The sequence below is a fragment of the Bordetella bronchialis genome, assembly GCF_001676705.1.
Lineage (GTDB): Bacteria > Pseudomonadota > Gammaproteobacteria > Burkholderiales > Burkholderiaceae_B > Bordetella_C > Bordetella_C bronchialis.
Genome location: NZ_CP016170.1, coordinates 3585493 through 3814270, shown reverse-complemented (window position 1 = coordinate 3814270; position 228778 = coordinate 3585493). Strand labels below are relative to the sequence as shown.

The 228778-nt window shown below is 65.7% G+C and carries 204 protein-coding genes, 5 tRNA genes and 1 pseudogene (2 of these 210 running past the window's edge); 122 read left to right on the top strand and 88 right to left on the bottom strand.

Translation table 11 applies throughout. The features are described 5' to 3' along the window. The 7 genes from BAU06_RS16835 to BAU06_RS16805 form a co-directional block, all read right to left on the bottom strand. Positions 1-485, bottom strand: partial view of a Maf family protein gene (locus BAU06_RS16835; RefSeq protein ID WP_066352410.1) — the 5' portion only. 133 nt of this gene lie to the left of the window's left edge; 485 of the gene's 618 nt are visible here — the first part of the coding sequence; it begins with the start codon at positions 483-485; the stop codon falls past the left edge of the window. Positions 486-507: 22 nt separating this feature from the next. Continuing rightward, positions 508-978 (bottom strand): 23S rRNA (pseudouridine(1915)-N(3))-methyltransferase RlmH, encoded by a 471-nt coding sequence (rlmH, locus tag BAU06_RS16830; protein ID WP_066352396.1) that lies wholly within the window; start codon positions 976-978, stop codon positions 508-510. A gap of 54 nt (positions 979-1032) precedes the next feature. Continuing rightward, positions 1033-1428 (bottom strand): ribosome silencing factor, encoded by a 396-nt coding sequence (rsfS, locus tag BAU06_RS16825; protein ID WP_066352385.1) that lies wholly within the window; start codon positions 1426-1428, stop codon positions 1033-1035. 72 nt (positions 1429-1500) lie between these two features. After that, entirely contained in the window at positions 1501-2103 is a 603-nt protein-coding gene (nadD, locus tag BAU06_RS16820; protein WP_066352378.1) for a nicotinate (nicotinamide) nucleotide adenylyltransferase, read from the bottom strand. Beyond that, a complete protein-coding gene (gene hemF, locus BAU06_RS16815; RefSeq protein WP_066352374.1) occupies positions 2100-3035 on the bottom strand; it encodes an oxygen-dependent coproporphyrinogen oxidase in 936 nt (311 codons plus the stop codon). Before hemF ends, nadD begins: the two co-directional genes overlap by 4 nt. A gap of 2 nt (positions 3036-3037) precedes the next feature. After that, on the bottom strand, positions 3038-4342 hold the full coding sequence (gene purD, locus BAU06_RS16810; protein WP_066352366.1) for a phosphoribosylamine--glycine ligase: 1305 nt from the start codon (positions 4340-4342) through the stop codon (positions 3038-3040). Between the two features lie 101 nt (positions 4343-4443). Then, positions 4444-5178, bottom strand: coding sequence for a YebC/PmpR family DNA-binding transcriptional regulator (locus tag BAU06_RS16805; protein WP_066352364.1), 735 nt, complete (start codon positions 5176-5178; stop codon positions 4444-4446). A gap of 148 nt (positions 5179-5326) precedes the next feature. Between BAU06_RS16805 and BAU06_RS16800 the strand changes: the two genes are divergently transcribed. Then, a complete protein-coding gene (locus BAU06_RS16800) occupies positions 5327-6910 on the top strand; it encodes a helicase HerA-like domain-containing protein (protein ID WP_066359238.1) in 1584 nt (527 codons plus the stop codon). A 19-nt stretch (positions 6911-6929) separates the two neighbouring features. Here BAU06_RS16800 and BAU06_RS16795 read toward each other — a convergent pair whose 3' ends face one another. Next, a complete protein-coding gene (locus BAU06_RS16795) occupies positions 6930-8297 on the bottom strand; it encodes an aspartate aminotransferase family protein (protein WP_066352360.1) in 1368 nt (455 codons plus the stop codon). A 188-nt stretch (positions 8298-8485) separates the two neighbouring features. Here BAU06_RS16795 and BAU06_RS16790 point away from each other — a divergent pair, with 188 nt between their 5' ends. Both BAU06_RS16790 and BAU06_RS16785 read left to right on the top strand, forming a co-directional pair. Next, the gene (locus BAU06_RS16790; protein WP_066359237.1) at positions 8486-9553 is read left to right on the top strand and encodes a tartrate dehydrogenase; all 1068 of its coding nucleotides are present in this window, start codon (positions 8486-8488) and stop codon (positions 9551-9553) included. A gap of 331 nt (positions 9554-9884) precedes the next feature. Next, positions 9885-10898, top strand: a complete 1014-nt coding sequence (locus tag BAU06_RS16785) for a hypothetical protein (protein ID WP_231933892.1) — start codon at positions 9885-9887, stop codon at positions 10896-10898. Between the two features lie 102 nt (positions 10899-11000). Here the strand turns inward: BAU06_RS16785 and BAU06_RS16780 are convergent, their stop codons facing one another. From BAU06_RS16780 to BAU06_RS16765, 4 genes are all read right to left on the bottom strand, one after another. Then, positions 11001-12617: a DHA2 family efflux MFS transporter permease subunit gene (locus BAU06_RS16780; protein ID WP_415834836.1), complete on the bottom strand. Its 1617-nt coding sequence runs from the start codon at positions 12615-12617 to the stop codon at positions 11001-11003. Then, entirely contained in the window at positions 12614-13807 is a 1194-nt protein-coding gene (locus BAU06_RS16775; protein ID WP_066359229.1) for an EmrA/EmrK family multidrug efflux transporter periplasmic adaptor subunit, read from the bottom strand. Before BAU06_RS16775 ends, BAU06_RS16780 begins: the two co-directional genes overlap by 4 nt. Before the next feature lie 20 nt (positions 13808-13827). After that, positions 13828-15267, bottom strand: coding sequence for an efflux transporter outer membrane subunit (locus BAU06_RS16770; protein WP_066352357.1), 1440 nt, complete (start codon positions 15265-15267; stop codon positions 13828-13830). Positions 15268-15398: 131 nt separating this feature from the next. Continuing rightward, a complete protein-coding gene (locus tag BAU06_RS16765; protein WP_066352354.1) occupies positions 15399-15899 on the bottom strand; it encodes a MarR family winged helix-turn-helix transcriptional regulator in 501 nt (166 codons plus the stop codon). A 166-nt stretch (positions 15900-16065) separates the two neighbouring features. Here BAU06_RS16765 and BAU06_RS16760 point away from each other — a divergent pair, with 166 nt between their 5' ends. The 3 genes from BAU06_RS16760 (at position 16066) to BAU06_RS16750 (ending at position 18502) form a co-directional block, all read left to right on the top strand. Further along, positions 16066-17019, top strand: a complete 954-nt coding sequence (locus tag BAU06_RS16760) for a DMT family transporter (RefSeq protein ID WP_066352350.1) — start codon at positions 16066-16068, stop codon at positions 17017-17019. Between the two features lie 89 nt (positions 17020-17108). Then, on the top strand, positions 17109-18101 hold the full coding sequence (locus BAU06_RS16755) for a quinone oxidoreductase family protein (protein ID WP_066352348.1): 993 nt from the start codon (positions 17109-17111) through the stop codon (positions 18099-18101). Positions 18102-18286: 185 nt separating this feature from the next. After that, the gene (locus BAU06_RS16750) at positions 18287-18502 is read left to right on the top strand and encodes a YgdI/YgdR family lipoprotein (RefSeq protein ID WP_066352344.1); all 216 of its coding nucleotides are present in this window, start codon (positions 18287-18289) and stop codon (positions 18500-18502) included. Positions 18503-18637: 135 nt separating this feature from the next. Here the strand turns inward: BAU06_RS16750 and BAU06_RS16745 are convergent, their stop codons facing one another. After that, positions 18638-19660, bottom strand: a complete 1023-nt coding sequence (locus BAU06_RS16745; RefSeq protein ID WP_066352341.1) for a class 1 fructose-bisphosphatase — start codon at positions 19658-19660, stop codon at positions 18638-18640. 25 nt (positions 19661-19685) lie between these two features. After that, positions 19686-22388, bottom strand: a complete 2703-nt coding sequence (pepN, locus tag BAU06_RS16740; protein WP_066352338.1) for an aminopeptidase N — start codon at positions 22386-22388, stop codon at positions 19686-19688. 165 nt (positions 22389-22553) lie between these two features. On the opposite strand from pepN, the gene BAU06_RS16735 reads away from it, so the two are divergent. Then, positions 22554-23204, top strand: a complete 651-nt coding sequence (locus BAU06_RS16735) for a DUF4136 domain-containing protein (RefSeq protein WP_066352336.1) — start codon at positions 22554-22556, stop codon at positions 23202-23204. Positions 23205-23319: 115 nt separating this feature from the next. Here BAU06_RS16735 and BAU06_RS16730 read toward each other — a convergent pair whose 3' ends face one another. Beyond that, positions 23320-23688 (bottom strand): H-NS histone family protein, encoded by a 369-nt coding sequence (locus BAU06_RS16730; RefSeq protein WP_066352334.1) that lies wholly within the window; start codon positions 23686-23688, stop codon positions 23320-23322. 117 nt (positions 23689-23805) lie between these two features. Between BAU06_RS16730 and BAU06_RS16725 the strand changes: the two genes are divergently transcribed. The 7 genes from BAU06_RS16725 to glcF all read left to right on the top strand — a co-directional run bounded on the left by BAU06_RS16725 (position 23806) and on the right by glcF (position 32948). Then, positions 23806-24633, top strand: a complete 828-nt coding sequence (locus BAU06_RS16725; protein WP_066352333.1) for a carbon-nitrogen hydrolase family protein — start codon at positions 23806-23808, stop codon at positions 24631-24633. 17 nt (positions 24634-24650) lie between these two features. After that, entirely contained in the window at positions 24651-26111 is a 1461-nt protein-coding gene (tldD, locus tag BAU06_RS16720) for a metalloprotease TldD (RefSeq protein ID WP_066352331.1), read from the top strand. 335 nt (positions 26112-26446) lie between these two features. Continuing rightward, positions 26447-27517, top strand: coding sequence for a 3-deoxy-7-phosphoheptulonate synthase AroG (aroG, locus tag BAU06_RS16715; protein WP_066352328.1), 1071 nt, complete (start codon positions 26447-26449; stop codon positions 27515-27517). A gap of 77 nt (positions 27518-27594) precedes the next feature. After that, the gene (locus tag BAU06_RS16710; RefSeq protein ID WP_066352325.1) at positions 27595-29004 is read left to right on the top strand and encodes an FAD-binding oxidoreductase; all 1410 of its coding nucleotides are present in this window, start codon (positions 27595-27597) and stop codon (positions 29002-29004) included. 76 nt (positions 29005-29080) lie between these two features. Beyond that, complete coding sequence (locus tag BAU06_RS16705) at positions 29081-30583, top strand: FAD-linked oxidase C-terminal domain-containing protein (protein ID WP_066352323.1); 1503 nt, start codon at positions 29081-29083, stop codon at positions 30581-30583. A gap of 12 nt (positions 30584-30595) precedes the next feature. Beyond that, positions 30596-31705: a glycolate oxidase subunit GlcE gene (gene glcE, locus BAU06_RS16700; protein WP_066352321.1), complete on the top strand. Its 1110-nt coding sequence runs from the start codon at positions 30596-30598 to the stop codon at positions 31703-31705. A 7-nt stretch (positions 31706-31712) separates the two neighbouring features. Further along, the gene (gene glcF, locus BAU06_RS16695) at positions 31713-32948 is read left to right on the top strand and encodes a glycolate oxidase subunit GlcF (RefSeq protein ID WP_066352319.1); all 1236 of its coding nucleotides are present in this window, start codon (positions 31713-31715) and stop codon (positions 32946-32948) included. 6 nt (positions 32949-32954) lie between these two features. Here the strand turns inward: glcF and BAU06_RS16690 are convergent, their stop codons facing one another. The 3 genes from BAU06_RS16690 to BAU06_RS16680 are packed head-to-tail and all read right to left on the bottom strand — an operon-like array spanning position 32955 to position 35824. Further along, positions 32955-34391 carry an NAD(P)(+) transhydrogenase (Re/Si-specific) subunit beta gene (locus BAU06_RS16690; protein WP_066352318.1) on the bottom strand — a complete coding sequence of 479 codons (1437 nt, stop codon included), beginning with the start codon at positions 34389-34391 and terminating at the stop codon, positions 32955-32957. Further along, entirely contained in the window at positions 34388-34705 is a 318-nt protein-coding gene (locus BAU06_RS16685) for an NAD(P) transhydrogenase subunit alpha part 2 (RefSeq protein WP_066352315.1), read from the bottom strand. Before BAU06_RS16685 ends, BAU06_RS16690 begins: the two co-directional genes overlap by 4 nt. Continuing rightward, positions 34706-35824, bottom strand: coding sequence for a Re/Si-specific NAD(P)(+) transhydrogenase subunit alpha (locus tag BAU06_RS16680; RefSeq protein ID WP_066352305.1), 1119 nt, complete (start codon positions 35822-35824; stop codon positions 34706-34708). Between the two features lie 195 nt (positions 35825-36019). Between BAU06_RS16680 and mnmA the strand changes: the two genes are divergently transcribed. Continuing rightward, complete coding sequence (mnmA, locus tag BAU06_RS16675; protein ID WP_066352302.1) at positions 36020-37147, top strand: tRNA 2-thiouridine(34) synthase MnmA; 1128 nt, start codon at positions 36020-36022, stop codon at positions 37145-37147. 125 nt (positions 37148-37272) lie between these two features. Beyond that, a complete protein-coding gene (locus BAU06_RS16670) occupies positions 37273-38088 on the top strand; it encodes a sulfite exporter TauE/SafE family protein (RefSeq protein WP_066352300.1) in 816 nt (271 codons plus the stop codon). Between the two features lie 49 nt (positions 38089-38137). Here the strand turns inward: BAU06_RS16670 and BAU06_RS16665 are convergent, their stop codons facing one another. Further along, on the bottom strand, positions 38138-38749 hold the full coding sequence (locus BAU06_RS16665; RefSeq protein ID WP_066359226.1) for a glutathione S-transferase: 612 nt from the start codon (positions 38747-38749) through the stop codon (positions 38138-38140). A 182-nt stretch (positions 38750-38931) separates the two neighbouring features. Here BAU06_RS16665 and purB point away from each other — a divergent pair, with 182 nt between their 5' ends. The 3 genes from purB (at position 38932) to BAU06_RS16650 (ending at position 41195) form a co-directional block, all read left to right on the top strand. Further along, the gene (gene purB / locus BAU06_RS16660) at positions 38932-40308 is read left to right on the top strand and encodes an adenylosuccinate lyase (protein WP_066352286.1); all 1377 of its coding nucleotides are present in this window, start codon (positions 38932-38934) and stop codon (positions 40306-40308) included. Positions 40309-40578: 270 nt separating this feature from the next. Continuing rightward, the gene (locus tag BAU06_RS16655; RefSeq protein WP_066352285.1) at positions 40579-40809 is read left to right on the top strand and encodes a hypothetical protein; all 231 of its coding nucleotides are present in this window, start codon (positions 40579-40581) and stop codon (positions 40807-40809) included. A gap of 86 nt (positions 40810-40895) precedes the next feature. Continuing rightward, positions 40896-41195 (top strand): hypothetical protein, encoded by a 300-nt coding sequence (locus BAU06_RS16650; RefSeq protein ID WP_066352283.1) that lies wholly within the window; start codon positions 40896-40898, stop codon positions 41193-41195. 29 nt (positions 41196-41224) lie between these two features. Here BAU06_RS16650 and BAU06_RS16645 read toward each other — a convergent pair whose 3' ends face one another. After that, complete coding sequence (locus tag BAU06_RS16645) at positions 41225-41563, bottom strand: hypothetical protein (protein WP_066359224.1); 339 nt, start codon at positions 41561-41563, stop codon at positions 41225-41227. Positions 41564-41939: 376 nt separating this feature from the next. On the opposite strand from BAU06_RS16645, the gene BAU06_RS16640 reads away from it, so the two are divergent. Together BAU06_RS16640 and BAU06_RS16635 are read left to right on the top strand one after the other, a co-directional pair. Further along, positions 41940-42143: a cold-shock protein gene (locus tag BAU06_RS16640; RefSeq protein ID WP_066352281.1), complete on the top strand. Its 204-nt coding sequence runs from the start codon at positions 41940-41942 to the stop codon at positions 42141-42143. 109 nt (positions 42144-42252) lie between these two features. Further along, positions 42253-42624 carry a hypothetical protein gene (locus tag BAU06_RS16635; protein ID WP_066352273.1) on the top strand — a complete coding sequence of 124 codons (372 nt, stop codon included), beginning with the start codon at positions 42253-42255 and terminating at the stop codon, positions 42622-42624. A gap of 82 nt (positions 42625-42706) precedes the next feature. On the opposite strand, the gene BAU06_RS16630 is transcribed toward BAU06_RS16635, so the two are convergent. From BAU06_RS16630 to egtD, 3 genes are all read right to left on the bottom strand, one after another. Next, a tRNA-Met gene (locus BAU06_RS16630) sits at positions 42707-42783 on the bottom strand. 191 nt (positions 42784-42974) lie between these two features. Next, positions 42975-44279: an ergothioneine biosynthesis protein EgtB gene (gene egtB, locus BAU06_RS16625; protein ID WP_066352267.1), complete on the bottom strand. Its 1305-nt coding sequence runs from the start codon at positions 44277-44279 to the stop codon at positions 42975-42977. 53 nt (positions 44280-44332) lie between these two features. Further along, positions 44333-45385 (bottom strand): L-histidine N(alpha)-methyltransferase, encoded by a 1053-nt coding sequence (gene egtD, locus BAU06_RS16620; protein ID WP_082988283.1) that lies wholly within the window; start codon positions 45383-45385, stop codon positions 44333-44335. Between the two features lie 222 nt (positions 45386-45607). Between egtD and BAU06_RS16615 the strand changes: the two genes are divergently transcribed. The 4 genes from BAU06_RS16615 (at position 45608) to BAU06_RS16600 (ending at position 48384) form a co-directional block, all read left to right on the top strand. Beyond that, positions 45608-45946, top strand: a complete 339-nt coding sequence (locus BAU06_RS16615) for an ElaB/YgaM/YqjD family protein (protein ID WP_066352263.1) — start codon at positions 45608-45610, stop codon at positions 45944-45946. Positions 45947-45977: 31 nt separating this feature from the next. Next, positions 45978-46496: a hypothetical protein gene (locus BAU06_RS16610; protein WP_066352261.1), complete on the top strand. Its 519-nt coding sequence runs from the start codon at positions 45978-45980 to the stop codon at positions 46494-46496. 18 nt (positions 46497-46514) lie between these two features. Continuing rightward, the gene (locus BAU06_RS16605) at positions 46515-46832 is read left to right on the top strand and encodes a hypothetical protein (RefSeq protein ID WP_066352258.1); all 318 of its coding nucleotides are present in this window, start codon (positions 46515-46517) and stop codon (positions 46830-46832) included. Positions 46833-46923: 91 nt separating this feature from the next. Continuing rightward, positions 46924-48384 carry a phospholipase D-like domain-containing protein gene (locus tag BAU06_RS16600; RefSeq protein ID WP_066352256.1) on the top strand — a complete coding sequence of 487 codons (1461 nt, stop codon included), beginning with the start codon at positions 46924-46926 and terminating at the stop codon, positions 48382-48384. A gap of 110 nt (positions 48385-48494) precedes the next feature. Here the strand turns inward: BAU06_RS16600 and BAU06_RS16595 are convergent, their stop codons facing one another. Then, positions 48495-48863 carry a hypothetical protein gene (locus BAU06_RS16595; RefSeq protein ID WP_066352254.1) on the bottom strand — a complete coding sequence of 123 codons (369 nt, stop codon included), beginning with the start codon at positions 48861-48863 and terminating at the stop codon, positions 48495-48497. 157 nt (positions 48864-49020) lie between these two features. Between BAU06_RS16595 and BAU06_RS16590 the strand changes: the two genes are divergently transcribed. Continuing rightward, positions 49021-49353, top strand: a complete 333-nt coding sequence (locus BAU06_RS16590; protein ID WP_066352251.1) for a hypothetical protein — start codon at positions 49021-49023, stop codon at positions 49351-49353. 105 nt (positions 49354-49458) lie between these two features. Here the strand turns inward: BAU06_RS16590 and BAU06_RS16585 are convergent, their stop codons facing one another. After that, on the bottom strand, positions 49459-50937 hold the full coding sequence (locus BAU06_RS16585) for an RNA polymerase factor sigma-54 (protein ID WP_462935901.1): 1479 nt from the start codon (positions 50935-50937) through the stop codon (positions 49459-49461). Between the two features lie 274 nt (positions 50938-51211). On the opposite strand from BAU06_RS16585, the gene BAU06_RS16580 reads away from it, so the two are divergent. Next, positions 51212-51664 carry a PRC-barrel domain-containing protein gene (locus BAU06_RS16580; protein WP_066352247.1) on the top strand — a complete coding sequence of 151 codons (453 nt, stop codon included), beginning with the start codon at positions 51212-51214 and terminating at the stop codon, positions 51662-51664. 3 nt (positions 51665-51667) lie between these two features. Here the strand turns inward: BAU06_RS16580 and BAU06_RS16575 are convergent, their stop codons facing one another. Beyond that, positions 51668-52684 carry a sigma-54 interaction domain-containing protein gene (locus BAU06_RS16575; RefSeq protein WP_082993726.1) on the bottom strand — a complete coding sequence of 339 codons (1017 nt, stop codon included), beginning with the start codon at positions 52682-52684 and terminating at the stop codon, positions 51668-51670. Between the two features lie 335 nt (positions 52685-53019). On the opposite strand from BAU06_RS16575, the gene BAU06_RS16570 reads away from it, so the two are divergent. Further along, positions 53020-54414: a sigma-54-dependent transcriptional regulator gene (locus BAU06_RS16570; protein ID WP_066352241.1), complete on the top strand. Its 1395-nt coding sequence runs from the start codon at positions 53020-53022 to the stop codon at positions 54412-54414. A 4-nt stretch (positions 54415-54418) separates the two neighbouring features. Here the strand turns inward: BAU06_RS16570 and BAU06_RS16565 are convergent, their stop codons facing one another. From BAU06_RS16565 to BAU06_RS16545, 5 genes are all read right to left on the bottom strand, one after another. Continuing rightward, the gene (locus tag BAU06_RS16565) at positions 54419-54697 is read right to left on the bottom strand and encodes a hypothetical protein (RefSeq protein ID WP_066352238.1); all 279 of its coding nucleotides are present in this window, start codon (positions 54695-54697) and stop codon (positions 54419-54421) included. Between the two features lie 116 nt (positions 54698-54813). Continuing rightward, positions 54814-56475, bottom strand: coding sequence for an FMN-binding glutamate synthase family protein (locus tag BAU06_RS16560; protein WP_066352235.1), 1662 nt, complete (start codon positions 56473-56475; stop codon positions 54814-54816). A 286-nt stretch (positions 56476-56761) separates the two neighbouring features. Next, positions 56762-57985 (bottom strand): YeeE/YedE family protein, encoded by a 1224-nt coding sequence (locus BAU06_RS16555; protein WP_066359222.1) that lies wholly within the window; start codon positions 57983-57985, stop codon positions 56762-56764. 165 nt (positions 57986-58150) lie between these two features. After that, positions 58151-59428, bottom strand: coding sequence for an arsenic transporter (locus BAU06_RS16550; RefSeq protein ID WP_066352225.1), 1278 nt, complete (start codon positions 59426-59428; stop codon positions 58151-58153). A gap of 53 nt (positions 59429-59481) precedes the next feature. Next, positions 59482-60426, bottom strand: a complete 945-nt coding sequence (locus tag BAU06_RS16545) for an AEC family transporter (RefSeq protein WP_066352217.1) — start codon at positions 60424-60426, stop codon at positions 59482-59484. A gap of 140 nt (positions 60427-60566) precedes the next feature. Here BAU06_RS16545 and BAU06_RS16540 point away from each other — a divergent pair, with 140 nt between their 5' ends. Beyond that, a complete protein-coding gene (locus BAU06_RS16540; protein WP_066352207.1) occupies positions 60567-61004 on the top strand; it encodes a GNAT family N-acetyltransferase in 438 nt (145 codons plus the stop codon). Positions 61005-61185: 181 nt separating this feature from the next. On the opposite strand, the gene BAU06_RS16535 is transcribed toward BAU06_RS16540, so the two are convergent. Together BAU06_RS16535 and BAU06_RS16530 are read right to left on the bottom strand one after the other, a co-directional pair. Beyond that, a tRNA-Leu gene (locus BAU06_RS16535) sits at positions 61186-61270 on the bottom strand. Positions 61271-61600: 330 nt separating this feature from the next. After that, positions 61601-61685, bottom strand: a tRNA-Leu gene (locus BAU06_RS16530). A gap of 287 nt (positions 61686-61972) precedes the next feature. Here BAU06_RS16530 and rnr point away from each other — a divergent pair. The 12 genes from rnr to BAU06_RS16470 all read left to right on the top strand — a co-directional run bounded on the left by rnr (position 61973) and on the right by BAU06_RS16470 (position 74384). After that, positions 61973-64336 (top strand): ribonuclease R, encoded by a 2364-nt coding sequence (rnr, locus tag BAU06_RS16525; RefSeq protein ID WP_418214827.1) that lies wholly within the window; start codon positions 61973-61975, stop codon positions 64334-64336. A 48-nt stretch (positions 64337-64384) separates the two neighbouring features. Then, positions 64385-65122 (top strand): 23S rRNA (guanosine(2251)-2'-O)-methyltransferase RlmB, encoded by a 738-nt coding sequence (rlmB, locus tag BAU06_RS16520; RefSeq protein WP_066352195.1) that lies wholly within the window; start codon positions 64385-64387, stop codon positions 65120-65122. Positions 65123-65161: 39 nt separating this feature from the next. Beyond that, positions 65162-66406, top strand: coding sequence for a cystathionine gamma-synthase family protein (locus tag BAU06_RS16515; protein WP_066352190.1), 1245 nt, complete (start codon positions 65162-65164; stop codon positions 66404-66406). A gap of 13 nt (positions 66407-66419) precedes the next feature. Continuing rightward, positions 66420-67100 carry a Fe2+-dependent dioxygenase gene (locus tag BAU06_RS16510; protein WP_066352179.1) on the top strand — a complete coding sequence of 227 codons (681 nt, stop codon included), beginning with the start codon at positions 66420-66422 and terminating at the stop codon, positions 67098-67100. 315 nt (positions 67101-67415) lie between these two features. Next, on the top strand, positions 67416-67688 hold the full coding sequence (locus BAU06_RS16505; RefSeq protein WP_066352168.1) for an HU family DNA-binding protein: 273 nt from the start codon (positions 67416-67418) through the stop codon (positions 67686-67688). Positions 67689-67884: 196 nt separating this feature from the next. Then, positions 67885-67960, top strand: a tRNA-Val gene (locus BAU06_RS16500). A 379-nt stretch (positions 67961-68339) separates the two neighbouring features. Beyond that, positions 68340-69164 (top strand): energy transducer TonB, encoded by an 825-nt coding sequence (locus BAU06_RS16495; RefSeq protein WP_082993725.1) that lies wholly within the window; start codon positions 68340-68342, stop codon positions 69162-69164. 1 nt (position 69165) lies between these two features. Further along, complete coding sequence (locus BAU06_RS16490) at positions 69166-70053, top strand: MotA/TolQ/ExbB proton channel family protein (RefSeq protein WP_066352162.1); 888 nt, start codon at positions 69166-69168, stop codon at positions 70051-70053. After that, positions 70054-70527: an ExbD/TolR family protein gene (locus tag BAU06_RS16485; RefSeq protein ID WP_066352146.1), complete on the top strand. Its 474-nt coding sequence runs from the start codon at positions 70054-70056 to the stop codon at positions 70525-70527. Positions 70528-70597: 70 nt separating this feature from the next. After that, positions 70598-71269: a response regulator transcription factor gene (locus tag BAU06_RS16480; protein ID WP_066352143.1), complete on the top strand. Its 672-nt coding sequence runs from the start codon at positions 70598-70600 to the stop codon at positions 71267-71269. Between the two features lie 182 nt (positions 71270-71451). Continuing rightward, positions 71452-72477 carry a sensor histidine kinase gene (locus tag BAU06_RS16475; protein WP_066359218.1) on the top strand — a complete coding sequence of 342 codons (1026 nt, stop codon included), beginning with the start codon at positions 71452-71454 and terminating at the stop codon, positions 72475-72477. Continuing rightward, complete coding sequence (locus BAU06_RS16470) at positions 72474-74384, top strand: potassium transporter Kup (RefSeq protein WP_066352140.1); 1911 nt, start codon at positions 72474-72476, stop codon at positions 74382-74384. Before BAU06_RS16475 ends, BAU06_RS16470 begins: the two co-directional genes overlap by 4 nt. 111 nt (positions 74385-74495) lie before the next feature. On the opposite strand, the gene argG is transcribed toward BAU06_RS16470, so the two are convergent. Beyond that, a complete protein-coding gene (argG, locus tag BAU06_RS16465; RefSeq protein ID WP_066352125.1) occupies positions 74496-75830 on the bottom strand; it encodes an argininosuccinate synthase in 1335 nt (444 codons plus the stop codon). 113 nt (positions 75831-75943) lie between these two features. Here argG and BAU06_RS16460 point away from each other — a divergent pair, with 113 nt between their 5' ends. Continuing rightward, positions 75944-76555, top strand: a complete 612-nt coding sequence (locus BAU06_RS16460; protein ID WP_066352114.1) for a DUF4286 family protein — start codon at positions 75944-75946, stop codon at positions 76553-76555. 103 nt (positions 76556-76658) lie between these two features. Here the strand turns inward: BAU06_RS16460 and argF are convergent, their stop codons facing one another. Then, a complete protein-coding gene (gene argF / locus BAU06_RS16455; protein ID WP_066352104.1) occupies positions 76659-77600 on the bottom strand; it encodes an ornithine carbamoyltransferase in 942 nt (313 codons plus the stop codon). 275 nt (positions 77601-77875) lie between these two features. Between argF and BAU06_RS16450 the strand changes: the two genes are divergently transcribed. After that, complete coding sequence (locus BAU06_RS16450) at positions 77876-78169, top strand: DUF3579 domain-containing protein (protein WP_066359217.1); 294 nt, start codon at positions 77876-77878, stop codon at positions 78167-78169. 112 nt (positions 78170-78281) lie between these two features. Here BAU06_RS16450 and BAU06_RS16445 read toward each other — a convergent pair whose 3' ends face one another. Further along, the gene (locus tag BAU06_RS16445; protein ID WP_066352097.1) at positions 78282-79241 is read right to left on the bottom strand and encodes a 2-hydroxyacid dehydrogenase; all 960 of its coding nucleotides are present in this window, start codon (positions 79239-79241) and stop codon (positions 78282-78284) included. 46 nt (positions 79242-79287) lie between these two features. Beyond that, positions 79288-80259, bottom strand: a complete 972-nt coding sequence (locus BAU06_RS16440) for a Bug family tripartite tricarboxylate transporter substrate binding protein (RefSeq protein ID WP_066352093.1) — start codon at positions 80257-80259, stop codon at positions 79288-79290. Between the two features lie 246 nt (positions 80260-80505). Between BAU06_RS16440 and BAU06_RS16435 the strand changes: the two genes are divergently transcribed. The 5 genes from BAU06_RS16435 to garL all read left to right on the top strand — a co-directional run bounded on the left by BAU06_RS16435 (position 80506) and on the right by garL (position 85283). Then, positions 80506-81435, top strand: coding sequence for a dihydrodipicolinate synthase family protein (locus tag BAU06_RS16435; RefSeq protein WP_066352089.1), 930 nt, complete (start codon positions 80506-80508; stop codon positions 81433-81435). A 137-nt stretch (positions 81436-81572) separates the two neighbouring features. Then, entirely contained in the window at positions 81573-82274 is a 702-nt protein-coding gene (locus BAU06_RS16430) for a FadR/GntR family transcriptional regulator (protein ID WP_066359216.1), read from the top strand. A 129-nt stretch (positions 82275-82403) separates the two neighbouring features. Then, positions 82404-83444: an Ldh family oxidoreductase gene (locus BAU06_RS16425; RefSeq protein ID WP_231934110.1), complete on the top strand. Its 1041-nt coding sequence runs from the start codon at positions 82404-82406 to the stop codon at positions 83442-83444. A gap of 45 nt (positions 83445-83489) precedes the next feature. After that, on the top strand, positions 83490-84491 hold the full coding sequence (locus tag BAU06_RS16420; RefSeq protein ID WP_066352084.1) for a Bug family tripartite tricarboxylate transporter substrate binding protein: 1002 nt from the start codon (positions 83490-83492) through the stop codon (positions 84489-84491). 27 nt (positions 84492-84518) lie between these two features. Next, positions 84519-85283, top strand: a complete 765-nt coding sequence (gene garL / locus BAU06_RS16415) for a 2-dehydro-3-deoxyglucarate aldolase (RefSeq protein WP_066352079.1) — start codon at positions 84519-84521, stop codon at positions 85281-85283. A 305-nt stretch (positions 85284-85588) separates the two neighbouring features. Here garL and rpsT read toward each other — a convergent pair whose 3' ends face one another. From rpsT to BAU06_RS16365, 10 genes are all read right to left on the bottom strand, one after another. Then, positions 85589-85852: a 30S ribosomal protein S20 gene (gene rpsT / locus BAU06_RS16410; protein WP_066352075.1), complete on the bottom strand. Its 264-nt coding sequence runs from the start codon at positions 85850-85852 to the stop codon at positions 85589-85591. 120 nt (positions 85853-85972) lie between these two features. Continuing rightward, positions 85973-87010 (bottom strand): FecR family protein, encoded by a 1038-nt coding sequence (locus tag BAU06_RS16405; protein WP_066352067.1) that lies wholly within the window; start codon positions 87008-87010, stop codon positions 85973-85975. A gap of 234 nt (positions 87011-87244) precedes the next feature. After that, a complete protein-coding gene (gene murJ, locus BAU06_RS16400; RefSeq protein WP_066352064.1) occupies positions 87245-88828 on the bottom strand; it encodes a murein biosynthesis integral membrane protein MurJ in 1584 nt (527 codons plus the stop codon). A 30-nt stretch (positions 88829-88858) separates the two neighbouring features. Beyond that, positions 88859-89617, bottom strand: a complete 759-nt coding sequence (locus BAU06_RS16395) for a 3-hydroxyacyl-CoA dehydrogenase (RefSeq protein WP_066352061.1) — start codon at positions 89615-89617, stop codon at positions 88859-88861. Positions 89618-89638: 21 nt separating this feature from the next. Continuing rightward, positions 89639-90292, bottom strand: coding sequence for an adenylate kinase (adk, locus tag BAU06_RS16390; RefSeq protein WP_066352058.1), 654 nt, complete (start codon positions 90290-90292; stop codon positions 89639-89641). Positions 90293-90387: 95 nt separating this feature from the next. Further along, entirely contained in the window at positions 90388-91152 is a 765-nt protein-coding gene (gene kdsB, locus BAU06_RS16385) for a 3-deoxy-manno-octulosonate cytidylyltransferase (protein ID WP_066352055.1), read from the bottom strand. Positions 91153-91159: 7 nt separating this feature from the next. Further along, on the bottom strand, positions 91160-91366 hold the full coding sequence (locus tag BAU06_RS16380; protein ID WP_066352052.1) for a Trm112 family protein: 207 nt from the start codon (positions 91364-91366) through the stop codon (positions 91160-91162). A gap of 74 nt (positions 91367-91440) precedes the next feature. Next, positions 91441-92505, bottom strand: a complete 1065-nt coding sequence (gene lpxK / locus BAU06_RS16375; RefSeq protein WP_066352049.1) for a tetraacyldisaccharide 4'-kinase — start codon at positions 92503-92505, stop codon at positions 91441-91443. Next, a complete protein-coding gene (locus BAU06_RS16370) occupies positions 92502-92912 on the bottom strand; it encodes an ExbD/TolR family protein (RefSeq protein WP_066352046.1) in 411 nt (136 codons plus the stop codon). Before BAU06_RS16370 ends, lpxK begins: the two co-directional genes overlap by 4 nt. Beyond that, on the bottom strand, positions 92909-93580 hold the full coding sequence (locus tag BAU06_RS16365; protein ID WP_066352043.1) for a MotA/TolQ/ExbB proton channel family protein: 672 nt from the start codon (positions 93578-93580) through the stop codon (positions 92909-92911). Before BAU06_RS16365 ends, BAU06_RS16370 begins: the two co-directional genes overlap by 4 nt. Positions 93581-93925: 345 nt before the next feature. Between BAU06_RS16365 and xseA the strand changes: the two genes are divergently transcribed. The 4 genes from xseA (at position 93926) to pcaF (ending at position 98837) form a co-directional block, all read left to right on the top strand. Then, complete coding sequence (xseA, locus tag BAU06_RS16360) at positions 93926-95287, top strand: exodeoxyribonuclease VII large subunit (RefSeq protein ID WP_066352040.1); 1362 nt, start codon at positions 93926-93928, stop codon at positions 95285-95287. Positions 95288-95392: 105 nt separating this feature from the next. Continuing rightward, positions 95393-95971, top strand: a complete 579-nt coding sequence (sodB, locus tag BAU06_RS16355) for a superoxide dismutase [Fe] (protein ID WP_066352037.1) — start codon at positions 95393-95395, stop codon at positions 95969-95971. Between the two features lie 148 nt (positions 95972-96119). Continuing rightward, complete coding sequence (locus tag BAU06_RS16350; RefSeq protein ID WP_066352033.1) at positions 96120-97538, top strand: chloride channel protein; 1419 nt, start codon at positions 96120-96122, stop codon at positions 97536-97538. Between the two features lie 93 nt (positions 97539-97631). After that, positions 97632-98837: a 3-oxoadipyl-CoA thiolase gene (pcaF, locus tag BAU06_RS16345; protein ID WP_066352032.1), complete on the top strand. Its 1206-nt coding sequence runs from the start codon at positions 97632-97634 to the stop codon at positions 98835-98837. A gap of 135 nt (positions 98838-98972) precedes the next feature. Here pcaF and BAU06_RS16340 read toward each other — a convergent pair whose 3' ends face one another. Further along, positions 98973-99476 (bottom strand): DUF192 domain-containing protein, encoded by a 504-nt coding sequence (locus tag BAU06_RS16340; protein WP_082993724.1) that lies wholly within the window; start codon positions 99474-99476, stop codon positions 98973-98975. A gap of 95 nt (positions 99477-99571) precedes the next feature. Further along, a complete protein-coding gene (locus BAU06_RS16335) occupies positions 99572-99817 on the bottom strand; it encodes a cold-shock protein (RefSeq protein WP_006220277.1) in 246 nt (81 codons plus the stop codon). Positions 99818-100038: 221 nt separating this feature from the next. Here BAU06_RS16335 and clpS point away from each other — a divergent pair, with 221 nt between their 5' ends. The 13 genes from clpS to BAU06_RS16270 all read left to right on the top strand — a co-directional run bounded on the left by clpS (position 100039) and on the right by BAU06_RS16270 (position 123063). Next, positions 100039-100353, top strand: a complete 315-nt coding sequence (clpS, locus tag BAU06_RS16330) for an ATP-dependent Clp protease adapter ClpS (protein WP_066352023.1) — start codon at positions 100039-100041, stop codon at positions 100351-100353. A 116-nt stretch (positions 100354-100469) separates the two neighbouring features. Next, the gene (locus BAU06_RS16325; RefSeq protein ID WP_415834838.1) at positions 100470-105635 is read left to right on the top strand and encodes an alpha-2-macroglobulin family protein; all 5166 of its coding nucleotides are present in this window, start codon (positions 100470-100472) and stop codon (positions 105633-105635) included. Continuing rightward, positions 105590-107884, top strand: a complete 2295-nt coding sequence (pbpC, locus tag BAU06_RS16320) for a penicillin-binding protein 1C (protein WP_082993722.1) — start codon at positions 105590-105592, stop codon at positions 107882-107884. The genes BAU06_RS16325 and pbpC overlap by 46 nt, the downstream gene beginning before the upstream one ends. 52 nt (positions 107885-107936) lie before the next feature. Further along, entirely contained in the window at positions 107937-110240 is a 2304-nt protein-coding gene (gene clpA, locus BAU06_RS16315; RefSeq protein ID WP_066352013.1) for an ATP-dependent Clp protease ATP-binding subunit ClpA, read from the top strand. Then, entirely contained in the window at positions 110240-111586 is a 1347-nt protein-coding gene (locus BAU06_RS16310; protein WP_066352003.1) for a paraquat-inducible protein A, read from the top strand. The genes clpA and BAU06_RS16310 overlap by 1 nt, the downstream gene beginning before the upstream one ends. Before the next feature lie 12 nt (positions 111587-111598). Then, positions 111599-113299, top strand: coding sequence for a PqiB family protein (locus BAU06_RS16305; protein ID WP_066351989.1), 1701 nt, complete (start codon positions 111599-111601; stop codon positions 113297-113299). Continuing rightward, complete coding sequence (locus tag BAU06_RS16300; protein WP_066351980.1) at positions 113296-113955, top strand: PqiC family protein; 660 nt, start codon at positions 113296-113298, stop codon at positions 113953-113955. Before BAU06_RS16305 ends, BAU06_RS16300 begins: the two co-directional genes overlap by 4 nt. Positions 113956-114122: 167 nt before the next feature. Beyond that, on the top strand, positions 114123-117935 hold the full coding sequence (gene putA / locus BAU06_RS16295; protein WP_066351977.1) for a trifunctional transcriptional regulator/proline dehydrogenase/L-glutamate gamma-semialdehyde dehydrogenase: 3813 nt from the start codon (positions 114123-114125) through the stop codon (positions 117933-117935). Positions 117936-118280: 345 nt separating this feature from the next. Beyond that, positions 118281-119435 carry a branched-chain amino acid ABC transporter substrate-binding protein gene (locus tag BAU06_RS16290; RefSeq protein WP_066351976.1) on the top strand — a complete coding sequence of 385 codons (1155 nt, stop codon included), beginning with the start codon at positions 118281-118283 and terminating at the stop codon, positions 119433-119435. A gap of 100 nt (positions 119436-119535) precedes the next feature. Further along, the gene (locus tag BAU06_RS16285) at positions 119536-120465 is read left to right on the top strand and encodes a branched-chain amino acid ABC transporter permease (RefSeq protein WP_066351974.1); all 930 of its coding nucleotides are present in this window, start codon (positions 119536-119538) and stop codon (positions 120463-120465) included. A 50-nt stretch (positions 120466-120515) separates the two neighbouring features. Next, positions 120516-121553, top strand: a complete 1038-nt coding sequence (locus BAU06_RS16280) for an ABC transporter permease subunit (protein ID WP_415834839.1) — start codon at positions 120516-120518, stop codon at positions 121551-121553. After that, positions 121550-122335, top strand: a complete 786-nt coding sequence (locus BAU06_RS16275) for an ABC transporter ATP-binding protein (protein WP_066351966.1) — start codon at positions 121550-121552, stop codon at positions 122333-122335. Before BAU06_RS16280 ends, BAU06_RS16275 begins: the two co-directional genes overlap by 4 nt. Beyond that, positions 122332-123063, top strand: coding sequence for an ABC transporter ATP-binding protein (locus BAU06_RS16270; RefSeq protein ID WP_066351962.1), 732 nt, complete (start codon positions 122332-122334; stop codon positions 123061-123063). Before BAU06_RS16275 ends, BAU06_RS16270 begins: the two co-directional genes overlap by 4 nt. Before the next feature lie 83 nt (positions 123064-123146). Here the strand turns inward: BAU06_RS16270 and BAU06_RS16265 are convergent, their stop codons facing one another. Continuing rightward, complete coding sequence (locus BAU06_RS16265; RefSeq protein ID WP_066351960.1) at positions 123147-124439, bottom strand: Nramp family divalent metal transporter; 1293 nt, start codon at positions 124437-124439, stop codon at positions 123147-123149. A 247-nt stretch (positions 124440-124686) separates the two neighbouring features. Continuing rightward, positions 124687-125112 (bottom strand): OsmC family protein, encoded by a 426-nt coding sequence (locus BAU06_RS16260; RefSeq protein ID WP_066351958.1) that lies wholly within the window; start codon positions 125110-125112, stop codon positions 124687-124689. Positions 125113-125277: 165 nt separating this feature from the next. Between BAU06_RS16260 and BAU06_RS16255 the strand changes: the two genes are divergently transcribed. After that, entirely contained in the window at positions 125278-126390 is a 1113-nt protein-coding gene (locus tag BAU06_RS16255) for an NADH:flavin oxidoreductase/NADH oxidase (RefSeq protein ID WP_066351955.1), read from the top strand. Between the two features lie 2 nt (positions 126391-126392). Here the strand turns inward: BAU06_RS16255 and dut are convergent, their stop codons facing one another. The 3 genes from dut to BAU06_RS16240 are packed head-to-tail and all read right to left on the bottom strand — an operon-like array spanning position 126393 to position 128121. Beyond that, entirely contained in the window at positions 126393-126842 is a 450-nt protein-coding gene (gene dut, locus BAU06_RS16250; RefSeq protein ID WP_066351954.1) for a dUTP diphosphatase, read from the bottom strand. A 47-nt stretch (positions 126843-126889) separates the two neighbouring features. Beyond that, positions 126890-127474 (bottom strand): hypothetical protein, encoded by a 585-nt coding sequence (locus BAU06_RS16245; protein ID WP_066351953.1) that lies wholly within the window; start codon positions 127472-127474, stop codon positions 126890-126892. 8 nt (positions 127475-127482) lie between these two features. Further along, positions 127483-128121 carry a DedA family protein gene (locus BAU06_RS16240; RefSeq protein ID WP_066359205.1) on the bottom strand — a complete coding sequence of 213 codons (639 nt, stop codon included), beginning with the start codon at positions 128119-128121 and terminating at the stop codon, positions 127483-127485. A 96-nt stretch (positions 128122-128217) separates the two neighbouring features. Here BAU06_RS16240 and BAU06_RS16235 point away from each other — a divergent pair, with 96 nt between their 5' ends. Next, positions 128218-129270, top strand: coding sequence for a metal-dependent hydrolase (locus BAU06_RS16235; protein ID WP_066351950.1), 1053 nt, complete (start codon positions 128218-128220; stop codon positions 129268-129270). Between the two features lie 122 nt (positions 129271-129392). Here BAU06_RS16235 and coaBC read toward each other — a convergent pair whose 3' ends face one another. Genes coaBC through BAU06_RS16215 form a run of 4 tightly spaced genes read right to left on the bottom strand, consistent with a single transcriptional unit; the run spans position 129393 to position 134992 of the window. Continuing rightward, positions 129393-130589: a bifunctional phosphopantothenoylcysteine decarboxylase/phosphopantothenate--cysteine ligase CoaBC gene (coaBC, locus tag BAU06_RS16230; RefSeq protein WP_066351948.1), complete on the bottom strand. Its 1197-nt coding sequence runs from the start codon at positions 130587-130589 to the stop codon at positions 129393-129395. Between the two features lie 42 nt (positions 130590-130631). After that, the gene (lspA, locus tag BAU06_RS16225) at positions 130632-131180 is read right to left on the bottom strand and encodes a signal peptidase II (protein ID WP_082988276.1); all 549 of its coding nucleotides are present in this window, start codon (positions 131178-131180) and stop codon (positions 130632-130634) included. Beyond that, a complete protein-coding gene (gene ileS, locus BAU06_RS16220; protein ID WP_066351946.1) occupies positions 131173-134034 on the bottom strand; it encodes an isoleucine--tRNA ligase in 2862 nt (953 codons plus the stop codon). The genes lspA and ileS overlap by 8 nt, the downstream gene beginning before the upstream one ends. Further along, positions 134024-134992, bottom strand: coding sequence for a bifunctional riboflavin kinase/FAD synthetase (locus BAU06_RS16215; RefSeq protein WP_066359199.1), 969 nt, complete (start codon positions 134990-134992; stop codon positions 134024-134026). Before BAU06_RS16215 ends, ileS begins: the two co-directional genes overlap by 11 nt. Positions 134993-135113: 121 nt before the next feature. Here BAU06_RS16215 and purN point away from each other — a divergent pair, with 121 nt between their 5' ends. After that, positions 135114-135728: a phosphoribosylglycinamide formyltransferase gene (gene purN / locus BAU06_RS16210; protein ID WP_231934107.1), complete on the top strand. Its 615-nt coding sequence runs from the start codon at positions 135114-135116 to the stop codon at positions 135726-135728. Between the two features lie 168 nt (positions 135729-135896). Further along, a complete protein-coding gene (locus tag BAU06_RS16205; RefSeq protein WP_335617503.1) occupies positions 135897-137288 on the top strand; it encodes an RsmB/NOP family class I SAM-dependent RNA methyltransferase in 1392 nt (463 codons plus the stop codon). Here BAU06_RS16205 and BAU06_RS16200 read toward each other — a convergent pair. After that, positions 137263-137652 (bottom strand): hypothetical protein, encoded by a 390-nt coding sequence (locus BAU06_RS16200; RefSeq protein ID WP_066359184.1) that lies wholly within the window; start codon positions 137650-137652, stop codon positions 137263-137265. The genes BAU06_RS16205 and BAU06_RS16200 overlap by 26 nt on opposite strands. 269 nt (positions 137653-137921) lie before the next feature. On the opposite strand from BAU06_RS16200, the gene BAU06_RS16195 reads away from it, so the two are divergent. Both BAU06_RS16195 and BAU06_RS16190 read left to right on the top strand, forming a co-directional pair. Beyond that, a complete protein-coding gene (locus tag BAU06_RS16195; protein WP_066351941.1) occupies positions 137922-139130 on the top strand; it encodes a DesA family fatty acid desaturase in 1209 nt (402 codons plus the stop codon). Then, complete coding sequence (locus tag BAU06_RS16190; RefSeq protein ID WP_066351938.1) at positions 139127-141433, top strand: UvrD-helicase domain-containing protein; 2307 nt, start codon at positions 139127-139129, stop codon at positions 141431-141433. The genes BAU06_RS16195 and BAU06_RS16190 overlap by 4 nt, the downstream gene beginning before the upstream one ends. Positions 141434-141525: 92 nt before the next feature. Here the strand turns inward: BAU06_RS16190 and BAU06_RS16185 are convergent, their stop codons facing one another. Genes BAU06_RS16185 through dapC form a run of 5 tightly spaced genes read right to left on the bottom strand, consistent with a single transcriptional unit; the run spans position 141526 to position 147557 of the window. Beyond that, entirely contained in the window at positions 141526-143475 is a 1950-nt protein-coding gene (locus tag BAU06_RS16185; protein ID WP_156770253.1) for an ABC-F family ATP-binding cassette domain-containing protein, read from the bottom strand. Further along, on the bottom strand, positions 143472-144368 hold the full coding sequence (prmB, locus tag BAU06_RS16180) for a 50S ribosomal protein L3 N(5)-glutamine methyltransferase (RefSeq protein ID WP_066359177.1): 897 nt from the start codon (positions 144366-144368) through the stop codon (positions 143472-143474). The genes BAU06_RS16185 and prmB overlap by 4 nt, the downstream gene beginning before the upstream one ends. Positions 144369-144376: 8 nt before the next feature. Beyond that, positions 144377-145516, bottom strand: coding sequence for a succinyl-diaminopimelate desuccinylase (gene dapE / locus BAU06_RS16175; protein ID WP_066351929.1), 1140 nt, complete (start codon positions 145514-145516; stop codon positions 144377-144379). After that, entirely contained in the window at positions 145516-146337 is an 822-nt protein-coding gene (gene dapD, locus BAU06_RS16170; RefSeq protein ID WP_066351926.1) for a 2,3,4,5-tetrahydropyridine-2,6-dicarboxylate N-succinyltransferase, read from the bottom strand. Before dapD ends, dapE begins: the two co-directional genes overlap by 1 nt. Positions 146338-146357: 20 nt before the next feature. Next, on the bottom strand, positions 146358-147557 hold the full coding sequence (gene dapC / locus BAU06_RS16165; RefSeq protein WP_066351925.1) for a succinyldiaminopimelate transaminase: 1200 nt from the start codon (positions 147555-147557) through the stop codon (positions 146358-146360). Positions 147558-147601: 44 nt separating this feature from the next. Between dapC and BAU06_RS16160 the strand changes: the two genes are divergently transcribed. After that, positions 147602-147688 (top strand) — tRNA-Leu (locus BAU06_RS16160). Between the two features lie 318 nt (positions 147689-148006). Further along, positions 148007-148213, top strand: a complete 207-nt coding sequence (locus BAU06_RS16155) for a cold-shock protein (RefSeq protein ID WP_066351924.1) — start codon at positions 148007-148009, stop codon at positions 148211-148213. A gap of 201 nt (positions 148214-148414) precedes the next feature. On the opposite strand, the gene BAU06_RS16150 is transcribed toward BAU06_RS16155, so the two are convergent. Continuing rightward, complete coding sequence (locus BAU06_RS16150; protein ID WP_066351905.1) at positions 148415-148990, bottom strand: TIGR00645 family protein; 576 nt, start codon at positions 148988-148990, stop codon at positions 148415-148417. 233 nt (positions 148991-149223) lie between these two features. On the opposite strand from BAU06_RS16150, the gene tig reads away from it, so the two are divergent. The 4 genes from tig to lon all read left to right on the top strand — a co-directional run bounded on the left by tig (position 149224) and on the right by lon (position 155222). Continuing rightward, positions 149224-150534: a trigger factor gene (gene tig, locus BAU06_RS16145; protein WP_066351901.1), complete on the top strand. Its 1311-nt coding sequence runs from the start codon at positions 149224-149226 to the stop codon at positions 150532-150534. Then, positions 150534-151190, top strand: a complete 657-nt coding sequence (gene clpP / locus BAU06_RS16140; RefSeq protein WP_066351899.1) for an ATP-dependent Clp endopeptidase proteolytic subunit ClpP — start codon at positions 150534-150536, stop codon at positions 151188-151190. The genes tig and clpP overlap by 1 nt, the downstream gene beginning before the upstream one ends. 95 nt (positions 151191-151285) lie before the next feature. Then, positions 151286-152584 (top strand): ATP-dependent Clp protease ATP-binding subunit ClpX, encoded by a 1299-nt coding sequence (gene clpX / locus BAU06_RS16135; RefSeq protein WP_066351897.1) that lies wholly within the window; start codon positions 151286-151288, stop codon positions 152582-152584. Between the two features lie 181 nt (positions 152585-152765). Continuing rightward, complete coding sequence (gene lon, locus BAU06_RS16130; RefSeq protein WP_066351895.1) at positions 152766-155222, top strand: endopeptidase La; 2457 nt, start codon at positions 152766-152768, stop codon at positions 155220-155222. A 116-nt stretch (positions 155223-155338) separates the two neighbouring features. Here the strand turns inward: lon and lexA are convergent, their stop codons facing one another. Both lexA and BAU06_RS16120 read right to left on the bottom strand, forming a co-directional pair. Then, the gene (gene lexA, locus BAU06_RS16125; protein WP_066351892.1) at positions 155339-155989 is read right to left on the bottom strand and encodes a transcriptional repressor LexA; all 651 of its coding nucleotides are present in this window, start codon (positions 155987-155989) and stop codon (positions 155339-155341) included. 283 nt (positions 155990-156272) lie between these two features. After that, a complete protein-coding gene (locus BAU06_RS16120; RefSeq protein ID WP_066351888.1) occupies positions 156273-157478 on the bottom strand; it encodes an amino acid aminotransferase in 1206 nt (401 codons plus the stop codon). A 77-nt stretch (positions 157479-157555) separates the two neighbouring features. Here BAU06_RS16120 and uvrB point away from each other — a divergent pair, with 77 nt between their 5' ends. From uvrB to BAU06_RS16065, 11 genes are all read left to right on the top strand, one after another. Next, positions 157556-159583 carry an excinuclease ABC subunit UvrB gene (gene uvrB, locus BAU06_RS16115; protein ID WP_066351883.1) on the top strand — a complete coding sequence of 676 codons (2028 nt, stop codon included), beginning with the start codon at positions 157556-157558 and terminating at the stop codon, positions 159581-159583. 305 nt (positions 159584-159888) lie between these two features. After that, a complete protein-coding gene (locus BAU06_RS16110) occupies positions 159889-160380 on the top strand; it encodes a low molecular weight protein-tyrosine-phosphatase (RefSeq protein ID WP_066351875.1) in 492 nt (163 codons plus the stop codon). A 245-nt stretch (positions 160381-160625) separates the two neighbouring features. Then, entirely contained in the window at positions 160626-161180 is a 555-nt protein-coding gene (iscR, locus tag BAU06_RS16105) for a Fe-S cluster assembly transcriptional regulator IscR (protein ID WP_066351866.1), read from the top strand. Between the two features lie 21 nt (positions 161181-161201). Then, positions 161202-162413 carry an IscS subfamily cysteine desulfurase gene (locus BAU06_RS16100; RefSeq protein WP_066351864.1) on the top strand — a complete coding sequence of 404 codons (1212 nt, stop codon included), beginning with the start codon at positions 161202-161204 and terminating at the stop codon, positions 162411-162413. Positions 162414-162489: 76 nt separating this feature from the next. Further along, positions 162490-162876 carry a Fe-S cluster assembly scaffold IscU gene (gene iscU, locus BAU06_RS16095; protein ID WP_066351855.1) on the top strand — a complete coding sequence of 129 codons (387 nt, stop codon included), beginning with the start codon at positions 162490-162492 and terminating at the stop codon, positions 162874-162876. A 2-nt stretch (positions 162877-162878) separates the two neighbouring features. Then, positions 162879-163202 (top strand): iron-sulfur cluster assembly protein IscA, encoded by a 324-nt coding sequence (gene iscA, locus BAU06_RS16090; protein WP_066351853.1) that lies wholly within the window; start codon positions 162879-162881, stop codon positions 163200-163202. Between the two features lie 3 nt (positions 163203-163205). Continuing rightward, the gene (gene hscB / locus BAU06_RS16085) at positions 163206-163724 is read left to right on the top strand and encodes a Fe-S protein assembly co-chaperone HscB (protein WP_066351851.1); all 519 of its coding nucleotides are present in this window, start codon (positions 163206-163208) and stop codon (positions 163722-163724) included. A 70-nt stretch (positions 163725-163794) separates the two neighbouring features. Then, a complete protein-coding gene (hscA, locus tag BAU06_RS16080) occupies positions 163795-165660 on the top strand; it encodes a Fe-S protein assembly chaperone HscA (RefSeq protein WP_066351846.1) in 1866 nt (621 codons plus the stop codon). A gap of 24 nt (positions 165661-165684) precedes the next feature. Continuing rightward, positions 165685-166026, top strand: coding sequence for an ISC system 2Fe-2S type ferredoxin (fdx, locus tag BAU06_RS16075; RefSeq protein WP_066351843.1), 342 nt, complete (start codon positions 165685-165687; stop codon positions 166024-166026). Next, on the top strand, positions 166026-166220 hold the full coding sequence (gene iscX, locus BAU06_RS16070; protein WP_066351838.1) for a Fe-S cluster assembly protein IscX: 195 nt from the start codon (positions 166026-166028) through the stop codon (positions 166218-166220). Before fdx ends, iscX begins: the two co-directional genes overlap by 1 nt. Before the next feature lie 74 nt (positions 166221-166294). Then, entirely contained in the window at positions 166295-167182 is an 888-nt protein-coding gene (locus BAU06_RS16065; protein WP_066351829.1) for a methylglyoxal synthase, read from the top strand. Between the two features lie 44 nt (positions 167183-167226). Here the strand turns inward: BAU06_RS16065 and lysS are convergent, their stop codons facing one another. The 3 genes from lysS to prfB all read right to left on the bottom strand — a co-directional run bounded on the left by lysS (position 167227) and on the right by prfB (position 170684). After that, on the bottom strand, positions 167227-168762 hold the full coding sequence (gene lysS / locus BAU06_RS16060) for a lysine--tRNA ligase (protein WP_066351822.1): 1536 nt from the start codon (positions 168760-168762) through the stop codon (positions 167227-167229). 8 nt (positions 168763-168770) lie between these two features. After that, complete coding sequence (locus BAU06_RS16055) at positions 168771-169526, bottom strand: SDR family oxidoreductase (RefSeq protein ID WP_066351812.1); 756 nt, start codon at positions 169524-169526, stop codon at positions 168771-168773. A gap of 53 nt (positions 169527-169579) precedes the next feature. Beyond that, a protein-coding gene (gene prfB / locus BAU06_RS16050; protein ID WP_156770250.1) for a peptide chain release factor 2 occupies positions 169580-170684 on the bottom strand; the annotation gives its coding sequence in 2 pieces (ribosomal slippage) (positions 169580-170602 and positions 170604-170684; 1104 coding nt in all). A gap of 252 nt (positions 170685-170936) precedes the next feature. On the opposite strand from prfB, the gene BAU06_RS16045 reads away from it, so the two are divergent. Continuing rightward, positions 170937-172244: an MFS transporter gene (locus BAU06_RS16045; RefSeq protein ID WP_066351806.1), complete on the top strand. Its 1308-nt coding sequence runs from the start codon at positions 170937-170939 to the stop codon at positions 172242-172244. Between the two features lie 133 nt (positions 172245-172377). Here BAU06_RS16045 and recJ read toward each other — a convergent pair whose 3' ends face one another. Further along, positions 172378-174078: a single-stranded-DNA-specific exonuclease RecJ gene (recJ, locus tag BAU06_RS16040; protein ID WP_066351805.1), complete on the bottom strand. Its 1701-nt coding sequence runs from the start codon at positions 174076-174078 to the stop codon at positions 172378-172380. Continuing rightward, entirely contained in the window at positions 174060-175079 is a 1020-nt protein-coding gene (locus BAU06_RS16035) for a hypothetical protein (RefSeq protein WP_066351804.1), read from the bottom strand. The genes recJ and BAU06_RS16035 overlap by 19 nt, the downstream gene beginning before the upstream one ends. Positions 175080-175191: 112 nt before the next feature. Here BAU06_RS16035 and BAU06_RS16030 point away from each other — a divergent pair, with 112 nt between their 5' ends. The 11 genes from BAU06_RS16030 (at position 175192) to BAU06_RS15980 (ending at position 190328) form a co-directional block, all read left to right on the top strand. Next, positions 175192-176424, top strand: a complete 1233-nt coding sequence (locus BAU06_RS16030; protein WP_066351802.1) for a lipoprotein-releasing ABC transporter permease subunit — start codon at positions 175192-175194, stop codon at positions 176422-176424. Further along, a complete protein-coding gene (locus BAU06_RS16025) occupies positions 176417-177091 on the top strand; it encodes an ABC transporter ATP-binding protein (protein WP_066351800.1) in 675 nt (224 codons plus the stop codon). The genes BAU06_RS16030 and BAU06_RS16025 overlap by 8 nt, the downstream gene beginning before the upstream one ends. A 24-nt stretch (positions 177092-177115) precedes the next feature. Next, positions 177116-177925 (top strand): TatD family hydrolase, encoded by an 810-nt coding sequence (locus BAU06_RS16020; protein WP_066351797.1) that lies wholly within the window; start codon positions 177116-177118, stop codon positions 177923-177925. A gap of 238 nt (positions 177926-178163) precedes the next feature. Further along, positions 178164-178499, top strand: coding sequence for a DUF4148 domain-containing protein (locus tag BAU06_RS16015; RefSeq protein WP_066351794.1), 336 nt, complete (start codon positions 178164-178166; stop codon positions 178497-178499). Between the two features lie 333 nt (positions 178500-178832). Then, positions 178833-181418: a DNA internalization-related competence protein ComEC/Rec2 gene (locus BAU06_RS16010; protein WP_066351791.1), complete on the top strand. Its 2586-nt coding sequence runs from the start codon at positions 178833-178835 to the stop codon at positions 181416-181418. 86 nt (positions 181419-181504) lie between these two features. After that, positions 181505-182521 (top strand): alpha/beta fold hydrolase, encoded by a 1017-nt coding sequence (locus tag BAU06_RS16005; RefSeq protein ID WP_066351779.1) that lies wholly within the window; start codon positions 181505-181507, stop codon positions 182519-182521. Between the two features lie 40 nt (positions 182522-182561). After that, complete coding sequence (locus tag BAU06_RS16000) at positions 182562-183410, top strand: 3',5'-nucleoside bisphosphate phosphatase (protein ID WP_066351773.1); 849 nt, start codon at positions 182562-182564, stop codon at positions 183408-183410. A 108-nt stretch (positions 183411-183518) separates the two neighbouring features. Then, complete coding sequence (gene greB, locus BAU06_RS15995) at positions 183519-184073, top strand: transcription elongation factor GreB (protein WP_066351768.1); 555 nt, start codon at positions 183519-183521, stop codon at positions 184071-184073. A gap of 117 nt (positions 184074-184190) precedes the next feature. Further along, entirely contained in the window at positions 184191-188228 is a 4038-nt protein-coding gene (gene purL / locus BAU06_RS15990) for a phosphoribosylformylglycinamidine synthase (RefSeq protein WP_066351761.1), read from the top strand. A gap of 45 nt (positions 188229-188273) precedes the next feature. Next, positions 188274-189746, top strand: coding sequence for a M20 family metallopeptidase (locus BAU06_RS15985; RefSeq protein WP_066351754.1), 1473 nt, complete (start codon positions 188274-188276; stop codon positions 189744-189746). 21 nt (positions 189747-189767) lie between these two features. Beyond that, positions 189768-190328 carry a DUF1415 domain-containing protein gene (locus BAU06_RS15980; protein ID WP_066351744.1) on the top strand — a complete coding sequence of 187 codons (561 nt, stop codon included), beginning with the start codon at positions 189768-189770 and terminating at the stop codon, positions 190326-190328. A gap of 58 nt (positions 190329-190386) precedes the next feature. On the opposite strand, the gene BAU06_RS15975 is transcribed toward BAU06_RS15980, so the two are convergent. Further along, positions 190387-191247, bottom strand: a complete 861-nt coding sequence (locus tag BAU06_RS15975) for a class I SAM-dependent methyltransferase (RefSeq protein WP_066359173.1) — start codon at positions 191245-191247, stop codon at positions 190387-190389. 373 nt (positions 191248-191620) lie between these two features. On the opposite strand from BAU06_RS15975, the gene fusA reads away from it, so the two are divergent. The 3 genes from fusA (at position 191621) to guaA (ending at position 197253) form a co-directional block, all read left to right on the top strand. Continuing rightward, positions 191621-193729 (top strand): elongation factor G, encoded by a 2109-nt coding sequence (gene fusA / locus BAU06_RS15970; RefSeq protein WP_066351736.1) that lies wholly within the window; start codon positions 191621-191623, stop codon positions 193727-193729. 267 nt (positions 193730-193996) lie between these two features. Then, on the top strand, positions 193997-195457 hold the full coding sequence (gene guaB, locus BAU06_RS15965) for an IMP dehydrogenase (protein ID WP_066351732.1): 1461 nt from the start codon (positions 193997-193999) through the stop codon (positions 195455-195457). Positions 195458-195660: 203 nt separating this feature from the next. Continuing rightward, positions 195661-197253: a glutamine-hydrolyzing GMP synthase gene (gene guaA, locus BAU06_RS15960; protein ID WP_066351722.1), complete on the top strand. Its 1593-nt coding sequence runs from the start codon at positions 195661-195663 to the stop codon at positions 197251-197253. A 57-nt stretch (positions 197254-197310) separates the two neighbouring features. Here guaA and BAU06_RS26915 read toward each other — a convergent pair. Next, a pseudogene (locus BAU06_RS26915) lies at positions 197311-197427 on the bottom strand (transposase); the annotation flags it as partial. A gap of 175 nt (positions 197428-197602) precedes the next feature. Here BAU06_RS26915 and BAU06_RS15950 point away from each other — a divergent pair. Further along, positions 197603-198094, top strand: coding sequence for a helix-turn-helix domain-containing protein (locus BAU06_RS15950; protein ID WP_066359167.1), 492 nt, complete (start codon positions 197603-197605; stop codon positions 198092-198094). Beyond that, entirely contained in the window at positions 198091-198747 is a 657-nt protein-coding gene (locus BAU06_RS15945; protein WP_066351707.1) for a nucleotidyl transferase AbiEii/AbiGii toxin family protein, read from the top strand. The genes BAU06_RS15950 and BAU06_RS15945 overlap by 4 nt, the downstream gene beginning before the upstream one ends. Positions 198748-198766: 19 nt before the next feature. Here BAU06_RS15945 and BAU06_RS15940 read toward each other — a convergent pair whose 3' ends face one another. The 3 genes from BAU06_RS15940 to BAU06_RS15935 are packed head-to-tail and all read right to left on the bottom strand — an operon-like array spanning position 198767 to position 200735. Next, positions 198767-199579: an MFS transporter gene (locus BAU06_RS15940; protein WP_231933889.1), complete on the bottom strand. Its 813-nt coding sequence runs from the start codon at positions 199577-199579 to the stop codon at positions 198767-198769. Further along, positions 199543-199986: an MFS transporter gene (locus BAU06_RS27095; RefSeq protein WP_231933888.1), complete on the bottom strand. Its 444-nt coding sequence runs from the start codon at positions 199984-199986 to the stop codon at positions 199543-199545. Before BAU06_RS27095 ends, BAU06_RS15940 begins: the two co-directional genes overlap by 37 nt. After that, the gene (locus tag BAU06_RS15935; RefSeq protein ID WP_066351701.1) at positions 199983-200735 is read right to left on the bottom strand and encodes an SDR family NAD(P)-dependent oxidoreductase; all 753 of its coding nucleotides are present in this window, start codon (positions 200733-200735) and stop codon (positions 199983-199985) included. The genes BAU06_RS27095 and BAU06_RS15935 overlap by 4 nt, the downstream gene beginning before the upstream one ends. A 401-nt stretch (positions 200736-201136) precedes the next feature. Between BAU06_RS15935 and BAU06_RS15930 the strand changes: the two genes are divergently transcribed. Further along, on the top strand, positions 201137-201625 hold the full coding sequence (locus BAU06_RS15930; protein ID WP_066351696.1) for a DUF417 family protein: 489 nt from the start codon (positions 201137-201139) through the stop codon (positions 201623-201625). 119 nt (positions 201626-201744) lie between these two features. Here the strand turns inward: BAU06_RS15930 and BAU06_RS15925 are convergent, their stop codons facing one another. Further along, entirely contained in the window at positions 201745-202332 is a 588-nt protein-coding gene (locus BAU06_RS15925; RefSeq protein ID WP_066351686.1) for a TetR/AcrR family transcriptional regulator, read from the bottom strand. Positions 202333-202455: 123 nt separating this feature from the next. Between BAU06_RS15925 and BAU06_RS15920 the strand changes: the two genes are divergently transcribed. The 4 genes from BAU06_RS15920 (at position 202456) to BAU06_RS15905 (ending at position 208332) form a co-directional block, all read left to right on the top strand. Then, a complete protein-coding gene (locus BAU06_RS15920; RefSeq protein WP_066351680.1) occupies positions 202456-203190 on the top strand; it encodes an SDR family NAD(P)-dependent oxidoreductase in 735 nt (244 codons plus the stop codon). A gap of 153 nt (positions 203191-203343) precedes the next feature. Beyond that, positions 203344-203940, top strand: a complete 597-nt coding sequence (locus BAU06_RS15915; protein WP_066351673.1) for an NADPH-dependent F420 reductase — start codon at positions 203344-203346, stop codon at positions 203938-203940. Between the two features lie 164 nt (positions 203941-204104). Beyond that, the gene (locus BAU06_RS15910; RefSeq protein ID WP_066351666.1) at positions 204105-204656 is read left to right on the top strand and encodes a GNAT family N-acetyltransferase; all 552 of its coding nucleotides are present in this window, start codon (positions 204105-204107) and stop codon (positions 204654-204656) included. Between the two features lie 178 nt (positions 204657-204834). After that, on the top strand, positions 204835-208332 hold the full coding sequence (locus BAU06_RS15905) for a DEAD/DEAH box helicase (RefSeq protein ID WP_082993720.1): 3498 nt from the start codon (positions 204835-204837) through the stop codon (positions 208330-208332). A 57-nt stretch (positions 208333-208389) separates the two neighbouring features. Here BAU06_RS15905 and BAU06_RS15900 read toward each other — a convergent pair whose 3' ends face one another. Further along, a complete protein-coding gene (locus tag BAU06_RS15900) occupies positions 208390-209295 on the bottom strand; it encodes a LysR family transcriptional regulator (RefSeq protein WP_066351662.1) in 906 nt (301 codons plus the stop codon). 239 nt (positions 209296-209534) lie between these two features. Between BAU06_RS15900 and BAU06_RS15895 the strand changes: the two genes are divergently transcribed. Then, entirely contained in the window at positions 209535-210461 is a 927-nt protein-coding gene (locus tag BAU06_RS15895) for an aromatic alcohol reductase (RefSeq protein WP_066351658.1), read from the top strand. 58 nt (positions 210462-210519) lie between these two features. Here the strand turns inward: BAU06_RS15895 and BAU06_RS15890 are convergent, their stop codons facing one another. Beyond that, positions 210520-211419 carry a LysR family transcriptional regulator gene (locus BAU06_RS15890; RefSeq protein WP_066359160.1) on the bottom strand — a complete coding sequence of 300 codons (900 nt, stop codon included), beginning with the start codon at positions 211417-211419 and terminating at the stop codon, positions 210520-210522. A gap of 103 nt (positions 211420-211522) precedes the next feature. On the opposite strand from BAU06_RS15890, the gene BAU06_RS15885 reads away from it, so the two are divergent. Then, a complete protein-coding gene (locus tag BAU06_RS15885) occupies positions 211523-212392 on the top strand; it encodes an SDR family oxidoreductase (RefSeq protein ID WP_066351654.1) in 870 nt (289 codons plus the stop codon). A gap of 36 nt (positions 212393-212428) precedes the next feature. Here the strand turns inward: BAU06_RS15885 and BAU06_RS15880 are convergent, their stop codons facing one another. The 3 genes from BAU06_RS15880 to BAU06_RS15870 form a co-directional block, all read right to left on the bottom strand. Then, positions 212429-213448: an aldo/keto reductase gene (locus BAU06_RS15880; protein WP_066351647.1), complete on the bottom strand. Its 1020-nt coding sequence runs from the start codon at positions 213446-213448 to the stop codon at positions 212429-212431. Between the two features lie 77 nt (positions 213449-213525). Next, positions 213526-214392 carry an NmrA family NAD(P)-binding protein gene (locus BAU06_RS15875; protein WP_066351635.1) on the bottom strand — a complete coding sequence of 289 codons (867 nt, stop codon included), beginning with the start codon at positions 214390-214392 and terminating at the stop codon, positions 213526-213528. Positions 214393-214474: 82 nt separating this feature from the next. Next, entirely contained in the window at positions 214475-215782 is a 1308-nt protein-coding gene (locus tag BAU06_RS15870) for a serine hydrolase domain-containing protein (RefSeq protein WP_066351619.1), read from the bottom strand. 208 nt (positions 215783-215990) lie between these two features. On the opposite strand from BAU06_RS15870, the gene BAU06_RS15865 reads away from it, so the two are divergent. Beyond that, on the top strand, positions 215991-216908 hold the full coding sequence (locus BAU06_RS15865) for a LysR family transcriptional regulator (RefSeq protein ID WP_066351611.1): 918 nt from the start codon (positions 215991-215993) through the stop codon (positions 216906-216908). Between the two features lie 18 nt (positions 216909-216926). Here BAU06_RS15865 and BAU06_RS15860 read toward each other — a convergent pair whose 3' ends face one another. Beyond that, positions 216927-218567, bottom strand: a complete 1641-nt coding sequence (locus tag BAU06_RS15860; protein WP_197509313.1) for a methyl-accepting chemotaxis protein — start codon at positions 218565-218567, stop codon at positions 216927-216929. A 278-nt stretch (positions 218568-218845) separates the two neighbouring features. On the opposite strand from BAU06_RS15860, the gene BAU06_RS15855 reads away from it, so the two are divergent. The 7 genes from BAU06_RS15855 (at position 218846) to BAU06_RS15825 (ending at position 223365) form a co-directional block, all read left to right on the top strand. Next, complete coding sequence (locus BAU06_RS15855) at positions 218846-219157, top strand: BufA1 family periplasmic bufferin-type metallophore (RefSeq protein ID WP_066351605.1); 312 nt, start codon at positions 218846-218848, stop codon at positions 219155-219157. A 31-nt stretch (positions 219158-219188) separates the two neighbouring features. After that, positions 219189-220127, top strand: coding sequence for an MNIO family bufferin maturase (gene bufB / locus BAU06_RS15850; protein WP_231933887.1), 939 nt, complete (start codon positions 219189-219191; stop codon positions 220125-220127). Next, positions 220117-220920: an HvfC/BufC N-terminal domain-containing protein gene (locus BAU06_RS15845; protein ID WP_066359151.1), complete on the top strand. Its 804-nt coding sequence runs from the start codon at positions 220117-220119 to the stop codon at positions 220918-220920. The genes bufB and BAU06_RS15845 overlap by 11 nt, the downstream gene beginning before the upstream one ends. After that, a complete protein-coding gene (locus tag BAU06_RS15840) occupies positions 220908-221411 on the top strand; it encodes a DoxX family protein (RefSeq protein WP_066351600.1) in 504 nt (167 codons plus the stop codon). Before BAU06_RS15845 ends, BAU06_RS15840 begins: the two co-directional genes overlap by 13 nt. Before the next feature lie 13 nt (positions 221412-221424). After that, positions 221425-222066: a DUF1109 domain-containing protein gene (locus BAU06_RS15835; protein WP_066351597.1), complete on the top strand. Its 642-nt coding sequence runs from the start codon at positions 221425-221427 to the stop codon at positions 222064-222066. Between the two features lie 88 nt (positions 222067-222154). Next, positions 222155-222727, top strand: coding sequence for a sigma-70 family RNA polymerase sigma factor (locus BAU06_RS15830; protein ID WP_066351594.1), 573 nt, complete (start codon positions 222155-222157; stop codon positions 222725-222727). After that, on the top strand, positions 222724-223365 hold the full coding sequence (locus tag BAU06_RS15825) for a DUF1109 domain-containing protein (RefSeq protein ID WP_066351591.1): 642 nt from the start codon (positions 222724-222726) through the stop codon (positions 223363-223365). The genes BAU06_RS15830 and BAU06_RS15825 overlap by 4 nt, the downstream gene beginning before the upstream one ends. Positions 223366-223465: 100 nt before the next feature. Here the strand turns inward: BAU06_RS15825 and BAU06_RS15820 are convergent, their stop codons facing one another. Beyond that, positions 223466-224314, bottom strand: coding sequence for an NmrA family NAD(P)-binding protein (locus BAU06_RS15820; protein WP_231933886.1), 849 nt, complete (start codon positions 224312-224314; stop codon positions 223466-223468). 145 nt (positions 224315-224459) lie between these two features. Between BAU06_RS15820 and BAU06_RS15815 the strand changes: the two genes are divergently transcribed. After that, positions 224460-225056: a TetR/AcrR family transcriptional regulator gene (locus BAU06_RS15815; protein ID WP_066351583.1), complete on the top strand. Its 597-nt coding sequence runs from the start codon at positions 224460-224462 to the stop codon at positions 225054-225056. 31 nt (positions 225057-225087) lie between these two features. Here BAU06_RS15815 and BAU06_RS15810 read toward each other — a convergent pair whose 3' ends face one another. Together BAU06_RS15810 and BAU06_RS15805 are read right to left on the bottom strand one after the other, a co-directional pair. Next, positions 225088-226320: an MFS transporter gene (locus BAU06_RS15810; protein WP_066351578.1), complete on the bottom strand. Its 1233-nt coding sequence runs from the start codon at positions 226318-226320 to the stop codon at positions 225088-225090. Positions 226321-226368: 48 nt separating this feature from the next. After that, positions 226369-227127, bottom strand: coding sequence for an SDR family oxidoreductase (locus tag BAU06_RS15805; RefSeq protein ID WP_066351576.1), 759 nt, complete (start codon positions 227125-227127; stop codon positions 226369-226371). A gap of 204 nt (positions 227128-227331) precedes the next feature. Between BAU06_RS15805 and BAU06_RS15800 the strand changes: the two genes are divergently transcribed. Further along, the gene (locus BAU06_RS15800; RefSeq protein ID WP_066351574.1) at positions 227332-228282 is read left to right on the top strand and encodes a GlxA family transcriptional regulator; all 951 of its coding nucleotides are present in this window, start codon (positions 227332-227334) and stop codon (positions 228280-228282) included. 61 nt (positions 228283-228343) lie between these two features. Here BAU06_RS15800 and BAU06_RS15795 read toward each other — a convergent pair whose 3' ends face one another. Next, positions 228344-228778, bottom strand: the 3' portion of a protein-coding gene (locus tag BAU06_RS15795) for a LysR family transcriptional regulator (protein ID WP_066351570.1). It continues 477 nt past the right edge of the window; the window shows 435 of its 912 coding nt (coding positions 478-912); the start codon falls outside the window, past its right edge; the stop codon is at positions 228344-228346.

The window sequence follows — 228778 nt, the reverse complement described above, 5'->3', positions numbered from 1 at the left end:
GCCTTGCCGTAGGGTTCGCCGCTGTCGCAATAGCGGGCGATCTCGTCGGCTTCCAGTACGCGCATGCGCACCAGCGTGACGGACACCATTTCGTGCAGGCGGCCGTGCGCCATCAGCGCAACGGCGGTATGGACCTCGTGGCAGGATCCCGACAGCCGGCCCAGCATATGAAGGGCATCCTCGCGGTCCGTCGGCTTGCCCAATACGTCGCCGTCCAGGATGACCGTTGTATCCGCTGCCAGCAGGGGCAGCCGCGGTAAACCGCGGCTCTGCCGGTAATGCTCCCCCCGTTCGGCTTTTTCACGGGCGGTGCGGCGCACGTAGTCGGCCGCCAGCTCGCCCGCATGGCGGGGCTCGTCTTCGCCCGGCGGCGCGGGAACGTCCAGCACCTGGTGTGGCAGCCGGATCTGCATGAGCAATTCGCGCCGGCGAGGGCTGGCCGAGGCCAGGTAGATACGGGGAGCGGTGTGCGGATCGGGCGACATGGCGACTGGCTGGACCTGGCGATCAGGCCCGGTGATAGGGATGGTTGTTCAGGATGGCCCAGGCCCGGTAAAGCTGCTCGGCCAGGACGATACGCACCATGGGATGCGGCAAGGTCAGCGAGGATAGCCGGATCAAGCCGTCGCACGAGGACTTCAAGGCGGCATCCAGGCCGTCCGGCCCGCCCACCAGCAAGGCGACGTCGCGCCCCTGCCCGCGCCATTGTTCCAGGGTTTTGGCCAGCGCGGCGGTGGTCAGGTCTCGTCCCCGTTCATCCAGCGCGATTCGGGTGGCCCCCGCCGGTACGGCGGCCTCGATGCGCCGGGCTTCGGCCGCCATCATCTGGGCGGGCGTTTTGCCGCTGGTACGCGGCTCCGGCTTGACTTCGCGCAGTTCCAGCGCGCAATCGGGCGGCAGCCGCCGTGCATAGTCTTCCCATGCCGTTTCCACCCAGCCGGGCATGCGGTTGCCCACCGCGACCACGACGAGCTTCACGGCTGGCCGACCCGGGACATGGACTTGTGTTTCATGGCGCGGCGCCCGGCCCGCTCAGACGTCGTCTCCGTCGTACGTGGCGCCCGACAATACCGTGCGCGTGGACTGCGGCAGCAGCTTGACCCGCACCGGCTTACCGCCCCAGATCTCTTCCAGGTTGTAGTACTCGCGTATTGCGGGCTGCATGACGTGGACCACCACGTCGCCCAGGTCGATGACGACCCATTCGCCGGTGTCCTCGCCTTCGACCGTGACGGTCAGCTTCAGGGCGCGGCCGCGGTCCGCGACGCTGGAGGCCAGGGCGCGCGTCTGCCGGTTGGAGGTGGCGCTGGCGATGACCACCCGGTCGAACAGGCTGGTCAAGTGGGTGGTATTGAAGACCTTGATATCCTGCGCCTTGACGTCTTCAAGAGCGTCAATGACGGCGCGCTGTAGTTTCTGTATTTCCATGTCGCAACTATAACCGCCGGTCGTGGGCTTCGGGGGCGGCGATGCTGCTCCGCCGCAACAGTGGGCACGGCCTTAGCCGTGATACAGGCGATGGGCGCGGATGTACTGATACACCGGTTCCGCGAGCAGGCCATCCACCGGCAAATCGTGTGCCAGACGATCCCGGATGGCGGAGGCGGAAACCGCCATTTCAGCGAATGGCAGGATTTCGACGTGGCGGCCCTGCGCCGCCAGGTGCTGCTGCAGCGCCGCGGGCGGCGTGAGCGGGGTGCCCGGACGGGTCGCCACGGCCAGGTCCACGCGGTCGGCGATGGTCTGCCATTCGCGCCATGTGCAGAAGTTCGCCAGTTGGTCCGCACCCAGCAGCCATACATAACGGCGGCCGCCGCCCGCTTCCGTCGGCAGGTCCCGCACCGTGTCCACGGTGTACGTCGGCCCGCCGCGGTCGATCTCGGCGGTATTCAGCACGATTCCCGGTTCGTCGGCAATGGCCAGGCGGATCATGTCGCAGCGCTGGGCCGGCGTGGCGCGCAAGGGTCCGCGCTGCCAGGGGGCGGCAGCCGGTATCAGCTCTACCTGGGATAGCCTCAGCTCTTCCAGGGCCGCGCGCGCCAGGGCGACGTGCGCCAGGTGCACCGGGTCGAAGCTGCCACCGAGCAGGCCGATGCGCTTCAAAGCCAATCCCGGGGGGTAAGAAAGCCGGACAGCGCGGCTTCCGGCGTGCCGGGTTCCGGCTTCCAGTCGTAGCGCCAGTGGGCGACCGGCGGCATGGAAAGCAGGATGGATTCCGTACGGCCGCCGGACTGCAGGCCGAACAGCGTCCCGCGATCGTAGACCAGGTTGAATTCCACGTAGCGGCCGCGGCGGTAGGCCTGGAAGTCGCGTTCGCGTTCGCCGTAGGGCTCTTTGCCGCGCAGTTCCACGATGGGAAGGTAGGCCCGCAGGAAGGCATCGCCGACGTCGCGTACCAGCGCGAAGCAGGTGTCGAAGCCGGGCTCGGCCAGGTCATCGAAGAATATGCCGCCGATCCCGCGGGTTTCGCCGCGGTGCTTCAGGTAGAAGTAATCGTCGCACCACTTCTTGAAGCGGGGATAGTAATCCGCGCCGTGCGGTGCGAGCGCATCCCGGCAGGTGCGATGGAAATGGCGCGCGTCTTCCTCGAACGGATAGTAAGGGGTCAGGTCCATGCCGCCGCCGAACCAATACGCGGACGTCTCGCCGCTGTGGCGGGCGGGCGCGACGAACAATCGCACGTTCATGTGCACGGTCGGCACATAGGGATTGCGGGGATGCAGCACCAAGGACACGCCCATGGCCTGCCACGGCCGGCCCGCCAGTTCAGGCCGGCGGGCGCTCGCCGACGGCGGCAGGTCGTGGCCCGTCACATGGCTGAACAGCACCGCGGCGCGCTCGAACACTTTGCCGCCTTCCAGCATCCGCGACACCCCGCCACCGCCTTCCAGCCGTTCCCACGTATCGGTGCGGAAGGCGGTGCCATCTGCCTGCTCCAGGCCCGCGACAATGCGCGACTGCAGGTTGGCGAAATAGTCTCGCACCGATTCGATGGCGGACTCGATGGGCAGGATGGTGGCGGATACGGCGTTCATGTTCAGGTGCTTGTCTTCGGTTTGGGCGGTACGCGCTTCAATGCGCGCCAGCCGATATCGGTACGGTACTGACGGCCATCGAACGCGACGCGGTTCACGGTTTCGTATGCGCGCTCGCGCGCCATGCGCACCGAATCCCCCAGGGCCGTTACGCACAGGACGCGTCCGCCCGCGGTCTTGACCTGATCACCGTCCAGGACCGTGGCGGCATGGAAGACCATGCAATCCGCGGCATCCTCGGGCAGGCCGGCTATCACATCGCCGGTACGGGGCGTGCCGGGATAGTTGTGTGCCGCCAGCACCACACCCAGGGCGGTGCGCCGGTCCCAGACGATATCGGCCTGGTTCAGCGTTCCGGCAATGGCATGTTCCACGACATCGACGAAGTCGCTTTTGATCCGCATCATGATCGGTTGCGTTTCCGGATCGCCCATGCGGCAGTTGAATTCAAGCACCTTGATGGGACGGTCGGGATCGTCGCCGGCCGCGATCATCAGGCCGGCGTACAAGAAGCCGGTGTAGGGCAGGCCGTCGCGCGCCATCCCTTGCACCGTGGGCAGGATGACTTCGCGCATGATGCGATGATGCAGTTCGGGCGTTACCACCGGCGCGGGGGAATACGCGCCCATGCCGCCCGTATTGGGGCCCTGGTCGCCGTCCTGCAGGCGCTTGTGGTCCTGGCTGGTGGCCAGTGCCAGCACGTTGCGGCCGTCGACCATGACGATGAAGCTGGCTTCCTCGCCTTCCAGGAATTCCTCGATGACGACCCGCGCGCCGGCCTCGCCCAGCGTACCGTCGCCCAGCATGGCGTCCACAGCGGCGTGCGCCTCTTCCGCCGTGGCGGCCACGACCACGCCCTTGCCGGCCGCCAGGCCATCGGCCTTGATGACGATGGGCGCGCCTTCCTGGTCGATATACGCGTGCGCCTGGGCCGGGTCTGTGAAGGTCTGATAGCGCGCGGTGGGAATGTTGTGCCGCACCATGAAGGCCTTGGCATAGTCCTTGGAGCTTTCCAATTGCGCGGCCGCCTTGGTGGGGCCGAAGATCTTCAGGCCCCGCGCGCGGAATACGTCCACGACACCCGCGGCCAGCGGCGCTTCCGGACCGACGACGGTAAGCGACACGCCTTCGCGCTGGACGAAATCCGCCAGTTCTTCCGCGTTGGTGAGCGCGACGTTCTGCAGGCTGCCGCCGTGCGTGCCGCCGTTGCCGGGCGCGACGTAGACCTTGTGCACGCGCGGGGACTGCGCCAGCCGCCAGGCGAGGGCATGTTCGCGGCCGCCCGAACCGATAACCAGGAGTTTCATAGTGGATGGATCAAAGAGATAAATGCGCGCGGGCTGCGCCGCGGAGCGGCCATCGCCGCCCGGTAAGGGAGCCGGTCCCGCGCCTGGCGGGTCCGGGCAGATCAGGCGCCGGTTTCATCGAGGACGGCGGTGGTGTAGACCTCCTGCACGTCATCCAGGCCTTCCAGGGCGTCCAGCAATTTCTGCATCTTGACCGCGTCCTCGCCGGCGAGCTCGGTCTCGTTCAGCGCCTTCATGACGACGCCGTCCATTTCGGCTTTCAGGCCGGCGGCTTCGAAGGCCTGGCGCAGGGCGGCGTAGTCCGCCGGCGCGCAGATGACTTCGATCACGCCTTCGGCATCGGTGACGATGTCCTCGGCGCCGGCTTCCAGCCCGGTTTCCATGACTTTGTCTTCCGGCGTGCCCGGCGCGAAGATGAACTGGCCGCAGTGCTTGAACATGAAGGCGACGGAACCTTCCTGGCCGAGGTTGCCGCCGTTCTTGGAGAAGGCGTGCCGGACTTCCGCGACGGTGCGGGTGCGGTTGTCCGTCATGCAGTCGACGATGACGGCCGCGCCGCCCACGCCATAGCCTTCATAGCGGACTTCTTCATAGTTGTCGCCGTCCGCGCCGCCCGCGCCGCGTTGGATGGCGCGCTGGATGTTGTCCTTGGGCATGTTGGCGTCGGTCGCCTTGTCCCAGGCCAGACGCAGCCGCGGATTGCTTTCCGGATCGGCGCCGCCGGCACGCGCGGCGACGGTGATTTCACGGATGATCTTGGTCCACAGCTTGCCGCGCTTGGCGTCCTGGCGGCCCTTGCGGTGCTGGATATTGGCCCATTTACTGTGTCCGGCCATGGTTTTCCGAATAAGAGTGAGGCAAAGGGGGCTATTTTACCGTGCCGTCCCCATTGCGGTATCCGGCCGTGTTGCGCGGATGCACGCGGCGGCGGAGAATGGCCGCGCCGGCATCGCGCCCGGCGCCTCGCAGCCACTGGAGACCGCCATGTCCGACACCGTCCCGCCGATTTCCCCCTTGCTTGTCGCCCGGCATGGCGACCAGGACCTGGCGCTGCTGCCCGGCATGGCGAACCGGCACGGCTGCATTACCGGCGCCACCGGCACCGGCAAGACGGTTACCCTGCAGGTGCTCGCGGAGCAGTTTTCACGCATCGGGACGCCGGTGTTCCTGGCGGACGTCAAGGGCGACCTGACCGGTATCTCACAGGCAGGCGCGCCCAGCCCCAAGCTGCGGGAGCGCCTGGCGTCCCTGGGCCTGCCCGAGCCGGCCTGGTCCGCGACCCCAGCCATACTTTGGGACGTCTTCGGCCAGCAAGGCCATCCCGTGCGCGCCACCGTATCCGACATGGGGCCGCTGCTCCTGTCGCGCATGCTGGAGCTGAACGACACGCAAGAAGGGGTCCTTACCCTGGTCTTCAAGGTGGCGGATGACGAAGGGCAGCTGCTGCTGGACCTGAAAGACCTGCGCGCCATGCTGCAGGACGTCGCCGACCGCGCCGCGTCGCTGAAGACCCGCTACGGCAATGTGTCCGCCGCCACGGTGGGCGCGATCCAGCGCGGCCTGCTCAGGCTGGAATCGCAAGGCGCGGAGTCATTCTTCGGCGAACCCATGCTCGACATGGCGGACTTGATGCGCGTGGATACCCAGGGCCGCGGCGTGGTCGGCATCCTGGCGGCCGACAAGCTGATGCAGGCGCCCCGGCTGTACGCGATCTTCCTGCTCTGGCTATTGGCGGAGCTCTACGAGAAGCTGCCCGAAGTGGGCGACCCGGAGAAGCCGCGCCTGGTTTTTTTCTTCGACGAAGCGCATTTGCTGTTCGAGGATGCGCCGCGTGCCTTGCTCGACAAGATCGAACAGGTCGTCCGCCTGGTGCGATCCAAGGGCGTCGGGGTGTACTTCGTCACGCAGAATCCGCTGGATATCCCCGAGACCATCCTGGGACAACTGGGCAACCGCATCCAGCATGCGCTGCGCGCGTTCACGCCGCGCGACCAGAAGGCGGTACGCACCGCGGCGCAGACCATGCGCGCCAATCCGCAGCTCGACCTGGAGCAGGCCATTACCGAACTGGGCGTGGGCGAAGCGCTGGTTTCCCTGCTGGACGCCAAGGGCCGGCCCGGCGTGACGCAGCGCGCCTGGATCAGCGCCCCGGGCAGCCGCATCGGCCCGGCCACCCAGCCGGAACGCCAGGCCTTGCGCGCCGCATCGCCGGTACAGGGCAAGTATGAGCAGGCCATCGACCGGCAATCGGCCTACGAAGTCCTGGCCGGGCGCGCCATCCGGCCGGCCGATGCCGGAGCGGGCGGGGGCCGCTCCCCCGCCGATGGCGGTGCGGCCGGCTCACGCGGTCCCGGCGGGCAGGGCGCCGATGCGGCGGCAGAAGACGCGGCGGGCGCGGGCGGCGGCCTGATGGGCGGCCTGAACGACGTGCTGTTCGGCTCCACGGGCCCGCGTGGCGGGCGCCGCGACGGCGTGGTGCAGACCATGGCGAAGACGGCGGTGCGGTCCGTCGCCCGCGAGCTCGTGCGCGGCGTGCTGGGCTCGCTGCTCGGCTCGCGCCGTCGCTAGCGCGGCGCGCCGTCCCGCCTCAGGACGCCACGAAGCGCGTGACGTCGTCCAGCGTGCGCACGAAGCGCGCCACCATATCGCGTACTTCGTCCGGCGTGATGATCAGCGGCGGGCAGAAGGCGATGGTGTCCTGAATGCCACGTATGATCAGGCCATGCGTGTGCGCCTGTTCATAGGCATACGCGCCGGCCTTGCCCAGGGGGTCGAAAGGCTGCTTCCCGGCCTTGTCCGCCACCAATTCCACGCCCGCGATAAGTCCCACGCCGCGCACCTCGCCGATCAGGGGATGCCCGGCCAAAGCGCGCAGCGCCTGCTGCAGGACCTCGCCGGAACGCGCGGCGTTTTCCACCAGCTTGCGTTCCTCGATGATGTTCAGGTTCTCCAGCGCCACCGCCGTGGCGACCGGATGGCCGCTGGCGGTATAGCCGTGTCCCAGGGTGCCGACGCGTCCGCTGTTTTCCGCGATCGTCTCGTGCACCTTGGGCGACAGCAGGACAGCGGCCAGCGGAATGTAGGACGACGTGATCTGCTTGGACAGCACCATGATGTCCGGTTCGATGCCATACATGTCGCTGCCGAAGAACGTGCCCAGCCGCCCGAAACCGGTGATGACCTCGTCGGCGACCACCAGCACGTCGTACTTGCGGCATACCGCCTGGATCTTGGACCAATAGGTGCGCGGCGGGACGATGACGCCGCCTGCCCCCATGACCGGTTCGCCTATGAAGGCGGCGACCGTATCGGGACCTTCCTGCAGGATCAGCGCTTCCAGTTCGGCGGCCATGCGGGTGGCGAAGTCCTCTTCGCTTTCGCCGGGGTTCGCGTAGCGGTAGTGATGGGGACACGCCGTGTGCTTCATCTGCGGCAGGGGCAGGTCGAAATCGCGATGATTGCCCGCCAGGCCGGTCAGGCTGGCCGTGGCCACCGTAACCCCGTGATAGCCGCGTTGCCGGGCGATGAACTTCTTCTTGAGCGGCCGGCCCAGCGCGTTGTTGTAGTACCAGACGAACTTGATGACGGTGTCGTTGGCCTCGGAGCCGGAATTGGTAAAGAAGGCCGCCGACATCCGGCCCCGGGTATGGCCGATCAGGCGTTCGGCGAGCTCGATGGCCGGCGCGTTCGATTTGTGGGTGAACGTGTGGTAGTAGGGCAGCTTGCCCATTTGGCGGGTGGCCGCCTCCACCAGGCGCGGTTCGCCGAATCCGACCGCCACGCTCCACAGGCCCGCCATGCCCTCCAGGTACTTGTTGCCCTGGTCATCGTAAACGTAGATGCCTTCGCCGCGCTCGATCACGCGAGGTCCGACGCTTCGATGCTTGACGGCATTCGTGTAGGGGTGGATCTGGTAACGGATATCCTGGGTATGGGAAGGATTGGACGTGGACATGGATTAGGCCGAGCGAATCAGGGTTGGACTGCGAAGGAAAACCGGGAACGCGTCATTCCAGGATAGTAGCCGGCCTGCGGCGCGGCGGTAAGGGCGCGTCGCGCCAGGTTGCCCGGCCACGCCCGTGTGCTCGATAATGGTTCGTTCAGGCAAGGCCCACATACAAATTCGATCATGGAGACTTGGCGGTGGCTAAAAAGCACAGAATCGCGGTAATCCCCGGCGACGGGATCGGGAAAGAGGTTGTTCCGGAAGGCTTGCGCGTGCTGGATGCCGCGGCGGCCAAGTTCGGTATCGAGTTCCAATGGGACCATTTCGACTGGAGCTGCGACTATTACGCCAGGCACGGCAAGATGATGCCGGACGACTGGGCCAGCCAGATCGGCGGGCACGAGGCGATTTTCTTCGGGGCGATCGGGTGGCCGGACGCCGTGCCGGATCACGAGGCCCTGTGGGGATCGCTCTTTCGCTTCCGCCGGGATTTCGATCAATACATCAATCTGCGGCCCGTGCGGCTGATGCCCGGTGTCGTGTCGCCGCTGGCCAACCGCAAGCCCGGGGAGATCGACTTCTTCATCGTGCGCGAGAACACCGAGGGCGAATACTCCAACAGCGGTGGAAAGCTGTTCGCGGGCACGGAGCGCGAAGTCGTCATCCAGGAAAGCGTGTTCACCCGCATCGGCGCCGAGCGCGTGCTCAAGTTCGCCTTCGAACTGGCGCGCAAGCGCGGCAAGCACCTGACGGCGGCCACCAAGTCCAACGGTATCTCGATTTCCATGCCCTGGTGGGACGAGCGGGTTGCCGAGATGGCGCAGCGCTATCCGGATGTGCGCTGGGACAAGTACCACATCGATATTCTCTGCGCCCATTTCGTGCAGCGTCCCGACATGTTCGACGTCGTGGTGGCGTCCAATCTGTTCGGCGACATCCTCTCGGACCTCGGCCCGGCGTGCACGGGCACCATAGGCATCGCACCCTCGGCCAATCTGAACCCGGAGCGCAAATTCCCGTCGCTGTTCGAGCCGGTGCACGGCTCGGCGCCCGATATCTATGGCAAGGGCATCGCCAATCCCATCGGCCAGATATGGAGCGGCGCGCTGATGCTGGATTTCCTGGGATATCCGCAGGCCGCCGCGGCCGTGGTGTCGGCGATCGAGCATGTGCTCGAAAACGGGCCCCGCACCCCCGATATGAAGGGGCAGGCGCGCACCGAGGACGTCGGCCGCGCGGTCGCCGAGCGGCTGTCGGCGCTGTGATGCGCGCCCCGGGACGCGACAGTCGCGGGGGGCGCAACAAGCTGTAAGTTTTGATAGGCAGGATATTCTCATGCCGGGCAGGGACGATCCATGCTATCGTTGTGGCGTCCCTTTTTTCGTCGGGACCAGCCCCGGGCGGCCCTGCGGGCTCGCCCGCAACTTTGTAAATTACCTTGGAAATTCAAACTATTGAGCCTCGCGCGAAGGTATAGTTTGATTTCGGATCAGTGCATGGGTTCGCACTGTGTCCCCGGTACTTTCCGATTGCGCTGTACATTTATGTACGTTTGCGCCCTCACGTTCGAGTTTGGCATTGTTATCTTCCACAAGTTTGGCTGCCGACAACGCGGATTCCCTGGTGGCGGGGAAGGCGCAACTGCCCGCCGAGGGCGGTAGTGTCGTCGTCGCCGGCGGTCGCACGGTGGGTGACAAGCCGCTCGATCGTTTCTGGCGCAAGTTCTACGCGCTGTTCCGCAGCCGGCGCATGCAGCACAACCGGCACCTGTGGCCCTATGTGTCGGTGACCCGGGACGAGCAAGGCGCCATCAACAGTTTTTCGGCATTTCGCCGCGCCGTTCCCGTGACGCCGCTGCAACAGGCCTTCGACGAGCATCACGACACCGTGCACGTGATCCTCAGCGGACCCTCCGTCGCCGAAATCGCGTATGACCGCCTGCCCATGCAGGCCGCCATGGGCGTGAACGGCTCGATTTCCCTGGCGCGCCAATACGATATTCCGTTCCGCTACTACTGCGTCATCGACCAGAATTTCGTGCGCCGGCGCATCGACCTGATGCGCGAAGTCGTGGAACGCGACCTGACGCTGTTCGTCACGCCCGATGTCCTGCGCTACATGGTGCAGGGCATGCCGTGGCCCGAACGCTACAAGTGCCGGATCTGCGTCATCGAAGTCGTGTCGGAACGCGCCTACCTGCCGCATTTCACGCCGGACGAACTGTCCGCCATGGCCCAGGCCAATCCCGGGCTTGCGCTGTTCGATTCGCAGCGTTCGCTGGGCTACAGCTTCGACCTGGCCACCGGCGTGTTCGATGCCGATACGGTCGCCTACGCGGCCCTGCAGATCCTGGTGGCCGGTGGCGTGGGCCGCATCTATATGCACGGCCTGGACCTGGGTTTCTCCGGGGCCCGCCGCTTCTACAAGGAAGCCCAGCCGGAAAACAGCCGTCTGGTGCGCAACTTCGACCGCCTCATCGAACCGTCCTTCTCGCACGCGGCCGCGCTGCTGAAGGCCCGTGGCGTCGACGTATTCAACCTGTCGCTCAACAGCGCCTTGTCGGACCGCATCATGCCCAAGCTCGACTGGCGTACGCTGTTGGTCCGCTGACTCTTTCCCGCCCCAGGCAACGACGCCCCTCGCCGTAAGCCGGCCAGGGGCGTTGTGTCGTTCGGGAAACAGCAACAGGGCGCCGACAGCGCCCGGGCGGGATCAATGCGCGCCGGCTGCCGCTTCCGCCGCGCCGGCGCCCTTCGTGCGCGCGGGCCGGGCGAACCATACCAGTCCCGTCAGCAGCAGGAAGACCACGGCGGATCCATAGAACACATCCAGCGCGGACATCGTGAACGCCTGCGTGTCCAGCATCCCGTTCAAGGAATGCAGCGCCTGGTCCGCGGACATGCCGAGCGATGCCAGCGTATGCATGACCTGGTCGTAGGCCTGGGATCCGGGCGTGGCCGCTTCGGTCAGGCGGGCGTGATGCAGGGTCGCGCGGTTTTCCCACAGGGTGGTCGAGATCGACGTACCGAAGGCGCCCGCCGTCAGGCGGCAGAAGTTCGACAAGCCCGAGGCCGCCGGGATGCGCCAAGGCTCCAGGCCCGACAGGGTGATGGAGGTCAGCGGCACGAAGAAAGCCGCCATGGCCGCGCCTTGCACGATGGTCGGGATCATGAGCGCGCCCATATCCGTCTGGGGCGTGAACCCGGCACGCATATAGCAAACCAGGGCGAAGACGCAGAATGCGAAGGTCACGATCAGCCGCGGGTCGCGGGTGGCCAGCATGCGACCGACCACGGGGGTGAGCGCGATGGCCAGGATGCCCACGGGCGCCGTGACGATCCCCGCGTCCGTGGCGGTGTAGTTCATATTGCTCTGCAGCCACAGGGGCAGCAGCACCACGTTGCCGAAGAACACCCCATAGGCGATCGCCAGCGTGACCGCGCCTATCGTGAAGTTGCGCCCCTTGAACAGGCGCAGGTCGACGATGGGATGCGCTTCCGTCAATTCCCAGATGATGAAGAACACGAAGGCGACCGCCACCACGACCGCGAGTGCGATGATGGTCGAGCTTTCGAACCAGTCCAGCTCCTTGCCCTTGTCCAGCATGATCTGCAGGGCGCCCACCCACAGGACCAGGAGCACCAGGCCGGTCTTGTCCACGGGCAGCTTATGCGTGACCGACTCGCGATCCTTGTAGATGCGCCAACTGAACCATGCCGCCACCAGTCCCACTGGAACGTTGATGTAGAAAATCCACGGCCAGGTGTAGTTGTCCGAAATCCACCCGCCCAGCAAGGGTCCCGCCACCGGCGCCACCAGTGTCGTCATGGACCACACCGCCAGCGCCATCCCGGCCTTCTCCTTGGGAAAGCTGGCCAGCATCAGCGTTTGCGACAGCGGGATCATGGGCCCCGCCACCGCGCCCTGCAATACGCGGAAAGCGATCAGGGCCTCCAGCGTGGGCGCGAAGCCGCATAGCCACGATGCCAGCACGAAGAGCAGCGTGGATGCCACGAAAAGCCGCACCTGGCCGAAGCGCTGGGTCAACCATCCGGTCAGCGGTACCGTGATGGCGTTGGCCACCGCGAACGAGGTAATGACCCAGGTGCCCTGGCTGGTGCTCACGCCCAGGTCGCCCGAGATGGTGGGGATCGACACATTGGCGATCGAGGTGTCCAGCACATTCATGAACACGGCGGTCGACAGGGCGATGGAGCCCACGATGCGCAGGCCGCCTTCCAGGGGAGGGTAGGTGACCGGACGCGGGGGTGAGGCGGGTTGAGCCGGCTCTTCGGGCATGGCCGGCACCGCGTTGCTGGCGGGATTCATTGCGCGAGGTTCGCTTGGACGATTTTCTGGATGAGGGCGTCGACCTGCTTGCGGTCAGGGTCGAACGCGTTGGTGGCCAGCGCCGGTTCGGCGCGCGGCGACTGCTCGGTGACGGCGGCGCCTTCTTGCGGGCGCAGATCGACTTCCACGTCCATGGACAGGCCGATGCGCAGCGGATGCGCCTTCAATTCCTGGGGATCCAGCGCGATGCGCACGGGCACCCGCTGGACCACCTTGATCCAGTTGCCGGTGGCGTTCTGGGCAGGCAGCAGCGCGAAGGCGCTGCCCGTACCGGCATCCAGGCCCACGACCTTGCCGTGGTAGGTGACGCTGCCGCCGTACAGGTCGGCGGTAATCGTGGCCGGCTGGCCGACGCGCATCTGGCGCAGCTGGCCTTCCTTGAAATTGGCTTCGACCCACACCTGGTCCAGCGGCACGACGTTCATCAGGGTGTTGCCCGGCGCCACGCGCTGGCCCACCTGTACGCTGCGCCGCGCCACCATGCCGGTGACCGGCGCCGGCAGCACGGTACGCGATTGGGCGAGCCATGCATTGCGCAGTTCGGCCTCGGCCTCGCGCACGTCGGGATGGTTTTCCACCGAGGTTCCGCGCGTCAGGGCCTGATTGGTCGCCAGTTTGGCCTTGGAAGCCTCCAGCGCGGCCTGGGTCTGCGCCAGGCCGGATTCGGCGGATTTCAGCGTGGTCTGGGCGTGCAGGATTTCCTCGCCGCTGACACCGCCCGATTTGGCCAGGGTCTGCCGGCGGGCCAGGTCGCTGCGCGCCCGGGTCAGTTCGGCTTGCGCGCGCTCCACATCCGCCTTGCGAACGGCCACATCGGCCGCCAGCGCATCGTTCTGGACGAACAGGGTATGCACCTGGCGCACGGTCTGCGCCAGTTTGGCTTCGGCCTGCTGCAATGCGATGTCGGTATCCGAGGGATCCAGGCGCACCAACGGCGCGCCGGCCTGGATGGTCTCGGTATCGTCGGCCTCGATGGCGACCACCGTGCCGGGAACCTGCGGCGTGATCTGCACCAGGTTGCCATGCACGTAGGCATCGTCGGTGCTCTCGAAATGCGAGCCGACCAGCCACCACCACGCGCCGTAGGCGATGGCGAGCAGCACGAACACACCCGTTGCGATCAGCATCAGGCGCTTGCGTTTGGGATTGGAAGTTTGAGGGGCGTTCATGACGTCGGTCCGTTCGTTCTTCAATGGGTGGTATTCGGGTTGCCCTGCCGCTGCGCGATTTCCGCGTTCGGCGGCGCGGGCACATAGCCGCCGCCCAGCGCATTGGCCAGGTCGGCATCCAGCTTGTAGGCGCGGAAGCGCAAGTCCGTTTCCAGTCGCGCCTGGGTCAGCACATCGTTCTGCGCCACCAGCACGGTCAGGTAGTTGCCCAGTCCGGCCTTGTAGCGGTTCACCGCCAGGTCGTATGCGGCATCGATGGACTCGCGCGCCTGGCGCTGTTCGTTGGTTTCCTGGCCGATATAGCGCAGGGCATCCAGGGCGTCGGCCACCTGGTGCACGGCGTCCAGTACCGTCTGGTTGTAGTCGGAGACGGCCAGGTCGGCGTCCGCGCGGCGTCCCGCCAGATTGGCGTTCAGTTCACCGCCATGGAATATCGGCAGCGAAATCGCCGGCCCGATGTTGGCGGCATGGCTGGCGGCTTCCAACAGATTGTTGGTGCCCAGGGCCTGGAAGCCGATGAAGGCCGTGATGTTCACATTGGGATAGAACTCCGCCTTGGCGACGTCGATCGTCCGGCGCGCGGACTCCACGCGCCAGCGCGCCGCGACCACGTCGGCGCGATGTCCCAGCAGGTCCAGCGGAACGGAGGACGGTACGCCGCCGGGCGGCACGGTCAGATTGGCTTCATGCACGCTTTGCCCGCGCTGGGGGCCCGCGCCGGCCAGCGCCGCCACCTGGTTGCGCAGTTGCGCCAGCGTGGTTTCCACCTGCGTCAGCTGCACCTTGGCGGATGCCAGCTGCGATTCCGCCTGCTTCACCTCGACTTGCGTATCCAGGCCGGCGCCGAAACGCTGGCGCGTAATGGACAGGGCCTCGTCGCGCTGCGCGATGATGCGTTGGAGCACGGCCCGTTGCGCGAAGGCGTTTTGCAGGCTCAGGTAGCTCTGCACCATCGCGCTGGACAGCATGGTGCGGGCCGCCTGTTTGTCGGCATCGGCGGCCTGCTCCCGGGACAGGGCGGCTTGCAGCGCGGCGCGGTTCTTGCCCCAGAAGTCGAGCTCGTAGCTGAAGTTCAGGCCCAGGCTGTTGTCGCTTTGTGTCGAGCCGCCCAGGGGAGCGGGGTAGACGTAGTTTTTGGAAATCCGCTCACGCTGCAGCGAGTAGTCGGCGTCCACGCGCGGTAGCAGCGGGGCGCGGGCGCCGCCCACGGCGGCGTTGGCCTGCGCCAGGCGGGCTTGGGCGGCCGTCATGGTCGGATTGTTGGCCAGGGCTTCCTGGACCAGGGCATTGAGCTGCGGATCGCCGTATCGCTCCCACCACTGCGCGGTCGGCCATGCCGCGGACTGCTCCGCCAGGCCCAGCTTCTGTCCCGTCATTTCCGCGACCGGGGTAGGGCCCTGTTCCATGAATGCGCAACCGTTCAGGACGATCGCGAGCAACAAAATCGATAGGCGTTTCATACGGTGGACGTGCGTTGGAGGTCTGGGAGCTTTTTCCATGACTGCGGTCGGGGAGTAAGCGGTTTGTGTTTATTGACCAGGAATTAACTGACTAGGCAACTATTTGGGCGAAAAAAAGTGTTGTCCCGCCTTCAGGCCTTCGCCGGTGGAACCGGTGCCGAACCATTGGCCAGCATGCGGCGCAGGAAGTGCGTCAGCAACTCGACCTCTTTTTCGGAGAAACCGCGCAGGTAGTGGTTGACGGTACGCGCGATGTTGGCCGGGATTTCGCGCACCATTGCCTGGCCTTCCTCGGTGAGCTCGATCTTGACGACCCTGCGGTCTTGCTCGCTGCGCTTGCGGCGCAGCAATTTCTTGGCCTCCAGCCTATCCAGCGTACGGGTCATCGCCCCCGTGTCCACTTCGTTCAGCCGGGCGAGTTCGGCGGCCGTATCGGCGCGGCCCAGGGCCACCATTGCGACCGGCCGCCACTGGGTAGCGGTCAGGCCGAGGGGCGCCATCTCCTGGTCCAGCGCCCGATTCAGCGAATTGAAGACCAGGCGGATCAGGTAGCCGGGGTTCTCCTCCACCCGGGTGCGGTCGCACCGGTAGGGCGGAGAGTCCTCTGACGTGGCAATGGGTTGGGTGTTCATGGAGCGAATAATGATTGTTTAGACAGTTATTGTCAAGGCATCTATTCTTACGGAAAGCTGTCTGCCGGCGGGCCGCCCGCCTGGGCGCCCGCCGTGAAACGCCGGCCCCCGCAGCAGAACAAACAGTGCGTGCACAGAAAGCGGCACGCCACATAAAATCGCCGGCATGAATTCCACTGTCGCAACATCGGCCGCCGCGCCTGTTTCCAATCGGGCCGTCGGTTTTTTTCTGGCCGCCTTGGGGGCCATCCTGTTTTCCGGCAAGGCCATCGTCGTCAAGTTCACCTATGAGTACGGGGTGGACGCGGTCACGCTGATCGCATTCCGCATGCTGTTCTCGCTGCCTTTCTTCGCCTATATCGGCTGGCGGCAGTCGCGTCGTGCCGCACGCGGCGAAATCCCCGTGCTGACCCATGGCGAACGGGCGAAAGTGATCTTCCTTGGCCTGATCGGCTACTACCTGTCCAGCTTCCTGGATTTTCTCGGCCTGCGCTATATCAGCGTCGGCCTGGAACGGCTGATCCTGTTCCTGGCGCCCACGCTCGTGCTGCTCATCACCGCCTTCTGGTTGAAGCGGCCCATCGCGGGCCGGCAGTGGCTGGCCTTGCTGCTTTCCTACCTTGGCGTCGTGCTTGTTTTCGCGCACGATATGGCGCAAACGGGCGGCAGCGCGGTGCTGCTGGGCTCGGCCTTCGTCTTCGCTTCCGCGCTGTCCTACGCCCTGTACCTGATCGGTTCGGGAGAACTGGTCAAGCGCGTGGGGTCGATGCGCTTGACGGCCTATGCCATGTCGGTTTCCAGCATCGCCTGCCTGATCCAGTTTTTCCTGGTGCATCCGCCATCCGTGCTGGTCCAGCCTCTCGGTTTCTATGGCTTGTCGCTGATCCATGCCACCGTCAATACCGTCCTGCCGGTGTTCATGATCATGAGCGCGGTGTCGCGCATCGGCCCGCCGCTGGCGGCACAGCTGGGAATGTTGGGGCCGGTATCGGTGTTATTCCTGGCTTACTGGTTTCTGGGCGAACCCGTCACCGCCTGGCAATTGGCGGGTACCGCTTTCGTGCTCGCCGGCGTATTCGTCCTCACCGGGCGGGCCGGCGCCCGCGCGACGCGGGCTTGAATGGCGACGGTGCGCCGCGTCATGCGGTCTTTGGCGGTCTTTGATTATTTCCCTCTTATCCACGACGAACGCGAAGAAAGGAGCGTTGTATGGCCAGCAACACAGTCAAGGCAATCCAACTGGAGGCGCATGGCGGCCCGGAAGTCCTGAAGTTGGTTGACGTGGAGGTACCCCCGCCCGGCCCGAACGAGGTCACGGTACGCCAGCACGCCGCGGGTTTGAATTTCATCGACATCTACTACCGCACCGGCCTGTATCCGCATCCGCTGCCGCATGGCCTGGGCTTCGAAGGCGCGGGCATCGTCGAGGCCGTCGGCAGCGAAGTCGCGCATATCAAGAAAGGCGACCGCGTGGCCTATGGCCAAAGCCCTTTGGGCGCCTATGCCGAGATGCGCAACGTGCCCGCCGCCAATGTCGTGCAGCTGCCCAAGGGCATCGGTTTCGACGAGGCAGCCGCAATGATGCTGAAGGGTTTGACGGTGCAGTATCTGTTCCGCCAGACATACCGTCTTCAGGGCAACGAGACCATCCTTTTCCACGCGGCGGCCGGCGGCGTCGGGTTGATCGCCTGCCAATGGGCCCGTGCCCTTGGCGTCAAGCTGATCGGCACCGTTTCCAGCCCGGAAAAAGCCGAACTGGCGCGCGAGCATGGTGCCTGGCAGACCATCGATTATTCGCGGGAAAACGTCGTTGAACGCGTGCTGGAACTTACCGGCGGCAAGAAAGTGCCGGTGGTCTACGACGGCGTGGGCAAGGATACCTGGGACATCTCCCTGGATTGCATCGAGCCGCGCGGGCTCATGGTGAGCTTTGGCAACGCCTCCGGTCCCATCACGGGCGTCAATGTGGGCATCCTGAACCAGAAGGGAAGCCTGTATCTGACCCGTCCGTCGCTGGCCATCCACGTCAATACGCCGGCCAAGCTGAAGGCAGCGTCCGACGAACTGTTCGATCTGGTGTTGAAGAAGAAAATCCGCATGCGTATCGACCAGCGTTATCCGCTAGAGCAGGCGGCCGACGCCCAGGCCGCGCTGGCCTCGCGTAAAACCACGGGTGCGACGGTGCTCACGCTGGATAATTGACGTGAATTTTCCCCGGCTGCTTGCGGGCGGTCCGGCCGGCCGGGGATTGCAACGCGATCGTAACGCCGGAGAAACGGCATGTTTCTCCGGGAATTAACAGATACTCGCATTTTCCGCACATCCGGTCACCGCCATGCGCATCGCGCTTGGATAAATTGAGTATGTCCCTCACGCAAGGAGATGACATGACTCTCAAGTTGACCGCTATCTCGCTCGCCGCCGTGGCCATACTGGCCGGCTGCTCTTCGCCTTCCGTCGTCAATACCAGAGACGGCTCGCAGATCGTGACACCGGACAAGCCGGAGTACGACAAGAAGTCCGGCATGTACCAGTACGAGGAAAACGGCCGCGATATGCAGATAAACAAGGACGACGTGAAATCGATCCAGGAAGTCAAGTAAACCGGGCGGTATGCCGGCGGCCGGCGGCCGGCGCCCGGGGCGCCCGGGCTCCAGCGGCCGGGGCGGCAACGAGCCTGGTCCATGAATAAAAACCGGCGCCTGGGGCGCCGGTTTCCTTTTGTGGCGGGGGCCGCGCTACTGCGCCGACGGGTGTTCCCGATGGTAGCGCGCAACCGTTTCTACCTCGTTGCGAGACCCCAAAATGACGCTGACCCGTTCATGCAGCTGCTTGGGCTCGATATCCAGGATGCGTTGCTGGCCATTGATCGAAGCGCCGCCGGCCTGTTCGACAATGAAGCTCATGGGATTCGCTTCATACATCAGCCGCAGCTTGCCGGGCTTGGACGGTTCGCGGGCATCCCAGGGATACATGAAGATGCCGCCCCGGGTAAGGATGCGGTGTACATCGGCCACCATGGAGGCAACCCAGCGCATATTGAAGTCCTTGCCGCGCGGCCCGGTTTTGCCGGCCAGGCAATCGTCGATATAGCGTTTTACCGGTGGGGCCCAATGCCGCATATTGGACATGTTGATGGCGAACTCCTTGGTGTCCTCCGGAATCCGCATGTTTTCGTGCGTCAGCACCCAGGAGCCCATTTCGCGGTCCAGCGTGAAGCCCACCACGCCATTGCCGACGGTCAGCACCAGCATGCTTTGCGGGCCATATACGGCGTAGCCCGCGGCGACCTGCTTGTTGCCGGCCTGCAGGAAGTCCTTTTCCGTCACAGGCTGGCCCGGCGTATCGTGCGGCGCATGCAGCACCGAAAAGATCGTGCCGATCGAAACGTTGACGTCGATATTGGAGGAGCCGTCCAGCGGATCGAACAGCAACAGATATTCGCCCTTGGGGTAACGGTTGGGGATCAGGTGGATGGTTTCCATTTCCTCCGAGGCCATGGCAGCCAGGTGGCCGCCCCATTCGTTGGCTTCGAGCAGGACTTCGTTGGACATGACATCCAGCTTCTTTTGCACTTCGCCTTGCACGTTTTCGGAGTCCAGGCTGCCCAGCACGCCGCCCAGCGCCCCCTTGCTGACGGCGTGGCTGATGGCTTTGCAGGCGCGCGCCACCACTTCAATGAGCAGCCGCACTTCCGGGCCGACCGCCTGGGCCTGCCGCTGCTGCTCGACCAGATACTGGGTTAGGGTTTTGCGTTTCAAGCGATTCTCCTAGAACAAATAATCTTCAAGCAGCCAATTCCAGCGCCTTGGATACGATCTCGCTTACGTTGCGCGACAGTCCCGCGTGGGCGCGCACGCGTTCCAGCGCCGCCTGCATCGGCGCGCGCAAGGCAGGAACGAAGCGCGACCAGTTATCCATGGCGCGCGCCAGCCGCGCCGCGATCTCGGGATTCAAGGCATCCAGCGCCAGGACCTGTTCTTCCCAGAAGGCGTAGCCGGCGCCGGCGGCATCGTGCAGGCCGCGGGCATTGTTCAGGCAGAACTGGAAGATCAGCGCGCGCGCGCGATTGGGATTGCGCAGCGTGAAGGCCGGGTGCGCCATCAGGCCGCGCACGGTGTCGACCGTGGTCGACCGCGCCGTCGCCTGCAGGGCGAACCATTTGTCGATGACCAGGGGGTCGTGCTGCCACTGCTCGTAGAAGTGGCTCAGCGCCCGGGTGGCGACGTCTTCATCGCCGTGGTTGACCAGGGCCGTCAAGGCGCCCAGGCGGTCTGTCATATTGCCGGCGTTTTCGTACTGCGCCACCGCCCATGCCGCGGCTTCGGTGTCGCCCCCGGCCATCAGGTGCCCCAGGGCCATGTTCTTCAAGGCCCGTTTGCCGGCCGGCTCGGGAGCCGGGGTATAGGGGCCGGGCGTCTGGCAATTGGCGATTGCCTGCCGCCACGCGCCCGCCAGCTGCCTGCCGATCTCGGCCCGCAGGAAATCGCGGGCGGCGGCCAGCGAGGGAGGATCTATAGCCGACATGCGCTCGGCAAGCGTCTTTTCGGAGGGAAGCGACAGCGCGCGGGCGCGATAGGCGGCGTCCAGCACGGGGTCTTCGAGCAGGGCTTGCCATGCCTGGATGAAGGCGGCGCTGGCTTTCAACTGCCCGCCGGCCTGCCGCAACGCGGTCAGGCGAAGGATTTCCCGGGTGGCCAGTTCCTGCCCGGCTTCCCAGCGCGCAAAGGGATCGGTATCGTGCGCCGACAGCAGGGCCAATTCGTCGTCATTCCACGGATACTCGACAATCACCGGAGCCGAAAACCCCCGCAGCAGGGAAGGAATGGGCGCGCTGGGCACGTCCTCGAAAATCCATTGCTGGCGCTCCTGCGTCAGCTCCAGCAGCGCGGTGGTGGTTTCCTTGCCGTCGAGTTTCAGGGAAATGGGCTTGCCCGAGCGGTCGAGCAGGCCCATGGCGAAGGGAATATGGAAGGGCTGTTTGCCGCCCGCCACGGGGGCGGCCTTTTCCACGCCTACGGGCGCGCACCGCTGCGCCAGCGTAACGGTGCAGCGGCGTGCCGCCGCATCGTAATCCAGAGCCACCGTGACGCGCGGCGTGCCGGCCTGGCGATACCACCGCCGAAATACCTGCAGGTCGCGCCCCGGATGCTGGCGCTGGTATACCGACTCCATGGCCGCGACAAAATCGTCGCAGGTCACCGCCTGGCCGTCATGGCGGCGGAAATACTCGTCCATGCCGGCGCGGAAACCCGCTTCGCCCAGCAGCGTATGCTGCATACGGATGACTTCGGCGCCCTTCTCGTAAACCGTGGCCGTATAGAAGTTGCCGATTTCCTGATAGCTTTCCGGCCGGATCGGGTGCGCCATGGGGCCCGCATCCTCCGGGAATTGCGCGGCCCTTAACGTGACGACGTCGTCGATACGCTTGACGGCGCGTGCGCTGGCGGCGGCTTGCGCGTCCAGGCCGCGCGCCATCATGTCGGCACTGAATTCCTGGTCGCGGAAAACCGTCAGTCCTTCCTTCAGGCTCAGTTGGAACCAGTCGCGGCAGGTGACGCGATTGCCCGTCCAATTATGGAAGTATTCATGGCCGATCACCGCTTCGATGGCCTCGTAGTTCGCATCGGTGGCCGTATCCGCGTCGGCCAGGACGTAGGCGGCGTTGAAAATGTTCAAGCCTTTGTTTTCCATCGCCCCCATATTGAAATCGCGCACTGCGACCACCATGAACCGGTCAAGGTCCAGTTCCAGGCCGAATCGGGTTTCGTCCCAACGCACCGAGCGGACCAGCGATTCCAGCGCCCACTCGGTTTTGGACTCGGAGCCGGGGTCGCTATAGACCTGCAGCAGCACTTCGCGTCCCGATACCGTATTCAGGCGAGTTTCGCGATGGGTGAAGCGGCCGGCAACCAGCGCGAACAGGTAGCACGGCTTGGGGTATGGGTCTTCCCATACGGCCTGGGCACGGCCGTCCGGCAAGGTGCGCTGTTCCACCAGGTTGCCGTTGCTGAGCAGCACGGGGTAAGCGGTATCCGCCCGCAGGGTAACGCGGTAGCGCGACATGACGTCGGGCCGGTCGGCGAACCAGGTGATGCGCCGAAAGCCTTCGGCCTCGCATTGGGTGAAGAAATTGCCGCCCGATACATACAAGCCCATGAGGGTCGAGTTGGCGGCGGGGCGGCAGCGGCTGACGATTTCGACCAAGGCGGTGTCGGGCAGGGCGTGCAGCGTCAAGGCATGTTCGTCCAGCGTGTACTCGCCGGGACTCAACTGACGCCCATCCACGCACACCGAAACCAGTTCGAGCTCGCTGCCATCGAGCTTCAGCGGGGCGCCGCCATGATCCGCCCGGCGCCGGACCGTCAGCCGCGACGTGACGGTGGTGGTTTCCGGATGCAGGTCGAAGGCCAGCGCGACTTCCGGTATTTCGAAGGGATAGGGCTGGTAATCCTTGCGGTAGACGGTGACGGGGGTTTCTGTACGCATGGCCGGGCCTGTCGAGGTGAAGTGCACGCTATTGTAGGACGGTGCTTGTGGCCGTCCGCAAAACTTTGCTTCCGGTTTCCTGTCCAACGGTATTGCCAGCCATTATGATGCGCGCATGGGAGCGACGCGTCGCGGCGCGCGCCGGTCGTTTTTGCAGGAGCTGTTATGTATCGAGTCGATCTGTCCCGTTCCTGGCGCTATGCGCGGGCGCTTGCCCTGCTGCTCGTGGCCGGGTTTCTTGCCGGGTGCGCGACCACGCCTACCGTATCGGCGCGCGTGACCTCATTCCAGGAATGGCCCGCCGGCGCGACGGGCCAGCGCTATCGCTTCGTGGTGGCGGACCCCAGCCAGAATAACAATCTGGAATACCAGAGCTTCCAGGACATGGTGCGCAGCGGGATCAGCCCGACCGGGCTGGTGGAGGCCCAGGCCGGGCAACCGGCCCGTTTCGACGTCTCTTTCAAGTATGGCGTGACGCAGACCCAGGTGAATGTGCGGCGCCCGGTCGATCCTTATTTCTATGGCGGCTATGGGCCAGGCTTCTACGGCGGGCGGTATTGGGGGGGGCCCTGGGGGCCCGGCTTCTGGGGGCCGGATTGGGTCGACGTGCCCTCCGTCGCCTATCGCAACACGCTGACTGTCGAAATACGCGATAACAGCCAGGCCGGCAAGGAAGTTTACCGGGCCACGGCGTATAGTGTGGCGGATAACGATCGCCTGTTGAAAGTGATGCCCTATCTGGTGCGCGCGATCTTCGACGATTTCCCTGCCAACAATGGTTCCGAGCGCGAGGTGCGTTACAACGTCGGGCCTTAGACCGGCGCCGGCTCGCGATCGCGCCGCCAGCTGGCGCCAGAAAGACAAAGCCCCGTGAAAACACGGGGCCAGTCTGCAAGGTGGACCGCCATGCCGGCGGTTCTTCCATTCCTGTCTATTGGATGAGAAAGCTCTCGCGGGATGCACCGGCGGCTTCCGCCGCGGTAAGCCAACGTGGCGGTTTGCCGCGGCCGCTCCAGGTTTCCTTGGTGTCGGGGTGGCGGTATTTCGGCGCGACCGCGCGCTTGACCGGGGCGGACGACGCCGCGGCCGCGCTCTTGCGGCCCGGACCACGCCGCGCCCCGGGCTTGCCGAACGCCGCGGCAATCTCTTCAGGGGTGATATCGTATTCCCGCATGGAGCGAACGATGGAGGCCACCACGGGCTTGCGACGCTTCATCTGCAGCGCCTCCGCTTTTTTTCGTAGCTTATCGATCTCTTTTTCGATCCTGGCTTGCTGCGCGGAGTAGGTCTCTCTTGGCATGGTATATCGATCCTTATTATGGAATTGATTTTCCGACCAGATTATAGTTATTTTGTCGACAATAGCACAAAACGACTTGGGAATTATCCCTGGAATTCTTGAATCTATTTGTTTCCGATGAACGCTCCTTCCACTGCCACTTCCACGCTTTCCCGAGTCGCGGCTATCCAGATGGTCAGCACGCCGATTGTCAGGGAAAATCTGGATGCTGCGTCCCAATTAATCCGAAAAGCGGCCGAATCCGGGGCCCGATTAGTGGCGTTACCGGAATATTTCTGCTTCATGGGACAAAAAGATCACGATAAGCTCGCCATCCGCGAAACGGACGGCACGGGGCCTATCCAGGAATTTCTCTCCAGCCAGGCCAGCCAGCACGGCATTTTCGTGGTGGGCGGTACCTTGCCCCTGGTCAGCCCGGACGCGGCGCGCGTGTACAACACCTCGCTGGTATATGGTCCGGATGGAAAACGGCTTGCGCGCTATGACAAAATCCATTTGTTCAATTTCAAGCGCGGCACCGAGTCCTATGATGAATCCATCGCGATCCGCCCGGGCGCGGAGGTGCGCACGGTGGACACGCCATTCGCGAAGGTCGGCCTGTCGGTATGCTACGACCTGCGTTTTCCGGAGCTGTATCGAGCGCTGGGGACGGTCGACCTGATCCTGGTGCCTGCCGCCTTCACCTACACGACCGGCAAGGCGCATTGGGAATTGCTGCTGCGGACGCGCGCTATCGAAAACCAGTGCTATGTCCTGGCTCCCGCCCAGGGCGGCGTCCATCCAAACGGTCGCCGGACCTGGGGACATTCCATGCTGGTCGATCCGTGGGGGGACATCGTCGACGTCCTGCCGGAGGGACCGGGCGTGGTAGCGGGTAACATAGATTCCACACGGCTGTCGGATGTGCGAGCCGCCTTGCCCGCATTGCGCCACCGCGTCATGTAAATCCACCGAGTTGCAATATGAAGATCACCGATCCCGACATCCAGGCCCTGGCCACCGCCAAATCGCTGCTGCTCGACCCCTGGGGCCTGAGCGAGGCCGACATGGCGCGCGCGCTGGGCGAAATATTCACGCACAAGGTGGATTACGCCGACCTCTATTTCCAGTACACGCGCAGCGAGGGCTGGAGCCTGGAGGAAGGTATCGTCAAAACGGGCAGTTTTTCCATCGGGCAGGGCGTGGGCGTGCGCGCGATCAGTGGCGAGAAGACCGCGTTCGCGTATTCGGATTCCTTGTCCCCCGACGCCTTGCTGTCGTCGGCGCGCGCCGTGCGCGGCATTGCGCGCCAGGGCGCCGGCAAGGCGCGGGTACGCGCGCAGGCCGAACCTGCCCGCGCGCATGACCTTTATCCGGCCGTGGACCCGCTACTGACTCTCAGCGCGCCGGATAAGGTGGCTTTGCTCGAGCGCATCGAACGCATGGCGCGCGCCCGCGATTCCCACGTGATCCAGGTCATGGCCGGGCTGGGGGCGGAATACGACGTCATTCTGGTCGCGGGCAGCGACGGCCGGCTGGCGGCCGATGTGCGTCCGCTGGTGCGGCTTTCCCTGACCGTAATCGTGGAACGCGATGGTCGCCGGGAAATGGGACATGCGGGCGGCGGGGGCCGGTCAGGCCTGGCCTATTTCACCGACGAGATACTGCGGGGCTATGTCGAACATGCCGTGCACGAGGCCATGGTGAATCTGGATGCCCGTCCCGCGCCGGCCGGCGAAATGACCGTGGTGCTCGGGCCCGGATGGCCCGGTATCCTGCTGCACGAGGCGGTAGGCCATGGGCTGGAGGGCGATTTCAATCGCAAGGGCTCCAGCGTTTTCGCCGGCCGCATCGGCGAACGCGTGGCATCCAAGGGCGTTACCGTCATCGACGACGGGACGCTGCCGGATCGCCGCGGTTCTCTCAACGTGGACGATGAAGGCAATGCCACGCAGCGCAATGTCCTGATCGAGGATGGCATCCTGCGGGGCTATATGCAGGACACGATGAACGCGCGCCTGATGAAAACCTCCGCCACGGGCAACGGGCGGCGCGAATCCTTCGCGCATCTGCCCATGCCGCGCATGACGAATACCTACATGCTGGGCGGCGATACGCCGCCCGAGGAAATCCTGGCTTCCGTCAAGCGCGGCCTGTATGCGGTGAATTTCGGCGGCGGGCAGGTGGATATCACGAACGGCAAGTTCGTGTTTTCCGCATCCGAGGCCTATATGATCGAGAACGGCAAGATCACGTATCCCGTGAAGGGCGCCACCTTGATCGGCAACGGTCCGGACGCCATGACGCGGGTAAGCCTGATCGGCAACGATATGAAGCTGGATTCCGGCGTGGGTACGTGTGGCAAGGAAGGCCAGAGCGTGCCTGTCGGCGTCGGCATGCCTACCTTGCGCATGGAAGGGCTGACTGTCGGCGGTACGGCCTGATCTTGGGGCCCCGGGGCGGGGCCTGCGCCGCCCGCATGACCTGCCGCGGTTTTTGTGCTAGGATTTGCCGCGATGTAAATAGGCGCAACCCGATGGGTGGCGCTCTTTCCGGGACGCCTTCGCGCACCCGGCTGAATAGACCGATATGACACGCGCAAACGACCGCGGCACCGCCGCCCGATTTTACTTTTACTTTTATGGCTTTCCGATGCCGCTGGCGGAGGAAGGGTTGCGCGCAAACTGAAGTCTGCGAAATCCCCCCAAAAAGCCGCCAGCGATCTGGCGGCTTTTTTGTGTCCGCCAGCCTGGCAACATATCCCAGGAAGGAGCCCGACGTGTCCCACAATACCGATGACCTGCGTATCCGAGAAATCAAGGAATTGACGCCCCCGGCGCACGTCATGCGCGAATTTCCCTGCAGCCAAGCCGTATCCGATACCGTCTACGCGGCACGCCAGGCCTTGCATCGCATCCTGCACGGCATGGACGACAGGCTGGCGGTGGTAATCGGACCGTGCTCGATCCATGACCCGAAAGCCGCCCTGGAATATGCGGCCCGGCTGAAACCGGTGCGCGACAGGCTGAAGGGCGACCTCGAGATCATCATGCGCGTGTATTTCGAAAAACCGCGCACCACCGTCGGCTGGAAGGGACTCATCAACGATCCGGACCTGGACGGCAGCTTCAACATTAACAAGGGCATACGCGTCGGGCGCGAATTGCTGCTGGACATCAATACGCTCGGATTGCCCGCGGGCTGCGAATTCCTGGATATGATCACCCCGCAATATATTGCGGACCTGGTGTCCTGGGGCGCCATCGGGGCTCGCACCACCGAAAGCCAGGTCCATCGGGAGTTGGCTTCCGGCTTGTCGTGTCCGGTCGGTTTCAAGAACGGTACCGATGGCAATGTGAAAATCGCCGTCGATGCGATCAAGGCGGCTTCGCAGCCGCATCACTTTCTGTCCGTGACCAAGGGCGGCCATTCGGCCATCGTATCCACGGCGGGCAACGAAGACTGCCACGTGATCCTGCGCGGCGGCAAGGCGCCGAATTACGATGCCGCCAGCGTCGAAGCGGCCAGCCAGGACTTGGCCAAGTCCGGACTGGCGCAGCGCCTGATGATCGACACCAGTCACGCCAATAGCAGCAAGAATCCGCAGAACCAGCCTCTGGTCGCCAAGGATATCGGCCGCCAGATCGCCGCCGGAGACGGCCGCATCGTGGGCCTGATGGTGGAAAGCCACCTGCTGGGCGGCCGCCAGGATCTCGTCCCCGGCCAGCCGCTGACGTATGGGCAGAGCATCACCGACGGATGCATAGATTGGGAATCCTCGGTCGAGGTCCTGGACGGCCTGGCGGAAGCCGTCAGGGCACGTCGGCGCGCGGCCAGCAGCGGCAAATAAGGGAAGGGCAGGGCGCCACCGGCGCACGGGTCTCCGGGCGTAGAATGGCGTCTTGACCTCCCGGTTCGGATAAGAAAATGAACGATTTGACCGATCCCGCGTGGCTGCGCCGTCCCGTGCCGGCCGCCTGTCTGGAATCCTTGCGCGCGATCGTCGGCGACCGCCTTTCGACGGCGCGGGCGGTGCGCGAACATCATGGGCATGACGAGTCGCCCTACCCGGATGTCCTTCCCGATGCGGTGATTTTTGCCGAAACCACCGATGAAGTCGCCGCGGTCGCGCGTGTCTGCAACGACCATCGCGTGCCTATCGTGGCATATGGCGCCGGCTCCTCGCTTGAGGGGCATCTGTTGCCGGTGCAGGGCGGCATCACGCTGGATCTTTCCCGCATGAACGCCGTTCTGGCCGTCCACGCGGAGGATTTCACCGCCACGGTGCAGGCGGGGGTGACGCGCAAGCAGTTGAACGAGCATTTGCGCGACAGCGGCCTGTTCTTTCCCGTGGACCCGGGGGCCGACGCCAGCCTGGGCGGAATGGCGGCGACGCGCGCCTCCGGTACCAATGCCGTGCGCTACGGCACCATGCGCGAGAACGTGCTGTCGCTGACGGTGGTCACCGCCGACGGCCGCGTCTTGCGTACCGCGCGCCGGGCGCCCAAGTCCGCCGCCGGCTATGACCTGACGCGGATTTTCGTCGGCAGCGAAGGTACCTTGGGAATCATCACGGAAGTCACGGTAAAGCTGTATCCGCAGCCGGAAGCCGTGTCGGCCGCGGTGTGCAATTTCCCGACGCTGGGCGACGCCGTGGACAGCGTCATCGAGATCATGCAGGCAGGCGTTCCGGTGGCTCGCGTCGAGTTCATGGACGAACATGCCGTGCGCTCCGTCAACCGATACAGCCAGCTGACGCTAAGGGAAACGCCGCTGCTGTTGTTTGAATTCCACGGCAGCGCGGGCGGCGTGCAAGAGCAGGCCGCCGCCGTGCAGGCCATTGTCCACGAGCATGGCGGCATGGATTTCGAATGGGCGCACCGTCCCGAGGATCGCAGCCGCTTGTGGGCGGCGCGCCACAACGCCTATTTCGCCGGCTTGCAGCTGCGGCCAGGCTGTCGTTCCAGTACCACGGATGTGTGCGTGCCGATTTCCGCGCTGGCCGAATGCGTGCGCGAGACCGCGCGGGATCTGGCCGAAGCACCTTTTCCCACCACCATCGTGGGCCATGTCGGCGACGGTAATTTCCACGTGCTGATGCTGCTGGATCCGGACAGCCAGGAAGAGTGGGATGCGTCGGAGCGCATCAACCATGCGCTGGTCCGGCGGGCCATCGCGGCGGACGGCACGTGCACGGGCGAACATGGCGTGGGCCTGCACAAGATGGGATTCCTGCTGGAGGAGCACGGCAAGGATGCGCTGGACCTGATGCGCAGCCTCAAGCATGCCTTCGATCCCAACAATATCCTCAACCCGGGGAAAATCGTCAGCTGGTAACCGGCACGGCGCCGCCGTCGCCGGTTGGGGTAAATCCCTGACTGTGTGTTTGCCGTGCCCGCGCTATCTTTAAATCATGAACACCCTGGTAGAGACCGATCTTACGGATGCGCAGGTCGCGCCCCCGGCGGTGCCCGAGCTGGTCGCGGCGCTGCAGGCGGTGTTGCCCGCGCACTGCGTGCTGCATCGCGAAGAGGACACCCGGCCCTATGAGTGCGATGGGCTGTCCCTGTATCGCGCCCTGCCGGCCGTGGTTTGCCTGCCGGAAACCGAGGCCCAGGTACAACAGGTGATGCGGGTATGCAAGCGCCTGAACGCGCCGGTGGTGCCCCGGGGCGCCGGAACCGGCCTGTCCGGGGGGGCGATGCCGCATAGCCAGGGCGTATTGCTGGGGCTTTCCAAGCTGAATCGCATCAAGCGCATCGACGCGGACAATGCCTTGGCGGTGGTGGAGCCCGGCGTGCGCAACCTGGCCATCTCGGAAGCCGCCGCGGTCCATGGCCTGTACTACGCGCCGGATCCTTCCAGCCAGATCGCATGCTCGATCGGCGGGAACGTCGCCGAAAATTCCGGCGGCGTGCGTTGCATGAAGTACGGCTTGACGGTGCATAACATCCTGCGCGTGCGCGTGGTGACCATCGATGGCGACATCGTCGAGCTCGGCAGCGAGGCGCCCGATGCGCCCGGCCTGGATCTGTTGGCCGCTTTCATCGGTTCCGAGGGCATGCTGGGCATCGTGACCGAGATCACCGTAAAGCTCCTGCCCAAGCCGGTCTGCGCGCAGGTCGTGCTGGCCAGCTTCCCCAGCGTGGAAGCAGCCGGCAACGCCGTGACCCGGGTGATCGCGGCCGGCATCATACCGGCCGGCCTGGAGATGATGGACAAGCAGGCCGTGCACATGGTCGAGCCCTTCGTGCAGGCCGGCTATGACATGAATGCGCAGGCCATTTTGCTGTGCGAATCCGACGGTACTCCCGAAGAGGTCGCGCACGAGGTCGCGCGCATGGAAGCCGTGCTCCAGGATGCGGGCGCGACCCGGCTGCAGGTCTCCACGTCGGAGGCCGAGCGCCTGCGCTTCTGGGCCGGACGCAAGAACGCCTTCCCGGCGGCCGGGCGCGTGTCGCCCGACTACTATTGCATGGATGGCACGATTCCGCGGCGGCATCTGGCCCGCGTGCTGGGCGCCATCGAACAGATGGAGGACGAATACGGCCTGCGCTGCGCGAACGTGTTCCATGCCGGCGATGGCAATCTGCATCCGCTTATTCTTTTCGATTCCAACAAGCCGGACGAGACCGAGCGCGCCGATAAATTCGGCGTGGCGATACTCGAGCTGTGCGTACAGGTGGGAGGCACCGTGACGGGAGAGCACGGTGTGGGTATGGAGAAAATCAATCAGATGTGCGTGCAGTTTTCGCGCGAGGAACTCGATACTTTCCTTGCCGTGAAGCGGGCCTTCGACCCTAGTTGCCTGCTCAACCCCCAGAAGGTCATACCCACCCTGGCGCGTTGCGCCGAGTACGGCAAGATGCACGTGCACGGCGGCGAGTTGCGATTCCCGGACCTATCCCGCTTCTGATACAGGATCGCCATGGATTTCGTCCTGTCGGAATTGTGCGACCAGGTCATGACGGCGCGCGCCGGCCACAAGCCGCTGTTCATTTGCGGCGGCGGCAGCAAGGCCTTCTATGGCAACCACCGGGCCTTGCGGCCCGAGGACGGCCATTGCCTGCTCGATGTCACGGCCTATCGCGGCATCGTCAGCTACCACCCCTCCGAGCTGGTGGTGACTGCCCGCGCCGGTACGCCGCTGCGCGAACTGGAAGCCGAACTGGCGGCGCAAGGCCAGATGCTGGCCTTCGAACCCCCGCATTTCGAGCCGACCGCCACGGTGGGCGGCTGCGTGGCCGCGGGCCTTGCCGGCCCGCGCCGCATGGCCGCCGGCAGCGTGCGGGATTTCGTGCTCGGCACGCGGCTGCTGGACGCCCATGGCCGGATGCTGAACTTCGGCGGCGAGGTCATGAAGAACGTCGCCGGCTACGACGTATCCCGGCTGCTGGCGGGCTCCCTGGGCATATTCGGTGTGTTGCTGGAAGTCTCCCTGAAGGTATTGCCGCGTCCGGCCGGCGAAAGCACCCTGTGCCTGCCGGCAAGCGAAGGCGAGGCGCTGGCGGCCTTCGCGACCTGGCGACGGCTGCCCATGCCGGTCTCCGCCGCATGCTGGGTGCCGGAGGACGACGCCGGCCAAGGACAAATCTGGGTGCGACTGTCGGGCGCGCCACCGGCCATCGACGCGGCCCGGGTGCGCATCGGCGGGGACCTGGTGGAGCCGGAGCAGGCGGATGCCTTCTGGCGGTCGGTGCGCGAACAGACACACCCGTTCTTCGACCGCGCGCGGCCGTTGTGGCGTATCGCGGTGCCGCCCGCCACGGCACCCATGCAACTGGGCGCCAGCCTGATCGAATGGGGCGGCGGCCAACGCTGGCTGAGCGGCCGGCATGATGCGTCATCCGTGCGGGCCGCCGCGCAGGGCAGGGGAGGCCACGCCACGCTGTTCCGCGCGGCGCGGCACGAGGATCTGCCCGAGGACGGGGTATTCCAGCCCTTGGCCCCCGGCGTGGCGACCTTGACGCGCCGGCTGAAGCAGGAACTCGATCCTTCCGGCCTGTTCAATCCGGGCCGGCTGACGCTGGAACTATAGGGCCATCATGCAAACGCAAATCGCTTCCTGGGCGCGCGACACGGACTACGGCCGCGAGGCCGACGCCATTCTGCGCCGTTGCGTGCATTGCGGCTTTTGCACGGCGACCTGTCCGACGTACCAGGTGCTGGGCGACGAACTGGACAGTCCGCGCGGCCGCATCTACCTGATCAAGCAGATGCTGGAAGGGGCGGAGCCGACGCAGGCGACGCAGACCCACCTGGATCGCTGCCTGACCTGCCGCAATTGCGAAACCACGTGCCCCTCCGGCGTGGAGTACGGGCATCTGGTCGACATCGGCCGGGGCCTGGTCGAAACGCGGGTGCGCCGGCCCTGGGCCCAGCGCATGAAGCGGGCGCTGCTGCGCCAGGGGCTGACCTCGCGCTGGTTCGCCCCGGCGATGCGGCTCGGCAAGGCATTGCGGCCGCTCTTGCCGGCCGCCGTGCGGGCCAAGGTGCCCGCGTCCCGTCCCGTCGGCAGGATCCCGGACGCCCGCGCACATGCGCGCCAGGTGATCCTGCTGTCGGGCTGCGTGCAGCCTGCCATGATGCCCACCATCGATGCGGCGACCCTGCGGGTGCTCGACACGCTGGGCATAGGCGCGACCGTCGTGGCCGGCAGCGGCTGCTGCGGCGCCATCAACCTGCATCTGGACGATGCCTCGACGGCGCTTGCCCAGATGCGCGCCAATGTCGACGCCTGGTGGCCGCTGGTCGAAGGCGGCCAGGTGGAGGCCATCGTCATGAATGCTTCCGGCTGCGGTGCCATGGTGAAGGAATACGCGCATCATCTGCGCAAGGACCCGGCCTATGCCGACCGTGCGGCGCGCATCGTTTCCCTGGTACGCGACGTGTCCGAAATCGTCGCCCCGCATGCCCGCGAGCTGCGGGAACGGCTGGGCGCCCCGGTCAGGGCAGCCTTCCATCCGCCATGCACGCTCCAGCACTGGCAAGGCTTGCGTCCGCTGGCCGATGGCGTGCTGGCCGACCTGGGATTCGAGTTGCAGCCTTTCGCCGACCGGCACCTGTGCTGCGGTTCGGCCGGCGCCTATTCCGTGATGCAGCCGGATATGGCGATGACCCTTCGCGACCGAAAACTGGCTGCCATCGCACCCACCGCGCCCGATGTGATCCTCTCGGCCAACATCGGTTGCATCGCGCATCTGCAAAGCGGCACGGCGACGCCGGTCCGCCATTGGATAGAAGCGCTGGACGAACGCCTGCAGGGCGGGCGTCCGTCCTGACCGCGGCTACTCCACGGCCTTGACCATATCCTCGATGACTTTTTTCGCGTCGCCGAAGACCATCATCGTGCGGTCCATGTAGAACAGCTCGTTGTCCAGGCCGGCATAGCCGGCCGCCATGGATCGCTTGTTCACGATAATGTTGCGGGCCTTATAGGCTTCCAGGATAGGCATGCCCGCTATGGGCGACTGGGGATCGTTCTTGGCCGCCGGATTGACCACGTCATTCGCCCCCAGCACGAGTACCACATCGGTCTGGCCGAATTCGCCGTTGATATCGTCCATCTCGAACACCTGGTCGTAGGGGACTTCCGCCTCGGCGAGCAGGACGTTCATGTGGCCCGGCATGCGGCCGGCCACCGGATGGATGGCGTAGCGGACGTTCACGCCTTTTTGCGCCAGCTTGGCGGCCAGCTCCTTCAGCGCGTGCTGGGCGCGGGCCACCGCCAGCCCGTAGCCCGGGACGATGATGACGGTTTCCGCATTGGTCATGAGGAAGGCGGCGTCTTCCGCGCTGCCCGACTTCACGTTGCGCTGCTGGGCGGTGGCCGCGCCGGCGGTCCCGCCGCCGTTGCCGAAGCCGCCCAGCAAGACATTGAAGAAGGAGCGGTTCATCGCCTTGCACATGATGTACGACAGAATCGCCCCCGAGGAGCCGACCAGCGAGCCGGCGATGATCAGCATCGGATTGTTCAGCGAGAACCCGATGCCGGCCGCGGCCCAGCCCGAATAGCTGTTCAACATCGACACGACCACCGGCATGTCGGCACCGCCGATCGGAATGATGATCAGCACCCCGAGCACGAAGGCGATGGCCGTCATCGCGATGAAGGGCGTCCACCCTTCGCTTGCGACAAAGGCGATCCCGCAGCCCAGCATGACGAGCGCAAGCACGAGATTGACCAGGTGCTGGCCGGGAAACACGACCGGCGCGCCCTGGAACAGCCGGAACCGGTACTTGCCGGACAATTTGCCGAAGGCGATGACCGAGCCGGAGAACGTGATGGCGCCGACGAACGTGCCGATGAAGATCTCCACGCGGTTGCCCATCGGCAAGGCGGTGCCCATGGGCGCGATGCCGAAGGCATGCGGTTCGGCAACGACCGCCACCGCGATCGCCACCGCGGCCAGGCCTATCATGCTGTGCATGAAGGCGACCAGCTCCGGCATCTTGGTCATCTCGACGCGGCGCGCCATGATGGTGCCGGCGGTGCCGCCGACCAGCAGGCCCAGCAGCACCCAGCCCAGGCCCAGTCCCGCGATGCCGGGACCCGCCAGCGCCACGATAAGCGCACCCGTGGTCAGCACGGCGATCGCCATGCCCGCCATGCCGAAGGCATTGCCGATGCGCGACGTGGTCGGATGGGACAGGCCCTTCAGCGCCTGGATGAAGCAGACCGAAGCCAGCAGGTAAAGCAGCGTGACGACATTCAGCGAAATCATCGCGCGTCCTCCTTGGCGGGCTTGCGCTCTTTCTTCTTGAACATTTCGAGCATGCGCCGGGTGACCAGGAAGCCCCCGAAGACGTTGACCGCGGCCAGGGCCACGGCCAGCACGCCCATGCCGCGGGCCAGGCCGCCTTCGGTCAGCGCGGCGGCCAGCATCGCACCCACGATGATGATGGCCGAGATCGCGTTGGTGACGGCCATCAAAGGCGTGTGCAGTGCGGGCGTGACGTTCCAGACGACGTGGTAGCCGACGTAGACGGCCAGGACGAATATGATCAGGTTGATCAGCGTGGGACTCAGGGCTTCCATTCACGACCTCCGAACCGCGTTGCCGTCCTCGCAGACCAGGCAGGCCGCGACGATTTCATCCTGGCGCTGGATGGCGAGCGAGCCGTCCTTGTCCACGATGAGCTTGAGGAAATCCAGCAGGTTGCGCGCATACAGCGCGGATGCATCGGTGGGTACGAGCGCCGGCAGATTGGTCAGGCCCACCAGGGTGACGCCGTGCTTTTCCACCACCTGGCCCTTTTCCGACAGCGGGCAGTTGCCGCCGCGCTCCACCGCCAGGTCCACCAGTACCGAGCCCGGTTTCATGGCCTGGACCGTTTCCGCGGACACCAGCGTGGGGGCGGGCCGTCCCGGGATCAGGGCGGTGGCGATGACGATATCGGCCTGCTTGCACCGTTCCGATACGAGCGCGGCCTGGCGGGCCATCCAGGCGGCCGGCATGGGGCGCGCATACCCGCCCACTCCTTGCGCGATCTCGCGTTCTTCATCGGTTTCGAAGGGCACGTCGATGAATTTCGCGCCCAGGGACTCCACCTGTTCCTTGGCGGCCGGCCGCACGTCGGAGGCCTCGACGACCGCGCCCAGCCGCCGCGCCGTGGCGATCGCCTGCAGGCCTGCCACGCCGGCGCCCAGTATCACCGCGCGCGCCGCTTTGAGCGTGCCCGCCGCGGTCATCATCATGGGGAACAGGCGGCCGTAGTAATGGGCGGCCAGCAACACCGCCTTGTAGCCGGCCAGGTTGGCCTGGGAGGACAGCACGTCCAGGCTTTGCGCGCGGGTGATGCGCGGCGCCGCCTCCAGGGCGAAGGCGGTGACGCCCGTGGCCGCCAGCCGCGCGATGCCGTCCGCATCGTAAGGGTCCAGCATGCCGGCCAGGACCGCGCCCGGCTTGAGCGCGGCCAACCCGGCCGCGTCAGGCATGCGCACGGTCAGCACCAGCTCCGCGCCCAGGGCCTCCTGCGCGGAGGCCAGCGTTGCCCCGGCCGCCTCGTAGGTCTCGTCCGGGTAGCGCGCCGCGCTGCCCGCTCCGCGTTCCACGAGGACCGTGTTGCCGCCCGCCACGTACTTCTTCACCGTTTCCGGTGTCGCCGCCACGCGGGTTTCCCCCTCCAGGGTCTCCCTCGGTATACCGATACGCATTATGTTCTCCTGGTCGATATCGGACCGGTGACACTTATACACGACTTGCCCAGCGGTGGCCTCGGGAAAACCACCGGGTAAAATAGCCATCCGCCCCGGGGTCCCGGACCGTCGCACCGTTACGCCGCCGGTTCCGCGGGCGTCCGCGACCTGTTTCCACCGCTTCCTTCAGCCGGTTTTCCCGTTCAGCGTTCCATGTCTTCCAATGCATCCACCAAGGGCCGGGTCGTCGTCGGCATGTCCGGCGGCGTCGATTCATCCGTCACGGCCTGGCTGCTCAAACAGCAGGGGTATGAGGTCATCGGCCTGTTCATGAAGAACTGGGAGGACGACGACGATTCCGAGTACTGCTCCACGCGGCAGGACTGGCTGGACGCGGCCAGCGTGGCGGACCTGGTGGGCGTCGACATCGAAGCCGTCAACTTCGCCGCGGAATACAAGGACCGCGTCTTCGCCGAGTTCCTGCGCGAATACTCGGCCGGCCGCACGCCCAACCCCGATGTGTTGTGCAACGCCGAGATCAAGTTCAAGGCCTTTCTGGACCACGCCATGGGGCTGGGTGCGGACCTGATCGCCACCGGCCACTATGCGCGCGTGCGCGCCGTCGCCGATGGCGGCGCGACCCGTTACCAGCTGCTCAAGGCGCTGGACGCCACCAAGGACCAGAGCTATTTCCTGCACCGCCTGAACCAGGCGCAGCTGTCGCGCACGATGTTCCCGCTGGGCGAGATCCCCAAGACCCAGGTGCGCCGTATCGCCCACGAGATCGGTCTGCACAATGCCGCGAAGAAAGACTCCACGGGCATCTGCTTCATCGGCGAACGGCCGTTCCGCGAATTCCTCAATCGCTACCTGCCGACCGCGCCAGGCCCCATCCTGACACCCGAGGGCCGGCGCGTGGGCACCCATACGGGCTTGTCCTTCTATACGCTGGGCCAGCGCAAGGGCATAGGCATAGGCGGTGTCAAAGGCGCGCAGCGCGGCGACGGCACGGCCGATGCCTGGTACGCCGCTCGCAAGGACCTGGCCGCCAACACGCTATATGTGGTGCAGGGCCACGATCATCCATGGCTGCTGTCGGACTCGCTGCAGGCACAGGACGCGAGCTGGGTGGCGGGCCACCCGCCGGCCGACGGCAGCTATGCGGCCAAGACGCGCTACCGGCAGTCGGATGCGGGATGCGTGCTGCATGCCGCGCGGGATGGGGTCTTCCGCCTGGATTTCGATCAGGCCCAGTGGGCCGTCACACCGGGACAATCGGCCGTGCTCTACGACGGCGATATCTGCCTGGGAGGCGGTATCATCGCGTCCCAACGGTCGTAGCGGCCATGCGCCATACGGCGCCCGGCAGTCGCCGCGGCGTGCGCATCGGCGCGTTGCGGCGTCGTGACAGGGGAGCGGGTATCATCGCGTCCCAACGACGACCATACATAACCAGGGAGAGGGACTTGGATATTCCTGTATTGATTTGCCTGTTGTTGCTTGGCGCCGGAGCCGGCTTCGCCGCGGGGTTGCTGGGCATAGGCGGCGGCATGGTGCTGGTGCCTTTTCTCACCATGATCTTCGGCTGGCAGGGAATGAGCGACGACCTGATCGTGCATGCGGCCATCGCGACGTCCATGACCTCCATCCTGTTCACGTCCATCTCCAGTGTCCGCGCGCATCACGCCGCGCGCGCCGTGATCTGGCGCATTGCGGTGGCCATGGCTCCGGGCCTGATCGTGGGGGGCTTGCTGGCCGGCGGCGCCGTCTTCGCGGCCTTGCATACGGGCTGGCTGTCGGCATTCTTCGCGGCGTTCGTGCTTTATTCGGGCTATTCGATGCTGCGCAATACCAAGCCCAAGCCGTCGCGGCAGATGCCGGGCGCGGTGGGCGCGTCCGCTGCCGGGGTCGGAATCGGGTTCATTTCCGGGCTGGTGGGAGCAGGGGGCGGATTCCTGTCCGTGCCCTTCATGATCTGGTGCAACGTACCGCTGCGCAATGCCGTGGCCACTTCCGCCGCGCTGGGTTTCCCCATCGCCTTGGCCAACAGCACCGGCTACGTGGTTTCGGGCCTGCGCGAAGCCGGCAGCACGCCCGGCATGCTGGGCTACATCTACTGGCCGGCCCTGTTGGCCCTGGTGTGCACCAGCGTGCTGACCGCGCCGTTGGGCGCCCGTGCCGCGCATACCTTGCCCGTCGCCACCGTGAAGCGCATCTTCGCCTATCTGCTGTTCGCACTGGCGATCTTCATGGCGTACAAGGCGTGGCGGGCCTTCGCCTGAAGGCCTTGAACGACTCCCCCGCGTGCGCCGGCAGCGCGCGCGGCCGGGGTCAGTTGGCGGGCGGTATGGTGTCGATGAAGGACTGTCGGGTGGACAGTTTTTCGAACAGGCGCGCCAGGTTGGGATGGCCGGTGCGCCAGTCCAGATCGGCAAAGCGCAGGTCCAGATACCCCAGCGCGCAGCCGACCGCGACGTCGGCCAGGCTGTAATTGATGCCCATGCAATGGGCGTGTTCGCCCAGGCTCTTGTTCATCGCGTCCAGGCTGGCGTGGATCTTTCCGTACTGGCGGGCGATCCATTCGTCATTGCGCAGCCCGTCCGGGCGCTGCCTTTCCTTGACGATGCCCACGGCGGCGTCCAGCAGGCCATCGGCGATGGCTTCCCAGCACTTGACCGCGGCGCGTTCGCGGCCGGACTGCGGGATCAGCCGCGCGACGGGGGAGAGGGTATCGAGGTATTCGACGATGACGCGCGAATCGAACAGGGCGCCGCCATCTTCCATGACCAGGCAGGGTACCTTGCCCAGCGGGTTGTATTGCTGGATCCGGGTTTCCGGAGACCAGACGTTCTCCAGTTCAAAGCGGTAATCCAGCTTCTTCTCCGCCATGACGATCCGTACCTTACGTACGTACGGGCTAGTAAGGGAGCCTATCAGTTTCATGGATGCACGGTCATAGTCGGAAAGCGGGCGGCAGTATAGCAGGATGATGCCACGCCGGAAGGCGCTTGGCGCGGCCATCGGCGCACGTCGCGGGCCGCAAGGCGGCGGATGATAAAATCGCGCGGTTTTGCGGCGATTTTCCCCGCGCTTTTCAATACTCGTTTCGGTCTATTTTCCTGCTCATGCATATCGCCCCCGCCCTCAGTCCGCTCAACGCGCTTTCTCCTCTCGACGGGCGATACGCCTCGCGCGGCGATGCCCTGCGCGGGCTGCTGTCCGAAGCCGGTTTCATGGCGCACCGCGTCGAAGTCGAGGTCGCGTGGCTCCGCGCCCTGGCCGAGGCCGGCCTGCCCGAACTGCCCCGCTTCTCGGAAGACGCGGCTGCCCGCCTGGCGGCCATCGTGGCGGATTTCACCGAAGCGGATGCCGCGCGCATCAAGGAAATCGAGCGCGTCACCAACCACGACGTCAAGGCCGTGGAATATTGGCTGAAGGAAAAGGTGGCCGATCACGTCGAGCTCTCCCGCGCGGCGGAGTTCATTCACTTCGCATGCACCTCGGAAGATATCAACAACACCTCCCACGCGCTCATGTTGTCGCGCGCGTGCAACGGTGTGCTCGTGCCGACGCTGGAAAAGCTGCGGGCCAAGCTCGCTTCCCTGGCGTCCGCCCATGCCGAGCAGCCCATGCTGTCGCGCACGCACGGGCAGCCGGCCAGTCCGACCACCCTGGGCAAGGAATTCGCCAATGTGGCGGCCCGGCTGGGCCGCGCGCTGGACGCCATCCGCGCCGTCCAACCGCTGGCCAAGCTCAACGGCGCCACGGGTAACTACAACGCGCACTTGGCCGCCTATCCCGAAATCGATTGGCCGTCGTTCAGCCAGCGCGTGCTGCAGGGCCTGGGCCTGACCCAGAACCGACATACCATCCAGATAGAGCCGCACGATTGGATGGCATCGCTCTTCGATGCGGTGGCGCGCGCCAACGTTATCGTCCTGGACCTGGATCGCGACATCTGGGGCTACGTGTCGCTGGGGTATTTCAAGCAGCGGCTCAAGGAAGGCGAGGTCGGTTCCTCTACCATGCCGCACAAGGTCAATCCCATCGATTTCGAGAATTCGGAGGGCAATATCGGCTTGGCCAACGCCATGCTGCGCCACCTGGCGGACAAGCTGCCGGTGTCGCGCTGGCAGCGCGACCTGACCGATTCCACCGTGCTGCGCAATCTGGGCGTGGCCTTCGGCTACTGCATGGTCGCGTGGGACGCCTGCCTGCGCGGGCTGGACAAACTGGAAGTGAACACGGCTGCCATCGACGCCGACATCGATGCCTGCTGGGAGGTCCTGGCCGAGCCCGTCCAGACCGTCATGCGCCGGTACGGACTGCCGCAACCGTACGAGCAGCTCAAGGCCCTGACGCGGGGCAAGGGCATCACCGAAGCCGCGCTGCGCGAGTTCATCCAGGGGTTGGCCCTGCCGGCGGACGCCAAAACCCGTCTGCTCCAAATGACGCCGCGGTCGTACATCGGCCTGGCAGCCGACTTGGCACGAGCGTTGTAAAAAAGTCATCCGGGTATGCCAAGGCCGGCGGGGATCCGCCGGCCTTTTGTTTTGGACGAAACGGCCTACCAGGCGGCGCTCCGGGCCCGCCGGCGTAGCATTTCCTCAAGACTTTGTGTCAGCAGGATTCGCGCGCGGGCACTGCTCCTGTGTTGTGTCCCCGTATGTTTACAGCCCGGGTAGCGGCGGTCTCCCCGGGGCGCGGCCCCGCACCGCGCCCAGGCACGGCTCTTGCTGTACGTCCGGCAACACTACGTTGGGCGATACGCAATGGAAGTTTTCGCAAAAACCTACAACGCTTGGGGCGCCACGCTTACGGTGGACCCGGATGGGCAGGGCAAATACAGCTGGAAGATCCTCGTCGAGGACAGGCGGCAGGGCGAGCCCAAGGTCCAGTGCATTGCGTCGCCCATCGGTTTCCCGTCGGTAAGCGAGACCATTCTGGACGGCCGCGCCGCCCTGGAAGAGCTGCTGCCCGAGCCATACCAGGACGAAACCTGAATTCTTTTATGGGCTGTCCCGCGAGTCGGACGGCGCACCCCGATTTTGTCGTGTTTTATCGCTTAATTGCCGAACTGGAGAAAAAAATGAGCGCCATGATGTGCCTTCCTTGCCAGAGCATTACCTTAGCCACGCCTGGGCTGCAGGCCCACCAGAATCTGGTGCACGAAGGCTTCGTGCGGCCGACGGAAAAACGCCGCGAAAACCATCGCGAGGACCGCTTCCGCTGCGCTTGCTGCCATACGCAATGGATACGCGAAACGGACCGCTGGGGCATGGACCTGGGATTCCGCCTGGCGCCCGTACAAGGCGGTGCGCGGCCTCAATACGTGCCGCCCGAAAATGCGCCGCGTGCCGGCGTTCGTGTTTACCAGGTACCGGCTTGAAAACCGTATCGCCCGGCTTTGTATCGATATCAATGCAATTCGGTGTCGTGCCGCGCGGGGTCGTAGCCCAGCAATTGCAGGGCGGCTTCATACGCTGCGGCATCCGCGCAGAGAAATACGGCGATGTCGCCCGGATTGATATTGTCCAGGACATCGCCCACCTGCGCGGCCGCGGAGACGGGGTCGCTGACGGCGGTGGCGTGGATCTCGCCGCCGGCTTCCACTTCCTCCCGCGGAACGATGTCGGCGATGACATTCAGATCGGGCGGGCTGACGACGACGTAGCTGCGTATGAATTCACCGTCCAGCGTAGTCCGCAGGGCGATGCCCGACGCCAGGTCCCCGGTGCGCGCGCTGATAATGCTCATGGTGTACATCTCTCTAATGCAAGGCGGCAGGCTGGCCGCCCTCGGTTGAATATATCCGCATTTTGGTGCCGGCGCCCCGCGCGTAATGCACAACAGTTCCGATTCGTTCCCGTCTGCACAATGTTCATGTGCAACGTCAGGTAAGAAGCTCCCGTTTTATGCGCGGCGATGTAGCAATTGGTTTCATATCGCGGGGCCGCAAGGGGAAAATGTTTTTGACTTAAATGAACGTCCCGTTCATAGTGTCGTGGAGATTTTCGAGCGGCGCGATCTTTGTACAGTTCAGAGTTCTTCCCGGTCTCCGCTATTGTTCTTGGCCTAGCTTGAAATCTCGTGTCCCGGGCGTTAGCCCATTGTAAATGCAAGGAAAATCGGTATGGAAACCGGCGTCGTCAAGTGGTTCAACTCTGAAAAAGGTTATGGCTTTATCACCCCCGAGTCGGGCGGTAAAGATCTCTTCGCACATTTCTCTGAAATCCAAGGCTCGGGCTTCCGTTCCCTGGAAGAAAACCAGCGCGTGCAGTACGAAGTGGCGACTGGCCCCAAGGGTCCCCAAGCCACCAAGATCCGCCCGATGTAAGCACATCGGCATGAATTCTTGAGCAGAAAGCCCCGCCTCGGCGGGGCTTTTTGTTGACCCCGTCCTCCGGCGATAATGAAGCCCGTCGATCGCGTAGGAGCGCGGAGAAATGATGACAAGCGGCACCTTGGGGGCGGCCCTGAGTACCGCGATCTGGGCAGCGATCGCCGGCGCGGCGTGGGCGGCTGGCGCCGCGCGCGTGTTCCGCCGGCACCATCTGGCTCGCCTGTGGGCCGCTTTCGCCGATGCCGTCGGATGGGTGCTGATCGTGCTGGTTCCGCAGGGTTTGCGCCTGTGGGGGCCGAAGGCCCTGGTGCAGCGCTACCTGCCGCACACGCTTACCGTGATCGAACTCGCCCTGCTGATCCGCATCGCCGCAGTGTGCGGCCTGGTCGGCATCTGCGTGTCCATCTTGTACCGCCTGGATCGGCGCCTGTATGCGCGCCCCAAGGGCAGGGCACGGGGGCTGCCGCCGCAATGAAGGGCGTGCTACGCCTGGATCTGCCAAGGTTCCAGGCCACAAAAGAAAAGCCCCCACACGAAGGTGGGGGCTTGCGAATTCCTGGTGGCGCATCCCTGATTCGAACAGGGGACCTGCGGATTATGATTCCGTCGCTCTAACCGGCTGAGCTAATGCGCCAACATCCTGGCCTGACCGTTTTCACACGATTGGGGGACGTGACCAAGAATCAGCCATCGTGAACCCGTGAACCCAATCCGTGAATCCGGTCAAGACCCGGATGGATACGAGATCAACAACCGGGCCAGACCTAGGAAAGAGCGAGATTCTAGCATGGCCTTTCCGCATTTGCCAAACGTGGCCGGAGTGCTTCATACATCCCGCGCCAGCCGTACGCCGGAAAACTGCCATCGCGCGTCGGGCGGGAAAAAATTGCGATAGCTCGCCCGGATATGGGAGCGGGGCGTGGCGCAAGAGCCGCCTCGCAGGACGTACTGATTGCACATGAACTTGCCGTTGTACTCGCCCACCGCGCCAGCCGCCGGCGCAAAGCCCGGATAGGCCTCGTAAGGACTGGCGGTCCATTCCCATACGTCGCCATACATCTGCAGCGGTCCGGGACGGCTGCTGGCGCAGGCACGGGGATGCAAGGCACCCGATTCGACCAGATTGGCCTGCGGGTCCAGGGGATCCTGCGTGCGCGCCAACTGTTCCCACTCGGCCTCTTTCGGCAGGCGGGCTCCGGCCCAGCGCGCATAGGCATCCGCTTCGAAGTAGCTGATGTGCGCGACGGGCGCCTCTGGATCGATCGCTTCCATGCCATGCAGGGTGAATGCCTGCCACTGGCCGTCCACACGCTCCCAATAAAGCGGCGCTTCCCATCCCTGGGTCCGTACCGCGTCCCAGCCCATGGAAAGCCAGAGCTCCGGCCGGCGGTAGCCACCGTCCTCCATGAAAGCCAGGTATTCCCCCTGGCTGACAGGGCGCCGTGCGATCTGGTACGGCCGCAGCAGCACCTGATGGGCCGGCGTCTCGTTGTCGAAGCAGAAATCCTGGCCATCGTGGCCGACCTGCACGATGCCGCCGGGATGGTCCTCCCATTCCTGTGGACCCGTTGCGCCAATGGCTCGAGGCCGGGGCGTGCCGGCATAGGCCGGCCGCAGCGCGTTGCAGGACAACAGGTGCTTGACGTCGGTAAGTATCAATTCCTGGTGTTGCTGTTCGTGATGCAGTCCCAGGCGCACCAGCGCGGCGAGGTCGCTTTCGCCGCCGCCGGCCAGGCGCGGAATCAGCCGCGCCATCGCCGCATCGACATGCGCGCGGTATGCGTAGATGTCGTCCAAGGCCGGCCGTGTGAGCAGCCCCCGTTGTGGCCGCGGATGACGTTCACCGATGGCGTTGTAATAGGAATTGAACAGATAGCCGTAGCGCGGATGGAAGACCTGGTAGTCCGGCAGGTGGGCCTGCAGCAGGAAGGTCTCGAAGAACCACGTGGTATGGGCCAGATGCCACTTCACCGGGCTCGCGTCGGGCATGGATTGCGCCTGGCAGTCTTCCGCGCTGAGCGGTGCGGCAAGCGCCAGGCTGGCGCTGCGTACCGCGTCGTAGTCCGCGAGAAGGCTGGCCTGCGTATCGGTGGCCGGGTGGGAACGGATCGATGATCGGGGTGTGTCCATGGTTTCGTCGCAAGGATAGGGCGCTCTTGCGGGCAAAGGGCGGGTTTTCTTCTTCAGGCTCGGGCACAGAACACCGCGAACCATTCGCGCGCGTCCGTCCAATAGCGGATCTGCCCGAAGCCGGCGCGGGCCAGCATGGCCTTGAAGGCATGTGGCCGGTATTTATAGGAGTCCTCGGTGTGGATTTTCTCGCCTTGTTCGAACCGCCGTTGGCCGCCGGGCCATGTCACGGTGGTGGCGACACGCGCGCGCAGATGCATTTCCATGCGCGAGCGGGCTTCGTTGAAGCATGCCACGTGTTGCCACTGGGCCAGATCGAAATCGGAGCCCAGTATCGAATTGACGTGGCGCAACATGTTCAGATTGAAGGCGGAGGTCACGCCCACCGCATCGTCGTAGGCCGGCTCCAGGATGCTCCGGTCCTTGACGAGATCCACGCCGATGATCAACGCCCCGTCGTCGCATTGGCCGCGGATGCTGGAAAGCAGTTCGGCGGCCTGCGCCGGCGGCAGGTTGCCGATGCTGGAGCCCGGATAGAAGAACGTGCGCCGCGCGGCGAGCACGTCGTCCGGAAGGCTCAGGTCATTGAAGAAGTCCATGCCCAGCGCCACGATATCCAGTTCCGGATAGCGGTCGGCGATCCGCTTGACGGCCGCCTTCAGGTAGTCCACGGAAATGTCGATGGGAACATACTGGGAAGGCCGTACGTGCGCCAGCAGCCGTTCGGCCTTCGCGCAGTCGCCCGCGCCCAGGTCGATCAAGGCCTGGATCTGCCCCGCATGCGCGACGATCTCCGCCGCATGGCGCGAGAAGATCTCGTTCTCGCAGCGCGTGGGGTAGTACTCGTCCAAAAGTGTAATGGCGGTGAAAAGGCTGGAGCCCAATTCGTCGTAAAGGAACTTCGGGCTTATTTCGGCCTGGGGTTTCGCCAGGCCGTCCAGCAACTCTTTTCTTACCGTATCCGTCGTTTCGACATGGCGCTGATGGAAGCGCGGTCCCGGCGGTCTGCCGCCGGTCTGGGGTCCGCTACGCCCGGTCGCGGGCGGTGCCGCGGACGGTGCGGGCGCGTCGGCTAGGGTGGGCGACGAATACGAGGGAGAACGCATGCGAAATCCTTGTTGTAGGGGCGGGCGCCGGACCGGCTCTAGCTTGAGCAATCGACATTCCCGGCGGCGGCTGGCGGGGGCACTATGCGTACTGTCGGGCTGAAATAGGGCTTTACCCCTCGTTGCGAATGAAAAGGGCAACGGCCATCGGCAAGCTCGACAATGGCTCATACGGTACGCCGTCCCCTTTGTCACCCGCAAGGGTTTTTTCAAGGAGAGACCATGAACTCGAATTCCCACAGCGCGGAACTCCTGGCAAGCAAGGACAGGGTCACCAGCAGCTTGCGCGAGTTGATGGCCGGCACGGAGGAACTCCTCCGTTCGACGGCATCCTACACCGGTGAAGAAGTCGAGCGCGCGCGCCAGCGGCTGAAGGTCCAGCTTGAAAATGCCCGCAGCATGGCCGGCTCATGGGAGAGCAGCGCGGCCGAGCGGTACCGCTACGTGGCCGATGCCACGGATGAATATGTGCACGAGAACGCCTGGAAATCGATAGGGATCGCCGCACTCGTGGGCTTGCTCCTGGGCGCATGCCTGTCCTCGGGGCACGATCGACGCTGAGGGCCGTAGAGCCGGCCCCTGGGATGCCATCATGCCGACAATAGTGGTCGCCCGATTCAATACCCTGCCCGATGCGGCCAGCGCGGCTCACGCCCTGGTGGGCGACGGGTTCCGCGAAGAAGCGGTGTGCGTGTTCCGCGCGGCCGACCGGGGCGAACGCTGGCCCGGCCGCCTGGTTCGCGCGGCCCTTGCGCGGACGGCCGCCTTGGCCGCGGCGGGAGCCGCCGTCGGGGTGGCCGCGACGGTGGTGATGTCCGTGCCGGATCCCTATAGCGTGCTGCTTGCCGCGGTGGGCGCATTGCTGGGCTCGCTGACCGCGACGCTGCTGACCGAGTTCGAACGCCGCAAGGCGTCCGATGGCGCCTTGCCCACCGAGGCCGCCTTCGTTGCGGTGGTAACGCCGTCGGGGCAGGAAGCCAAGGGAGCCCAACTGCTGCGCGACGCCGGGGGCCGCAGCATGGAGCGCCTGCGCGGCCGGCATATCCTTGCCGACCTGGTGCGCAGCCGCGAAGGCATGGATGCTTCGCTGCATACCGGCTATCCCGTTTGAGATGTTCAGGAGACTGTAATGAAAGCCGCACGTACCGATGAACACGACAAGCCCGCGGCGCATCCGGCGCACGACGCCGCCAAGCAGCCCGAGGAAAAACGCAGGGAAGGCCCCGAGCGCGTCTCCCACGAACTCGACAAGCAGCAGGACTGGGACAAGGCCGCGCAGGATCGCGGCTACCAGCCCGGCGACCAGGGCGGATACAAGGGCGACTACGACCAGGGCAAATACGAAACGCGCGACTTTGGCTTTCCCCGCAAAGAGGACGCCGAACGTCGCGTCGGTTCCCGGCAGGCCGAACCTTCTTCCGCCACGGAAGGAGATCGCAAGAAATAACGGGCAGTGAGCCCTTTCGAAGCAGGCTGCCCCCGGTCTCGCGAACGGAGGGCGCCCGCTCCCTAGTCTGTCAAAGACAACAAGAAGAACGATGAAACGGCCATGGCGGGCCTGGTGGTCCGCGGTACTCCTTTGCGTCCTTGCCGCCTGCGCCACGGTGCCAGAGACCCGCAGCGGCGAGATGCCTCGCAGCCAGATACGCATCGCCACCGACTCCGGCTGGCTGAGCTACCGGCGCAGCCAGGATATCGTCAAGAAGCTCGACGCGACGCCGGCCGACAAAAGGCCGTCGCTGGCCGTGCCGGGCGATGTGGATCCCGCCAGCGCCGGCTTCCTGCAACGCCATCTGCAGGTCGAAGAAGCCATCAACGGGTCGCCGATGACGGCGGGCAATCGCGTCGATCTCCTGGCCGACGGCCCCAGTACCTACCGCGCCATGCTGGCGGCCATCCGCGGGGCGCGGCAGTACGTGCACATGGAAAGCTATATCTTCGACGACGACGAGGCGGGCCGGACCTTCGCCGACGCCTTGATCGCGAAGCGCCGCGAAGGCGTGTCCGTGGCGTTGATGGTCGACGGCGTCGGCACGCTGAATACGCCCAAGGCGTTTTTCGACCGCATGCGCGACGCGGGCGTGCAAGTCGTGGTGTTCAATCCCATCAACCCCGCGCAAGCGCGTGGCGGATGGTCGCCCAATAATCGCGATCATCGCAAGCTGCTCGTGGTGGACGGTCAGATCGGCTTCCTGGGCGGGATCAACATCAGCGGTGTCTACGAATCGTCGCCGTCCGGCGGTTCGTCGGCATCGATACTGCGCGGAAGTGGCGCGGACGGCGAAAAGCCGGCCGATCCGAAGGAGGCGCCCTGGCGGGACACGCAGATACGGGTGCAAGGTCCCGCCGTGGCCGAGATTGAAAAAGTCATGCAGGAAGGATGGCGGGACCAGCATAGTCCTCCCTTGGACCCCAGGGAATTCTATCCGCGGGCAAAGGCCGATGGAGACCTGCTGGTGCGCATCATCGCGAACCGGCCCGGCGATCGCGATGGCTATACGCTGTACCTGACGCTTATGTCGGCCATACAGAGCGCGCAGCGTTCCATCCATATCACCATGGCCTATTTCGTTCCCGACCCCGCCTTCGTGCAAGCTCTGGCCGATGCCGCGCGACGCAAAGTCGACGTGGTGCTGGTGCTGCCCGGATTCAGCGATTCATCGCTCGTATTTCATGCGGGCCGTTCCTATTACACCGAACTGCTGGAGGCGGGCGTGAAGATCTACGAACGCCGCGACGCGCTGTTGCACGCGAAGACCGCGGTGATAGACGGCGTCTGGTCGACCGTGGGATCGAGCAATATGGACTGGCGCAGCTTTGCCTTGAACTATGAATTGAATGCCGTGATCCTGGGGCCTCGTTTCGGCAAGCAGATGGAGGCCCTGTTCGACGAGGACGTCGCCCACGCGCAGCAGGTCGACGCGCAGGAATGGGGCGACCGCGGCGTGCGCGACCGGGTCATGGAGACCATCGCCCGGATGTTCGAGCGCTGGCTATAGCGCAGCACACGCACCGTGCTCGCCCGTCGCCGTGCCGTCAGGCGCCAGGCAGCGGCAGTAAAAAAACGGCCGGCCCTATGGGCCGGCCGCTTTTCGACGTGGATGGGATGCTACTTGCCGTAGCGCGTCTTCGCGTCGGCCATGCAGGCGTCCTTGGCGTTGCCGGACAGCGTGTCGCACTTCGCCTTGGCGACATCGTAGGCCGATTCGCGTTTCTCCTTGGTGGCTTCATGGCGCGACTCGGCCTGCTCCTTGGCCTGCTTGGCGTCGGCCTTGGCGGCATCGCGCGTGGCCTTGGCTTCCTTCTGGCACACGTCTTTCTGGTCGCCCTTCAGGCCATCGCATTTTTTCTCATCGGCGCGGTATTGCGCATCGATTTCCTTGTTCGTCATCGGTGCTTGCGTTTGCGCGTACGCCGTGAACGTCACGGCCGGAACGCTCAGCGCGACCGCGGTCAGGGAAAGCTTAAGGATGTTCATAGGCTGCTCCATTATCTATCTGAGGCTGGGCCCCGATGGGCCTGGGAAAGGTTCAGCAAGCCTTGTACCTGTCAGTATCGGGCGCGCCTTGCAGGGCAGGATGGGCATAGGGTTTGCTGTGTGTGGGGTCCCAAACTGCACTCGAAAGGAGATCGGAATGAAGATCAGCCGACTGACGTCCATGTTGGTTCTTGCCGCGGCTTGCGGCTCCGGGGCTGCCATGGCGCAGCAGAACGCGCCGACCACGCCTTCGACCACGCCCAACGATACGACGGCAACGCCGCCTCGCAATGACAAGGTCCCGCCCGGTACCGCGGCGCCGGCACCGTATGCGTCGCATCCGTCGGGCACTCAGCCGGTCAACCGCGATGCTTCGGGCAGCGACTTGAGGAAAGAGAAAGAGCCCCGCCTGCCTTCGGATATGAAGAACACCAACGTATCGCCCACGCAAGGCGGCGGCGCGCCGTACACGGATACCGGCAAGCGCTGATGAGGCGCGGCGCGCCGCACGCGCGGCGCGCGATCCGCGAGAAGACGAACGGGGCGCTCAGGCGCCCCGTTCGTCTTGGACCTTCAATGCCGCCGTAAGGCGCGATCAATACTGGCGGCGCATATCGGCCGGGGGATACTTGAGCTGGCCGCGATACTTCGACACCGTGCGGCGCGCCACGACGACTCCCTGCTGGCCGAGCAGGTGCGCCAGGTCCACGTCAGACAGGGGCGTGGACGCATCCTCGCCATCGATCATTTCCTTGATCAACGCACGTACCGCCGCCGCGGAGCAGCTTCCACCCGTATCGGTATAGAGTTCGCGCGAGAAGAAATGCTTGAATTCGAAGATGCCGCGCGGCGTCGCCATGTACTTGTTGCTGGTGGCGCGCGATACGGTGGATTCGTGGATCTCCAGCTCGTCGGCGATCTCCCGCAGCATCAGCGGGCGCAGCGCGATCTCGCCGTATTCGAAGAACGTCTGCTGGCGCAGCACGATGGCTTCGGCCACGCGCTGGATGGTGCTGTAGCGCTGCTCCACGTTGCGGATCAGCCAGCGCGCCTCTTGCAGCTCCTGCGCCATGGGGGACCGGTCGCTGTAGCGCGCGTTGCGGAACAGGTCCGCGTACGCGCGATGCAGGCGCGCGCGCGGCATGGCCGCGCGGTTGGGCGTAACGATCCACTGGCTATTGAACTTCTGCACGATGACGTCGGGAACGACGTAGCTGGAGTCCGCCTGCGCATAGCGCAGTCCGGGGCGTGGGTCGAGCCGGCGTATCAGCGCGCAGGCTTCGCGCATGGCGTCGTCCGTGCACTGGCAGGCGCGCACCAGGCCGGAAAAATCGTGCTTGCCCAGGCGTTCGAGTTCGTTGTCGACGATGTGTATCGCCAGGTCGCGCGAAGGCGTGTTCTTGTCCATCGCCATCAACTGCAGCTTCAGGCACTCCGCCAGATTACGCGCGGCCAGGCCGGGGGTGTCCAGTTGCTGGACCAGCTTGAGGGCGACCTCCCATTCCTCGCGCTCCGGCGGCGGATCGAAGACGCCGTCGCCCGCCAGCTCCGTCAGCTCCGTGCGCAGGTAGCCTTCTTCGTCCAGGCCCTCGATGATGTACTCGGCCATCAGGCGATCGCGCGGAGCGAGGCGGTAGCTGCATAGCTCGCTGGAAAGGCGGTCGCGCAGATCCTCCGTGCTGCGGGCCCATTGGCCCACGTCGCTATCCGCGTCGCCCGAGGCGCGGGCGGCGGGGTAGTCGCCGGAGTATTCCGATTGGATATCCGGCAATTCGGGCAGTTCGACCACGACCTCCGGCGGCGCCTCGGTGATGGCCGGCGCTTGCATGTCGGAAGCAACGCCCAAGTTGTCGGTCAGGGTGACTTCCGGGGACGGGGCGGCCGATGTCGCGGCATCCGCCGGCGCGGCATCGTCCTCGCCTTCCTCCAGGAAGGGGTTGGTGGCGAGCGCTTGCTCGATTTCCCGGGTGAATTCCAGCGCGGACATCTGCAGCAGTTTCACCGATTGCTGGAGCCGCGGCGTCAGGCTGGTCTGCTGACGCGCCCTGAGTTCGTACGTGGCTTGATGTGCCAATTGCTGTCTCCGTTTGACTGCCGGGATGAAAACGTCCATCCCATTCAAGAAACCGATAAGCAAAGGACATGCCAATTTTTTTGCGGCCACGGATTTTTTCGGAGAGTTGCGCAACCCCGCGTATTTATTGGGTTTCCAAGGCACGCGGCATGCTGGCATGGAGTGGCCCGCGCCGATGCGGGTCTACTCGTGCCAGTCCGGCCCAGACGGAATTACCACGTCATGTAATAAGTTCAGCGGACGGGCCGGGCAGTTGCGCACCGCGGAGAACGATATGGACGATGGTCTTGACACCGGCTCGGCGCCGCGCGTCGCCGCCGCCGGCTCGCCAGCCGAGACACGCATCGTGGGGTCGGCGAAAAAATCCGGTACGGGCCCCGGCCCGGAAATCATGGCGGCCGCCACCCTGGAAGGGAACGACGTGTTGAACCTGTCAGGCGAAAAACTGGGCACCTTGCAGGACATCATGATCGATGTGGCCGCGGGCCGTATCGCCTATGCCGTGCTGGCGCGCGGTGGCGTCATGGGCATAGGAGACAAGCTGTTCGCGGTGCCTTGGGGCGCCCTGACGCTGGATACCGACCGGAAGTGCTTCCTGCTGGATATCGACCTGGAACGCCTGCGCAATGCCGCCGGGTTCGACAAGGACAATTGGCCGCGCATGGCCGATCCCGATTGGGCGGCGGCGATCCATGAATACTACGGCCAGCCGCCCTACCGGCCCTGAGGGCTAGCCGGTGTGCGTGGACACCGAGCTATCGTAGGTGCCCAGGCGGTTGTACAGCGTCTTCAGGCTGATGCCCAGCGTACGGGCGGTCTGCCGCTTGTCGCCCTGGTGGTGGGCCAGGGTGGCCAGGATGAGTTCACGCTGCGCCTGCAGCAGGGACGTGCCCACCGACATTTTCAGCGTGCCCTGTGCCACCTGGGCCTTGGGTTGCCGGCGGGACAGCGCCGGTCCGGCGATTTCCACCACATTGTCGGCCAGGATATAGGCGCGGTGGATGGCGTTTTTCAACTCACGCACGTTGCCGGGCCAGTCGTAGGCGGTAAGCGTCTCCATTGCCCGCTTGGAGAAAACCTTGTTCGTGTTCTCGGCCGCGTTGAAGCTGTCCAGGAAGCGCTGCGCCAGGTAAGGCACGTCCTCCATGCGTTCGCGCAGGGGCGGTACCCGTAACGGCACGACAGCCAGGCGATAGAGCAGGTCTTCCCGGAAGCGGCCTTCGTTGACGGCGGCATAGGGATCGCGGTTCGTGGCCGCGACGATACGCACGTTGACGCGCACGGGCTGCAGGCCACCTACGCGGTGGAAGGTGCCCGTCTCCAGCACGCGCAGCAGCTGCACCTGCATGTCCAGCGGCATCTCCGTGACCTCGTCCAGGAATAGGGTGCCGCCGCTGGCATGTTCGAAATAGCCGATGTTCTGCGCGATGGCGCCGGTAAAGCTGCCCTTTTCGTGGCCGAACAGCTCGGCCTCGATCAAGGTGGCCGGGATGGCGCCGCAATTGACGGGGACGAAAGGCTGGTCCGCCCGCTCGCTGCCGCCATGGATGGCGCGGGCGACCAGTTCCTTGCCGGTGCCGCTCTCGCCCACGATCAGGACGCTGGCTTCCGTGCCGGCTACTTTGTCGATCTGTTCCGCCAATCGGCGCATGGCGTCGCACTTCCCCATGGACATGGGGTCCGGAAACGCGTTCGGATCGGCGCGTCCCCCGGCGCGGCTGCCCGCGCTAGCGTTGGGTATTCCCATTTCCTTGATTGCTCGTTTGGCTGCGGGACGCCGCGAGCGCGCGCCCGTTGTATGGTTGTGCTGCATATTCAATGATCGTACTTATCCAGACTTGGCGCCATTGCAAGCACTTGAAAGTAGATGAAAATCTTAGCTAACTGTACGAATTGATTACGTCTGCCGAAAAGGCGGCAGGATAAGCTTCGCTGCCGCGAATGGACCCCATTATGCACCGGCCTCCGTCTTAAACGCGATGCGGGTGGCCGCCGGCGGAGGCTAGAATAAAGCCGAGCGGGGCGGCCGTGCCCCAGGCTTTTTCCCAAACCCTTAAAACCGCGAACTTCACGGAACTGCGCATGCCACATGTTTTGATCGTCGATGACGAATCTCCGGTGCGGACCGCGCTGGCTGAGATCGTCAAGGACGAAGGGTTTACCGTTGCCCAGGCCAGCGATCTGCGCGAGGCAAAGATCCAGATCCTGCGTCAATCGCCGGACCTGGTGCTGTCCGACCTGCAATTGCCGGATGGAAGCGGCCTGGACATTTTCCAGGCCCTGAGTTCACCGAACGTCGACGTCGTCTTTATTACCGGTCACGCCAGCGTGGAAAGCGCTGTGGATGCCCTGCGCCTGGGGGCGATCGATTATTTGCTCAAGCCGGTGAATATCCAGCGCCTGAAAATGGTGCTGGGCCGCATGCCGCGAAATGCCGATTTGTCCCCCTGGGGCGGGCCCTTCGAGGACGAAGACCGCTTCGGCAAAATGCTGGGGCGGTCCCAGCCCATGAAGCAGCTGTATCGCCAGATCGCCAAGGTGGCGCCCACCGAGGCCACGGTCTTCCTGATGGGAGACAGCGGTACGGGCAAGGAATTGGCGGCCCAGGCCATCCATGAGCTCAGCGGCCGGCGCAAGGGGCCGTTCCTGCCGGTCAACTGCGGCGCCATTTCGCCCAACCTGATCGAAAGCGAAATGTTCGGCCACGAACGCGGCAGCTTCACGGGTGCGGATCGCCAGCACAAGGGCTATTTCGAACGGGCGGCCGGCGGCACGCTGTTCCTGGACGAGATCACGGAAATGCCCATCGATCTCCAGGTCAAGCTGCTGCGCGTCCTGGAAACAGGCCTGTTCATGCGCGTGGGGACCAACCGGGAAATCGCCAGCGACGTGCGCGTCGTCGCCGCGACCAACCGCAATCCCGAGGAAGCCGTCGCCGAAGGCAAACTGCGCGAGGATCTGTACCACCGGCTGAATGTCTTTCCCGTGGAGCTGCCGCCCTTGCGGGAACGGGGGGACGACGTGATCCTGATCGCCCAGCGCTATCTGGACATGCTCAACAAGGAGCGCGGCGCGGACAAGAAGTTCGCCGTGGACACGCTGGAAAGCCTGCGCAACCATAGCTGGCCGGGCAACGTGCGCGAGCTCAAGAACTACGTCCACCGGGCGTTCATCCTGGCCGACGACAATGAAATCCGCGCCGGCATCGTGCCGCTGCAGATGTCGCCGGAAAAGACCGCCACCGGTTCGCAGATCACGGTTCCCGTCGGCGTGCCGCTGGCGGACGCCGACCGGCGCCTGATCTTCGCCACCCTGGAACAATGCGGCGGCGTCAAGAAACACGCCGCGGAGATCCTGGGCATCAGCCTGAAGACCCTGTACAACCGCCTGGAGGAGTACGCGGCGGCCGGCCACTTCCCCAAGGTCAATGGGGAAGCCGGGGCCAAGCCGGAAGCGGCCGGGCGGCCCGGCAAGTAGGCGATCAGCCGCCGTTGCGCGTGGGGTCGGGGCGGGTGTGGGCCAAGCCGGCCTCGTCCTCCCCCACGATGCGGTCTATCGTGACGTCCTCCGCGACGGGACCATCGGGTTCGCCTTCGACGTCGGCCCGCTCGCCCGTGCCCGTGGCATCGGTATCGACGTCGGGGGCGCCCGGGCCGACATCGCTGGCCGAATCGGATGAGTCGCTGGGCCCCAGGGCGCGATTGCCGTGACCGGGCAGGCCGCCGGTGAGCTCGGCGTCGGGGTTATATCGTGTTGCCATGTCAGCCTCCTGATGCGTGAACCGGACGCGGCCTGCGATGCCGCGCTTCTATCGGCGGCTCGCAAGCCTTGTGCCGTGCGGTTCGCCGCGCACCCGCCCGGGCGGGGCGGTCCGGGTCAGGCGGGAACCGGGTCTCGCGGGCAGTCGGCCAGCGCCTGGGCTGTGGTCAGGTCCTGCGCAGGTTGGAAGGAATCTGCACTCGCCATCGCCCAGCCGGCTTCGAATACGCGATGGCGGAATTTGCCTTCCAGCAGTTCACCGGGCGCGAGCTCCGGGAAAAGCGCGGAGAGCAGGCGGACTTCCGATGGCGAGATGCGGCGCGCGATGTGATGGGGCCGCAGCGCCCCGGGATGCGTCAAGCCGGCGGCGCCCAGCAATTCGGCCAGCGCGTGCAGCGTGTTCCCATGGAAGTTCGCCACCCGTTGGGCCTTGTCCGGTACCACCAGGGCGCGTTGGCGCACGGGATCCTGGGTGGCGACGCCGGTGGGGCATTTGTCCGTATGACAGGACTGCGCCTGGATGCAGCCAATGGCGAACATGAAGCCGCGCGCGGCATTGCACCAGTCCGCGCCCAGCGCCATGGTGCGGGCCATGTCGAAGGCAGTGATGATCTTGCCGGATGCGCCGATGCGGATGCGCTCGCGCAGATTGACGCCCACCAGCGTGTTGTGCACCAGGCGCAGCGCTTCGCGCAGGGGTGTGCCGACATGGTCGACGAACTCGGGCGGTGCGGCGCCCGTGCCGCCTTCCGCGCCGTCGACGACGATGAAGTCCGGCGTGATGCCTGTTTCCAGCATGGCCTTGACGATGGCGAACCATTCCCAGGGATGGCCGACGCACAGCTTGAACCCGACCGGCTTGCCGTCCGAGAGCTCACGCAGATGGGCGACGAAGCGCATCAGCCCGATGGGGCTGTCGAAGGCGCTGTGGGCGGCCGGCGAGTTGCAGTCCTTCCAGGGGGCAACCCCGCGGGTTTCGGCGATCTCGGGCGTGACCTTCGCCCCCGGCAGGATGCCGCCATGACCCGGCTTGGCGCCCTGCGATAGCTTGATCTCTATCATCTTGACCTGGGGCAGGCGCGCATTGCGGACGAAGGCCTCGGCCGAGAAATTGCCTTGTTCGTCACGGCAGCCGAAATAGCCCGAGCCGATATTCCACACCAGCGCACCCCCGGGCTTGCGGTGGTACGGGCTGATGCCGCCTTCGCCGGTGTCGTGCGCGAAGTTGCCGATGCGCGCGCCTTCGTTCAATGCGGTGATGGCATTGCCCGACAGCGCACCGAAGCTCATGGCCGAAATGTTAAGCACCGACATCGAGTAGGGTTGCTTGCAATCCGGGCCGCCCACGGTGACGCGGAAGTCGCTGTCGGCCACGTGCGTCGGCGCCAGCGAATGGTTCATCCACTCATAGCGGTCGTTGTAGACCTCTTCCTGCGTGCCGAAGGGGCGCTTGTCCACCTGCTTTTTGGCGCGCTGGTAGACGATGGAGCGCTGTGCGCGCGAGAACGGCGTGGCGTTGGTGTCGTCCTCCAGGAAATACTGGCGGATCTCGGGGCGTATGGCCTCGAAAAGAAAGCGCAGGTTCCCCAGGATGGGGTAGTTGCGGCGTATCGAATGATGCGGCTGCGCCAGGTCGTAGATGCCGAGTAGCGCCAGGGCGCTCAGGGGGATGGCGGCCCAAAGCCATGACAGTGTCGACATGGCGGCCAGGAGCAGCGTGCACGCCGCGCCCAGCAGAACGAGCGCCAGCGTTGAAAATCGGATGGCAAACCAAGGCATATCGCTTCCTTCCTGACGGATGCAGCCGTCACTGAATCGGAACGCGGCAAACCATAACAGAAAGCAGGCGCGGGCAATGCGTCAAACGCGATGCCGTGCCGAAATAAATTCGTGAAAAAAGAAGCGGGCGCCCGCGCCGGGGCCGGTCGATGCGGCGCCCGTTCAAAAAACAAAAACCGGAGCGTGGGCTCCGGTTTCCGAGTTGAATCGATGGCGGGGGACGCGCCGTCCGCGCGCCATGCCCCACGGGGATGGAAACCCAGGCCGGCGCGCCGGCTGGGGGAATTCAGCAGCTGCCGGCCGGCGTCTTTTCCACCGCCAGGCCGAACAGGGGGCGCAGACGCACGCCCAGCGCGCTGCCCGCAAAGGCCGCCGGCAGCCACAGCCAGGCGTGCAGGCTGCCGGACAGGATGCCGCTGAAATAGGCGCCGATATTGCACCCGTAGGCCAGCCGCGCGCCGAAGCCCAGGAGCAGTCCGCCGAGCACGGCGCCTGCCAGGGAGCGCGCCGGAACTTTCCACACCGGCGCGAACTTGCCGGCGGCCGCGGCGGCGGCCAGCGCGCCCAGCATCAGGCCGATGTCCATCACCGTGGTCACGTCCTCGCGCAGCGGCGCCGCCAGGGCCTTGGACTGCTTGACCCAATAGGCCCATTGGGCGACGTCCCCGCCCAGGGCGTCGTACGCCTTGGCGCCCCACAGCGCGAAAGCCGAGGTAATGCCCCAGGGGCGGCCGGCCAGCGCCAGGGTGGCGAAATTCAGCGCCACCAGCGCCACGCCGCCCCAGACCAGCGGCCACGGGCCGCGCCACAGGCTGGCGGGGCGCTCCGTGCGGCCGGCGAACGACACGATGCGGCCATGGCGCCGGCGCTCCAGCACGGTGGCGATCCAGGCGATCAGCCCGAATACCGCGAGATTGGCCGCAATGGCCGGCAGGGGGCCCCAGGACAGCACGAAGGAGGTGGGCTTCAAGGCCGGCAGCGTGGACCACCACGGAAAGGTATACGTACCCAGTACGGACCCGACGATGAAGAACAACAGCGTCACCAGCATGCGCGTGTTGCCGCCGCCCACGGCGAACAGCGTGCCGGACGCGCAACCGCCGCCCAGCTGCATGCCGATGCCGAACAGGAAGGCGCCCAGCAGCACCGAGCCGCCCGCGGGCGAGACCAGTCCGGCGACCGGCTGGCCGAATAGCGTGCCCTGCGCCAGGATGGGGAAGAACAGCACGACGCCCACGGCCAGCATCAGCATCTGTCCGCGCAGGCCGGCGGCGCGGCGGTCGGATACGAAGACGCGCCAGGCTTGTGTGAAGCCGAAGGAAGCGTGATACAGCGCCACGCCCAGCAGTGCGCCGGTCAGCCAAAGGCCGGCTTGGCGCCAGCCCACGGTGGCGTCCAGATACCAGGCGCCCAGGGCGACCAGGAGGAGGGCTGCCCAAAGCGGGCGGCTATTGATGCGCAGCGGCGTGGGGCGGCCGCCGAAATCGAGGGTCGATGCGTTGGAAGACATGGAACGTACGTTGAAAATGGATGCAGCCGGAGGGCGCAAAAGGGAAATGTAAAACCGGCGCGTTATTTCTCAAAATAATCGGGCCGGATTTTATTATGCGAATAAGTAATTATAAGCGCGGCGGGCGCGCGGGTCGTCCGCCGTCGACGCGCCGGTCCGGCCGGGTCAACCCAGGCGCCACGCCAGCGCCGCGAGCGTGGCCAGCAGTACCGGCACGGTCAGCACGATGCCGATGCGGAAATAGTAGCCCCAGCCGATATGCATGCCCTTGCGTTCCAGCACATGCAGCCACAGCAGGGTGGCCAGGCTCCCGATGGGCGTGATCTTCGGGCCCAGATCGCTGCCGATGACGTTCGCATAGACCATCGCTTCGCGCACCGCCCCGGTGGCCGACGCGTCGGCGATCGACAAGGCCCCGACGAGGACGGCCGGCAGGTTGTTCATGACGGAGGAAAGGGTAGCGGCCGCGATCCCGGCGCCGAAGGCGCCGCCCCATACGCCGCCTTGCGCGCACCACGACAGGAAAGCGCTCAGGTGCGCGGTGAGTCCCGCATTGCGCAGGCCGTAGACGACCAGATACATGCCCAGCGAGAACACCACGATGTGCCATGGCGCGTTACGCATGATCCTTCGGGTGCCGACGATATGCATGCGGCCGGCGACCCCCAGCAAGCCCAGGGCGCCCGCGGCGGCGATCGCGCTGACGGGGATGCCCAAGGGCTCCAGCAGGAAGAACCCTGCCAGCAGCAGGGCCAGCACGATCCAGCCGGCGCGGAACGTGGCCGGGTCGCGGATGGCGCTGCGCGGCCGCGGCAGCTGGCTGGCGTCGTAGCGGCGCGGTATGGCTCGCCAAAATACCATCATGAGCATGGCCAGCGAGGCCGCCACCGCCGCGACGTTCACGGGCACCATGACGGCGGCGTAGCGCGCGAAGCTTATCTTGAAGAAGTCCGCCGATACGATATTGACCAGATTGGAGACGATCAGCGGCAGGCTGCCGGTATCCGCGATGAAGCCCGCCGCCATCACGAAGGCCAGCGCGGCGCCCGCGCCAAAGCCCAGGGCCAGCAGGACCTCCATGACGATGGGAGTCAGGATAAGGGCCGCGCCATCGTTGGCGAACAGCGCCGTAACCATCGCGCCCAGCAGCACGATCAGGACGAACAGCCGGCGGCCGCGGCCCTGGCCCCATCGTGCCACATGCAGCGCGCACCACTTGAAGAAACCCGCCTCGTCCAGGATCAGGCTGGTGATGATGATGGCGATGAAGGTGGCGGTCGCATTCCACACGATGTGCCAGACCTCGCCGATGTCGCCGATATGGACCACGCCCAGGGCCAGGGCCAGCGCGGCGCCGCCGGCGGCACTCCAGCCCACGCCCAGGCCGCGGGGTTGGATGATGACCAGGGCCAGGGTCAGTATGAAGATGAAGGCGGCGAGCATGAACGAATCGCAGGTGGGAAGGGTGGCCGGCGCATCGGGATGGGGCGGGCGCGCTATCGCACGCCGTGACCCTCGATCCAGGCGACCAGCGCGGAGATGGTGATGACCGAGGCCAGCGTCGACAACAGGATGGTGCGCGACGCCACGCGCGCGTCGCGTCCATAGAGCTGTGCCAGGATGAAAGGGCCGGTGCCGATGGGCAGGGCGCTCAACAGCACCGCGGTCCATGCCCAGACCGGCGGCATCGAAAACACGCCGAAGGCCAGCAGGGCCGTGATCGCCGGCTGCACCAGCAGTTTGGCCGCGACCACGCGTGCCACGACGACGCCATCGCCGCCGGCTTCCGTCTGGGCAAGGAACAAGCCGATGGCGATCAAGGCGCAGGGGCTGGCCGAGTTCCCCAGCAAGACCAGGAAGCGGTCGATGGATTCCGGCAGCGGCGCCCCGGTGGCAGCCCAGGCGAAACCCAGTACGGGCGATATCAGTAACGGGTTGCGTATGAGCGCGCCGCCGACCTTGGCCGCCGTGGTGGCGAAATGCTGCCCCTGCCGCTGGTCCGCTTCGATCAAGGCGATCGACACGCCGAACAGCACGCAGGCCGTCATGAGCGTGGCGACGACCGCCGGCGCCAGGCTCTGCGGGCCGAAGATCACCAGGCATAGCGGAATGCCCATGAAGCCCACGTTGGCGTATGAATTGCTGAGGGCCTCGATGCTGACGTCGGTCAATGGCGTGGCCTTGCCCCGGTGCGCCACCAGGGCCACCGCGAAGGCGGCGGCGATGCCGCCCAGGAAGGACAGCAGGTAGCCCGCATGGGCCAGTTGGTCCCATGTCACTTGCGACATGGCGCGGAACAGCAGCGCCGGCAACGAAAGATAGACGACGTAGCGATTGAGTACGTCGCTGGCGGTCGGTCCCAGCAGGCGCTTGCGCGCGGCCAGCCATCCGACGAGGATCAGCGCGAATACCGGGAGGGCGGCGGTGGCGACGGCATGCATTGGGCAGAATGATCGCGAAAGGGAGCTAATTCTAACTGTCCATGCGATTTATCTTGCCGGCTTCCGGCGGCCGATTTGCCTGCCCGCGCGGCACTGGCGAAAATCTTCGTCTCTTGGCCAGGTCAGAAGGAAAAAGCAGTATGAATCAACCATCCATTACCGTCGTCGTGGCGGATTGGGCGCGGCTGCGCGAGGACGCCGGTGCCGTCCGGCATGCCGTGTTCGTCGTCGAGCAGAACGTGCCACCGGAAATCGAGATGGACGAATTCGATGCCGTGTGCGTGCACGCGGTGGCCTACGATGCCGATGGCCAGGTGCTGGGAACCGGCAGGCTGCTGCCCGATGGCCATATCGGCCGCATGGCGGTGCATCGCCGCGCACGCGGGCTGGGCGTGGGCGCACGGTTGCTGCGCGCACTGGTGGAGGCCGGCCGTTCGGCCGGCCATCGCAAACTGATGCTGAACGCGCAAACGCATGCGCGCGGGTTCTACGCCGGGCAGGGCTTCGTCGTGGAGGGCGACGAATTCATGGAAGCGGGCATCCCGCATGTGGCCATGGCGCTTACGTTCCCGGACTGACGGGTATGCGGCGTACGGCGTGACGGAATGGGGGCGCGGGCGCCCGGCGCAACATGGCCGGCACGCGACCCTTGGCGGGAAACGGATCCGTCGCGGACAACAAAAAACCCCGCGGGTTCGCACCTTGCGGGGTTTTTGCCTTGCTGCACCGGTGCGCTTGCGCTACCGGCCATGAACGGGATGGTGCCCAGGAGAGGACTCGAACCTCCACACCTTGCGGCACATGGACCTGAACCATGCGCGTCTACCAATTCCGCCACCTGGGCCCGTTCTACTGCCTTCGCGGTTGCCGCTTGAAACGCCGCAGCAGCGAAGAGGCGCGATTATGCACACTTTTCAGCGGGTCCGCAAGTCCCGGCGTTTGGGCCTGGCCACCCGCGGGAGGGCGGGATGCCGCGGCAGGCGCGAGCATTGGGGAATAGGGGAAGAATAAATCCGAAAAAACACCAACCCCCAAGAAGAACCCAAAGGACACCCCGAAAGAACGCCCCGAAAGAACAAGCCCAAAGAGAAGCGCCAAAGAAAGAAGCGCCAAAGAAAGAAGCGCCAAAGAACAAACCCCCGATGCGTTTCCACATCGGGGGTTTGCGAATTCGTGGTGCCCAGGAGAGGACTCGAACCTCCACACCTTGCGGCACATGGACCTGAACCATGCGCGTCTACCAATTCCGCCACCTGGGCACTGTATTTTCGCTAGAATACCGCTTTTGCTTTATCGCAGTTGCCGATTCATCAGTTTGTTCAACCGTGAACCGCCATCTGCTGTAAAGCCCAGGCTGTAGTGTTGGAAAACACCGCGGCGGTAAAACAATCTGCCGCATCAGCGAAAGCACAGAAGCTGCGCATTATAGACAGGAATTTCGACTTTGGCAAAACGATCGAGCGACGACGCCGCTAACAAGAACAGACCCACGGTCGTGCCTGAGGCGCCTCCCGATTTCGATCCCGACGTTCCCAGCCGCGAAGCCATGCTGCGCGCATTGCGGTCCGCCGGCGCCCCCTTGTCGCCCGCGGAACTGGCCGAACGCATGGGTGTGGTACGCCCGGAAACGATGGTCGGCTTCGAGCGCCGCCTGGCCGCCATGGAACGGGACGGACAACTTCTGCCCAACCGCAAGGGCGTGCTGCTGCTGGCCACCAAGCTGGATTTCGTGGCGGGCCGGGTGCAGGGCCACCGGGACGGTTTCGGCTTTCTGGTCCGCGACGACGGCGGGCCGGATATCTTCCTGTCGCCGCGCGAAATGCTGAAGGTTCTGCATGGGGACCGCGTCCTGGTCAAGCCCAGCGGCGAATATCGCGGCAAGCCGGAAGGCACCATCGTCGAGGTCATCGAACGGCGTACCAATAAGCTGGTGGGCCGTTTCCTGCATGAGCACGGCTTGTCCATCGTCGTGCCGGAAGACCAGCGCATCAAGCATGACATACTGATTCCCCCCAGCGATACGAACGGCGCGCAGCACGGGCAGGTGGTCTCGGTGGAAATCATCGAACAGCCCACCCGGCATACGCAGCCCCTGGGGCGCGTTGCCGAAGTTCTGGGCGAAATCGACGATCCGGGCATGGAAATCGAAATCGCGGTGCGCAAGTTCGACGTGCCGGTGGAGTTTTCCGAAGGGGCCCGCAAGCAGGCCGCCCGCCTGCCGGACGCCGTACGCAAGACGGACTTGAAGGACCGCGTGGACCTGCGCGATGTCCCGCTGATCACCATAGATGGCGAGGACGCCCGGGACTTCGACGATGCGGTGTATTGCGAAGCCGTGGAGCTGGGATCGGGGCAGCGCAAGCGGCCCGCGTGGCGCCTGCTGGTGGCCATCGCCGACGTCAGCCACTATGTACGGCCCAACGACGCGCTGGACGACGACGCCCTGGAGCGCGGCACCAGCGTGTATTTCCCGCGGCGGGTCATTCCCATGCTGCCGGAAACGCTTTCCAACGGATTGTGTTCGCTCAATCCCCAGGTCGATCGCCTGGTGCTGGTCTGCGATATGGTCATCCCGGCCACGGGCGCCAAGGCCGGCACGGTGACCGCGTACCAGTTCTATAACGCGGTCATGCATTCGCATGCGCGCACAACCTATACCAATATCTGGGCCGCGCTGCAGCAGCCCAACGGCCCCGCCGCCCAGGCCATGGCGGGCGTGATGCCCCATGTGCGCGACCTGTACGAGCTGTACCAGCTGCTGGCGCAGTCGCGCCGCAAGCGCGGCGCGATCGACTTCGACACGGTGGAAACCAAGATCGTCTGCAACGAACTGGGCCGCATCGAGCAGATCGTCGGTGTGGTGCGCAACGACGCGCACAAGCTCATTGAGGAATGCATGCTGGCGGCCAACACCTGCGCCGCGGATTTCATGGCCCGCAGCAAGCATCCCGGCCTGTACCGCGTCCACGAGGGCCCCACGCCGGAGCGCCTGCAATCGCTGCGCGAATTCCTGCGCACGCTGGGCCTGAGCCTGGGCGGCGGCGATATGCCGACCGCCAAGGATTACGGCGAATTCCTCGACAGCGTGCGGGGGCGTCCCGATTATCCCTTGCTGCAGACCATGTGCCTCCGGTCCATGCAGCAAGCCATCTACAGTCCGGAGAACGTCGGGCATTTCGGCCTTTTCTATCCCGCCTATGCCCATTTCACGTCACCCATCCGGCGCTACCCCGACCTGCTGACGCATCGCGTGATCAAGGCCCTGCTGCGCGGCGAGCGATATGTCCCCTCCCTGCAGGACGAGCCCGTGGTCATCGGCCGTTCGCACAAGGAACACGAGCACGCCATCTGGGAAAAGCTCGGCCTGATGCTGTCGTCGTGCGAGCGCCGCGCGGACGAAGCCTCGCGCGATGTCGAGGCCTGGCTGAAGTGCTGGTTCGTCAAGGAACGCGTGGGCGAGGACTTCAGCGGCACGGTCACGGGTGTCGCCAGCTTCGGCATCTTCGTCACGCTCGATACGCTGCATGTGGAAGGACTCGTCCACGTGTCCGAACTGGGGGGCGAGTATTTCCAGTTCAACGACGCGCTGCATGAGCTGCGCGGCGAGCGCACCGGCATGCGCTATCGCTTGACGGACAAGGTGCAGGTGCAGGTCGCCCGCGTCGATCTGGAAGCGCGGCGCATCGAGTTCCGCCTGGTGAAGGGCACCAGTTTCGAGTCGCTGCGCAAGGCCGCGCAGCGCGGACCGGAAGAGCCGCCGCGGCGTGTCAAGAAGGCGGCCGGCACCAAGCCCAAGGCCCTGAAGGGGCAGACGGCCAAGGTGCGGCGCGCGGAAGCGAAAAAAGCCGATCGCGTCGCCGCGCGCCAGGCACAGGGCGCGACCAAGTCCGCCACGCGCAAGCGCCGCTGAGCATGGCCCGCCCACGGGGGCGGGGAATTACAAGAGAGGTAGGTTCTTATGGCGTCGACCCAGGTTCTCGCAGGGTTCCACGCGGTGGTGGCGCGTCTGCGCCATGCGCCGTCGTCGATCAAGGAAATTTATGTCGAGGCCTCGCGCCGCGACAAACGCATGGCGTCGCTCGTCGAGCAGGCCGCCACGGCGGGCTGCAAAGTCCATCCCGTGCCGGCCGAGCGGCTGGAGGGCCTGGCGCGGGGTACCCGTCACCAGGGTGTCGTGGCGCTCGCCGAGCCGGCCCAGCTGGCCGTGGACGTGGACGAAGTGCTGGATGTCATCGACGGGCCGGCCTTCCTGCTGGTGCTGGACGGCGTGACCGATCCCCACAATCTGGGAGCTTGCCTGCGCACCGCCGACGCCGCCGGGGTGCATGCCGTTATCGCGCCGCGCGACCGCGCGGTCGGGCTGAACGCCACGGTGCAGCGCGTTGCCTGCGGCGCGGCCGACACCGTGCCCTACATCATGGTCACCAACCTGGCGCGCACCATGCGGCAACTGAAGGAGCGTGACATCTGGCTGGTGGGCACCGACGACCAGGCCACGACTCCGCTGCACGGCGTGGACGCGCGGCGTCCCATGGCCTGGGTCATGGGCGCGGAAGGCGAGGGCATGCGCCGGCTGACGCGGGAGACCTGCGATGAACTCGTGCACATCCCCATGCTGGGTTCGGTGGAAAGCCTGAACGTCAGCGTCGCCAGCGCGGTCTGCCTGTACGAGACCGTGCGTCAGCGCCAGGGGTAAAATCCTTCGCTCAATCCTGCATACCCGGCGCGCGACATCATGGATAAATCCGGCTTTACCACCACCATTCTTCATTCCGACCGGCGCGATGCCGTCGAGCACGGCGCCGTGCACAAGCCCATACATGTGTCGTCGGAATACGGCTATGCCGACGCGCGCGAGCTCGCGGCGGTGTTCCAGGGCAAGGCCGGCTATTCCTATGCCCGCCAGGGCACGCCCACGACCGCGGCGCTGGAAACACGGGTAACCCGGATGGAGCAGGGCGTCGCCACCGTCAGCTTCGCCACCGGCATGGCGGCGCTGGCCGCCGTTTTCACCACGCTGCTGCGCGCCGGCGATCATCTGGTGTCCAGCCAGTTCATCTTCGGCAACACCAACAGCCTGTTCGGCACGCTGGCCGAACTGGGCGTCGAGATCAGTTTTGTCGATGCCACCGATGTCGAGCAGGTCAAGGCGGCAGTGCGGCCGAATACCCGCATGGTGTTCGTCGAGACCATCGCCAACCCCGGCACGCAGGTCGCGGACCTGGCCGGCATCGGCGCGCTGTGCCATGAACGCGGCCTGGTCTATCTGGTCGACAACACCTTGACCTCGCCGTGGCTGCTGCGCGGGATCGACGTGCAGGCCTCGCTGGTCATGAACTCCCTGTCCAAGTACATCGGCGGCCACGGCAATGCGCTGGGCGGCACCATTACCGACACGGGGCTGTTCGACTGGTCCGGCTACAAGAATATTTTCGATTCCTACCGCAAGGGGCCGCCCACCGGCTGGGGGCTTTTCCAGATCAAGAAGAAAGGGCTGCGCGATATGGGCGGCACATTGTCGGCCGATGCCGCGCATCGCATCGCGGTGGGGTCGGAAACGCTGGCCCTGCGGATGCGCCGCCATTGCGACAACGCGCTGGCGCTGGCGCGCATGCTGGACGGCCATCCCGGCGTCTCCAAGGTGTATTACCCGGGCCTGGCTTCGCATCCGCAGCATGCCCGCGCGGCGGAACTGTTCGACGGCCATTTTGGCGGCCTGCTTGGCGTGGAATTGGTGGACGGCATCGATTGTTTTGAATTCCTCAATCGCCTGCAGGTCGTGATACTGGCCACGCACCTGGGCGATACGCGCACGCTGGCCTTGCCGGCGGCCCACACCATCTACTACGAAATGGGCGCGGAGCGGCGTGCGCAGATGGGGATCGCCGACAGTTTCATCCGCGTGTCGGTCGGCATCGAGGACGAGGAAGACCTGCTGGGCGATTTCGACCAGGCCTTGCGCGCCTGTATGAACAGCTAGCGGGAGCGCAACGATGTTGGTCCAGATCGCCGAGATTTTCACCTCCGCCGAAGCCGCCGAAATGCGGCGCCGGCTCGAAGCGGCCGAATGGGTCGACGGCAGGGCGACCGCCGGCCACCAGTCGGCGCGGGTCAAGCAGAATCGCCAATTGGCGGAAAGCAATCCTCTCGCCCAGGAACTCGGCGGTCTGATCGTGCAGCGGCTGACCCGCAATCCGCTTTTCATGGCGGCGGCGCTGCCACGCAAGATCATCCCCCCGCTATTCAATCGCTACGAAGGCGGCGAGAATTTCGGCTACCACGTCGACAACGCCGTGCGGCCCATCACCGGTACGGCGGACCGCGTGCGTACCGATATGTCGGCAACCTTGTTCCTGTCCGAACCCGACACCTACGATGGCGGCGAACTGGTGGTGGACGACCTGTACGGGCCGCGCAGCATCAAGCTGGCGGCCGGCAGCATGGTGCTTTACCCCGGTACCAGCTTGCATCGCGTCAGTCCCGTTACGCGCGGCGCCCGCATCAGTGCCTTCTTCTGGCTGCAAAGCCTGGTGCGCGAAGATGCCCAGCGCACCTTGCTGCTGGAGCTGGATGTCGCGATTCAAAGACTGACGCAGGACGTCAAGGATCACCCCTCGCTGGTGCAATTGACGGGCGTCTACCACAACCTGCTGCGCCGCTGGGTGGACGTCTGACCGGCGCGCGGCGCGTGCCGCCGCGGCCTTTCCCATTACGTGAAACGTGCGGGTCGCGCGGTGTCGCTTTCCAGCCGGAAAGCCAGTAACCACGCGGGTTTTCGACGGATTTTTCCTTGACAGCCTTGTGCGGTCAGGGCCTAATACGCCTCTACGTCGCTCCTGGTTCGCCCGCGCTTTGCCGGTGAAATCATGGGCGGCGTAGCAATTTAAGCGTCGCGGTTTGTCATGCAAACCGTTCAAGAAGAAGTCGTTCGAATGTCCCGGTGGCCGCCCCGGCCGTCGAGGCACCATACCTGTGAGGGGTAATCCTGCATGAACAAAACTGAACTCATCGACCACATCGCCAGCAAAGCGGATATCTCGAAGGCGGCTGCCGGCCGTTGCCTCGACGCGTTGATCGGCGCCGTGAAGTCGACGCTGAAGAAGGGCGGCACCGTTACCTTGGTCGGTTTCGGCACCTTCGCCGTGTCTTCCCGTGCAGCACGCACCGGCCGCAATCCGCGCACCGGCGAAAGCATCAAGATCAAAAAGGCCAAGGTGCCCAAGTTCCGCGCCGGCAAGGCCTTGAAGGACGCGGTCAACTGACCGATCCGCGCATCATGATCGCCTGGCAGGGCGCGGCACAATGAAATCAGCGACGACCAACCGCGACGAGCGACAACGCGCAGGCCGTAACGCGCCGGGTCCGTCCATTGTTCCTGTTCCCCTCGTTTGCGGCCTTGCCGGGCGGCCGCTATAATCCGCGCTTCGCGGTTTGCTTGAAGAGTGGCCCCACTCGATTGGGTGCTTAGCTCAGCTGGTAGAGCGGCGCCCTTACAAGGCGTAGGTCGGGGGTTCGAACCCCTCAGCACCCACCACTCCATTCCCTTCGCAATCGCTGTCCTGCTTTCCCGTCCGCCGCGCGCCTCAGCGTTCGCCATGGCGCCTCCTCCGGTCCGGACACCGCTTTCTTCCCCATCGGTTTATTCCCCATCGCTTTATTCCCGCGCTTTATCGTCCGGCGCCAGATCCGGTTTTGTCCGGTCACGCCGCCTGGCGCGGGCGCTTGCCGCGTCGCGCCTGTGTGTCGGCGCCGCTGACGGGATGGCTGCTTGCCGCGAGCGAAATGCCATGACGGTGCGCTAGAGCACGGTTTTGCGAATAATTCCCATTTGAGATAGCATATCGGACTCATTCCCGTACCGCCGCATGATTAACGCGCGGGGGTCCAACTCAAGTCAGGGCATCGGGCGGTTCATGCCTAGCAACAAAAAGAGCAATTGGTCCACGTCGTCGAATTCCTCCCTGGGCGTCAGGCTGGGAGCGGGAATCATCGTCGTGGCGGCGCATGCCGTAGTCGCGGGGGCGATGCTATCGACGCAGGAAGTCGTGCCGTTGCCGCCGGAAAGCCAGCCCATCATGGTCAGCGTGGTGGAAGCGCCTGTCCCGCAGGTGGCCAAGGCGCCCGAGACCCCCGAGCCTCCCAAGCCGGAAGTGCAGCCGCCCACGCCGCCCGAACCGCAGGTGCAGCCCGAACCGGATCCGCAGCCCGCGCCGCCGGAAAAGGCCGAACCGGAGCCCGAACCCGAGCCGGTCATCGAAAAGCCCCCGGTTCCCGCGCCCAAGCCGAAACCCAAGCCGAAGCCGCAGCCCAAGCCCAAGCCCCAGCCGGTCAAGGAGACGCCGCCGCCGCCCAAGCCGGTGGAGCAGCCGCCCGCGCCGCCGTCCCCGCCGACCGGCGCGCCGGATGGCGCCACGACGACACAGGCCCCGCGCCAGGGACCGCCGCGCGACCAGCCGGAAACCGTGTCCAACATCGAGTACCTGGGGCCGGGACCCTCGGCGGTGTACCCGATGGCGTCCAAGCGCCGGCGGGAAGAGGGCCGGGTCACGGTGCTGGTCGTCGTCAATCCCCAGGGCCTGATCGAGAAGGCCACCGTGGTGGCGTCTTCGGGCTTTCCCAGGTTGGACGAAGCCGCGCTGGATGCCGTGCGCCGCGTTCGCTTCAAGCCCTATATGCGCAATGGCGTCGCCTATACCGTCCAGGCAAGAATCCCGTTCGATTTCAATATAAGGAACTGACATGTCCATCGCACACCACATCGCCATGGTGCTGGCGCAGGCAACGCCCGCCGCGCCGGCCGATCCCGGCGCCGGACAGGCCGGCGGTGCCGCCTTGCAGGCGCCCGCCGCCGCCATGCAGGGCGCTCCCGCTCCCTTGCCCACGCCCGACATGGGCATCATGCATTTCGTCGCGCAGAGCGACATCGTCGGCAAGACGCTGTTCGTGATCCTGATCGTCATGTCGCTGGTCACCTGGTACCTGATCCTGGTCAAGGCGGTCAACAGCACGGTGGTCCGTAAACGCTCGCGCGACTTCCTGAACAAATTCTGGGGCGCCAGCTCGCTGGAGCAGGTCGAGCACGAGATCAGCACGCATGGCGCGCGCGACCCGTTCTCCCACCTGGCATCCCATGCCATGTACGCCCAGGCGCACCATGCCAAGTACGGCGCCACCACGCTCTCCGAGGCCGGATCCAATAGCGAGTTCGTGACCCGCACCATGCGCAAGGTCATCGATGAAGAAACCGCCAAGCTGGAAAACGGCCTGACCGTGCTGGCCTCGGTCGGGTCCACGGCGCCCTTCGTGGGATTGTTCGGCACGGTCTGGGGTGTTTACCACGCGCTGGTCGGGATCGGGCTGGCCGATGGCGTGACGATCAATCGCATCGCCGGTCCCGTGGGCGAGGCGCTGATCATGACCGGGCTGGGCCTGGCCGTGGCGATTCCCGCGGTGCTTGCCTACAACGCCTTCGTGCGCCGCAATCGCGTATTCCTGTCGCGCCTGGACGCCTTCGCCCACGATCTGTTCGCCTTCCTGACCACGGGCCAGCAGGTCGCCCTGTCCGATAGCAAGGTGCGGGCCATGCGCCGCACCGGCGCGGCGCAAGCCACGCGCGGGAGCGAATAAATGGCATTCGGCGGATTCGACAACAAGGGTTCCGGCGGCCACGCGATGTCCGAGATCAATATGGTGCCGCTCATCGACGTGATGCTGGTGCTGCTGGTGATCTTCATCATCACGGCGCCGTTGCTGGCGCATTCGATCCGGATCAATATGCCGCAAGTCAGCGCGGAGCCGGTCAAGGAAGAACCCAAGACCATCGACCTGGCCATCGATGCCAACGGGCAGTTGTTCTGGGACGAGAAGCCGGTGCTGGAAGCCGAACTGGCCGGCCGTTTCGCCGCCGCGGCGGGCGCCCAGCCGCAGCCGGAGCTGCGTATCCGGGCCGACCTGAACACCCGCTACGAAACCCTGGCCAAAGTGATGGGAGCGGCGCGCCGCTCGGGACTGGGCCGCATCGGTTTCGTGACCAATCCGGCACCTTCCCCGGACGGCGGCCCCGTCCCCGCAACCCCGGGCGGTGCCGTCCCCGCAAAATAGCGCGAAATATTTCGCGCCCGGCCGATGGCGGGCTAGCGCGCACCGGCCCGGATCGCGCTAGAATCGCGCCATGCGAGTACTGGTAATCGAAGACGACACAACCCTGGGCCATGCGCTCCAGGAGTTTCTGGCCGACCAGGGGTATGCGGTCGATTGGCTCACCGACGGCGACAAGGTGCTGGGCGCCTTGGCCGGCCAGCCTTACGATCTCCTTCTGCTCGATCTCAACCTGCCCGGCATGAGCGGCCTGGACGTCCTGCGGCAACTGCGCGCGGACGGCAACCAGGTTCCGGTGCTCATACTCACGGCGCGCGACGGCCTGGAAGACCGGGTGGCCGGCCTGGACGCCGGCGCCGACGACTACGTCACCAAGCCTTTCGAACTTCCCGAGCTGGCCGCGCGCGTCCGCGCCTTCTTCCGGCGCCGTAGCGGCCAGGTCCAGCCGCTGATCGAAGTCGGTCCCCTGGTCTTCGATACCGTCGGGCGCGAAGTCCGCGTCAATGGCGAACGCCTGTCGCTGTCCGTACGCGAGCTTTCCGTCCTGGAAATGCTCATGGCCCGTGTCGGCCGGGTGGTCACCAAGCGGCAGATCGTCAATTCCTTGTCAGCGTGGGACGCCGACTTCAGCGAAAACGCGGTGGAAGTCTACGTGTACCGGCTGCGCAAGCGCCTGGAAGGCACCGGCGCCAGTATTCAAACCGTGCGCGGCTTCGGCTACCTGCTGGATGTTGAAGCAGCCTGAGGGCCTGCTTCGGCGCGGTGACCAGTTACCCGGGCTGAATCGTCCGGCCGGGTTGGCCTACGAACATGACCGTGGATATTCCGTCCGACCGCATCCGTAGCAGCCCGCAAAGCCAGCGCAGCCATCGGTCCGCGCGGCTGCTTCCGCGCGGTTCGCTGGCGCGGTACCTTGTCGTGCGGCTGCTGCCCGCCATCCTCCTGCTGGTCCTGCTGGATCTGGCCCTGACGTGGGTCATGACCCACAAAATCGACATGACGCTATGGGAGCTGGAAGATTTCTTCCTGCTCATGGTCGTCGGCCAGATTGTCCTGATGTCGCTATTCGCCTGGGTGGTTGTGCACGGCGTGCGGTCCGGCCTGCGTTCCGTGAACCTGTTGTCCGAGGAGATCCGGCAGCGGTCCATCGACGATATGCAGCCCCTAGAAGTCGCAGGTGTCCCGGCCGAAATGGAGCCGCTGGTATCGCACACCAACGACCTGCTGGCGCGGCTCGATGCATCGCTGGCGGCCCAGCGCCGCTTCATCGGCCATGCGGCGCATCAGTTGCGCACCCCCCTGAGCGGCCTGCGGCTGGAATCCGAACTGATGCTCGCCCGCCCGCTGCCCGACGACGTGCGCGCGCGCGCCGAGCGCATCAAGGCGGTAAGCGACCGCATGATCCGCCTGGGGCAGCAACTGCTGGTGCTGGCACGCGCCGATCCCAATGCGCGGCCGCAGGACAGTTTCGTGCGGGTGGACCTGTGCGAATGGGTGCGCACCACCGGCGCGGAATGGATCCCGCGGGTACGCGCCGCCCAGTTCGAACTGGACCTTAACGCGCCCGACGTTCCCGTATGGGTCGATGCCGATCCGCTGTTGCTGGACGAACTGCTGGGCAATCTGATCGACAATGCGCTGCGCTACGGTCCGCAAGGTGGGCGGATCACGCTGACCGTCGGCAGCAACCCCCCGAGCCTGACCGTCATGGACGACGGCCCCGGCATCCCCGTTGAAGACCAGGACCGGGTGTTCGAGGCCTTCTACCGTTCGCCCGCCGCGACCGCCGGCGGCTCCGGGCTTGGGCTGGCAATCGTGCGCGAAATCGCGCACGCGCACGGCGCATGGTGGAAGCTTTCCAGCCGCCCGGAGTTCCCGGGCACGCGCCTGACGGTGGTATTCCCCGGCCCGCGCAAGGGCGCCCAATTGACCCGACACGACATTCAGGTATGAGCACTGGAACCGCAAGCGCGTCCCCCCTGGCCGCCGCGCCCCATGCGCCTTCTTCCAAGGCGGCCCTGATGATAGGGGCGCTGGGCGTCGTCTATGGCGATATCGGCACCAGCCCGCTCTATACGCTGCGGCAATGCCTGGTCGGCTACGGCGACCTGCAGCCCACGCATGTGCTGGGCGTCCTGTCCATCCTGTTCTGGATGCTGATGCTGGTGGTGTCGTTCAAGTACGTCATGCTGGTCTTGCGCGCGGACAACCGCGGCGAGGGCGGCACGCTGGCACTGCTGGAGCTCGCCATCCGCGGGCGCCAGGGCCGCGTGCGCATGCTGCTGATCGCGCTGGCCATTTTCGGCGCCGCGCTGTTCTACGGCGACAGCATGATCACGCCCGCGATTTCCGTTCTGTCGGCGCTGGAGGGCATCAGCGTCGTGTCGCACCGCTTCGAGCACTGGGTGGTGCCGCTATCGGTGATCGTGCTGATCGGGTTGTTCATGGTGCAGTCGCATGGCACCGGCATGATGGGCAAGCTGTTCGGGCCCATCATGGGCCTGTGGTTCGGTACCCTGGCGCTGCTTGGCCTGTGGCAGATCGTCCAGACGCCGACCATTCTGCACGCCTTGAATCCGATGTGGGGCCTGCATTTCGTGATCGAGTCGCCGCGCGCCAGCTTCGTGCTGCTGGGTTCGGTGGTGCTGGCGCTGACGGGCGCCGAAGCGCTCTACGCGGACATGGGGCACTTTGGCCGGGGAGCGATCCGTCGCGCATGGTTCTGGATGGTGGCGCCGGCGCTGACGCTGTGCTATTTCGGCCAGGGGGCGCTGCTGCTGCGCGACCCGCAAGCCATTAGCAATCCCTTCTTCCTGATGGCGCCCGATTGGGGCGTCGTGCCGCTGGTGTGCCTGGCCACCGTGGCGACCATCATCGCCTCGCAGGCCGTGATTTCCGGTGCGTACTCGATGACCCGCCAGGCCGTGCAACTGGGATATTGGCCGCGCATGGAGATCCTGCACACGTCCGCCATCGAGAAAGGCCAGATTTATCTGCCGCAGGTCAATGCCCTGCTGTTGGTCGCGGTGCTCGTGCTGGTGGTGGTGTTCCGCAGTTCGGACAACCTAGCTGCCGCGTACGGCTTCGCGGTGACGGGGACGATGCTGACCACTTCCGTCCTGCTGTTGTCGCTGATGTCGCGGGCCGCGGTCAGCGGGCCCCGGCGTGCGATGTGGTGGGCTGTGCTTGGCTTTCTGCTCGTCTTCGATCTGTTGCTGTTCTCGGCCAATGCGCTCAAGGTGGAAGAGGGCGGCTGGCTGCCCCTGCTGGTGGGGATCGTGGTTTTCACCCTGATGCTGACGTGGCGGCGCGGCCGTTACCTGCTCAGCCAGCAGCAGCAACGCGACCGCCAGCCGCTGGCCGAGTTCATGGAGCAGCTGGAGCAGTTCCCGCCGGCCCGCGTGCATGGGACAGCCATCTTCATGACGATGAATCCGGGCAATGTGCCGCCGGCGCTGCTGCACAACCTGAAGCACAACAAGGTGCTGCACGATCATGTGCTGTTCCTGACGATACGGGGCGCCGACGTGCCGTATGTGTCGCCGGAAGAGCGCTTTTCGCTGACCAAGCTGAGCGCGTCCAGCTGGCAGGCCGTGGTCACTTATGGCTTCAAGGAAGAACCGGACGTGCCGGACGTGCTGCGCGAGATCGCGGAGGCCTATCCGGAAGTCGATCTGGAGCCGATGCGCACGTCCTACTACCTGTCGCGCCAGACCGTCGTGGCCGCCAAGCGGCCCGCGATGCGGGGGTGGCGGCGCGCGCTGTTTGCCTTCATGGCGCGCAACTCGACGCGCAGCACGAAGTTCTTCAAGATCCCGCCGAACCGCGTGGTGGAGATGGGGATGCAGGTGGAGCTGTAGCCATCGGCGGCCCGCAGCTGCCGGGTCGGTCCGAAAGCACCAAACAAAACGCCGCGGCACTGCCCGCGGCGTTTTGTTTGGTGCGGTGCCGGTTTCCCGGCGCCGCGCGGCTTACTTCTTGTCTTCCTTGATCTGCGGCAGGGCGGCGCCGGCCGAAGGCGCCAGCAGGCCGGCCTTCACATAGGTGAACAGCTTGTCGCGCGTATCGGTGATATCCAGGTTGCGCATCGTGAGCTGGCCGATACGGTCTTGCGGCGAGAACACGGATTCGCCCTTTTCCATCGTCAGGCGTTCCGGCTTGTACGTCAGGTTGGGGGAATCGGTATTGACGATGGAGTAGTCGTTGCCGCGGCGCAGCTCGACGGTGACCTCGCCGGTGACGGCGCGCGCGACCCACCGCTGCGCGGTCTCGCGCAGCATGATGGCCTGCGGGTCGAACCAGCGTCCCTGGTACAGCAGGCGGCCCAGCTTGCGGCCGTTGTCGCGGTACTGCTCGATGGTGTCTTCGTTGTGGATGCCGGTGACCAGGCGCTCGTAGGCGATGAACAGCAGCGCCATGCCGGGAGCTTCGTAGATGCCGCGGCTCTTGGCTTCGATGATGCGGTTCTCGATCTGGTCGCTCATGCCCAGCCCATGGCGCCCGCCGATGCGGTTGGCTTCCAGCATCAGAGCGACCGGGTCGTTGTACTCCACGCCGTTCAGGGCCACCGGGCGGCCTTCCACGAAGCGCACGGTGACTTCCTCGCGCTTGACCTCGACCTCGTCGCGCCAGAAGGCCACGCCCATGATGGGCTGCACGATCCGGATGCCCGAGTTCAGGTGCTCCAGGTCCTTGGCCTCGTGCGTGGCGCCCAGCATGTTGGAGTCGGTGGAATAGGCCTTTTCAGCCGACATGCGGTATTCGAATCCGGCCTGGCGCATGTACTCGGACATTTCCGCGCGGCCGCCCAGCTCGTCGATGAAGGTCTGGTCCAGCCAGGGCTTGTAGATCTTCAGGTCGGGATTGGTCAGCAGGCCGTAGCGGTAGAAGCGCTCGATGTCGTTACCCTTGAACGTGCTGCCGTCGCCCCAGATATTGACGTCGTCTTCCTTCATGGCGGCCACCAGCATGGTGCCCGTCACGGCGCGTCCGATGGGGGTCGTATTGAAATACGTGATGCCGGCCGTGGAAATATGGAAGGCGCCGCTTTGCAGCGCGGCGATGCCTTCGGCCACCAGTTGGCTGCGGCAGTCGACCAGGCGCGCTTTTTCAGCGCCGTACTGCATGGCGCGACGGGGGATCTCGTCGTAGTCCGGTTCATCGGGCTGGCCGAGGTTGGCGGTGTACGCATAGGGCACGGCGCCTTTCTCGCGCATCCAGTGAAGCGCGGCGCTGGTGTCCAGACCGCCTGAAAACGCGATGCCGACCTTCTGGCCGACGGGGATGTGCTGAAGGATGGTTGCCATTGCGTGTGCCCGGGTGGAGAAAACCTGCGATTTTACCGCTTTTGCGGTGGGGTCGCGGCCGTTGCCGCCGGGGCTGTCTTGAGCGACCATGGCGCTTTTTCCGCGAGGAAAGCATGGATCGTTCACCGCAGGGCGGACCGGTATCGTCGGCCGATGTTTTGCTGCTGAAGCTGCCCGGGCAGCGCATGAGCCCCGAGCGCCTGGCGGCGCTGACACGCGAATTGGGGCGGCCAGGGCAGGGCGGCCCGCTTGCCGTACAGGGCTATGCGGGCGTGGACACCGAGGAAACCTACGTCTATTGCCGGTTGGCGGGCCCGGGCGGCCAGGCGCCGCATGACTTGCAGGCTCGCGCGGCGGAAGTCTGTCCCGGCGCCGCCATGCGATGGTTGCGCAGGCTATCGGACCTTCCCGGTGCGTCGGCCGGGCGCCCTGCCGCCTGGCACTACATTGTCGAGACGGATGTGCTGCCCGAGGCCGACCAGGACCTGAACGACTGGTATGACCAGGAACACCTGCCCGGGCTGGCGGGCGTGCCGGGCACCGTGCGGGCGGAACGTTTCGCGTGCCACGAGGCCGCGCCACGCTACCACGCCTGCTATGACCTGGAAACGCTGGAGACGTTCGGCAGCCCGCCGTGGCTCGCGGTACGGGCCACGGCATGGAGCGACCGGGTGCGGCCATCGTTCCGCAATACCAAGCGGACGATGTTCAAGCCCATTGCGTAGATACGCCGCGCGCGGGACGCGACCCGAGCCCGCCCGGCCCACAGGCACCCGGGCCGCCACGCGGGCGGCCCGGACCGGGTCGGCCACGCAGCCGGCATGGCTGTCAGGACAGGCGCCCGAGCAGCAGGAACTCCATCAACGCCTTCTGGACATGAAGGCGGTTTTCCGCCTCGTCCCATACCACGCTTTGCGGGCCGTCGATGACTTCGCCGGTGACTTCCTCGCCCCGATGGGCGGGCAGGCAGTGCATGAAGACCGCGTCCGGCGCGGCCACCGCCATCATGTCGGCGTCCACGCACCAGTCCGCGAAGGCCGCGCGGCGCTGTTCGTTTTCGGCCTCGTAGCCCATGCTGGTCCAGACGTCCGTGGTGACCAGGTGCGCGCCGCGGCAGGCTTCCATCGGGTCCTTGAACTGGCGCAGCACCGTGTCGGGCGGCGAGCCGATGCGCACCGGATCCAGCTCATAGCCGGAGGGCGTCGATACGTGCAGCGTGAACCCCAGCATTTCCGCGGCTTGGAGCCACGTATACGACATGTTGTTGGCGTCGCCCACCCAGGCCACGGTCTTGCCGGCGATCGGCCCGCGGTGCTCCACGTAGGTGAAGATGTCCGCCAGGATCTGGCAGGGATGGAACTCGTTGGTCAGGCCATTGATGACCGGGACGCGCGAATGCGAAGCGAAGCGCTCGATGCGGGTTTGCTCGAAGGTCCGGATCATGACGATGTCGACCATGCGCGAGATCACGCGGGCCGTGTCCTCGATGGGTTCGGCGCGCCCCAGCTGGGAATCGTTGGAGGTCAGGTTGATGACCGATCCGCCCAGTTGGTACATGCCCGCTTCGAAGGAAACGCGCGTGCGCGTGCTGGCCTTCTCGAACACCATCGCCAGCGTGCGGTCGTGCAGCGTCATATGCGGTTCGTAGCGCTTGAACTTGTCCTTGATCAGGCGCGCGCGATCGAGCACGTAGGCGATTTCAGCGGCGGAAAAGTCGCGGAACTGCAGGAAATGGCGCAAGGGGCCGGTTTGGGTGCTTGCTGTTGTCATGGTCGGTCTGCACATCGTTGGTCCCGCCTGCCGAGGGACAGGCGAGGCGCCTCATTATGCCCGTTCTTTTTCAAACGCGTCAGTTGCGGCGGGATGCGTGGAAAAGCAGGGGAAAAGCTGGCCGGAAGACAGCCGTTCGACCTGGAGGCGGGTGGCCGAATACAATGTCGGCAACCATCAATCATATACAATCGGCTTCGCGATCCGCGTATCGCGGCCGGTCATGGACGGCGCGCCGCGCCCGTCGCCGACAGCAGAACCAACGGTATTCCCGCGTGCGACAATTCGTCATCCTAGGTGTTACGGAAGAAGGCCAGCGATTTCGACCCAGCGATTGGGCCGAACGGCTCGCCGGCGTCATGTCGCAGTTCCGCCCCCCGGGTAGCGCCCCCGCCAGTCCGCTGTATTACTCGCCCTACGTGCTGCCCGTCATCATCGATGGCCACAGTAGCGTGGTCGTGGACGAACGCCTGCGGGAACTCGAGCCGCTGGCCTGGAAGTTCGTCATGGATTTCGCCAAGGACAACCGGCTCAAGACGGAAGAACGGGAGATCGTTCCTCCGGCCTAGGCCCAAGGCCTGTGCGTAAGGTATGGGCGTATGGTATGGGCGTATGGTGCGGGCGTAGGGCCGCAGGCTCCGCCCCTGGACCCGCGCCCGCGTATCGTCCTTGCGCCGCGCGCTATGCGGAGACCGGCGTCACCACCTTGCCGGTGCGCAGGTAGGCCTCCAGGTTTTGCAGCATCAGGTCTTCCATATCGCGGCGGGTCTCGTACGTCGCGCTGCCGATATGCGGCAGGAGCACGACGTTGTCGTTGGCCTTCAGGGCATCAGGCACCTTGGGCTCGTGCTCGAAAACGTCCAGCGCCGCATTGCCCAGCTTGCCCTCCTGCAGGGCTTGCACCAGCGCGGCTTCGTCGATGACCGGACCGCGCGCGATGTTGATGATCGTGCCCTTGGGGCCCAGGGCTTCCAGGACCTGGCGCGATATCAGGTGATGCGTGCCCGGGCCGCCGACCGTGGCCACGACCAGGAAATCGGCCCATGCGGCCAGGTCGACCAGCGAGCCTTCATACGCATAAGGGACATCGTCGCGCTTGTTGCGGCTGTGATAGCGCACGTCCATATCGAAACCGGCGCCGCGCTTGGCGATCGCCTGGCCGATGCGGCCAAGGCCGACGATGCCCAGTTTTTTGCCGCTTACGCGGGCGCCGAGCGGGATGCTGCCATGCACCTGGCCCCATCCGCCCGCGCGCACGAAGCGATCGCCGTAGGCAATGCGGCGCGCCGCCGCCAGCATGAGGCCCCAGGCCAGGTCCGCCACGCAGTCCGTCAGGACATCGGGCGTATTGCTGACCTGGACGCCGCGGCGCAGCGCAGCCTGGACGTCGATCGTCTCATAGCCCACGCCCCAGCTGCAGATGGCTTTCAGGTCCGGCAAGGCCTCGATCATGTCGGCCGTGCAACCGAAGCTGGCGGACGTGACCAGCACGTCGATGCCCTTGCCATGTTCGGCAAGGGCGGCCTTGCGGTCGGGGTATTTCCACAATTCGACGACGTCGTAGTCGCGGGCAAGCCGTTCATTCGCGGTGGGGGAGCCGGCATAGGAGCCGACCTGGATGATGCGGTGCTTGGCGGTCATGGGCGTTCGCGTTCGTGGAAAGTCGATGGGCAAAGGTGAGGGTAATTTACTCCAACTTGATGTTGCTCTTCGCGATCACTTCCTGCCAGCGCTTGACCTCGGCTTGCTGGAACTGGGTGAATGCCTCCGGGCTATTGGCCACGACTTCGAAGCCCAGGCCGTGCAGCGTTTTTTCCACCGCGGGATCGCGCAGCGTTTTGCGCAAGCCGTCGGACAGTTGGGCGACGATGTCGGCCGGGGTCGCGGCAGGCACGGCAAAGCCCTGCCAGGAATACACCACCATATCCTTGATGCCCGCTTCGGCCATGGTGGGCACGTCGGGCAGGTCCGGGATGCGCTGGTCGCCCGTCGTGGCCAGCGCCTTCAGCTTGCCCGCCTTGATGTGCGAAAGCACCGCGCCGAGGTTCTGGAACGAAACGTTGACCTGGCTGCCGATCAGGTCGCTGATGGCCGCGGCGCCGCCGCGATAGGGCACGTCCACCCCCGTGCTGTCGGTCTTCTGGCGAAACAGTACGGCCGAGAGATGGTCGGACGAGCCTGTTCCCGATGAGGCATAGGACACCGTGCCCGGATTCTTCTTGGCATAGGCGACGAGCTCGGCCACGGTGTTTGCCGGGAAGCTGGGCGCCGCGACCAGTACGTTGGGGTTGCGCACCGCCATCGTCAGGTACTTGAAGTCCTTGCTCGGGTTGTACGATAAGTCCTTGTAAAGCGCCTGATTGATGGCAAAGGTTCCGATGGAGCCCACCATCATCGTGTAGCCGTCCGGCGTGCTGCGGGCCAGGGCCTGGGCGCCGATCGAGCCATTCGCGCCCGGCTTGTTCTCCACCACGAAGGTCTGGCCGAAGATCTTGTTCATGCCCGGCAGGACCGCCCGCGCGGTGATATCGGAGGAGCCCCCCGGTACGAAGGGGACGATTACGGTCACCGGCTTGTCCGGATACTTGGCGGCGGCAGGCAGGGCCGCGGCCAGGCTCAGGGCGGCGGCCAATGCCACGGTGCGTAGGGGGGATGTCATGGTTGTCTCCTGGCTGTCGTGAAGCCGCGCGTGGCCACGGGAAGCGCCCCGCGCGCCTCGGTTGTTATCAGTCGTCTGACTTCGTGCTTGTAAAACAACTATATGTATTGAGCTGGGATATGTCAACCAAGTATACTTTTGCCTCATGGACGCGGGGCTTGTCGGACAAGTCTGCCGTGCCGCGATGGGCGGGCCCTGCGGCCCGTCGGGCGGCATCCGCGCTTCGCCCAGCAACAGGAGCCCCTCATGAAAACCACGCCCGTTACGGTCGACGACCTGCGCCGTTCGGTGATCGCCGTCCCGCCGCTTGCCCGCAATGCCGACCTGAGCCTGAATACGCAGGCCAATACGGCCCTGCTGCGCCACCTGGAGCAGGGGGGCGTGCGCAGCGTCATGTACGGCGGCAATGCCAACTTCTATAACGTCGCGGTGAGCGAATACGCGCGCATCGTGGACTTCCTGGCGGAACAGGCGGGTACCGATACGTGGGTACTGCCTTCCGCGGGGCCCGATTACGGCAAATTGATGGACCAGGCGGCCATCCTGAAATCGCGGGCGTTTCCGACGGCGATGCTGCTGCCCATGTCTTTCCCGTTCAGCGACGCCGGGCTGGCGGACGGCATCCGCCGCTTCAGCGATGCCATATCCCGCCCCGTGGTGGTCTACATCAAGTCATCCGACTACATTGCGCCCGCCACGCTGGGCCGCCTGGTGGAGGAAGGCCGCATCGTCGCCGTGAAGTACGCCGTGGTGCGACGCGACCCGGCCCAGGATCCGTATCTGTCCGCCCTGTTGAAGGCGGTGGACGCGCGCCTGATGGTAAGCGGCATCGGCGAGCGCCCGGCCATCGTCCATTGCCGCGAGTTCGGCCTGCAGAGTTTCACCTCGGGTTCGGTATGCGTGGCGCCGCGCGGCTCCATGCTGTTGCTGCGGTTGCTGCAGGAAGGCCGGGTGGCCGAGGCCGAGCGCGTCCGCGCGGCCTACATGCCGCTGGAGGACTGCCGCGACGAGATCAGCCCGATACGCGTGTTGCACGACGCGGTGACGCTGGCTGGTGTCGCGGACATGGGGCCGATGCTGCCGCTGCTGACGGGCCTGTCGGCCGCCGAACGCGAACGCGTCGCACCGGTGGCTCGCGCGCTGCTGGCGCGCGATCGCGACATGCAGCCCGCCTGAGCGGCCGCTGCGGGGTTGGCGATGCCGATGGCGTACGATTAGCCATCGATTCAAAGGAGAGTCAGGTGTCCATCAAGCAACGCACGCAGGATGTGGAAGGCGTCCGCGCGGCAGAAGCCGGCGCCGATGGCGCGCGCATGCTCGATCGCAGCCAGCGCGTGCGCCTGGGCGACCAGCTGTATGGACAGATCTTCGACCGCATCGCTTCCGGCGATCTGAATGTGGGCGATAAGCTGCCGTCGGAACACGAGATCTGCGAGCAGTTCGGCGTGTCGCGCCCCGTGGTGCGCGAGGCGCTGCTGCGCTTGCGCGCCGACGGCCTGGTCAGCGCGTACCAGGGGCTCGGCACCTTCGTCATCCATCAGCCGGCGCCGCGGCTGAAAACCTTCGGCGACGTGCAGAACGTCGGGGCGTACCTGCGCGCGCAGGAAGTGCGGGTGGCCCTGGAAGGCGACGCGGCACGGCTGGCGGCGCTGCGTCGTACCGAGGAACAGCTGAAGAAAATCGTCGAGGCGCACGAGTTCTTCGCCCAGGGGCTGGCGCAGGGCCAGGTATCCGCCGAGGCCGACCTGGCCTTCCACGCCAGTATCGCGGAGGCCAGCGGCAATGACTTCTTCCTGGGCGTACTGGAAACCATCCATGAGTCCATACATGGCTTTATGCGGCTGTCGCTCAACCTTACGCGCACCGGTTCGCGGCAGCGCGCCGAGCGGGTGATGGACGAGCACGCCAGCATCCTCGCGGCCATACGCGAACAGGACGGCGAACGCGCGCGTACCGCCATGCAGTTCCATCTGGGGCAGGCCCGCTATCGCCTGGTGGATCGCGACCGGGATTGACGGGGCGTCACCATCGCCCCGCGAACGACTATAGGGAGACAGGCAGTGGCAAGCGAACAGACATCGGGCTTCAATGCCTCGGCGCGATCCGTACGCGAACAGATCGTGCAGGTACTGCGGGCCTGGGGCATGCAGCACGATCTGGCGGATACGGCGGCGGACCTGATGGCCGAGACGGACCTGCTGGGCATCGATTCGCATGGCATCTCCATGCTGCCCAGCTACGAGGACAAGGTGCTGGCCGGTACGCTGGCCATCGGCGCGCGGCCGCGCGTGGTGCGCGATGGGCCCGCGTCGGCACTGTTGGACGGCATGGCCGGCCTGGGCTATCCCGTGGCGGCGCAGGCCATGCACATGGCCGTGGACAAGGCGCTGGAGCAGGGCGTCGGCGCGGTGGCGGTGCGCAATTCCCATCACTTCGGCGCCGCGGGCGTCTATGCGCGCATCGCCGTGCGCCGTGGGGTGGTGGGCCTGGTCACCAGCAGCGCGAACGGCGTCATCATGGTCCCTACCGCCGCGGCCATGCCCATGCTGGGCACCAACCCGATCGCCTTCGCCGCGCCGGCGGCGCAGAACGAACCGTTCGTGCTCGATATGGCGACCACCACGGTGGCGGCCAACAAGGTCAAGGTTTACGACTTCCACGGCAAGCCTTTGCCGCCGGGCTGGGCCATGGACGGACGCGGCGAGCCGGTCACCGATGCGGCGCAGGCCATGGCCTATATCTTCAAACATCCGGAAGGAGGCCTGTCGCCCTTGGGTGGCACGGCCGCGATGAGTAGCCACAAGGGCTACGGGCTCGCCATGATGGCGCAGATCCTGGGCTCCACGCTGACCGGCAGCGGCTTCGCCGCCTTGCACGCCAAACGCCGCGGCCCGCGCGACCCCGACAACATCGGCCATTTCTTCCTGGCCTTGAACCCGGACGCCTTCCGCGACGCCGGCTCTTTCGAGGCCGACCTGGACGACATGATCGACGCCCTGCATGACACGCCGCCGGCGCAGCCCGACGTCCCCGTGCAGGTGGCCGGCGAGCCCGAGGCCCGGGCCCGCGCGCACCGCGAACGCCACGGCATACCCATCCCGCCCGCGCTCGATATCCGCCTGCGCCAAATCTGCGAGCGCTGCAAGGCCGCTTATGTACTGGAACCCGTGACGTCCCAGGCGTGATCGGCCTCCGGGACAAACGACAACATCAATAGCAAGGAGACACGCATGTTCCCCCGTATCGAGTTCAATCGCCTTCGACGCCAGGTACTGCCAGCCGTCGCCCTGGCAATACTGGGATTGGCCGGCGCCCCCGTGCATGCCCAGGAGGGCGCGTGGCCGTCGCATCCCATACGCTTGGTCGTGCCTTTCCCGCCCGGCGGCAGTACCGACGCGGTGGGACGCCTGGTCGCCGCCGAACTGGGCAAGGCGCTGAACCAGACCGTGATCGTGGAAAACAAGGGCGGCGCCAACGGCAATATCGGCTCGGACGTCGTCGCCAAGGCCGCGCCGGACGGCTATACCCTGTTGCTCTCCGGCGTCGGGTCCAATGCGATCAACTATGCGCTGTACGCCAGCATGCCGTACCGGGACAGCGATTTCACGCATATTTCCCTGCTGGCCACCGGCCCTAACGTGCTGGTCGCGAATCCCGATTTCCCGGCCAAGACCTTCAAGGAATTCATTGATCTGGCGAAAGCCAACCCGGGCAAGTACACGCATGCTAGTTCGGGCAATGGTTCCTCCGGCCACCTGGCCATGGAGATGCTGAAGCGCGCGGCGGGCATCGACCTCGTCCACGTGCCGTACAAGGGCGGCGCCGCCGCGATCACGGATACCATCGCCGGACGCGTCTCCGTGTTGTTCCTGAACCAGGATAACGTGCTGCCGCAGGTCAAGGCCGGCAAGCTGCGTGCGCTGGCCGTCGCCAGCGAAAGCCGCAATCCCGCCTATCCCGATACGCCGACCATCGCCGAATCCGGGTATCCGGGTTTCGCCGCCGAATCGTGGTTCGGCCTGTCGGCGCCGGCAAAGACGCCCCCCGCGGTCGTGCAGCGCCTGAGCGAGGCCACCCGGACCGCCTTGGCGGATCCCGCGCTGCGGCAGAAGCTGGAGTCCGTGGGCTTCGTGGTCAGGGGCGATACGCCGCAGCAGTTCGCCGGCTTCGTGACGGCGGAGATCGCGAAATGGGGCAAGGCCGCCAAGGATTCCGGCGCCCGCATGGACTGACGGGCACTCTTCGAAGGATGGACAAGGATGACTACACCGCTACCCAATCGCTTTCGCCAGCGCATTCTGGCGCGCGAAACCGTGATCGGATTCTGGATGAGTATGGCCAGCCACATCACCGCCGAAGTGGCCGGGCTGGCAGGCTACGACTGGCTGTTGCTGGATGGCGAGCATTCGCCCAACGATGTCCCCATGTTCCTGCAGCAGTTGCAGGCCTTGCAGGGCAGCGAATCGGCGGCTGTCGGACGGCCGACGATCAACGATCCCGTGGAGATCAAGCGCCTGCTCGACATCGGCTTCTATAACCTGCTGATCCCTTTTATCGAGTCGGCGGAAGAGGCGCGCCGTGCCGTGGCGGCCACGCGGTATCCGCCGGCCGGCATGCGGGGCGTGGCGGGCTTGCAGCGCAGCAACCGCTATGGGACGGTGCCCGACTATCTGCAGCGTATCAACGACAACATCTGCGTGCTGCTCCAGATCGAAAGCCGCCCGGGCATCGAGGCCGTCGACGAGATCGCGGCTGTGGAGGGCGTGGATGGCATTTTCATCGGGCCTTCCGATCTGGCGGCTGCCCTGGGCCACATCGGGAATCCCTCGCACCCCGAAGTGCAGGCCGCCATCCGGCATCTATACGAGCGCGCCAGTGCCCGCGGCAAGGCCGTGGGTATCCTGGCGCCCGTGGTGGCGGACGCGAAACGCTATCTGGAAATGGGCATGCATTTCGTGGCCGTGGGCACCGACCTGGGCGTGTTCAAGCAAGCGACTTTCGCGTTGCGCGAAACCTTTCGCTAGCCGCCCGGGCAAGCAAAAAAGGACGCCCAGAAGCGTCCTTTCTTACTTGCCGAGGAGAACTCGCAGCCTGGGCGCCGCGCGAGGCGCGGTGCGGCCATTCGGCCCCTGCATCCTGCCCGCGCCATGCGGCGAGCGGCATGCGTGTTGAATCATGCGCGGCACGCGCGCGGCGCGGCGCGGATTTCAAGCTTGCCTGCCCGATCCTGAACCCCAGGATAGGGGAGCCGTTGGGCGCGGCCCGAAGACCGGCAGGTCCAGCGGCCGGCATCCGGCCAGGGCCGGCCGGATGCCGGCCGGAAGATCGATCAGGCCAGGGCCTTGACAGCAGCCGACAGGCGGCTCTTGTGGCGGGCAGCCTTGTTCTTGTGGATGATGTTCTTGTCGGCGACGCGGTCGATCACGCTGGTCGCCTTCTGCAGCACGGCGGCGGCGGCCGCCTTGTCGCCAGCTTCCACGGCCTGGCGCACGCGCTTGATGGCGGTGCGCAGCATGGAGCGCAGGCTGGAATTGTGCTTGTTACGCTCCACCGATTGGCGAGCGCGCTTGCGGGCTTGGGCAGTATTGGCCATGTTGCGATAAGTTAGAAATTCGGCAAAGCTCGATATTCTAACAAGATCGGACCGAAAAGCAAGCTGTTCGGCGCACGACCAGGCCGTCGGGGACCAACCCCGGCTGGCGCCGGCGGCGGGTCAAGCCTGGGTGACGTCTATGCTGACCAGCCAGGGCGTGTAGCGTCGCACCGTGACGGGCATGCTGCGCTCCAGGGTGTCCAGCGTGGCGTCCGTATCGTCCAGGGGGAATTGGCCCGTCACGGGCAGCCCGCCGGCGGCCATGGAAATGCGCACCATCCCGCTGCGATAAGGCCGCAGGGCCGCGACGACGTCGGCCAGCGGACGGTTGCGCACGGCGATCCACCCGGTTTCCCAGGCCGCGTCGGCAAGCAGCTCGGCCCGCGGCGAATCGACGCGGGCGTCGTCGAAACGGGCGCCCATGCCGGCGCCGATGACGCCGCGCGCTTTTTCCAGGGTCTGGACTTCCACCTCGTGCTCGTGCACCACGACCAGCGAGCGGCGGGCCTGCTGGCGCACCATGAAACGGGTGCCCAGCGCGCGCACCGTCCCCTGCTCGGTGGTGACGATGAAGGGGCGGTTGGGGTCGTGCGCCACCGATACCGTGATCGCCCCTTCCAGCAAGCGGATGTTGCGCTGGGGGCCGGCGAAATCCAGGCGGACTCGCGAGCGCGCGTCCAGCAGCATCTGGCTGCCGTCGGACAGCATGTACAGCCGCCGTTCCCCGGTCGCGGTGGCCGCATCCGCCGTCAGGTTATGCAGCGGATAGACCTCGTTCAGGATGACGGCGCCCATCGCCGCGGCGGTCGCCGCCGCGACGCCGCCGGCGACGAAGCGCCGCCGTGCGGGATTGGCGGGCGCATGGCGGCTTGCCTGTCGAGGCGTCGACCGGTATGCGGCCATCGCCGGCGTCAGCGTGGGACGGGCGTTGGAAGTGGAAAAGCCGATGGGATAGAAGTCGCTGAGGCGGCCGAAGGAGGATCCCAGCGCGGACGTCAATTGTTGCCAGGCGCTTTCGTGCATGGGGTTCTCGGCCCGCCATGCCAGGAAGTCCGCGTAGTCCGATTGGGACGCACGGCCGGAACGCAGCAGCAGCAGCCAGTTTACGACCTGGTCTGCGACGGGCGTCGATTTGTCCGGGGTGGCGTCCTGATCCAAGAGTTGGCTTCCAAGTGGCCGCAAGGGGTGTCGAATTGTAAATATTAAAGCGTTTTATCAAGAAGAGGGGCAATTTGCCAGCGGGGTAAGCAAAAAATCCGGCGCCTGCCCGGCACCGGGTAGCCGCCGGACCTAGCACAACCGTGTGACGGGATGCCTTCCGATGTCGCCATGCTCAGCCGGATCGGCGGGCTGAATCGCGCGGCGTACTGTGTGTTGGATACAACAACGGTCTCAGGCCGTGCCGCGCGCCGGATTCGGTGCGGCGGACCGGCGGGTGAAGTCCCGCGGACGGAAGCCGCAGACGAACAGCAAGCCGAAGTACACCGCCACGCAGGCGCCCAGTACGGCGGCCAGCAGGCCGACGCGGGTCCAGCTGTGGGCCTGTAGCGCGACCCAATCCAGGCGCGCATCGGCATAGAGCAGGATGGCGCCCAGCGCGGCCAGGGCAGGCACCAGGCGCAGCAGGAATATCGGCCAGCCGGGGCTGGGCCGGTAAACGCCGCGCTTGTGCAGTACCGTCAGCAACAGCAGGGCGTTCAGGCAGGCGCCCAGCCCGATCGCCAGCGCCAGGCCGGCATGCGCCAGCTTGGGGACCAACACCAGGTTCAGGACCTGCGTGGCGATCAGGGCGACGATGGCAATCTTGACCGGCGTGCGGATGTCCTGGCGCGCATAGAATCCCGGCGCCAGGATCTTGACGGCGAGCAGGCCGATAAGGCCCACCGAATACGCCATCACCGCCATGCGGGTTTGCGAGACGTCGCGCGCGGCGAAGGCGCCGTAATGGAACAGGGTGGCGACCAGCCCGTCGGACAGCAGCGCCAGGCCGAGCGCGCTCGGTAGCCCCAGCAGCAGCGTCAGGCGCAAGCCCCAGTCCAGCAGGGCGCTATAGCCAGCGGTATCCGCGCGCGCGTTGGCCGCCGAGAGGCTGGGCAGCAGCACCGTGCCCAGCGCCACGCCCAGCAAGGCGGTGGGGAATTCCATCAGCCGGTCGGCATAGGACAGCCAGGTCACGCTGCCGGGCGGCAGCCAGGTGGCGATGTTGGTGTTGATCAATAGCGAGATCTGGCCGACCGACACGCCGACGATGGCCGGCAGCATCTGCTTCAGGATGCGCCGCACCGTGGCGTCCGACCAGGCGGCGCGGACGCGCAGGCTATAGCGCGGCAGCAGCCCCAGGCGCGCCAGCGCGGCCCATTGGATGGCAAGCTGCAGGACCCCGCCGACCATGACGCCGATGGCCAGGGCATAGACGGGCGGATGATAGTGCGGTGCCAGCCACAGGCAGGCGGCGATCATCGCCAGATTCAGCAGCACCGGCGTAAAGGCCGGCACGGCGAAGCGGCGCCAGGTATTGAGTACGCCGGAGGCGAATGCCACCAGCGACATGCACAGGATGTACGGGAACATCGCCCGGGTCATCCAGACCGCGGCGTCGAAGGCCTGTGTGCCGGCTTCGCCACGCAGGCCGCTGGCCATGGCGGTAACCACCCACGGCGCGAGCGCGATGCCCACCAGGGTGATCAGCATCAGCACGCACGTAAGGAGCAGTGCCACGCGGTCCAGCAGCGTGCGGACGTGTTCGTCGCCGTGCTTGGTCCGCACGGAGCCCAGGATGGGGACGAAGGCCTGCGCGAAGGCGCCTTCGGCGAACAGGCGGCGCAGCAGGTTGGGGATGCGGAACGCCACCCAGAAGGCGTCGGTCAGCGGCCCGGCGCCGAAGGCGCGGGCCACCAGAACGTCGCGGACCAGGCCGGCGATGCGGGACAGCAAAGTAAAACTGCTGACCGTGGCGGCCGATCGCAGCAGGCTCATGACTGGGAAAAGGGATGGGTCGGGCGCGGCTTACTTCGGCGGCATGCGTATGGCGCCATCCAGGCGGATGGTTTCCCCATTGAGCATGTCGTTGGTGATGATGCTGTGCACGAGCCTGGCGTAGTCTTCAGGGCGGCCCAGGCGTGCCGGGAAAGGGATGCTGGCGGCCAGCGAATCCTGTACTTCCTGCGGCATGCCGAAAATCATGGGCGTACCGAAGATGCCCGGCGCGATGGTCATGCAGCGGATACCGACCTTGGACAGGTCGCGGGCGATCGGCAGGGTCATGCCGGCCACCCCGGCTTTCGAGGCCGCATACGCGGCCTGGCCGATCTGCCCGTCGAAGGCGGCGACCGAGGCCGTGTTGATCAGAACGCCGCGTTCGCCGGTGGGTTCCGGCGTATTGCCGGTCATCGCCTGCGCGCACAGGCGCATCATGTTGAAGCTGCCGATCAGGTTGATCGCGATGACTTTCTGGAACAGGTCCAGCGGATGCGGCCCGTTCTTGCCGACGATGCGCGAGGCCGGCGCGACCCCGGCGCAGTTGACCAGTCCGAACAGCGGGCCGAGTTCCGTGGCCGCATTGACGGCTGCCTGGGCGTCGGATTCCTGGGTAACGTCGCAGTGCACATAACGCTGTCCGAGCTCGGCGGCGAGTTTGCCGCCCGCTTCGTCCTGGACGTCCGCGATCACGACGCGCGCGCCGTTGGCGACCAGCATGCGCGCGGTGCCGGCGCCCAGGCCCGAAGCGCCGCCCGTGACGATGAATACCTTGTTTGCGATTTCCATGGTTCGGTCCGCGGGTAGATTTCAGCTCTGGAGGGCGGCGAACAGCCGCGCGCGGATTTCCTCGACGGCGCCCACGCCCGAAATCTTGCGATAGCGGGGCGCTTGCGCATCGGTGCTGGCCCAGCCGGCGTAATAGTCCACCAGGGGGCGCGTTTGTTCGCGGTACACCGCCAGGCGCCGGCGCACGGTTTCTTCGCGATCGTCGTCGCGCTGGACCAGGGGTTCGCCCGTGACGTCGTCCTTGCCGTCGGCCTTGGGCGGATTGAAGCGCACGTGATAGCTGCGCCCGCTGGCGGGGTGCACGCGGCGGCCGCTCATGCGCTCGATGATGTCTTCTTCGGGAACTTCGATCTCGACGACATAGTCCAGCTTGACGCCGGCGTCCTTGAGCGCATCGGCTTGCGGAATGGTGCGAGGAAAGCCGTCGAACAGGTAGCCCTTGGCGCAATCCGGTTGTGCCAGGCGGTCGCGCACCAGCCCGATGATGATTTCGTCGGAGACCAGTCCGCCTGCGTCCATGATCTTCTTGGCCTCGATGCCCAGCGGCGTGCCTGCCTTGACCGCGGCGCGCAGCATATCGCCCGTGGAAATCTGCGGGATGCCGAACTGCTGGGTGATGAAACCGGCTTGGGTGCCTTTACCGGCGCCGGGAGGGCCGAGCAGGATGAGACGCATAAAAACTCCTGATATGGAATGCAATTCTTGTGCTGGGCCCGATTATGCCGCATCAATGGAAGGGCATGCCTTCGGCGCGGGCAAGGGTCGATCCCTTATAACCGATTTGCGTACGCGGCACGCACGCGTTCCAGATCGGCCGGGGTATCGACGCCCGCTGCCGGCGCCTGCGCGACCTGATGGACCAGGATGGTGTAGCCATGCTCCAGCGCGCGCAGTTGTTCCAGTGACTCGTAGCGTTCGAGCATGCCTTGCGGCAGGGCCGGAAAGCGGCGCAGGAAGCCGGCGCGATAGGCGTAGAGGCCGACATGGTGCCATGCCGGCAGGCCGGGCGCCATCCGCCGTTCGCCGTCGGCGAGCGCATCGCGCGCCCAGGGGATGGGCGCGCGGGAAAAATACAGGGCCCGTCCATCGGCCGCGCAGACCGCCTTGACGATGTTGGGATTGAACAGCGCTTCGGCATCCGCCACGGGTGACGCGCAGGTGGCGATGGCCGCATCCGGACGCCGCGCCAGCAGCGCCGCGACGGCGTCGACCAGCGAGGGTTCGATGAGCGGCTCGTCGCCCTGCACGTTGACGACGATGGCGTCGTCCGGCAGCGCCAGCAGATCCACGGCTTCGGCAAGACGGTCGGTGCCGGTGGCGTGGTCGGCCCGGGTAATCAGGGATTCATGGCCATGGAGGCGGGCGGCTTCCGCCACGCGGGGATCGTCGGTGGCGACCAGCACCCGGGCGGCCGCGGAAAGGGCCGCGCGGTCGGCGGTGCGCACCACCATGGGTTTGCCCGCAATGTCGGCCAGGGGTTTGTCGGGCAGCCGCGTGGACGCCGCGCGCGCGGGGATGATGGCGATGAAATCCACGGCGTCGCTACGATGCGTCGGCGGTGTACGGCGGCTTGGCCCCGCGTTCGGCGTCCAGCGACCGGGCTTCGCTTTCCAGCATGACCGGGATGCCGTCGCGAACCGGATAGGCCAGGCGATCGGCCCCGCAGACGAGTTCCGCGCTCTGGCGATCGTACCGGAGGGGGCCCTTGCAAATCGGGCAGACGAGAATATCGAGCAGACGGGATTCCATGCGCGGATTTTAGTGGACTTTTGGCCCGGAGGCCGCCGGCGTGGCAAAAAGCGCCCGGGGCAGGCCGGACGCGTTTACCGCGGCGGCGCGCGACGGTTTTTTTCCACGGGGGCAGGCAGGCGGGCAGCCACCCGGTCGAAGAATGCCGGGTCGGAGAAGCGGGGGGTGACGGGCACCGCCCACAGGCGGTTGTCGCCCAGGCCGCTGCACTTGACCGCGTCCTTGGCCGTGACCAGGATGAGCCCGGCCTTGACCGGGGCGAAGGGCGATCGGGCGTAGCTGTAGTGATCGGGCAGGGGAATGGTGGTGTCGAGCGACATGCCCGCGGACCGCAGGGTGGCGAAAAAACGCGCGGGGTTGCCGATGCCGGCGGCCGCCGCGATGCCGCGTGCCTGGTAGTCCGCCTGCAGCTCCCAGAGCGTACGCAAGGTGCCGTCACGCAGGTTCCACGCCGCGCCGGGTTCCATCCACATCTCGACGCGATAGGGCGGTCCCGACGGGGCCGTCGCAAGCGGCACCGGTCCGTCGACGTTGGTGACCACGGTATGCGCTTCCCGAAGGCGCGTTGCCGGCTCGCGCAGCGGCCCTGCCGGGAGCAGGCGGCCGTTGCCGACACCGCGCCCGTCCTGGACGATGATTTCCAGGTCGCGGGCCAGTGCCAGATGCTGCAGGCCGTCGTCGGACACGATGACATCGACCTGGGGAAAGGCGCTGAGCAAGGTGCGCACGGCGCGCGGACGGTCCGGATGGATGCTGACCGGCGCATTGGTCGCCCGCGAGATCAGCGCGGGTTCGTCGCCGAAGCGGTCGGCGGCAAGATCGCCCTGGCCGGTGCGGGGATGCTTGCCGATTTTCACGCCGTATCCGCGGCTGACCACGCCCGGCGTCCAGCCGCGTTCCCGCAGCGCCTGCACCATCGCGATCACCACCGGCGTCTTGCCGGTGCCGCCGACGTAAATATTGCCGACCACGATGACGGGCACCGGCGCGCGGTAGGACTGCCGCCAGCCGCGCCGATAGAGCGCGCGCTTGGCGCTGACCGCCAGCCACGTCACCGCCGACACGGGACGCAACAGGGTCGACAGCCATCCGCCCCGCTGCCATTGGGTCTCGATCAGGTTGCGCAGGACTTGGCTCACCGGGCGATTTGCGTGGCGAAGTTAACCCTGGCGATGCCGGCCAGCCGGGCCGCTTCCATCACGTTGACCACCGTCTGGTGGGTGGCGAGCGCGTCGGCGTTGATCACCAGCACCGGGTCCGCCTTGCCGGCGGCGGCACGGCGCAGCGCGTCCGCGATGTCGTCGGCGCCCGTGGCGTCCAGCAGCGTGCCGTCCAGGGCGTAATGGCCATCCTGGCTGATGGCGACCTCGATCGGCGCCGCGGCCCGTTGCTCGGCGGCCGCTTGCGGCAGCGTCACCTTCAACTGGCTGAAGCGCGCGAACGAGGTCGTGGCGGCCAGGAAGATCAGGATGACGAGCAGTACGTCGATAAGGGGGATCAGGTTGATCTCCAGCTCGTCGTGCCTGCGGTGATTGCCGAAATTCATGCCAGCGGGTCCTGGACTGCCGCCGCGCGGGCGCTGAACAGCGTGTCGTCTTCGTCGGCCCGGCGGCGCGACGGCGTAGCAAGAATCCGCGCCGTGCGGGATGCCGCGCTTTCCATCTGGTGCATGTAGTCGTCCACGCGGCCGCGCAGATAGCGATGGAAGATCATGGCGGGGATGGCGATGAGGATGCCGAAGCCGGTGTTGTAGAGCGCCACGGAAATGCCGTGCGCGAGCTGCGCCGGGTCCCCGCCGGTCGGCGAATACGAGCCGAAAATGTCTATCATGCCGACGACCGTACCGAAAAGGCCGAGCAGGGGGGCGACCACGGCGATGGTGCCGATCGCGCCGATATAGCGGCTGAGTTCGTGCGAGACGGCGCGGCCGGTGTCCTCGACGGCGCCGCGCATTTCGTCGCGCGGCAGATTGCGCTGGCGCAGCACTTCGGCCAGCACCCGGCCCAGGGGCGAGTTGCGTTCCAGCCGGTTCAGGGCTTCCGGGGAGTCCTGGCGGTTGCGGACCATGTCCAGCACCTGGGTCACGAGCCCGGCGGGCGCGACCTGGCTGCGGCGCAGCGAAAAAAGCCGTTCGATGATCAGCGCCAGGCACAGGACGGAAGTGGCAAGCAGGGGCCAGATGGGCCAGCCTGCATCACGAAGCACGGACAGCAAGGAGGGACTCCAGATGTCGCCGGGAAGGCGGGACGGTCGGGGGACGGAATCAGCGCACTGTAACGGGCGCGGGCCGGCCCTGGCAATAGCCCCGGCGGCCGCGAACTATCCACAGTTTTTGTGGATAATTCTGTGCAAAACCAGCGCGGACAGCCCATTTCCTCGGGCGATGCATCGGGACGCCGTCAGGGGTGCAAAAGGCCGTTTGTGCTGATTTTTCTTTTTAATCAACGAGTTGCGTTGCGGTTTTAAAGCAAAGACCGACGTGGCGTAAGAATTCGCCCTTGGAGGGGCCTTCCCCGTGTATTTTCGCGCCCTGTGGACAGGTTTCGCCCGGAAAGCCTTATGACGGTTGAATTTCAAGTTAAAGAGGCCGTATTTTCGGGCGATGTGCTGACGGTCGGCCAGCTCAATCAAGCGGTCGGCCAGGTCTTGGAACGCAGTATTCCCATGCTATGGGTGCGGGGCGAGATCTCCAACTTCACCCAGGCGGCGTCCGGCCATTGGTACTTCACCTTGAAGGACAGCCGGGCCGCCGTGCGCGGGGTCATGTTCCGAGGACGCGCCATGGCGGTGGGCTTCGTCCCCCGGGCAGGCGACAAGGTCGAAGTCCGGGCGCGCGTCAGCCTGTACGAGCCACGCGGCGACTATCAGCTGCAGGTGGAGGCCATGCGGCGCGCCGGCCTGGGCGATCTGTTCGAGGCCTTTCTGCGGCTGAAGCAAAAGCTGGAATCCGAGGGCCTGTTCCTGCCGGAGCGCAAGCGCGCTCCCGTATCGCAGCCGCGGGCGATAGGCGTGGTCACTTCACTGCACGCGGCCGCCTTGCGGGATGTGCTTTCCGCGCTGGCGCGGCGCGCGCCGCAGGTTCCGGTCATCCTGTACCCGGCTCCGGTACAGGGCGCCGATGCGGCGCCGCGGCTGGTGGCCGCCATCGCGGCCGCGAACCGGCGCGCGGAGGTCGATACGCTGCTGCTCGTGCGCGGCGGCGGAAGCATCGAGGATTTGTGGAGCTTCAACGACGAAGCCCTGGCCCGAGCGGTTGCCGGCAGCGCGATTCCGGTGATCAGCGGCGTGGGACACGAAACGGATTTCACCATTGTCGATTTTGTCGCCGACGTCCGGGCGCCCACGCCCACGGCGGCCGCGGAACTGGCCTGCGTGCCGCGGCTGGAGCTCTACAACCGCGTGATGCAGCTGGCGGGCATGCTCGTAAGAGCGCAGGAGCGTCGCCTGGAGCGCCTCGCGCAGCGGCTGGATCGCGCCGCCGGCCAGTTGACCTCGCCCGGGCAGCGCCTGGCCCACCAGCGCGAGCGGCTGGCAACCCTGCGGCATCGGCTGGCCAATGCGTGGGCGGCGCCGCACGCGCGGCGGCGCGCCCGGATAGACCTCCTGCTTGCCAAGGTCCTGCACCGGGGGCCGGACCTGGAGCGCGCCGCGGACCGCCTGCGCGAGCGCATCCATGCACTGCAACGGGCGCATGTCCGCTTGCTGGAACAGCGCCGCGCGCGCCTGCAATCGCTTTCCCTGCAATTGCGTGCCTTCGATCCCCAGCATGTCCTGGCGCGCGGCTATGCGCTGGTGCGCGACGAACAGGGCAGGGTGGTACGGGATGCGGCCGCCCTGGCGCCAGGCCAGTCGCTGGACGTGCGCTTCGGCCAGGGCGCGGCCGAAGTGTCCGTCCGGACGGTGCGGTCGTCCGATGCCTGACGCCCGCCCTTAATCCCGGCGGGCGTCAGGGGTTAATGCGTGCGTCGGGAAAGTGCCGATACAATGCTCAGCTCGATCGTGCTCTCAACAAAGAAGGAACCCAACATGGCGCACACGCTTCCCCCCCTGCCGTACCCGATGGATGCCCTGCAACCGCACATCTCCAAGGAAACGCTGGAGTTCCACTATGGCAAGCACCATCAGACCTACGTTACGAACCTGAACAACCTGATCCCCGGCACGGAGTTCGAGAACGCCTCCCTGGAAGACATCGTCAAGAAGTCCTCGGGCGGCATCTTCAACAACGCCGCGCAGGTGTGGAACCACACCTTCTACTGGAACAGCCTGAAGCCCCAGGGCGGCGGCGCTCCCAGCGGCAAGCTGGCCGATGCCATCAATGCCAAGTGGGGCAGCTTCGACGCTTTCAAGGAAGCCTTCAACAAGTCGGCCGCCGGCAACTTCGGCTCGGGCTGGACCTGGCTGGTGAAGAAGGCCGATGGCTCGGTCGACATCGTCAACACCAGCAACGCCGCCACGCCGCTGACCACCTCGGACAAGCCCTTGCTGACCTGTGACGTGTGGGAGCACGCCTACTACATCGACTACCGCAACGCCCGCCCGAAGTACCTGGAAAACTTCTGGAATCTGGTCAACTGGGACTTCGCCGCCAAGAATTTCGGCTGAATTTCCGCGTGATGCAGGGGGCCGCGGCCGTCAGGCCGCGGCCCTTTGTTTTGGTTAAACGCGAGTAGGAAAAGGCGTCGCCGCCTGTCGGGGAGGGCGCGCCGATGGTGGTATGGTTACGGCCTTGTGCCGACCCATGATCCTCGCGATGTCCGACTCTTCGCCTTCTACCTTGCGAGCCGTTTCCGCCCGGATGCGCCGTATCCTGCGACGCAAGCTGCATCAGGCAGCCCGCCTGTCGCGCAAGTCGGTGGAATTGGGCGTGCTGCTGGGCGGCGCCGCCCTGGTCTCGCTGGTGTCGCTGGGATTCGCGCAGTTGGCCGATCTGGCGCTGGAATGGAATGCGGCATGGATCGCCCGCTCCGGCTGGCTGGCCTTTATCCTGCTGCCGTTCGGCCTGGCGGCCATACGGTGGCTGACTTTGCGCCTGGCGCCCAACGCGTCGGGCAGCGGCATACCGCAGGTGATCGGCGCGCTTTCCCTGCCCCCCGGCCCCAGCCAGTACAGCCTGGTGTCGCTGCGGCAGACGGTGTGGAAGATCCCGCTTACCTTTCTCGGCCTGCTGGCCGGCGCCTCCATCGGGCGGGAGGGCCCCTCGGTGCAGGTTGGCGCGGCGCTGATGCTGGCGTGGGGGCGGTTCTGGAAGAATCGCCGCTTGTCCTTGCGCGGCTTCCACAATAACGAGCTGATCGCCGCCGGCGCCGCGGGCGGCCTGGCGGCAGCCTTCAATGCGCCACTGGCCGGGGTGATCTTCGCCATCGAGGAACTGGGGCGCGGCACGGCCCTGCGCTGGCAGCGCCTGGTACTGATCGGCGTGCTGGCCTCCGGCTTCATGGTGGTCGCGGTGGTGGGCAATAACCCGTATTTCGGCGTGTTCGCCGGGGGTTCGCTGCCGCGCATGGTCGGCTGGGTGCTGTTGTGCGGCGCGGTCAACGGCGTGCTCGGCGGCATATTCGGCCGCTTGCTGGGGAAGGGGCCCACGGTGCTCGTACCCGGCCGATGGCGGTCCGCCGTGCGGGCGCATCCCCTGGCCACCGCCTTTGTCATGGGACTGATCCTCGCCGCCCTGGGTTTGCTGATGGGCGGCGCCACGTATGGAACGGGCTATGGCGCGGCCGCCCAGCTGCTGGCCGGCCATGAAATCGACCATCACGGATTCGGCCTGGCCAAGCTTGCGGCCACCCTGGCGTCGTACTGGGCCGGCATACCGGGCGGCATCTTTACCCCGGCGCTGACGGTGGGCGCCGGCGTCGGCGAATCGGTCTGGCGCGTGATGGATGGCGTGGTGGACCAGCGGACGCTGGTGCTGCTTTCCATGGCGGCCTTCCTGGCCGCGGCAACGCAGGCGCCCCTGACGGCCAGCGTGGTGGTCATGGAAATGACCGGCAGCCAGCCCATGCTTTTCTGGCTGTTGCTGGCGTCCTTGTCGGCTTCGCTCGTATCGCGCCAGTTTTGTCCCCACGCTTTCTATCACCTGGCCGCGGGACGCTTCCGCCGCCAGGCCATCGTGGAGACCGGCCGTGCCGCCAAGGCGGCGGCCGTCTCGCCCGGGACGTCCACCCCCTAGACGGCGTCCATGGCATGGACAGGCCGCTGCGGCGATATCCGGGTCGAAACCGCCTGGGATACCATTCCGCTTCAAACTTCCTGAGAGCGAGACATGACCGAGCAAGCCTATATCTGTGACGCCATCCGCACCCCTTTCGGCCGCTATGGCGGCGCGCTGTCGTCCGTCCGCGCCGACGACCTGGCGGCGGTGCCGATCAAGGCCTTGATGGCCCGCAACCCCGCGGTGCAGTGGCGCGAGCTCGACGATGTCATCTTCGGCTGCGCGAACCAGGCCGGCGAGGACAATCGCAACGTGGCTCGCATGGCTACGCTGCTGGCGGGCCTGCCGGTCGAGGTGCCGGGATCCACGGTGAACCGCTTGTGCGGTTCGGGGCTGGATGCGCTGGGCAGCGCGGCCCGCGCGATCCGCGCCGGCGAGGCCGCCTTGATGCTGGCCGGCGGCGTGGAAAGCATGAGCCGGGCGCCCTTTGTGATGGGCAAGGCCGACAGCGCCTTTTCGCGCAACGCGGCGATCTACGACACCACGATCGGCTGGCGTTTCGTCAACAAGCTGATGAAGGCGCAGTATGGCGTGGATTCGATGCCCGAGACGGCGGAAAACGTCGCGGCCGATTTCAAGGTCAGCCGCGAAGACCAGGACCGCTTCGCCCTGGCCAGCCAGGAGAAGGCCGTCCGCGCCCAGCAGTCGGGCTATTTCGACACGGAGCTGACGCCGGTATCGGTGCCGCAGAAGAAGGGCGATCCGGTACAGGTCGCCAAGGACGAGCATCCGCGCGAAACCAGCATGGAGGCGCTGAGCCGCCTGAAAGGCGTGGTGCGTGAAGGCGGCACGGTAACGGCGGGTAATGCATCCGGGGTCAACGATGGCGCGGCCGCGCTGTTGCTGGCGGGCGAGGCCGCCTTGCAGCGGCATGGCCTGAAGCCGCGCGCGCGCGTCGTCGGCATGGCGACCGCCGGCGTGCCGCCGCGCATCATGGGAATGGGGCCGGTACCCGCCGCGCGCAAGGTGCTGGCGCTGACCGGACTCAAGCTGGACCAGATCGATGTGATCGAATTGAACGAGGCCTTCGCCGCGCAGGGCCTGGCCGTGCTGCGGGAACTGGGCATCGCCGACAGCGATCCGCGTGTCAACCCGAACGGCGGCGCCATTGCCCTGGGCCATCCCTTGGGCGCCAGCGGGGCCCGGTTGGCCACGACGGCGATCAACCAGCTCGAGCGTACCGGCGGGCGCTACGCCCTGTGCACCATGTGCATCGGCGTCGGCCAGGGTATCGCCGTCGTCCTGGAACGCGTGTGATCGGCAAGCGGCGGTTATTGCCGCCGCTCTTTTTTACCGTCCGCTATTATTTTGCTCAGATTAATCCTGATTTTTGCGGCGACTAAAAGCGAGCGTGGCGGCTCGCTTTTTTATTATGTATTCTTCTCCATACATTTAAGGCAGGCCGTCTATTTTCTTTCCGGCGGTGATTCCATGGTCGGCAAACCAGCCTTGCGCCATTTCCAGTGCATACCGGACAGCCTTGCGGGAACAGTGGGTGTCGTCGCTTTGGGGCGCCATGTCCTCGATATTGACGATGGTCCCGTCATCCGCGATGAAGGCGATCGACAGCGGCAGGGGGGTGTTGTGCATCCAGAAACACTGTTTGTCGGGCTGCTCGAAGACGAACAGCATGCCGTCGTTGCCGTCCAGCCGCTTGCGGAACATCAACCCCCGCTCGCGTGTCTCTTCCGTGTTGGCGACTTCCGCCTGGATGATATGGATGCCTGCCGAGAGCTGGGTCTTCGGGAGCGTGGCTTGCGCCTCCGTGAACTCCCGGGCGTGGGCCGGACCCGGCAGGGCGGCGGCCAGGGCCGCGGCGGCGAAGAGGGCGGCCAGGATCGTCCTGCCCCCCTTCGACCTGGATTGAGCTTGCAGCAAGACAGCACCGTTATGCATGATGGCTACGAAAGATGTACGCAAAAAAGGCGGGGCGTCGTCCGCCCCGCCTTCGTATGGTACTCGAAGACGCCTATAACGCCACGACTGATCGCTCAGGCCGCGGTTATGTTCAAAGCCTGTTTGCCCTTGGGTCCTTGGATGATCTCGAATGCCACCTTTTGGCCCTCTTTAAGGGTCTTGAACCCGTTCATCTGGATAGACGAGAAGTGCGCGAACAAGTCTTCACCGCCGTCGTCGGGAGTGATGAAACCGAATCCCTTGGCGTCGTTGAACCACTTCACGGTACCCGTGGATTTTGGGTTGTCCCCTTGGACAGCGGTTGCGGTCGTATCAGACATGCGGACTGCCTCTTAAATCATATGTTGACAGAAGGGCTCCCCGGCCGGGGCCGTCTCCCCCCCTTTTCCAAGGCTAACAAACAGTTGAAAGCGCTTAGAATTCCCGGATAATGCGCCGCTTTTCTTTGGCGCGTCAAGTATGGAAACTACGCATTTCGACATGTAAAAATACCCCGATTTCGATACTCGGTTTTCTACCGTTAAATAAAATAGCCGCCGCTATGAGCACAAGTACGGATACTCAGCATGACCTTGTCGTGGAGAAGGAGAGCGCGCGCACGGCGCCGCCCCCCATGTACCAGGTCGTATTGCTCAATGACGATTACACGCCGATGGAGTTCGTCGTCGGCGTGCTGCAGAAGTTTTTCGGCAAAAGCGAGGAAGAAGCCACCCGGATCATGCTGCAGGTGCATAACGAGGGGCGCGGCGTTTGCGGCGTGTATCCGCGCGATATCGCCGCCACCCGCGTGGCGCAGGTTGCGCAATACGCCCGCGCGAAACAGCACCCCTTGCAGTGCGTGATGGAACCCCTTTGACGACGCCTGGCCGGTCCGGGTGCCACAAGCAATAAGCAATAACGAATAGCAAGCCCGCGGGCGCCTCGACGGGGGGCGCCGGGGGCGTTTTCAGCCGAACCTGGGAGAGGGGTATCGTGGAGCAGCGCAAGCGCGCCGGCCGGTGGGCGGGCGTGGCCGTCGTGGCCATCTTGGTGATTCTGGCCGCCGCATGGCTGGCGTACCGTTCTTCCGATTCTCCTCCAGGCACAACCGCGCCCCCAGCGGCAGCGCCCGCCACCAGGCCGGATTCGACCGCCGCGGTGGTCGGCTCGGATCCCTTCGCCGGACTGAATTGCAGTGCACGGCAATATCAGGGCAGCCTGGCGCTTGCCGTGACGCTGACGCAGCCGGTCGACCGCAAGGGCGATCTGGGGCGATACCTGCAGGTTACGGACGGCGGGCCCGCCCGGCGCGCGCAACAAGGCGATGAGCAGCCCGGCGGCCAGCCGATGACGGCACCGGCCAGCCCCGTCCGGGCCGGCGAGGCCCCCATCCAGGGCAAGCAGGTGCAAGGAAACTGGATTGTCGGCGACAACCCTCGCGTCATCTATTTCCCCTATATCCAGCCGCAGCGCCGCTATGGCGTCAGGCTGGCCGCCGACCTGCCCGCGGCGGACGGCGCGACCTTGCGCCAGGCGGCGCATTGCCAAATCGATACCGACGCGATGCCGCCGGCCTTTTATTTCGCCAGCCGCGGCGTCGTGCTGCCGGCGGGCCAGAATGGCGGTTTGCCCGTTGCCACCGTCAACATGCCGGAAGTCGACGTACAGTTCCTGCGGATCGCGCCCGAACACGTGCCGGCTTTTTTCGACATGTTGCTGGGTAGCCGGGGCCGTACGTCGTCCACGGGCGACGAAGACGACGCGGAGCAGGGATACGACAACAGCCTGCCCATGAAGGGCGCTGTCAGTGCCTGGGATCTGGACAGGCTGAAATCGCTTGCCACCAGCGTATACCAGGGCCGCTTCCTGACCGACGACAAGCCCAACCGCCGCCATGTCACCTTCCTGCCGGTGGAAAACATCAAGGAACTGCAGGAAGCGGGCATCTACGTCGCCGTCATGAGCGAGCCCGGCCGCTTCCTGAGCGAATACCAGACCACTTATTTTTACGTCAGCGATATCGGGCTGCATGCGCGGCGCTACGATCGCCGCATCGAGGCATATACGGTCTCGCTGCGCTCCGGCGAACCGATCGCCGGAGACACGGTGGAGCTGCTCGACGGCGCGGGCAAGGTGCTGGCAAAGGCGGTGGCGGACGCGCAAGGCCACGTGCGCTTCGACGGCGACTACCAGCGGGCCAGCGTCCTGCGCGCCACGCGTGGCAGGGAAATGACTGTCCTTTCGCTTGGCGAACCGGCGCTGGACTTGTCGGAGTTCGACGTCGGCGGCCTGCCCGCCGTGGACAACAATCTGTTCGTCTATGCGGGCCGCGATCTGTATCGACCCGGCGAAACCTTCCAGGTCTCGGTGCTGCCGCGCGACGCGGACGGCCGCCTGCCGGCCGCCGTGCCCTTGACGGCCACGCTGAAGCGGCCCGACGGCCGCGTCATGCAGACGGCGCTATGGCGTGCCGACAAGTCCGTGCAAGGCTATGTGCAGCATGCCATCGATCTGCCGTCCGACGCGCAGACCGGCACGTGGCTGCTCGAATTGCGGGTCGATCCGGCGGCGCGCAATGCGGACACGACCTGGGCCTTCCATGTCGAGGAATTCCTGCCGGAACGCATGAAGCTCGTGCTGAAGGCGCCAGAGGGCGTGCTGCCTGCCGGGGAGCCGCTGCACATCGATGTACAGGGCGATTACCTGTATGGCGCCCCGGCGGCGGGCAACCGGCTGCTTTCCAGCTTTACGGTCCGGCGCGATCGCTACGCCTTGCCCGTGCAATGGCCGGGATTCATCTTCGGCGACGTGGCGGATGACACGTTGCGGCACTACGAGGAACTGCCCGAATCGCAGCTGGATGACGAGGGCAGGGGGGCCATCGACGTCGACCTTTCCGGCCAGAAGGCGGCATCGCCGTTGCAGGTGCGCGTGTCGGCCAGTCTGCTGGAATCCGGGGGACGCCCGGTCGTCCGATCCCTGGCGCGTTCAATCTGGCCGGCATCCTCCCTGATCGCGGTTCGTCCGCTGTTCGATGGCGATGTGGCGGCGGAAAACACGCCCGCCGGCTTCGAAGCCGTGCGCCTGGACAGCGAAGGCCGCATCCGGCCGCTGGGGCAAGCCCAGATGCGCTTGTATCGCGAAGAGCGCCAGTACTACTGGCGCTACGACGAGCAGCGCGGCTGGAACAGCGGCTACACCGAAACCGAGGAACTCACCGATTCCCGCCTGCTGACGCTGAACGGGCGCGAAAACTTCAACGTGCCCGTGACCTACGGACGGTACCGCCTGGAGATCGCCGATCCCGAAACCGGCCAGACCTTGCGCTATCGCTTCTACGCCGGATGGGGCGCGCAAGGCGATGAAGCCGCCGGCAACCGTCCGGACCGCGTCCGCATGAAGGTCGAAGGCCTGCCCGCCCGACCGGGCGATACCGTCAAGCTGACCTTGACGCCGCCGCACGATGGCCACGCCCTGATCACCGTGGAAGGCGATCGCATGCTCTGGTCGAAGTGGATCGACGCCAAGGCCACGGGCACGGAAGTGGAGATCCCGGTGGACGCCGCATGGAAGCGCCATGATCTTTACATCGGCGCGGTGGTATTCCGGCCGGGCAGCCAGGGCGATCGCGTCACCCCGGCACGGGCCGTGGGCCTTGCTCCCTTGCCGCTGGATACGTCGGCGCGCAGGCTGGACGTGCGACTGGAGGCACCGGCCAGGATCCGGCCGGAGACGCGCACCACGGTACGGGTGAAAGTGACCGGCGCGGCGGATACGCCGGCCACCGTCACGCTGTCGGCCGTCGATGTCGGTATCCTCAATATCGATCGGTATGCAAGCCCGGATCCCTACGGCTTCTTTTTCGGCAAGCATCGCTATGCGCCGGATCTGCTCGATATGTACGGCAAGCTCATCGAGAAAATGGAAGGTACCAAGGGCAGGCTCAAGTGGGGCGGCGATGCGGCGATGCGCGGCGATACGCGTACCCTGCCCAAGAAGGTGAAGCTGGTGGATCTATTCAGCGGCCCGGTGACGCTGGATGCGCGGGGCGAGGCCGAGATTCCCCTGAACGTGCCGGATTTCAACGGCACCCTGCGTTTGATGGCCGTGGCCTTCACGGCGGACCGCTACGGCAGCGCCGAGGCCGAGACCATCGTGGCGGCACCGGTGGTGGCCGAGTTGAGTACGCCGCGCTTCATCACGCCTGGCGACCGCGCGGCGATCGCGCTGGACGTGACCAACCTGACGGGCGTCACACGCACCTTCGCGGTATCGCTGGAGGCCCGCGATCCGCTGGCGATCGCGGACGGGCCGCGCACGGTCACCCTGAAAAACCAGCAACGCACGACGCTGCGCTATACCGCGACCGCGACGGGGTCATATGGCCTGGGATTGATACGGCTGTCGGTATCCAGCCAGGGCGGCGCGGATCCCGTCAATATCGTGCGCGAATCCGTTCTGCAGGTCGAGCCGGCGCAAGCGCCGGAGCGCCAGGTGCGGCGCCAGCGCCTGATGCCCGGGGAAAACCTGCGGCCGGATGCGGCCTGGGTCGCGGGCTACTACCCGGACTCGACGACGGTCAGCCTGACGGTGTCCAGCCGTCCGCCGTTCAACGTCGAGCGCATCGTTCGCGATCTGTTGACCTATCCCTATGGATGCACGGAACAGACCATTAGCGCTGCCTATCCGTGGCTGCTGATGGATGCCGATACCGCCCGCCAGTATGGCGTGAAGGATTTCTCGCCGACGGCGCGCCAGGATCGCGTCGACAGGGCGCTGCAACGCCTGTCCGGCATGCGCGGCTCCAGTGGCGCGTATTCGCTGTGGGGCGGTCCGGTCGGCAGCCGGGACGTCTGGCTTACCGCGTACGCCGTGGGCTTTCTGCAGGATGTCCGGGACCGCGGCTTCAGCGTGCCGGACGCCACGCTCGACCGCTCGCGCGACTGGCTATTGCAGCAGGTGCAGCAGGCGGCCTCCGGCTTCGGCACCTGGTCCGCGGTGTTGCGCACGGCGGTACGCAGCGGCCGTATTCCCGCCGACGCGCAAAGCGTATTGCGCGACGATCACCGGCGTTTCGCGGGCCTGTCCGCGGCCGCGCTGGTCCTGGCCCGCGATGGCAAAGCTCCCCTGTCGACGGTACGCCAGCTGTTCGACAACTACCAGGAGCGCGCGCGGTCGCCGCTGCCCCTGGTGCAGCTTGCCGCGGCCTTCCACCTGATGGGCGATGCGGATCGCGCCCAGGCCGCCCTGGATGCGGCCATGACGCGACCGTATGGCATCGGCACGATGGCCGGCGGCGTCGATGAGTGGATGGGGGATTACGGCACCGCGGTGCGGGATATCGCCCTTTCCTACGCGCTCATGCGCCAATATGGCCTGGCCCACGCGCGCCGCGATGTCCTGCTTACCGACCTGGCCGCGCGGCTGGGGCGTCGATCGTATTTTTCCACGCAGGAAAGCATGGCCTTGCTGCTTGCCGCGCGGGCGGCCGGGCCAACCACCGGTGACTCCTGGGAGGCCACGCTGGCAAACGGGGCCGGCCGCACGGTGCTGCAAGGCACCGCCGATCGCACCATGCCGCTGGCGCCGAAAGACATCGGCGCGATCCAGCTTGCCAACACGGGCAGCCAACCGGTCTTCGTCGAGTTCGATATCCAGGGCAGCGCCATGCAGCCGCCCGCCCCGCGTGCGGACGCCATCCGCCTGGAGCGGCGCTGGTACCGGCCGGATGGCAAGGCGTGGGACGGCGGCACGCTGCAGACCGGCGACATTCTGGTCGCCTGGATACGCGCGGACGCCAGCCAGGCCATCCCCGACGGCCTGGTCACGGATCGCGTGCCCGCGGGACTCGAAGTGGAGAACCTCAACCTGTCGCGCAATCCGGACATGAACGAGTGGACCATCGCGCAGCACCGCGTCGCGGACGCCTTGGCGGATCCACGCATCAAGCACACCGAGTTCCGCGACGATCGCTACGTGGCGGCCGTCGCGCTGGGGCAGGGGCCGGTCGACATCTTCTACCTCCTGCGCGTGGTCACGCCCGGCAGGTACGCGGTGCCGTCGACGGTGGCCGAGGATATGTATCGACCGGAAGTCCGGGGCGTGGGCGCATCATGGGGCGACATCGAAGTTCGCGACCGCGGTCCCGCGACGCCGTGACGCAGGAGGGCGGCGGCACGCCGGCCGGGACGCACGATCGTCGCCGCGGCAGGGCCTGGGCGCGTGCCGCGGCGGTTGCCGCCGCGATCGCGGTCCTGGCATGCGGACTCGTCTGGGCGCTGGACCGGCTGTTTCCATTGCCCAGGCCCTATGCCGATGGGGCTGTCGTCGTCGTGGCGGCGGACGGCACGCCGCTGCGCAACTATCCCAGCCGCGACGGCATCTGGCGATATCCCGTCCAGCCGCGTGATGTCTCGCCGTTGTACCTGCAGGCCCTGCTGACCTACGAGGACCGCTGGTTTCGCTGGCATCCCGGCGTGAACCCGATGGCGATGGCCCGCGCCGCATGGCAGTGGGCGACATCCGGCCGTATCGTGTCCGGCGGCTCCACGCTGACCATGCAGGTGGCCCGCCTGGTCGATCCGGCCCTGGCCGGGCGGCCATCGCGCAGCCTGGGCGCCAAGCTGCGCCAGGCCTTGCGCGCGATCCAGCTGGAACTGCACTACAGCAAGGATGACATTCTTGCGATGTACCTGAGCCGGGCGCCCATGGGCGGCATCGTGCAAGGGGCGGAAATGGCGGCCCGTCTTTGGCTGGGCAAGTCCGCGCGCGATCTGAGCGCCGCGGAAGCCGCCTTGCTTACCGCCTTGCCGCAGGCGCCATCGCTATTGCGTCCCGACCGCAATCCCGAGGCGGCCCGGCTGGCACGCGATAAGGTGCTGGACCGCATGGCCGCACTGCGCCGGTGGTCCGATGCCCAGGTGGCGGATGCCAAGATGGAACCCGTCATGGCGCCGCCCTTGCGCGCCCATTGGCTTGCGCCCCTGGCCGCGCAGCGCCTGCTGCGGCAATCCACGTCATTGCGCCCGGACGGATGTCCCGGGTGCGCCACGGCGAGCGGACAGCCGGGCCAGGTGATTGCCTCGACCATCGATGCCGAACTGCAGGCGCGCATCGAGCAAATGCTGCTCGACCGCGTGGATGCCTTGCCGCGCAAGGTGTCGATGGCGGTGCTGGTGATGGATAACGACAGCCTGGCCATTCGCGCCTACGCCGGTTCCGCGGACTATGCCGACAATACCCGTTACGCGCATGTGGATATGGTCCGTGCCGTGCGTTCGCCGGGCTCCACGCTCAAGCCGTTTCTGTACGGCATTGCGCTGGATGAGGGCCTGATCCACTCCGAGAGCCTGCTGCTGGATATACCGATGTCCTTCGGCGGTTATGCACCCGGCAATTTCCAGGCCGCGTTCTCCGGCCCGGTCAGTGTGGCCGAGGCATTGCAACGCTCGCTGAACGTGCCGGCGGTCGATCTTTTGGATCGTGTCGGACCCGCGCATTTCGCTTCGGTTATGCTTAGTGGCGGGGTGCGCTTGCGCATGCCGGCGGGTGCTTCTCCGAATCTGAGCTTGATTTTGGGCGGGGGCGGCACCACCTTGGAAGAACTGGTCGGGGCATACCGCGCCCTGGCCCGCGATGGACTGGCCGGCCGACCGCGACTCGAGCCCAGCCAGCCCATGCAGGAATCCCGCATGATCAGCGCCGGCGCGGCGTGGATCGTCAGGGATATCCTGGAAGGCGGCGGACACCCCGATCGTCCTTTTCACCAGGCTGGTGCACCCGGCAAGGCCTTGGCATGGAAAACCGGCACCAGTTTCGGCTTTCGCGATGCGTGGGCCGTCGGCGTTACCGATGGCTGGACGGCAGGGGTATGGGTGGGCCGGCCCGATGGCACGCCCAATCCGGGTTTTTTCGGGGCGAATATCGCGGCGCCCTTGTTGCGGGATGTGGTATCGGCGTTGCCGGAAGGCCTTCCGCGAGCGCGCCAGCGTCCCGCCACCGTGCAGGCTGTGCGGGTGTGTTGGCCGCAGGGCGGGCGCCGCGAACCCGGGTCGACCGACATTTGTCCGGAACAGCGGTCGGCGTGGGCTTTGAACAACACCGTTCCGCCCGCGTTCGCGGGGTATGGGGATGCGGGCCAGGCGCCGTTGCGCCTCGTCGGCATCGCGGAAGGTTCGGTATTGCGGCCCGTTCCCGGACGGCGTCTTATCGACGTGGACGTCGATGCGTTGGGGACGGAAGGTGAGGTATGGTGGATGCTGGATGGACGCGTGATGGGACAGTCCCGGGCGGGTCATCCATTTACGGTGTCGCTGGGGCGCGACGGTCGGTATACGCTTACGGTCATGGACAGCCGGGGGCGTTACGATCGGATCGAATTTGAAATCGCTGGCGTTACGCCCCGATAGGCATAGAATATGAATTGTGTTTTTGTCCGCTTCGATGCGTTATGGAGGAAGCGTGATTTCCCAAGAGCTTGAAGTAAGCCTGCATATGGCATTCGTCGAGGCCCGTTCGGCCCGGCACGAGTTTATTACAGTAGAGCATCTACTGTTATCGCTGCTCGACAACGCTTCCGCGGTGGAAGTGCTGCGCGCGTGCGCGGCCAATCTGGACGACCTGCGTCGCAACCTGCGCCAGTTCGTCAACGAGAACACGCCGGTCATTCCCAGCGGCGCCGAAGTGGACACTCAGCCGACGCTGGGTTTCCAGCGCGTTATCCAGCGCGCCATCATGCATGTTTCCGCCGGGGGCAGTGGCAAGAAACCCGTCACGGGCGCCAATGTGCTGGTCGCGATTTTTGGCGAAAAGGATTCGCACGCGGTGTATTACCTGCAGCAGCAGGGCGTCACCCGGCTGGATGTGGTGAATTTCCTGTCCCACGGCATTACAAAGCAGCCGCAGGTCGAATCCGCCGCGTCGCAGAAGGAACAGCAGCCGAATCCCGAGGAACAAGGCGAATCGCGCCAGTCTCCGCTCGACCAGTACGCGACCGATCTCAACGCCGCCGCGCTGGCCGGCCGCATCGATCCGCTGATCGGTCGCGAGTCCGAGGTCGAACGCGTGATCCAGGTGCTTTGCCGCCGCCGCAAGAACAATCCCTTGCTGGTGGGCGAGGCCGGCGTGGGCAAGACCGCGATCGCGGAAGGCCTGGCGTGGCGCATTACGCGCGGCGAAGTGCCTGAAATCCTGCAGTCCGCGCAGGTTTATGCGCTGGACATGGGCGCCTTGCTCGCTGGAACCAAATACCGGGGCGACTTCGAGCAGCGGCTCAAGGGCGTCCTGAAGCAATTGCGCGGCAATCCCGACGCCATCCTTTTCATTGACGAAATCCATACGCTGATCGGGGCGGGCTCCGCCTCGGGCGGCACGCTGGACGCGTCCAATCTGCTCAAGCCGGCCCTGTCGTCCGGCCAGCTGAAGTGCATCGGCGCGACCACGTACACGGAATATCGCGGTGTCTTCGAAAAAGACCACGCGCTGTCGCGCCGCTTCCAGAAGATCGATGTCAGCGAACCGAGTGTCGAGCAGACGGTGCAAATCCTGCGCGGCCTGAAAACCCGCTTCGAAGAGCATCACAACGTGCGGTATTCGGCCGCGGCCCTGCTTGCGGCCGCCGAGCTCTCCGCCCGCCACATCAATGACCGCCATTTGCCGGACAAGGCCATCGACGTCATCGACGAGGCCGGCGCCGCGCAGCGCCTGCTGCCGCGCTCCCGGCAAAAGAAGGTCATCGGCAAGGTGGACATCGAGAACATTGTTTCGAAGATCGCGCGGATTCCGCCGCAATCGGTATCCAACGACGATCGCAGCAAGCTCGCCACGCTGGAACGCGACCTGAAGACGGTGGTGTTCGGGCAGGATGCGGCCATCGAGGCGCTGTCGGCGTCCATCAAGATGGCGCGTTCCGGCCTGGGCAAGCCCGAGAAGCCGATCGGCGCCTTCCTGTTTTCCGGTCCCACCGGCGTGGGCAAGACCGAAGTCGCCCGGCAACTGGCGTTCACCATGGGCGTCGAACTGTTGCGCTTCGATATGTCGGAATACATGGAACGGCACGCCGTTTCCCGCCTGATCGGCGCGCCTCCGGGATATGTGGGTTTCGACCAGGGTGGCTTGCTTACCGAAGCCATCACCAAGCAGCCGCATTGCGTCCTGTTGCTGGATGAAATCGAAAAGGCGCATCCGGATGTCTTCAACATCCTGCTGCAGGTCATGGATCACGGTACGCTGACGGACAATAACGGGCGCAAGGCCGACTTCCGCAACGTCATCCTGATCATGACCACCAACGCGGGCGCTGAAACGCTGAACCGGCCGTCCATCGGTTTCGCCAACCAGCGCGTGGTCGGCGATGAGATGGCGGAAATCCGCCGCATGTTCACGCCGGAATTCCGCAACCGCCTGGATGCCATCATCCCGTTCGCGCCGCTTTCCCGCGAGATCATCCTGCGCGTGGTCGACAAATTCCTCATGCAGCTCGAAGACCAATTGCACGAGCGGCGCGTGGATGCCGTATTCACGGAAGCCCTGCGCGAACATCTGGCCAAGGAAGGATTCGATCCGCTGATGGGCGCGCGGCCCATGCAGCGCCTGATCCAGGACACGATACGGCGCGCGCTGGCCGACGAACTGTTGTTCGGCAAGCTGGTCGACGGCGGCTCCGTGACGGTGGATCTGGACGAGGACGGCAAGGTCGTGCTTACCTTCGGCGAGAAACCGCCCTCGGATGCGCCGGACGCGCAGGAAGTCGCGTTGGCGGATTAATGGCCCCGGCATCTCCGCTCATCTCCTGCGAACATTGCGGCAGCGTTTATCGCCGCCAGGAGCTGGGCCCAGGTGAACAGGCATCCTGCGACCGCTGTGGCACCGTACTCTGGCGCTATAGCGGGATCCACCCCCCAGGGTGGCTGGCGCTGGCGCTGGCCGCCCTGATTGTTTTCGGGATCGCCAATGCCTATCCCGTGGCCATCATGCGGGTACAAGGCATGGTGCGAGAGGCGTCCCTGCCGGACGCCATCGCGATCACCTGGCAGCAAGGCCATGAAGTCGTTGCCATCATGACCGGGCTGGCGGGCTTCGTCCTGCCTTTGCTGCAGCTCCTGCTGCTGCTGGCCGTCCTGTATCCCCTTGCGGTGGGCGTCCGCCCGCCGGCATTCGCGCTGACGACCCGGCTGCTAGGGCTGCTGGAGCCCTGGAGCATGGTGCCGGTGTTCGTGCTGGGCGTCCTGGTGGCCGTGGTCAAGCTGGCCGGGATGGCCTCCGTCTCGCCGGGCGTGGGGCTGGCCGGCTTCGCCGCGCTGACGGTACTTTTGACCATTCTCGGCCGTCTGTCCTCGCAGTCCCTTTGGCATTATGCGGAGCGCGGCGGCATCGTCGATATCCACCTGCCGCGGCCCGCTTCCGACCATGCGCTGGCGGGCTGCCACGTATGCGGCCAGGTGCAGGCCTTGCCGCTGGCGCATTCCGAAACGGCGCACCGCTGCCTGCGCTGCGACAGCCCCGTGCATTTGCGCAAGCCCGACCATCTGGCGCGCACATGGGCGCTGATCATCGCCGCGGCGATTCTGTATATACCCGCCAACGTGCTGCCGGTAATGGATATCCAATCGCTTTTCGGCGACAGTGCGCATACCATTCTGGGCGGCGTCATAGAACTCTGGCAGACCGGGTCCTGGGACATCGCCTTGATCGTCTTCGTCGCCAGCGTCATGGTGCCCATGACCAAGCTGCTGGCATTGTCCGTGCTGGCATGGCAAGTGCAACGCGGCAGCGCGGCCAATCTGCGCCAGCGCACCCGGCTGTATGGCATGGTCGAATTCATCGGGCAGTGGTCGATGCTGGATGTATTCGTGGTCATCCTGCTGGCCGCCCTGGCGCAGTTCCAGGGTTTGATGAGTATCAGCGCGGCGCCCGGCGCCGGCGCTTTCGGCATGGTGGTCATTCTGACGATGCTGGCGGCGATGAGTTTCGATCCGCGCCGGGGCTGGGACGCCGCGCCCGCGGACGCGGTCCCGCCCACGCCAGGTACGGCGCGGCCCGCTGCCGAGAGCGGCGGGGCCATGGCCACCATGCCGTCCGTGGACAATGCAACCCAGAAACAAGAGGAATAAGGAAGCAGCAGCATGTCTGACGCAGCACCGTCCGGAGACCACCAGCGGATCCGGACCCCGGAGGTCATCCGGCGCAAGCGCCGCATATCGTGGATCTGGCTGGTTCCCTTCGTCGCCGCCGTCGCCGGCTTGTCCCTGGTCGCGCGCACCTGGTTCGAATCGGGTCCCACCATCACCATTACCTTCAAGACGGCGGAGGGCCTGGAGGTCGGCAAGACGCAGGTGCGCTACAAGGACGTCAATATCGGCACGGTGCGCAGTATCCGTCTCAGCGAGGACCGGTCCAATGTCATCGTGAAGGCGGAACTCGTCAAGGACGCCGCCAGTATCGCCCGCGAAGGCACCCAGTTCTGGGTGGTCAGGCCGCGTCTTGGGCTGAGCGGGGTCTCTGGGCTGACCACCCTGTTGTCCGGCGCCTATATCGGCGTGGACGCCAATAACGGCAAGGACGCAAGCGGCAAGCCTTTGTCGGACGAAGAAAAAACCGAGTTCGTGGGGCTGGAAACGCCACCGGAAGTCACGCACGACCGTCCGGGCAAACGTTTCACCGTGCGCGCCACCGACCTGGGTTCGCTGGATGTCGGATCGCCGGTGTATTACCGGCGCATCAGCGTGGGGCAGGTGATCGGTTATCAACTGGACAGCACCGGGCATTTCGTCAATATCCAGATCTTCGTCGATGCGCCGAACGACAAGTTCGTCACCACCGATACGCATTTCTGGAATGCCAGCGGCGTGGATTTCACGCTGAATGCGGACGGCTTGAAAGTCCGTACCCAATCCCTGCTGTCGGTCGCCGTGGGCGGCATCGCCTTCGGGCAACGCGACGACGATGCCACCGATACGCCCGCCAAGGCCGATACGGTCTTCACCCTGTACGGTACGCAGGCGGCCGCCGAGGCTACCGAGGACGGCGAACCCTTTCCCATCGTCATGCACTTCGACCAATCCATACGTGGCCTGAGCGTGGGGGCGCCTGTGGATTTCAACGGTGTCGTGCTGGGGCAGGTGGGCTCCATTTCGATGGACTTCGACAAGGAGTCGAAGCGCTTCTTCGCGGTGGTCCGCGCCGACCTGTTCCCGCAGCGTCTCGGGCCCGTCTACGAACGGGTACGCCAGTTCTCCGAGCAGGAGGACCGCGAGGTGGACGGTACGAAGGTGATCCATCCGGGCGGCCGCCTGCTAGGCGCCATGGTGCAGCACGGCCTGCGCGCGCAATTGCGCAGTTCGAATCTGCTGACCGGCCAGCTGTATGTCGCATTGGACGTTTTCCCGAACGCCAAGCCCGCCAAGTTCGAGATGTCCACGCCGGCGCAGATCCCCACGCAGCCGGGCAATCTCGACCAGTTGCAGCAGCAGATCGCCAACGTCGCGAACAAGCTCGACAAGATTCCCTTCGACAAGATAGGCACGGATCTACAGCGCACGCTGGAGAACACCGCCCGCCTGACGGCGCGCGTGGACAAGCAGCTTGCGCCCCAGGCCGAAGCGCTGCTCAAACAGGCCAACAAATCGCTTGCGGATTTGGGTAATCTATTGGCGCCGGATTCGGCCTTGCCAGTGAACGCCCAGCGTGCCATGGATGAACTGTCGCGGGCCGCGCGGTCGCTGCGCGCGCTGGCCGATTATCTGCAGACCAATCCGGAAGCCTTGCTGCGCGGCCGTGGGCCGGATCCTCTCCCCAACTACGGGGCTACAAGGAGCGGACGATGAAGACGACGATTGCGCGCGCACTGGCGCCGACCATCCTGATGGCGGCGTTGGCCGCTTGTTCCACGTCTCCGCCCGTTCACTACTACACGCTCGTCGTGCCTGAAGCCGGCGCCGCGGCATCCGCCCCGGCATCGCGGCAAGGCACGGCACCGTATCTGCTGGAGGTGCTGCCGGTGACGGTGCCCCCGCAGGCCGACCAGCCGCAGATCATGATGCGTGAATCGGGCGGCGCCGTGGCGGCCTATTATTCCGACCGCTGGACCGCTCCCGTGGCCGATGAAATCCGCGGCGCGCTCTCGTACAACCTGGTGCGGGACCTGGGGGTGCCCGACGTGCAGGCAATCACCGCGCCGGCGGCAGCGCCCGTCTGGCGGGTCCAGGTGGACGTCCAGCGCTTCGATGCGGCGGCGGGCGGAGCGGCGGTGCTGGATGCGACCTGGCGCGTGCGCCCGGTCAATCTGGCGGGCGAGGCCCTGCTTTGCCGGACGGTGGTGGAGCTTCCGCTCGGGGGCAGCACGCCCGCCCTGGCGGTGGCTGCGCAGCAGAAGGCAACGGCGGCGCTGGCGGCCACGATCGCCGCCGGCATCCGGGCGGGCGGGGCGCGCGCCGACGCCGCGGCGCAGCCGGTGCAACTCAATGCCTGCGGGCCCGCCTGACGACGTCGGGAAAGTCCGGGCAAAATTCCACGCTGGGGACGGAAAGCTTTTAGAAATTTGGGGTTAACCTTAATATTGCAAAAGGTATAACCCGCCTACTATCGCGGTGAACCCGATTTGGGCGGCCTTATACGGCCCCTTTTTTCAATAGCGAGTACCGAGTCAGCATGGGCACTACCACACTGGGCGTCAAAGTAGACGAAGCATTGCGCGACCGTCTGAAGGACGCCGCATCCAAATTGAAATGCACGCCGCATTGGCTGCACAAGCAGGCCATCGTCGCGTATCTGGACAAGATCGAGCGCGGCCAGCTTCCCGCGGAGATTGCCCATTTCACCGGCGGCGATGCGCCGCCGGAAGAAGCCGAGCTGCAGCCGCTGGCGCAGGTGCCGCCGTTCTTCGAGTTCGGGCAGGACGTGCAGTCGCAATCCGTGCTGCGCGCCGCGATCACCGCGGCCTATCGCCGGCCCGAACCCGAGTGCGTGCCGCTGCTGCTGGGCCAGGCCCGGATGCCCAATCCCGAGAAAATCCACGCTACGGCCGCCAATCTGGTGCGCGCCCTGCGCGAGAAGCGCACCGGCGGGGGGGTAGAGGGCCTGATCCAGGAGTTTTCGCTCTCCAGCCAGGAAGGCGTGGCCCTGATGTGCCTGGCCGAGGCGCTGCTGCGCATCCCCGACCGCGCGACGCGCGACGCCCTGATACGCGACAAAGTCGCGCGGGGGGATTGGCGGTCCCACGTCGGCGAATCGCCATCGCTCTTCGTGAATGCCGCGACCTGGGGCCTGATGCTGACGGGCAAGCTGGTGGCCGTCAATAGCGAGCAGTCGCTGTCGCGGGCGCTGACGCGCCTGATCGGCAAGGGGGGCGAACCCTTGATCCGCAAGGGCGTGAATATCGCCATGCGCATGATGGGCGAGCAGTTCGTGTCGGGCCAGACCATCTCCGAAGCGCTGGCCAATAATCGCAAGATGGAAGCCAAGGGCTTTACCTATTCCTACGACATGCTGGGCGAGGCGGCCACGACTTCCGCCGACGCCGACCGCTATTACGCCTCGTACGAACAGGCCATCCATGCCATCGGCAAGGCCGCGGCCGGCCGCGGCATCTACCAGGGACCTGGCATCTCGATCAAGCTGTCGGCCTTGCACCCGCGCTATTCGCGCGCGCAGCGCGACCGCGTCATGTCGGAGCTGCTGCCGCGCGTCCGTTCGCTGACCCGCCTGGCGCGGGGCTACGACATCGGCCTGAATATCGACGCCGAAGAAGCGGATCGCCTGGAAATCTCCCTGGACCTGCTGGAGGCGCTTTGCTTCGATCCGGAACTGGAAGGCTGGAACGGTATCGGTTTCGTCATCCAGGCATACCAGAAACGTGCGCCTTTCGTCATCGATTACGTCATCGACCTGGCGCGGCGCAGCCGCCATCGCCTGATGGTCCGCCTGGTCAAGGGCGCGTATTGGGACAGCGAAATCAAGCGGGCGCAGGTCGACGGCCTGGAAGGCTATCCCGTGTATACGCGCAAGGTCTATACGGATGTGTCGTACCTGGCCTGCGCGCGCAAACTGCTGGGCGCGCCCGAGGCGGTGTTCCCGCAGTTCGCCACGCACAACGCCTATACCCTTTCGGCCATCTACCAGCTTGCCGGACAGAACTACTATCCCGGCCAATATGAGTTCCAGTGCCTGCATGGCATGGGCGAATCGCTCTACGAGGAAGTCGTGGGGCCTGTCGCGCAAGGCAAGCTGAATCGTCCCTGCCGCATCTATGCGCCCGTCGGCACGCACGAGACCCTGCTGGCCTACCTGGTGCGCCGGCTGCTGGAAAACGGCGCGAATACGTCCTTCGTCAACCGGATCGGCGACGAAAGCATATCGATCGACGAGCTCATCGAGGACCCTGTGGAAGCGGCGTCGGCCATCGTGCCCTTGGGCGCCCCGCACGAAAAAATTCCCCTGCCGCGCGAGCTTTACGGCAGCGTGCGGGCCGGCGCGCGCGCCAATTCGCAAGGCCTGGACCTGAGCAATGAACACCGCCTGGCGTCGCTATCGGCGGCGCTGCTGTCCAGCACCGCGACGGCGTGGCAGGCCTATCCCACTGTCGGGGCTTTTGCCTGGGACGCGGCGCGCGCGGTGCCGGTACGCAACCCCGCCGATCACCGCGACGTCGTCGGCCAGGTCATCGAAGCCACCGACGCCGACGTGCAGGAAGCGCTGCGCCGGGCGGGGCAGGGCGCATCCATCTGGCAGTCCACCCCGGTCGCCGAGCGCGCGCTATGCTTGCGCCGCGCCGCGCAGATGCTGGAAGAGCAGATGCAGACCCTGCTGGGCCTGATCGTGCGCGAAGCGGGCAAGACCCTGTCCAACGCCATCGCCGAAGTCCGCGAGGCCGTGGATTTCCTGCGCTATTACGCGGAACAAGCCGAGCGCGAATTCGACAATGCCACGCATCGTCCCCTGGGGCCGGTGCTGTGCATCAGCCCATGGAATTTCCCGCTGGCTATTTTCACGGGCCAGGTCGCCGCCGCGCTGGCGGCTGGCAACGCCGTGATCGCCAAGCCGGCCGAACAGACGCCCTTGATCGCGGCCCAGGCCGTCGCCGTCCTGCGCGCGGCCGGGGTGCCGGACGACGCCGTGCAATTGCTGCCCGGCCGCGGCGAAACCGTGGGCGCCTCGCTGGTGTCCAGCCCGGATATCCGTGGGGTCATGTTCACCGGTTCCACGGATGTGGCGCGCCTGATTTCCCGCAGCCTGGCCGAGCGACTGGACGACGCCGGGCACACCATACCGCTGATCGCCGAGACGGGCGGCCAGAACGCGATGGTGGTGGATTCCTCCGCGCTGACCGAACAGGTCGTGCAGGATGTGCTGACTTCCGCCTTCGACTCCGCCGGCCAGCGCTGCTCCGCCTTGCGTGTGCTGTGCGTGCAAGAGGACAGCGCGGACCGCGTGCTGGAAATGCTGCGCGGCGCCATGGCCGAGCTGCGCGTCGGCAATCCGGACCATCTGTCCACGGACGTCGGGCCGGTCATCGATGGCGAGGCGCGGGAAGGCATACAACGCCATATCGACGGCATGCGCACGGCGGGCAAGGCGGTGGTGCAGATTTCCCTGCCGCCGGCCTGCCGTAACGGCACCTTTATCGCGCCTACCCTGATCGAGATCGGCAGCGTGCGCGAGCTCAAGCGGGAGGTGTTCGGTCCGGTGCTGCACGTGGTGCGCTACAAGCGCGACCAGCTGGATGCCTTGCTGGACGATATCAATTCCACCGGCTACGGGCTCACGTTCGGCGTCCATACCCGGATCGACGAAACCATCGCCCACGTGACCACGCGCGTGCACGCCGGCAATATCTACGTCAACCGCAACGTCGTCGGGGCGGTGGTGGGCGTCCAGCCCTTCGGCGGAGAAGGACTGTCCGGCACCGGACCCAAGGCGGGCGGCCCCCTGTACCTGTACCGCCTGCTGTCGGTGCGGCCGGCTGGCCTGCCGGTCGGCGGTACCGCCGGGGCCCTGCCTGTGGTGCTGCCCCTGCCCGGGCCCACGGGCGAATCCAACACATTCCGCCTGGAGCCGCGCGGCACGGTGCTGTGCGTCGCGGCCTCGGAGCAGGGCGCGCGCGCGCAGTGGGGCGCCGCCCAGGCCACCGGCAACCGTGTGCTTTTCGCGGACAACAGCGTGGCGCGCCTTTACGCGCAAAACCTGCCGCCCGCGCAGCGCGACAGCGTCGCCTTCATGCGCGATGAAGACCTGGAAACCGCCGACTACCAGGCCGTGCTGTTCGAAGGCGATAGCGACGCGCTGCGCCTGCTGAGCGGCCGCGTGGCGGCGCGCCCGGGGCCGATCGTGTCGGTGCAGGGCTTGTCCAGCGATGCGGTGGCGCAGGGGCAGTCCTATGTGCTCGATCGCCTCGTGGCGGAGCGTTCCATCAGCGTCAACACCGCCGCGGCCGGCGGCAATGCCAGTCTGATGACCATAGGCTGAGGCGTTTTCCACGCCCGGACCTCGATTCGCGTTGAAAAAGTGAAAGTACCGATGCGGTTCACCCGGACAGGGGTGAATCGCATCGGCGCGCCATATGACATATCCTTCTGCCTGCCATGCGTCACGGATTGCCGGCGCCACGGCGGGGAGGGTAATCGCCAATACCTGAGGCGGTTGGCGCCATCGAAAATCCCCCCTGCCGTGGTGCAACCGCGCCACGGCGCGCCTACCCGGCGCATGGATAAATACGAACAGTGCGAGCCGCGCCATCCGCGTTTCGCGCAAGCAATGGACTGACGGGAATCCCCCGCAGATCTCACAGCCTTATCCTACGAGGAGGAACAGATGCGCTTTATCAAAACCATGCGATCGCTCGCCGTGGCGGTCGCCGCCGGATGTTGCGTGGCCGGGGTCGCGCATGCGGCGGACACGGAAGTCAAACTCGGCTACGCGGGCCCCCTGACGGGCCCGCAGGCACACTACGGCCAGGACATGCAGAATGGCCTGGTGCTGGCCATCGAGGAAGCAAACAAGAAAGGCATCAAACTGGACGGCAAGCCCGTCAAGTTCGTGCTGATTTCCAAGGACGACCAGGCCGATCCGCGCACGGCCGTGACGGTGGCGCAGCAATTGGTCGACGAGGACGTCCACGGCATACTCGGCCACTTCAATTCGGGCACCACCATTCCGGCCTCCCAGGTGTATCACGACGCCGGCCTGGCGCAGATCGCCATGGGCACCGCGCCCGAGTACACCAACCAGGGCTACGACAATACCTTCCGCATGATGACCAGCGACACGCAGCAGGGCGCTGCCGTGGGTGAATTCATGGTGAAGGACCTGAAAGCCAAGAAGATCGCCATCATCGACGACCGCACGGCCTACGGCCAGGGCCTGGCCGACCAGGTGGATAAAGCCGTGAAGGCCGCCGGCGGCCAGGTGATCCGGCGCGAATACACGACGGACAAGGCCAACGACTTCACCTCCATCCTGACCAACATCAAGGGCGCCGCGCCCGATGCGATCTTCTTCGGTGGCCTGGATGCCCAAAGCGGCCCGATGAAGCGGCAACTGGCCACCTTGGGCATGACCATGCCCTTCGTGTCCGGCGAAATGACGCGCAGCGAGACCTTCCTCAAGCTGGCGGGCGAGGCGGCCGAAGGCACCTATGCCTCGCTGGCTGGCGTGCCGCTGGACCAGATGGCCGCGGGCAAGGATTTCGCCGCGGCCTACAAGGCGCGATTCAAGGAAGACCCCGGCGTATATGCCCCCTATGCCTATGACGGCGCGTGGAACATGATCACCGCCATGGAGCAGGCCAACTCCGCGGAGCCCAAGAAGTATCTGCCCATGCTGCGCAAGCTGAATCGCAGCGGAGCGACCAGCCAGCACATCGCCTATGACGCCAAGGGCGATCTCAAGGAAGTCTCCGTGACCGTTTACCAAGTCAAGAATGGCAAGTGGCAAATGGTCAAGACCATGGTAAGTCAGGCGCAATAAGCGCGGCGGCCCGGCGCGACGCCGGGCCGCAACCCCGCCCCGGGGTTCATCCGAGCGCGGCGTCTTCCGTCCGCGCGCTTCGTGTATCACCTGGCATTCCATGGATATCTTCATTCAGCAACTCATAAACGGCCTGACGCAGGGCAGCATGTATGCCCTTGTCGCGCTGGGCTATACCATGGTGTATGGCATCGTCGGCCTGATCAACTTCGCCCATGGCGATGTGGTCATGGTGGGCGCCATGGTGGCGACCACCCTGGCATTGACGCTCGTGGGCGCCGATCCGTCCATTTCGCCCTGGCTGGTATTGGGCGCCGGCCTGCTGTGCGCCGCGCCGGTCTGCATGGCCCTGGGCTGGCTGGCCGAACGCGTCGCGTATCGGCCCTTGCGGCGCGCGCCGCGGCTGGCGGCGCTGATCACCGCCATCGGCGTGTCCATCATCCTGCAGAACGTGGCCATGATGATATGGGGCCGCGATTACGCGCATTTCCCCCAGATACTTTCGCCGCGGGTGTTCGAACTGGGCGGGGCCCGCATCAGCACCCTGCAGATCGCCATCATCGCCATCGCCGCGCTCATGATGGCAGGGCTGCTGCTGCTCGTGCACAAGACCCGGCTGGGCACGGCCATGCGCGCCACCGCGCAAAACCGCGAGGTCGCCGGCCTGATGGGCGTGAACATCAATACGGTGATCTCGGCCGCCTTCCTCATCGGCTCCGCGCTGGCGGCCGTGGCGGGAATGATGGTAACGACCTACTATGGGGTCGCGCACTACACCATGGGATTCATGCTGGGCCTGAAGGCTTTCACCGCCGCGGTGCTGGGCGGTATCGGCAATCTGGCCGGCGCCATGTGCGGCGGCATCCTGCTGGGTGTGATCGAGGCGCTGGGGTCGGGGTATATCGGTGACCTCACGGGCGGCTTCATGGGCAGCAACTACCAGGATGTTTTCGCTTTCCTCGTGCTGGTGCTCGTGCTGATATTCCGTCCCTCCGGGCTGCTGGGCGAACGCGTGGGGGATCGCGCATGATGAGAAGTTCCATTGCACGCGGCCGCATCTCGCCGGCCGCCTGGCTGGGCATGGCGGCCGTCGCCATCGCGCTGGCCGTCCTGCCTTTCGTACTGGGCATGGCGGGGCAGAGCTGGGTGCGGATACTGAATTTCGCGCTGCTCTACGTCATGCTGTCGCTGGGCCTGAACATCGTCGTGGGGTTCGCCGGCCTGCTGGACCTGGGGTATATCGCCTTCTATGCAGTCGGCGCTTATACCTGGGCATTGCTGGCCTCGCCGCACTTCAATCTGCACCTGCCGTTCTGGGCCATCCTGCCGCTGGGCATCGCGCTGGCCTGCCTGTTCGGCGTGCTGCTGGGCGCGCCCACCTTGCGGCTGCGCGGCGATTACCTGGCCATCGTCACGCTGGGGTTCGGCGAAATCATCCGGGTGTTCCTCAATAACCTGAACGCGCCGGTCAACATCACCAACGGGCCGCAGGGGGTCAACCGCATCGATCCCTTCCGCGTTGCCGGTTTCGCCTTCAACCGCACGGAGACGCTCTTCGGCATACGCGTGACGGGGCCGGAAAAGTACTACTACCTGCTGCTGCTGTTGACGCTGGTCATCATGTTCGTGTGCATGCGTCTGCAGAACTCGCGCATCGGCCGCGCCTGGGAAGCCATTCGCGAAGACGAGGTGGCCGCCAAGGCAATGGGCATCAACACGCGCAATATCAAGCTGCTGGCCTTTGCCATGGGGGCGTCCTTCGGCGGCGTGGCCGGCGCCCTGTTCGCATCCATGCAGGGCTTCGTCAGCCCGGAAAGCTTCAGCCTGACCGAATCGATTTCTGTGCTGTGCATGGTGGTCCTGGGTGGCATGGGGAATATCCCCGGCGTGATCCTGGGGGCGGTCATCCTGGCGGTATTTCCGGAGTTCCTGCGCGCGGTCATCGTGCCGGTGCAGCAGGCGATCTTCGGCGACGTGGTCATCGATCCGGAAGCCATACGCATGTTGCTGTTCGGCCTGGCCATGGTGTGCGTCATGCTTTTCCGTCCGGCCGGGCTGTGGCCGTCATCGGTGCGCAAACGCGAACTCGCCCGATCGTCCCAGGGAGGCCAGGCATGAACGCGACCTTGCTCGAAGCCCGCGGCCTGGGCAAACGATTCGGCGGCCTGCAGGCACTGTCCGATGTCAGTTTCGACATCCGCGGCGGCGAAATCTACGGCCTGATCGGCCCCAATGGCGCCGGCAAGACCACCTTGTTCAACGTGCTGACCGGCCTGTACGTGCCGGAAGCGGGCCAATGCGTGTTCGCCGGCGAAAACCTGGTCGGCGCCAAACCGCACGAGATCGCCGCCCTGGGCATGGCGCGCACCTTCCAGAACATCCGCTTGTTCGCCAATCTGACCGCGCTGGAAAACGTCATGATCGGCCGCCACGTGCGCACCCGGGCCGGCTTGATCGGCGCCGTGCTGCGCAACCGCCGCACGCGTGCGGAAGAGGCCGACATCGAGGCGCGCGCCCATGCCTTGCTGGAGTACACCGGCATCGCCGCGCGCGCCAACGATGTCGCCAAGTCGCTTTCGTACGGCGACCAGCGGCGGCTGGAAATCGCCCGCGCGCTGGCGACCGAGCCGCGCCTGCTCGCGCTGGACGAACCGGCGGCGGGCATGAATGCTTCGGAAACCGTGGTGCTGCGCCGCCTTATCGAAAAAATCCGTGCCGATGGCGTTACGGTGCTCTTGATCGAACATGACATGAAACTGGTAATGGGTCTGTGCGACCGCGTGCTCGTGCTGGAGTACGGCAAGGTCCTCGCGATGGGCAAGCCCGCGGAAGTACAGCGCAATCCCAAGGTGATCGAGGCCTATCTGGGCGTGGGCGCGGCACAGGAGGCAGCGGCATGAGCCAGACACCCCTGCTGGAATTGCGCGACCTGGAGGTCGCCTACGGAGGCATCCGCGCCGTGCGCGGCGTCAGCCTGGTGGTCAACCCCGGCGAGCTCGTCTGCCTGATCGGCGCCAACGGCGCGGGTAAGAGCTCGACCCTGCGCGCCATATGCGGTCTGGTTCCCGTGGCGGGCGGCCAGGTGCTTTACCAGGGCCTGCCTATCCACGGACGCCGCTCCCACGAGCTGGTGCGCCAGGGCCTGGTGATGGTGCCCGAAGGCCGGGGCATCTTCGGCCAGCTGACCATCGAGGAAAACCTGGCGATGGGCGCCTATGTCCGTCGCGATCCCGCCGGGATACGCGCCGACATGGACCGTGTCTTCGAACAGTTTCCGCGTTTGGCGGAACGGCGCAAGCAGGCGGCCGGGACCTTGTCCGGCGGCGAACAGCAAATGGTGGCGCTCGGGCGCGCAATGATCGCCCGTCCCACCTTGCTGCTGCTGGACGAGCCGTCCATGGGGCTGGCGCCGCTGATGGTGGAAAAGGTCTTCGAAGTGGTGTGCGGCATCGCCGCCGAAGGCGTCACCATCCTGCTCATCGAGCAGAACGCGCGTCTCGCGCTCGAGTACAGCAAGCGCGGCTATGTCATGGAGTCGGGCGAAATGACGCTGTCCGGGCCGGCGCGCTCGCTGCTCAGCGATCCGAAGGTACGCGCGGCCTATCTGGGCGAACTGGAGACGGCCTAGACCCGGATAGCGGGCGATGAAAGCGGCCGTCATGCGGGCCGGGGGGCGCGGTCAGTCGTTTCCCCGTTCCCGCGCGGCCGCCGTCAGCCTTGCAGGGCCTGGACCACGAGCAGGTAACCGTCCAGCACGACGATGCCCGCGGTGGCCGCCACGGCCAGGGCGCGCCAGATACCCCGCAGCGCGTAAGGGCCCATGACGTCGCGCCGCACCGCCAGCATGACCAGGGGCACCAGCGCGAAGGGCAGGGCCAGGCTCAGGATGACCTGGCTGAGCACCAGCAGGGCGTCCGGGTCCTGGCCGCCCGTGTATGCCAGCATGCCCATGGCCGCGATGCCCGCCACGGCCCGCGTGACCAGGGCGCGCTTGCGGTCCGACCAGCCGCCGGTGCTGAATCCCTTGGACAGCACCTTGCCCGCCAGCACGCCGGTAATCGTGGAGCTCTGGCCCGCCGCGTACAGCGCCACGGCAAAGACGACGGCCGCGCCGACACCCAGGGTCTTGCCGATCACGGCATGGGCCTGGTCCAGGCTGCTTACCTCCAGACCGGTGCCCGACAAGGAGGCGGCGGCGACGATCATGATCGCGGCGTTGATCAGGGTGGCGATTCCCAGCGAGAACACCGTATCGCTGCGGGCCACCCGCATGGCCGCGTCACGCATCGCCACGGGCAGGTCGCGGGCGCGTTGCGCCAGCTCGCCAGAATGCAGGTAAAGATTGTGCGGCATCAGCGTGGCGCCCAGGATGCCCAGCGCGATCAGGAAGCCGTCCGCCGAACGCAAGGCGCCCGCGGGTTGCGCCGCGCCCTTGGCGACGGCGGTCCAATCGGGGTGGGCCTGGAACAGCAGGTACACGAAGGATACCGAGACGATCGCCAGCAAGATGCCGATGACGCGCTCGTGGCGCTCGGCATTGTCGCGTGCGAACAGCAGCACCGCGTATGTGCCCGCGCCCGTCATGGCGACGCCGGCCATCAGTGGGATGCCGAACAACAGGCGCAAGGCGATGGCACCGCCGATCAACTCGGCGAGCGCGGTCGCCAGGATGGCGGCTTCGCCGGCCAGCCAGGCGGCACGGGCCAGCGGGCGGGGCAGATGGCGCACCGTCAGCGCGGCCAGATCCTGCCCGGTTGCAAGCGCCAGGCGGGACACCAGTACCTGGAATCCCAGGGCCAGGAAGGCCGCCACGAACACGACCATGAGCAGGTGATAGCCAAAACGGCTGCCGCCCGCGATGTCCGTTGCCCAGTTGCCCGGGTCGATGTATCCGACCGCGACAAGCAGGCCTGAGCCGACCAGGCGGCGCAGGCCGGCCGGCATCCTTCCGCCTTCTTGAAGGGCCGCCTTGCCGCCGGACATCGCGAAGATCAGCTCGGTCATGGTTATTCCTTTTTGAGAATGGTTCTTATTGTCGGAATGAACCGCCTGCTGGTCAAATGAATTGATCCTAGTCGCGCGTTAGGTGTTTTCTATTAACCCGGGGGAGGTTTCCGCGCCGCCCCCTTGCACGTCATGTGCCTGGGAGCCCGGGGCTTGAGGCGCCAAAGGCCCCCGGCGGCCCGGCCGCGGAAACGCCGGCCGGCGGTCCGTCGGGTCCTCAGGGTGGTGGTGTGGCACACGCCGGGTGTCAGGATGCCAGGCGGGCGTCCATCGTGATCGTGGCGTTCAGTACCTTGGATACCGGGCAGCCTGCCTTGGCCTTGTTCGCCGCTTCCTCGAAGGCCTTGGCATCGGCGCCGGGGATCCTGGCGACCACGGTGAGGTGTACGGCGGTAATGGCGAAGCCGCCTTCCGCTTTGTCCAGCGTTACCGCGGCTTCGGTCTCGATACTGTCGGCCGTCATGCCGGCTTCACCCAGGATATTCGACAAGGCCATGGAGAAGCAGCCGGCGTGCGCCGCGCCCAGCAGCTCTTCCGGATTGGTGCCTTTGGCGTCGCCGAACCGGGTATTGAAACCATACGCGGCACTGGACAGCACGCCGCTTTCCGTGGAGATCGTTCCCGTGCCGGACTTGAGATCGCCTTTCCATACTGCCGATGCTTTTCGCTTCATGGTGGTGCTCCTTGGACGATGGGGGCATGTGCAAAGCGCCATGCGCCTGGCATGGCGTTTCCCATCATAAGGCCGCGCCGGCTGCCCGGACGCGAAGTAGGGGATTCAGGGAAATGCCCGGATGGCTGCGGTATAACGGGCCGATTCCCTTCGTATGGAGCCCGCATGACCACGCTTTTTTCTTCCATTTCCCTGGGGCGGATGGCGCTCGCCAACCGCATCGTCATCGCCCCCATGTGCGAATACACGGCCGAGGAGGGCAAGGCGACGGATTGGCACATGATCCACCTGGGGCACCTGGCGCTCTCCGGCGCCGGGCTGCTGTTCACCGAGGCGACCGCGGTGGAGCCGGGCGGCCGCATCACGCCCGCGGACCTGGGATTGTGGGATGACGAAACCGAAGCCGCGATCGGCAGGGTCATGAGCGCGATCCGGCGCTATTCGTCCATCCGCATGGGAATGCAGCTGGCGCATGCCGGGCGCAAGGCCTCCAGCCGCACGCCCTGGGAAGGCGGCGAACAGATTCCCCTGGCGCAGGGCGGATGGATATGCGATGCGCCCTCCGCGGTCGCGTACAAGGACGGCGAGGAAGCTCCCCATGCGCTGGACCGGGCCGGTCTGCATCGGGTGCGCGAGGCCTTCGTACAGGCCGCCCGCCGCGCCGACCGCCTGGGCTTCGATACGGTGCAGGTCCATGCCGCGCACGGATACCTGCTGCACCAGTTCCTGTCGCCGCTGGCGAACCGGCGCACGGATGAATACGGCGGCAGCCTGGAAAACCGCATGCGCTTCCCGCTGGAAGTCTTCGATGCCGTGCGCCAAGCCTTCAGCGCCGACAAGCCCGTGGGCATACGCGTGTCGGCCACCGATTGGGTGGACGGCGGCTGGGACCTGGAGCAGACCGTCGCCTTCGCCCAGGCCTTGAAGGCGCGCGGCTGCGACTACATCGATGTGTCGTCCGGCGGCATGTCGCCCGCGCAGAAGATCGTGCTGGGGCCTGGCTACCAGGTGCCTTTCGCGGAGCGCGTCAAGCGTGAGACCGGCTTGCCCACCATGGCCGTCGGCCTGATCACGGAGCCGGAGCAGGCCGACGAGATCGTCGCCCAAGGCAAGGCCGACATGGTGTCGCTGGCCCGTGGCATGCTGTACAACCCGCGCTGGCCCTGGCATGCCGCGGCCCGCCTGGGCCAGCATGTCGAGGCGCCCAAGCAGTATTGGCGCTCGCAGCCGCGCGAACTGAAGGATTTGTTCCGCGACGCCAGCTTCGGCCAGCGATAGGCTCAGCCGCGACCGGTACTGCCGAAACCGCCCGCGCCGCGGTCGGATGCCTGGAAGTCATCGACGACCTCGAAGGCGACTTGCGCCACGGGCACGATGACCATTTGCGCCAGCCGGTCCATGGGCTGCAGCGTGAAGGCCGTGTCGCCGCGGTTCCAGGTGGACACCATCAGCTGGCCCTGGTAGTCGGAATCGATCAGGCCCACCAGGTTGCCGAGCACGATGCCATGCTTATGCCCCAGGCCCGAGCGCGGCAGGATCATGGCGGCATAGCCCGGATCGCCGATATGCATGGCCAGACCGGTCGGGATGAGCACGGTGGCGCCGGGTTCCACCGTCAGCGGATCGTCCAGGCAAGCGCGCAGGTCCAGGCCCGCCGCGCCTGGCGTGGCATAGGCGGGCAGGAATTCGCGCATGCGTTCATCGAGTATCTTCAGTTCAACGGATTTCATCGTATCGGGATAGGGAGAACGCCGTCCGCCAGGCGGGACGGCTGGGATCAGCGGCCGGCTTTGTCCGGCCCGTTGTGGGATACGGTGGTCAGCGGCGGCAGGCGCGCGGGAGGCTGTTTGCCTTGCGCGCGTCCGCTGCGGGCAGCGCGCCACAGCATGCCGGCGAACACCAATAAAAAGGCAACCGGGATCAGGGCGTGCGGATCGAAGTCCGGCTGGCGCAGCGCATCGTACAGCATGCGCATGGCCTGCCAGACGATGGCGAGGGCGACGATCGCCACGGCGAAGGCGCCGCGCCGCCTGGCCGCGCGGCCGGCCAGCGTGGCGTCCGAGGCCGGGTTCGCGTCGCGCGGCGCCGATGGCGCCTTGGACCCCGCGCCACGCCCCCATGAAAAAGGACGCGGAATGCCCGGGCTTGCCGGCACGGGCTGCCCGAAGCCAGGCGGAAAATCGCGCGCGGCGCCCGCCGGCGCCGCATCGCGGACGACTTCGCCGGGCGACGGCGGGGGCGACGCGGACGGCACGCCGCGCGCCTTGCCCATGACCTGGCCGGGCGCGGCCTGGCCCCGGTTGATCAGTGCTTCGATATAACGGACGTAATCGCCGTCTTTGGGCTCGCCGTCGATGGCCATGCGGACTCCTAGCGGCGCGCGCGGCGGGCCGTGGGCTCGCGCCGTTTGCGCAGGACCATGCACAGCAGCCACACGCCCAGCAGGATGGAGATGACCGTGCCGATGAGCATGCCGATGTGGCTGGCGCCGGAGATGTCGTCCATGTTGCGCATGGTCAGATAGCCCGGTGCCAGCATCGCCGGCATCCACAGGGCGGCGGACAGTACGTTCGCCGCCTGGAAGCGGGCGTGGCCCATTCCCATGACGCCCGCTACCGTCGGGATCGTGCTGCGTATGGGGCCCATGAACCGTCCCGCCAGCACCGAAGCGAAGCCATAGCGCGAGAAGAACAGGCGCGCGCGCGCCACCGCCGGACGATGGTTGCGCAGCGGCCAGCGCCGCAGGACCCGCGGCCCCACCCCACGGCCCAGCCAATACGACAACGCGTCGCCGACCACGGCCCCGGCGATGCCCCAGGCCAGGATGGTCGTGCCGTCCAGGGTGCCGCTGCCCACCAGGCCGCCCGTGATCAGCATCAGCGCCGTCGCGGGCACGAACAGCCCGATGATGACCAGGGATTCGGCCAGCGTGAGCAGCGCCGTGACGGGACCTGCCCAATCCTGGTTGGTTTCGATGAAGCTTCGAATCTGATCGACGAATTGGTCCATGCCGCGCCCCGCCATTCGGATGCGGTATCTTACCTTGTGCATCGGACGCCGCGCGGGGCGGCGTCGCGCATCAGCCCAAAGGAATGACACCGGTACATGGACTCGCTGACGCATGTCGTATTGGGAGGCAGCATCCAGGCGGCGCTACTGGGCCGCGCCCAGGGGCGCAAAGCCCTGCTGTATGGCGCCGTACTCGCCACCTTGCCCGATCTGGATGTATTCGTGCCTTATCCCGATCCGGTCTCCCTGATGACTTTTCACCGGGGGTTCTCGCACTCCATCTTTGTCCTGACGGCGCTGGCCGCGCTGCTGGCCTGGCTGGTACGGCGCCGCTGGCCGGACGCTCCATACACGGGCGGGCGCCTCTTCCTGGCTTTATGGCTGGTGCTCATCACGCATCCGTTGCTGGACGCGATGACCACCTATGGCACGCAACTGTTCTGGCCCTTGCCGCTGCAGCCCGTCAGTATCTCCAGCATTTTCATCATCGACCCCGTATTCACGCTGCCCCTGCTGATCGCCTTCCTGGCCAATCTGGCCTGGGGAGAACGCGTCCGCCGCCTGCGGGGCGCGGCGTTGGGCGTCGCCGCCGCGTACCTGGCCTGGACCTTTACCGCCAAGACGGTCGTGGAACATCATGTCCGCGCGGCGCTGGCGGCGCGGGCAGAGCGCCCGGCCGCGCTTTTCTCGGCGCCCATGCCCTTGAATAGCCTGCTGTGGCGGGTGATCGCACGCGGCTCGGGCGATACCTATTACGAGACCGTGGCCAGCGTCTTCGACCGCGGCGAGCCCGAACAGCTGGCGCAGCCGTTGAACCTTGGCCTGCGGCGCGCGCTGCCGCCGGATGCACTGCTGGCGCGCCTGGAGTGGTTCACCGGGGGATGGCTGCGTTACGACGCCATCGACGGCAAGCTCGTGGTCACCGATCTGCGCATGGGGATGCCCGGCTACTACACCTTCCGCTTCGTCATGGCGCAGGGATCGCCCCTGGCGGGATGGCAGCTGGTGGTGCCCAGCCGTTGGCCGAGCAGCCGGGGCGGCTGGATGGAGCTGCGGCAGATCCTGAATCGTATCGTGGCCCCGCAGCCGCCCCTGCCGCTGGCGGCCTGGGCGGCTCGCACCACGCAGCTTGCCGCCACGGAGCCCTGATCGCAGGCGCGCGCACGCGCCAGCGGTGGGCGCGTGCCGCGAGAGTCCTGAAAGGTGACGTGTCGGTACGCAGCGCGATCGGCGCGCCGGGTGTGCCCGATCGGTACGGCAGGAACGCCCGCTCAGCGCGGCAGGCGCGCGGCGATTTCCGCGATCAGGCGCCGCGCCGCGTCCAGCTTGGCCGCCGGGGGCAGGGCATGGGACCCGTTCTGGTCGAACAATACGAGTTCCGTGTCGTCCAGGTCCATGACCCGATGCGCCAGATTACCGACCAGCAGCGGGATTCCCTTGCGCCGGCGCTTGGCTTCGGCGTGCCTGGCCAGGTCTTCCGTTTCCGCCGCGAAGCCCACGCACCAGGGGCCGTCGTCCATGGCGGCGACTTCCGCCAGGATGTCGGGGTTGGGTTCGAATTCAAGCGCCGGCGCGCCGCCGCCGGATTCGTCCTTCTTCATCTTTTGTTCGCTGGCGTTCTTGACATGCCAGTCGGCGACGGCCGCCACGGCGATGAATATGTCCGCGGCGCGGGCCTGCGCCATGACGGCGGCGTGCATCTGCCGCGCCGTCTGGACGGGGTAGGCATCCACGCCGCGCGGCACGGGAAGGGAGGTCGGCCCCGTCACCAGGGTGACCCGCGCGCCGGCTTCGCGCGCCGCCCGCGCGATGGCATAGCCGGTCTTGCCGGAGGACCGGTTGCTGATGACGCGCACCGGGTCGATGGGTTCGACGGTGGGGCCGGCGGTCAATAGCACGTGCTTGCCGGCCAGCGTTTTGGGTTGGAAGAACGCGATGACGTCGGCCAGGATTTCGTGTGCTTCCAGCATGCGGCCGTCGCCGATCTCGCCGCAGGCCTGGTCGCCGGCCGCGGGACCCAGGATCTCGATGCCGTCATCGCGCAGTTGCGCGGCATTGCGCTGCGTGGCCCGGTTGGCCCACATTTCGCGGTTCATCGCGGGGACGACGAGCAGGGGGCAGTTACGCGCCAGGCACAGGGTGGACAGCAGGTCGTTGGCCATGCCGTGCGCCAGCTTGGCCATGAAATCCGCGCTGGCGGGAGCGACGAGCACCGCGTCCGCGCCGCGGGTCAGGTTGATGTGCGCCATGTTGTTGTCCATGCGCGCATCCCACTCGCTGACGTACACCGGCCGTCCGGACAGGGCCTGCATGGTGACCGGCGTAATGAAGTGCGTGGCGGCGTCGGTCATGACGACGTCCACCGCGGCGCCTTGCTCGGTCAGCCGCCGCACGAGCTCGGCGATCTTGTAGCAGGCGATGCCGCCCGACATGCCTAGGACGATACGTTTGCGCGCGAGATCGAGCATGGGAGAACCGCGGAGTGGAAGGACGCGCCCATTATGCGCCGACTAGCGCGGTTTGCGCATGCGCAGCAGCTCGTCCAGCACCAGCAGGATGGCGCCGCAGGTGATGGCGACGTCCGCGACATTGAAGGCGGGGTAGTACCAGTCCTTCCAGTAGAAAAGCAGGAAATCCACGACGTGGCCGTAGGCGATGCGGTCGATGACGTTGCCGACGGCGCCGCCCATGATCAGCGCCAGCGCCAGCGCGAAGCGGGGCGGCGCGCGGCGGCCCTGGCGGCCCAGGATCACGGCGATGACCACCGCGGCGCCGATGCCCAGCACCGTGAAGAACCAGCGCTGCCAGCCGGCTTCCGTGGCAAGGAAACTGAATGCGGCCCCGCGGTTGTATACCAGGGTGAAATCGAAAATGGGCAATACGTTGACGCGTTGCCCAAAGCTGAAGCTGGTGTTGAAGTACAGCTTGGCGGCCTGGTCCAGCACGACGATGACGGCGGCCAGGACGAGCCAGAAGGCCAATCCGCGGCCCTGCGCCGGCTGTGCCGCGGGCCCGCCCGGAACCGGGCGCTGTCCGGCCTGGTTGCCCGCCTCAAGCATGGCTGCGTGCCTCGCCGGTGCCGAACAGGTTGGTCACGCAGCGGCCGCAGATTTCCGGGTGCTCCGGATCCGCGCCCACATCGGCGCGCCAGTGCCAGCAGCGTTCGCACTTCTTGTGCGACGACGGGGCGATGACGATCTGCGGCTCACCGGTTCCCGCATGCACGGTGGCACGCGACACGATAAGGACGAAGCGCAAGTCGTCGCCCAGGCTTTGCAGCGCGGACAGGTCCTCGCCGGAAGCCGTGATGTCGATTTCTGCCTGCAATGACGAGCCGATGCCGCCGGCACTGCGGACTTCCTCCAGCTTGCGCATGACCTCGGCCCGGATGGCGCGCAGCCGCGCCCATTTGGCCGGCAAGGGATCGCCCTCGGCCAACGGCGGCAGGCTCTGGAAGACTTCCGCGAACACCGTCGCGCGCGATACGTCAGCCTGGTGCTGCAGCGCCGTGCGGGTGAGTTCTTTCCAGGCTTCTTCCGCGGTAAAGGACAGCACCGGGGCCATCAGCTTGACCAGCGTCTGCGTGATGTCCAGCAGCGTGCTTTGCGCGGACCGGCGCGCCAGGCTGGAAGCGCCCGTCGTGTACAACCGGTCCTTCAGGATGTCCAGATAGAAAGCGCCCAGGTCTTCCGAGCAGAAGTTCTGCAGGCGCGACACCGCCGGGTGGAAGTCGTACTTCTCGTAGTGGGCCAGCACTTCCTGCTGCATCTGCGCCGTCATGGCCAGCGCGTAGCGATCGATTTCGGAGCGCTGCTCGTAAGGCACGGTCATCGAGACCGCGTCGAAGTCCGCCAGGTTGGCCAGCAGGAAGCGCAGCGTGTTGCGGATGCGGCGGTAGCTTTCCACCACGCGCTTGAGGATCTCGTCGGAGATCGACAATTCGCCCGAGTAATCGGTGGACGCCACCCACAGGCGCAGGATCTCCGCCCCCAGGGAGTCGGACACCTTCTGGGGCGCGATGACGTTGCCCACCGACTTGCTCATCTTGCGGCCCTGGCCGTCGACCACGAAGCCGTGCGTCAGCAGCGCGTTATACGGCGGGCGGCCGTAGAGCATGCAGCCGGTCAGCAGCGACGAGTGGAACCAGCCGCGGTGCTGGTCGGAACCTTCCAGGTACAGGTCGGCCGGCCAGGCCAGTTCTTCGCCGTGCGATCCCGCCTGGGTGGCGTCCTTGCCGCCCAGCACGGTGAAGTGCGTCGTGCCGGAATCGAACCAGACGTCCAGGGTATCCCGGCTTTTCTCGTACAGGTCGGCCTCGTCGCCCAGCAGTTCGCGCGGATCCAGCGATTGCCAGGTTTCGATGCCGCCCTGTTCGACGCGTTGGGCGATCTGTTCCAGCAGCTCCACGGTTCGCGGATGCAGTTCGCCCGTTTCCTTGTGCACGAAGAAGGCCATCGGCACCCCCCATTGCCGCTGGCGCGACAAGGTCCAGTCCGGGCGGTTGGCGATCATGGCATGCAGGCGTGCGCGGCCCCATGCGGGATAGAATCGCGTGGCATCGATACCGGCCAGCGCGGATTCGCGCAGCGAGGGGCCGCCGTCTCGCGGGGCGATGTCCATGCCGGCGAACCACTGGCTGGTGGCGCGGTAGATGATGGGTGTCTTGTGGCGCCAGCAATGCATGTAGCTGTGCTTGTGTTTTTCGCTATGCAGCAGCGTGCCGGCCTCTCGCAGGGTGTCGACGATCTTGGGGTTGGCTTCCCAGATGCTCGATCCGCCGAACAAGGGCAGCGAGGACGCGTAACGGCCATCGCCCATGACCGGGCCGATGATGTCCTCGTCCGCCAGGCCATGGGCCTTGCAGGAAACGAAGTCCTCGATACCGTATGCCGGCGCGGAATGGACCACCCCCGTGCCGGTGTCCAGGGTGACGTAGTCGCCCAGATACACCGGCGACAGGCGATCGTAGCCGGCGTCCACGCGGGCCAGGGGGTGATGGAAATTCAGGCCCGACAGCGCCTGTCCTGGCGCGGTGGCGACGATTTCGCCTTGCAGGTCCCATTGCTTGAGGCAGGCTTCGACACGGTCGGTGGCCAGCAGCAGCAAGGGGCCCGTCGGCAGGGCGGGAGAGACGCGCACCAGTGCGTACTCGATCTCGGGATGCAGGTTCAGCGCCTGGTTGGACGGGATGGTCCAGGGCGTCGTCGTCCAGATGACGATGGCGCCGTCGTCCACCGACGCCAGGCCGAAGGCGCGCGCCAGTCCGGCCTTGTCGGCGAAGGGAAACGCCACATCCACGGCGGGATCGACGCGGTCGGCGTATTCGACTTCCGCTTCGGCCAGGGCCGAGCCGCAATCGAAACACCAGTTCACCGGCTTCAGGCCACGGAAAACGTAGCCCTTTTCCATGATGCGCGCCAGGGCCCGGATTTCATTGGCCTCGTTGCGGAAGGCCATGGTCATGTAGGGGCGGTCCCACTGGCCCAGCACGCCCAGGCGCTTGAAGTCCTTCTTCTGCCGTTCGATCTGCTCGTGGGCATAGGCCCGGGCCTTGGACTGCATCTCGGCCACGGGCAGGTTCTTGCCGTATTTCTTTTCGATCTGGATTTCGATCGGCATTCCATGGCAGTCCCAGCCCGGCACATAGTGCGCGTCGTAGCCTGCCATGTTGCGGCTCTTCAGGATGATGTCCTTCAGGATCTTGTTGACCGCGTGCCCGATGTGGATATCGCCGTTGGCGTAGGGCGGCCCGTCGTGCAGGACGAAACGCGGCCGGCCTTTGCTGGCGGCGCGGATGGCCTGGTAGACGTGGTTTTCCTCCCATTCGGCGATCCAGGCGGGCTCGCGCTTCGCAAGGTCGCCCCGCATCGGAAAGGAGGTATCGGGCAGGTTGAGCGTCTTTTTATAGTCCATGAACGGCAAAATAGGCGCGCGCGTTTCGCGCGTCTTCGGCGATGGCGGCTGTCAGGGAAGGGAGGTCGGGGAACTTTTCTTCGTCCCGCAGCTGTTGCAGGAATTCGATCCGCACGAGTTTACCGTATGCATCCAGGCCGGCGACGTCCAGCAGGTGGGCCTCCAGCAGCACCTGGCCGTGGTTTTCCACCGTGGGTCGCACCCCCAGGCTGGCGACGGCGGGCAGGGGCGACGCGGCGAGCCCGTGCACGCGCACCACATAGATGCCGGAGCGGGCCGCGCAGCGCGGCGTAACGCGGACGTTGAGGGTGGGAAATCCCAGGGTGCGGCCTAGTTTGCGGCCGTGCACGACGTGGCCGCTCAGATGGTAGGGATGTCCCAGCAGGTCCTGGGCGCGGGCCAGGTCGCCCACGGCCAGCGCCGTGCGGACTTCCGAGCTGGAGATGCGGTGGCCGTGCGCGTCGGTGATGTCTTCCAGGGTTTCGACCTGGAAACCGTGCGTCCTGCCGGCCGCGCGCAGGAGCGCGATGTCGCCGCTGCGTTTGTGGCCGAAGCGGAAGTCGGGGCCGACCAGGATCCAGCGCGCCCCCAGGCCGCGCACCAGCAGGCGCTCGATGAAGGTTTCCGGCGACATTTCCGCCAGGCGGGCGTTGAAGCGCTCGACCACCACCTGTTCGATGCCGCATCGGGCCAGCGCATCGAGCTTGTCGCGCAGGCCGCTGATGCGGGTGGGCGCCAGCTCGGGACGCTGGTTCAGCGCCGCGAAATATTCGCGCGGATGCGGTTCGAAGGTCATCACGGCGGGCGTCAGCCCACGATCCAATGCCGCGGCGCGCACGCGCGCCAGCATGGCCTGGTGTCCGCGATGCACCCCATCGAAATTGCCGATCGTCAAGGCGCAGGGGCGGCGGGCGCCGGGCGGGGGAAGGGAGCGGAAGATATGCAGCGCGGGTTTCACGAGCGAGAGTTTACAATTTTGCCCGGGCATGCTCTTTATTTCCTGTGGAAGATTCACCTTGGCAGCTTTATCTCCGGGCCGGCGACGGCTCGTCATCCTGATTTCCGGACGCGGCAGCAATATGCAGGCCCTGGTCCAGGCATGCCGGCAAGAAGACTGGCCGGCCGATGTATCGGCCGTCATCGCCAGCCGTCCCGATGCGCCCGGCCTGCAATGGGCGCGCGAGGCCGGCATCCCCACGGCGTCCGTCCACCATCGCGACTACGCCGGCCGCGAAGCCTTCGACACCGCGCTGGCGCAGGAGATCGACCGGCATCGTCCCGACTACATCATCCTGGCGGGCTTCATGCGGGTGCTCACCCCGGGCTTCGTCAACCGCTATACGGGACGCCTGGTCAATATCCATCCCTCGCTGCTGCCGGCGTTTCCCGGGCTGCATACGCACGGGCAGGCCCTGGCCACGGGCGTGCAGGTGCATGGCTGCACGGTGCATTTCGTGACGCCGCTGCTCGATCATGGACCCATCATCGCGCAGGCCTGCGTACCGGTCCTGCCTGGGGATACGCCCGAAATCCTGGCCGAACGGGTGCTGGGCATGGAGCACCGCGTCTTTCCGGCGGCGGTGCGCTGGCTGGCCGAAGACCGTGTCAGCCTGACCGCGGACCACCGCGTCCAGGTGCAGGGCGATCCGGTACGCCTTTATATGTGGTCCGGCGGCGACACGGCCGCACGATAAATAAGCCAACTTTCAATGGACGGGCCGCTGGCCCGTCAGGGAATCGACATGAAGAAACCGCAGCGCGCAGGCGCGAAATCCGTGGCGCCGCGCGCGACCGGGCCGGATCGCCCGCGCCCGTCGTTCGCCGCCGTGCGGCTGGGCCAGGTCCAGCAAGTCCTGGGCGAAATGCTGCAGTGGGCCTATCCGGCGGACGCTGTCCTGACGCATTGGCTGCGCGCCCACCCGAAGCTGGGCGCCCGCGACCGGGCGGAAGTCTCCGAGGCCGCCTACGACGTGCTGCGCAATCTGCGGCGCTACCGCCGCTTCGCGGAGACCGGCGTGGGCCCCGCGGCCCGGCGCCTGGCCATCCTGGGCCTGGCCGCCACGCGCGGGCGGGAATCGCTGCAGGACGCGCTTTCCGCCGAGGAAAGCGACTGGCTCGGCCATATCCTGCTGATCGACCCCGCCACGCTCCCGCGCGCGGTGCGGGCCAGTCTGCCGGATTGGCTGGACGAGCGGCTGGCGGCCTTCGAGGATGCCGACGCGCTGGTCGATGCCTTGAATCGCCCGGCGCCGCTGGACATCCGGGTAAATCCCCTTAAAGCCGACCGGGACGCCGTGCTGCGCGGCCTGAAAGAAGGCCCGGCCGCGCGTCACGAACCCCGGGCCACGCCGTTCTCGCCGTGGGGCATACGGCTGGCGGGCCGCCCGCCCGTGAACCGCTGGCCCCAGTTCGAGGCGGGCGAGATCGAAGTCCAGGACGAAGGCAGTCAACTGCTTGCGCTGCTGATGGCGCCCCGGCGCGGCGAGATGATCATCGATTTCTGCGCGGGCGCGGGTGGCAAGACCTTGCTGCTCGGCGCCCTGATGCGCTCCACCGGCCGCCTCTACGCCTTCGACGTTTCCGCCGCCCGCCTGGCGCGCGCCAAACCGCGCTTCGCCCGTAGCGGGCTGTCCAACGTGGTGCCGGTCGTCATCGACGGCGAGAACGATACGCGGGTCAAGCGCCTGGCCGGCAAGGCGCAGCGGGTGCTGGTGGACGCTCCCTGCAGCGGCATTGGCACGCTACGGCGCAACCCCGACCTGAAATGGCGCCAGCATCCGGAAGCCCTGCAGGAGCTCGGCCTGTTGCAGACACGCATCCTGGCCGCGGCCGCGCGGTGCGTGGCCCCTGGCGGGCGGCTGGTCTATGCGACATGCAGCCTGCTTCCGGAGGAAAACGAGGCGCAGGCCGAGGTCTTCCTGGCGACGCACCCTGAATTCGAGCGGCTGGATGCCGCGGCCCTGATCGCCGCCCGGTGCGAAGGCCTGGACCTGAAAGGACCTTACATGCAACTGCGGCCGGACGTGCACGGGACCGACGGCTTCTTCGCTGCCGTGTTCGAGCGCCGCAAGGATGGCGCGGTGGCCGTGGAAGCCGCGGCCGCCGCAGCGGCGGTCGATACCGCGGCGGCCGATGCCGCGGCGGTCGCTGCCGCCAGCGGGCCGGCGGAGGCGGTGGCTCCGGAAAGCGCGGAAGCGGAGGTGGAGCCCGAGGCGGGGCAGCCCGGGGTCAACGCGGCGCCGCCTGGCGAGTGAGCGTGGCGCTGCCTTGCACCGCCCGGGTGCCCAGTTCGCGGGCCTGGAAGAAAATCTCCCAGCCGAAGCTGTCCTGGCCGGGTTCGTCGCCGGCGTGGTAGAGCACGCGGGTCACCGGCACCTGGACGTGCCGGCAACGGCCGGGCTTGTCGACCTGCCCCGTCGTCGTGTTGATCACCAGCTTGCCCAGCGTCGGGCGCGCCTTGACCACGACCGGCGGGGCGCGCATGGCGCGGCAGCCCGATTCCTGGATTTCATAGTATTCCGCCAGGACCACGGTGCGGCCGGTGGCCACGGTCCAGGCCTGCCGCTGGACGTCCGCGGCAGCGCCCGGCAGCGGCGCCATCGCCAGCCCGAGCGCCATGCCTGTGGCGGAAATGAAACGCGGAAAGCGCGCCCGCGCGAGGCGGGCCGGGGGCGCATTCCACACCCCTGGGGTTTTCCACAGTGCCGCAAGGGGGCGCCCGGCCCGGCGCAGGCGGGAAAAAGCGGTCAAGATGAGCACAGAACCTCGATGAAAACAACAAATTTGCCGAAGTTTCAAGTGGTTTAAGTCAAACATGCGTGCTGTCATATCCTCGCAAGGTACGCTAAACTCGCTTGGTAACTCTTAGCGAGGTCTCTACCCCCCATATGGATCACATCCTTTCCTTCGTTGCCGGCGGTTTCCTGCACGCCTCTTGGTGGCAGATAGTCGTTTATACCCTGGTGGCCACCCACATCACCATCGTGTCGGTCACGGTATTCCTGCATCGTAGCCAAGCGCATCGCGGGCTGGACCTGCATCCCGCCGTCATGCATTTCTTCCGCTTGTGGTTGTGGCTGACCACCGGCATGGTCACCAAGGAATGGGTCGCCATCCACCGCAAGCACCACGCCAAATGCGAACGCGACGGCGACCCGCACTCGCCCATGCTGTTCGGCATCTGGAAGGTGCTGTTCCGTGGCGCCGAGCTCTATCGCGAAGAGGCCACCAACGCGGAAACCATGGCCAAGTTCGGCCACGGCACGCCCGACGACTGGCTGGAGCGCAACGTCTATGCACGCCACAGCCTGCTTGGCGTCATGATCACGCTCGCCATCGACATCGCCCTGTTCGGCGCGGTCGGCATCACCGTCTGGGCCGTGCAGATGGCCTGGATCCCCTTCTGGGCGGCCGGCGTGGTCAACGGCATCGGCCACTATTGGGGCTACCGCAACTACGCCAGCCCGGATACCAGCACCAACGTCTTCCCGTGGGGCATCATCATCGGCGGCGAAGAACTGCACAACAACCACCACGCCTATGGCACCTCGGCCAAGTTCTCGGCCAAGTGGTATGAGTTCGACATCGGCTGGGGCTACATCCGCATCCTGCAGTTCCTGGGGCTGGCCAAGGTCAAGAAGGTCGCGCCCAAGCTCAAGCTGGAGTCCAACAAGCCCATGGTGGACCTGAGCACCCTGCAAGGCGTGATCACCCACCGCTACGAGGTCATGGCGCGTTACGGCGACATCATCAAGAGCGCCGCCCGGCAGGAGCTCGCCAAGCTCAAGACGTCGCGCAGCCCGGACAGCGCCGAATGCCACTGGGCCACGCTGCGACGCGTGCGCCGCTGGCTGCACCGCTCGGAAGACGCGCTGCAGCCGGAACAGGTCGCCCAGGTCGATCAGGCCATCGCGGGCAGCCAGTCGCTTTCCACGCTGGTACAGATGCGGCGCGAGCTGGGCCGCCTGTGGGAAAGCTCCAGCGCCAGCAGCGAGCAACTGCTGAGCCATCTGCAGGCCTGGTGCCAGCGTGCGCAGCAAAGCGGAATTGAAGGGCTGGAGCAGTTCGCCGACCGACTCCGCCGCTACGCGGCATGATCGATAAGTTAAATCCGGAACAACGCGCCGCCGTTACGCTGGAGCCGCAACACGCCCTGGTCCTTGCCGGGGCGGGTAGCGGCAAGACCCGCGTCCTGACCACGCGCATGGCGTGGCTCATCCAGAACGGCCTGGCCAGTCCCTACGCACTGCTCGCGGTCACCTTCACCAACAAGGCCGCGCGCGAGATGCTGTCACGCATCTCCGCCATCCTGCCCATCGATACGCGCGGCTTGTGGGTCGGCACCTTCCACGGCCTGTGCAACCGCCTGCTGCGGGCGCATCACCGCGATGCCGGCCTGCCGCAGGCTTTCCAGATCCTCGACACGGCGGACCAGCTGGCCGCCATCAAGCGCCTGCTCAAGGCCAACGACATCGACGACGAGAAGTATCCCCCGCGCGATGTCCAGCGGTTCATCAACGGCGCCAAGGAAGAGGGCGAACGTCCCGGCGATCTGGAAGCATGGGACAGCCACAGGCGTCGGCTGATCGAGATCTATCAGCTGTACGAGGCCCAGTGCCAGCGCGAAGGGGTCGTGGATTTCCCCGAATTGCTGTTGCGCGCCTACGAGCTGCTATCCCGCAATGCGCCGGTGCGCGAGCACTACCAGCGCCGGTTCCGCCATATCCTGGTGGATGAATTCCAGGACACCAACACTCTGCAGTACAAGTGGCTGCGGCTGCTGGCGGGCGGCGGCGCGTTCATCTTCGCCGTGGGCGACGACGACCAGTCCATCTATGCTTTCCGCGGCGCCAACGTCGGAAACATGGCCGACTTCGAACGCGACTATGCGCATGGCACCGTCATCCGGCTGGAGCAGAACTACCGGTCCTATGGCCATATCCTGGACGCCGCCAACGCGCTGATCGACCATAACAGCGGGCGCCTGGGCAAGAATCTGTGGACGGAACAGGGCGAGGGCGAACCCGTCCGGGTGATCGAGCAGCCCTCCGACGGCATGGAAGCCCAGTGGGTGGTGGACGAAATCCGGGCGCTGGTCAACGAAGGCCGGCTGCGGCGGGAAATCGCCGTACTGTATCGAAGCAACGCGCAGTCGCGCGTGCTGGAACACGCCTTGTTCTCCGCCGGCATCCCGTACAAGGTCTATGGCGGCCTGCGCTTCTTCGAACGCCAGGAAATCAAGCATGCGCTGGCCTATCTGCGCCTGATCGCCAATCCCCATGACGATACGTCGTGGATGCGCGTGGTCAACTTTCCCGCGCGCGGCATCGGGGCGCGTACGCTGGAGCAACTGGCGGACGCGGCGCGCGCCCACGACACCAGCCTGTACGGCGCAGTGGCCCGGGTGGGTGGCAAGGGCGGGTCCAATCTGGCCCAGTTCGCGGCGCTCATCGGCCGCATGGCCGATGAAACCCGCGAGTTGCCCCTGCCGGAAATGGTCGAGCACGTCCTGGAGGCCAGCGGCCTGGTCGAACATTACCGTGACGAAAAAGAAGGCACGGAACGCATCGAGAACCTGAACGAACTGGTCACGGCCGCGGCGGTGTTTTCCACCGAAGAAAACTTCGACGGCTTGCCTGCGGGCGTGCCGACGCAGCGCGATCCGGCACTCGATCCGGCCGTCGACCCGGGCCTGGCCCCCGCATCGGATGCGGGCGTCGGCGCCGCCGGAGAGACTCTGACGCCGCTGGCGGCCTTCCTGTCGCATGCCGCGCTGGAAGCGGGCGACAATCAGGCCCAGGCCGGCCAGGACGCCGTGCAGATGATGACGGTGCACGCGGCCAAGGGGCTGGAATTCGACGCCGTATTCATCACCGGACTGGAAGAGGGCTTGTTCCCGCACGAAAACAGCGTGCTGGAACAGTCCGGCCTGGAGGAAGAGCGGCGCCTGATGTATGTGGCGATCACGCGTGCCCGCGAGCGCCTGTACCTCAGCCTGGCCCAGAGCCGGATGCTGCACGGGCAGACCCGCTATGCCATGCGATCGCGCTTCCTGGGAGAGATCCCGGAAGAGCATCTGAAATGGCTCACGCCGCGTACCGGCGCCGCCGAAGGCTATGGCGCCGGCGGATCCTGGAGCGGCGCCGCCCGGGACGCCTTCGGGCGCAAGTCCACCGGTGCCATCGCACCCCGCCAGCCGCGTGGCGTCACCTCCGGCGTAACGGTGGGCGATCGCCATTACCGCATCGGACAAGGCGTGCGCCACGCGCGCTTCGGCGATGGCACCATCATCGGGCTCAGCGGCAATGGCCAGGACGCGCAGGCGCAGATCCAGTTCCGCGACGTGGGCGCCAAGACCCTGGCCCTGGGCATCGCCAAACTGGACGTTATCGCCAGCTGATCCCGGCAAACGGCGCGCAAGCGCGCGAGCCGGGCAGGAAACGGGCGCCAAGGGCGCCCGTTTTCATTGCCATACCCCGCCCGCGGATGAAGTCAGCTTGCCGGCGATTCCTGGGCGTTTTTGGCGGCGGCTTCCATGGCTTCGTGCAGGTTCAGCCATTCTTCTTCCAGTTCCCCGATCCGCTTACCGAGCTCGCCATGCTCGCTCAGCACCTTCTGGCGTTCGGCGCGCCGCGCGTCCGAATACAGATCGGCGTCGGCGATCAACGCATCCAGCGCCTCCAGGCGCTTGCGCAGGCTTTCCATTTCGGCATCGACCTTCGACAGCCTGGCCTCCAGCGGCTTGCGCGCGGCGGCGATCCGCTGCCGTTGTTCTGCCTCCAGGCGGCGTTGCTGTTTCCGGTCGGTAGCCGGCACGGCGTCCGCGGCGGGCGTGCGCGCCGCTTCGGCCTTTTCCTGCGCGCCCCGGGCGGCGAGCCAGTCGCGGTAGTCTTCCAGGTCGCCGTCGAACTCGCGGACGGTACCGTCCGCGACTATCCAGAAACTGTCCACCGTCGTGCGCAGCAGATGGCGGTCGTGGGACACCAGCAGCATGCTGCCGGCGAACTCCGCCAGCGCCGCGGCCAGCGCCTCGCGGGTTTCGACATCCAGATGGTTGCTGGGTTCGTCCAGCAATAGCAGGTTGGGCTTTTGCCACACGATCAGCGACAGGGCCAGCCGTGCCTTTTCACCGCCGGACATCGGGCCCACCGGGCTGGTCACCGCATCGCCGGAAAAACCGAAGCCGCCCAGATAATTGCGCAGATCCTGTTCTCGCGTCTCCGGCGCGATGCGCGCCAGGTGCAACAGCGGCGTGGCGTTCGCGTCCAGCATATCCAGCTGGTGCTGGGCGAAGTAGCCGATCGACAACCCGCGAGAGGCGCGGCGTTCGCCGGCGCGCACGGGCAGCGTTTCGGCCAGTGTCTTCACCAGCGTGCTCTTGCCGGCGCCGTTCGCGCCCAGTATGCCGACGCGGCTGCCGGCTCGTACCATCAGCGTCACGTTGCGCAGGATATCGACGGCATGGCCTTCTTCGTCCGTGTATCCCGCCGACAGGTTTTCCAGGATCAGCAGCGGGTCCGGCATGTGGTCCGGCGAAGGGATACGGATATCGATGCCCGCTTCGGCGTGCAGGGGCGCGAGGGTCTGCATGCGGGCCAGGGCCTTGACGCGGCTTTGCGCCTGCTTGGCCTTGGAGGCCTTGGCCTTGAAGCGGTCGATGAAGCCTTGCAGCCGGGCCGCTTCGCGCGTCTGTTTTTCCCACGCCATGCGGGTCTGGCGCAAGCGTTCCGCGCGTTGCTCGACGAAATCCTCGTAGCCGCCGCGGTAGCGCACCAGCTTGCCATGATCGAAATGCAGGATGGCCTTGGCCGCCGCGTCCAGGAACTCCGTGTCGTGGGAAATCAGCAATACCGTGCCGGGATAGGCCGCCAGCCACTTCTCCAGCCACAGCATGGCGTCCAGGTCGAGGTGGTTGGTCGGCTCGTCCAGCAGCAGCAGGTCCGACGGCGCCATGAGCGCGCGGGCCAGGGCCAGGCGCATACGCCAGCCGCCGGAGAAGTTCGCGACCGGCTGCATCCACTCATCGGGCTTGAAGCCCAGGCCCGCCAGGAGCTGTTCGGCGCGCGACGGCGCGCTCCACGCGCCCGCTTCGATCAGCGCCGCTTCGGTCTCGGCGATTTCCGTGCCCTGATGCTCTTCCAGGGCCGCGCGCCGGGCTTGCAGGGCGCGCAATGGCGTGTCGCCGTCGATGACGAATTCTCGGGCGGGCCGCTCATCGGCCTGCAGCTCCTGCTGCACACTGGCGATGCGCCAGTCGGGCGGCAGGCTCAGGTTGCCGGCATCGACATCCAGCGCGCCGGTCAACAAGGCGAAGAGCGTGGACTTGCCGGCGCCGTTCTTGCCGACAATGCCTACCCGTTCGCCAGGATTGACGACGAAGTCCGCGCCGTCCAGCAGGACTTTCGTCCCGCGGCGCAGGGTGATTCCGGTTCCTCGTATCACGGGGCCAATTGCTCACGGGTCAACAGCACGATCTGGTCGGAAGCTTCCGACGAATCGAGCCATACGGGCTCCAACTGGGGAAAGGCAGCCTCGAAATGGGCGCGCTCGTGGCCGATTTCCAGTACCAGGATGCCCTTGGGCGCCATGTACGCCGGCGCATCGGCCAGGATGCGGCGCACCAGGTCCATGCCGTCGTCGCCGCCGGCCAGGGCCATTTCCGGCTCGTGGCGATATTCCTGCGGCAGTGCGTCCATGGAACCCGCGTTCACGTACGGGGGATTGCAAATGATCACGTCGTACTGGCGCGGCGCCAGCTTCTGGAACAGGTCGCTGCAATGCAGGAAGACGCGGTCGTGCAGGTTATAGGCGCCGACATTGTGCATCGCCACTTCCAGCGCGCTGGGCGAAATATCGGCGCCGTCGACGTGCGCGAAGGGGAATGCCAGCGCGGCCAGCACGGCCAGGCAGCCCGAACCCGTGCACATGTCCAGCACGTACTGCACCGTCTCGGGATCGTCCACCCACGGCGAAAGGCTGTCGTCCAGCAGTTCGGCGATCGGCGAGCGCGGCACGATGACGCGATGGTCCACATAGAAGCGGCGCCCGCGCAGCCATGCCTCGTTGGTCAGGTAGGGAGCGGGCACGCGTTCGCTCACGCGCTTGTCCAGGACGGCCAGCACCTGGGCACGTTCTTCCGGCAGCACGCGGGCCTCCAGGAAGGGCTCCAGCGTGTCGAGCGGCAGATGCAGCGTGTGCAGGACCAGGTAGACAGCTTCGTCCCAGGCATTGTCGCTGCCGTGGCCGAAACTGACCTGGCCGGCGTTCAGCCGCGTGACGCCGTAACGGACCAGGTCCCGCACGGTTTGCAATTCGGATCGGTTGGAGGAAGACATGGGAACGGTCATGCCCGGAGCAGCAGGTTTTCGACCGTGCGGCGATAGATGTTTTTCAAGGGAACCAGCGAGTCCAGCTCGATGCGCTCGTTGACCTTGTGGATGGTGGCGTTGCAGGGGCCGAATTCGATCACTTGCGGGCAGATCTTCGCTAGGAAGCGTCCGTCGGACGTTCCGCCGGTGGTGGAAAGCTCCGTTTCCAGGCCCGTTTCCGCGCGGATGGCCTCGGTCAGCGCGGTGCTGAGCGTGCCCTTGGGCGTCAGGAAGGGCTCGCCGCCCAGGTTCCAATCGATCCGGTATTCCACGCCGTGCTTGTCCAGCACCGCTGCCACGCGCGTCTTCAGGCTTTCGGGCGTGCTGGCCGTGGAGAAGCGGAAATTGAACAGCAGGACGGCCTCGCCCGGCACGATATTCGTGGCCCCGGTGCCCGCCGACATATTCGAAATCTGGAATGTCGTGGGCGGGAAATACGCGTTGCCCTGATCCCACTCGATGGACACGAGCTCGGCCAGCGCGGGCGCCACGGCGTGCACGGCGTTGCGCGCCAGGTGGGGGTAGGCGACGTGGCCCTGTATCCCCTTGACCGTCAGATGGCCCGACAGCGAGCCCCGCCGGCCGTTTTTGCACACGTCGCCCAGGCGGTCGGTCGACGTGGGTTCCCCGACGATGCAGTAGTCCAGCGCTTCGCCGCGCTGCTGCAAGCGCTCGCAGACCCGCACCGTGCCGTCCACGGACGGACCTTCTTCATCCGAGGTCAGCAGCAGGGCGATGGAGCCGACGTGCGAAGGGTGCGCGGCGACGAATTCCTCGGCCGCCACGACGAAGGCGGCGATCGAGCTTTTCATGTCGGCCGCGCCGCGCCCATACAGGAAACCGTCGCGCTCGACCGGTACGAAGGGGTCGCTTTCCCATTTGTCGCGCGGCCCGGGGGGCACCACATCCGTGTGCCCCGCGAACACGACGAGCGGCGCGGCACTGCCCCGGCGCGCCCACAGATTGGTCACGCCATTGCAGACGATGCTCTCGCAGCGGAAGCCGATTTTCGCCAGGCGCTGGGCCAGCATCCGCTGGCAGTCGACATCTTCCGGCGTGACAGAAGGGCGGGCGATCAGGTCCTTGACCAGGTCGAGTACGGCGGTGTCGCCCATCAGGCCCTCAGCAGGTCGTTGATGCTGGTCTTCGCGCGCGTCTGCGCATCCACGCGCTTGACGATCACGGCGCAGTACAGGCTGTGCGAACCGTCCGCGGCGGGCAGCGTACCCGGGACCACCACCGAGCCGGAAGGGATGCGGCCGTAGCTGATCTTGCCGGTCGCGCGATCGTAGATCTTGGTGCTTTGCGACAGATACACGCCCATGGACAGCACGGAGTTTTCTTCGACGATGACGCCTTCGACGATCTCCGAGCGCGCGCCGATGAAGCAGTTGTCCTCGATGATGGTCGGGTTGGCCTGCAGCGGCTCAAGCACGCCGCCGATGCCCACGCCGCCGGACAGGTGGACGTTCTTGCCGATCTGCGCGCACGAACCCACGGTGGCCCAGGTATCGACCATGGTGCCGTCATCCACGTAGGCGCCCAGGTTCACGTACGACGGCATCAGCACCACATTGCGGCCGATGAACGCGCCGCGGCGCGCCACGGCGGGCGGCACCACGCGGTAGCCGCCATGCTGGAAGGCGGCATTGCCGTATTCGGCGAACTTCAGCGGCACCTTGTCATAGAACTGCAGCGGGGCCTGACCCATCACCGCGTTCTCTTGAAGACGGAACGACAGCAGCACCGCCTTTTTGATCCACTGGTGCACCACCCATTCGCCGGTTGCCTTGTCCGCCACGCGCAGGCGGCCGGTGTCCAGCGCGTCGATGGTGTGTTCGACCGCTTCGCGGACTTCGGCGCTGGCATCCGTGGGCGTCAGCGAGGCCCTGGCTTCCCAGGCGTTTTCGATGGTGGTTTGAAGATCGAGAGTCATGGTTGTGAGCACTAGTGGGGTTAAACAGCGGATTTGACGAAGTCGGCGATGCGTTCGGCGGCGTCCACACATTGCGTCAGGGGCGCGACCAGCGCCATGCGGATGCGCTTGACCCCCGGGTTGCGGCCATGCGCGTCGCGCGCCAGGAAGCTGCCGGGCAGTACGGTCACGCCGGTGCGCGCGTACAGGTCGCGCGCGAAGTCCGTGTCGGCCGTGGGAGTGGGAACCCACAAATAGAAGGATGCGGCGGGGCGCTGGACGTCCATCGCACGCTGCAGGATCGGTACCACGGCGTCGAACTTCTCGCGATACAGGCGGCGATTCTCGCGCACATGCGTTTCGTCGGTCCACGCGGCGATGCTGGCCGCCGATACGACGGGGCTCATGGCGCTGCCATGATAGGTGCGGTAAAGCAGGAAGCGGGCCACCAGGGCGGCGTCGCCGGCCACGAAGCCGGAACGCATGCCCGGGACATTGGACCGCTTGGACAGGCTGGAGAACGCGATCAGGTTGCGGTAGTCGCTACGGCCCAGCGCCTGGGCCGCCTGCAGGCCGCCAAGCGGCGGCTGCGTTTCGTTCAGGTAGATCTCGGAATAGCATTCGTCGGATGCCACGATAAAACCGTAGCGGTCGCTCAGTTCGAGGATCTCGCGCCAATCGTCCATGGACATCACATTGCCCGCCGGATTTCCCGGCGAACAGACGTACACCATGCGCGTCCTGCGCCAGACCTCGTCCGGCACCTGGCTCCAGTCCGGGCCGAAATTGCGGGCGGGATCGGCGTTGACGTAATAGGGCTGGGCACCGGCCAGCAGCGCGGCGCCCTCATAGATCTGGTAGAACGGGTTGGGGCAGATGACCACGTCATTGCCGGTCGGATCGATCACCGACTGGGCAAAGGCGAATAGCGCCTCGCGCGAGCCCAGCACCGGCAGCACCTGCGTGTCCGGATCCGGAGCCGGGATGCCGTAGCGCTTGGCCAGCCATTGGGCGATGACCTCGCGCAGCCGAGGCTCGCCTTTCGTGGTGGGGTAGGACGCCAGGCCGCCCGGAAGAGCTTGGGCCATGGCTTGTGCGACGCGTGCCGGCGTGTCGTGCTTCGGTTCGCCTATCGACAGATTGATCGGCGCGAGCCCGCTGGGTGGCGAGCCGGCGTCCGCCATCAGGCGGCGCAGCTTTTCGAAGGGGTAGGGGTGTAAGGCATCGAGGCGGGGATTCATGGGGCGCGATTTTAACAAGCAAGCTACAATATCGGGCTGCGCTTGCGAAGGTGGCGAAATTGGTAGACGCACCAGGTTTAGGTCCTGACGCCGTAACAGGTGTAGGGGTTCGAGTCCCCTCCTTCGCACCAGAATTCCCCGCCCGGGCCGGATGCGCGCCATCCGGCGCGGTGCTTGTCCAGGGCCTGCGCGCCGGTCGTTCGGGCGGCTTGCCCGGTCGAGCGGTCGTGCTGCTACCCTAAGGCGCGTCATCGCCGGCGGAAATGGCTGATTTTCCGGTCGGCCGCGGTTGACCCCGTAAAAAAATCCTGATTACACTCGACCGGCCGGATATTCAAGCGACGTGGTCTTAATTCTATCTGTCGCCGTCAAAGGTACTGTAGTTGCCGATTTCCCTTCCTTGATAATCTAGCGCATCTCTTCTTTCATCAGTCCAGGTGGTGGCAAATATGGCAACGGGCATCGTCAAGTGGTTCAACGCGGAAAAGGGCTATGGCTTTATCGTGCCCGACGATGGCAGCAAGGATCTTTTCGTGCATTTTTCGCAGATTCGTACCGAAGGGTACAAGACGCTGCAGGAAAACCAGCGCGTGACCTATGAAGTCGGGCAGGGCGCCAAGGGCCCGGCCGCGATGAACATCCAGATTATCAAATGACCTGGCGGCCGCGTCCGGCGGCCGTGGTGTCGTTCCCCTCTTGGCCTCTTGGCGATTCATCGCCGCAACGGAGTCCATGTCGTGACGGGGCCCGATGGCAGGGAATAAAAAAGGCGTGCCGCAGGGCACGCCTTTTTCGTTTGCCGGCTTGGCGGGGCGGGGGCGGCTCTTGCGGGATTGCGTTGGGCCGCCCTGGCCGGCTCAATGCGCGCCGTGGTCCTTGCCCGCCGCGTGCGGCGGGATGAGCAGCCGGTCCACATAGGCGATGCCGATCGCAGACAGTATGAACACGCAGTGGATGATGGTCTGCCACATCACGCCGGTCTGCGTGAAATTCATCCCCGGCGTACCGAGCGCGCCGGCTTCGATGAAGGTGCGCAGCAGGTGTATCGACGAGATGCCGATGATGGCCATCGCCAGTTTCACCTTCAGAACGCTGGCGTTGACGTGGCTCAGCCATTCCGGCTGGTCCGGATGGCCTTCCAGCCGCAATCGCGATACGAAGGTCTCGTAGCCGCCGACGATCACCATGACCAGCAGATTGGAGATCATGACGACGTCGATGAGTCCCAGCACGATCAGCATGATCTGCTGTTCGCCGAAGGTGGTGGCATGGCTGACCAGGTGCCACAGCTCTTTCAGGAAAAGCAGCACGTAGACGCCCTGGGCGACGATCAGGCCCAGGTACAAGGGCAGTTGCAGCCAGCGCGAGCTGAAGATCAGGGCCGCCATGGTGCTCAGGCGGGGACGGGTATCGCCGGGGGCGCGGGAATCCATAGGGAAGAAATACGCAGTGGTTCGGGGCTGGAGAGGGCTGGAATTCTATCAAGCTGACGGGATGCTTTCCGTGACGGCGCGGCCGCCGCGGCGCCGGTTTCCGTCCGTCGGATCAACGCCCGGCTTATCCGTCCCCGGGCGCCGGCCCCGTGCCGGAGGGCGGGCGATGAGTTTCCGGTAAAATGACCGGTTGATTCCCATCTTCCCCTTCACTCGCAAATAGGTCTTTTCTAATGCAGCCTGTGGTTGAAACCCTCTCCGGCCTGAAGCGCCGCGTCGATCTGTCCGTGTCCGTGGCGGACGTCGAAAAAGAAGTCCAGGCGCAGTTGAAGCGCGTCGCGCGTACCGCCAAGGTGCCGGGCTTTCGTCCCGGCAAGGTGCCCATGAACATGCTGGAACGCAGCCATGGTCCCGGCATCCGCTACGACGTCATCAACACGCAGGTAGGCCGTGCATTCGAACAGGCCGTCGATTCCGCCAAGCTGCGTATCGCCGGCACGCCTTCCATCGAACCGAAGACCGAAGGGGTCGCCGACGACACGCTGGCGTTTTCCGCCACCTTCGAGGTCTATCCGGAAGTCGCCGTGCCGGACCTGGCCAGCCTGTCCGTGACCCGCTACGACTCTCCCGTCACCGATGCCGAGGTCGACCGCACCATCGACGTGCTGCGCAAGCAACGCGCGACCTACGAAGCACGCGAAGGCCGGGCGGCCCAGGACGGCGATCGCGTGACACTGGATTTCGCGGGCACCATCGACGGTGTGCCCTTCGAAGGCGGCAAGGCCGAGGACTTCCCCTTCGTCCTGGGGCAAGGCCGCATGCTGCCCGAATTCGAGGCCGCCGCCCAGGGCATGAAGGCGGGCGAAACCAAGGTATTCCCCTTGAGCTTCCCCGAGGACTACCAAGGCAAGGAAGTTGCCGGGAAGACGGCCGAGTTCACCATCACGGTCAAGGAAGTGGCTGAAGCCGTGCTGCCCGCCGTGGATGGCGAATTCGCCAAGTCCCTGGGCCAGGCGGAAGGCGACGTGGAAAAGCTGAAGGCCGACATCCGCAAGAACGTCGAGCGCGAAGCCAAGACGCGCCTGCTCGTGCGCACGAAGAACAGCGTCATGGACGCACTGGCCGAAGCCGCCAAATTCGAAGTGCCGGCCGCGCTGGTGGATAGCGACGTGAGCAGCCGCGTCGCGGCCGCCCGCGAAGAACTGAAGCAGCGTGGATTGCCCAACGCCGATTCGGTACCGATCCCGCCGGAAGCCTTCAGCACGGAATCCGAGCGCCGCGTGCGCCTGGGCCTGCTGGTGTCCGAGCTGGTCAAGGATGCGCAATTGCAGGCCAAGCCCGAGCAGGTCCGCGCGCGTATCGAGGAATTCGCCCAGAACTACGAAGAGCCGGCCCAGGTGGTCAGCTATTATTTGTCCGACCGCCAGCGCCGCGCCGAAATCGAGGCCCTCGTGGTGGAAGACAATGTGGTTTCCTATGTGCTCGAGAAGGCCCAGGTCAAGGATGAGCAGGTGCCTTTCGAACAGTTGATGGGGATGGCTTGATGGATAGATTTACGGACTTTTATGCGTCCATGCACGGCGGCACTTCCGTGACGCCGACGGGCCTGGGGTACATCCCCATGGTGATCGAACAGTCCGGACGCGGCGAACGGGCCTACGACATCTATTCCCGCCTGTTGCGGGAACGCGTCATATTCCTGGTCGGTCCGGTGACCGACAACTCGGCCAATCTGGTCGTGGCCCAGCTGCTGTTCCTGGAATCGGAAAACCCGGACAAGGACATCTCGTTCTATATCAATTCGCCGGGTGGTTCCGTCTACGCCGGCATGGCCATCTACGACACGATGAACTTCGTGAAGCCCGACGTGTCCACCCTGTGCACCGGGCTGGCAGCGAGCATGGGCGCTTTCCTGTTGGCGGCGGGCAAGAAGGGCAAGCGTTACACGCTGCCCAACTCCCGCATCATGATTCACCAGCCCTCGGGCGGCGCCCAGGGCCAGGCCAGCGACATCAAGATCCAGGCGGAAGAGATCCTGCGCCTGCGGGATCGCCTGAATCGCATCCTGGCGGATAACACCGGCCAGCCCCAGGAACGCATCGCCCAGGACACGGAGCGCGACAACTTCATGTCGGCGGAAGATGCGTTATCGTATGGCTTGGTGGACAAGGTGCTGGCCTCGCGCTCCGAGGATCGCTAAGGCGTCCGCGGGTCCGGTTCCTACCGCCGTATTTCGAGCCAGCGTAGGATGGGTGGCGCGCGCAGGCGCGGCATCCATCGTCACCAGAGATATATATGCCTGAAAAAAAGGGATCGGCAGACGCGAAGGTGCTGCATTGCTCTTTCTGCAACAAGAGCCAGCACGAGGTCCGCAAACTGATCGCGGGGCCTTCCGTGTTCATCTGCGACGAATGCATCGATCTTTGCAACGATATCATTCGGGAAGAAGCGCAGGCGACGGCGCGCGCCGCCATTCGCTCGGAACTGCCCACCCCGACTGAGATCAAGAATTTCCTGGACCAATACGTCATTGGCCAGAATACGCCCAAGCGCACGCTGGCGGTTGCCGTGTACAACCACTACAAGCGCATCCGCCACGGCGAGCTCAAGGGCGACGAGGTCGAGCTTTCCAAGAGCAATATCCTGCTCGTGGGGCCCACCGGTTCCGGCAAGACGCTGCTGGCCCAGACCCTGGCGCGCATGTTGAACGTGCCGTTTGTCATGGCCGACGCGACCACGCTTACCGAAGCCGGCTATGTGGGCGAGGACGTCGAAAACATCATCCAGAAGCTGCTGCAGAACTGCAACTACGAAGTCGAGAAGGCGCAGCGAGCCATTATCTATATCGACGAAATCGACAAGATTTCGCGCAAGTCCGATAACCCCTCCATTACGCGGGATGTATCGGGCGAAGGGGTCCAGCAGGCGCTGCTGAAGTTGATCGAAGGCACCGTGGCTTCCGTTCCGCCGCAGGGCGGGCGCAAGCACCCCAACCAGGACTTCGTGCAGGTCGATACCACCAATATCCTCTTCATCGTCGGCGGCGCCTTCGACGGGCTGGAAAAGGTCATTCGAGACCGGACCGAGAAATCCGGTATCGGCTTTTCGGCGTCGGTACGGGCCAAGTCCGAACGGGGCGTGGGGGAATTGTTCAGCGAAGCGGAACCCGAAGACCTCATCAAGTTCGGTCTCATTCCTGAACTGGTTGGTCGTTTGCCGGTGGTTGCGACGCTGGACGAGCTCGACGAAGCCGCGTTGGTGCAGATCCTTACCGAGCCCAAGAACGCCCTGGTCAAGCAATTCCAGAAGCTGTTCGCCATGGAAGGCGCGGAACTGGACGTGCGGCCCGCGGCCCTGCGCGCCATCGCCCGCAAGGCGCTCAAGCGCAAGACGGGGGCACGCGGATTGCGGTCCATCCTGGAATCCGCGCTGCTCGATACGATGTACGAGTTGCCGTCGCTGGGCAATGTCAGCCGCGTCGTGCTCGACGAAAACGTCATCGAAGGCGACGGACAGCCTTTGCTCATCTATGCGGATGATGCCGCGCAGACATCCAAACCGGATCGGGGCGAAGTCAGGGACGCCGCCGCGTAAAGCGACTTGAAAAAAACCCGTCCTGGATGACGGGTTTTTTAAGCTTTTCGCGGTGAACAGCCGGAATCTTGATTTTTCGGCTATTGTTCCCATATCAGACGTAACTGACGATAGACGGGACATCGCTGACACGTTTTTCCGCCGTATCGCCGATACGTTGAGTCATCCCAAGGAATTCTTTATGTCTGGCACTCAGACCCTGCCTTCAGAACCCATCGACCTTCCGCTGTTGCCGCTGCGCGACGTCGTGGTGTTCCCGCACATGGTCATCCCGCTGTTCGTCGGACGTCCCCGCTCCATACGCGCGCTTGAAGTGGCCATGGAGGCCGGCAAGAGCATTATGCTGGTCGCGCAAAAATCCGCCGGCAAGGATGATCCCTCGCCCGAGGACGTATACGAGATCGGTTGCGTGGCGGGCATTCTGCAGATGCTGAAATTGCCCGACGGTACCGTGAAGGTGCTGGTCGAAGGCGCGCAGCGCGCCCGGATCACGCGCGTGGACGACGTGGAGTCTCACTTCACGTGCGAAGTCGTGCCCATCGAGCTCGACCCCATCCAGGGTTCCGAGACGGAAGCGCTGCGCCGCGCCATCGTGGCGCAGTTCGAGCAGTACGTGAAGCTCAACAAGAAGATCCCGCCGGAGATCCTGACCTCGCTGGCGGGCATCGACGATGCCGGCCGCCTGGCCGATACCATTGCCGCCCATCTGCCGCTGAAGCTCGAGCAGAAGCAGAAGATGCTGGAAATCTTCGGCACGGCGGAGCGCCTGGAAGGCCTGCTGACGCAACTGGAAACCGAAATCGACATCCTGCAGGTCGAGAAGCGGATCCGTGGCCGCGTGAAAAAGCAGATGGAGAAAAGCCAGCGCGACTACTACCTGAATGAGCAGGTCAAGGCCATTCAGAAGGAGTTGGGCGAGGGCGAAGAAGGCGCGGACATCGAGGAGCTCGAAAAGAAAATCGTCGCCGCGCGCATGCCCAAGGAAGCGCGCAAGAAGGCCGACGCCGAGTTGAAAAAACTCAAGCTGATGTCGCCCATGTCGGCAGAAGCGACGGTGGTGCGCAACTACATCGATACGCTGATCAACCTGCCGTGGCGCAAGAAGAGCAAGGTCAATAACTCCATCGGCAATGCCGAGACCGTGCTCGACGACGATCACTATGGCCTTGAGAAGGTCAAGGAACGCATCCTGGAATACCTGGCCGTGCAGCAACGGGTGGACAAGGTCAAGGCGCCCATCCTGTGCCTGGTGGGGCCCCCGGGTGTGGGCAAGACCTCCCTGGGTCAGTCGATCGCCAAGGCGACGAACCGCAAGTTCGTCCGCATGGCCCTGGGCGGCGTGCGCGACGAGGCCGAAATCCGCGGCCACCGCCGCACCTATATCGGGTCGATGCCGGGCAAGATCCTGCAGAACATGAGCAAGGTCGGCGTTCGCAACCCGCTGTTCCTGCTGGACGAAATCGACAAGCTGGGCATGGATTTCCGCGGCGACCCTTCGTCGGCGCTGCTGGAAGTGCTGGATCCGGAACAGAACCACACCTTCCAGGACCATTACGTCGAGGTGGATTTCGACCTGTCGGATGTGATGTTCGTGGCGACGAGCAACACGCTGAACATCCCGCCGGCCCTGCTGGACCGGATGGAAGTCATCCGCTTGTCCGGCTACACCGAGGACGAGAAAGTCCACATCGCCAGCGATCACCTGATCCCCAAGCTGTTGAAGAACAACGGCTTGAAGGAAACGGAGCTGACCATCGACGAATCGGCGCTTCGGGATATCGTGCGGTATTACACGCGCGAAGCCGGGGTGCGCGCCCTGGAACGCGAGGTCGGCAAGATCTGCCGCAAGGTGGTCAAGCAACTGCTGACGGAGCGCGACGCCAAGGACAAGGCCGACGCCAATGGCCAGGCCAAGCCCATCGCTGTCACATCGGAGAACCTGAACGACTACCTGGGCGTGCGCCGGTACAACTTTGGCATGGCGGAAAAGGAAAACCAGGTAGGCCAGGTAACCGGCCTGGCCTGGACGGAGGTGGGCGGCGATCTGCTGACCATCGAAGTCGCCGATATGCCGGGCAAGGGAGCCATTCAGCGTACGGGTTCCCTGGGCGATGTGATGAAGGAATCGGTCGAGGCGGCCCGGACAGTAGTGCGTTCGCGCGCTCGTCGCCTGGGGTTTGCCGACAGTGTTTTCGAAAAGCGCGACATGCACGTGCACGTGCCGGAAGGCGCGACGCCCAAGGACGGCCCGTCCGCCGGTATCGCGATCACTACCGCCATGGTGTCGGCGCTGTCGGGCATCCCGGTGCGCGCGGATGTCGCGATGACGGGCGAAATCACCTTGCGTGGCGAAGTCCTGGCCATCGGCGGGCTGAAGGAAAAACTGCTGGCGGCACACCGGGGTGGCATCAAGACCGTGCTGATCCCCGAGGAAAACGTCAAGGATTTGGCCGAGATCCCCGACAACGTCAAAAACCAGCTCGAGGTCGTACCGGTGCGCTGGATAGACAAAGTGCTGGAGCGGGCCCTGGAGCGCATGCCGGACCCGATATCGGAAGACGAGGCCAAGGACAAGCCCTTGGTGACCCCGTCGCCGGCAGCGGCGTCGGAGGCCACGGATCCCGTGACCAAGCACTGATGGTTGCCGTGATGGATTGTTCGGCCCCGAGGCGACGACGGTAAGGACAACCGGCCTGGCAGGCAGACGAAAAATGGGCCTGGACGCGTAAGCGGCCAGGCCCTTTTCTTTTGCTTTTAGTGCAGGGCTTGTGTGCGGATAAGCCCGACCGCGATCCCTTCCAGCGCGAATTCCTGCCCGGGCTGGACGATGATGGGCTCGAACTCGGGATTCTCGGGCAGCAGTTCGATTCGACCGCCCTGGCGATGCAGCCGCTTGACCGTAACGTCTTCGTCGATGCGGGCGACAACGATCTGGCCTTCGCGCGCCTCGCTCGCCTTCTTGACGGCCAGGAGGTCGCCGTCGAGTATGCCGACGTCGCGCATGCTCATGCCGCGCACCTTCAGTAGATAGTCCGGCCGCTGCGCGAACAAGGCCGGATCCACGCCTACGTCGCGTTCGACATGTTCGGCCGCTAGGATGGGGCTGCCGGCGGCGACGCGTCCCACCAAGGGGAGCATGAGTTGCGCCAGCGATGGCAAGGGGAGCATGGCTTGGCTGGCTTCCGGCCGCGTTTCCTTGAGGCGGATGCCGCGGGAGGCGCCGGCGGTCAGCTCGATCGCGCCTTTGCGCGCGAGCGCTTTCAGGTGGTCTTCCGCGGCGTTGGGCGAACGGAAACCCAGCGCCTGGGCGATTTCGGCGCGGGTAGGGGGGAAGCCCGTGCTTGCCACCGCTTGGCGTATGAGATCCAGGATTTGCTGTTGGCGGTCGGTAAGTTTGCTGGCCATTGCGCGTTCCGGTTGCCCTGTATGGATATACAGCTACGCATTTTGGGGGACGCAGCTTCAAAACGCAAGGGGGGACCGCCATCTGCAGGCAAATAAGCCAAGCCGGGAAATGAACGAACCACCCGGTGAACGCGCAACCAAGCGGTGAAGGAACAGTCAGGTAGTGAAGGACAGTCAGGTAGTGAAGGAACAGCCGGGCGGTGAGAAGGACCAGGCCGGAAACCAAGCGGGGCCCTTGCGGGCCCCGGCTTCATATCGGTATCGTCGGTATCGCGGTTGGCGCTCAGCCTTTCAGTACGGCGGCGATGCTCTTGGCGACAACGTCGATGTTCTGGCTATTCAGTGCCGCAACGCAGATGCGTCCGCTGGACACGGCGTAGATACCATGTTCTTCACGCAGGCGATCCACCTGGGCCGACGTGAGGCCCGAGTAAGAGAACATGCCGCGCTGGTCGAGGACGAAGCTGAAATCCTGCTGCGCGCCGTTTTCCTTGATTTTTTCCACCAGTTGGCGGCGCACCAGGCGTATGCGGTCACGCATGCCGGCGAGCTCCTGTTCCCACAAGGCGAACAGATCCGGCGTGTTCAGCACCGTGGAGACGACGGTGCCGCCATGGGTCGGCGGGTTCGAGTAGTTGGTGCGGATCACACGCTTGAGCTGGCTGAGCACGCGCTGCGCCTCGTCCTTGCTGCCGGCGATGACCGTCAGCGCGCCGACGCGTTCGCCGTACAGCGAGAACGACTTGGAAAAAGACGAGCTGATGAAGACCGTCATGTCCATGTCGGCGAACAGCCGCACCACGGCGGCATCTTCATGCAGCCCGGCGCCGAAGCCCTGGTACGCGATGTCGAGGAAGGGAACGAGGTCGCGTTCCTTGACGACATTGGCAATGCGCTGCCACTGCTCGGGAGTCGGGTCCACGCCGGTGGGGTTGTGGCAGCAGGCATGAAGAACGACGATGCTGCCGGCCGGCATGGATTTCAGTCCGGCCAGCATGCCTTCGATGTTCAGGCCGTGCGTGGCGGCGTCGTAGTAGGGATAGGTTTCCACCTGGAAGCCGGCGCGCTCGAACAGCGCGCGGTGGTTTTCCCAGCTGGGGTCGCTGATATAGGTCTTGGCCTGCGGCAGCAGTTGACGCAGGAAGTCGGCGCCGATCTTCAGCGCGCCCGTACCGCCCAGCGCCTGGGCGGTCAGTACGCGGCCGGCGGCCGATAGCGGAGAATCCGCGCCCAGCAGCAGCGCCTGGGCGCCCTTGTTGTAGCCGGCGATGCCTTCGATGGGCAGGTAGCCCCGGGCGGCCGCGGCTTCGATGCGGGCGACTTCAGCCTTGCGCACCGCCTGCAGCAGCGGAATCCGACCGTTGTCGTCGTAATACACCCCCACGCCCAGATTGACCTTGCCCGGCCGGGTATCGGCGTTGAACTGCTCATTCAGCCCGAGGATGGGGTCGCGCGGGGCCAACTCGACGTTTTGGAAAAGGGTGCTCATCGGATCGCAAAAAAGGGTAGGTGGACGCAGCCGTGCATGCGGCGGATAATGGGGGGTTTACCCTGAGACAGTCTAGCATGAGCGAACCTGGATTCGTCGAATTTCCGGACAGCCCTTTTCAGCTCTTCCAGCCCTATCCGCCGGCGGGAGACCAGCCCGGCGCAATCACCGCGCTGACGGATGGCGTGCGCGACGGTCTGATGTACCAGACCTTGCTGGGCGTGACGGGCTCGGGCAAGACGTACACCATGGCGAACGTGATCGCGCGGCTCGGACGGCCCGCGCTGGTACTGGCGCCCAACAAAACCCTGGCCGCGCAGCTGTATGCCGAAATGCGGGAGTTCTTTCCGAAGAACGCCGTGGAGTATTTCGTCTCCTACTACGATTATTATCAGCCCGAAGCGTACGTGCCGACGCGCGATCTGTTTATCGAAAAAGATTCGTCGATAAACGAGCATATCGAACAGATGCGGCTATCGGCCACGAAAAGCCTGCTCGAGCGCCGCGATACGGTGATCGTGGGCACCGTATCCTGCATCTATGGTATTGGCAATCCCGGCGATTATCACGCCATGGTGCTCATCCTGCGCGTGGGCGACCGGATTTCCCGGCGCGAGATACTGGCCCGGCTGGTCGCCATGCAGTACACGCGCAACGATGCCGACTTCACCCGCGGGGTGTTTCGCGTGCGCGGCGAAACCATCGATATTTTCCCGGCGGAAAGCGCCGAACTCGCCTTGCGCCTGACGTTGTTCGACGACGAGGTCGAGACGCTGGAATTGTTCGATCCGTTGACCGGCAAGGTCAGGCAGAAGGTGCCGCGCTTCACGGTTTATCCGGGGTCGCATTACGTCACCCCGCGCGACACCGTGCTGCGCGCCATCGAAACCATCAAGGAAGAGCTGCGCGAGCGCGTGCAGTTCTTTACCACGCAAGGCAAGCTGGTGGAGGCCCAGCGCCTGGAGCAGCGTACGCGCTTCGACCTGGAAATGCTCCAGGAGCTCGGTTTCTGCAAGGGCATCGAGAACTACTCCCGCCACTTGTCCGGCGCGGCGCCGGGCGAGCCGCCGCCGACGCTGATCGATTATCTGCCCGCCGACGCGCTGATGTTCATCGACGAAAGTCACGTCACCATCGGCCAGCTGGGCGGCATGTACCGCGGCGACCGGTCGCGCAAGGAAACCCTGGTCCAGTACGGGTTCCGCCTGCCATCGGCGCTGGACAACCGGCCGCTGCAGCTGCAGGAATTCGAGGCGCGCATGCGCCAGTGCGTGTTCGTGTCGGCCACGCCATCGGCCTACGAGCAGGAGCACGCGGACAATGTGGTGGAGCAGGTGGTGCGGCCCACCGGCCTGGTGGATCCCATTGTGGAAGTGCGTCCCGCGCGCACGCAGGTCGACGACCTGCTGGGCGAGATCAAGCTGCGCGTCGCCGAGTCCGATCGCGTACTGGTGACCACGCTGACCAAGCGCATGGCCGAAGACCTGACCGACTTCCTGGCGGAGCACGGTGTGCGCGTGCGCTACCTGCACTCGGATATCGATACGGTGGAACGGGTGGAAATCATCCGCGACCTGCGCCTGGGCACCTTCGACGTGCTGGTCGGCATCAACCTGCTGCGCGAGGGCCTGGATATTCCGGAGGTTTCCCTGGTTGCCATCCTGGACGCGGACAAAGAAGGTTTCCTGCGTTCCGAGCGCAGCCTGATCCAGACCATCGGGCGCGCGGCGCGCAATCTGAATGGCAAGGCCATCCTTTACGCGGACCGGGTCACCGATTCCATGCACCGGGCCATCGGCGAAACCGAACGCCGGCGCAAGAAGCAGGAAGACTTCAACCAGGCCCACGGCATTACCGCCAAGGGCGTGCAAAAGGCCGTGCGCGAATTGATCGACGGGGTGGTGGCGCCCGTCCAGCATCCGACGATCGAGGACGCGCTGCCGGCCGAAGTGCTGACGGACGAGAAGGCGCTGGCCAGGGAAATCCGCCGCCTGGAAAAACTCATGATGGATCACGCCCGCAATCTGGAATTCGAACAGGCCGCGGCCGCTCGCGACGCCCTGAATGCCTTGAAGGAACGGGTATTGCTGGATGGGGCCCGCTAAGGCGGCCGCCCGGCACGCCCGGCCTGGGCGGCGCCCATGGGGGCCGCGCAGAATCTGTAGCCGACTGTCGCGAACATGTCATGCCAGTGAAATATCCGGGACACGATTTCGTGTTGCAAGGCGGCCTCGGATGTCATTGAATCGGGGCGGAAATCCCGCTTAGGAAACGTCAATAGCTTGATTAGATTTATCCTATAAGTCCCTAATTCAACTGGATTTTTGCGCTGCGAAATGTGCACTGCAATAGGTGGTTTCCACTGAAAAAAAGCTTGCCTAGTTGCGGGTTTTCCCTCAGACTATTAAGCATGATGACCAAGGTACTTTTCGTTTGCATGGGCAACATCTGCCGCTCGCCGAGCGCAGAAGGCGTGTTCCGCCGGCTGGTCAATGACGCCGGGCTGGGCGATGTCGTGCGGATAGATTCCGCCGGTACGCATGCCTTCCATATTGGCGAAGCCCCGGACGCCCGGGCCCAGGCCGCCGCCCGCAAGCGCGGCTACGAAATCACGCATTGCGAGGCGCGTCAGGTCACGCCCGATGATTTCCGCGAGTTCGATCTCATCCTGGCGATGGACTGGGAAAACCTGTCCGCGCTTCAGCAGCAATGTCCGAAGGCGTACCAGCACAAGCTGATGCTGCTGATGCGGTTCGCCAATGAATTCGAGGAAGCGACCGTCCCCGACCCCTACTATGGCGGCCCGGAAGGTTTTGGCAAGGTCCTCGATTATCTGGAAGACGCCTGTCAGGGCGTGCTGGAGCTGGTGCGCAAGCGTGCCACCCAGTATCAGGCCGCATAAACCTGGCAGTACTTCGCGCCGATTCCCCGCCATGCTGGCGCGAAACCGGCGCTCCACCCGAAACAGCCGCCCGCGACCATCGCGCGCGGCTGTGTGCTTTTCAGGGGGTCGGAGGCTTCCTGCTCAGCCCTATCGGCAGCAGGGTTTCATAGCAAATTAGTCGGGAATAGGCTATACTTGAGGCAATTACTCAGGTATTGGAACCCGGCTGGGCCGGGCCTACTGGCTAAACAGGAACCCTCGATATGCGGCTGACTACCAAAGGACGTTTTGCCGTGACCGCCATGATCGACCTTGCCATGCGCCAGCATAGCGGTCCGGTCACGCTGGCGGCCATCAGCCAGCGCCAAAATATTTCCCTTTCCTATCTCGAGCAGCTTTTCGGCAAGCTGCGGCGGCATGAGCTCGTCGACAGCGTCCGTGGCCCGGGCGGCGGCTATTCGCTCGCGCGCCTGGCGCGCAATGTCACGGTTGCCGACATCATCTTCGCCGTGGACGAACCGCTCGATGCCACCAGCTGTGGCGGCAAGCAGGACTGTACGAGCGGCAAGGACGGCAAGTCGGGCAAGTGCATGACGCACGAGCTATGGGCCACGCTCAACCGCAAGATGGTGGATTACCTGGATTCCGTTTCCTTGCAAGACCTGGTGGACCAGCAGCGCGTGCGGCAACTCCAGGAAGCCAGCAACCAGGCCCAGAACGGCACGGTGCGGGTGAACCGCATGACCAACGGCGCCGGCGTTGCCAGCCCGTGCGCGAATGCCAGCACGGCGCAGTCCGGCGCATCGGCCACCGTATAAGAAAACCAGGAGCTGTACGAAATGACTACCCGTCCCATCTACCTCGATTATTCCGCCACGACGCCTGTCGATCCGCGCGTGGTGGAAAAAATGGTGCCGTGGCTGTACGAGCACTTCGGCAATCCCGCCTCGCGCAGCCACTCCATCGGCTGGGAAGCGGAAGACGCGGTGGAACGCGCCCGCGAGGAAGTGGCCAAGCTGGTCAACGCCGACCCACGGGAAATCATCTGGACTTCCGGTGCCACCGAGTCGGACAACCTGGCGATCAAGGGCGCCGCGAACTTCTACAAGGAGCGCGGCAAGCACATCATCACGGTCAAGACCGAGCACAAGGCCGTGCTGGATACCGCCCGTGAGCTGGAGCGCCAGGGTTTCGAGGTCACCTACCTGGACGTCATGGAAAACGGCCTGATCGATCTGGACGTTTTCAAGGCGGCGCTGCGCCCCGATACGGTGCTGGTGTCGGTGATGATGGTCAACAACGAGATCGGCGTCATCCAGGATATCGAAACCCTGGGCGAGATCTGTCGCGAGCGCAACATCGTTTTCCACGTCGACGCCGCGCAGGCGACCGGCAAGGTGGAAATCGACCTGCAAAAGCTCAAGGTGGACCTGATGTCGTTCTCCGCGCACAAGACCTATGGCCCGAAGGGCATCGGCGCGCTGTACGTGCGGCGCAAGCCGCGCGTGCGCATCGAAGCGCAGATGCACGGCGGTGGCCATGAGCGGGGCTTCCGTTCGGGCACGCTGCCCACGCACCAGATTGTCGGCATGGGCGAAGCCTTCCGACTGGCGCGCGAGGAAATGGGTACCGAGAACGAGCGTATCCGCATGCTGCGCGACCGCTTGTGGGCCGGCCTGTCGGAAATCGAAGAGGTCTACCTGAACGGCGATATGGACCGCCGCGTGCCGCACAACCTGAACGTCAGTTTCAACTACGTGGAAGGCGAGTCCCTGATCATGGCGGTCAAGGAACTGGCGGTGTCCAGCGGGTCGGCCTGTACTTCCGCCAGCCTGGAGCCTTCCTATGTCCTGCGCGCGCTGGGCCGCAATGACGAGCTGGCTCACAGTTCGATTCGCTTCACGATAGGGCGCTTCACGACGGAACAGGAAATCGACTTCACCGTCGACCTGCTGAAGAAGCGGGTCGGCAAGCTGCGCGACATGTCGCCGCTCTGGGAGATGGCCAAGGAAGGCATCGACCTGAATTCCGTCCAGTGGGCCGCGCACTGACGCGCTGAATCGCGCGGCGTCCGCCGCGCGAGGTGAACCAATTCGAAGGCCTTCGCCTGGCGAAGGAGAAAACATCATGGCATATAGCGAAAAAGTTCTGGATCACTACGAAAACCCCCGCAACGTCGGGTCTTTCGAGAAAGGCGACGATTCCGTCGGTACCGGCATGGTCGGCGCGCCCGCCTGTGGCGACGTCATGAAATTGCAGATCAAGGTCGGTCCGGACGGCGTCATACAGGATGCGCGATTCAAGACCTACGGCTGTGGGTCGGCCATCGCTTCCAGCTCGCTGGTGACCGAATGGGTCAAGGGCAAAACGCTGGACGAGGCCATGAACATCCGCAATACGCAAATCGCGGAAGAACTGGCCCTGCCGCCGGTAAAGATCCACTGTTCCATCCTGGCGGAGGACGCCATCAAGGCGGCCGTCAAGGACTACAAAGAAAAGCATACGCGGAGTTGATTATGGCGATCACGCTGACTCCCCAAGCGGCCAACCACATCAGCCGGTATTTGCAGCGCCGCGGCAAAGGGGTGGGCTTGCGCCTGGGCGTCAGGACCACCGGCTGTTCGGGCATGGCCTATAAGCTCGAATATGTGGACGAGCCGGACGCCGCCGACCAGGTGTTCGAAAGCCACGGCGTGAAGGTATTCGTCGACCCGAAAAGCCTGGCGTATATCGATGGCACGCAGCTCGACTACGCGCGTGAAGGCTTGAACGAGGGGTTCAAATTCCACAACCCCAACGAAAAGGCGACCTGCGGCTGCGGCGAGTCCTTCACGGTGTGAATCTTGGCGGCCGTGGACGATCATTTTTCGCTGTTCGGGCTGCCCGCGCGTTTTGACATCGATGCGGCGCAGCTGGAACAGGCCTGGCGCGCGGTGGCGGCGCGGGTGCATCCGGACCGTTACGCCACCGCGTCCCCCGCCGAGCGGCGCGTCGCCATGCAATGGTCCGCGCGGGCGAACGAGGCCTACCGGCAGTTGCGCGATCCCTTGCTGCGCGCCCGCTATCTGTGCGAGCAGGCCGGGGTGGACTTGCAGACGGAAAGCAATACGTCCATGGACACCGATTTCCTGATGCAGCAGATGACCTGGCGCGAGATGCTCGACGACGTGCGCGAGCAGGGCGGGCAGGGATCCGCGGCCGATGCGCTGCGGACCGAGCTGCGCGAGGCGGAGGCCGATTTCCAGCGCCAGGTGGGCGGCCTGCTGGACCAGCAGAACGATGCCGCGGCCGCCGCGACGAAGATCCGCGAATGGATGTTCGTGCGCAAGATCAGCCAGGAGCTGGCGCAAGCCGCCGATTAGGCTAGCCTGGGCCTACAATCGCGGGTTTGGCCGTGGAGACGGCGCTACCCATAACCGTGTTAATCCAACCATGGCCTTACTGCAGATTTCAGAACCGGGCGAATCCCCCGCGCCGCACGAGCGCAAGCTCGCCGTGGGCATAGACCTGGGCACGACGAACTCGCTGGTGGCGACGGTACGCAGCAGCGTGCCCGAGGTCCTGCTCGATGAAGCCGGCCGTGCGCTGCTCCCGTCCGCCGTGCGGTATTCGGCCGATGGCGAGCCGGTGGTCGGGCACGATGCCCTGGCCGCGCAGGCCGAGGATCCCAGCAATACCATCGTGTCGGTGAAGCGCTTCATGGGACGCACGGCCGAAGAGGCCCGCGCCTCCGCCGCTGCCTATGACTTCGTGGATGCGCCCGGCATGGTGCGGCTGCGCACCGCGCAGGGCGATCTGAGCCCGGTCGAGGTGTCCTCGCATATCCTGGCGCGGCTGCGCAGCCGCGCCGAGGCCGCGCTGGGCGACGAACTGGTGGGGGCGGTGATTACCGTGCCCGCTTATTTCGACGATGCCCAGCGGCAGGCGACTCGCGACGCCGCCCGGTTGGCCGGTCTGAACGTGCTGCGCCTGCTGAACGAGCCGACCGCCGCGGCGATCGCGTATGGGCTGGAGAATGCCGCGGAAGGCGTCTATGCGGTCTATGACCTGGGGGGCGGCACCTTCGACGTGTCCATCCTGCGCCTGACCAAGGGCGTGTTCGAAGTCGTGGCCACGGGCGGCGACACCGCGCTGGGTGGCGATGACTTCGACGCCCTGATCGCCCGGCACATCGCCGGCGCCATCGCCGGCTCGGATGCCTGGTCGCGCCACGATCGCCGGGCCCTGCTGGTGGCGGCCCGCGCGGCGCGTGAGCGCTTGTCGGATGCCGACGAAACCACGGTCGGCTTCCAGTTGCAGGACGGCACGCTGGTGGACGCGCCGCTTACGCGCGAACAGTTCGAAGCCATGGCGGCGCCCCTGGTGGCGCGCACGCTGGACGCGGCGCGCCGCGCGCTGCGCGACGCGAATCTCACGCCCGCCGAGGTGCGTGGCGTGGTCATGGTGGGCGGCGCCACGCGCATGCCCCTGGTGCGGCGCGCGGTGGGCGAGCTGTTCGGGACGACTCCGCTGACGGACCTGGACCCGGATCAGGTGGTGGCGCTGGGCGCGGCCTTGCAAGCCAACCTGTTGGCGGGCAACCGCTCGCCCGGCGAAGACTGGCTGCTGCTCGACGTGATTCCCTTGTCGCTGGGGCTGGAAACCATGGGCGGATTGGTGGAACGCATCATCCCCCGCAACAGCACGATCCCGGTGGCGCGCGCGCAGGAGTTCACGACCTTCAAGGACGGCCAGGGCGCGATGAGTATCCACGTCGTCCAGGGCGAACGCGAGCTCGTGTCGGCCTGCCGATCGCTGGCGCGCTTCGAGCTGCGCGGTATTCCGCCCATGGTGGCGGGAGCCGCCCGCATCCGCGTCACCTTTCAGGTGGACGCGGACGGCCTGCTGGGTGTGACGGCACGCGAGCAAAGTACGGGCGTGGAGGCCTCGGTCACGGTGAAGCCGTCCTATGGGCTTTCCGACGACGAAATCACCCGCATGCTGGCCGACAGCATCGATCAGGCGGACGCGGACGCGCGTGCGCGCATGCTGCGCGAGCAGCAGGTGGAAGCGCGGCAATTGGTGGATTCGGTGCGCGCCGCGCTGGCCGCGGATGGCGATCTGCTGGACACCCAGGAACGTGCCCGGGTGGACCAGGCGCTGGTCGATGCCGAAGCCGCCGCCCATAGCGAGGACGTCGACGCCGTACGCGCCGCGGTGCATGCCTTGTCGGAAGCCACCGAAGCCTTCGCGGCGCGCCGCATGGACCGCAGTATTCGCCAGGCCCTGTCGGGCCGCAAGCTGGACGAGTTGACCTGAGCGGTCGTTTTTTGTGTTCCCATCATGCCGAAACTGACCGTATTGCCCCATCCCGACATCTGCCCCGAGGGTAAAGTCATCGAGAACGCCCCCAGTGGCGAGTCGATATGCCGGGTCCTGCTCGACCACGATGTGGAAATCGAGCACGCCTGCGAGCTCTCGTGTGCCTGCACCACCTGTCACGTGGTGGTGCGCCAGGGATACCAGTCGCTGGAAGACGCCACCGACATGGAAGAGGACCTGCTCGACAAGGCCTGGGGCTTGACCCCCACTTCGCGCCTGTCGTGCCAGGCCAGGATCACGGACGAGGACCTGACCGTCGAAATCCCGCGCTACAGCATCAACCACGCCAAGGAGAACCACTGATGAAGTGGACCGATATTTACGATATCGCCGCGGCGCTGGCCGACGCGCATCCGGATGTCGATCCCAGCCAGGTCCGCTTCACCGGCCTGCGCGACATGGTGCTGGCGCTGCCTGATTTCAGCGACGATCCCAAGCACTGCGGCGAGAAAATCCTGGAAGCCATACAGCAGGCGTGGATCGAGGAACAGGACTGACATGATGGAAGCGGTGCGGCGGCGGTATGATCCGTAGCTGCCCGACTTTCCCTGTCCACGTCGACTGTTCCGCCATGTCCGCTCCCATCCTGCATTTCGGCCTGGCCGCCAATAGGCTGCATCACGAAACCCCCGATGCCGTGCTGTTCGACTGGCTGCGGGCCTGTTCGGCCAGCATCCGCGAGCTGGGCATGCATTTGTATACCGTGGGCCGCACGCACGACGCCATTTCGCGCGAGGGCATGCTGCAGGGCTATGCCGGGCTGATCCGCTACCCCTACGGACGCGAGGGCGGCCTGATGAAACTGGTGGCCCGGGTGACCGAAGGCCGCGATGGCACGGTGCCCTTCGACGGCGCCATTTATTTCATCGACCCCGTGGATCCGTCCTCGGTCTTCCCGGAAGCGCAGGCGCTCAAACGCCAGTGCGTCACGCATGGCAAACCTTTTATTTCCACCCTGGCCGGTGCGCTGGAATGGGTGGAGGTCGAACGCCTGCATGCCGGACTGGCGCCGGATCCCGCCATGGCGCATTTGTTCGATTTTTCCACGCAGACGCTGGCGCTGGTCGCGCATGACGCCCTGAAGGATGAGATGGTCGCCTTCGCGGACCAGCATTTCGACCTGTTGTCGCGTTTCCGCCGGCGTGTCGCCACGGGCACGACAGGCGGGCGCTTGAACGACCTGGCGTGGTCGCGCGGCTGGCCCAAGGAAAAGCCCTGGACCCACCGCTACCTGAGCGGCCCCTTGGGCGGCGACGCCCAGATCGCCGAACTGGTGCTGGAGCGCCAGTGCCAGCGCGTGATCTTCTTTGAAGATCCCCACGTGGCGCGCCAGCATGAAGCCGATATCCAGCTGCTGGAGCGCGCCGTACGCGTGGTGACGCGCGTGGCCTCGTGCGCGACCTCGCCCGCCGTGGCGCGGCGCTGGGCACAGGCAGCCGGGCTGCGCGGCGCGGCCTGAGCGGGCCCTGGAAAACGGCGCCGGTTCGGCGCCATGCCGGCCCGTCAGTCCTCGCGCCGCAGGTGCGGGAACAGGATAACGTCGCGGATGCTGGGGCTGTCCGTCAGCAGCATGACCAGGCGGTCGATGCCGATGCCGCAGCCGCCGGTGGGCGGCATGCCGTATTCCAGCGCCCGGATGTAGTCCGCGTCGTAATACATGGCTTCCTCGTCGCCGGCGTCCTTGGCCTCGACTTGCGCGCGGAAGCGTTCCGCCTGGTCCTCGGGATCGTTGAGTTCCGAGAAGCCGTTGGCGATCTCGCGGCCGGTGATGAAGAGTTCGAAGCGCTCGGTGATGCCCGGACGCGTGTCGGAGGCCCGTGCCAGGGGCGAGACCTCTACGGGGTAGTCGACGATGTACGTCGGACTCCACAACTGGGCTTCGGCGGTTTCCTCGAACAGTGCCAGCTGCAACGCGCCCAGGCCGGCGCGGGCCAGCGGCGGCGCGTCCACGTCCACTTGCAGTTTCTTCAGCTCCGCGCGCAGGAAGGATGCGTCGTCCAGCTGCGACTGGGTATAACGCGGCGCGTACTTCAGGATGGCTTCGCAGATGGTCAGGCGGTCGAAGGGCCTGGACAGGTCCAGCTCGCGTTCCTGGTACGTCAGCACGGCGCTGCCGGTGGCCGCGATCGCCGCCTGGCGGATCAGTTGTTCGGTGAAGTCCATCAGCCACCGGTAATCGGTATAGGCGGCGTAGAACTCCATCATGGTGAATTCGGGGTTGTGGCGCGGGCTGACCCCTTCGTTGCGGAAATTGCGGTTGACCTCGAAGACGCGGTCGAAGCCGCCCACGATCAGGCGCTTCAGGTAGAGCTCCGGCGCGATGCGCAGGAACATCTCCATGTCCAATGCATTGTGATGCGTGACGAAGGGCTTGGCCGCCGCACCGCCAGGAATGGGGTGGAGCATCGGCGTTTCCACTTCCAGGAAGCCCGCGTTCAGCATGTACTGGCGTATGGCGCCGATGGTCTTGCTGCGCGCTTCGAAGGTGCGGCGCGTGGCGTCGGTCATGATGAGATCGACGTAGCGCTGGCGGTAGCGCAGTTCCTGGTCCGCCACGCCATGGAATTTGTCGGGCAGCGGACGCAGGGACTTGGACAGCAGCCGTACCTGCGAGGCATGGATGGACAGTTCGCCCTTGTTGGTCTTGAAGACCGCGCCCTCGACCGCGATCAGGTCGCCGATATCCCACTGCTTGAACGCCGCGTAGCTGTCCTCGCCCAGGACGCCGCGGTCCAGGTAGATCTGGATGCGGCCGCTGGCATCCTGCACGGTCGCGAAGCTGGCCTTGCCCATGACGCGCTTGAGCATCATGCGGCCGGCGACCTTGACGACCTTGGCCAGCGCCGTGAGGGCTTCCTGGTCGGTGTCGTCATAGGCCGCGTGCAGATCGGCGGCGCGCGCGTCCGGCGTGAAGTCGTTCGGGTAGGCGGGGCCGCTCTCGCGCAGCTTGGCCAGCTTGGCCCGCCGTTCGGCGATCAGCCGGTTTTCCTCGCGGCCGGCCAGGTCCTGCGCGCCGGAGGCGGTCGAAGTATCGGTCATGGTGCGGATCAGTTGTAATTGCGAATGTCGTCGATTTCAGTGGCGCCGAAATCGTCGCGGTCCAGATAGGCGGCGATGCGCGCCGCGACGTCGGCCGGGCTGGCCAGTTTGCCGCTGGCGTGCAGGTCCTGGAAGCGCGGCAGGGCCGGGAAGGCGCCGGGATCGCTGGAGCGGATGACGCCCTGCATATCGGTGTCGACGACGCCAGGCGCCAGCGATACCAGCTTCGCGCCGTGCGCATCCTGCTCCTGCTTGGCGACGCGCGTGTACATATCCAGCGCCGCCTTGGTCGCGCAGTACACGCCCCAGCCCGCGGTGGGGTTGCGTCCGGCGCCGGAGGAAATGTTCAGCACGCGACGCTCGGCGCGCAGGTCGCGCGTGGCGGCCAGGAAGCGCGAGGTCAGCAGCATGACGGCGACCACGTTCAGGTTCAGGGCCTGGTTGATCGCCGCGGCGTCTTCCAGGGCGTCGACCGGGGCCACCGGGCTGACGGTGCCCGCATTGTTGACGAGCACGTAGCGTTCGGCATCCCGGGGCAGCCCCGCGGCCACCCGTGCCGCGACGGCCGTGGCCGCCGCCGTGTCCGACAGGTCCACGGCGATCTGTTCGAGTTCCGCGCCCCGTGCCTTGGCATGGGCCTCCAGTTCGGGATCCTGGCGGCGGGCCAGCGTGATCAGCCGGGTGCCGGGTTGGGCCAGCTGGCGGGCCAGGGCAGCGCCGATACCGCGGGAAGCGCCGGTCAGAACGACTACGGATTGGGGCATGGGATTACCTTTTGCGCGTGCGTCAGTGGGTAGGAAAGGGAAGCCGCGAGGCGTCAGACGCCCTGTTTCAGGCTGGCCTGGATGAAGGGATCGAGGTCGCCGTCCAACACCTTTTGGGTATTCGAGATTTCCACGTTGGTGCGCAGATCCTTGATGCGGCTCTGGTCCAGCACGTAGGAGCGGATCTGGTGGCCCCAGCCCACGTCGGTCTTGGAGTCTTCCAGCTTTTGCTGCTCGGCCATCCGGTTGCGCATCTCCAGTTCGTACAGCCGCGACTTCAGCATCTGCATGGCTTCCGCGCGGTTGCGGTGCTGCGAGCGGTCGTTCTGGCACTGCACGACGATGCCCGTGGGCATGTGCGTGATGCGGACCGCGGAGTCCGTCTTGTTGATGTGCTGCCCGCCCGCGCCGCTGGCCCGGTAGGTGTCGACACGCAAGTCCGCGGGGTTGATCTCGATTTCGAAGGAGTCGTCGACCTCGGGATAGACGAACACGCTGGCGAAGGAGGTATGGCGCCCGCCGGAGGAATCGAAGGGGCTCTTGCGCACCAGGCGATGCACGCCGGTTTCCGTGCGCAGGTAGCCGAAGGCGTATTCGCCTTCCACCTTGATGGTGGCGGACTTGATGCCCGCGACTTCGCCTTCGGATTCTTCCAGCACTTCGGCCTTGAAGCCCTTGCGTTCGCAGTACTTCAGGTATTGGCGCAGCAGCATCGACGCCCAGTCCTGGGCCTCGGTGCCGCCGGCGCCGGCCTGGATGTCCAGGAAGCAGTTCAGGGGGTCGGCCGGGTTGGCGAACATGCGCCGGAATTCCAGGCTTTCGAGCTTTTCCTGGAAGGCGTCGGCATCGCCCTCGATGGATATCAGCGTGGCGTCGTCGTCATCGGCGGCGGCCAGTTCGAACAGTTCGGCGGCATCGGCCAGGCCGCTGCCCAGGGCGGACAGGGTCGTGACCACGTCTTCCAGGCTTTTCTTTTCGCGGCCCAGATCCTGGGCATGCTTGGGATCGTTCCAGACGTCCGGGTTTTCGAGCTCGGCGTTTACGACTTGCAGGCGTTCGGACTTGGCATCGTAGTCAAAGATACCTCCGTAGAGCCTGTTCGCGCTCGGCGTAATCGGCGAGTCGGGCGGCGAGCTGGTTCTGACGTTCGGCTTCCATGGCGAGTCCTGGCTGAATTTCGAAAACCTGACATTTTAGCCTGCCTTCCGGGGATGGCCGGCCGCCATGAAAATCCGCGTTCCGTCCAACGGGAGGCGGATCGGCGGTCATGTTCAGGTTTAAGTCAGTTTCGGGCGACTAGCCTGCGGGGTTTATAAAGCCGTCGCGCCTGGGCGTGGCGCCGTGCAGGCGCCCGATGCCAGCGCAAGCTGGCACAGGGGCGGCACAACCATCCCGATGAGGAGGAGACCCATGGAAACCGTCATTACCCCCGGCGCATCGGCGCCATCCGCCAGCGCGGAAGACGCGCTTTACCGCAAGGTCACCCTGCGGCTGGTGCCCTTCCTGGTGCTTTGCTACGTGGTCGCGTACCTGGACCGCGTCAATGTGGGTTTTGCCAAGCTGCAGATGCTGCAGGACCTGAAATTCAGCGATACCGTCTATGGGTTGGGAGCGGGGATTTTCTTCCTGGGCTATTTCCTGTTCGAAGTGCCCAGCAACATCATCCTGCATCGCGTCGGCGCCCGCCGGTGGATCGCCCGCATCATGATCACGTGGGGCATTATCTCGGCGGCCATGGTTTTCGTGACCACGCCGGGGATGTTCTACCTGCTGCGCTTCCTGCTGGGGCTTGCCGAAGCGGGCTTTTTCCCCGGCATCATCCTGTACCTGACCTATTGGTTCCCGCATGCCCGGCGGGGACGCATCACCACGTTCTTCATGACGGCCGTGCCCTTGTCCGGCCTGATCGGCGGACCGATCTCCGGCTGGATCATGCATACCTTCCACGGGGATCACGGCATGGCCGGCTGGCAATGGCTGTTCATCCTGGAGGGCCTGCCGTCGGTGATCATCGGCCTTTTCGTGCTGGTGTACCTGGACGATCGTATCAGCCGTGCGAAGTGGCTGACCGAAAGCGAACGCGCGATCCTCGCGCGCAATATCGAGGCCGAAGAAAAGGAAAAGCAGGACCCGCCCATCCGCGAGGCCATGACCAAGCCGCGCGTCTGGGCCATGGCGAGCATTTATTTTTCCTTCGTCATGGGCCTGTATGGCGTCGGCTTCTGGATGCCCACGCTGATCCGCAATACCGGCGTCCAGGATCCGTTCGCCATCGGCCTGCTGACCGCGATTCCCAACCTGTTCGCCGTCATCGGCATGATCCTGATCGCGCGCAACTCCGACCGCCGGCACGAGCGGCGCTGGCATCTGGCGATTCCGTCGCTGATCGGCGCGGCGGGCCTGGTGGTGTCGGCCATGTACAGCGGCAATACCTGGATCGCCATCCTGGCGCTGACGGTCGCCAACGTCGGCATTTGCACCGTGCTGCCCTTGTTCTGGAGCCTGCCCACGGCGGTGCTGGGCGGTACGGCGGCTGCCGCGGGGATCGCGCTGATCAACTCCGTGAGCAACCTGGCGGGCTTCATCAGCCCCTATCTGGTGGGATGGCTGAAGGACACGACCGGCTCGACCAATAGCGGGATCTATGTGCTGGCGGCCTGCCTGTGCGCGGGTGCGCTGATCGCGCTGGCGCAGCCGGCCAAGCTGGTCAATCGCTGAACGCGCGGCGGGCCGGCCGAGAGGTACGCCCCGGCGGTCCGGCCCTCCGTTGAATCGGACGGCGGGATACGCCGGATCGGCGGACCGCCGGACCGCCGGATAACGCTTGCCGCGCGCCGCGCGGCGTTGCGCGTCAGCCCGCGTGTTCCACCACCAGCTGCACGGACACGCGGCCGTTCCAGATGTTCTGTTCCAGGCGGTACGCCACGTCCACCGTCTCCGGCAGCAACTGGGTCTGGCCGAACCAGATGGCGTCGAAGCGCTGGTGGCCGCGTTCCAGCGTCAGCTTCAGGTGCTTGTCGCCCAGCAGACGCTGGGCCCTGACGTCAAAGGTATCCAGGAATAGCGGCGCGGCAAAGCCCGATCCCCACACCTGCTGCTGCAGCAAGCCGGCCACGTCGGCATTGGCATAGCCGGATTCCAGCGAACCGTCGGTTTCCAGTATCGGCTCGAAATTGTCCCGGCCGGTCAGCTCGCGCACCGCCGCCTCGAAGGCGGGGGCGAAGCGCGGGAAATCGCTTCTTCCCACCGTCAATCCCGCCGCCATGGCGTGGCCGCCGAATTTGCGGATAAGCGTCGGATCCCGCTTGGAGACCAGGTCCAGGACGTCGCGCAGGTGCACATCGGGTATGGAGCGTCCCGAGCCGCGCAATTCGTCCTCGCCCGCCGGCGCGAAGGCCAGGGTGGGGCGCCAGAATTGGTCCTTTAGCCGCGATGCCACCAGGCCCACGACCCCTTGATGCCAGCTGTCGTCGTAGACGCAGACGGTGGCGCCGGCGATGTCGCGGGCGTCCTGCATGGCCGCCATGGCCTGTTCCCGCATCGTGGCCTCGATGCTGCGGCGGTCGCGGTTGATCGTATCGAGCTCGCGGGCGATCTCCAGGGCCTGGGCTTCGTCATCGGTGGTCAGGCAGGCGATGCCCAGGCTCATGTCCGACAGGCGCCCGGCGGCATTGATGCGCGGGCCCAGCGCGAAACCCAGGTCGAAGGCGCTGGCCGTGCGAGGCTCGCGGGCGGCCACCGCATACAGCGCGCGCAAGCCCGGCTGCATGCGGCCACTGCGTATCCGCTGCAATCCCTGGGTGACCAGCAGGCGGTTGTTGGCATCCAGCTTGACCACGTCGGCGACCGTGCCCAGCGCGACCAGGTCGGACAGGGCATCCAGCCGCGGACCGCCGTCCGCCGGGTAGACGCCGCGCCGCCGCAGTTCGGCCCGCAAGGCCAGCATCAGGTAGAAGATGACACCGACGCCAGCCAGGTTCTTGGACGGAAAGCCGCAACCGGGCTGGTTCGGGTTGACGATGGCCAGGGCATCCGGCAGGCGGTCGCCGGGCAGGTGATGGTCGGTGATGAGGACACCTATCCCGGCGGCATTGGCGCTGGCCACGCCGTCGACGCTGGCGATGCCGTTGTCCACGGTAACGATCAGGTCCGGCTTGCCGGCCGGATGACGGCAGGCGAGTTCGACCACGGCGGGAGACAGGCCGTAGCCGGTCTCGAAGCGGTTGGGGACCAGGAAGTCGACGATGGCGCCCATGGCGCGCAAGGCGCGCAGACCGACGGCGCAAGCGGTGGCGCCGTCGCAATCGTAATCGGCGACGATCAGCAGGCGCAGGCCGCGCTGGATGGCATCCGCCAGGATGGCGGCCGCGCGGTCCGCGCAGGTCAGGTGGGCGGGCGGCAGCATGGCCGGCCAGGACAGGCGCGTCTGGTCGGGATGGACCACACCGCGCGCGGCCCACAGCCGCGCCAGCAGGGGATGGATGCCCGCGGCTTCCAGCACGCGGCGCGCGGCGGCATCGCCGCTGCGTATGGTCAGGCGGGGGGAGACCACCAGGTCCTCCAGGAATGTTCGCGGGCCGGCAGCCAGCGCAGCAGCGGGCCGCGGGGCTGCAGGTCGAGCGTGGCGCGCCGGTCGCGGCCCAGCAGGGTCAGTGTCAGGCGCTCGCGCGGGCGACCCTTGTCGTCGGCGCGGGGTTTCAATGCCTGGGCGTCCAGGCGCTCCAGCGACCGCAGCCAGGAACCCCAGTCTTCCGCCTGGAAGGCGGCGAGCAGGTCGTCCGCGATATGCGGAAGCGCCGCCCGGGTGGCGGGACGGGGCCACGGCGCCGCGCCACCGTACAGCCACAGGCCGTTGGCGGGCAGTTGGCCGCGCGCGGCGCGTGCGGCGTTCACCGGGTGCTCATGCCAGGCCATCTGTATTTCATTGAGCAGCCGGCGCCACGGGCGGGCCGAGGCGTCCTGGCTCCACCAGGCGTTCAACGGTTGCCCCGCGACGGCCGCGGGGCTGGCGGTGCGCAGCACGATGCCGTCCGGCACGCTGACCCGCCACCGGTAGGGGCGCACGACGGCGGCGCCGAAGGGCGTGCCGTCGAACAGCGGGCGCGCCGCATCGAAGAGCGCCGCGCCTTCGTCCTCGGTCAGGTCCAGGGCTTCCGCCGGCACCAGGCTGGCACGGTCGGTGCCCAGTGCGATATGGGCCAGGTCGGCCACCCACACCGGCGCGGCCGGGTCGATCGACGCCCCGGCCGGAGGCGGGCCGGGGCGCCGCGTCGCGGTCCCCGATTGCTCAGGCTCGATGGCCGGCGCGTCCGCGCGCAATGGCCCCAGGCCGGCGCCCAGCGCTTGGCCGGCGGGCGGGCGGAACCCGGCCTGCTCCAGTTGCCAGGCCTCGTAGGGGGTACAGCCGTGCTCATGGGGTTCGAACGGCGTCTGGCGTCCCTGGCCCAGGCGCATCCAGGCATACAAGGTCGGGGCCGCCGTGGGCAGCCGCTTTGCCAGTTCCGCGGCGATGGGCGCGCTGGGGGGCAGCGCGCCGGGTAGGACGATTTGCATGGCCGGGATTGTAGTGCGCCGGCGCCCCGCATCGCTGCAAGTCCGTTAATGCCATAATGCGCGGGTGCTGAAAATACCTTACGAATTGTGGATAGGCGCCCGCTACGCGGGCATGGCCCGCATCCGCCAGCGTCGCGGCCGCCGCGACCGGTTCATCTCTTTCATTGCCGCCAGTTCGATGGCCGGCATCGCCTTGGGCGTGGCCGCGCTCATCATCGTGCTGTCGGTGATGAACGGCTTCCAGAAGGACGTGCGCGACCGCATGCTCTCCGTGCTGCCGCACATCGAGCTGTACGTGCCGGGCGGCAACCCGGACCACATCCTGAGCCAGTGGCAGGCGCTCGCCCAGGCGGCCGAGCGCAATAAAGAGGTGCGCGCCGCCGCGCCCTTTGTCGCAGCCCAGGGCATGCTGGTACGGGGCGAGGCCTTGCGCGGCGTGCAGGTACGCGGCATCGACCCGCAAACCGAGGGCCGCGTATCCGATATTCCGCGGCAGATGGTGGCCGGCAAGCTGGACGATCTGAAAGCCGGATCCTTCGGCATCGTGCTGGGCCGCGACCTGGCTTCCGACCTGGGGTTGCAGGTAGGCGACACCGTCCTGCTGCTCGCCCCGCAGGCCTCGATCAGTCCGGCCGGCTTCGCGCCGCGCATGCGCCAGTTCACCGTGGTGGGCGTGTTCTCCTCCGGGCACTATGAATACGATTCGTCGCTGGCCTTCGTCGACGACGAGGACGCCGCCAAGGTATTCCGCGACAGCGGTACCGCTGGCGTCCGCCTGCGCATCGACGACATGCAGCGCGCGCCGCAGGTGGCGGCCCAGCTATCCCGCGAACTGCCCCCGTACGTCATGGCCAGCGACTGGACGCGCAACAACCGCACCTGGTTCGCCGCCGTGCAGACGGAAAAGCGCATGATGTTCCTGATCCTGGCCCTGATCGTTGCCGTGGCCGCCTTCAATCTGCTGTCCTCGCTGGTCATGGCCGTGAAGGACAAGCAGTCGGACATCGCCATCCTGCGCACCCTGGGCGCCAATCCTGGCGAGGTCGCGCGCATCTTCCTGGTGCAAGGCGCGCTGATCGGCGTGGTGGGCACGCTGCTGGGCGTGGCGGGCGGCATGCTGATCGCCTACAACATCGAGACCATCGTGCCGTTCATCGAGCGTCTGCTGGGCATCCATTTCCTGCCGCGCCAGATCTATTTCATCAGCGAGCTGCCTTCCGATCCGGAGATGGCCGACATCGTTACCATCGCCGTCACTTCCCTGGTGCTGTCGTTGCTGGCCACGCTGTATCCCAGCTGGCGCGCGTCGCGCCTGCAACCGGCCCAGGTGTTGCGCCATGACTGATCTCGCGCTGCACGCGGAAAACCTGACCAAGGTCTACGACGAAGGCCCCGCGCGCATCGAAGTCCTGCGCGACGTCAGCGTGTCGATACACCGCGGCGAAATGCTCGCCATCGTCGGGGCGTCCGGCTCGGGCAAAAGTACGCTGCTGCACATCCTGGGCCTGCTCGATGTGCCGACGCATGGCAGCGTGACCGTCGATGGCGTGGATGCTTCGGGATTGACCGAAGGCGCCAAGAGCACGCTGCGCAATCGCAGCCTGGGCTTCGTTTACCAGTTCCATCACCTGTTGCCCGAGTTTTCCGCCCTGGACAACGTCGCGATGCCGTTGATCGTGCGCCGCATGGACCGGGAAGGCGCGCGCAAGCAGGCGCAGTCGGTGCTCGATCAGGTGGGCCTGGCCGCACGCGCCCTGCATTTTCCCGGCCAGCTGTCCGGCGGCGAACGGCAGCGCGTGGCCCTGGCGCGCGCCCTGGTCACGCGGCCGGCCTGCGTGCTGGCGGACGAGCCCACGGGCAATCTGGACCGCAACACCGCGCATAGCATGTTCGAGCTGCTGTCGCGCGTGAACCGCGAATCGGGTACGGCCTTTGCTATCGTGACGCACGACCGTGAATTGGCCAGCCGCGCGGATCGGCAACTCGCCATGGAGCAGGGCCGTCTGGTGTAGCGGCAACGGGCACCAGGAGTCCGCATGCTGATCGACACCCACTGCCATCTCGACGCCCAGGAGTTCGACGACGACCGTAGCCAGGTGGTCGCCCATGCCATCGACGCCGGTGTGCGCGCCGTCGTGATTCCCGCCGTGGGCCGCGCGAACTTCCATATCGTCCGCGACCTGGCGCATGCGATGCCGGGTGGCGCCTACGCGCTGGGCATACATCCTTTGTTCGTCGCCGCTGCGTGGGACGACGACCTGAAGGCTTTGCGTAGCGCCGTCGAAGCCGCCATGGACGATCCGCGCTTCGTCGCCATCGGCGAGATCGGCCTGGACTTCTTCGTCAAGGAGATCGCCAGCGGCGAGGCGCGCGACAAACAAGAGCGCTACTACGCCGCGCAACTGGACCTGGCGGCCGAATTCGGCCTGCCGGTGCTGCTGCATGTGCGCCGGTCCCAGGACATCATCCTCAAGCACCTGCGCAGGCATCGCGGTTTGCGCGGAGGCATCGCGCACGCCTTCAACGGCAGCGACCAGCAGGCGCGCGGCTTCGTCGACCTGGGCTTCGCGCTGGGGATCGGCGGGGCCATGACCTTCCCGCGCTCGCTCCAGATACGACGGCATGCCCAACATCTGGGGCTGGAGCATCTGGTCCTGGAAACCGATGCGCCGGATATTCCGCCAGCCTGGCTGCACGAGCCGGACCGGCGCAACACGCCCGCGCAGGTGGCCGGCGTGGCGCAAGCGCTGGCGGAATTGCGCGGGACCGACGCCATGTCGGTGGCCGCAGGCACCGCGGCCACCGCCTTGCGCGTGCTGCCGCGCCTGGTTCCCGTCGTTCACTGAAGCCCGGGCACGAAAATGTCCAGGCGGTGTGAAAAATCCAATACTTTTGGTGGTTTCAACGTAATAGTGTGGATTGGCGATTAATTTGGAAAGATGATTTGCGCGAATCAGGGTTTATACCTATGTCCGCCTGGTCCAGAATTCAGGCCATGGGAGAACAGCACCCGGTACCGCGCAGCCTCTTCCAATAAGGAAACGCGGTATCCGGTCTTTCGATATCAGGACTAGGAGTACTGCCATGAAGGCCAAAACCATCGCAACCGCATTCATCCTGTCGTTCGCCGCCATTGGCGCCGCCCAGGCGGGGACGCCCCGCGGGGATACGGATAACCAGCCCTTCCAGGGCGTCTACGGGCAAGACGAAGGCGGCGCCAGCCGCACCCAGGTGCTCGCCGAGCTGGCGCAAGCGCGCGCCGTCGGGCTGGCGGGCAACAACGCCGATCCGGACAACACCCCCTTCGCGGCGCAAGCGGACAGCGGCGTGAGCCGTGCGCAAGTCATCGCGCGAATACATCAGGGCAACGACGTCGACCCCGCGTTCGGCGATAGCGATAACCAGCCCTTCCAGGGGTGACGGGTCCGGCCAAGGCGATGGATGCCTTGGAAAGGACGCGGTGCGGCCGAAGGTGTCCGGCGCGCGCCGTCCCCTGAAGGAGCGCTTCCTGACCCCGCGCATGCGTCGATGCGCGAGGCCAGGAAGTCCTGGGCCATGCGGATTTGCTGTCCGCGTGGTTCTCCCGGTGAGAGGCGGGATTGCTGTAGTTTCCTCTCTTGCAGTACCCGGCCCCGCGCAAGCGGGGCCGTTTTGCATTGGGCCGCGACGGGCCGACGGCGACATTTTCATCCCTGTGCGGCCATCTTGCAGCCGCGGCCACACTAGTATCTGCCCGGTTACGGGAGATTGTGGATGGAAGGCCGGCTGGCCATGCTGGGTTTCATCGCCGCGGTGGCCGGCGTGCAGACGCTGCAGAGCCTGCCCTCCGTGGCGGGCCGATGCTTACTGGCGGGTGCGATGGTGGCCGCCGCGCTGGTGCGTTGGCGCGCGGGGAGACTGGCACGCGCCTGGCATGTCGCCGCGCGGTCCGGGGTGAGCGCGGTCGCGTCATGCGCGTGCGCGCTCAGCGGCGGCGCGCTGTATGCGATCGAGCGCGCGCAATTCCGTCTGGATGACGCGCTGCCGTTGGAGCAGGAGAACCAGGTGGCGCGCGTGGTGTTGCGCGTGGCCTCGCTGGTGGAGTTCGCGGCCGATGCGGCCAGATTCGATGCGGAGATCCTGCACGCGGAGCCGGCCTCCGTACCGCGCCACCTGCGCGTGTCATGGCCCGTGCCCGTGCATGGCGACAGCGCCGCGCTGCGCGTCGTGATGCCTGGCCAGCAATGGCGCGCCGCCCTGGTGTTGAAGCGGCCGCATGCTCCCAGTAATCCTCATGCCGCCGATGGCGAGGCGCGCCTGTTCCAGCGTAACGTGCGCGCCACGGCGACCGTGCGAGGCAAGCCGCAATGGGTAGGCGACGAGGGCTGGCGTCCCGGCATGGCGGCGGTGCATCGCGCGCGGCATGTATTGCGCGAAAGAATGCAGGACGTCCTGGCGCACAGCCGCTACGGCGCGGTCATCGTCGCGTTGGCCCTGGGCGACCAGGCCGGGGTAGGGCGGGAGGACTGGCAGGTCTTCAACGCCACGGGCATCACGCATCTGGTGTCGATCAGTGGCCTGCATGTCACCTTGGTGGCCGGCCTGGCCGGGGCGGCGGTGGCATGGTGCTGGCGCCGGCTGCGGTGGCGGGGCCTGTGCCTGGCCGAATGGATGCCCGCGCAGTTGGCCGGCATCGCCGCGGCGCTGTGCGTGGCCTGGGGATATTGTCTGCTGGCAGGCTGGGGCATTCCGGCACGTCGCACGTTTTTCATGCTGGCTGTGATCGCGTGCGCCGCTTTGCTGCGGGTCCCGTTGTCCCGCGGGGCGATGCTGTCGTTCGCGGCCTGCGTCGTGGTCGCGCTCGATCCGTGGGCGACCGTCGCGGCGGGGTTCTGGCTATCCTTCGGCGCTGTCGCGGCCGTCCTGGCATGGGGCCACGCGACCCATGCGCCAGTCCGCGCACCGGCGGCCGGCGACGATCCCGATGCCGGGGCGGGGCGCTTGCGACGCTGGCTAGGCGGCTGGTGCCTGGCGGCGCGCCTGCAGTGCGTGGTGACGCTCGGTCTCACGCCCGTGCTGGCCTTCCTGACCCAACAGGTCGCCCTGGCTTCGCCCTTGGCCAACGCCGTCGCCATACCGGCGGTCAGCCTGGTGGTGACTCCGCTGGCCTTGCTGTGCGCGGCCTTCTGTGCGCTGCCCGGTACGCACTTGCCCGCGCAATGGAGCGGCCAGGCCGCGCAGTGGGTGTTCGGCGCCACGATGTGGTGGATCGAGTGGCTGGCGGCGCGGCAGTGGGCGGTGCGGGATGTGGCGGCGCCGCCGTTCCCGCTATTGGTTTTGGCAATCGCCGGCATTGCGTGGGCGCTGCTGCCGCCCGGCATGGCATCGCGGCGCTGGGGCTGGCTGCTGATCGTGCCCGCGCTGTGCTGGCGGCCATCCCGTCCCGCCGAAGGAGAGTGGCGCCTGACCGCGCTGGACGTGGGGCAGGGCGGTGCCATCGTCGTCGAAACCGCGCGCCGGACACTGGTCTTCGACGCCGGGCCCTTGCACCGCAACGGAACGGATGGCGCGCAGCGCGCGGTATGGCCGTATCTTCGCGCGCGCGGTGTCAAGCATATCGACACCCTGGTCGTCTCCCATGGCGACCAGGATCATGCAGGCGGCCTGGACAGCCTGCTGCGCGCCGTGCCGGTCGATACGGCGTTTGCATCCTTCGACCTGCCCGCGCGTCTGCGCCGCGATGCGCGGGTGCGCGGATTGGCCTCCGTGGCGCCGGGGCCGGCGCTGACGCGGCACTGCGCGGCGGGCCTGGCCTGGGAGGCGGATGGCGTTCGATTCGCCTTCGTGCATCCGGTGCCTTCCGCGTCCCCGTTGCCGGACAGCTTGCCCTCCGCGTCGCGCCTACGTCGGGACTCTATCGCCCCCCAGGGAAAACGCGGCACGGCGCGGCAGCGGTCGCGCGGCGATTCCAACGCTGGTGGATGCGTGCTGCTTGTGCAGGGGCGCCATCACACCGCCTTGCTGCCCGGCGACGTCGCCACGCGGCAGGAGCGCGAGTTCGCCGATGTCCTGCCGCGCATCGACGTGCTGATCGCGCCCCATCATGGCTCGGCCACGTCGTCCGGGCCGGCGCTGGTGGAGGCCGCCCGGCCGGATCACGTCATCGCCCAGGTGGGCTACCTGAACCGCTTCCGCCATCCGGCGCCCGTCGTGCAGCGCCGCTGGCGACGCGCCGGCGCCACGTTCTGGCGGACGGACCGCGACGGTGCGGTCATCGCCTTATCGGCGGCGGACGGCTTGACGGTATATGGGCAACGCCGGCATGCGCGCCGCTACTGGCACGCCGTGGAGGGGCAATGACCGCATTTTGCGAGCCGTCCGGCCAGGTCCGGGTGCGATAACATGGTCCGGCCGTCCACCCGGATAAGCCTTACACAGGAGCGCCCATGCAGAATCCGCGTCTCGACTTCGTTACCTGCGCCAGCCCGGCGGGCATGCATCGCATGGCGTACTGGGAATGGGGCGATCCCGACAACGACAAGGTGCTGTTGTGCGTGCATGGCCTGACCCGCACCGGCCGCGACTTCGACACGCTGGCTCGCCGGCTGGCCTCGGAGTATCGCGTCGTGTGTCCGGACGTGGTGGGGCGCGGCGCGTCGGATTGGCTGTTGCATCCGTCGTTCTACGCCGTGCCGCAGTATGTGGCGGACATGGTCACGCTCCTGGCGCGCGTGCGTCCGCGCACGCTGCATTGGGTGGGTACGTCCATGGGCGGCCTGATCGGCATGGCCCTGGCGGGATCGGCCGCGCTATCGGCACGGCTGCGCGCCGCCAACCAGGCACGGAGCCCGGACCTGGGGCTCGGGCAGACGCAGGGGCTCGATCGAGCGCAGGCGCGTAATGGCGACGGGGCGCTGTCACGGCAGCAGGGGGGCGGGCTGCCGGAGGACTCGGGATGGCGTGTGGAAAAGATGGTGTTGAACGATGTCGGGCCGCGTCTGGCGCCCGACGCGCTCGCGCGCATCGGCCAGTACGTCGGCCAGGGGCAGGAGTTCGACAGTTTCGAGGACGCCGTGGCCTACATCCGCCAGGTGTCCGCCGCGTTCGGGCCGCACACGGATGAGCAATGGCGCGACCTGGCGCGGCATGTTTTCCAGCGGCGAGGAGATCGCTGGGTCAAGCACTATGACCTCGGATTGGCCCAGCCTTTCGCCGCGCAGGACGATGCGGCGATGGCCGCGGGCGAACAGTTGCTCTGGCAGGCCTATGAAGCCATCGATTGCCCCATCCTGATCCTGCGCGGGCAGCATTCCGACTTGCTCACCGCCGATACCGCGGGGGAGATGGCGCGCCGCAATCCCCGCGCGCGGGTGCTGGAAGTGCCGGGCGTGGGGCATGCGCCCACCTTGATGGACGATGGGCAGATACAACCCGTCGCCGCTTTTCTGCGCAGCGGCGGCTGACGCGCTGGAGCGGCGCGCGCCGCGCGCCTACAATAGGGTCATGCCAACGACCCCTGCCCGCAACGTCGATCTCCATTGCCATTCCACCGTCTCGGACGGCGTGTTGTCGCCGCGCGACGTGGCGCTGCGCGCCCGTGCGAACGGCGTCGACGTCTGGGCGCTGACCGACCACGATGAGGTGGGCGGATTGGCCGAAGCCGCGGAGGCCGCGCGCGAAGCGGGCCTGCGCTTCGTCACCGGCGTGGAGATCTCCGTCACCTGGGCGGGGCAGACGGTGCACATCGTGGGCCTGGGCTTCGATCCGCAGCACCAGGGTCTGCGCGAAGGCCTGCGCCGCACCCGTGCCGGCCGCGCGGACCGCGCGCGCAAAATCGGCGAAAACCTGGCGGCCATGGGCATGCCCGGGGCTTTCGAAGGCGCCTTGCCCTTTGCCGGCAACCCCGAGCTGATCAGCCGCACCCATTTCGCCCGCTATCTGGTCGAGGCCGGATTCTGTCCCGACGTACAGACCGTATTCAATAAATACCTGGGCGACGACTGCCCGGGCCAGGTGGCCATCCAGTGGGCCACGCTGCCGGAAGCCGTGGGCTGGATCCATGACGCGGGCGGCCGTGCCGTGGTGGCGCATCCGGGGCGCTACAAATACACGCCCTTGCAATTCACCGCCCTGTTCGACGAATTCCAGGCCCTGGGCGGCGAAGGCGTGGAAGTCACCACGGGCAGCCATACCTCCGACGAATGCCGGCACTACGCCCTGGTTGCGCGGGAGCGCTCATTGCTGGCTTCGCGCGGCTCGGATTTCCATAGTCCCCACGAAAGCCGCGTCGATCTGGGGCGGCTGCCGCCCTTGCCGGCCGATTTGAAGCCCGTCTGGCACGATTGGTTTTGATTTCCCCGCGCCGCCGGTGCGAGATCGGCACCGCGGCCCGTCGCGATCCCGCACGGGCCGCCGCCCATATTGCCACCCCGTCCGGCGGCCGGGCATGCGAGTCCACCCATGAATAAAGCCTTTGTAAAAGAGTCCGAACAGGACGAAGACGACGAGATCCCCCAGGCCCAGGCCCTGCCGCCGGGCACGCGCAACTACATTACGCCGCAAGGCTATGCGCGGCTGCGGGACGAACTGGCCCATTTGATGAACGTGGAGCGCCCCGCCGTGGTGCAGGTCGTATCCTGGGCGGCCTCCAATGGCGACCGTTCCGAGAACGGCGATTATCTGTACGGCAAGAAGCGCTTGCGCGAGATCGACCGCCGCATGCGTTTCCTGACGCGCCGCCTGGACATCGCCGAGGTCGTCGATCCGGCGATACAGCCGAACCGGGACCAGGTGTTTTTCGGGGCCACGGTCCTGTATCTGGACAAGGCAGGCGAAGAGCACCTGGTCACCATCGTGGGCGTGGACGAGGCCGAACCGCTGGCGGGCAAGATCAGCTGGATTTCGCCGGTGGCGCGGGCGCTGCTCAAGGCCAGGGAAGGCGACACCGTGACCCTGCGCACGCCCGGCGGCGTGGAGACCCTGGACATCCTGGAAGTGCGGTATCCGGACGCCTAGCGCGGGGCCCGGCGTGGCTGGCCGCGGACCTGTGACAAAACCGTCCCGTCGCGGCATGGCCGGAGGCCGTAACGGGTAAAATCCTGTTTTTGCCCTTCCTCTTCTACGGCGCCCATCGTGTCCATCGTTCAGTACCTTCCCGGTTCGTCCGTCCTGTCCACTTTTCGCCGCGAGCGCCTGCTCGCCCAATTGAAACAGGCCGGGCTGCCGGTGGCGGACATCGCGGCCCGCTACGAGCACTTCGTGTGGTGCGACGCGGCCCTGTCCGCGCAAGACCAGCAACGCCTGGCGGAACTGCTCGATTACGGCGATCCCTACGATGGGGCGGAGCCCGCCAAGGCGCTGGTGCTGCGGGTCATTCCCAGGCTGGGCACCATTTCCCCATGGGCGAGCAAGGCCACCGACATCGCGCACAACTGCGGCTTCGCCAGCGTGCGGCGGATCGAACGCGGCGTGCGGTATATGTTGACGCCCGAGCGCGGGCTGCTGGGCGCCAAATCCTTCGACGACGCCATGCTGGCGCGCGCCGCGGCCTGCCTGCACGACCGCATGGTGGAAACCGTGGTCGATACGCAGTTCGACGGGCAGGCGCTGTTCGCGCCGGTGGAAGGCCGCGCCATGCGCACCGTGCCGGTGCTGGCCCAGGGCCGCGCGGCCCTGGAAGAAGCCAACAGCACCCTGGGACTGGCGCTGTCAGAAGACGAAATCGATTACCTGGCGGACGCCTTCGCCCGGCTGGAGCGCGACCCCACGGACGTCGAGCTCATGATGTTCGCGCAAGCCAATAGCGAACACTGCCGGCACAAGATCTTCAATGCGCAATGGGTCATTGACGGCCAGCCGCAGGAGCAGACGCTGTTCGGCATGATCCGCGCCACGCATGCCGCCCAGCCCGGCGGCACCGTGGTGGCCTATTCCGACAATGCCGCCATCATGGAAGGCGGCGCGGCGCAGCGCTTCCACGCCGGCGTCGCGGGCCAGTCCGACGACGCGCTTGCGTACAAGCGGCGCCAGGCGGTCGTCCACACCTTGATGAAGGTCGAGACCCACAACCACCCGACGGCCATCGCGCCGTTCCCCGGCGCCTCCACCGGAGCCGGCGGGGAGATCCGCGATGAAGGCGCCACCGGCCGCGGCTCCAAGCCCAAGGCCGGCCTGACCGGCTTTACCGTGTCCCACCTGCGTTTCGACGATGCGCCGCAGCCCTGGGAGTCCGACCACCACGGTCTGCCCGACCGCATCGCCTCGCCGCTGTCCATCATGATCGACGGCCCCTTGGGCGGCGCGGCGTTCAACAACGAATTCGGCCGGCCCAATCTGCTGGGTTATTTCCGGACCTTCGAACAGACCGCCGGGGGTACGCGCTGGGGATACCACAAGCCCATCATGATCGCGGGCGGCCTGGGCAGCATCGATGCGGGCCTGACTCACAAGGAAAAAATCCCTCCGGGCGCCTTGCTGATCCAGCTCGGCGGTCCGGGCCTGCGCATCGGCATGGGCGGCGGCGCGGCGTCCAGCATGGGGGTGGGCAGCAATAGCGCCGACCTGGATTTCGATTCGGTCCAGCGCGGCAATCCGGAAATCGAACGGCGCGCCCAGGAAGTCATCGACCGCTGCTGGCAGCAGGGCGAACGCAATCCCATCCTTGCCATCCATGACGTGGGCGCGGGCGGCCTGTCCAATGCCTTCCCGGAACTCGTCAACGACGCCGGCCGCGGCGCGGTATTCGACTTGAAGCGCGTGCCTGTGGAAGAGTCCGGCATGTCGCCCGCGGAAATCTGGAGCAACGAATCGCAGGAACGCTATGTCCTGGCGGTGATGCCCGACGACCTGGACCGTTTCGACCAGATCGCGCGGCGCGAGCGTTGTCCTTACGCGGTCGTCGGCGTCGCCACCGAAGAAAGGCAACTGCGCGTCGTCCAGGGCGAGGGCCTGCCGGGCGTGGATCCCCAGGGCCAACCCGCCGGCCCGGTACGCCCGGTGGATGTGCCCATCGATGTCATCCTGGGCAAGCCGCCGCGCATGACGCGCGATGTGCGGCGCCTGCCGGGCGCGGCCCAGCCATTGGACCTGGCCGGTATCGACCTGACCGAAGCCGCCTATCGTGTGCTGCGCCACCCCACGGTAGCCAACAAGACCTTCCTGATCACCATCGGCGACCGCAATGTGGGCGGCTTGTCGGCGCGCGACCAGATGGTCGGGCCGTGGCAGGTGCCGGTGGCCGACTGCGCGGTCACCCTGTCCGACTACGACGGCTTCCGCGGCGAAGCCATGGCCATGGGCGAACGCACGCCCATCGCCATGATCGACGCGCCCGCATCCGGCCGCATGGCCGTGGCAGAGGCGCTGACCAATCTGGCGGCGGCGGATGTGCGGCAGGTCGAACATATCAAGCTGTCCGCCAACTGGATGGCGGCGTGCGGCGTGCCGGGACAGGATGCCGCGCTCTACGACACGGTGTCGGCCGTCAGCGAGCTGTGCCAGACCGTGGGGCTTTCAATCCCGGTGGGCAAGGACTCGCTGTCGATGAAGACCTCCTGGTCGCAGGACGGCGAGCAGCGCCAGGTCGTCGCGCCGGTCTCTTTGATCGTCACCGCTTTCGCGCCGGTCGCCGATGCGCGCGAAAGCCTGACGCCGCGGCTGCGCACGGACGCCGGCGACACGGTCCTGATCCTGATCGATCTGGGCCGGGGCCTGCACCGCATGGGCGGCTCCATCCTGGCCCAGGCCTATAACCAGGTCGGCACGGAAACCCCCGATATCGACGTGCCGCAAGACCTGCGTGCCTTCTTCATCACCATCCGCACGCTGGCCGAGGCCGGCACGCTGCTGGCCTACCATGACCGCTCCGACGGCGGCCTGTTCGCCACCCTGTGCGAAATGGCCTTCGCCGGGCACACCGGGGTCTCGGTCAACCTGGACATGCTCACCTTCGATGCCAACTCGGCCGATTGGGGCGATTACAAGATCCGCCCCGAACAGGTGGCGGTGCAACGCGAAGAACTCACGCTGAAGGCGCTGTTCTCGGAAGAGGCCGGCGCCGTCATCCAGGTCCCGGCGGCGCAGCGCGATGCGGTCATGCAGGTGCTGCGGGGCGCCGGCCTGTCCAAGTTCGCCCACGTCATCGGCGGCTTGAACGACAGCGACGAAGTCGAGTTCTACCGCGATGGACGCAAGATCTGGGGCCAACCGCGCGCCGAGCTGGGCCGTGCCTGGAGCGAAACCAGTTATCGCATCATGGCCCGCCGCGACAACCCGGCCTGCGCCCAGGCCGAGTTCGATATATGGCAGGACAAGGACGATCCCGGCTTCTCGCCCGTGGTCGCCTTCGATCCGCAGGAAGACGTGGCGGCGCCCTACATCGCCACGGGCAAGCGGCCGCGTGTCGCCATCCTGCGCGAGCAGGGTTGCAACAGCCAGGTGGAAATGGCCTGGGCCTTCGATACCGCCGGCTTCGAAGCGGTGGACGTTCACATGACCGACCTGCTGACCGGGCGCGTGGATCTGCGCACCGTCAATGGCATGGTGGCGGTCGGCGGCTTCAGCTACGGCGACGTGCTGGGCGCGGGGGAAGGCTGGGCGCGCACCATCCGCTTCAACAGCAAGCTGGCAGACCAGTTCGCGGCGTTCTTCGGGCGCCAGGACACCTTTGGCCTGGGCGTGTGCAATGGCGCGCAGATGTTCGCGGCGCTGGCCAGCATGATCCCGGGCGCGCAGGCCTGGCCGCGCTTCACGCGCAACCTGTCCGAAAAGTACGAAGCGCGCCTGGCAATGGTGGAAATCGCCGATTCGCCGTCCATCTTCTTCGCCGGCATGGCGGGCACGCGCACCCCGGTCGCCGTGGCGCACGGCGAGGGCTACGCGAATTTCGCCCGGCAGGGCGACCCGGCCCAGGCCATCGTGGCCGCGCGCTACGTGGACAACCGTGGCGCCCATACCGAAACCTATCCCTATAACCCCAACGGCAGCCCGGGCGGCATAACGTCGGTGACGACGCCGGACGGGCGTTTCACGGCCATCATGCCGCATCCCGAGCGGGTCACCCGCAACGTCATGATGTCCTGGGCGCCGGAAAAATGGGGCGAGCGCGACAGCGGCGGCGCGTTCAGTCCATGGATGCGGGCTTTCCGCAATGCCCGCGTCTGGATGAAGTAAGCCTGAAGGCGACCCTCCCACGGTTATCCATTCCGAGGAAATCCCATGAACGCACGCGTCCCCGATTCCGCTCAGCCCGCTCCCATCGATCCGCAGGCCTTGCAGGCCTACGTCGACCAGAAATGGGATGGCGAGATCCTGCCCGCACTGACCGACTACATTGCCATCCCGGCCAAGAGTCCGGCCTTCGATGCCGACTGGGAGGCCAACGCCTACATCGAGCGCGTGGTGCGCGACGCCGCGCAATGGGTCGAATCGCAGAAAGTCTCCGGGCTGACCCTGGAAGTCGTGCGTCTGCCCGGCCGCACGCCGGTCATCTTCTTCGACGCGCCGGCCACCCGCGCCGACAACGGCGACACCGTGCTGCTGTACGGCCATCTGGACAAGCAGCCGGAATTCTCCGGCTGGCGTGCCGGCCTGGGTCCCTGGACGCCCAAGTACGAAGACGGCAAGCTCTACGGCCGCGGGGGCGCCGATGACGGCTACGCCATCTATGCCTCGCTGACGGCCATCCTGGCCTTGGACAAGCAGGGCGTGCCGCGTCCGCGCTGCGTCGGCATCGTCGAAACCTGCGAGGAATCCGGCAGCTACGATTTGCTGCCCTATGTGGACGCGCTGCGTAGCCGGCTGGGCAATGTGGCGCTGGTCGTCTGCCTGGATTCCGGCGCGGGCAACTACGACCAGCTGTGGATGACGACGTCCCTGCGTGGCATGGTTTCCGGCACGCTGGAAGTCCAGGTGCTGGACGAGGGCGTGCATTCCGGCGATTCCAGCGGCGTGGTGCCGTCCAGTTTCCGTATCCTGCGCCATCTGCTGGACCGCCTGGAAGACAGCGCCACCGGCCGCCTCCTGCCGCAGAGCTTCCATTGCGAAATCCCGGCGGAACGCATCGAGCAGGTGCACGCCACCGCCAGGATCCTGGGTGACGAGGTCTGGCGCCGTTTCCCCTGGAGCTGCGGTGCCGACGGCGGCTTCGTTCTGCCCATGACCACCAATCCGGAAGAAGCGCTGTTGAACCGAACCTGGCGACCGACGCTGTCGGTGACCGGCGCCGATGGCTTGCCGCCTTTGTCCAGCGCGGGCAACGTACTGCGTCCGCGTACCGCGTTCAAGCTATCCCTGCGCCTGCCGCCGCTGGTCGATGCGGTGGCCGCCGCGCAGGAGCTCAAGTCCCTGCTGGAACACGACGTCCCGTACAACGCCAAGGTGATTTTCAAGCCCAGCGAAGGACAGGCCACCGGCTGGAACGCGCCGGCCGCGCAGCCCTGGCTGACCGCGGCGCTGGACGCGGCTTCCCAGCAGTACTACGGTGCGCCTTGCGGCTATATCGGGCAGGGCGGGACCATCCCGCTGATGAACACGCTGCAGCAGGGCTTTCCCCGTGCGCAATTCATGGTGTGCGGCGTGCTGGGCCCGAAATCCAATGCCCACGGGCCCAACGAGTTCCTGCACGTGCCCTATGGGAAGAAGCTGACCGCCGCGGTCGCGCAGACCATCGCGGCGATGCCGGCGGCCTGAGGCCGCGTACAAAGGCGGGCGATGGCGCGCATGGACTCGCAGGCTGACATCGCCATCGCCGCCACCCGGCGGTGGCTGACGCGCGCCGTCATCGGGCTGAACCTGTGTCCCTTCGCCAAGGCGGTCCATGTAAAGGAGCAGATCCGCTACGTGGCCAGTCCCGCGACGGACGCCGCCGGTGTCGCCGCCGACCTGGAAAGCGAGCTGCGCCTGCTGGCGGACAGCGATCCGCGTATCCTGGACACCACGCTGTTGATCCTGCCCTCGGCGCTGCGGGATTTCGGCGACTACAACGAGTTCCTGGGGCAGGGCGAGCGGCTGCTCAAGCGCTTGCGGCTGCGGGGCGTGCTGCAAATCGCCAGCTTTCATCCCGACTACCAGTTCGCGGGCACGGAGCCCGGCGATATCGAGAACTGCACCAACCGGTCGCCGTTTCCCATATTGCACTTGCTGCGCGAAGACAGCATCGCGCGCGCGGTGGACGCCTATCCCGATCCGGACGATATCTACGAGCGCAACCAGGACACCATGCGGCGCCTGGGATGGGATGGCTGGCGCAAGCTGATGCGCGACGGGGAATAGGGCGCCTGCTTCGATGCCGGCTCGGTCCCGCCAGACGATCCCGCGGCGCCGTCCCGTCCTAGGCCGCGTGCGTGTCGGCGCCGGCCAGCTCCTCCGGCGCGAAGAAGCGGCTTTTCAGTTCCTGCAGCCCGATGCGCTCCAGCATGGCATTCAGCCGTTCGGCCGCGCGGCGCTGCGGTGCATTCTTGCGCTGGGCGATGATCAGCTCGTTTTTCATCGAGTGTTCCCACCCCACGAGCTCGGTCACGCTCACCTGGTAGCCGTGGGCTTCCAATTGCAGGCAGCGCAGGACGTTGGTCACCTGGCTGCCGAATTCGCGCGTATGCAGGGGGTGGCGCCAGATCTCGGATAGCGGATCGCGCATGGTCTGCTGCTTGGTTCGCCGCAGCGCCGCGGCGACTTCCGCCTGGCAGCAGGGCACCACGACGATGTAGCGCGCCTGTTTGCGCAGGGCGAAACGTATGGCATCGTCGGTCGCCGTGTCGCACGCATGCAGGGCGGTGACGATATCCACCGTGGCGGGCAGCTCGGGCGATTCCGTCGCTTCAGCCACCGACAGGTTCAGGAAGGACATGCCGCCGGCAAAGCCCAGGCGCTGGGCCAGCTCCCGCGTATGCACCACCAGTGCCTCGCGGGTCTCGATGCCGTAGATATGCGAGCGGTCGTGCAGGTCCTTGAAAAACAGGTCGTACAGGATGAAGCCCAAGTAGGATTTGCCGGCCCCGTGATCCACCAGCGAGATATCCCGGCCGTCTTCCTTCAGGCTCTTGAGCAGCGGCTCGATGAACTGGAACAGGTGATAGACCTGCTTGAGCTTGCGGCGGCTGTCCTGGTTCATCTTGCCGTCGCGTGTAAGGATGTGCAGCGCCTTCAGCAGCTCGATGGACTGGCCGGGGCGTATTTCGTGGGTATCGGGCATGGCGGGCGGGAAAGGCAGGCCCGGCATCGCGAGCCGGGACGGCGTCATTCTACTTGCATGCGGGGCCGGGATAATCCCTTCGGCCGTGCGGCGGCGGCCATGGCCGCCAGGACGGGGCGCTTTGCCGTCGGCGCATGTCGTCCCGGCGCCGCGCGGCGAGGATCCCCGCGCGGGCGAAAAACGGGGACGAGGCCTTGAAAAACGGCCTGCCGCGCCCTATTTAGTTGGCCTCTCCGTCCCTTGCGCTTTCCTTAGGGCAAGGCGAAGATAGCGGACGGAGTTCCGTTGGCGCGGTCCGGCCACGCCAACGGTTGCCCATCGCCGCCGATCGCCGCATCGCCGGTCGCGGATGGTCCCATCCTTGGAGAAAATCGTGCCTCGCAAGACCCCTATCGAGAATTACCGCAACATCGGTATCAGCGCGCACATCGACGCTGGCAAGACCACGACCACCGAGCGCATTCTTTTCTATACCGGGGTGAACCACAAAATCGGCGAAGTGCACGATGGCGCCGCCACCATGGACTGGATGGAGCAGGAACAGGAACGCGGCATCACCATCACGTCCGCCGCCACCACCGCCTTCTGGCGCGGCATGGCGGGCAATTACCCCGAGCATCGCATCAACATCATCGACACCCCGGGACACGTGGACTTCACCATCGAGGTCGAACGGTCCATGCGGGTGCTGGATGGCGCCTGCATGGTCTACGACTCCGTGGGTGGCGTGCAGCCGCAGTCGGAAACCGTCTGGCGCCAGGCCAACAAATACAAGGTCCCGCGCATCGCCTTCGTCAACAAGATGGACCGCATCGGCGCGGACTTCTTCCGCGTGCAGCGGCAGATCGGCGAACGCCTGAAGGGCGTGGCCGTGCCCGTGCAGATCCCCGTCGGCGCCGAAGACCATTTCCAGGGCGTCATCGACCTGGTGAAGATGCAGGCCATCATCTGGGACGACGCCAGCCAGGGCGTCAAGTTCCAGTACGCCGATATCCCGGCCGAGCTGCGCGACCAGGCCCAGGAGTGGCATGACAAGATGGTCGAAGCGGCCGCCGAAGCCAACGAGGCCCTGCTGGAAAAATACCTGGGCGGCGAGCCCCTGACGGAAGCCGAGATCAAGCAAGGCCTGCGCGCGCGCACCATCGCCAACGAAATCGTGCCCATGCTTTGTGGCAGCGCCTTCAAGAACAAGGGCGTGCAGGCGATGCTGGACGCGGTCATCGACTATCTGCCTTCGCCGGTGGACGTGCCCGCCATCAAGGGCCACGACGACCACGACAAGGAAATCGAGCGCCATCCCGCCGACGACGAGAAGTTCTCCGCGCTGGCCTTCAAGATCATGACCGATCCCTTCGTCGGCCAGCTGGTGTTCTTCCGCGTCTATTCCGGCGTGGTCAACTCGGGCGACACCGTGCTGGTGTCCAGCAAGGACAAGAAAGAGCGCCTGGGCCGGCTGCTGCAGATGCACGCCAACGAACGCAAGGAAATCAAGGAAGTGCGCGCGGGCGACATCGCCGCCGCGGTGGGCCTGAAGGACGTTACGACCGGCGACACCCTGTGCGACCCCGGGCAGGCCATCGTGCTGGAAAAAATGGTCTTCCCCGAGCCCGTGATTTCCCAGGCGGTGGAACCGAAGACCCAGGCCGACCAGGAAAAGATGGGCGTCGCCCTGAATCGCCTGGCGCAGGAAGACCCCTCTTTCCGCGTCCATACCGATGAAGAATCCGGCCAGACCATCATCTCCGGCATGGGCGAGCTCCACCTGGAGATCCTGATCGACCGGATGAAGCGCGAATTCGGCGTGGAAGCCACGGTCGGCAAGCCCCAGGTGGCGTATCGCGAAACCGTGCGTGGCACCGCCACGGACGTGGAAGGCAAGTTCGTCAAGCAGTCCGGCGGCCGCGGCCAGTACGGCCATGCCGTTATCACGCTGGAGCCCAACGAGCCCGGCAAGGGCTATGAATTCGTCGATGCCATCAAGGGTGGCGTCATTCCGCGCGAGTACATCCCTGCTGTCGACAAGGGTATCCAGGAGACGATGAAGTCCGGCATCCTGGCGGGCTACCCGGTCGTCGATGTCAAAGTGACGCTGACCTTCGGCTCGTACCACGACGTGGACTCCAACGAAAACGCCTTCCGCATGGCGGGCTCCATGGCGTTCAAGGAAGCCATGCGGCGCGCCAAGCCGGTGCTGCTCGAGCCCATGATGCATGTAGAGGTCGAAACCCCCGAGGACTTCATGGGCAACGTCATGGGCGACCTGTCCTCGCGGCGCGGCATGGTGCAGGGCATGGACGACATCGCGGGCGGCGGCGGCAAGCTGGTCCGGGCGGAAGTGCCCCTGTCGGAGATGTTCGGCTACTCCACGACCCTGCGTTCCCTGACCCAGGGCCGGGCGACGTACACCATGGAGTTCAAGCACTACGCCGAGGTGCCGCGCCAGATCGCCGAGGAAGTCATGGCGAGCAAGGGCGGCAAGTAGGCGGCGTGACGGCGGGGCAGGGCGGCCGGACGAGACGGACTGTCCTCATCCGGCCCGGTTCGGCTGGCGCCTTTCGTGGCGGCCTGTCCGTCCCTTTCCCGCCAGCCGGTGCCGGCTGTCGCGCCTGCCTGAGGTGCGGCGGCCTGCCTTCGCGATGCCGGCGGCGGCCGCGCCGCGCGTATAACGGCATTACGCCGCATCCTAGGGGTTACACCTAGAAAATCCGGACGGAACGCGTATAATCTTGCTTTGCGCCCGGAGTTTCCCATGCGTCTCATCCAAACCGCGCTCACCTTCGACGACGTTCTGTTGGTGCCCGCGTTCTCCCAGGTGCTGCCGCGCGATACGTCGCTGGCCACCCGCCTCACCCGCAACATCACCCTGAACATTCCGCTCGTGTCCGCCGCCATGGACACCGTGACCGAGTCGCGCCTGGCCATCGCCATGGCCCAGGAAGGCGGGATAGGGATCATCCACAAGAATCTGTCGGCGGATGAGCAGGCCCGGGAAGTCGCCCGCGTCAAGCGCCACGAGTTCGGCATCGTGATCGACCCGATCACCGTCACGCCGCAGATGAAAGTGCGCGACGCCATCGCCCTGCAGAAGCAGCATGGCATCTCCGGCCTCCCGGTGGTGGAAGGCCGCAAGCTGGTCGGTATCGTCACCAACCGCGACCTGCGTTTCGAGGCCCGCCTGGACGAACCGCTGCGCACCATCATGACGCCGCAGGAACGCCTGGTCACCATGCGCGAAGGCGCCACGCTGGATGAAGCGCAACACCTGATGCACAAGCACCGCCTGGAGCGCGTGCTGATCGTCAACGATGCCTTCGAACTGCGCGGCCTGGCCACCGTCAAGGACATCGTCAAGAACACCGCCCATCCGCAGGCCAACAAGGATGCCCATGGCCAGCTGCGCGTCGGCGCCGCGGTCGGGGTGGGCGCCGGCACGGAAGAGCGCGTCGAAAAACTGGTCGCCGCCGGTGTCGACGTCATCGTCGTCGATACGGCCCATGGCCATTCCCAGGGCGTGCTGGAAGGCGTGCGCTGGGTCAAGAAAAACTATCCCAAGGTCGACGTCATCGGCGGCAATATCGCCACCGCCGAAGCCGCTCGCGCCTTGTTGGAATACGGCGCCGATGGCGTCAAGGTGGGCATCGGCCCCGGCTCCATCTGCACCACCCGCGTCGTTGCCGGCGTGGGCGTGCCGCAGATCACCGCCATCTCGGACGTCGCCAAGGCGCTGGAAGGCACGGGCGTCCCGCTGATCGCCGACGGTGGCATCCGTTATTCCGGCGACGTGGCCAAGGCCCTGGCGGCCGGCGCCTTCGCCTGCATGATGGGCGGCATGTTCGCCGGCACGGAAGAAGCCCCCGGCGAGGTCGTCCTGTTCCAGGGCCGCTCGTACAAGTCCTACCGTGGCATGGGCAGCCTGGGCGCGATGGCCGAAGGCTCGGCCGACCGCTATTTCCAGGATCCCGCCAACAACGCCGACAAGCTGGTGCCCGAAGGCATCGAAGGCCGCGTCCCCTACAAGGGCAGCGTCCTGGCCATCATCTACCAGCTGGCTGGCGGCGTGCGCGCCTCCATGGGCTATTGCGGCTGCGCCACCATTGACGAGATGCGCACCAAGACCCAATTCGTGCAGATCACCTCGGCGGGCTTCCGCGAGTCGCATGTCCACGACGTGCAGATCACCAAGGAAGCGCCGAACTACCGCGCCGATTGATACACGGCGCACCGCCATGCACGATCCGCGCACCGGAGGAAGCCCGCTTCCCGCCGGTGCGCTTTTCTATTTGACGCGCCGCGCCGCCAGCAGATCCGGTGGCTGCGCCAGATATCAGTGTTGAAGGGCCTGCGCCTGATATCGGAGTTCGACAGGCGCCAGATTCCAGACTGAAGGGCCCCGGCCCATTACCAGAGCCAACCATGCACCAGCGCATTCTCATCCTCGATTACGGTTCACAGGTCACCCAGCTTATCGCCCGTCGCGTGCGCGAGACCGGCGTGTACTGCGAAATCCATCCTGGCGACGTCGGCGACGATTTCGTGCGTGCGCAGGTGGCGCAGGGCCTGAAGGGCATCGTCCTGTCCGGCAGCCATGCATCCGCCTACGAAGAAGGCTCGCTGCGCGTGCCGCACGCCGTCTTCGAGGTAGGCGTGCCGGTGCTCGGCATCTGCTACGGCATGCAAAGCATGGCGCAGCAATTGGGCGGCAAGGTAGAGTGGTCCGATCATCGCGAATTCGGCTATGCCGAGGTTCGCGCCCACGGCCATACCCGCCTGCTGACCGATATCGAGGACTTCACCACGCCGGAAGGCTACGGCATGCTCAAGGTCTGGATGAGCCACGGCGACAAGGTTACGCAGCTGCCGCCGGGCTTCAAGCTGATGGCCTCCACGCCGTCCTGCCCCATCGCCGGCATGGCCGACGAGGCGCGCGGCTTCTACGGCGTCCAGTTCCACCCCGAAGTCACGCACACCATCCAGGGCAAGGCGCTGCTGGAACGTTTCGTTCGCGAGATCTGCGGCTGCCAGGGCGACTGGAACATGCCCGACTACGTGTCCGAGGCGGTGCAACGCATTCGCGAGCAGGTCGGCGACGACGAGGTCATCCTGGGTCTGTCCGGCGGCGTCGATTCCTCCGTGGCCGCGGCCCTGATCCACAAGGCCATCGGCGACCAGCTGACCTGCGTCTTCGTCGACCACGGCCTGCTGCGCCTGGACGAAGGCAAGCAGGTCATGCAGACCTTCGCCGAAAACATGGGCGTGAAGATCCTGCACATCGATGCCAGCGAGCAGTTCATGGGCAAGCTGGCCGGCGTGTCCGACCCGGAAGCCAAGCGCAAGATCATCGGCCGCGAATTCGTCGAAGTCTTCCAGGCCGAGGCCGGCAAGCTGAAGGCCGCGAAATGGCTGGCGCAGGGCACGATCTATCCGGACGTCATCGAGTCTGCCGGCGCCAAGACGGGCAAGGCAGTGGCGATCAAATCGCACCATAACGTGGGCGGCTTGCCGGAAACGCTGAACCTGAAGCTGCTGGAACCGCTGCGCGAACTGTTCAAGGACGAAGTGCGCGAGCTGGGCGTGGCGCTGGGCCTGCCGCACGGCATGGTGTATCGCCATCCTTTCCCGGGTCCGGGTTTGGGCGTGCGCATCCTGGGAGAGGTCAAGACCGAGTATGCCGACCTGCTGCGCCGCGCCGATGCGATTTTCATCGAAGAACTGCGCAGCACCCTGGATCCGGTAAGCGGCAAGTCCTGGTACGACCTCACTTCGCAGGCCTTCGCCGTGTTCCTGCCCGTGAAGTCGGTGGGGGTGATGGGGGATGGGCGGACCTACGACTACGTCGTCGCGCTGCGCGCCGTGCAGACCTCGGATTTCATGACCGCGGATTGGGCGCCCTTGCCGTATCCCTTGCTGGCCAAGGTCAGCTCGCGGATCATCAATGAAGTGCGGGGGATCAATCGGGTCGTGTATGACGTGAGCAGCAAGCCGCCCGCGACGATTGAGTGGGAGTGAATTGACGTCCTTCGAGGGCTATCGCCAGCTATCGAAAAATCGTCGTAACGTCCGCGTATAGAAGGTCGCCTCGGACACACCCAACTGCCGACAGACGTCGACCACGGGCGTGCCGCCTTCGGCCAAGCGCAGCGCGTACGCGATCTGCTCGTCGGTGAATCTCGACCGTTTCATGGCTACTCCTCGCCCCAAACGGGGCGCCGAGAAGCGCGAGTTCCCAGACACTTCCGCACGTGAGAGCCATGGCGGCGAAGCGCCTCGTACGGACTGGCGGATCCGCCTCTTGCAGGTCATGGCAGGGAGGCGTAATATGTCAAAAATTTCAGACACTTCTCGGTTTCTGCCTGCCATGAACCTCATCGATATCGGCCATGCCGTGCGGACCCGGCGCTCTGAGCTGGGCCTGTCCCAAGCGCAGTTGGCGCACCTGAGCGGCCTGTCTCGTCAGACGCTGGTAGGCCTGGAGAACGGCACCTTGAGCGATCTGGGTGTCAACCGGGTGGGGCAGGTCATGGCTGTGCTGGGCCTGGACAGTCCTAAGCTGGATACCCAAGCGCGGCGGAAGAAGCGCGGACTGTGGATGGCGGCCAAGACCGCCAGTGTCAGCTATGCGCAAGAACTGGCGCCCGAGATGCTGGAGCAAGCCCTGGCGAGTGGTGAAGTGCCTGCTTCCTTTGCTCCGCACATGACGCATTTGCTGGATGAGGCGCCCGTGCCTGTCGTCGTGATGGCTGTGGAGGAGGCTGCCTCGCATACACACCAGTCGCCAAAGCAAGTCTGGCGTAATGTGGCGAAGTTGGCTGGATCGTTGTCGGTGCACCGCCGGACGCTGTGGGCATGAAATCCGGAGCATTGCCCAGCGGTCCCTGGGAGAAGCTGTTCCCGCGGGCGCTGGCGCTGATTGACGAGATCAAACGGTATGGCGGCATCGCAGACCCGTTCTGGACGCTGGGCGGCGGAACGGTGCTGATGTTTCGTTACCGGCATCGGCTGAGCAAAGACATCGACATCTTCGTGCCTGACCCGCAGTACCTCGGTTTCGTCTCACCCCGTTTGAGCGACACAGCCGCGGAATTGACGCAGGACTACACTGAGCAACCGGGTGCCTTCGTCAAACTCCAGTTCGAGGAGGGCGAGGTCGATTTCGTGGCGGCTCCCAATCTTCTGGACGACGCTTGGGACATCTGGGATCTCAGCGGTTGCTCAGTGAAAGTAGAGACCGCCGCTGAAATCATTGCAAAGAAGATGTACCACCGTGGCGATCGGGTCACGGCGCGCGATCTCTTCGACTTTGCGCTCGTCATCGAGCGCGAGCCTCAGCAGCTTCTGGCAGCGACACCATTCCTTCTACGCCATCGGAAGGCATTCCTGTCCCAGATCCGAGCGCCGCATGCCAGCTTGCGCGCCGCGTTCGAGGCCATCGCCACGCTGGAGTACACGCCCAGCTTCGATCATTGCGTAGCCGTGGTTAGGGAGTTCCTGAGCGAACTGTAGCCTTGCGCGTGCACGGCGCTCAGATGCCGCGATCGCGGGCATCTGACTGATTTGCGGCAGGATTCCTCGCGGCACTGAATCGCAAGCCGAATACGAGCGGCACGACCATCGCGTTGACGATCAAGGCCGCCAGCCAGATGGCCCCCGGCCACCGCTCTCGAACGAGGAAATAGACGCTCGAAAACACCAGCGGCCCGGCGATGGACGCCAGGCTCATTACGGACGCCAGCACGCCTTGAAACTGGCCTTGTTGGCTTTCGTCGACGAGGCGGCTTGCAAGCGATTGCAAGGCAGGCGTGCCCAGACCCGCGAGCGCGACGACCGGCATAATGGCGAACACCACCCAGCCCTGCGTGGTGCAGGCCATGACCATCAGTGCGGCACACGCACCGGCGATGCCGACCAGCACGGCGCCGCGCTCTCCCAGCCGTTGTACGGCCCGGCCCGGTAGGAACGCTTGCGCCAACGTCTGGCATACGCCGAAGGTGCCCAGCGAAAGACCGATCCATCGGCCGTTCCACTGGAACACGTCATTGCCCCACAATGCCCAGCAGGTGCCGTACACCTCGCCGGTCGCGCTCAGGATGAAAAAGACGGCAACCACGGGCATCAGCGGCTTCATCGCGAACGCCATGCGCAAGGGACGCAGCGGATCGAGTGTGGCTAGGTCGATCTTCTCGCGGCTGGGCGTGTGGGATTCCGGCAACAGGAACAGCGCCAGCAGCACGTTGCCCGCATTGAGTACCGCAGCAGCGATGAACGGTAGCCGCAGCCCGTAATCGCCGAGGGTACCGCCTAGAACCGGTCCGAGGATGAAGCCAATGCCGAACATGGCGTTGAAGAGCCAAAGCGTTTCGCCCGCAACTCATCGGGCGAGATGTCGGTGATGTAGGCCGCTGCGACCCAGATGGTGGCGCTGGTGAGCCCGGCCACGGCACGGCCGACGATCAGCAGCCCCAGCGACGGCGCGAACGCCATCAATACATAGTTGACGGCCGCGCCTCCCAGAGAGATCAGCAGCACGGGCCGGCGGCCCAGCCGGTCGCTCAAGGAACCGAGGACAGGCGCGGAGAAAAACTGCATCGCTGCGTAAAGCGCGGCGAGAACGCCGACGTAGGAGGCAACATTCGCGGCGTGGGTCACGTCCTCGATCAGACGCGGCAGGATCGGAAAGATCAGGCCAATCCCGACCGCATCGAGTGCGATGGTAGCGAAGATGACGACCAGGGCTTTGTTCATTGCGAAATTATTCGCAAGGGGTGGTCATCCCTGAAGATCCCGCCCGTGGGGCCATCGGCACTCAGCGTTGCGGCCCGGACAATGCCCTTGGCGGCTTCGGCGGGAGGCAGGTCGTCTGCGTCGTCGCCTCGTTCGGGATGGGTGGCGACCGATCCTGGATCGACGGCGTTGACGAGAATCGGCGTATCGGCAAGCGCCGTGGCCAGGGTCGCCGTCAGGGCGTCGAGCGTGTACTTGGCAAGCGAATGGGCCGGAGAATGGACGGGCCCCGGCTTGCAGCTTCCGATCCGCCGTGCCCCGCCGCTTGAAACATTGACGATGCGCGCCGCCGGTGCCCGGCGCAGTAGCGGAAGCAGGGCCTGGGTCAGGCACCAACAACCGATTACATCAACCTGAAACGCTGATTGAACGTCATCGAAATCGACCTCCAGCACCGAGCGTGTATTGAAGTCGGGCATGGTGCTGGCGTTGTTCACCAGCACGTCCAGATGGCCGATCGTTCGAGCGAGGTGGCTGACTGCTTCGTGGATGCTGGATCGATCGGCCAGATCGAGACGCAGGGCCGTCGCTTCACGGCCTGTTTCGCGCAATTGCACGGCAAATTGTTCCGCCTGGCTCTTGTCCCTTGCCGTCAGGATGACGTGATGGTTCAGTTCGGCGAGCTGCGTGGCAACCGCGAAGCCGAGGCCCCGAGAACGGCTGACGCCCGTGATCAGCGCAGTACGGGGTGTATGGGGAAGGGTTTGCATGGAGCGCTCCTTTGTCGATGTTCGACCGGAGCGCTGCCATCAAGGTGAGGAGCCACACGGACGAACATGGGATGCCCAAACGGCATCGGGTGTTCGTCGTGGGGTCTCTTGCGATGGCAGGAGACAGAGCTTTCGTTTCCGAAAGGACTTGGGCTTACCAAACCAAGTCTGCCTTTTCCGACACGCCATTCTAGCAGTGGTTCTGTTCCTCCCAATCTGCCCAATGAATGCTGGGATGGCCGAAATGGCGGTACGCTCGACGCCCGTCAGCATGGAGAGTCGCGTTACCGGCGAGCACTGGCGGCGCCGGTCACGCCGAAAACTGTTGCATCTGCGCACGTAACCGCGCCGCGATCCGGAACGAAGAAGGGTTGTATGACCCACTTTCCCGGAGGCCTTATATGCTGAAAGAGTTCAACGTTGCGGAGAAGGGGGCGGGCCTGTATTGGCCGCTTGCGATCCTGCGTTGGGTGATGGTGCTGATATTCATATCGTTTGGCATCCAGAAGTTCACCCCGCAGTCTGCGCAAGGCATTGCCCAGTTCATTGTGAACAGCCCCTTCGTTTCATGGCTGCAGATCTTCGGTATCCGCGGCGAAGCCTATCTGTTGGGTTCTATAGAGCTGACGACGGCCGCGCTACTGGCTTTGGGGGCGTTCTCTCCCTGGCTGTCAGCATTGGGCGCGCTGATGGGGGTAGGCACCTTCGCCATCACCTGGTCCTTCTTCTTCACGACGCCGGGCGTCGTGAAATGGAGCTTTTCCACGGATCCCATAGCGTGGAACCTGACCGGCGAGTTTCTCTATAAAGACATCGTGCTTCTTTGCGTTTGCCTGGTCTTGTTCCTGGCTTCGTTGCCCAAGGCCAGGATTCCTCTTCGGATGGATTGACGCATAAGGCTTGCCTGCTCCGACTCGGCGCGTTGGCGATCGCCAAGTGTCTGGTGCGCGGCACATGGGTCCGCGGCAAGCGGGGTAGGGCACTTCCTGGGAAAAACCGGCCCCAATTCCTACCTTTGGGCCGAAGAACGGCCCTTGGTCCCGCTCATGGACCGACCGGTCAGGATGGCGCTCGTAATGAGGTGAACGAGATGGTCGGCCCGCGACGCGAATGAGGGTTGGTCAACCGCCCAGCCCAGCGCCGTTATCAGGGCGAACAGGTCGTCCCCGTTCATGTCGGCGCGTGCCATTCCTTTTTCCTGGGCACGCAGCAGCAGCCGCGCGCCTGCCGAGTGCACCGCGGCGCATGAAGCGTAAAGCGCGGAGTCCGGGTTGGTATGGGCGGCCGCCATCATGGCCACAACGCCCCTATAGCTTTGCGTGAATACCACCAAATCACGAAACCAGGCGAGAAGTGCTTCGTCCGCCGAAGCCGAGGTCTCGAGTTCGTCCGCCTTCTGCGTCAGTGCATCCAGCTGGGTGCACAGCAAGGCCTCGAACAGGGCTTCTCGCGTCGGGAAGTGGCGTAGCAGCGTGGCCAGGCCTACACCGGCGCGGCGAGCGATATCGCGCATCGACGCCTCTGCGCCATGCTCGGCGACGACGTCACGCGCGACGGTAAGGATTTGGCTGCGATTTTTTTGGGCGTCAGCTCGCATGGCTTGTCTTGACAAATGGATCAGTGATCCATATAGTCCTTATCTGGATCGGTGATCCACATATTACCGCGCCATGCGGCATTTCTCCAGCTGGCGGGCAACGCCACCGAAAGAGCACATGACATGAACAGACTGAATGGAAAGACCGCCGTCATCACCGGCGGCGCTACGGGCATCGGCCTGGCTGCGGCACAGCGCTTCATCGAGGAGGGCGCTTTTGTCTTTATCTTCGGCCGCCGGCAGGGCGCCCTCGATGCCGCCGTGGCCGCCCTCGGGCCCCATGCCCGGGCGGTGAAGGGCTCGGTCTCCGAGCCGGCCGATCTCGATCGGCTGTACGCGGCGGTGGAGGCCGAGCGCGGAAGCCTGGATATCGTATTCGCCAACGCCGGGACGGGAAGTCCGCTTCCGCTCGCCCAGATCACCGCCGCGCACATCGACGACACCTTCGATACCAACGTGAAGGGCACGATCTTTACGGTGCAGAAAGCGCTGCCATTGATGGGCCCAGGCGGTTCGATCATCCTGACCGGATCTAGCGCCGGCACCACGGGAGCCCCGGGATTCACGGCCTACAGCGCGAGCAAGGCGGCGGTGCGCAACCTTGCCCGGACCTGGGCGGAGGACCTGAAGGGCACCGGCATCCGGGTCAATGTGCTGTCGCCCGGCGCAACGGCGACCGAACTGGCCAAGGAGGCGCTGGGCGAAGCGGGCCAGAAGGCCTACGGCGCGATGACGCCGCTCCAGCGCATGGCCGATCCGGCGGAGATCGGCGCGGTGGCTGCCTTTCTGGCGTCGCCGGATAGCAGCTTCATGACCGCCAGCGAGGTCGCCGTTGACGGTGGCTTGGCACAGCTCTGAAAAGCAATATCAAATGGCGCGATCACTAAAGGGCAACACGGCTCTCCTTACCAGGGCGTCACGCGGCATTGGCAGCGCCACCGCGGAACGTCTGGCGATGGAAGCGAGCGGCGGTTACAAGCTCTGACCACGCCGGACAACGAGGACAAACACATGAGTTACGCAATCATTGGCTTCGGCAAGATCGGCCGCGCATTGGCCAAGGCCTTTGCCCGCCACGGCATCGAAGTGGCCGTTGCAACCACGCGCGAGCCACCTAGCTTCGCGGCCGACGCGGCCGCGATCGGACCCACGATCATTCCCAAGACCCTGGCGGAAGCCGTCAAGGCGGACATCATCTTCTTGGCAGTCCGCTTCGAGTCGCATGCGGAGGTCGCGAAAGCACTGCCCGACTGGAAGGGAAAGACTGTCATCGACGCGATGAACACGCAGGCGTCGCTCGACGAATTGGGCGGTCTGCCGTCCTCTGCTTTCGTCGCGAAGGCGTTCACCGGAGCCCGGCTGGTCAAGGGCTTCAACCATCTGGTCGCCGCGGCCCTGGACCAGGACCCGGACGTACACGGGGGAAGGAGGGTCGTTTTCCTGGCGAGCGACGATGACGGCGCCGCGTCGGAGATTGCCGCGCTTGCGGAAAAGCTGGGTTTCGCGCCCATCCAACTCGGCAGGCTTTGCGAGGGCGGACTGCTGGTGCATGCGCGCGGCAGAAACTGGGGCCACCTGATCTTCAAGGACGTGGTCAAGTTCGACTGATCCTTGCCGAGCCGGGTCATGCTGCGAAGAGCCTTGCCAGCCCACCTGTGACGACGTGCTGCTGGCCCGTCTTCGACTTTGCGCGCAGACCCGTTGCGCTTCGTTCCAGCGATGTCGTGGGCTGGCATAATCGTATCGATGGACGGCTCCTAAGGAAGGCTTGCATGCGACTGACGATTTCCACTGCCAATGAGGTCGACAGCTTGGTCGAGCTTGTCAACGATGCCTATCGCAGCGCCGCGTCCGGCGGTTGGACGACCGAAGCGGGACTGATAGAGGGACCTCGCATTGACCGTTCCGCGCTGGCCAAGATGATCCAAGAAGGGCGGACGACAATCCTGGTCACAAGAGACCCGGACTCGCATCGGATCCAGGGATGTGTCGCGGTTCGCCCCATGGATGACGAGGAGTGGTATCTGTCGATGTTGGCGGTCAGTCCGGCGTTCCAGGCTGACGGCATAGGCAAGTCCATCATGGCCGGCGCCGAAGCCTTCGTCGGCGAACGGGGCGCGGCTTCCGTAAAGATCTCGGTCATCGACGTTCGAGACAGCCTGATCGCCTGGTACGAACGGCGAGGCTATGAAAGAACCGGAGAGATCGAGCGCTTTCCTTACGATGATCCAAGCGTCGGCGTGCCGCTGCGGGACGACCTGACTCTGATCACATTGCGAAAAGTCCTGCGGTCGCCCCTATCGTCGGCGACGTCCTCGGGTTGACCCCGTCGGTCTATTGAAGGTCGTCTACAGCGTGTAGCGACCACGGATTACGGCAAGCTGACAGGCACATTCAGCGACCCGGGATTCAAGCGGGATCGTGCCATGGCGGTCGCGGGGCAGTAGGGAATAGGCGGTATTCACGGTGGTATCCTCCCCGCCAAGTGGGAGGATATCCAGATTGAATGCTTCGTCCGATAACCGGCATATCCCGGTCCTGGCGTTCTGGCACAAGGTTGAATTCTTCATTCCGTTCGATTTGCGCGGGCAGGTGCTTCAAGCGAAGGGCGCGGAATGGAGCGTGAAGTACATCACCGCGGCTGAACTCCAGGCGATTGCTCCGGCGTCCTCCGGCGACTTATGGCAAGTCGCCAGGGTGCCGGAAGAAAAGGCGGTGCGTGGCTTCGAGCTATATCTGGGGGTTTTCGATAAAAGCGTTCTTGCCACGGTTACCGAACGCCTTATCGGAAGCCTCGACGCCGAAGCGATCCGGATAGATCAGGAAGAGCGGGGAGAGCTCGAAGGGGAAACCTGTTTCGCCAAGGTATGGCTGAACGCGGCGGGCGAACCGCAGCTCGACCAGGTTTCGGTGTCGACGGTACCGTGGGCCTTGGGCGCGATCTCGCGGCAAGGCCTGGGCGGCCTGAGTTTCGATGCGTTCCAGGCGAGCCTCAAGCGGCTTCAGGACGATTTGCGGAACTTCCAGGCGCGACGACAAAGTGCCGATGCGGCGTCGGAGTCCTCGCAAGAGGTCCTGCCGCTGACCCGGGCCGACATCGAGAAATTGCTGGATGTCTTCCGCGACTGGGCAGGGTTCGAGCCCGGCGATACCGATGCTGCAGTGGCCGTCGTCCGCGCCGTCGTCGGCAAGAGAACCGCAGCCGATAGCAAGGCCGCGCCGGAGGAGGCATCCCCGGGGGCGGACGAAGACGAGGACGAAGATAGCAGCCCGGATGAAATCGGAATCGACATTCTCAATAGCTTCTATATAAAAGATATTGAACGAACGATCGATTCACTGCGGCAAGGCCGGACAACCGGAGCGCTGGACGCCTATTTGACGCCGCTGCCGCCGGAACAACGCATCGATCTGTATTCGCCGGCGGGTCATCGGCGTATCGTCGCCGACTTGGATCCTGGCAACACGCCGCCGGCGCGTTGGCTGGACGAGCCGCGCCACGCGATGAGCCTGATGCAGCAGTTTGCCATCAACCGCATTTTTTCCTGCCTGTCCGATGGAGGATTGTTTTCGGTCAACGGCCCGCCGGGAACCGGGAAAACGACACTGCTTCGCGATATCTTCGCGGAAAACATCACCAGGCGTGCACGTATTCTGGCCAGTTTCGGCTCGGCCGGAGAGGCATTCCAAACCGGCCGGAAACCTCGCGTGGAGTTCGAAGGCAGTTCCGCTTCCTGGTCCATCGCTGTGCTGAAGCCCGAGCTGACAGGCTTCGAGATGGTAGTCGCATCGTCGAACAATGCCGCCGTCAACAATATTTCCGAGGATATTCCCAAGGCGAAATCGCTGGGTTCCATGGACTGGGATGCACCGGCGCAGACCGCGTGGCGTGAGAAGGATGGGAAACCCCGGCACACATATCTTCAGACCGTGGCGACCCGGATGGCGGCGCAGACCGGCCGCGGGGACTTCACCGAGCTGGGACCGGACGATACGCCATGGGGCCTGATCTCATGTGCCTTGGGCAAACGCGGCAACCGCCGCAAGTTCGTGCAGCGGTTCTTCTTTCCCGTCATCAAGAAGGACCAGCCGAAGGACGCCCCCAGGCCTAAAGGGTATGACCCTTTGCGCCATCACTCCTTTTGGGAATGGCGCGATAGCTATCGAGGCTTGGGCTTTGCGGCGGCAAAGGCGGTTTTCATCGGACTGGACGAAGAAGTCCGCGAGAGACAGGGCAAGTTGGCGCGACTGTCTGTCCTTGCGGCCGAGTTGGCCGGACAGACCGAGAGCACGTACGTACTCGAACAGGCGCAGCGACTGGCGAATGCGCAGGCTGTTCTCGAACAAGCACGGGCGCGGTTGGCGGAGGTCGACAGGGCCGTGGGCATTTGCCACGAAAGGCTCGCTACGCTGAAGGACATCGAACGGCTTATACCGGTGCCGTCGAAGTGGACCGCGCTGTTCGGCAAAATCCCCTCGACGCCTTTCTGGAGTAACCCTTTCCGCCAGAAATACCAAGCGTATCTCGATGCGCTGCATGAGAACCGGGCGGCCCAGCGAACCTGCCTGCAGGAGAAACTCGTCCTCGACTCGCGCAAGGCTGCGGCGGAACCGGAGGTGGCTCAGGCGAGCGCGACCGTGGAGCTCGCCCGGCAAGCGCTTGACGCACGTGCCGCGGAATGGCGCGCCAAATCGGCCGAACATCTCGAGCTGCAAGGAGTTTTCCCGGACGCGGCGATGCCGGAGAAGGCAGGCGACATCGAAGCGCCGCCGTGGCAGAAACAGGGTATCTGGTACGACGCCGGATTGAACGCGCTGCGATCGCGGTTGTTCGCCGCCGCGCTGACCTTGCATGAGGCCTGGCTGGCCGAAGTCACCGCCAAGGGCGGCGGTTTTCAGCCGAATCTCTATGCGATGCGTGATCTCTTGCAGGGGATGCCCCTGACCACGCCTGAGCACGCCTTGGCGCTCTGGCAAAGCCTGTTCATGATCGTCCCTGTCGTATCCAGCACCTTTGCGTCCATCGCCTCGCAGTTCAAGGAGCTGGGCGCCGGCTCACTCGGTTGGCTATTCATAGATGAAGCCGGCCAAGCGGTTCCCCAGGCGGCGGTCGGCGCATTGTGGCGTGCGCGGCGCGCCGTCGTCGTCGGCGATCCGCTGCAGATAGAGCCGGTCTTCACCGTACCGGTGAAGCTGATCGAAGCGCTGGCCCAGTCTTCGGCCTTGCCGGAGGATATGCGCGTCATGCCGCATAAAGTGTCCGTCCAGAATCTCGCGGATGCCGGCAATGCTTGTGGTGCGTGGGTCGCGGGAAGGGAAGACGAGCCCGAGTGGTTGGGTAGCCCTTTGCGGGTGCACCGCCGGTGCGCGGACCCGATGTTCCAGATTGCCAATGCCATTGCCTACGAAAACAAGATGATCTTCGGCCTGGATAGCACCGTTCCCCCGGCGAATGGTTATGACCTGGGCGCCAGTGCCTGGGTGCATGAGCCTGGCGCGACCCTGGGCCGGCATGTCGTGCCAGCCCAGGTCGAACTCGTGGCCCAGGCTGTCATGCGTCTTTACCAAAGCAAGGGCAAGCTGCCGCCTCTATATATCATTTCCCCTTTCAAGCGCATCAAGCAGGCTTTGCTGGAGCGCCTTTCCGATATCGGCGCGTGGAAAGGACAGGGCATCGGTACTTTGTCGAAGAGCGATCTTGGCAAGTGGTGCAACGAGAACATCGGTACCGTCCATACGTTTCAGGGCAAGGAAGAGCGCATCGTCTGGATGGTGCTGGGTTGCGATATCGAGGGCGAGGGTGCCGTCTCGTGGGCTGCCGGCAAGCCGAACATCCTTAACGTGGCGCTTACACGCGCGAAACACCGGTTCTTCATGATCGGCGACGCGCTTCTCTGGGGCGAAAAGCGCTATTTCCAAGAGGCCAGGCGCACGCTTCCGGAAATCTCGGGAGACGAGTTCCTGGAAAGAATGGCGGTTCGCGCAGTGGACGCCGGCTGAGCAGCACCGCGTCGCCATGGCCTGAGCCCGCGCATCCGCGGGCTCAGGTCCGCGTATTCACCAGTCGGACGCGGCCTTCCCGATGACCTCGGTGCACCAGTCGATGAAAGCGCGGATGGCCGGCGCCAGGTGGCGGCTCTGCGGATAGAGGATGGATACCGGTTCCGGCGGCGATTCGATATCCGCCAACACCCTGACCAGGCGGCCAGCCTCGATATGCGGACGGGCCATATAGCTTGCGACGCGGATCAGCCCCAGGCCCGCTACGCCGGCAGACACATAGGTATCCGTGTCATCGACGCTGACCTGCTCCGGCATGGGCAAGGTGACCACGTTCCCGCCTTGCTGGAAGAGCCACCGGTGTGAACGGCCCGATTGACTATGAACGTAGCCTACGGCGACGTGCCGCTTGAGCGCCGCCAGGGTGGTGGGCCTGCCATGCTTTTCCAGATACTGCGGTGACGCACACACGTACCAGTGGAACCGGCCTATGGGCCGCGCAACGAGCCGCGACACCGGAGGTTCGCCTGCTCGGATGACGCAATCCAGTCCGCGCTGGACGATGTCCACGGTGGCATCCTCCAGCTGGAAATGCACGGCTATTCCGGGGTAGCGTTCGCGGAATTCCGGGAGCGCCGGGATAAGGAAGTTCTTGGCCAGGGATGGTGTGGTGCCGACCCGGATGGCCCCGCGCAGCGCCCCGGTCGATTGCACCACCATGCTTTCCGCCGCTTGCATATCGGACAGGATTGCCTTGCAACTGTCGTAGTAGCGCAGCCCGGCATCGGTAAGGCTCAAAGCGCGTGTCGTCCTGTTCAACAGCCGCGTTCCCAGGTGCGACTCCAGCTCCTTGATGGTGCGGGTCACGGTGGATGGAAGCACATGCATGGTGTCGGCCGCCTTCTTGAAGCTGCCGGCCTCGACCACGCGAATGAAGGTCTCCATGGCATGCAGCTTATCCATGCAATCCGCCTCGCTTTGTGAATCACTGCGTCGATTATTGCATTAATTCGAATTATGAACTTCCTTTGCTTCGCGCTATTCGTTGCGTCAGTTGGGGCAAGATAAGGCTTGTCTACAGGGTGGTAACCCCCGTCACGTCGTTGCAGTCGCGAAGGGTGCGGCGGAGATGGCCGGCGGCTATCCGGCTATATGTCCCGGGGGATGCCCGATTACATCGAAATCAGGAAGGAATCAATATCATGACGCAGCGAAATTCTGTTCGGCGGGATGTGCTTGTGCTGGGGGCGGGGGAGCTTGGAATGTCGGTGCTGCGCGCGCTCGCCCCGCGCATGAGACAGCGGCACGCTTCGATCACGGTGCTGGTATCGCGCGATACCGTGGCCGGGCCATCGCGGCAGGATGACCCGCGCCTGGCCGAGCTTTTCCAAATGGGCGTGGATGTGGTCGGCTTCGATCTGGCGTCCGATGAAGAAGCGCTGAAGACACTCTTCGAACAATACGACACTGTATTGAGCTGCACCGGCTTCATTGCCGGCCCGGGGACGCAACTGAAGATCGCCCGCGCGGCCCTGGCGGCGGGCGTGCGGCGGTACTTCCCATGGCAGTTTGGCGTGGATTACGACATCGTCGGCCGTGGCAGCGGCCAGCCCCTGTTCGACGAACAATATGAAATCAGGCAATTGCTGCGCGCCCAGGATGCGACCGAATGGGTGATTATCTCGACGGGCATGTTCACCAGCTTCCTGTTCGAGCCGGCCTTCGGCGTTGTCGATCTGGCGCGCAGGACGATACACGGCCTGGGCAGCTGGGAGACCAAGCTGACCGTCACAACGCCGGAGGACATAGGCCGGCTGACCGCGGAAATCCTGTTAGCCGAGCCGCGGATCGCCAACCAGGTCGTCTACGTGGCCGGGGACACGATCTCATATGGAGCGCTGGCGGCGGTTATCGAGCGTGTCACCGGGGAGACGTTCGAGAAAACCGTATGGACCCTGGACAAATTGCGCGCCGATCTGGCGGCCGCGCCGGATGATGTGATGGTGCGTTATCGCGCCGTATTCGCCCGTGGCGACGGGATGTGGTGGGACAAGTCCGCCACCTTCAATGTCCGGAATGGGTATGAGACGACCGATGTCGAGCATTACCTTCGCTCGCGTTTGCGGTAATGGAGACGCTGTCGGTGAAGTTCCCGGATCCCGTCGATTGCCTGCGTTTCCGGCGATCTCAGCGCTCAGGCGCGATGTATGCCGCCAGTTCTTCCGGCGTCCCCAAGGGAAATGCCTGCTTGAGGTGATCGAGGAACGCCGAAACGCGTGCGCTGAGCAAGCGCCTGGAAGGATAAAGCGCCCATAGCGTGATCTCCGGGGCGGCTACATCGCCCCAGCGCACGAGCCTGCCGGCAGCGATGTCGTGGCTGACGAGCGACAGGGGCAGGCACGCGGCGCCCACGCCCAGACGAACCGTATCGCGCACCATGACCAGGGACGATAGCCGGGCAACCGGCCTGATCGATATGCGCGATTTCCGTTTCTCGCTGGCGATCTCCCACGCCACGGTTCGGTCATCCCCCGCGCGAAGGATCGCCGGGACGCTGGATCCGGCCGTCGGCCGCGCCAGCCCCGGCGCGGCCACGACGGTCAGCCGGTCGCGCAGCAGCACCCGCCCGACCAGGTTTTCGTCCCGGTGGGGATTGACCCGGATCACCAGGTCATAGCCTTCCTCGATCATGTCCACGGGCCGATCTTCCGTCGTGACTTCGAGGTGGACGTCTGGATACTGGAGCGCGAACGTGGCCACCAGACGGCCCATTGCGAGCTGCGAGAAAAGCGCCGGCGCGCTGATGCGCAGCGGCCCGCGCGGCTGGTCGCCTCCCGATGCGATGGTGGCGACGCTCTCGCCCAGTTCGGTAAGCAGCGCGCCGGTCCGTTCGTAAAGCGCACGCCCTTCCTGGGTGAGCCTCAACCCGCGAGACCCCCGTTCGAACAGCCGCAGCTGCAGGCTGTTTTCCAGTTCCGTGACCCGGCGGGAGAGCGTCGCCTTGGGACGATCCGCGGCGCGCGCGGCCTTGCCGAAGCTGCCATGCCGGGCGACGAGATTGAAATCCGCAAGGGCCAGGAGGTCCACGTGTTCCACCAGTGAGACATCGAGTCTATTTATACCATCTTCCGGATCGCCAGTGATACCCCTAACCTGGAGGCCTGCCTAACCTCACCATGGAGTGAACATCATGACCATCCTCGTTACGGGCGCCACCGGCCGCATAGGCCGCCAAGTCGTCCACCAACTTGCCAACCGCGCCGCCGACGTGCGCGTGCTGGTGCGGGATCCGTCGAAGGCCGATTTCCCGGCCAGCGTGGAGATCGCGCAAGGCGATATGCTCGATATCGATACGCTGCGCACGGCGTTCGCGGGCGTCCGCACCTTGTTCCTGCTGAACGCCGTGGCCGGCGATGAATTCACCCAGGCCCTCATCACGCTGAACATCGCGCGGGAGTGCGGCGTCGATCGCGTGGTCTATCAGTCGGTCATCCATGCCGATCGCTTCGTTAACGTGCCGCACTTCGCGGTGAAGTCGGGGGCCGAGCGGATGATTGAACAGATGGGGTTCAGCGCCACTATCCTGCGCCCGGCCTACTTCATGGATAACGACCGCATGATCAGGGACGTCATCGTCGACCATGGCGTATATCCGATGCCCATAGGCGGCAAAGGGGTCGCCATGGTCGACGCTCGGGACATCGCGGAAGTCGCGGCCCTGGAGCTGATCCGCCGCCATCGCGCGCCCGGCAGTCTGCCTGTCGAGGTCATCAACCTTGTGGGGCCTGACGTGCTGACGGGGCACCAGTTGGCCGGCATATGGTCGCAGGTCCTTGGCCGCGCGGTCACCTACGGCGGCGACGATCCCACCGCGTTCGAGCAGAACATGGCCAGCATCATGCCGAAGTGGATGGCCTATGAGATGCGCCTGATGGCTGAACGCTTCGTGAGCGACGGGATGATCCCGGAGCCCGGCGATGTCGAGCGACTCACCGCTATCCTCGGGCGCCCGCTGCACTCGTACCGCGACTTCGCGGCGGGGCTGGCTGGCGCGGCTTGACACGCGCCGACCGGTGGCCATGGCCCCATGGCGTCGCTATACCTGGATGCGGTCCCGGTCATGGAAGCGCTGCATCCAGTAAGGGTAGGGGGCCGTTGTCTCGGACACGTTGTCGAGCCGGGTGAGCTGCCCGGCGGTCAGCTGGAGATCCTGGGCGGCCAGGTTCAGCGCGAGCTGTTCGGGCGTGCGCGCCCCCACGATGACGGAGGTAATCTGCGCGCGGGCCAGCAGCCAGGCCAATGCGACCTGCGCTGGCGTCGCCTGCAGTTCACTGGCGACTTCGCGAACTACGGCGAGAATCGCCTCGCCCCTGACGCCGTCCACAGGAGGAAAGTCCAGCTTCGCACGGCGGCCGTTCGCGTCGTCGTTGTGGCGGTATTTGCCGCTCAGGTAGCCGCCCGCGAGCGGGCTCCATACGAGCAGGCCTGTCCCGTGCGCCGCCGCGACGGGCATGATCTCGTGCTCGATATCGCGGCTCGTCAACGAGTAATGCACTTGATTGCTGGCGATCGGTACGCGATCCGTACGCGAGGTGATACCTGCGGCCCGCTCCAGGTCGGCGGCACTGAAGTTGCACGCGCCTATGTGGCGGACCTTGCCCTGGGTAACCAGGTCGTCCAGCGCACGAAGCGTTTCCTCCAGAGGCACCAGGGCGTCGCGGTCATGCAGCTGGAACAGGTCGATGTGATCCCGGCCTATCCGTTTCAGGCTCGTCTCCACCGACCGCATGATATGTGAGCGACCCAACCCGACGTCGTTATGGCCAGGGCCCGTACGCAAGCGAACCTTGGTCGCGACCAGCATTTGGCCTTCGTCGAGGTTCAGCGACTTGAGCGCCTGTCCCACAATGGTCTCGGAGCAACCCTGGGAATAAACATCCGCCGTGTCGATCAGATTGACGCCACGCTCCAATGCCGCCGCGACCAGCCGGGTCGCCTGATCGGTGTCCAATCCCGCAATGTTGGCCCAGATTCCAGAGCCCGCGCCGAAGGTCATTGCGCCAAGGCTGAGCCTTGAGACGCGCAAGCCGGTCCTGCCGAGAGTGCTGTATTCCATGAAAAAGTCCTGGTGTGTGGGCGCGTGAGCGGCGCCAAGCGGGCCCCCGGCCTTGTGTGCCCGCGGGGCCCGTGTCCTCAAGCCTGTTGCGAGACGAGGGCAGCCAATACCGTGTCCAGCTCGACCTGACCGCGAATGACATCATCCGGGCGATTCTCGAAATCGATCCAGCCCTCGTTGAAGCCATCCAGCATGCGCATCCGTGGCAGCGGGTACTTCATGCCTTGCGACAGAAACAACGCCTCCCAGGTTTGCCGGTCCACGGCCCGGGCCTGGACGGGGCGATGCAGGACGCGCGCGAAGGCGGAGGCGATGTCCTTGGGGCTGATCCGACGCGGTCCTTCGAGCTCGACGACGCGCACGCCATGCCAGGTTTGCTGGAGCAGTTCGGCCGCGACGCGGCCGACGTCCTCGGTGGCCACCATCGGGAAGGCTTTGTCGAGCGGCTGAAGAAAACTGGAGACGATGCCGTCATCCCGCGCGGAGGCAACGTCCCACGCGGCATTCTCCATGAACCACCCAGGCCGCAGGAAGGTGACCGGCATCGGCATCTTGCGCAAGGCCTGTTCCATCAGGGTGCGTTGGCTGAGCAGATTGCTTTCGGCGGCCTGCGCGCCGATGGTGGACAAGCACACGACTTTGCCGGGGCGTGCTTGCAGGAGCGCCGCCGAGACGGCGTCGATGACCGCCCGGGCTTCGGGAAATCCTGGAGCCGGGTCGAACTCTGAAGGGGGCAGGATGAAAACCCCCTGGGCGCCGCGGAATGCGGCAGCCAGCGATGGCGCGTCATCCATATGAGCCGTTGCGACTTCGCAGCCGCGCGCGGCCCAGGTGCCCGCTCGTCCGATGTCGCGTACTACCGCGCGTACCGGCTGGCCTGCCGCCAGGAGCGTGCGCGCCAATGCGCCGCCGACTTTGCCCGTAATTCCCGTGATTGCATACATTGCTTTTTCCTCGTCCGTATAGAAGTCATGGATGACGCCGGTTCGGCGATGAGGGCGACGCCATAGGCTGCCCACCGGTCGATCAGGCGCGCTGCAGGCCCGCATAGACGGCCTGCTCGAATTTCCCGTAGAGATCCACGATGCGGGCATCGTAGAAAGGGAGTGTTTGCGTAAAGAGCGATCCCGCAACCCGTTTGGCCGGATCCACCCAGAAATAGGTATTCAGCAAACCGGCCCAGCTTGCGCTGCCCGCGCTCCGGCCGTGCGGGCCGGGCTGCATATTGATATCGAACGACAATCCCCACTTATGAAGTGCCCCCGGGAATTGATCGAAGCTGTTCGACCACGACGGCTGGGCCGTCTTCATTTCCGTGACCCGCAGATCGCCGATGTGATTGCGGAACATCGCGGCTACGGTTTCCGGGCGCAGGATGCGCTCGCCGCGATATACCCCGCCGTTCAACAACATCTGCAGGAAGGCCATGTAATCCCGCGGTGTGCTGAACAATCCACCGCCGCCCATGAAGAACTCCGGACGCTGGTTGATCTCGAACGGTTCCGCTGCCAGGGCACCGTCGGCCCCACGTCTGTGCATGGTGGCAACACGCCGTTTTTGCGCACTGCCGATCAGGAAGCCCGTATTGCGCATCCCCAGGGGCTGGAAGATCTGTTCGCGGAAGTAGATCTCCAGCGACTGGTCGGTGACCGCCTCTACGAGCTTGCCGACCCAGTCCATGCCGATGCCGTACTGCCAGCGTTCGCCGGGCTCGAATTCCAGCGGTGCCGCGAATGCGCCGTTCAGCGAGTAACCGATGTCGGGCAAGCCCGTGACTTTCTCGTACTGGCTGAGCCGATCGCTCCAGATGCTGTAGGTGAAGCCGGACGTATGCGTCAGGAGATGGCGAACCGTGATCGCATTGCGCGCGGGACGTAGCCTTGGACGGCCCGCACTGTCGAATCCCTCCAGGATTTGGCGCGACTTTAGCTCGGGCAGGATGTCGCCGGCGGCTTGGTCCAGCCGCAGCTTGCCCTGCTCGACCAGTTGCATGCAGGCGGTGGCGGTAATCGCCTTGGTCATCGACAGGAGCCAGAAGATCGTGTCGGGGCCGATGTCGGCGCCGGGGCTTCCTTGTCCGCGGGCGCCTTCGTACACCACGCCGCGGTCCGTGGCGGCCATCGCCACCACGCCGGCTACCGTCCCGTCCTCGACAGCCCGCTGCAGGTGCTGATCGATCGATCCCCCCGCGCGATGGCGATTTCCTGGCGCATTTGCTGGCGGACTCGCGGGTGCCGCCTGGGTGTCCGGGCTCGTGAACCCGCCCAGCGTTGCCGCGGCGAGCAGGCCGGACGCTCCCTTGAGCAGGTCCCGGCGTTTCAATCGATCTGTCATTTTCCAACTCCTTGCGGCGCGAAATTCTTGGGTGAGGCGTACTTTGTCGCAGGACAAGGCAAAGAAAAATGTCAGCAATGTCATCAGACAGATAACATATAGTCATTAATCGAGGGTGGGGGAGTCGCTATCCCGGGGCGCCGGCCGCGGTGCGATGCGGCTTCTGCTGCCGTACCCGGCTGGCGATCGGCCGTATACAGGAACGCGCATGACATCCAAGAACCAGAATCTGTTTGGCGGCATCAGCGTCTTTGCCGCCGTCGTCGACGCCGGCACTTTCGCCGGCGCGGCAGAGACGATGGGAATATCGCCCCCTGGCGTCAGCCGGGCGATAGCCCGGCTGGAGAAGAAACTGAAGATCCGGCTGTTCAACCGGACGACGCGCTCGGTTTCGCTGACGGAAGAAGGGCGCCGCTTCTACGAGCACGTCATGCCGCACCTTGCCGGGCTGGAGGACGCCGCCGCGGTCGCCGCCGGGGGAGCGTCGGCGGTGCAGGGGAAGCTCAGGATAAATATCGACCCTGTGTTCTACCGGATCATCCTGGGAAGGCGGCTTGACGACTTCCTGGACGCGCACCCCGGCCTGGAGATCGAATTCATCGCCCGGGATAACCTGGGCGATCTCGTCATGGAGGGTTTCGACCTGGCTTTGCGCTTCGGCAATCCCAAGGCGTCGACCTTGATCGCGCGCAAACTATTCGATACCCGTGTCGTAACGGTCGCCTCGCCGGAGTACATCGCGCGTCGGGGACGTCCTGCGAAGCCCGAGGACCTGCAGAACCGGAAGCACCGCTGCCTGGAGTTCCGCAATCCCGAAACCGGCAAGCCCTTTATCTGGGAGTTCCATCGCGGGCGCAAGCGCATCGCGGTCGACGTTCGCGGGCGATTGACGGTCAACGACCCCAACGCCCTGTTCAATGCCTGCCTGGCGGGTTCCGGGATTGCCCAGATGCTGCTGCTGGGTGCGGAACACCTGATTGCCGACGGGCGTCTGGTCAATCTCTTTCCCGACTGGATGGAAGAGAGGTATCCGTTCTATGCCTACTATCCGTCGCGGCATCACCTGCCGGCCAAAACCCGGGCATTTCTCGATTTCGTGGTCGAGCTGGCGAGCACGGCGTCGTGAGGCAGGCGGCCTTGGCCGTCAGATGGCCGTCGCGGCCGTGGCGGCCGGCAGGCTCACATTGCCGGCTGCCGCCGCCGCGGGAGACGCTAGATCGGAATGCCGGACCGCATCCGTGCCATGCGGCGCCAACTGGAAAGCGCCGACCAGGCCTACCAACTGCGCCGCTTGCGCATTCAGGCTATCGGCCGCGGCGGCCGATTGTTCGACCAGCGCGGCATTGCTTTGCGTGACCTGGTCCAATTGCGTCACCGCAAGACCGACCTGGCCGATGCCTTGTTCCTGTTCCCGTGTCGCGGTGCCGATCTCGCCGATCAGGGCGGTCACGTTGCGGACCTGTTGGACCACATCGTCGATCGTGGCGCCCGCGCGGCCCACGGTCTGACTGCCGTTCCGGACCTGCTCCACGCTTTCGCGGACGAGATCGGCGATCTCGCGTGCCGCTTGCGCGGAGCGCTGCGCCAACGTACGGACCTCGCTGGCGACCACCGCGAATCCCCGTCCTTGTTCGCCCGCCCGGGCGGCCTCCACCGCGGCATTCAGTGCCAGGATGTTGGTCTGGAAGGCGATCGAGTCGATGATGCCGATGATGTCGCCGATCTTGCGCGAACTGGCCGTGATGTCGTCCATGGTGCGTACCACCTCCATCACGGCTTCGCCGCCTTTGCCGGCAGCGTCGCTGGCCTGGACGGCAAGCGACGAAGTCTTGCGGACCGTATCGGCATTCTGGCGTACCGTGGATGCCATCTGCTCCATCGCCGAGGCGGTCTCCTCCAGGCTGCCGGCCTGCGCGGCGGTGCGCTGGCTGAGATCCGCGTTGCCGGCAGCCAGCTGCGCCGCCCCCGCGGAGATGGATTCGCTGCCGCGGCGGACGCGATCGACAATGGTGGCCAGCTTGCGCCGCATCGACTCCATGTGCGCGAGCAGGCTGGAATCGTCGCCGTTACGCAAGCGGACCGGGTGCGACAGGTCGCCGTCCGCGATCTGCCTGGCCATGGCGGCGGCGTAAGCGGGTTCGCCTCCCAACTGGCGTAGCACCGTGCGGATGATGCCGATGGCGACGGCGGCGCCGAAGAGGGCGGAGAACAGTGCCAGGACCGTCATGATGCGCACGGCCAGGGCCACCATCGAGGCCGTTTCCCCGGCGACGGCAAGCGCCTGATCCTGCTGGTAGGCCGCCATCTCGTTAAGGACGTTCAGGTAGTTCGCCTGCACTGTGGGCATGTCCCGCAGCAGCACGCCGGTCGTGGCGGGAATGTCGCGCCGGCCTGCATATTCCATGGCTTTCGCCAAGAGGTTGTCGTATGCCGGCCGGGCGGCATTCAGGCGCTGCACGAATTCGGCGCCTTGCGTGTCGATTGCCCGGTCTGCAAGCTGTGCCGCGGCGGCGGCTGCCTGCCGGCCCAGGTCGGCCTGATGCCCGGTCATCCGGGCGAGGGCGTCCGGGTCCGTCTCCAGCAGCATGTCGCGCACGATCTGCGCGCGGACGCCTATGCCGTCCTTGATCTGCTGCACATAGATCAGGTTGTCGATGGGCACGTTGGCCAGCAGGTTGACGTTGCCTTCGATGGCGCTCAGGTAGTGCCGTGCCAGGACCGACGCCGCGCACCCCAGCATGACGACGACGGTAAAGCCGACACCCAACAGGCGCCCGAAAGACATCCTTCTGATCCGCATGCGCGCCCCGCTTCAAGGTTTTCCACTGTCTATTGCGTCTTCGGTACCGACCGGCGTTCGTCGCCCGCGGTCCATCCGGTAGTTCGTTCCGGCCGGGCCTTTGGTTACAGCCGCCTCAAGATTCTTCCGATTTCCACCCGAGCATGGGCATGGAACGGAAAAAAAATCGCGGTCCGGCTGTAACCGGAGGGCCGGCGGCGGCGTATTAGTCTGCGTACCCCCGACGGGTACACGCACTACCAACCGAATCTCAGGAGAACGCAATGTCCGCAAAAACCACCGTCACGTCCGCCTTGCTCGCCAGCGCCGTGGCCAGCATCTTCGCCTCCGTGGCCCATGCCGCGCCCCTGACGCAGGCCGAGGCCAGCGCCGCCCTGGCCGCCCATAAGGAAAAGTGCTACGGCGTGGCGCTGAAGGGCCAGAACGACTGCGCCGCGGGTCCCGGCACGACCTGCCAGGGCACCTCCACCATGGATTTCCAGGGCAATGCCTGGAAGTTCGTCCAGGGCGGTACGTGCACCAGCATCCAGGTCCCCGGAGGCGGCCATGGATCGCTGACCCCGATCAAGTCCTGATCCGCGGGCATAGGGCCGCAAGGGGATGGTCATGAACGGAATGGTCATGAACGCCTATACCGGGGCGACGACGGCGCGCGGCCCTGGCCGTCCCCCGGGCGCAGGGCCGGCCGCGCGGCTACTGGCCGGGACCAGTTTCAAGCACGAGCATCTGCCGGCCATCCTGGCGGATCGGGTCGACGATGGATTTTTCGAGGTCCACGCCGAGAACTACATGGGGGCCGGCGGTCCGCCGCATCGGATGCTTGCCGCCATACGGCAGGACTATCCGCTGTCCCTGCACGGCGTATGCATGTCCCTGGGCGGCATGGCCGAACTCGATCCCCGCCATGTGGCGCGCTTTCGCGACCTGGTCTTGCGCTACGAGCCGGTGCTGGTGTCCGAACACCTGGCATGGTCCTCGCACGGCGATGCCTTCTACAACGACCTCTTGCCGCTGCCTTACACGCGGGCCACGCTGGATCGGGTGTGCCAGCACATCGACCAGGTCCAGGAGGCCATCCGCCGGCCGCTGTTGCTCGAGAATCCGTCGACCTATGTGACCTTCGCTTCGTCGACCATGAGCGAAGGGGAATTCATCCGCGCGGTGGCCGCGCGTACCGGCTGCGGGCTGCTGCTGGATATCAACAACGTCTTCGTGTCGGCGACGAATCACGGTTATTCGGCGGCGCGGTACCTGGCCGAATTCCCGGTCGACCGCATCGGGGAAATCCACCTGGCCGGACACGCCGAGCAGCGTGACGACGAGGATGAACCCTTGCTGATAGACAGCCATGACCGCGCGGTCGCGGAGGCTGTCTGGGAACTGTATCGCGACGTCATCGCGCGCATCGGCCCGCGGCCCACGCTGGTGGAATGGGATAGCCAGCTACCCGAGTGGCCGGTGCTGCGGGCACAGGCGCGGATGGCCCACGGCATGATGTCCGAGCTCGCGCTCGGGGCAGGGGATGCCCATGTCCGTGCGGCATGATCAAGCTTCGGACACGACCGATCATGCCGCGGCCTTCGCCCCCGGCTTGACGGACCCCGCGCTTGCCGCCCCGGCCGCCGTGGCCGCCAGGCCAGGAAAAGGCGTGGTCCGCCGATATAACGTGTATCGCAACAACGTCACCGTCAGCCTGATCGATGCCCTGGCCGCGATATATCCCGCGGTCCAACGCATCACCGGCGTGGAGTTCTTCCGTGCCATGGCGCGCTTTCATGTCCGCGCCACGCCACCGGCCTGTCCCCTGCTGTTCGAGTATGGGCGCGACTTTCCGGCTTTCATCGAAAGCTATGAATATGCGGCTGGCATGCCGTGGCTGGCGGACACGGCGCGTATCGAGCGTGCCTGGCTGGACGCCTATCACGCCGCCGATATGCCCGTGCTGTCCGTGGAAGCGCTGGCCGCCGTGGACCAGGCGGCCTTGGCCGGCTTGCGCTTTGTGCCGCATCCTTCGGCGCGCGTGGTGCGATCGCGATACCCGGCGGTGGCCATCTTCGCGATGAACAGGGCCGAGGGTCCGGTGGGATCGCTCCATTCGAGCGATGCGGAAGACGCGCTGGTCACGCGGCCGGAACAGGATGTCATCGTGTCGCGACTGCCGCCGGGCGGAGCGGTCTTCCTTGTCCGCCTGCTGGAAGGGGCGCCTCTGGGAGCGGCCGCCGCGGCCGCTTTCGATGAAGCCCCGTCCTTCGACCTTCCCGCAAACCTGGCGGGGATGGTCTCCGCGGGCGTATTCACCGCTATCCAACATGAAGAGGACCACACATGTCGGCCATAGATACCCATCGGATGCCTGTCCGCGGCGTGCTTGCCGCGGCGATCGTCCGGGCAAGAAGACTGATCGAGCGCCTGGCCCGGCCGTGGCTGGTGCAACTGCTGCTGCGCATCGCGCTCGCCGTACCGTTCTGGAAGTCGGGCATCCTGAAGTGGCAGGGCTTCCTGCGCTTGAACGACACGGCGATTACCTTGTTCACCGACGAGTTCCAGCTGCACCTGCCGGGGGGACCGTATCCCTTTCCCGCCCCGGCGGTATTCGCCTTCCTGTCGGGCTGCGGGGAAGTGTTTTTTCCCGTGTTGCTCGTGCTGGGACTGGGGACGCGGTTCGCCGCCTTGGGCTTGCTGCTGATGACCTGCATTATCGAACTGACCGTTCCCGATGGGTGGCCCATTCATCTGACCTGGGCGGCGATGGCCCTGGGCATTGCGGCCTGGGGGCCGGGCCGCGTGTCGGTGGATTATTTCCTTGGCGACCGGTTGCCCCGGTCCTGAGGCCCGGACAACGATGAGAACCCAGGACCTCGTAACCCGGCTGGCCGGCGATCTTCGGTTTGTCGAACGCAATGCCGTGGCCAGGCGGCTCAATCGGGCGCTGATGACGGGCCTGGCGGGCAATGCCCTCCTGCTGGTCGCCCTGTATGGCATCGACACGGACATGCCGGAACAGATGTTGACGCTCATGTTCTGGGTGCGCCTGGCGTTTCCCCTGGCCACCATCGCCGCGGCCTTGAAACTCGCCGAACGTCTTGCCCGGCCGGGCGCGGTACTGGGCCTGGCCTGGATAGCGGCGGTCATCCCCACCGTCATCATGCTGCTGGTGGCCGCGGCCATCCTGTTCGCGGCGCCGGCGGAATATCGCCTGCGCTGGGCGCTGGGCGCCACCTGGGTCACCACGACGGCAACCACCGTCCTGCTGTCCTTGCCATCGCTGGCCGCCGTCATGCAGGCGATGCGGGGCCTGGCGCCCACGCGCCTTGTGCTGGCAGGCGCCGGAGCGGGATTGCTGGCCGGCGCGCAGGGCTTGCTGGTCCATTCGCTGTACTCTTCCGACATGCCGGTGGCATTCTGGAGCGTCTGGCAGGTCCTTGCCATCGCGGTAACCGCCGGCATCGGCGCGGGTCTCGCCCCGCGTTACCTGAGATGGTAGCGCCCCGCTCGAATGGGGTGCTTTGCGCCCAAGCCGCGCGTAGAATCACCCGCGAAAATTTCCCCGTGCCACCTTGCCGGACGCTTGCATGAACCGAGCATCGCAGAATGGATCGCCGGAGGCCGCCGAAATCCGGCTCAGGGCTTTGTTGCTTGCCGGCCTGGATGGCGATGCGCGGGCCTATCACGCCTTCCTGCAGGCCCTGGGGGCACATTTGCGCGCCTTTCTGCGCAAGCGGCTTTACCGCTTGCCGGACGAAATAGAGGATCTGGTCCAGGAGATATTGATCGCCGTGCACAACGGACGCCATACCTACCTGCCTGACCAGCCGCTGACAGCGTGGACGCATGCCATCGCGCGCTACAAGGTGGCGGATTACCTGCGCCATCGATCGCGCCATGAGGCCCTGCATGAGCCCCTGGACGACCAGCAGGAGATATTCGCGGCGTCAGACGAAGAAGCGGCGCAGGCCAGGCGGGATGTGGAGAAGCTGCTGGCGCAATTGCCCGACCGGCATCGGCTGCCGATTCTTCATGTAAAACTGCAGGGAATGTCGGTGGCGGAGACAGCCCAGCTGACCGGCCTGTCGGAATCCGCGGTCAAGGTGGGGGTGCACCGCGGACTCAAGGCGCTGGCGACAAAAATACGAGGCTCGCTATGAGAACCGAAGACATGATTTCCATGCTGGCCGCCAACGTCGCGCCAGTCGACCGAGGCATCCTGGCGCGCCGCTACGGCTGGGCGCTGTTGTTGGGCGGACTGGGTTCCGTTTTGTTGATGTCCATGATTTTCGGGATACGGCCTGACATACGCCTGATGCTGGTAACGCCGCTGTTCTGGGCCAAGGTGGCGTTTCCTTCTGCCATGGCGGCGGCCGCGCTCCTGGCGGCTGCGCGGCTGTCGCGTCCCGGCATGCGGGTGGGCCGGGCCTGGCAGCTGTTGGCCTGGCCGGTCGCCCTCGTATGGATCGCCGCGGCCGCCATGCTGGGGCTCGCGCCGTCGTCGGAACGGCTCCCGATGATCCTGGGTTCGACGTGGCGCACGTGTCCCTTCAATATCGGCCTGCTGTCCGTGCCCACCTTTATTGGCGTGTTCTGGGCAATGAGGGGCCTGGCGCCCACGCGCCTGCGCACCGCGGGTGCGATAGGGGGCCTGCTCGCGAGCGCGACCGCTACCGTTGCCTATTGCCTGCACTGTCCCGAAATGGGCGTGCCGTTCTGGGCAGTGTGGTATTTGCTTGGCATGCTGATTCCCACGGCCCTGGGCGCCTTGCTCGGACCGAGGCTGCTGCGCTGGTAGCCCGGCACGCGCGAACTGACGATAGCGCCCGCGGCGGCGCCCCGAAGATGGCCGCGCGCCGTGCTTGGCCTTGCGAGCCTGCGCCGCCTATCCCAGCTGCTTACGCGGGTCGACTCTGGAACGCGGCGATGTTGTCGCGCAGCCACGTGGCGACCGGACGCGGCTGCCGCCCGGTCAGATCCGTGAAGGTGCCGGTGGTCTCCGCGAGCACGGACGAATGAAACAGCCGGTCCAGTCCCAGCAACAGGTCCGCGACCATTTCGCTGGCGCCGGCGGCGATGAGAACCGCGCGGTGCTCGGCGGGGCTGCGGTGCCGGTAGGCGACCGCGTGGCCCAGCAGGCGTGACAGTTCTTCCGCGACGTCCGGCATGCTGACCGCCCGGGGGCCTGTCAGGTGGTAGGCGCGCTGGACGTCCAGGTGCCGGTCGTCCAGAAGCGCGACGCGGGCGGCCTCGGCGATGTCCCGCGTGTCGATCAGGTTTACGCGGCCATCCCCGGCCGCGCCGCCCCATGTACCCTTGGCGACCGGCGCGGCGGCACGGGCGAGTATGTCCACGAAGGTGCTGGCGCGCAGGATCGTGTAGCCGACATCATGGGTGGCGAGATGCGCTTCGATACGCATGTGCCAGTCGAACGGATGCAGCCGCGTGGCCGGTCCCATCACGGATAGTTTGACGATGTGCCGAACGCCGGCGGCAACGGCCGCATCGATCAGGCTGATTTCATTGGCCACCTGCCGATCGGAGGTGCCATGGGCGATGAAGAGCCGGTCGGTACCTCGCAAAGCCTCGCGCAAGGTGTCGGGCGTATCGAAATCGACGCGCGCCAGCGCTACACCGGCCGGCAAGCGCTTGGAGTCCGGGTCCCGGGTGAGGGCCAGGACGTCGACCGGATCATGGAGAAGGTTCCCGACCAGGGCCGCGCCCACGCGGCCCGTCGCGCCGGCCACGGCGACACGGGGTTTGCCCGCATTCAACGATTGGTTTGACATTTTGCATGGCCTCGCTTAAGTTGGAACAATCATTCCAAATATTCTGGAATGATCGTTCCGCTATCATGGAATGATCGTTCCATAATGTCAAGCGAGACTGTGCATGAGCGGAAAACCGCGGTTCGATGAAGAGTCGGTCCTCAATGCGGCCATGGACGTGCTATGGCGGCATGGCTACGCGGCGTCGTCGATGGACCAATTGACCACCGCGATGGGGCTATCGCGCTCCAGCCTTTACAAACGCTTCGGCGACAAAGAAGGCCTGTTCCGGGAGGTATTGTCGACCTATACCGAACGCGTCGTGCGGCGCATGGGCGCCGTGCAGGCCGATACGAAACGCGAGCAGCTGCGGGCGCTGCTGCTAGATTTTCTGCCGAAGGATGGCCGCCGGTCCCGCCCCCCGGGGTGCATGCTGGCGCGTTCCTGTACCGAAATGGCGGATCTTCCCGCTGGAGGCCAGGCGGCGGCGCGGGAAGGGCTGGCGCGGCAGCGGATGATTTTTGTCGAGATCCTGCGTGAAGCGGTGGCAGAGGGGGAGCTCCCATCGGACGCGGACGTCGACGGCCTTGCGTGGCACTACCTGGGGGTGTTGCAGGCCATCATGAACTTGCCGCACGCTGGCGCCACCGCGGACGAGGTGCTCCGGGTGGTCGATCTGGGCATGCAGGCGTGGCCGGCGGCAGGCCGGCGTAAACACTGACCGGATCCGCCGCGCCTTTCATGGCCACCGCTTAACGTTCGACGGCGGCCAGCCGACGGTCGAGCAGCAGTGCAACGGCCTGCGCGACGCCGGCGAGCAGCCCGATGCCCCAGATCGCGCCAGTGTCCAGGATGCCGGCGCCCATGGCGCTGCCGATGGAGAATCCCAGGTACATGGTCGATGTATTCAAGGCCAGGGCCAGCGAGGCTTGCGACGGGGTGCCCGCCGCCATCAAACGGGCCATTTGGGCCGGAAAGAAGGCCCAGACGCTGAAACCCCACAGTGCCACGGCGAGCATGACGGGAAAGACCGCGGTGGAGGCGGGCAGGGCCGTCGCCAACGACAGCACCCAGAACGAGAGTCCCAGCACAAGCAGCGACAGCCGCACGACCCGATTCGGGCCCAGCCTGTCGTTCAATGTCCCGCCCGTCATCACGCCCAGGGCGGCGGCCAGTCCCCACATCGAGACGGTGGCGCCGATTCCCGCGGCCTGGAATCCGAGCACGCTGGACAGATAGGGCGCGATATAGGGGTAGGCGGCGTAGGCGCCGATGGACCAGAACAGGCTGATCGATAGCAGCCGCAGGATAGCGGGCTGCCGGACCACCGCAAGCCGTTGCGACAGTGTCGCCACCGGGATTCCCGAGCCCGCATCCTTGGCGATGCCGGCGAGAATGCCGACGATGGCCGTCAGGCTCATTGCACCGACCGCGAGAAATGTCATGCGCCAGCCGAAGGCATGGCCGACCAGCGCGCCCAAGGGCAGCCCCAGCGCGATCGCCAGCGTCATGCCCCCGCTGACAATGGCCAGCGCGCGCCCGCGCTTGCCGTGGGGAACGATGGCGCCGGCCAGGGCGTTCGCGCCCGGTACGTAAAGACCGGAGGCCACCGCCATCATGATGCGGGCGACCATAAGGATCGCGAAGCTCGGCGACCATGCGGCCAGCAGATTGCCGGCCGTGAAAAGACCCATCGCGAAGATCAGGGTGGCGCGGCGTCTCAGGCGTCCGGCCGCCACGGTGGACACCGGCGAGCTCAGCGCCATCGTCAGCGTGAATACGACCACCAGCATGGCGACCTGCGGGACGGTCATCTGGAAATCCGACGCCATCGTGGACAGCAGCGGCGCGATCATGAAGCCTTCGGTTCCTATCGCGAAGGTCCCGAGCGCCAGGAAGGCGGCCGGTAGCAGGGTGGCGCCGTGCCCGGCCGGCGGCGCGGCCGCGAGGGCGGGGGTATCCGCCGTACAGGTATTGGTGCGCATGTCGGGCTCCTCATGGCTTGCCGCGCCCACGGGACGCGGCAAGCGCGCTTACACCGGAATCGGGTTCTCGGCGATGCTTTGGTTGAAGGCGTGCACGAATGCGTGCTCGCCCAGCCCCGGGTTGTCGCGCATCGCGCGGATGCCTTCGACGAAAACTTCCGGCTCGTCGGTGGCCAGGCCTTTCATGGTCTGGGCGATGAACGTATCCAAAGGCATGGCGCGCGGATCCCCGCTCTTCTTGATGAGATCCGTATCGACCCAGGGCGGCGCGATTTCCTGCACCGTTACGTTGGTGTCGCGCAGCATGAAGCGTTGTGAAAGCGCATACGAATGCAGCGCCGCCTTCGATGCCGAGTAGACGGCATTGGTGGCGATCGGCACGTAGGCCAGCACCGAGGTGTTATGGATGATGGTGGCGCGCGGCTGGGCCTTCAGATGCCCGATGAGCGCCGACGTCAGGCGTATCGGCCCCAGCAGGTTGGTGTCGAGGATGCGGCGCGAGGTCGCGTCGTCGATGGTGCCGGCGGGATCGTCGAAGGGCATGATTCCCGCGTTGTTGACCAACACGTTGAGCGAGGGATATTGGGCAATCAGCGTTCTGGCGACGCGGTCGATGTCGGCGGCGTCGGAAATGTCGAGCTCGACGCCAGCCATGCCCGGATGGGCGGCGACGACTTCGTCGAGCAGGGCCTTGCGCCGCCCGGCGATGATGACCGTGTTGCCCAGGGCGTGGAAAGCTTGCGCCAGCGCGCGCCCGATGCCTGACGTTCCGCCGGTGATGAGGATGGTATTGTCGGTCAGCTTCATGGTTCTGCGTCCTTATCCTGTAGAGGGGTGGCCCGGAACATCCATGCGGGCCGTCCATGTCGCTACTATGAGGTGGAAATGTCTTGTCTCCAATGTCATTGAAACGTCGATTCAGGACAAAGTGTCTCGAACGGCTGCCTTGGAGATTTGACGGAGCGGCATCGGCCTGAATAAAGTGTTCCGTCATTTACGGACGGACAGACAATGCGGCAGATCGGCTTGATCCTCGAAAACGGCTTCCAGGTCATGGGCTTGTCCGCCCTGGGGGCCTTCGAGCTGGCAAACGCCGAACTCGGCCATGACGGCTACCGCATGACCATCCTTTCCGAGGGCGGCGGCATCGTGCGTTCAACCATGAGCGCGGGTATAGAGACCGTGCCTTTCGGTGTTATGCCGGACACGCTGATCGTTGCGGGAGAGCGGGCCCCGCGGCCTATCGCGCCCGGGCTCAAGGCCTATTTGTCCCGTGCCGCCCTGGAGGCGAGGCGCGTGGCGGGCATATGCACCGGGGCCTTTGTGCTGGCCGAGGCGGGACTGCTGGACGGCCGCATGGCGACCACCCATTGGGCGCATGCCCGCAAGCTGCAGGAACGTTATCCCTCGGTGCGGGTCGACGAGGATCGCATCTTCATCCGGGACGGCAATATCTGGACTTCGGCCGGCATGTCGGCGGCGATCGACCTGGCGCTGGCACTGATCGAGGACGACCATGGCGCCGCGCTGGCGCGCAACGTCGCGCGCAGGCTTGTGGTTTACCACCGCCGCCCTGGCGGGCAATCGCAGTTCTCCGCCTTGCTCGATCTGGCGCCGCGCTCGGACCGGGTAAGGCGGGCCCTGACCTACGCCAAGGAAAACCTGCGTAATGCCCTGACCGTGGAAGAGCTGGCGGATGCGGCGCGCCTGTCGCCGCGCCAGTTCAGCCGCGTCTTCCGCGAGGAAACCGGTCAATCGCCGGCCAAGGCCGTCGAAGTGCTGCGTCTGGAGGCCGCCAAGGCCATGCTCGAAGACGGACGGCATTCCATGGATGTGGTGGCGCGGGATACGGGATTCGCCGACCGCGACCGCATGCGGCGCGCGTTTCTCAGGGCCTACGGGCAACCGCCCAGCAGCCTGAAGCGCAGTCTCAAACTGGTAGGCGCCGGCGGCGGCGGGTGAATCCGCCAAGGCAGCTTCGGGGAAAAATCCGGATGCGCCATCGGCGCCGCCCGCCGGCGGTTCAGGCGCCGTCGTCCCGCCGCGCCAGCCGGTCTTCCAGCAATTCCACGAAGGCCCGCACCTTGGCGGTGTTGCTCAGGCGCGACGGATGAACGGCCCATACATGGGCTTCCTGGTGGTAATCGGGCAGCACGCGCACCAGTTTGCCGGCCTGCAGGCTGGCCTGTACGTCCCATTCGGAACGCAGGATGATGCCGTGGCCGTCGATCGCCCAGCCGTGGGCGATCTCGCCGTTGTTGACCAGCAGCGGCCCGCTGACCTTGACGTTGTGGACGCCGTCCGGCCCGGTCAGCCGCCATAGCCCGAAAGACTGGTCGCGCTCGCGGACGGGAATGCAGTGGTGTTGCGCCAGATCCGCGGGGACCGCGGGCGCCGGGTGCCGCTCGAGGTAGGCGGGCGCCGCGCACAGGATGCGATGATTGACCGCGATGCGGCG

Excerpts from the sequence above, each read along its gene's own strand:
- rsfS (WP_066352385.1), bottom strand. The coding sequence starts at position 1,428 with ATGGAAATACAGAAACTACAGCGCGCCGTCATTGACGCTCTTGAAGAC.
- hemF (WP_066352374.1), bottom strand. The coding sequence starts at position 3,035 with ATGAACGCCGTATCCGCCACCATCCTGCCCATCGAGTCCGCCATCGAA.
- purD (WP_066352366.1), bottom strand. The coding sequence starts at position 4,342 with ATGAAACTCCTGGTTATCGGTTCGGGCGGCCGCGAACATGCCCTCGCC.
- BAU06_RS16805 (WP_066352364.1), bottom strand. The coding sequence starts at position 5,178 with ATGGCCGGACACAGTAAATGGGCCAATATCCAGCACCGCAAGGGCCGC.
- BAU06_RS16800 (WP_066359238.1), top strand. The coding sequence starts at position 5,327 with ATGTCCGACACCGTCCCGCCGATTTCCCCCTTGCTTGTCGCCCGGCAT.
- BAU06_RS16795 (WP_066352360.1), bottom strand. The coding sequence starts at position 8,297 with ATGTCCACGTCCAATCCTTCCCATACCCAGGATATCCGTTACCAGATC.
- BAU06_RS16780 (WP_415834836.1), bottom strand. The coding sequence starts at position 12,617 with ATGAATCCCGCCAGCAACGCGGTGCCGGCCATGCCCGAAGAGCCGGCT.
- BAU06_RS16775 (WP_066359229.1), bottom strand. The coding sequence starts at position 13,807 with ATGAACGCCCCTCAAACTTCCAATCCCAAACGCAAGCGCCTGATGCTG.
- BAU06_RS16770 (WP_066352357.1), bottom strand. The coding sequence starts at position 15,267 with ATGAAACGCCTATCGATTTTGTTGCTCGCGATCGTCCTGAACGGTTGC.
- BAU06_RS16765 (WP_066352354.1), bottom strand. The coding sequence starts at position 15,899 with ATGAACACCCAACCCATTGCCACGTCAGAGGACTCTCCGCCCTACCGG.
- BAU06_RS16760 (WP_066352350.1), top strand. The coding sequence starts at position 16,066 with ATGAATTCCACTGTCGCAACATCGGCCGCCGCGCCTGTTTCCAATCGG.
- BAU06_RS16755 (WP_066352348.1), top strand. The coding sequence starts at position 17,109 with ATGGCCAGCAACACAGTCAAGGCAATCCAACTGGAGGCGCATGGCGGC.
- BAU06_RS16750 (WP_066352344.1), top strand. The coding sequence starts at position 18,287 with ATGACTCTCAAGTTGACCGCTATCTCGCTCGCCGCCGTGGCCATACTG.
- pepN (WP_066352338.1), bottom strand. The coding sequence starts at position 22,388 with ATGCGTACAGAAACCCCCGTCACCGTCTACCGCAAGGATTACCAGCCC.
- BAU06_RS16735 (WP_066352336.1), top strand. The coding sequence starts at position 22,554 with ATGTATCGAGTCGATCTGTCCCGTTCCTGGCGCTATGCGCGGGCGCTT.
- BAU06_RS16730 (WP_066352334.1), bottom strand. The coding sequence starts at position 23,688 with ATGCCAAGAGAGACCTACTCCGCGCAGCAAGCCAGGATCGAAAAAGAG.
- BAU06_RS16725 (WP_066352333.1), top strand. The coding sequence starts at position 23,806 with ATGAACGCTCCTTCCACTGCCACTTCCACGCTTTCCCGAGTCGCGGCT.
- tldD (WP_066352331.1), top strand. The coding sequence starts at position 24,651 with ATGAAGATCACCGATCCCGACATCCAGGCCCTGGCCACCGCCAAATCG.
- BAU06_RS16710 (WP_066352325.1), top strand. The coding sequence starts at position 27,595 with ATGAACGATTTGACCGATCCCGCGTGGCTGCGCCGTCCCGTGCCGGCC.
- BAU06_RS16705 (WP_066352323.1), top strand. The coding sequence starts at position 29,081 with ATGAACACCCTGGTAGAGACCGATCTTACGGATGCGCAGGTCGCGCCC.
- glcE (WP_066352321.1), top strand. The coding sequence starts at position 30,596 with ATGGATTTCGTCCTGTCGGAATTGTGCGACCAGGTCATGACGGCGCGC.
- glcF (WP_066352319.1), top strand. The coding sequence starts at position 31,713 with ATGCAAACGCAAATCGCTTCCTGGGCGCGCGACACGGACTACGGCCGC.
- BAU06_RS16690 (WP_066352318.1), bottom strand. The coding sequence starts at position 34,391 with ATGATTTCGCTGAATGTCGTCACGCTGCTTTACCTGCTGGCTTCGGTC.
- BAU06_RS16685 (WP_066352315.1), bottom strand. The coding sequence starts at position 34,705 with ATGGAAGCCCTGAGTCCCACGCTGATCAACCTGATCATATTCGTCCTG.
- BAU06_RS16680 (WP_066352305.1), bottom strand. The coding sequence starts at position 35,824 with ATGCGTATCGGTATACCGAGGGAGACCCTGGAGGGGGAAACCCGCGTG.
- mnmA (WP_066352302.1), top strand. The coding sequence starts at position 36,020 with ATGTCTTCCAATGCATCCACCAAGGGCCGGGTCGTCGTCGGCATGTCC.
- BAU06_RS16665 (WP_066359226.1), bottom strand. The coding sequence starts at position 38,749 with ATGAAACTGATAGGCTCCCTTACTAGCCCGTACGTACGTAAGGTACGG.
- purB (WP_066352286.1), top strand. The coding sequence starts at position 38,932 with ATGCATATCGCCCCCGCCCTCAGTCCGCTCAACGCGCTTTCTCCTCTC.
- BAU06_RS16655 (WP_066352285.1), top strand. The coding sequence starts at position 40,579 with ATGGAAGTTTTCGCAAAAACCTACAACGCTTGGGGCGCCACGCTTACG.
- BAU06_RS16650 (WP_066352283.1), top strand. The coding sequence starts at position 40,896 with ATGAGCGCCATGATGTGCCTTCCTTGCCAGAGCATTACCTTAGCCACG.
- BAU06_RS16645 (WP_066359224.1), bottom strand. The coding sequence starts at position 41,563 with ATGAGCATTATCAGCGCGCGCACCGGGGACCTGGCGTCGGGCATCGCC.
- BAU06_RS16640 (WP_066352281.1), top strand. The coding sequence starts at position 41,940 with ATGGAAACCGGCGTCGTCAAGTGGTTCAACTCTGAAAAAGGTTATGGC.
- BAU06_RS16635 (WP_066352273.1), top strand. The coding sequence starts at position 42,253 with ATGATGACAAGCGGCACCTTGGGGGCGGCCCTGAGTACCGCGATCTGG.
- egtB (WP_066352267.1), bottom strand. The coding sequence starts at position 44,279 with ATGGACACACCCCGATCATCGATCCGTTCCCACCCGGCCACCGATACG.
- egtD (WP_082988283.1), bottom strand. The coding sequence starts at position 45,385 with ATGCGTTCTCCCTCGTATTCGTCGCCCACCCTAGCCGACGCGCCCGCA.
- BAU06_RS16615 (WP_066352263.1), top strand. The coding sequence starts at position 45,608 with ATGAACTCGAATTCCCACAGCGCGGAACTCCTGGCAAGCAAGGACAGG.
- BAU06_RS16610 (WP_066352261.1), top strand. The coding sequence starts at position 45,978 with ATGCCGACAATAGTGGTCGCCCGATTCAATACCCTGCCCGATGCGGCC.
- BAU06_RS16605 (WP_066352258.1), top strand. The coding sequence starts at position 46,515 with ATGAAAGCCGCACGTACCGATGAACACGACAAGCCCGCGGCGCATCCG.
- BAU06_RS16600 (WP_066352256.1), top strand. The coding sequence starts at position 46,924 with ATGAAACGGCCATGGCGGGCCTGGTGGTCCGCGGTACTCCTTTGCGTC.
- BAU06_RS16595 (WP_066352254.1), bottom strand. The coding sequence starts at position 48,863 with ATGAACATCCTTAAGCTTTCCCTGACCGCGGTCGCGCTGAGCGTTCCG.
- BAU06_RS16590 (WP_066352251.1), top strand. The coding sequence starts at position 49,021 with ATGAAGATCAGCCGACTGACGTCCATGTTGGTTCTTGCCGCGGCTTGC.
- BAU06_RS16580 (WP_066352247.1), top strand. The coding sequence starts at position 51,212 with ATGGACGATGGTCTTGACACCGGCTCGGCGCCGCGCGTCGCCGCCGCC.
- BAU06_RS16575 (WP_082993726.1), bottom strand. The coding sequence starts at position 52,684 with ATGGGAATACCCAACGCTAGCGCGGGCAGCCGCGCCGGGGGACGCGCC.
- BAU06_RS16570 (WP_066352241.1), top strand. The coding sequence starts at position 53,020 with ATGCCACATGTTTTGATCGTCGATGACGAATCTCCGGTGCGGACCGCG.
- BAU06_RS16565 (WP_066352238.1), bottom strand. The coding sequence starts at position 54,697 with ATGGCAACACGATATAACCCCGACGCCGAGCTCACCGGCGGCCTGCCC.
- BAU06_RS16560 (WP_066352235.1), bottom strand. The coding sequence starts at position 56,475 with ATGCCTTGGTTTGCCATCCGATTTTCAACGCTGGCGCTCGTTCTGCTG.
- BAU06_RS16555 (WP_066359222.1), bottom strand. The coding sequence starts at position 57,985 with ATGTCTTCCAACGCATCGACCCTCGATTTCGGCGGCCGCCCCACGCCG.
- BAU06_RS16550 (WP_066352225.1), bottom strand. The coding sequence starts at position 59,428 with ATGCTCGCCGCCTTCATCTTCATACTGACCCTGGCCCTGGTCATCATC.
- BAU06_RS16545 (WP_066352217.1), bottom strand. The coding sequence starts at position 60,426 with ATGCATGCCGTCGCCACCGCCGCCCTCCCGGTATTCGCGCTGATCCTC.
- BAU06_RS16540 (WP_066352207.1), top strand. The coding sequence starts at position 60,567 with ATGAATCAACCATCCATTACCGTCGTCGTGGCGGATTGGGCGCGGCTG.
- rnr (WP_418214827.1), top strand. The coding sequence starts at position 61,973 with ATGCTGCGCGCATTGCGGTCCGCCGGCGCCCCCTTGTCGCCCGCGGAA.
- rlmB (WP_066352195.1), top strand. The coding sequence starts at position 64,385 with ATGGCGTCGACCCAGGTTCTCGCAGGGTTCCACGCGGTGGTGGCGCGT.
- BAU06_RS16515 (WP_066352190.1), top strand. The coding sequence starts at position 65,162 with ATGGATAAATCCGGCTTTACCACCACCATTCTTCATTCCGACCGGCGC.
- BAU06_RS16510 (WP_066352179.1), top strand. The coding sequence starts at position 66,420 with ATGTTGGTCCAGATCGCCGAGATTTTCACCTCCGCCGAAGCCGCCGAA.
- BAU06_RS16505 (WP_066352168.1), top strand. The coding sequence starts at position 67,416 with ATGAACAAAACTGAACTCATCGACCACATCGCCAGCAAAGCGGATATC.
- BAU06_RS16495 (WP_082993725.1), top strand. The coding sequence starts at position 68,340 with ATGCCTAGCAACAAAAAGAGCAATTGGTCCACGTCGTCGAATTCCTCC.
- BAU06_RS16490 (WP_066352162.1), top strand. The coding sequence starts at position 69,166 with ATGTCCATCGCACACCACATCGCCATGGTGCTGGCGCAGGCAACGCCC.
- BAU06_RS16485 (WP_066352146.1), top strand. The coding sequence starts at position 70,054 with ATGGCATTCGGCGGATTCGACAACAAGGGTTCCGGCGGCCACGCGATG.
- BAU06_RS16480 (WP_066352143.1), top strand. The coding sequence starts at position 70,598 with ATGCGAGTACTGGTAATCGAAGACGACACAACCCTGGGCCATGCGCTC.
- BAU06_RS16470 (WP_066352140.1), top strand. The coding sequence starts at position 72,474 with ATGAGCACTGGAACCGCAAGCGCGTCCCCCCTGGCCGCCGCGCCCCAT.
- argG (WP_066352125.1), bottom strand. The coding sequence starts at position 75,830 with ATGGCAACCATCCTTCAGCACATCCCCGTCGGCCAGAAGGTCGGCATC.
- BAU06_RS16460 (WP_066352114.1), top strand. The coding sequence starts at position 75,944 with ATGGATCGTTCACCGCAGGGCGGACCGGTATCGTCGGCCGATGTTTTG.
- argF (WP_066352104.1), bottom strand. The coding sequence starts at position 77,600 with ATGACAACAGCAAGCACCCAAACCGGCCCCTTGCGCCATTTCCTGCAG.
- BAU06_RS16445 (WP_066352097.1), bottom strand. The coding sequence starts at position 79,241 with ATGACCGCCAAGCACCGCATCATCCAGGTCGGCTCCTATGCCGGCTCC.
- BAU06_RS16440 (WP_066352093.1), bottom strand. The coding sequence starts at position 80,259 with ATGACATCCCCCCTACGCACCGTGGCATTGGCCGCCGCCCTGAGCCTG.
- BAU06_RS16435 (WP_066352089.1), top strand. The coding sequence starts at position 80,506 with ATGAAAACCACGCCCGTTACGGTCGACGACCTGCGCCGTTCGGTGATC.
- BAU06_RS16430 (WP_066359216.1), top strand. The coding sequence starts at position 81,573 with ATGCTCGATCGCAGCCAGCGCGTGCGCCTGGGCGACCAGCTGTATGGA.
- BAU06_RS16425 (WP_231934110.1), top strand. The coding sequence starts at position 82,404 with ATGCAGCACGATCTGGCGGATACGGCGGCGGACCTGATGGCCGAGACG.
- BAU06_RS16420 (WP_066352084.1), top strand. The coding sequence starts at position 83,490 with ATGTTCCCCCGTATCGAGTTCAATCGCCTTCGACGCCAGGTACTGCCA.
- garL (WP_066352079.1), top strand. The coding sequence starts at position 84,519 with ATGACTACACCGCTACCCAATCGCTTTCGCCAGCGCATTCTGGCGCGC.
- rpsT (WP_066352075.1), bottom strand. The coding sequence starts at position 85,852 with ATGGCCAATACTGCCCAAGCCCGCAAGCGCGCTCGCCAATCGGTGGAG.
- murJ (WP_066352064.1), bottom strand. The coding sequence starts at position 88,828 with ATGAGCCTGCTGCGATCGGCCGCCACGGTCAGCAGTTTTACTTTGCTG.
- BAU06_RS16395 (WP_066352061.1), bottom strand. The coding sequence starts at position 89,617 with ATGGAAATCGCAAACAAGGTATTCATCGTCACGGGCGGCGCTTCGGGC.
- adk (WP_066352058.1), bottom strand. The coding sequence starts at position 90,292 with ATGCGTCTCATCCTGCTCGGCCCTCCCGGCGCCGGTAAAGGCACCCAA.
- BAU06_RS16380 (WP_066352052.1), bottom strand. The coding sequence starts at position 91,366 with ATGGAATCCCGTCTGCTCGATATTCTCGTCTGCCCGATTTGCAAGGGC.
- BAU06_RS16370 (WP_066352046.1), bottom strand. The coding sequence starts at position 92,912 with ATGAATTTCGGCAATCACCGCAGGCACGACGAGCTGGAGATCAACCTG.
- xseA (WP_066352040.1), top strand. The coding sequence starts at position 93,926 with ATGACGGTTGAATTTCAAGTTAAAGAGGCCGTATTTTCGGGCGATGTG.
- sodB (WP_066352037.1), top strand. The coding sequence starts at position 95,393 with ATGGCGCACACGCTTCCCCCCCTGCCGTACCCGATGGATGCCCTGCAA.
- BAU06_RS16350 (WP_066352033.1), top strand. The coding sequence starts at position 96,120 with ATGTCCGACTCTTCGCCTTCTACCTTGCGAGCCGTTTCCGCCCGGATG.
- pcaF (WP_066352032.1), top strand. The coding sequence starts at position 97,632 with ATGACCGAGCAAGCCTATATCTGTGACGCCATCCGCACCCCTTTCGGC.
- BAU06_RS16340 (WP_082993724.1), bottom strand. The coding sequence starts at position 99,476 with ATGCATAACGGTGCTGTCTTGCTGCAAGCTCAATCCAGGTCGAAGGGG.
- BAU06_RS16335 (WP_006220277.1), bottom strand. The coding sequence starts at position 99,817 with ATGTCTGATACGACCGCAACCGCTGTCCAAGGGGACAACCCAAAATCC.
- clpS (WP_066352023.1), top strand. The coding sequence starts at position 100,039 with ATGAGCACAAGTACGGATACTCAGCATGACCTTGTCGTGGAGAAGGAG.
- pbpC (WP_082993722.1), top strand. The coding sequence starts at position 105,590 with ATGGGGCGACATCGAAGTTCGCGACCGCGGTCCCGCGACGCCGTGACG.
- BAU06_RS16310 (WP_066352003.1), top strand. The coding sequence starts at position 110,240 with ATGGCCCCGGCATCTCCGCTCATCTCCTGCGAACATTGCGGCAGCGTT.
- BAU06_RS16305 (WP_066351989.1), top strand. The coding sequence starts at position 111,599 with ATGTCTGACGCAGCACCGTCCGGAGACCACCAGCGGATCCGGACCCCG.
- BAU06_RS16300 (WP_066351980.1), top strand. The coding sequence starts at position 113,296 with ATGAAGACGACGATTGCGCGCGCACTGGCGCCGACCATCCTGATGGCG.
- putA (WP_066351977.1), top strand. The coding sequence starts at position 114,123 with ATGGGCACTACCACACTGGGCGTCAAAGTAGACGAAGCATTGCGCGAC.
- BAU06_RS16290 (WP_066351976.1), top strand. The coding sequence starts at position 118,281 with ATGCGCTTTATCAAAACCATGCGATCGCTCGCCGTGGCGGTCGCCGCC.
- BAU06_RS16285 (WP_066351974.1), top strand. The coding sequence starts at position 119,536 with ATGGATATCTTCATTCAGCAACTCATAAACGGCCTGACGCAGGGCAGC.
- BAU06_RS16280 (WP_415834839.1), top strand. The coding sequence starts at position 120,516 with ATGGCGGCCGTCGCCATCGCGCTGGCCGTCCTGCCTTTCGTACTGGGC.
- BAU06_RS16275 (WP_066351966.1), top strand. The coding sequence starts at position 121,550 with ATGAACGCGACCTTGCTCGAAGCCCGCGGCCTGGGCAAACGATTCGGC.
- BAU06_RS16270 (WP_066351962.1), top strand. The coding sequence starts at position 122,332 with ATGAGCCAGACACCCCTGCTGGAATTGCGCGACCTGGAGGTCGCCTAC.
- BAU06_RS16265 (WP_066351960.1), bottom strand. The coding sequence starts at position 124,439 with ATGACCGAGCTGATCTTCGCGATGTCCGGCGGCAAGGCGGCCCTTCAA.
- BAU06_RS16260 (WP_066351958.1), bottom strand. The coding sequence starts at position 125,112 with ATGAAGCGAAAAGCATCGGCAGTATGGAAAGGCGATCTCAAGTCCGGC.
- BAU06_RS16255 (WP_066351955.1), top strand. The coding sequence starts at position 125,278 with ATGACCACGCTTTTTTCTTCCATTTCCCTGGGGCGGATGGCGCTCGCC.
- dut (WP_066351954.1), bottom strand. The coding sequence starts at position 126,842 with ATGAAATCCGTTGAACTGAAGATACTCGATGAACGCATGCGCGAATTC.
- BAU06_RS16245 (WP_066351953.1), bottom strand. The coding sequence starts at position 127,474 with ATGGCCATCGACGGCGAGCCCAAAGACGGCGATTACGTCCGTTATATC.
- BAU06_RS16240 (WP_066359205.1), bottom strand. The coding sequence starts at position 128,121 with ATGGACCAATTCGTCGATCAGATTCGAAGCTTCATCGAAACCAACCAG.
- BAU06_RS16235 (WP_066351950.1), top strand. The coding sequence starts at position 128,218 with ATGGACTCGCTGACGCATGTCGTATTGGGAGGCAGCATCCAGGCGGCG.
- coaBC (WP_066351948.1), bottom strand. The coding sequence starts at position 130,589 with ATGCTCGATCTCGCGCGCAAACGTATCGTCCTAGGCATGTCGGGCGGC.
- lspA (WP_082988276.1), bottom strand. The coding sequence starts at position 131,180 with ATGCTTGAGGCGGGCAACCAGGCCGGACAGCGCCCGGTTCCGGGCGGG.
- ileS (WP_066351946.1), bottom strand. The coding sequence starts at position 134,034 with ATGGACTATAAAAAGACGCTCAACCTGCCCGATACCTCCTTTCCGATG.
- purN (WP_231934107.1), top strand. The coding sequence starts at position 135,114 with ATGCAGGCCCTGGTCCAGGCATGCCGGCAAGAAGACTGGCCGGCCGAT.
- BAU06_RS16205 (WP_335617503.1), top strand. The coding sequence starts at position 135,897 with ATGCTGCAGTGGGCCTATCCGGCGGACGCTGTCCTGACGCATTGGCTG.
- BAU06_RS16200 (WP_066359184.1), bottom strand. The coding sequence starts at position 137,652 with ATGGCGCTCGGGCTGGCGATGGCGCCGCTGCCGGGCGCTGCCGCGGAC.
- BAU06_RS16195 (WP_066351941.1), top strand. The coding sequence starts at position 137,922 with ATGGATCACATCCTTTCCTTCGTTGCCGGCGGTTTCCTGCACGCCTCT.
- BAU06_RS16190 (WP_066351938.1), top strand. The coding sequence starts at position 139,127 with ATGATCGATAAGTTAAATCCGGAACAACGCGCCGCCGTTACGCTGGAG.
- prmB (WP_066359177.1), bottom strand. The coding sequence starts at position 144,368 with ATGTCTTCCTCCAACCGATCCGAATTGCAAACCGTGCGGGACCTGGTC.
- dapE (WP_066351929.1), bottom strand. The coding sequence starts at position 145,516 with ATGGGCGACACCGCCGTACTCGACCTGGTCAAGGACCTGATCGCCCGC.
- dapD (WP_066351926.1), bottom strand. The coding sequence starts at position 146,337 with ATGACTCTCGATCTTCAAACCACCATCGAAAACGCCTGGGAAGCCAGG.
- dapC (WP_066351925.1), bottom strand. The coding sequence starts at position 147,557 with ATGAATCCCCGCCTCGATGCCTTACACCCCTACCCCTTCGAAAAGCTG.
- BAU06_RS16155 (WP_066351924.1), top strand. The coding sequence starts at position 148,007 with ATGGCAACGGGCATCGTCAAGTGGTTCAACGCGGAAAAGGGCTATGGC.
- BAU06_RS16150 (WP_066351905.1), bottom strand. The coding sequence starts at position 148,990 with ATGGATTCCCGCGCCCCCGGCGATACCCGTCCCCGCCTGAGCACCATG.
- tig (WP_066351901.1), top strand. The coding sequence starts at position 149,224 with ATGCAGCCTGTGGTTGAAACCCTCTCCGGCCTGAAGCGCCGCGTCGAT.
- clpP (WP_066351899.1), top strand. The coding sequence starts at position 150,534 with ATGGATAGATTTACGGACTTTTATGCGTCCATGCACGGCGGCACTTCC.
- clpX (WP_066351897.1), top strand. The coding sequence starts at position 151,286 with ATGCCTGAAAAAAAGGGATCGGCAGACGCGAAGGTGCTGCATTGCTCT.
- lon (WP_066351895.1), top strand. The coding sequence starts at position 152,766 with ATGTCTGGCACTCAGACCCTGCCTTCAGAACCCATCGACCTTCCGCTG.
- lexA (WP_066351892.1), bottom strand. The coding sequence starts at position 155,989 with ATGGCCAGCAAACTTACCGACCGCCAACAGCAAATCCTGGATCTCATA.
- BAU06_RS16120 (WP_066351888.1), bottom strand. The coding sequence starts at position 157,478 with ATGAGCACCCTTTTCCAAAACGTCGAGTTGGCCCCGCGCGACCCCATC.
- uvrB (WP_066351883.1), top strand. The coding sequence starts at position 157,556 with ATGAGCGAACCTGGATTCGTCGAATTTCCGGACAGCCCTTTTCAGCTC.
- BAU06_RS16110 (WP_066351875.1), top strand. The coding sequence starts at position 159,889 with ATGATGACCAAGGTACTTTTCGTTTGCATGGGCAACATCTGCCGCTCG.
- iscR (WP_066351866.1), top strand. The coding sequence starts at position 160,626 with ATGCGGCTGACTACCAAAGGACGTTTTGCCGTGACCGCCATGATCGAC.
- BAU06_RS16100 (WP_066351864.1), top strand. The coding sequence starts at position 161,202 with ATGACTACCCGTCCCATCTACCTCGATTATTCCGCCACGACGCCTGTC.
- iscU (WP_066351855.1), top strand. The coding sequence starts at position 162,490 with ATGGCATATAGCGAAAAAGTTCTGGATCACTACGAAAACCCCCGCAAC.
- iscA (WP_066351853.1), top strand. The coding sequence starts at position 162,879 with ATGGCGATCACGCTGACTCCCCAAGCGGCCAACCACATCAGCCGGTAT.
- hscA (WP_066351846.1), top strand. The coding sequence starts at position 163,795 with ATGGCCTTACTGCAGATTTCAGAACCGGGCGAATCCCCCGCGCCGCAC.
- fdx (WP_066351843.1), top strand. The coding sequence starts at position 165,685 with ATGCCGAAACTGACCGTATTGCCCCATCCCGACATCTGCCCCGAGGGT.
- iscX (WP_066351838.1), top strand. The coding sequence starts at position 166,026 with ATGAAGTGGACCGATATTTACGATATCGCCGCGGCGCTGGCCGACGCG.
- BAU06_RS16065 (WP_066351829.1), top strand. The coding sequence starts at position 166,295 with ATGTCCGCTCCCATCCTGCATTTCGGCCTGGCCGCCAATAGGCTGCAT.
- lysS (WP_066351822.1), bottom strand. The coding sequence starts at position 168,762 with ATGACCGATACTTCGACCGCCTCCGGCGCGCAGGACCTGGCCGGCCGC.
- BAU06_RS16055 (WP_066351812.1), bottom strand. The coding sequence starts at position 169,526 with ATGCCCCAATCCGTAGTCGTTCTGACCGGCGCTTCCCGCGGTATCGGC.
- BAU06_RS16045 (WP_066351806.1), top strand. The coding sequence starts at position 170,937 with ATGGAAACCGTCATTACCCCCGGCGCATCGGCGCCATCCGCCAGCGCG.
- BAU06_RS16035 (WP_066351804.1), bottom strand. The coding sequence starts at position 175,079 with ATGCAAATCGTCCTACCCGGCGCGCTGCCCCCCAGCGCGCCCATCGCC.
- BAU06_RS16030 (WP_066351802.1), top strand. The coding sequence starts at position 175,192 with ATGGCCCGCATCCGCCAGCGTCGCGGCCGCCGCGACCGGTTCATCTCT.
- BAU06_RS16025 (WP_066351800.1), top strand. The coding sequence starts at position 176,417 with ATGACTGATCTCGCGCTGCACGCGGAAAACCTGACCAAGGTCTACGAC.
- BAU06_RS16020 (WP_066351797.1), top strand. The coding sequence starts at position 177,116 with ATGCTGATCGACACCCACTGCCATCTCGACGCCCAGGAGTTCGACGAC.
- BAU06_RS16015 (WP_066351794.1), top strand. The coding sequence starts at position 178,164 with ATGAAGGCCAAAACCATCGCAACCGCATTCATCCTGTCGTTCGCCGCC.
- BAU06_RS16010 (WP_066351791.1), top strand. The coding sequence starts at position 178,833 with ATGGAAGGCCGGCTGGCCATGCTGGGTTTCATCGCCGCGGTGGCCGGC.
- BAU06_RS16005 (WP_066351779.1), top strand. The coding sequence starts at position 181,505 with ATGCAGAATCCGCGTCTCGACTTCGTTACCTGCGCCAGCCCGGCGGGC.
- BAU06_RS16000 (WP_066351773.1), top strand. The coding sequence starts at position 182,562 with ATGCCAACGACCCCTGCCCGCAACGTCGATCTCCATTGCCATTCCACC.
- greB (WP_066351768.1), top strand. The coding sequence starts at position 183,519 with ATGAATAAAGCCTTTGTAAAAGAGTCCGAACAGGACGAAGACGACGAG.
- BAU06_RS15985 (WP_066351754.1), top strand. The coding sequence starts at position 188,274 with ATGAACGCACGCGTCCCCGATTCCGCTCAGCCCGCTCCCATCGATCCG.
- BAU06_RS15980 (WP_066351744.1), top strand. The coding sequence starts at position 189,768 with ATGGCGCGCATGGACTCGCAGGCTGACATCGCCATCGCCGCCACCCGG.
- BAU06_RS15975 (WP_066359173.1), bottom strand. The coding sequence starts at position 191,247 with ATGCCCGATACCCACGAAATACGCCCCGGCCAGTCCATCGAGCTGCTG.
- guaB (WP_066351732.1), top strand. The coding sequence starts at position 193,997 with ATGCGTCTCATCCAAACCGCGCTCACCTTCGACGACGTTCTGTTGGTG.
- guaA (WP_066351722.1), top strand. The coding sequence starts at position 195,661 with ATGCACCAGCGCATTCTCATCCTCGATTACGGTTCACAGGTCACCCAG.
- BAU06_RS15950 (WP_066359167.1), top strand. The coding sequence starts at position 197,603 with ATGAACCTCATCGATATCGGCCATGCCGTGCGGACCCGGCGCTCTGAG.
- BAU06_RS15945 (WP_066351707.1), top strand. The coding sequence starts at position 198,091 with ATGAAATCCGGAGCATTGCCCAGCGGTCCCTGGGAGAAGCTGTTCCCG.
- BAU06_RS15940 (WP_231933889.1), bottom strand. The coding sequence starts at position 199,579 with ATGTTCGGCATTGGCTTCATCCTCGGACCGGTTCTAGGCGGTACCCTC.
- BAU06_RS27095 (WP_231933888.1), bottom strand. The coding sequence starts at position 199,986 with ATGAACAAAGCCCTGGTCGTCATCTTCGCTACCATCGCACTCGATGCG.
- BAU06_RS15935 (WP_066351701.1), bottom strand. The coding sequence starts at position 200,735 with ATGCAAACCCTTCCCCATACACCCCGTACTGCGCTGATCACGGGCGTC.
- BAU06_RS15930 (WP_066351696.1), top strand. The coding sequence starts at position 201,137 with ATGCTGAAAGAGTTCAACGTTGCGGAGAAGGGGGCGGGCCTGTATTGG.
- BAU06_RS15925 (WP_066351686.1), bottom strand. The coding sequence starts at position 202,332 with ATGCGAGCTGACGCCCAAAAAAATCGCAGCCAAATCCTTACCGTCGCG.
- BAU06_RS15920 (WP_066351680.1), top strand. The coding sequence starts at position 202,456 with ATGAACAGACTGAATGGAAAGACCGCCGTCATCACCGGCGGCGCTACG.
- BAU06_RS15915 (WP_066351673.1), top strand. The coding sequence starts at position 203,344 with ATGAGTTACGCAATCATTGGCTTCGGCAAGATCGGCCGCGCATTGGCC.
- BAU06_RS15910 (WP_066351666.1), top strand. The coding sequence starts at position 204,105 with ATGCGACTGACGATTTCCACTGCCAATGAGGTCGACAGCTTGGTCGAG.
- BAU06_RS15900 (WP_066351662.1), bottom strand. The coding sequence starts at position 209,295 with ATGGATAAGCTGCATGCCATGGAGACCTTCATTCGCGTGGTCGAGGCC.
- BAU06_RS15895 (WP_066351658.1), top strand. The coding sequence starts at position 209,535 with ATGACGCAGCGAAATTCTGTTCGGCGGGATGTGCTTGTGCTGGGGGCG.
- BAU06_RS15885 (WP_066351654.1), top strand. The coding sequence starts at position 211,523 with ATGACCATCCTCGTTACGGGCGCCACCGGCCGCATAGGCCGCCAAGTC.
- BAU06_RS15880 (WP_066351647.1), bottom strand. The coding sequence starts at position 213,448 with ATGGAATACAGCACTCTCGGCAGGACCGGCTTGCGCGTCTCAAGGCTC.
- BAU06_RS15875 (WP_066351635.1), bottom strand. The coding sequence starts at position 214,392 with ATGTATGCAATCACGGGAATTACGGGCAAAGTCGGCGGCGCATTGGCG.
- BAU06_RS15870 (WP_066351619.1), bottom strand. The coding sequence starts at position 215,782 with ATGACAGATCGATTGAAACGCCGGGACCTGCTCAAGGGAGCGTCCGGC.
- BAU06_RS15865 (WP_066351611.1), top strand. The coding sequence starts at position 215,991 with ATGACATCCAAGAACCAGAATCTGTTTGGCGGCATCAGCGTCTTTGCC.
- BAU06_RS15860 (WP_197509313.1), bottom strand. The coding sequence starts at position 218,567 with ATGTCTTTCGGGCGCCTGTTGGGTGTCGGCTTTACCGTCGTCGTCATG.
- BAU06_RS15855 (WP_066351605.1), top strand. The coding sequence starts at position 218,846 with ATGTCCGCAAAAACCACCGTCACGTCCGCCTTGCTCGCCAGCGCCGTG.
- bufB (WP_231933887.1), top strand. The coding sequence starts at position 219,189 with ATGAACGGAATGGTCATGAACGCCTATACCGGGGCGACGACGGCGCGC.
- BAU06_RS15840 (WP_066351600.1), top strand. The coding sequence starts at position 220,908 with ATGTCGGCCATAGATACCCATCGGATGCCTGTCCGCGGCGTGCTTGCC.
- BAU06_RS15835 (WP_066351597.1), top strand. The coding sequence starts at position 221,425 with ATGAGAACCCAGGACCTCGTAACCCGGCTGGCCGGCGATCTTCGGTTT.
- BAU06_RS15830 (WP_066351594.1), top strand. The coding sequence starts at position 222,155 with ATGAACCGAGCATCGCAGAATGGATCGCCGGAGGCCGCCGAAATCCGG.
- BAU06_RS15825 (WP_066351591.1), top strand. The coding sequence starts at position 222,724 with ATGAGAACCGAAGACATGATTTCCATGCTGGCCGCCAACGTCGCGCCA.
- BAU06_RS15815 (WP_066351583.1), top strand. The coding sequence starts at position 224,460 with ATGAGCGGAAAACCGCGGTTCGATGAAGAGTCGGTCCTCAATGCGGCC.
- BAU06_RS15810 (WP_066351578.1), bottom strand. The coding sequence starts at position 226,320 with ATGCGCACCAATACCTGTACGGCGGATACCCCCGCCCTCGCGGCCGCG.
- BAU06_RS15805 (WP_066351576.1), bottom strand. The coding sequence starts at position 227,127 with ATGAAGCTGACCGACAATACCATCCTCATCACCGGCGGAACGTCAGGC.
- BAU06_RS15800 (WP_066351574.1), top strand. The coding sequence starts at position 227,332 with ATGCGGCAGATCGGCTTGATCCTCGAAAACGGCTTCCAGGTCATGGGC.